The sequence below is a fragment of the Vibrio inusitatus genome (genome assembly GCA_024346935.1).
Lineage (GTDB): Bacteria > Pseudomonadota > Gammaproteobacteria > Enterobacterales > Vibrionaceae > Vibrio > Vibrio inusitatus.
The window spans coordinates 2649302-2861464 of record AP024878.1 but is presented as its reverse complement, the minus strand read 5'-3'; the positions used below and the strand labels follow the sequence as shown (position 1 = coordinate 2861464).

General features: G+C 43.7%; 196 protein-coding genes, 4 tRNA genes, 3 rRNA genes and 1 pseudogene (1 of these 204 running past the window's edge). 124 read left to right on the top strand and 80 right to left on the bottom strand.

What is annotated here, in order from left to right:
* Positions 1–336 precede the first annotated feature (336 nt).
* From OCU48_RS13245 to glmU, 23 genes are all read left to right on the top strand, one after another.
* Entirely contained in the window at positions 337–1098 is a 762-nt protein-coding gene (locus tag OCU48_RS13245; RefSeq protein WP_141347011.1) for an amino acid ABC transporter substrate-binding protein, read from the top strand.
* Positions 1099–1198: 100 nt separating this feature from the next.
* Entirely contained in the window at positions 1199–1870 is a 672-nt protein-coding gene (locus OCU48_RS13240) for an amino acid ABC transporter permease (protein ID WP_141347010.1), read from the top strand.
* Positions 1867–2604: an amino acid ABC transporter ATP-binding protein gene (locus OCU48_RS13235; RefSeq protein ID WP_141347009.1), complete on the top strand. Its 738-nt coding sequence runs from the start codon at positions 1867–1869 to the stop codon at positions 2602–2604. Before OCU48_RS13240 ends, OCU48_RS13235 begins: the two co-directional genes overlap by 4 nt.
* A 265-nt stretch (positions 2605–2869) precedes the next feature.
* Complete coding sequence (gene rpmH / locus OCU48_RS13230) at positions 2870–3007, top strand: 50S ribosomal protein L34 (protein ID WP_004400210.1); 138 nt, start codon at positions 2870–2872, stop codon at positions 3005–3007.
* A gap of 45 nt (positions 3008–3052) precedes the next feature.
* Positions 3053–3376 (top strand): ribonuclease P protein component, encoded by a 324-nt coding sequence (rnpA, locus tag OCU48_RS13225; protein ID WP_026012828.1) that lies wholly within the window; start codon positions 3053–3055, stop codon positions 3374–3376.
* Positions 3343–3600, top strand: a complete 258-nt coding sequence (gene yidD, locus OCU48_RS13220) for a membrane protein insertion efficiency factor YidD (protein WP_082957073.1) — start codon at positions 3343–3345, stop codon at positions 3598–3600. The genes rnpA and yidD overlap by 34 nt, the downstream gene beginning before the upstream one ends.
* A gap of 2 nt (positions 3601–3602) precedes the next feature.
* Positions 3603–5225 carry a membrane protein insertase YidC gene (yidC, locus tag OCU48_RS13215; RefSeq protein ID WP_141347008.1) on the top strand — a complete coding sequence of 541 codons (1623 nt, stop codon included), beginning with the start codon at positions 3603–3605 and terminating at the stop codon, positions 5223–5225.
* A gap of 125 nt (positions 5226–5350) precedes the next feature.
* On the top strand, positions 5351–6712 hold the full coding sequence (mnmE, locus tag OCU48_RS13210; RefSeq protein ID WP_141347007.1) for a tRNA uridine-5-carboxymethylaminomethyl(34) synthesis GTPase MnmE: 1362 nt from the start codon (positions 5351–5353) through the stop codon (positions 6710–6712).
* Positions 6713–6720: 8 nt separating this feature from the next.
* Positions 6721–7155: an FMN-binding protein MioC gene (gene mioC, locus OCU48_RS13205; protein ID WP_167496232.1), complete on the top strand. Its 435-nt coding sequence runs from the start codon at positions 6721–6723 to the stop codon at positions 7153–7155.
* A 476-nt stretch (positions 7156–7631) separates the two neighbouring features.
* Positions 7632–9530 (top strand): tRNA uridine-5-carboxymethylaminomethyl(34) synthesis enzyme MnmG, encoded by a 1899-nt coding sequence (mnmG, locus tag OCU48_RS13200; protein WP_141347005.1) that lies wholly within the window; start codon positions 7632–7634, stop codon positions 9528–9530.
* The gene (gene rsmG / locus OCU48_RS13195; RefSeq protein WP_141347004.1) at positions 9530–10159 is read left to right on the top strand and encodes a 16S rRNA (guanine(527)-N(7))-methyltransferase RsmG; all 630 of its coding nucleotides are present in this window, start codon (positions 9530–9532) and stop codon (positions 10157–10159) included. The genes mnmG and rsmG overlap by 1 nt, the downstream gene beginning before the upstream one ends.
* A 14-nt stretch (positions 10160–10173) precedes the next feature.
* A complete protein-coding gene (locus OCU48_RS13190; RefSeq protein ID WP_141347003.1) occupies positions 10174–10947 on the top strand; it encodes a ParA family protein in 774 nt (257 codons plus the stop codon).
* A gap of 24 nt (positions 10948–10971) precedes the next feature.
* Positions 10972–11868: a ParB/RepB/Spo0J family partition protein gene (locus OCU48_RS13185; protein ID WP_141347002.1), complete on the top strand. Its 897-nt coding sequence runs from the start codon at positions 10972–10974 to the stop codon at positions 11866–11868.
* Between the two features lie 149 nt (positions 11869–12017).
* Complete coding sequence (locus OCU48_RS13180; RefSeq protein ID WP_141347001.1) at positions 12018–12407, top strand: F0F1 ATP synthase subunit I; 390 nt, start codon at positions 12018–12020, stop codon at positions 12405–12407.
* 8 nt (positions 12408–12415) lie between these two features.
* Positions 12416–13222, top strand: a complete 807-nt coding sequence (gene atpB / locus OCU48_RS13175; RefSeq protein ID WP_141347000.1) for a F0F1 ATP synthase subunit A — start codon at positions 12416–12418, stop codon at positions 13220–13222.
* 43 nt (positions 13223–13265) lie between these two features.
* Positions 13266–13523: a F0F1 ATP synthase subunit C gene (gene atpE, locus OCU48_RS13170; protein ID WP_017029793.1), complete on the top strand. Its 258-nt coding sequence runs from the start codon at positions 13266–13268 to the stop codon at positions 13521–13523.
* A gap of 66 nt (positions 13524–13589) precedes the next feature.
* Positions 13590–14060 carry a F0F1 ATP synthase subunit B gene (gene atpF / locus OCU48_RS13165; protein WP_141346999.1) on the top strand — a complete coding sequence of 157 codons (471 nt, stop codon included), beginning with the start codon at positions 13590–13592 and terminating at the stop codon, positions 14058–14060.
* 14 nt (positions 14061–14074) lie between these two features.
* Positions 14075–14608 (top strand): F0F1 ATP synthase subunit delta, encoded by a 534-nt coding sequence (atpH, locus tag OCU48_RS13160; RefSeq protein WP_141346998.1) that lies wholly within the window; start codon positions 14075–14077, stop codon positions 14606–14608.
* Between the two features lie 13 nt (positions 14609–14621).
* The gene (gene atpA / locus OCU48_RS13155; RefSeq protein ID WP_141346997.1) at positions 14622–16163 is read left to right on the top strand and encodes a F0F1 ATP synthase subunit alpha; all 1542 of its coding nucleotides are present in this window, start codon (positions 14622–14624) and stop codon (positions 16161–16163) included.
* Positions 16164–16207: 44 nt separating this feature from the next.
* Complete coding sequence (gene atpG, locus OCU48_RS13150; protein WP_141346996.1) at positions 16208–17074, top strand: F0F1 ATP synthase subunit gamma; 867 nt, start codon at positions 16208–16210, stop codon at positions 17072–17074.
* Between the two features lie 34 nt (positions 17075–17108).
* Positions 17109–18512, top strand: a complete 1404-nt coding sequence (gene atpD, locus OCU48_RS13145) for a F0F1 ATP synthase subunit beta (protein ID WP_141346995.1) — start codon at positions 17109–17111, stop codon at positions 18510–18512.
* 18 nt (positions 18513–18530) lie between these two features.
* Complete coding sequence (locus OCU48_RS13140; protein ID WP_141273330.1) at positions 18531–18953, top strand: F0F1 ATP synthase subunit epsilon; 423 nt, start codon at positions 18531–18533, stop codon at positions 18951–18953.
* Positions 18954–19153: 200 nt separating this feature from the next.
* Positions 19154–20518: a bifunctional UDP-N-acetylglucosamine diphosphorylase/glucosamine-1-phosphate N-acetyltransferase GlmU gene (gene glmU / locus OCU48_RS13135; RefSeq protein WP_141346994.1), complete on the top strand. Its 1365-nt coding sequence runs from the start codon at positions 19154–19156 to the stop codon at positions 20516–20518.
* 78 nt (positions 20519–20596) lie between these two features.
* Here the strand turns inward: glmU and OCU48_RS13130 are convergent, their stop codons facing one another.
* Positions 20597–21316, bottom strand: coding sequence for an amino acid ABC transporter permease (locus OCU48_RS13130; protein ID WP_208727218.1), 720 nt, complete (start codon positions 21314–21316; stop codon positions 20597–20599).
* A 115-nt stretch (positions 21317–21431) separates the two neighbouring features.
* On the opposite strand from OCU48_RS13130, the gene OCU48_RS13125 reads away from it, so the two are divergent.
* Entirely contained in the window at positions 21432–22208 is a 777-nt protein-coding gene (locus OCU48_RS13125) for a transporter substrate-binding domain-containing protein (RefSeq protein ID WP_141346992.1), read from the top strand.
* 51 nt (positions 22209–22259) lie between these two features.
* Here the strand turns inward: OCU48_RS13125 and punC are convergent, their stop codons facing one another.
* On the bottom strand, positions 22260–23438 hold the full coding sequence (gene punC / locus OCU48_RS13120; RefSeq protein WP_141346991.1) for a purine nucleoside transporter PunC: 1179 nt from the start codon (positions 23436–23438) through the stop codon (positions 22260–22262).
* Positions 23439–23544: 106 nt separating this feature from the next.
* Between punC and punR the strand changes: the two genes are divergently transcribed.
* Positions 23545–24450, top strand: a complete 906-nt coding sequence (gene punR / locus OCU48_RS13115) for a DNA-binding transcriptional activator PunR (RefSeq protein ID WP_141346990.1) — start codon at positions 23545–23547, stop codon at positions 24448–24450.
* A 42-nt stretch (positions 24451–24492) separates the two neighbouring features.
* Here the strand turns inward: punR and ilvA are convergent, their stop codons facing one another.
* From ilvA to ilvG, 5 genes are read right to left on the bottom strand one after another with little or no spacing between them, the layout of a single operon-like run.
* Positions 24493–26025: a threonine ammonia-lyase, biosynthetic gene (ilvA, locus tag OCU48_RS13110; RefSeq protein WP_141346989.1), complete on the bottom strand. Its 1533-nt coding sequence runs from the start codon at positions 26023–26025 to the stop codon at positions 24493–24495.
* Positions 26026–26029: 4 nt separating this feature from the next.
* On the bottom strand, positions 26030–27871 hold the full coding sequence (gene ilvD / locus OCU48_RS13105) for a dihydroxy-acid dehydratase (protein WP_141346988.1): 1842 nt from the start codon (positions 27869–27871) through the stop codon (positions 26030–26032).
* 9 nt (positions 27872–27880) lie between these two features.
* Positions 27881–28825: a branched-chain-amino-acid transaminase gene (ilvE, locus tag OCU48_RS13100; protein WP_141346987.1), complete on the bottom strand. Its 945-nt coding sequence runs from the start codon at positions 28823–28825 to the stop codon at positions 27881–27883.
* 11 nt (positions 28826–28836) lie between these two features.
* Positions 28837–29121 carry an acetolactate synthase 2 small subunit gene (gene ilvM, locus OCU48_RS13095; protein ID WP_141273313.1) on the bottom strand — a complete coding sequence of 95 codons (285 nt, stop codon included), beginning with the start codon at positions 29119–29121 and terminating at the stop codon, positions 28837–28839.
* Positions 29122–29132: 11 nt separating this feature from the next.
* Positions 29133–30779, bottom strand: coding sequence for an acetolactate synthase 2 catalytic subunit (gene ilvG / locus OCU48_RS13090; protein WP_141346986.1), 1647 nt, complete (start codon positions 30777–30779; stop codon positions 29133–29135).
* A 398-nt stretch (positions 30780–31177) separates the two neighbouring features.
* Between ilvG and OCU48_RS13085 the strand changes: the two are divergent.
* Positions 31178–32690, top strand: a pseudogene (locus tag OCU48_RS13085) (YifB family Mg chelatase-like AAA ATPase).
* A gap of 146 nt (positions 32691–32836) precedes the next feature.
* On the opposite strand, the gene OCU48_RS13080 reads toward OCU48_RS13085, so the two are convergent.
* From OCU48_RS13080 to OCU48_RS13065, 4 genes are all read right to left on the bottom strand, one after another.
* Positions 32837–33439 carry a thiol:disulfide interchange protein DsbA/DsbL gene (locus OCU48_RS13080; RefSeq protein ID WP_141346985.1) on the bottom strand — a complete coding sequence of 201 codons (603 nt, stop codon included), beginning with the start codon at positions 33437–33439 and terminating at the stop codon, positions 32837–32839.
* Positions 33440–33473: 34 nt separating this feature from the next.
* The gene (locus tag OCU48_RS13075) at positions 33474–34460 is read right to left on the bottom strand and encodes a serine/threonine protein kinase (RefSeq protein ID WP_141346984.1); all 987 of its coding nucleotides are present in this window, start codon (positions 34458–34460) and stop codon (positions 33474–33476) included.
* A gap of 72 nt (positions 34461–34532) precedes the next feature.
* Positions 34533–35951 carry a cytochrome c oxidase accessory protein CcoG gene (ccoG, locus tag OCU48_RS13070; RefSeq protein WP_141346983.1) on the bottom strand — a complete coding sequence of 473 codons (1419 nt, stop codon included), beginning with the start codon at positions 35949–35951 and terminating at the stop codon, positions 34533–34535.
* Positions 35952–36106: 155 nt separating this feature from the next.
* Positions 36107–36373 (bottom strand): YihD family protein, encoded by a 267-nt coding sequence (locus tag OCU48_RS13065; protein WP_141346982.1) that lies wholly within the window; start codon positions 36371–36373, stop codon positions 36107–36109.
* A gap of 496 nt (positions 36374–36869) precedes the next feature.
* Here OCU48_RS13065 and OCU48_RS13060 point away from each other — a divergent pair, with 496 nt between their 5' ends.
* The gene (locus OCU48_RS13060; RefSeq protein ID WP_141346981.1) at positions 36870–37676 is read left to right on the top strand and encodes a sporulation protein; all 807 of its coding nucleotides are present in this window, start codon (positions 36870–36872) and stop codon (positions 37674–37676) included.
* On the opposite strand, the gene OCU48_RS13055 is transcribed toward OCU48_RS13060, so the two are convergent.
* From OCU48_RS13055 to def, 5 genes are read right to left on the bottom strand one after another with little or no spacing between them, the layout of a single operon-like run.
* Positions 37673–39118 carry a TrkH family potassium uptake protein gene (locus OCU48_RS13055; protein ID WP_141346980.1) on the bottom strand — a complete coding sequence of 482 codons (1446 nt, stop codon included), beginning with the start codon at positions 39116–39118 and terminating at the stop codon, positions 37673–37675. The genes OCU48_RS13060 and OCU48_RS13055 overlap by 4 nt on opposite strands.
* A gap of 12 nt (positions 39119–39130) precedes the next feature.
* Complete coding sequence (gene trkA / locus OCU48_RS13050; RefSeq protein WP_141346979.1) at positions 39131–40507, bottom strand: Trk system potassium transporter TrkA; 1377 nt, start codon at positions 40505–40507, stop codon at positions 39131–39133.
* A gap of 27 nt (positions 40508–40534) precedes the next feature.
* Positions 40535–41824: a 16S rRNA (cytosine(967)-C(5))-methyltransferase RsmB gene (gene rsmB / locus OCU48_RS13045; RefSeq protein ID WP_141346978.1), complete on the bottom strand. Its 1290-nt coding sequence runs from the start codon at positions 41822–41824 to the stop codon at positions 40535–40537.
* Between the two features lie 52 nt (positions 41825–41876).
* Positions 41877–42824: a methionyl-tRNA formyltransferase gene (gene fmt / locus OCU48_RS13040; RefSeq protein ID WP_141346977.1), complete on the bottom strand. Its 948-nt coding sequence runs from the start codon at positions 42822–42824 to the stop codon at positions 41877–41879.
* A gap of 13 nt (positions 42825–42837) precedes the next feature.
* Complete coding sequence (def, locus tag OCU48_RS13035; protein WP_141346976.1) at positions 42838–43350, bottom strand: peptide deformylase; 513 nt, start codon at positions 43348–43350, stop codon at positions 42838–42840.
* 109 nt (positions 43351–43459) lie between these two features.
* On the opposite strand from def, the gene dprA reads away from it, so the two are divergent.
* From dprA to OCU48_RS13020, 3 genes are read left to right on the top strand one after another with little or no spacing between them, the layout of a single operon-like run.
* Positions 43460–44590 (top strand): DNA-processing protein DprA, encoded by a 1131-nt coding sequence (gene dprA / locus OCU48_RS13030; protein WP_141346975.1) that lies wholly within the window; start codon positions 43460–43462, stop codon positions 44588–44590.
* Between the two features lie 2 nt (positions 44591–44592).
* Positions 44593–45066, top strand: a complete 474-nt coding sequence (locus OCU48_RS13025; protein ID WP_141346974.1) for a DUF494 family protein — start codon at positions 44593–44595, stop codon at positions 45064–45066.
* A gap of 7 nt (positions 45067–45073) precedes the next feature.
* Positions 45074–45628: a DNA topoisomerase family protein gene (locus tag OCU48_RS13020; RefSeq protein WP_141346973.1), complete on the top strand. Its 555-nt coding sequence runs from the start codon at positions 45074–45076 to the stop codon at positions 45626–45628.
* A gap of 68 nt (positions 45629–45696) precedes the next feature.
* Here the strand turns inward: OCU48_RS13020 and OCU48_RS13015 are convergent, their stop codons facing one another.
* Complete coding sequence (locus OCU48_RS13015) at positions 45697–46812, bottom strand: 5-(carboxyamino)imidazole ribonucleotide synthase (RefSeq protein ID WP_141346972.1); 1116 nt, start codon at positions 46810–46812, stop codon at positions 45697–45699.
* 4 nt (positions 46813–46816) lie between these two features.
* Positions 46817–47302: a 5-(carboxyamino)imidazole ribonucleotide mutase gene (gene purE / locus OCU48_RS13010; protein WP_021714834.1), complete on the bottom strand. Its 486-nt coding sequence runs from the start codon at positions 47300–47302 to the stop codon at positions 46817–46819.
* 184 nt (positions 47303–47486) lie between these two features.
* Between purE and tsaC the strand changes: the two genes are divergently transcribed.
* The 4 genes from tsaC (at position 47487) to OCU48_RS12990 (ending at position 50122) form a co-directional block, all read left to right on the top strand.
* Positions 47487–48044 (top strand): L-threonylcarbamoyladenylate synthase type 1 TsaC, encoded by a 558-nt coding sequence (gene tsaC / locus OCU48_RS13005; RefSeq protein WP_167496231.1) that lies wholly within the window; start codon positions 47487–47489, stop codon positions 48042–48044.
* Between the two features lie 3 nt (positions 48045–48047).
* The gene (gene hemF / locus OCU48_RS13000; protein ID WP_141346971.1) at positions 48048–48953 is read left to right on the top strand and encodes an oxygen-dependent coproporphyrinogen oxidase; all 906 of its coding nucleotides are present in this window, start codon (positions 48048–48050) and stop codon (positions 48951–48953) included.
* A gap of 71 nt (positions 48954–49024) precedes the next feature.
* Positions 49025–49858 (top strand): shikimate dehydrogenase, encoded by an 834-nt coding sequence (gene aroE / locus OCU48_RS12995; protein ID WP_141346970.1) that lies wholly within the window; start codon positions 49025–49027, stop codon positions 49856–49858.
* Complete coding sequence (locus OCU48_RS12990; protein WP_167496230.1) at positions 49859–50122, top strand: DUF1488 family protein; 264 nt, start codon at positions 49859–49861, stop codon at positions 50120–50122. It begins immediately after the preceding gene.
* On the opposite strand, the gene OCU48_RS12985 is transcribed toward OCU48_RS12990, so the two are convergent.
* On the bottom strand, positions 50115–50663 hold the full coding sequence (locus tag OCU48_RS12985) for a gamma carbonic anhydrase family protein (RefSeq protein WP_141346969.1): 549 nt from the start codon (positions 50661–50663) through the stop codon (positions 50115–50117). The genes OCU48_RS12990 and OCU48_RS12985 overlap by 8 nt on opposite strands.
* A 542-nt stretch (positions 50664–51205) precedes the next feature.
* Between OCU48_RS12985 and OCU48_RS12980 the strand changes: the two genes are divergently transcribed.
* The 7 genes from OCU48_RS12980 (at position 51206) to OCU48_RS12950 (ending at position 56827) form a co-directional block, all read left to right on the top strand.
* Positions 51206–52758 (top strand): 16S ribosomal RNA (locus OCU48_RS12980).
* Between the two features lie 101 nt (positions 52759–52859).
* Positions 52860–52936 (top strand) — tRNA-Ile (locus OCU48_RS12975).
* 88 nt (positions 52937–53024) lie between these two features.
* Positions 53025–53100, top strand: a tRNA-Ala gene (locus OCU48_RS12970).
* A gap of 338 nt (positions 53101–53438) precedes the next feature.
* A 23S ribosomal RNA gene (locus tag OCU48_RS12965) occupies positions 53439–56328 on the top strand.
* 92 nt (positions 56329–56420) lie between these two features.
* Positions 56421–56536: ribosomal RNA gene (gene rrf / locus OCU48_RS12960) — 5S ribosomal RNA — on the top strand.
* The 16S, 23S and 5S rRNA genes sit together here with 4 tRNA genes alongside, the layout of an rRNA operon.
* Positions 56537–56596: 60 nt before the next feature.
* Positions 56597–56673: transfer RNA gene (locus OCU48_RS12955), tRNA-Asp, on the top strand.
* 77 nt (positions 56674–56750) lie between these two features.
* Positions 56751–56827, top strand: a tRNA-Trp gene (locus tag OCU48_RS12950).
* Positions 56828–57343: 516 nt separating this feature from the next.
* Here OCU48_RS12950 and OCU48_RS12945 read toward each other — a convergent pair.
* Genes OCU48_RS12945 through hemC form a run of 4 tightly spaced genes read right to left on the bottom strand, consistent with a single transcriptional unit; the run spans position 57344 to position 61374 of the window.
* Positions 57344–58522: a heme biosynthesis HemY N-terminal domain-containing protein gene (locus OCU48_RS12945; protein ID WP_141345529.1), complete on the bottom strand. Its 1179-nt coding sequence runs from the start codon at positions 58520–58522 to the stop codon at positions 57344–57346.
* The gene (locus OCU48_RS12940; RefSeq protein WP_141345530.1) at positions 58519–59688 is read right to left on the bottom strand and encodes a uroporphyrinogen-III C-methyltransferase; all 1170 of its coding nucleotides are present in this window, start codon (positions 59686–59688) and stop codon (positions 58519–58521) included. Before OCU48_RS12940 ends, OCU48_RS12945 begins: the two co-directional genes overlap by 4 nt.
* A 1-nt stretch (position 59689) precedes the next feature.
* Complete coding sequence (locus tag OCU48_RS12935; protein WP_141345531.1) at positions 59690–60433, bottom strand: uroporphyrinogen-III synthase; 744 nt, start codon at positions 60431–60433, stop codon at positions 59690–59692.
* Positions 60434–60438: 5 nt separating this feature from the next.
* Positions 60439–61374 (bottom strand): hydroxymethylbilane synthase, encoded by a 936-nt coding sequence (hemC, locus tag OCU48_RS12930; RefSeq protein ID WP_141345532.1) that lies wholly within the window; start codon positions 61372–61374, stop codon positions 60439–60441.
* A gap of 332 nt (positions 61375–61706) precedes the next feature.
* Between hemC and OCU48_RS12925 the strand changes: the two genes are divergently transcribed.
* Positions 61707–64229 carry a class I adenylate cyclase gene (locus tag OCU48_RS12925; protein WP_141345533.1) on the top strand — a complete coding sequence of 841 codons (2523 nt, stop codon included), beginning with the start codon at positions 61707–61709 and terminating at the stop codon, positions 64227–64229.
* Positions 64230–64246: 17 nt separating this feature from the next.
* Here OCU48_RS12925 and cyaY read toward each other — a convergent pair whose 3' ends face one another.
* Positions 64247–64561, bottom strand: a complete 315-nt coding sequence (gene cyaY, locus OCU48_RS12920; protein WP_141345534.1) for an iron donor protein CyaY — start codon at positions 64559–64561, stop codon at positions 64247–64249.
* 73 nt (positions 64562–64634) lie between these two features.
* Between cyaY and lptM the strand changes: the two genes are divergently transcribed.
* The 6 genes from lptM to OCU48_RS12890 are packed head-to-tail and all read left to right on the top strand — an operon-like array spanning position 64635 to position 69219.
* Positions 64635–64760 (top strand): LPS translocon maturation chaperone LptM, encoded by a 126-nt coding sequence (lptM, locus tag OCU48_RS12915; protein WP_141345535.1) that lies wholly within the window; start codon positions 64635–64637, stop codon positions 64758–64760.
* 22 nt (positions 64761–64782) lie between these two features.
* Positions 64783–66036, top strand: coding sequence for a diaminopimelate decarboxylase (gene lysA / locus OCU48_RS12910; RefSeq protein WP_141345536.1), 1254 nt, complete (start codon positions 64783–64785; stop codon positions 66034–66036).
* A gap of 9 nt (positions 66037–66045) precedes the next feature.
* Positions 66046–66876, top strand: a complete 831-nt coding sequence (dapF, locus tag OCU48_RS12905; RefSeq protein WP_141345537.1) for a diaminopimelate epimerase — start codon at positions 66046–66048, stop codon at positions 66874–66876.
* Between the two features lie 24 nt (positions 66877–66900).
* Entirely contained in the window at positions 66901–67602 is a 702-nt protein-coding gene (locus OCU48_RS12900) for a DUF484 family protein (RefSeq protein WP_141345538.1), read from the top strand.
* Positions 67583–68503: a tyrosine recombinase XerC gene (xerC, locus tag OCU48_RS12895; RefSeq protein WP_141345539.1), complete on the top strand. Its 921-nt coding sequence runs from the start codon at positions 67583–67585 to the stop codon at positions 68501–68503. The genes OCU48_RS12900 and xerC overlap by 20 nt, the downstream gene beginning before the upstream one ends.
* Positions 68503–69219 (top strand): HAD-IA family hydrolase, encoded by a 717-nt coding sequence (locus OCU48_RS12890; RefSeq protein ID WP_141345540.1) that lies wholly within the window; start codon positions 68503–68505, stop codon positions 69217–69219. The genes xerC and OCU48_RS12890 overlap by 1 nt, the downstream gene beginning before the upstream one ends.
* Here the strand turns inward: OCU48_RS12890 and OCU48_RS12885 are convergent.
* The 4 genes from OCU48_RS12885 to OCU48_RS12870 form a co-directional block, all read right to left on the bottom strand.
* The gene (locus OCU48_RS12885; RefSeq protein WP_141345541.1) at positions 69202–69792 is read right to left on the bottom strand and encodes a tRNA-uridine aminocarboxypropyltransferase; all 591 of its coding nucleotides are present in this window, start codon (positions 69790–69792) and stop codon (positions 69202–69204) included. The two genes, OCU48_RS12890 and OCU48_RS12885, sit on opposite strands and share 18 nt — an antisense overlap.
* A complete protein-coding gene (locus tag OCU48_RS12880) occupies positions 69789–70799 on the bottom strand; it encodes a COG3650 family protein (protein WP_141345542.1) in 1011 nt (336 codons plus the stop codon). The genes OCU48_RS12885 and OCU48_RS12880 overlap by 4 nt, the downstream gene beginning before the upstream one ends.
* Before the next feature lie 34 nt (positions 70800–70833).
* A complete protein-coding gene (locus OCU48_RS12875; protein ID WP_141345543.1) occupies positions 70834–71661 on the bottom strand; it encodes a Cof-type HAD-IIB family hydrolase in 828 nt (275 codons plus the stop codon).
* A 90-nt stretch (positions 71662–71751) separates the two neighbouring features.
* A complete protein-coding gene (locus OCU48_RS12870) occupies positions 71752–72729 on the bottom strand; it encodes an alpha/beta fold hydrolase (RefSeq protein ID WP_141345544.1) in 978 nt (325 codons plus the stop codon).
* A 69-nt stretch (positions 72730–72798) separates the two neighbouring features.
* Between OCU48_RS12870 and rhtB the strand changes: the two genes are divergently transcribed.
* The 6 genes from rhtB (at position 72799) to OCU48_RS12840 (ending at position 77857) form a co-directional block, all read left to right on the top strand.
* A complete protein-coding gene (gene rhtB / locus OCU48_RS12865; RefSeq protein WP_141345545.1) occupies positions 72799–73416 on the top strand; it encodes a homoserine/homoserine lactone efflux protein in 618 nt (205 codons plus the stop codon).
* A gap of 116 nt (positions 73417–73532) precedes the next feature.
* The gene (locus OCU48_RS12860) at positions 73533–73868 is read left to right on the top strand and encodes a metalloregulator ArsR/SmtB family transcription factor (protein WP_141345546.1); all 336 of its coding nucleotides are present in this window, start codon (positions 73533–73535) and stop codon (positions 73866–73868) included.
* Positions 73869–73909: 41 nt separating this feature from the next.
* Positions 73910–74917, top strand: coding sequence for an ArsJ-associated glyceraldehyde-3-phosphate dehydrogenase (locus tag OCU48_RS12855; RefSeq protein ID WP_141345547.1), 1008 nt, complete (start codon positions 73910–73912; stop codon positions 74915–74917).
* Between the two features lie 52 nt (positions 74918–74969).
* Positions 74970–75467, top strand: coding sequence for a phosphatase domain-containing putative toxin (locus OCU48_RS12850; protein ID WP_141345548.1), 498 nt, complete (start codon positions 74970–74972; stop codon positions 75465–75467).
* 75 nt (positions 75468–75542) lie between these two features.
* Positions 75543–76748, top strand: coding sequence for an organoarsenical effux MFS transporter ArsJ (arsJ, locus tag OCU48_RS12845; RefSeq protein ID WP_141345549.1), 1206 nt, complete (start codon positions 75543–75545; stop codon positions 76746–76748).
* Positions 76749–76843: 95 nt separating this feature from the next.
* Complete coding sequence (locus OCU48_RS12840; protein WP_141345550.1) at positions 76844–77857, top strand: acyltransferase; 1014 nt, start codon at positions 76844–76846, stop codon at positions 77855–77857.
* Positions 77858–77912: 55 nt separating this feature from the next.
* Here OCU48_RS12840 and OCU48_RS12835 read toward each other — a convergent pair whose 3' ends face one another.
* Positions 77913–78242 (bottom strand): DUF2500 domain-containing protein, encoded by a 330-nt coding sequence (locus tag OCU48_RS12835; RefSeq protein ID WP_141345551.1) that lies wholly within the window; start codon positions 78240–78242, stop codon positions 77913–77915.
* Positions 78243–78560: 318 nt separating this feature from the next.
* Between OCU48_RS12835 and OCU48_RS12830 the strand changes: the two genes are divergently transcribed.
* The 7 genes from OCU48_RS12830 to OCU48_RS12800 all read left to right on the top strand — a co-directional run bounded on the left by OCU48_RS12830 (position 78561) and on the right by OCU48_RS12800 (position 85880).
* A complete protein-coding gene (locus tag OCU48_RS12830) occupies positions 78561–78926 on the top strand; it encodes a DUF4145 domain-containing protein (protein WP_167496185.1) in 366 nt (121 codons plus the stop codon).
* Between the two features lie 82 nt (positions 78927–79008).
* Entirely contained in the window at positions 79009–79242 is a 234-nt protein-coding gene (locus OCU48_RS12825; RefSeq protein WP_141345553.1) for a YecH family metal-binding protein, read from the top strand.
* A 594-nt stretch (positions 79243–79836) separates the two neighbouring features.
* Positions 79837–81564 (top strand): dipeptide ABC transporter ATP-binding protein, encoded by a 1728-nt coding sequence (locus OCU48_RS12820; RefSeq protein WP_141345554.1) that lies wholly within the window; start codon positions 79837–79839, stop codon positions 81562–81564.
* Between the two features lie 79 nt (positions 81565–81643).
* Positions 81644–83197 carry an ABC transporter substrate-binding protein gene (locus OCU48_RS12815; RefSeq protein ID WP_141345555.1) on the top strand — a complete coding sequence of 518 codons (1554 nt, stop codon included), beginning with the start codon at positions 81644–81646 and terminating at the stop codon, positions 83195–83197.
* A gap of 177 nt (positions 83198–83374) precedes the next feature.
* Positions 83375–84352, top strand: a complete 978-nt coding sequence (locus OCU48_RS12810) for an ABC transporter permease (protein WP_141345556.1) — start codon at positions 83375–83377, stop codon at positions 84350–84352.
* A gap of 2 nt (positions 84353–84354) precedes the next feature.
* Positions 84355–85293: an ABC transporter permease gene (locus OCU48_RS12805; RefSeq protein ID WP_141271685.1), complete on the top strand. Its 939-nt coding sequence runs from the start codon at positions 84355–84357 to the stop codon at positions 85291–85293.
* A gap of 173 nt (positions 85294–85466) precedes the next feature.
* The gene (locus OCU48_RS12800; protein WP_141345557.1) at positions 85467–85880 is read left to right on the top strand and encodes a hypothetical protein; all 414 of its coding nucleotides are present in this window, start codon (positions 85467–85469) and stop codon (positions 85878–85880) included.
* Positions 85881–85927: 47 nt separating this feature from the next.
* Here OCU48_RS12800 and gorA read toward each other — a convergent pair whose 3' ends face one another.
* Entirely contained in the window at positions 85928–87283 is a 1356-nt protein-coding gene (gene gorA / locus OCU48_RS12795) for a glutathione-disulfide reductase (protein ID WP_141345558.1), read from the bottom strand.
* 47 nt (positions 87284–87330) lie between these two features.
* Entirely contained in the window at positions 87331–88170 is an 840-nt protein-coding gene (locus tag OCU48_RS12790) for a 23S rRNA (adenine(2030)-N(6))-methyltransferase RlmJ (RefSeq protein WP_141345559.1), read from the bottom strand.
* Positions 88171–88286: 116 nt separating this feature from the next.
* On the opposite strand from OCU48_RS12790, the gene prlC reads away from it, so the two are divergent.
* Positions 88287–90329, top strand: coding sequence for an oligopeptidase A (prlC, locus tag OCU48_RS12785; protein WP_141345560.1), 2043 nt, complete (start codon positions 88287–88289; stop codon positions 90327–90329).
* Between the two features lie 45 nt (positions 90330–90374).
* Here the strand turns inward: prlC and asnC are convergent, their stop codons facing one another.
* A complete protein-coding gene (asnC, locus tag OCU48_RS12780) occupies positions 90375–90836 on the bottom strand; it encodes a transcriptional regulator AsnC (RefSeq protein WP_141345561.1) in 462 nt (153 codons plus the stop codon).
* Positions 90837–90924: 88 nt separating this feature from the next.
* Here asnC and OCU48_RS12775 point away from each other — a divergent pair, with 88 nt between their 5' ends.
* Complete coding sequence (locus OCU48_RS12775) at positions 90925–91707, top strand: class I SAM-dependent methyltransferase (protein ID WP_371859104.1); 783 nt, start codon at positions 90925–90927, stop codon at positions 91705–91707.
* 94 nt (positions 91708–91801) lie between these two features.
* The gene (locus tag OCU48_RS12770; protein ID WP_244312301.1) at positions 91802–92353 is read left to right on the top strand and encodes a hypothetical protein; all 552 of its coding nucleotides are present in this window, start codon (positions 91802–91804) and stop codon (positions 92351–92353) included.
* A 19-nt stretch (positions 92354–92372) separates the two neighbouring features.
* On the opposite strand, the gene OCU48_RS12765 is transcribed toward OCU48_RS12770, so the two are convergent.
* Positions 92373–92798, bottom strand: a complete 426-nt coding sequence (locus OCU48_RS12765; RefSeq protein WP_141345563.1) for a universal stress protein — start codon at positions 92796–92798, stop codon at positions 92373–92375.
* A 214-nt stretch (positions 92799–93012) separates the two neighbouring features.
* On the opposite strand from OCU48_RS12765, the gene ftnA reads away from it, so the two are divergent.
* From ftnA to OCU48_RS12750, 3 genes are all read left to right on the top strand, one after another.
* A complete protein-coding gene (gene ftnA / locus OCU48_RS12760; protein ID WP_141345564.1) occupies positions 93013–93540 on the top strand; it encodes a non-heme ferritin in 528 nt (175 codons plus the stop codon).
* A gap of 77 nt (positions 93541–93617) precedes the next feature.
* Complete coding sequence (gene uspB, locus OCU48_RS12755) at positions 93618–93941, top strand: universal stress protein UspB (RefSeq protein ID WP_141345565.1); 324 nt, start codon at positions 93618–93620, stop codon at positions 93939–93941.
* 109 nt (positions 93942–94050) lie between these two features.
* Positions 94051–95238 (top strand): BaiN/RdsA family NAD(P)/FAD-dependent oxidoreductase, encoded by a 1188-nt coding sequence (locus OCU48_RS12750; protein WP_141345566.1) that lies wholly within the window; start codon positions 94051–94053, stop codon positions 95236–95238.
* Positions 95239–95267: 29 nt separating this feature from the next.
* Here the strand turns inward: OCU48_RS12750 and OCU48_RS12745 are convergent, their stop codons facing one another.
* Positions 95268–95606, bottom strand: a complete 339-nt coding sequence (locus OCU48_RS12745) for a hypothetical protein (RefSeq protein ID WP_141345567.1) — start codon at positions 95604–95606, stop codon at positions 95268–95270.
* Positions 95607–95831: 225 nt separating this feature from the next.
* On the opposite strand from OCU48_RS12745, the gene OCU48_RS12740 reads away from it, so the two are divergent.
* A complete protein-coding gene (locus OCU48_RS12740; RefSeq protein WP_141345568.1) occupies positions 95832–96602 on the top strand; it encodes an ABC transporter substrate-binding protein in 771 nt (256 codons plus the stop codon).
* 69 nt (positions 96603–96671) lie between these two features.
* Here OCU48_RS12740 and OCU48_RS12735 read toward each other — a convergent pair whose 3' ends face one another.
* The 7 genes from OCU48_RS12735 to OCU48_RS12705 form a co-directional block, all read right to left on the bottom strand.
* Complete coding sequence (locus tag OCU48_RS12735; protein WP_141345569.1) at positions 96672–100112, bottom strand: hypothetical protein; 3441 nt, start codon at positions 100110–100112, stop codon at positions 96672–96674.
* Positions 100113–100217: 105 nt separating this feature from the next.
* Complete coding sequence (locus OCU48_RS12730; RefSeq protein ID WP_141345570.1) at positions 100218–101222, bottom strand: LacI family DNA-binding transcriptional regulator; 1005 nt, start codon at positions 101220–101222, stop codon at positions 100218–100220.
* 45 nt (positions 101223–101267) lie between these two features.
* Positions 101268–102251, bottom strand: coding sequence for an ABC transporter ATP-binding protein (locus OCU48_RS12725; RefSeq protein WP_141345571.1), 984 nt, complete (start codon positions 102249–102251; stop codon positions 101268–101270).
* Between the two features lie 21 nt (positions 102252–102272).
* A complete protein-coding gene (locus OCU48_RS12720) occupies positions 102273–103232 on the bottom strand; it encodes an ABC transporter ATP-binding protein (protein WP_141345572.1) in 960 nt (319 codons plus the stop codon).
* Entirely contained in the window at positions 103229–104212 is a 984-nt protein-coding gene (locus OCU48_RS12715) for an ABC transporter permease (protein WP_141345573.1), read from the bottom strand. The genes OCU48_RS12720 and OCU48_RS12715 overlap by 4 nt, the downstream gene beginning before the upstream one ends.
* A 9-nt stretch (positions 104213–104221) precedes the next feature.
* Positions 104222–105196 carry an ABC transporter permease gene (locus tag OCU48_RS12710; protein ID WP_141345574.1) on the bottom strand — a complete coding sequence of 325 codons (975 nt, stop codon included), beginning with the start codon at positions 105194–105196 and terminating at the stop codon, positions 104222–104224.
* A gap of 55 nt (positions 105197–105251) precedes the next feature.
* Positions 105252–106895, bottom strand: coding sequence for an ABC transporter substrate-binding protein (locus OCU48_RS12705; RefSeq protein WP_141345575.1), 1644 nt, complete (start codon positions 106893–106895; stop codon positions 105252–105254).
* A gap of 533 nt (positions 106896–107428) precedes the next feature.
* Here OCU48_RS12705 and OCU48_RS12700 point away from each other — a divergent pair.
* The gene (locus OCU48_RS12700; protein WP_141345576.1) at positions 107429–108691 is read left to right on the top strand and encodes a hydroxymethylglutaryl-CoA reductase; all 1263 of its coding nucleotides are present in this window, start codon (positions 107429–107431) and stop codon (positions 108689–108691) included.
* A gap of 11 nt (positions 108692–108702) precedes the next feature.
* Here the strand turns inward: OCU48_RS12700 and OCU48_RS12695 are convergent, their stop codons facing one another.
* Positions 108703–109584, bottom strand: coding sequence for a DMT family transporter (locus OCU48_RS12695; RefSeq protein WP_141345577.1), 882 nt, complete (start codon positions 109582–109584; stop codon positions 108703–108705).
* Between the two features lie 308 nt (positions 109585–109892).
* Here OCU48_RS12695 and ubiE point away from each other — a divergent pair, with 308 nt between their 5' ends.
* From ubiE to tatC, 6 genes are all read left to right on the top strand, one after another.
* Complete coding sequence (gene ubiE, locus OCU48_RS12690; protein WP_017033025.1) at positions 109893–110666, top strand: bifunctional demethylmenaquinone methyltransferase/2-methoxy-6-polyprenyl-1,4-benzoquinol methylase UbiE; 774 nt, start codon at positions 109893–109895, stop codon at positions 110664–110666.
* A gap of 12 nt (positions 110667–110678) precedes the next feature.
* Positions 110679–111284 (top strand): ubiquinone biosynthesis accessory factor UbiJ, encoded by a 606-nt coding sequence (locus tag OCU48_RS12685; protein WP_141345578.1) that lies wholly within the window; start codon positions 110679–110681, stop codon positions 111282–111284.
* A complete protein-coding gene (gene ubiB, locus OCU48_RS12680) occupies positions 111281–112915 on the top strand; it encodes a ubiquinone biosynthesis regulatory protein kinase UbiB (protein ID WP_141345579.1) in 1635 nt (544 codons plus the stop codon). The genes OCU48_RS12685 and ubiB overlap by 4 nt, the downstream gene beginning before the upstream one ends.
* Positions 112916–113111: 196 nt before the next feature.
* Entirely contained in the window at positions 113112–113372 is a 261-nt protein-coding gene (gene tatA, locus OCU48_RS12675) for a Sec-independent protein translocase subunit TatA (protein WP_141345580.1), read from the top strand.
* A 3-nt stretch (positions 113373–113375) separates the two neighbouring features.
* Positions 113376–113714: a Sec-independent protein translocase protein TatB gene (gene tatB, locus OCU48_RS12670; RefSeq protein WP_141345581.1), complete on the top strand. Its 339-nt coding sequence runs from the start codon at positions 113376–113378 to the stop codon at positions 113712–113714.
* Positions 113715–113759: 45 nt separating this feature from the next.
* Positions 113760–114506, top strand: coding sequence for a twin-arginine translocase subunit TatC (tatC, locus tag OCU48_RS12665; protein WP_141345582.1), 747 nt, complete (start codon positions 113760–113762; stop codon positions 114504–114506).
* A 64-nt stretch (positions 114507–114570) separates the two neighbouring features.
* Here the strand turns inward: tatC and OCU48_RS12660 are convergent, their stop codons facing one another.
* Positions 114571–115332, bottom strand: a complete 762-nt coding sequence (locus tag OCU48_RS12660; RefSeq protein ID WP_141345583.1) for a TatD family hydrolase — start codon at positions 115330–115332, stop codon at positions 114571–114573.
* Positions 115333–115464: 132 nt separating this feature from the next.
* Between OCU48_RS12660 and hemB the strand changes: the two genes are divergently transcribed.
* The 3 genes from hemB to polA all read left to right on the top strand — a co-directional run bounded on the left by hemB (position 115465) and on the right by polA (position 120142).
* Positions 115465–116478 (top strand): porphobilinogen synthase, encoded by a 1014-nt coding sequence (hemB, locus tag OCU48_RS12655; RefSeq protein WP_141345584.1) that lies wholly within the window; start codon positions 115465–115467, stop codon positions 116476–116478.
* 78 nt (positions 116479–116556) lie between these two features.
* Complete coding sequence (locus OCU48_RS12650) at positions 116557–117003, top strand: GNAT family N-acetyltransferase (RefSeq protein ID WP_141345585.1); 447 nt, start codon at positions 116557–116559, stop codon at positions 117001–117003.
* A gap of 334 nt (positions 117004–117337) precedes the next feature.
* Entirely contained in the window at positions 117338–120142 is a 2805-nt protein-coding gene (polA, locus tag OCU48_RS12645; RefSeq protein WP_141345586.1) for a DNA polymerase I, read from the top strand.
* Between the two features lie 543 nt (positions 120143–120685).
* Here polA and yihA read toward each other — a convergent pair.
* A complete protein-coding gene (gene yihA / locus OCU48_RS12640) occupies positions 120686–121345 on the bottom strand; it encodes a ribosome biogenesis GTP-binding protein YihA/YsxC (protein WP_208727139.1) in 660 nt (219 codons plus the stop codon).
* A gap of 200 nt (positions 121346–121545) precedes the next feature.
* On the opposite strand from yihA, the gene OCU48_RS12635 reads away from it, so the two are divergent.
* The 5 genes from OCU48_RS12635 (at position 121546) to hemN (ending at position 126062) form a co-directional block, all read left to right on the top strand.
* The gene (locus tag OCU48_RS12635; protein ID WP_141345588.1) at positions 121546–122163 is read left to right on the top strand and encodes a c-type cytochrome; all 618 of its coding nucleotides are present in this window, start codon (positions 121546–121548) and stop codon (positions 122161–122163) included.
* A 705-nt stretch (positions 122164–122868) separates the two neighbouring features.
* The gene (locus OCU48_RS12630; RefSeq protein ID WP_141345589.1) at positions 122869–123519 is read left to right on the top strand and encodes a methyltransferase domain-containing protein; all 651 of its coding nucleotides are present in this window, start codon (positions 122869–122871) and stop codon (positions 123517–123519) included.
* Complete coding sequence (gene yihI / locus OCU48_RS12625; protein WP_141345590.1) at positions 123506–124063, top strand: Der GTPase-activating protein YihI; 558 nt, start codon at positions 123506–123508, stop codon at positions 124061–124063. The genes OCU48_RS12630 and yihI overlap by 14 nt, the downstream gene beginning before the upstream one ends.
* Before the next feature lie 6 nt (positions 124064–124069).
* The gene (locus OCU48_RS12620) at positions 124070–124558 is read left to right on the top strand and encodes a DUF2489 domain-containing protein (protein WP_141345591.1); all 489 of its coding nucleotides are present in this window, start codon (positions 124070–124072) and stop codon (positions 124556–124558) included.
* Positions 124559–124688: 130 nt separating this feature from the next.
* Entirely contained in the window at positions 124689–126062 is a 1374-nt protein-coding gene (gene hemN / locus OCU48_RS12615; protein WP_141345592.1) for an oxygen-independent coproporphyrinogen III oxidase, read from the top strand.
* Between the two features lie 40 nt (positions 126063–126102).
* Here hemN and glnG read toward each other — a convergent pair whose 3' ends face one another.
* From glnG to glnA, 3 genes are all read right to left on the bottom strand, one after another.
* Positions 126103–127512 carry a nitrogen regulation protein NR(I) gene (glnG, locus tag OCU48_RS12610; protein WP_141345593.1) on the bottom strand — a complete coding sequence of 470 codons (1410 nt, stop codon included), beginning with the start codon at positions 127510–127512 and terminating at the stop codon, positions 126103–126105.
* Between the two features lie 27 nt (positions 127513–127539).
* Entirely contained in the window at positions 127540–128595 is a 1056-nt protein-coding gene (gene glnL / locus OCU48_RS12605) for a nitrogen regulation protein NR(II) (protein WP_141345594.1), read from the bottom strand.
* A 230-nt stretch (positions 128596–128825) separates the two neighbouring features.
* Positions 128826–130235, bottom strand: a complete 1410-nt coding sequence (glnA, locus tag OCU48_RS12600) for a glutamate--ammonia ligase (protein WP_141345595.1) — start codon at positions 130233–130235, stop codon at positions 128826–128828.
* Positions 130236–130790: 555 nt separating this feature from the next.
* On the opposite strand from glnA, the gene typA reads away from it, so the two are divergent.
* The 4 genes from typA to OCU48_RS12580 all read left to right on the top strand — a co-directional run bounded on the left by typA (position 130791) and on the right by OCU48_RS12580 (position 135124).
* A complete protein-coding gene (typA, locus tag OCU48_RS12595; protein WP_141345596.1) occupies positions 130791–132620 on the top strand; it encodes a translational GTPase TypA in 1830 nt (609 codons plus the stop codon).
* Between the two features lie 214 nt (positions 132621–132834).
* The gene (locus tag OCU48_RS12590) at positions 132835–133749 is read left to right on the top strand and encodes a virulence factor BrkB family protein (RefSeq protein WP_141345597.1); all 915 of its coding nucleotides are present in this window, start codon (positions 132835–132837) and stop codon (positions 133747–133749) included.
* The gene (dtd, locus tag OCU48_RS12585) at positions 133721–134155 is read left to right on the top strand and encodes a D-aminoacyl-tRNA deacylase (protein WP_141345598.1); all 435 of its coding nucleotides are present in this window, start codon (positions 133721–133723) and stop codon (positions 134153–134155) included. The genes OCU48_RS12590 and dtd overlap by 29 nt, the downstream gene beginning before the upstream one ends.
* A 45-nt stretch (positions 134156–134200) precedes the next feature.
* Positions 134201–135124, top strand: coding sequence for a bifunctional GNAT family N-acetyltransferase/hotdog fold thioesterase (locus OCU48_RS12580; protein ID WP_141345599.1), 924 nt, complete (start codon positions 134201–134203; stop codon positions 135122–135124).
* On the opposite strand, the gene OCU48_RS12575 is transcribed toward OCU48_RS12580, so the two are convergent.
* The 4 genes from OCU48_RS12575 to hslR form a co-directional block, all read right to left on the bottom strand.
* Positions 135121–137016, bottom strand: coding sequence for an AsmA family protein (locus OCU48_RS12575; RefSeq protein WP_141345600.1), 1896 nt, complete (start codon positions 137014–137016; stop codon positions 135121–135123). The two genes, OCU48_RS12580 and OCU48_RS12575, sit on opposite strands and share 4 nt — an antisense overlap.
* Positions 137017–137120: 104 nt before the next feature.
* Positions 137121–138749, bottom strand: coding sequence for a phosphoenolpyruvate carboxykinase (ATP) (gene pckA / locus OCU48_RS12570; RefSeq protein WP_141345601.1), 1629 nt, complete (start codon positions 138747–138749; stop codon positions 137121–137123).
* A 321-nt stretch (positions 138750–139070) separates the two neighbouring features.
* Positions 139071–139943 carry an Hsp33 family molecular chaperone HslO gene (hslO, locus tag OCU48_RS12565; protein ID WP_141345602.1) on the bottom strand — a complete coding sequence of 291 codons (873 nt, stop codon included), beginning with the start codon at positions 139941–139943 and terminating at the stop codon, positions 139071–139073.
* 14 nt (positions 139944–139957) lie between these two features.
* On the bottom strand, positions 139958–140344 hold the full coding sequence (gene hslR, locus OCU48_RS12560) for a ribosome-associated heat shock protein Hsp15 (protein WP_141345603.1): 387 nt from the start codon (positions 140342–140344) through the stop codon (positions 139958–139960).
* A 183-nt stretch (positions 140345–140527) separates the two neighbouring features.
* Here hslR and gspC point away from each other — a divergent pair, with 183 nt between their 5' ends.
* The 14 genes from gspC (at position 140528) to cysQ (ending at position 153375) form a co-directional block, all read left to right on the top strand.
* Positions 140528–141472 (top strand): type II secretion system protein GspC, encoded by a 945-nt coding sequence (gspC, locus tag OCU48_RS12555; protein WP_141345604.1) that lies wholly within the window; start codon positions 140528–140530, stop codon positions 141470–141472.
* Between the two features lie 95 nt (positions 141473–141567).
* Complete coding sequence (gspD, locus tag OCU48_RS12550; protein WP_141345605.1) at positions 141568–143598, top strand: type II secretion system secretin GspD; 2031 nt, start codon at positions 141568–141570, stop codon at positions 143596–143598.
* Positions 143598–145106: a type II secretion system ATPase GspE gene (gene gspE, locus OCU48_RS12545; RefSeq protein WP_141345606.1), complete on the top strand. Its 1509-nt coding sequence runs from the start codon at positions 143598–143600 to the stop codon at positions 145104–145106. The genes gspD and gspE overlap by 1 nt, the downstream gene beginning before the upstream one ends.
* Positions 145106–146323 (top strand): type II secretion system inner membrane protein GspF, encoded by a 1218-nt coding sequence (gene gspF / locus OCU48_RS12540; RefSeq protein WP_141345607.1) that lies wholly within the window; start codon positions 145106–145108, stop codon positions 146321–146323. Before gspE ends, gspF begins: the two co-directional genes overlap by 1 nt.
* 29 nt (positions 146324–146352) lie before the next feature.
* The gene (gene gspG, locus OCU48_RS12535) at positions 146353–146796 is read left to right on the top strand and encodes a type II secretion system major pseudopilin GspG (RefSeq protein ID WP_141345608.1); all 444 of its coding nucleotides are present in this window, start codon (positions 146353–146355) and stop codon (positions 146794–146796) included.
* 12 nt (positions 146797–146808) lie between these two features.
* A complete protein-coding gene (gene gspH, locus OCU48_RS12530; RefSeq protein ID WP_141345609.1) occupies positions 146809–147408 on the top strand; it encodes a type II secretion system minor pseudopilin GspH in 600 nt (199 codons plus the stop codon).
* Positions 147395–147751 (top strand): type II secretion system minor pseudopilin GspI, encoded by a 357-nt coding sequence (gspI, locus tag OCU48_RS12525; protein ID WP_141345610.1) that lies wholly within the window; start codon positions 147395–147397, stop codon positions 147749–147751. The genes gspH and gspI overlap by 14 nt, the downstream gene beginning before the upstream one ends.
* A complete protein-coding gene (gene gspJ, locus OCU48_RS12520; protein ID WP_141345611.1) occupies positions 147738–148379 on the top strand; it encodes a type II secretion system minor pseudopilin GspJ in 642 nt (213 codons plus the stop codon). The genes gspI and gspJ overlap by 14 nt, the downstream gene beginning before the upstream one ends.
* A complete protein-coding gene (gene gspK, locus OCU48_RS12515) occupies positions 148360–149406 on the top strand; it encodes a type II secretion system minor pseudopilin GspK (protein ID WP_141345612.1) in 1047 nt (348 codons plus the stop codon). Before gspJ ends, gspK begins: the two co-directional genes overlap by 20 nt.
* Positions 149375–150619, top strand: coding sequence for a type II secretion system protein GspL (gene gspL / locus OCU48_RS12510; RefSeq protein WP_167496186.1), 1245 nt, complete (start codon positions 149375–149377; stop codon positions 150617–150619). Before gspK ends, gspL begins: the two co-directional genes overlap by 32 nt.
* On the top strand, positions 150619–151119 hold the full coding sequence (gene gspM, locus OCU48_RS12505) for a type II secretion system protein GspM (protein WP_141345613.1): 501 nt from the start codon (positions 150619–150621) through the stop codon (positions 151117–151119). Before gspL ends, gspM begins: the two co-directional genes overlap by 1 nt.
* The gene (locus OCU48_RS12500) at positions 151119–151892 is read left to right on the top strand and encodes a type II secretion system protein N (RefSeq protein WP_141345614.1); all 774 of its coding nucleotides are present in this window, start codon (positions 151119–151121) and stop codon (positions 151890–151892) included. Before gspM ends, OCU48_RS12500 begins: the two co-directional genes overlap by 1 nt.
* A gap of 101 nt (positions 151893–151993) precedes the next feature.
* Entirely contained in the window at positions 151994–152557 is a 564-nt protein-coding gene (nudE, locus tag OCU48_RS12495; protein WP_141345615.1) for an ADP compounds hydrolase NudE, read from the top strand.
* The gene (gene cysQ / locus OCU48_RS12490) at positions 152557–153375 is read left to right on the top strand and encodes a 3'(2'),5'-bisphosphate nucleotidase CysQ (protein WP_102334660.1); all 819 of its coding nucleotides are present in this window, start codon (positions 152557–152559) and stop codon (positions 153373–153375) included. Before nudE ends, cysQ begins: the two co-directional genes overlap by 1 nt.
* A 1-nt stretch (position 153376) precedes the next feature.
* Here cysQ and bioH read toward each other — a convergent pair whose 3' ends face one another.
* The gene (gene bioH, locus OCU48_RS12485; RefSeq protein WP_141345616.1) at positions 153377–154141 is read right to left on the bottom strand and encodes a pimeloyl-ACP methyl ester esterase BioH; all 765 of its coding nucleotides are present in this window, start codon (positions 154139–154141) and stop codon (positions 153377–153379) included.
* Between the two features lie 210 nt (positions 154142–154351).
* Between bioH and OCU48_RS12480 the strand changes: the two genes are divergently transcribed.
* Both OCU48_RS12480 and nfuA read left to right on the top strand, forming a co-directional pair.
* Entirely contained in the window at positions 154352–155002 is a 651-nt protein-coding gene (locus tag OCU48_RS12480) for a ComF family protein (RefSeq protein ID WP_244312302.1), read from the top strand.
* Between the two features lie 155 nt (positions 155003–155157).
* Positions 155158–155748, top strand: a complete 591-nt coding sequence (gene nfuA, locus OCU48_RS12475) for a Fe-S biogenesis protein NfuA (RefSeq protein WP_141345617.1) — start codon at positions 155158–155160, stop codon at positions 155746–155748.
* A 114-nt stretch (positions 155749–155862) separates the two neighbouring features.
* On the opposite strand, the gene envZ is transcribed toward nfuA, so the two are convergent.
* From envZ to OCU48_RS12455, 4 genes are all read right to left on the bottom strand, one after another.
* A complete protein-coding gene (gene envZ, locus OCU48_RS12470) occupies positions 155863–157254 on the bottom strand; it encodes a two-component system sensor histidine kinase EnvZ (RefSeq protein WP_141345618.1) in 1392 nt (463 codons plus the stop codon).
* Between the two features lie 16 nt (positions 157255–157270).
* Positions 157271–157990, bottom strand: coding sequence for an osmolarity response regulator transcription factor OmpR (gene ompR / locus OCU48_RS12465; protein ID WP_208727146.1), 720 nt, complete (start codon positions 157988–157990; stop codon positions 157271–157273).
* A 221-nt stretch (positions 157991–158211) separates the two neighbouring features.
* Entirely contained in the window at positions 158212–158712 is a 501-nt protein-coding gene (gene greB, locus OCU48_RS12460; protein WP_141345619.1) for a transcription elongation factor GreB, read from the bottom strand.
* Positions 158713–158739: 27 nt separating this feature from the next.
* Positions 158740–160641, bottom strand: a complete 1902-nt coding sequence (locus tag OCU48_RS12455) for an ATP-dependent zinc protease family protein (RefSeq protein WP_141345620.1) — start codon at positions 160639–160641, stop codon at positions 158740–158742.
* A 228-nt stretch (positions 160642–160869) separates the two neighbouring features.
* Here OCU48_RS12455 and OCU48_RS12450 point away from each other — a divergent pair, with 228 nt between their 5' ends.
* Positions 160870–163194 carry a Tex family protein gene (locus OCU48_RS12450; RefSeq protein ID WP_141345621.1) on the top strand — a complete coding sequence of 775 codons (2325 nt, stop codon included), beginning with the start codon at positions 160870–160872 and terminating at the stop codon, positions 163192–163194.
* 44 nt (positions 163195–163238) lie between these two features.
* Here the strand turns inward: OCU48_RS12450 and recG are convergent, their stop codons facing one another.
* The gene (gene recG, locus OCU48_RS12445; protein ID WP_141345622.1) at positions 163239–165317 is read right to left on the bottom strand and encodes an ATP-dependent DNA helicase RecG; all 2079 of its coding nucleotides are present in this window, start codon (positions 165315–165317) and stop codon (positions 163239–163241) included.
* 381 nt (positions 165318–165698) lie between these two features.
* Between recG and rpmB the strand changes: the two genes are divergently transcribed.
* The 4 genes from rpmB (at position 165699) to OCU48_RS12425 (ending at position 168050) form a co-directional block, all read left to right on the top strand.
* A complete protein-coding gene (rpmB, locus tag OCU48_RS12440) occupies positions 165699–165935 on the top strand; it encodes a 50S ribosomal protein L28 (RefSeq protein ID WP_004728407.1) in 237 nt (78 codons plus the stop codon).
* A 13-nt stretch (positions 165936–165948) separates the two neighbouring features.
* Positions 165949–166116, top strand: coding sequence for a 50S ribosomal protein L33 (gene rpmG / locus OCU48_RS12435; RefSeq protein WP_017029383.1), 168 nt, complete (start codon positions 165949–165951; stop codon positions 166114–166116).
* Between the two features lie 106 nt (positions 166117–166222).
* Positions 166223–167044 carry a bifunctional DNA-formamidopyrimidine glycosylase/DNA-(apurinic or apyrimidinic site) lyase gene (gene mutM / locus OCU48_RS12430; protein ID WP_141345623.1) on the top strand — a complete coding sequence of 274 codons (822 nt, stop codon included), beginning with the start codon at positions 166223–166225 and terminating at the stop codon, positions 167042–167044.
* Position 167045: 1 nt separating this feature from the next.
* Positions 167046–168050, top strand: a complete 1005-nt coding sequence (locus OCU48_RS12425; protein ID WP_141345624.1) for an NAD-dependent epimerase — start codon at positions 167046–167048, stop codon at positions 168048–168050.
* 25 nt (positions 168051–168075) lie between these two features.
* Here the strand turns inward: OCU48_RS12425 and coaD are convergent, their stop codons facing one another.
* A complete protein-coding gene (gene coaD, locus OCU48_RS12420; protein ID WP_141345625.1) occupies positions 168076–168552 on the bottom strand; it encodes a pantetheine-phosphate adenylyltransferase in 477 nt (158 codons plus the stop codon).
* Position 168553: 1 nt separating this feature from the next.
* On the bottom strand, positions 168554–169621 hold the full coding sequence (locus OCU48_RS12415; protein ID WP_141345626.1) for a glycosyltransferase family 9 protein: 1068 nt from the start codon (positions 169619–169621) through the stop codon (positions 168554–168556).
* 92 nt (positions 169622–169713) lie between these two features.
* On the opposite strand from OCU48_RS12415, the gene OCU48_RS12410 reads away from it, so the two are divergent.
* On the top strand, positions 169714–170418 hold the full coding sequence (locus tag OCU48_RS12410) for a 3-deoxy-D-manno-octulosonic acid kinase (protein WP_141345627.1): 705 nt from the start codon (positions 169714–169716) through the stop codon (positions 170416–170418).
* Here the strand turns inward: OCU48_RS12410 and waaA are convergent.
* A complete protein-coding gene (gene waaA, locus OCU48_RS12405) occupies positions 170392–171696 on the bottom strand; it encodes a lipid IV(A) 3-deoxy-D-manno-octulosonic acid transferase (protein ID WP_141345628.1) in 1305 nt (434 codons plus the stop codon). The two genes, OCU48_RS12410 and waaA, sit on opposite strands and share 27 nt — an antisense overlap.
* Positions 171697–171950: 254 nt before the next feature.
* On the bottom strand, positions 171951–172841 hold the full coding sequence (locus tag OCU48_RS12400; protein ID WP_280176875.1) for a glycosyltransferase family 2 protein: 891 nt from the start codon (positions 172839–172841) through the stop codon (positions 171951–171953).
* Between the two features lie 109 nt (positions 172842–172950).
* Between OCU48_RS12400 and OCU48_RS12395 the strand changes: the two genes are divergently transcribed.
* Positions 172951–174042 carry a glycosyltransferase family 4 protein gene (locus tag OCU48_RS12395; protein WP_141345694.1) on the top strand — a complete coding sequence of 364 codons (1092 nt, stop codon included), beginning with the start codon at positions 172951–172953 and terminating at the stop codon, positions 174040–174042.
* 45 nt (positions 174043–174087) lie between these two features.
* On the opposite strand, the gene OCU48_RS12390 is transcribed toward OCU48_RS12395, so the two are convergent.
* Genes OCU48_RS12390 through OCU48_RS12380 form a run of 3 tightly spaced genes read right to left on the bottom strand, consistent with a single transcriptional unit; the run spans position 174088 to position 177171 of the window.
* Positions 174088–175278: a hypothetical protein gene (locus OCU48_RS12390; protein WP_141345630.1), complete on the bottom strand. Its 1191-nt coding sequence runs from the start codon at positions 175276–175278 to the stop codon at positions 174088–174090.
* A 53-nt stretch (positions 175279–175331) separates the two neighbouring features.
* Positions 175332–176120 (bottom strand): glycosyltransferase family 2 protein, encoded by a 789-nt coding sequence (locus OCU48_RS12385; RefSeq protein ID WP_141345631.1) that lies wholly within the window; start codon positions 176118–176120, stop codon positions 175332–175334.
* A 1-nt stretch (position 176121) separates the two neighbouring features.
* On the bottom strand, positions 176122–177171 hold the full coding sequence (locus OCU48_RS12380; RefSeq protein WP_244312303.1) for a UDP-N-acetylglucosamine 2-epimerase: 1050 nt from the start codon (positions 177169–177171) through the stop codon (positions 176122–176124).
* Between the two features lie 107 nt (positions 177172–177278).
* Between OCU48_RS12380 and OCU48_RS12375 the strand changes: the two genes are divergently transcribed.
* On the top strand, positions 177279–178196 hold the full coding sequence (locus OCU48_RS12375) for a polysaccharide pyruvyl transferase family protein (protein WP_141345633.1): 918 nt from the start codon (positions 177279–177281) through the stop codon (positions 178194–178196).
* Between the two features lie 63 nt (positions 178197–178259).
* Positions 178260–179063, top strand: coding sequence for a glycosyltransferase family 2 protein (locus OCU48_RS12370; protein ID WP_141345634.1), 804 nt, complete (start codon positions 178260–178262; stop codon positions 179061–179063).
* On the opposite strand, the gene OCU48_RS12365 is transcribed toward OCU48_RS12370, so the two are convergent.
* Genes OCU48_RS12365 through rfaD form a run of 4 tightly spaced genes read right to left on the bottom strand, consistent with a single transcriptional unit; the run spans position 179029 to position 183020 of the window.
* Positions 179029–179949, bottom strand: a complete 921-nt coding sequence (locus OCU48_RS12365) for a stealth family protein (protein WP_141345635.1) — start codon at positions 179947–179949, stop codon at positions 179029–179031. The two genes, OCU48_RS12370 and OCU48_RS12365, sit on opposite strands and share 35 nt — an antisense overlap.
* Positions 179939–181132 carry an O-antigen ligase family protein gene (locus OCU48_RS12360; RefSeq protein WP_141345636.1) on the bottom strand — a complete coding sequence of 398 codons (1194 nt, stop codon included), beginning with the start codon at positions 181130–181132 and terminating at the stop codon, positions 179939–179941. The genes OCU48_RS12365 and OCU48_RS12360 overlap by 11 nt, the downstream gene beginning before the upstream one ends.
* Entirely contained in the window at positions 181110–182063 is a 954-nt protein-coding gene (lpxM, locus tag OCU48_RS12355; protein ID WP_141345637.1) for a lauroyl-Kdo(2)-lipid IV(A) myristoyltransferase, read from the bottom strand. The genes OCU48_RS12360 and lpxM overlap by 23 nt, the downstream gene beginning before the upstream one ends.
* Before the next feature lie 15 nt (positions 182064–182078).
* Positions 182079–183020 carry an ADP-glyceromanno-heptose 6-epimerase gene (rfaD, locus tag OCU48_RS12350; RefSeq protein WP_141345638.1) on the bottom strand — a complete coding sequence of 314 codons (942 nt, stop codon included), beginning with the start codon at positions 183018–183020 and terminating at the stop codon, positions 182079–182081.
* 218 nt (positions 183021–183238) lie between these two features.
* On the opposite strand from rfaD, the gene OCU48_RS12345 reads away from it, so the two are divergent.
* Positions 183239–184333: an LPS O-antigen chain length determinant protein WzzB gene (locus OCU48_RS12345; RefSeq protein ID WP_141345695.1), complete on the top strand. Its 1095-nt coding sequence runs from the start codon at positions 183239–183241 to the stop codon at positions 184331–184333.
* A gap of 162 nt (positions 184334–184495) precedes the next feature.
* On the opposite strand, the gene hslU is transcribed toward OCU48_RS12345, so the two are convergent.
* The 5 genes from hslU to priA all read right to left on the bottom strand — a co-directional run bounded on the left by hslU (position 184496) and on the right by priA (position 190526).
* A complete protein-coding gene (gene hslU, locus OCU48_RS12340; protein WP_141345639.1) occupies positions 184496–185830 on the bottom strand; it encodes an HslU--HslV peptidase ATPase subunit in 1335 nt (444 codons plus the stop codon).
* Between the two features lie 9 nt (positions 185831–185839).
* A complete protein-coding gene (gene hslV / locus OCU48_RS12335) occupies positions 185840–186364 on the bottom strand; it encodes an ATP-dependent protease subunit HslV (RefSeq protein ID WP_141345640.1) in 525 nt (174 codons plus the stop codon).
* Between the two features lie 146 nt (positions 186365–186510).
* Positions 186511–187062, bottom strand: a complete 552-nt coding sequence (locus OCU48_RS12330; protein ID WP_141345641.1) for an SPOR domain-containing protein — start codon at positions 187060–187062, stop codon at positions 186511–186513.
* Positions 187063–187128: 66 nt separating this feature from the next.
* The gene (cytR, locus tag OCU48_RS12325; RefSeq protein ID WP_141345642.1) at positions 187129–188133 is read right to left on the bottom strand and encodes a DNA-binding transcriptional regulator CytR; all 1005 of its coding nucleotides are present in this window, start codon (positions 188131–188133) and stop codon (positions 187129–187131) included.
* A 191-nt stretch (positions 188134–188324) separates the two neighbouring features.
* On the bottom strand, positions 188325–190526 hold the full coding sequence (gene priA, locus OCU48_RS12320) for a primosomal protein N' (protein ID WP_141345643.1): 2202 nt from the start codon (positions 190524–190526) through the stop codon (positions 188325–188327).
* 299 nt (positions 190527–190825) lie between these two features.
* Here priA and rpmE point away from each other — a divergent pair, with 299 nt between their 5' ends.
* Complete coding sequence (gene rpmE / locus OCU48_RS12315) at positions 190826–191044, top strand: 50S ribosomal protein L31 (RefSeq protein WP_004737142.1); 219 nt, start codon at positions 190826–190828, stop codon at positions 191042–191044.
* 167 nt (positions 191045–191211) lie between these two features.
* On the top strand, positions 191212–192474 hold the full coding sequence (locus OCU48_RS12310) for a malic enzyme-like NAD(P)-binding protein (protein ID WP_141345644.1): 1263 nt from the start codon (positions 191212–191214) through the stop codon (positions 192472–192474).
* Positions 192475–192567: 93 nt separating this feature from the next.
* On the opposite strand, the gene metJ is transcribed toward OCU48_RS12310, so the two are convergent.
* The gene (gene metJ, locus OCU48_RS12305; RefSeq protein ID WP_141271780.1) at positions 192568–192885 is read right to left on the bottom strand and encodes a met regulon transcriptional regulator MetJ; all 318 of its coding nucleotides are present in this window, start codon (positions 192883–192885) and stop codon (positions 192568–192570) included.
* A gap of 190 nt (positions 192886–193075) precedes the next feature.
* On the opposite strand from metJ, the gene OCU48_RS12300 reads away from it, so the two are divergent.
* The 3 genes from OCU48_RS12300 (at position 193076) to metF (ending at position 197726) form a co-directional block, all read left to right on the top strand.
* Entirely contained in the window at positions 193076–194239 is a 1164-nt protein-coding gene (locus OCU48_RS12300; RefSeq protein WP_141345645.1) for an O-succinylhomoserine (thiol)-lyase, read from the top strand.
* Positions 194240–194241: 2 nt separating this feature from the next.
* Complete coding sequence (locus OCU48_RS12295) at positions 194242–196650, top strand: bifunctional aspartate kinase/homoserine dehydrogenase II (RefSeq protein ID WP_141345646.1); 2409 nt, start codon at positions 194242–194244, stop codon at positions 196648–196650.
* 176 nt (positions 196651–196826) lie between these two features.
* The gene (gene metF, locus OCU48_RS12290) at positions 196827–197726 is read left to right on the top strand and encodes a methylenetetrahydrofolate reductase (RefSeq protein WP_141345647.1); all 900 of its coding nucleotides are present in this window, start codon (positions 196827–196829) and stop codon (positions 197724–197726) included.
* Positions 197727–197790: 64 nt separating this feature from the next.
* Here metF and OCU48_RS12285 read toward each other — a convergent pair whose 3' ends face one another.
* From OCU48_RS12285 to argE, 3 genes are all read right to left on the bottom strand, one after another.
* On the bottom strand, positions 197791–198321 hold the full coding sequence (locus OCU48_RS12285) for a PadR family transcriptional regulator (RefSeq protein ID WP_141345648.1): 531 nt from the start codon (positions 198319–198321) through the stop codon (positions 197791–197793).
* 384 nt (positions 198322–198705) lie between these two features.
* On the bottom strand, positions 198706–201336 hold the full coding sequence (ppc, locus tag OCU48_RS12280; protein WP_141345649.1) for a phosphoenolpyruvate carboxylase: 2631 nt from the start codon (positions 201334–201336) through the stop codon (positions 198706–198708).
* 180 nt (positions 201337–201516) lie between these two features.
* Positions 201517–202680: an acetylornithine deacetylase gene (gene argE, locus OCU48_RS12275; protein ID WP_141345650.1), complete on the bottom strand. Its 1164-nt coding sequence runs from the start codon at positions 202678–202680 to the stop codon at positions 201517–201519.
* A gap of 131 nt (positions 202681–202811) precedes the next feature.
* Between argE and argC the strand changes: the two genes are divergently transcribed.
* The 5 genes from argC to OCU48_RS12250 all read left to right on the top strand — a co-directional run bounded on the left by argC (position 202812) and on the right by OCU48_RS12250 (position 208446).
* Positions 202812–203831 (top strand): N-acetyl-gamma-glutamyl-phosphate reductase, encoded by a 1020-nt coding sequence (gene argC / locus OCU48_RS12270; RefSeq protein ID WP_141345651.1) that lies wholly within the window; start codon positions 202812–202814, stop codon positions 203829–203831.
* A 21-nt stretch (positions 203832–203852) separates the two neighbouring features.
* Positions 203853–204635, top strand: a complete 783-nt coding sequence (gene argB / locus OCU48_RS12265; protein WP_141345652.1) for an acetylglutamate kinase — start codon at positions 203853–203855, stop codon at positions 204633–204635.
* 77 nt (positions 204636–204712) lie between these two features.
* Positions 204713–205927, top strand: a complete 1215-nt coding sequence (locus OCU48_RS12260) for an argininosuccinate synthase (RefSeq protein WP_141345653.1) — start codon at positions 204713–204715, stop codon at positions 205925–205927.
* Positions 205928–205980: 53 nt separating this feature from the next.
* Positions 205981–207855: an argininosuccinate lyase gene (gene argH, locus OCU48_RS12255; RefSeq protein ID WP_141345654.1), complete on the top strand. Its 1875-nt coding sequence runs from the start codon at positions 205981–205983 to the stop codon at positions 207853–207855.
* Between the two features lie 243 nt (positions 207856–208098).
* Positions 208099–208446, top strand: a complete 348-nt coding sequence (locus OCU48_RS12250; RefSeq protein ID WP_141345655.1) for a RidA family protein — start codon at positions 208099–208101, stop codon at positions 208444–208446.
* A 67-nt stretch (positions 208447–208513) separates the two neighbouring features.
* On the opposite strand, the gene OCU48_RS12245 is transcribed toward OCU48_RS12250, so the two are convergent.
* Entirely contained in the window at positions 208514–209965 is a 1452-nt protein-coding gene (locus OCU48_RS12245; protein WP_141345656.1) for a dihydrolipoyl dehydrogenase, read from the bottom strand.
* 144 nt (positions 209966–210109) lie between these two features.
* The gene (locus tag OCU48_RS12240; protein WP_141345657.1) at positions 210110–210838 is read right to left on the bottom strand and encodes a redoxin family protein; all 729 of its coding nucleotides are present in this window, start codon (positions 210836–210838) and stop codon (positions 210110–210112) included.
* Between the two features lie 137 nt (positions 210839–210975).
* On the opposite strand from OCU48_RS12240, the gene oxyR reads away from it, so the two are divergent.
* Entirely contained in the window at positions 210976–211860 is an 885-nt protein-coding gene (oxyR, locus tag OCU48_RS12235) for a DNA-binding transcriptional regulator OxyR (RefSeq protein ID WP_141345658.1), read from the top strand.
* Between the two features lie 52 nt (positions 211861–211912).
* Here oxyR and OCU48_RS12230 read toward each other — a convergent pair whose 3' ends face one another.
* Positions 211913–212163: the final stretch of a penicillin-binding protein 1A gene (locus OCU48_RS12230; RefSeq protein WP_141345659.1), read on the bottom strand. It continues 2392 nt past the right edge of the window; the window shows 251 of its 2643 coding nt (coding positions 2393–2643); the start codon falls outside the window, past its right edge; its stop codon occupies positions 211913–211915.

The following is a 212163-nucleotide window of genomic DNA, read 5'->3' as shown; positions in this document are numbered from 1 at the left end:
ATCGACCCCACAATACGGATAGAAAAAAGAGAAGGACCGTAATTTTACCCCCAGATTATCAAGATCGCTAGCAAATGATCGACGATCCAGTGCATAAGATCGAAGTTATTCACAATTAATCTGAAAAAATTGCAAAGATCTACATGATTACCCACAGAGCTATACCAAAACCTCACGATCCTCAAAGTAAGTTGTCAGTTATCCCCAACCTTTTTCACATTTTTTAATCAACAAAAAATCCTAATAACCATTCGGTTATGACTAATAACTTTTCGTTATTAGCCTAAGCTGAGCTTAGCTGTAATATTTCGCAGCATAAACACAAGGAGTAGTAGTATGAAAAACTGGTTAAAAGGCTTGGTATGCGCAACCGCACTAATTGCGAGTTTAGGACAAGCAGCTTATGCTGCAACAACAGAAGTAAAGGTGGGCATGTCAGGACGCTATTTCCCATTTACGTTTGTTGAGAAAGACAAGCTTCAAGGTTTTGAGGTTGATATTTGGGATGAGATCGCTCGTCGCAATGATTACGATGTGAAATACGTTACTTCAAACTTCTCTGGTCTATTTGGCATGCTAGAAACAGGTCGTATTGACACTATTTCAAACCAAATTACCGCTACTGATGCACGTAAAGCGAAATACCTATTCTCAGATGCATATGTTGTAGATGGTGCACAAATTACCGTGCGCAAAGGTAATGACAGCATAAAGACTATTGATGATTTAGCAGGAAAAACTGTTGCCGTGAACCTAGGTTCTAACTTTGAGCAATTGCTACGCAACCATGACAAAGACAACAAGATCAACATTAAGACCTATGACACAGGTATTGAACATGATGTGGCACTAGGGCGTGCTGATGCTTTTGTGATGGATCGTCTTTCGGCTCTAGAGCTGATCAAAAAAACGGGTTTACCACTACAATTAGCGGGTGAACCATTTGAAACCATTGAAAATGCTATGCCGTTCGTCAACAACGAAAATGGTCAGAAGCTTCAAAAAGAAGTGAACAGTGCTCTAACCGCAATGCGTGAAGACGGCACCCTAGCTAAGATTTCAGACAAATGGTTTGGCGCTGATATCACTGAAAAATAGTGTAACCATATATTTAGCTCAGCCTAATAAATAAGGCTTGGAGCCCACTATTTCTGCAGAGATAGTGGGCTTTGCTTTTTAAACGAAGAGATGTAACAAAATGGGATTTGATTTCAACTACATGCTGGAACTGCTACCGATACTGTTTAAGTATCTAGGCACAACTATGGAGATGGCTATTTGGGGCGGTATCTTCGCTTTAATTTTATCTCTCATTCTAGCCAACATTCGAGTCTTTAAGGTTCCGGTGCTGGATCAACTCAGCCAGCTTTACATCAGCTTCTTTCGTGGTACACCGCTTTTAGTTCAACTGTTTCTGCTTTATTACGGGCTACCACAAGTATTCCCTATAATGGTGGGTATAGATGCCTTTAGCGCTGCGGTTATTGGCCTTACATTGCACTTTGCAGCTTACATGGCAGAAAGCATTCGCGCAGCTATCATTGGTATTGATCGCAGCCAAATGGAAGCAAGTCTCTCTATTGGCATGACCACACGCCAAGCAATGCAAAGAGTCATACTTCCACAGGCAACACGCGTCGCCCTACCCTCTTTAATGAACTATTTCATTGATATGATCAAATCCACGTCCCTAGCATTTACTTTAGGCGTAGCTGAAATCATGGCCAAAGCTCAAATGGAAGCATCATCAAGTTTCCGGTTCTTTGAGGCATTCTTGGCAGTCGCACTGATCTACTGGGGTGTCGTTATCATTCTAACGCGTATACAAATTTGGGCAGAAAATCGATTGAATAAGGCGTACCAAAGATGATTCAACTAAAAAATATTCATAAACGCTTTGGTGACAGCGAGATCCTCAAAGGTATCGACATCGATATCGAGAAAGGAGAAATTATCGTTATTATCGGTTCTAGTGGCACAGGTAAATCTACTCTACTGCGCTGTGTTAACTTCCTTGAGCAAGCAGAGCAAGGTGAGATCAGCATAGATAATACTTATGTTAACTGTGAAAAATACAGTAAGGCTGAAGAACTGGCGCTGAGACGAAAAACAGGCTTTGTATTTCAAAACTATGCACTGTTTGCGCACATGACGGCTCGCCAGAACATTGCCGAGGGCCTAATCACGGTTCATGGCTGGAAAAAAGACAAGGCATTAGAACGCGCACAGCAAATATTGGATGATATTGGCTTGCAAGATAAAGGCGATAGCTACCCGGCAGCTCTATCCGGTGGTCAGCAGCAGCGAGTGGGTATCGGCCGAGCAATGGCGCTGGAACCAGAATTATTGTTGTTCGATGAACCAACCTCTGCACTTGATCCTGAATGGGTCGGTGAAGTATTGAACTTAATGAAGAAACTGGCAAATCAGCACCAAACCATGCTGGTGGTCACTCACGAAATGCAGTTTGCTCGTGAAGTCGCTGACCGGGTGATCTTCATGGCAGAAGGCAACATTGTAGAGCAAGGAAAACCTGAGGATATCTTTGGTAACCCACAGGATCCTCGCTTGAAAAAGTTTTTAAATCAAGTTGGGATCAAATAAGATCCTTGTGATTTGGATTTTTACACGTATAATCCGTCGACCGGAATTTCAGGTACGAGAGTCTTAATTTGGTTTCAATAGAAGCTGAGATAATAGATAACTTGTTTTTGAGCTAAACCAATCATTGACTATTTTAAAGACAGTGATTACAATTCCGCCTCTTTGTTGAGAGACGTCGGTATCCCTCTTATATATAAGAGAGAAATACAGCCCACGTCGGGTTTAACAAGAACCTAAAAACTACTGATCAGTAAAGGTAATAACCATGTCTAAACGCACTTTTCAACCTTCAGTTCTAAAGCGTAAACGTACTCACGGCTTCCGTGCTCGTATGGCTACTAAGAACGGTCGTAAAGTAATTAATGCACGTCGTGCTAAAGGCCGTGCGCGCCTTTCAAAATAATTCGCGATTATTTTGACTAAGTACGCGTTCAATCGGGAGTTACGTCTGTTAACTCCCGAACATTATCAAAATGTCTTCGAAAAGGCTCACAGAGCTGGCTCCCCTCATTTTACAATCATCGCTCGTAAAAACTCTCTTACTCATCCAAGACTTGGATTAGCAGTACCTAAAAAGCAAATAAAAACAGCCCCTGGCCGTAATAGGTTCAAAAGAATCGCACGAGAAAGCTTCCGTCTTAATCAGCACAAACTTGCTAACAAAGATTTTGTTGTTATTGCAAAGAAAAGTGCCCAAGATTTAAGCAATGATGATATGTTTAAACTCTTCGATAAACTATGGCAAAGACTTTCTCGCCCTTCGCGTGGATAGCGATAGGTCTAGTTTACCTATATAGAGTTGGTATTAGTCCGTTCATCGGACCACGCTGTCGTTTCACCCCAACCTGCTCCGAGTACGCAATCTTGGCATTAAAAAGTCACGGATTTGTAAAAGGGTGTTGGTTATCGGGTAAACGTCTATTAAAATGCCACCCTTTAAATGATGGCGGATACGACCCTGTACCACCAAAAAACACAACAAACAGAGATAAATAACGATGGGTTCTCAACGTAATATCCTGTTTATCGCATTGGCTATGGTTTCATTCTTGTTATTTCAACAATGGCAAGAATACAAAAACCCAACAGCTCCTGCGACTAACCAGGCACAATCTAGTAGCAGCTCTTTGCCAGCGCCTTCAATGGCTGACGACATGGACCCTGCTCCAGAAGCAAACCATACGGCAAGTATTGTATCCGTTAAGTCAGACGTTCTCACTCTATCTATCGATGCTGTCGGTGGTGATGTGGTGTCTGCTTCATTAAATAAATACGCTGAAGAATTTGAATCTAAAGAGCGCTTCGTTCTTTTAGATAAAAAAGGCAACGAGCAATACATTGCTCAAAGTGGCCTGATCGGTCCGCAAGGCATCGATTTAAGTAGCACATCTCGTCCTAACTATAAAGTAAGCGCAGACAGCTTCACTTTAGCAGAAGGTCAAGATGAGCTGCGTGTACCAATGACTTACACTGCGAATGGCATTGATTACACTAAAACCTTCATCCTTAAGCGTGGCAGCTACGCAATTGACGTAGTTTACGATGTGACAAACCACTCTGGTGCGAATGCAACAGTCGGTATGTACGCTCACCTTCGTCAAAACCTGCAAGATGCTGGTGGTAGCCTAACAATGCCTACTTACCGTGGTGGTGCATACTCTACAGAGTCTACACGCTACAAAAAGTACAGCTTTAGCGATATGCAAGATCGTAACCTACAGCAAAACCTGCCTAACGGTGAAGGTTGGGTTGCAATGCTTGAGCACTACTTTGCTTCAGCTTGGGTTCCACGTGATGCACAAGGCGCAAGTATTTACACTCGTGTAGTCGGTAACCTAGGTGACATCGGTGTTCGTCTTCCTAACAAGACAATCGCAAACGGTGAAACTGGTGAAATGAAGGCAACTCTATGGGTTGGTCCTAAGCTTCAAAAAGATATGGCAGCGGTAGCTCCTAACCTTGAACTCGTAGTTGACTACGGTTGGTTATGGTTCATTGCTAAGCCACTTCACTGGTTGCTGTCTATGATCCAAAGTGTTGTTATCAACTGGGGTCTAGCGATTATCGTACTAACCTTCATCGTTCGTGGTGCTATGTATCCACTGACGAGAGCTCAGTACACCTCTATGGCTAAAATGCGTATGCTGCAACCAAAACTGACAGCAATGCGTGAGCGTATTGGCGATGACCGTCAACGCATGAGCCAAGAGATGATGGAACTGTACAAAAAAGAGAAAGTAAACCCACTCGGTGGCTGTCTACCTCTTGTCCTACAGATGCCAATCTTCATTGCTCTATACTGGGCATTGATGGAATCAGTTGAATTGCGTCACTCACCGTTCTTCGGTTGGATCACTGACCTTTCAGCACAAGACCCGTACTACATCCTACCTCTATTGATGGGTGCAAGTATGTTCATGATTCAGAAGATGAGCCCTACGACTGTAACGGATCCAATGCAGCAGAAGATCATGACCTTTATGCCGGTTATGTTTACCTTCTTCTTCCTATGGTTCCCATCGGGTCTAGTTCTTTACTGGTTGGTATCAAACGTTGTTACGCTGATTCAGCAAACGTTGATCTACAAAGGTCTAGAGAAAAAAGGCTTACACTCTAAATAGAGCTTAAGTTAGCCAATATTAATAAGAGAAGGCGACCTTAGGGTCGCCTTTTTATTTTCTATGAATTGAGCAACTTACTGTAGTTTAAGTATACAATTTACCTAATTATTCCAATTGAGACGAACATGACTAACGATACTATTGTGGCTCAAGCCACAGCGCCAGGACGTGGCGGAGTAGGCATAATTCGAGTTTCAGGCCCACAGGCTAACCAAGTTGCACAATTAGTTGTGGGGCGTGAGCTTCAGCCTAGACGCGCAGAATACCTGCCCTTTGTGGACGATGCAGGTGTACAGCTAGACCAAGGCATCGCATTGTACTTTCCTAACCCTAACTCCTTTACTGGTGAAGATGTATTAGAACTTCAAGGCCACGGTGGCCCTGTTGTAATGGATATGCTGATAAAGCGTATCCTGTCGATCTCAGGTATTCGCCCTGCACGCCCAGGAGAGTTCTCTGAACGTGCCTTCCTCAATGACAAAATGGATCTGACTCAAGCAGAAGCCATTGCTGACCTGATTGATGCTAGCTCAGAAGAAGCCGCCAAATCAGCACTGCAATCACTGCAGGGTGAGTTTTCAAAACGCATCACGACTTTAGTCGAATCGCTGATACATCTACGCATTTACGTAGAAGCTGCCATTGATTTTCCTGAAGAGGAAATCGACTTTCTAGCCGATGGTAAAGTAAGCACTGACTTACAAAGGATCATCGATAACCTAGAAGCCGTGCGCGCTGAAGCCAATCAGGGTGCTATCATGCGCGAAGGCATGAAAGTGGTCATTGCCGGTCGCCCAAATGCAGGTAAATCTAGCTTACTCAATGCCCTTTCAGGCAAAGAGTCTGCCATTGTTACTGATATTGCAGGTACCACGCGTGATGTGCTTCGAGAGCACATTCATATTGATGGCATGCCACTGCATATCATTGATACCGCAGGGCTTCGTGAGGCCTCTGATGAAGTCGAGAAGATAGGTATCGAACGTGCCTGGGAAGAGATACGACAAGCAGATCGCGTATTATTCATGGTTGATGGCACCACAACGGATGCCACCAATCCTCAAGAAATATGGCCCGAATTTGTGGACAGACTACCCAATAAGATGGGAATGACCGTCATTCGCAACAAGGTTGATCAAACCCAAGAGACTCTGGGTATCTGTCATGTAAACGACCCCACCCTAATTCGCCTAAGTGCGAAGACAGGCCAAGGTGTCGATTCCCTACGTAACCATTTAAAAGAGTGTATGGGATTCTCTGGCACTAGCGAGGGTGGTTTCATGGCTCGTCGTAGGCACCTTGATGCCCTAGATAAAGCAGCAGAACACCTCTCTATTGGTCAGCAGCAACTAGAAGGCTATATGGCGGGAGAAATTCTGGCAGAGGAACTTAGGATCACTCAGCAACATCTCAACGAGATCACCGGGGAGTTCAGTTCCGACGATCTTCTAGGTCGTATCTTCTCATCATTCTGTATAGGAAAATAAACATGTCCATGATTCACTTGATCACAGGTAGCACCTTAGGTGGAGCAGAATACGTTGCTGACCATCTTAATGATTTACTGCAAGATATGGGTAAAGATACCGAGATACACAATCAACCAAACTTAGATGAAATACCTGCGCAAGGGACTTGGTTAATCGTCACTTCAACTCATGGTGCGGGTGATTATCCTGAAAGCATCCAACCATTTATTGAGCAACTTCAACAGACACCACCAAACACCCAGGCTCTCAACTATGCCGTTATCGCTATCGGTGACTCAAGCTACGACACCTTCTGTGGTGCAGGATTGCATTGTCAGGAGTTACTTGAGGATATTGGTGCGACACCATTATCGGAGTGCTTAACCATTGATGTACTCCGTCATCCTGTGCCAGAAGAGGCGGCTGAAGAGTGGTTCGAAGACCATAAACATCTATTTTAAGCTCTATTTACTCACTTAATAATAACTAGGTCGATGTGCTTTATTGCTCATCGGCTTTTTTTTTAAGGTTCGTTTGCTCACAAAACAACCGATCATTAGCTCTAATTTCTGTGGATAACTACATAGGTATTCAGTGATTAACCTATAGTTATCCCAATAACAACTTATAGTGATCCACCCCCCTGTGCATAAGTGCCCATTTTGATCCCAGCTAATACAGAGTTAGATCCACTAGAGATCACAGTAAGTGATCTTACTAAAGGCCTTGATCTTGTTGATCAAATCTCAGTTATCCACACTGGATCCGTTGCTTAATAATAGATCTAATAAAAGATCTATATAAAGATCTTATATATATTAAGCAGAGCAGAATTTGTGTAAAACATTAAAAGCAATTTTCTAATGATCAGAAAGAAGGTAGAATACGCCTCCTTTTTGTTCACTCATTTCACGATAGCGATATCCGAGGCCAACTCATGCTTTATCACGAAAAATTTGATGTCATCATCGTTGGTGGTGGTCATGCTGGTACTGAAGCTGCATTGTCTGCAGCAAGAACGGGCCAAAAGACACTCCTGTTGACCCATAATATTGATACTTTGGGGCAGATGTCTTGTAACCCAGCCATTGGCGGTATTGGTAAGGGCCATCTCGTGAAAGAGGTTGATGCTATGGGTGGATTGATGGCGAGAGCCATTGATCACGCAGGCATTCAATTTAGAACACTCAACGCATCAAAGGGCCCTGCTGTGAGGGCAACTCGCGCTCAAGCTGATCGTGCCCTGTACAAAGCGTTTGTACGATCAGAATTAGAAAACACCCCAAATCTAACGTTGTTTCAACAATCAGTGGATGACTTGATCGTTGAGAACGATCAAGTTAAAGGTGTTATCACTCAAATGGGCCTCAAATTCGAAGCCAAAGCAGTTGTACTAACCGTTGGTACATTTTTAGGTGGCAAGATCCATATAGGAATGGAAAGTGCTTCAGGAGGCCGTACAGGCGATCCTTCTTCGATCGCTCTCGCGCAACGTTTACGTGATCTTCCCTTTAGAGTTGATCGACTTAAAACAGGAACTCCGCCAAGGATCGATGCTCGTAGCGTTGATTTTAGCCAACTAGAAGTACAACACGGTGATAACCCGACTCCTGTGTTTTCATTCATGGGTAATCGAAGCCAGCAACCCGCTCAAGTACCGTGCTACATCACCCATACCAATGAAGCAACTCATGAAGTGATTCGCAATAACTTAGATCGCAGCCCAATGTATGCGGGTGTTATTGAGGGAATTGGGCCAAGATACTGTCCGTCTATTGAAGATAAAGTGATGAGATTTGCTGACAAAAATAGTCACCAAATATTCATTGAACCAGAAGGTTTAACAACACACGAACTCTATCCGAACGGTATCTCAACAAGTTTGCCTTTTGATGTGCAAGTTCAACTCGTTCGTTCGATGAAGGGCTTTGAAAATGCCCATATTGTTCGCCCTGGTTATGCTATTGAATACGATTTCTTTGATCCTAGAGATCTGAAACACACCTATGAAACCAAGTTTATTCAAGGTTTGTTCCTCGCTGGCCAAATTAACGGTACGACTGGCTACGAAGAAGCTGCGGCACAAGGTTTGATGGCAGGTCTAAACGCGAGCCTATACTCTCAAGAAAAAGAAGGCTGGTCGCCTCGTCGTGATCAGGCTTACATGGGCGTCCTTATCGACGACTTATCAACCATGGGTACCAAAGAACCGTACCGAATGTTTACGTCTAGGGCGGAATATCGCTTGTTGCTTCGTGAAGACAATGCAGATATTCGCTTAACTGAAAAAGCACACGAACTTGGGTTGGTTTCTGAGGAGCGTTGGGCTCGATTCAATCAGAAAATGGAAAATATGCAGCTTGAACGTCAACGTCTTGCGGGAACGTGGATTAATCCTAAATCTGAAGGCGTGGATAAATTAAATGCAGTGCTAAAAACTCCGTTGACACGAGAAGCAAGTGGTGAGGATCTTTTGCGTAGACCTGAACTTACTTATCGACAGCTTACAGAGCTAGAAGGCTTTGGCCCTGCCCTAGAAGATCAACAAGCTTCTGAGCAAGTAGAGATCCAAGTAAAATACGAAGGCTACATTCAGCGCCAGCAAGACGAGATAGCAAAATCGTTGCGTCATGAAAACACTCAATTACCAACAGATATTGATTTCTCGTTGGTTTCTGGCCTATCCAATGAAGTTGTCGCTAAACTGACGGACACTAAACCTGAAACGATTGGCATTGCGTCTCGAATTTCAGGTATTACACCTGCAGCCATTTCTATCTTGTTGGTTTATTTGAAGAAACAAGGTTTGCTGAAGAAGGGCGAGGAAGTCGCATAATGAACTTACATCAACAATTAGAGTCACTAGTTGCAAAAACAGAATTGACAGTTTCAGCAAAACAAATTGATCAGTTAGTCGGGTATGTGGAACTATTGAATAAATGGAATAAAGCCTACAATCTGACGTCAGTTCGAAATCCAGAAGATATGCTGGTAAAGCACATCATGGATAGTATTGTTGTATCCCCTCACTTAGAAGGACAACGATTTATTGATGTTGGCACTGGCCCTGGTTTACCAGGTATTCCTTTGGCAATTATGAATCCTGAGTGTGAGTTTTTCCTATTGGATAGCCTTGGAAAGCGTATCCGCTTTATCAAGCAAGTGTTGCATGAGCTTAAGATTGACAATGTGACAGCTGTTCTTAGTCGAGTTGAAGAGTTTCAACCAGAAGATAAGTTTGATGTAGTTTTAAGCCGAGCATTTGCATCCATGACTGACATGGTAAATTGGTGTCGTCACTTACCAAAAGAAGGTAGTGGAGTCTTCATGGCATTAAAAGGGCAAGCATCGCAAGACGAGATAGACCAACTTCCTGCTTGGTGTAACGTGATCAGCGTCAAACCTTTGACAGTACCTGAGCTCGATGGTGAGCGACATCTTGTAATCTTACAAGACCAAAACTAGGGAAGAGTTTGCACGTGGGAAGAATTATATCAATTGCCAACCAGAAAGGTGGCGTAGGCAAAACCACCACCTGCGTCAATATAGCGGCCTCAATGGCGGCTACTAAGCGTAAAGTTTTGGTCATTGACCTAGATCCCCAAGGCAATGCCACAATGGCCAGTGGGGTAGATAAATATCAGATTGAGACAACAGCTTATGATCTGCTAGTGGAAGAGACACCATTTGCAGAGGTTGTTACTCGTTCAACAACGGGTGGCTATGACCTCATTGCGGCGAACGGTGATGTAACCGCCGCTGAAATTAAGTTGATGGAAGTATTCGCTCGTGAAGTAAGGCTAAAAAATGCCTTGGCGGGCGTGCGCGATCAGTATGACTTTATCTTCATCGATTGCCCTCCTTCTCTCAATCTTCTGACAATTAACGCTATGGCCGCATCAGATTCAGTTCTGGTTCCAATGCAGTGTGAATACTTTGCTTTGGAAGGACTGACTGCACTTATGGATACCATCAGTAAGTTGGCTGCAGTCGTTAACGATAATTTGAAGATCGAAGGGCTACTACGCACCATGTTTGATCCTCGAAACCGTTTATCTAATGAAGTTTCGGATCAGCTAAAGCAGCACTTTGGCACCAAAGTGTACCGTACCGTTATTCCAAGAAACGTACGTCTAGCGGAAGCCCCAAGTCATGGTAAGCCAGCAATGTATTACGATAAGCAATCTGCAGGTGCTAAAGCCTATTTGGCGTTAGCGGGTGAGATGCTTCGCCGTGAAGAAGTTGCTGTATAAAAATATTTCTAAGGAAAAATGTCAATGTCCAAGCGTGGCTTAGGTAAAGGATTAGATGCACTGCTATCTACCAGTGCAATAGCAAGGGAAAAAAACACGCCATCGGCAGCGCAGCAATCCGTTTCTCATTCTAACAGCGGTGACATGCAAGATATCGCTGTTGAGCGCTTGCAGCCGGGCGTCTATCAGCCTAGAACGGAGATGGATGAGGAAGCGCTAGTTGAGTTGAGTGCTTCTATTCGCTCTCAAGGCATAATTCAGCCTATTGTTGTGCGCCAAGTAGATACTGACAAATATGAAATTATCGCTGGTGAGCGCCGTTGGCGTGCAGCTAAGCTTGCTGGACTGACTCAAGTGCCTTGCGTAGTTAAGCGAGTACAAGACAAGGCAGCTATCGCTATGGCCCTTATTGAGAACATTCAGCGCGAAAATCTCAATGCGGTTGAAGAAGCTCATGCTTTGGAAAGTCTACGTACAAAATTTGAGCTTTCGCATCAACAAATTGCTGATGTTATCGGTAAATCTAGAGCCGCTGTAAGTAACCTATTACGCCTTAATCAACTAGAAAATGAAGTAAAGAGCTTAGTTTCAAATAGCCAACTCGATATGGGGCATGCTAGAGCGTTACTCGCTGTTGATGGTGAGCAACAAGTTGAACTAGCACTGCATGCAGTAAAAAAGCAACTTACGGTTCGCCAAACAGAGCAATTAGTAAAAAAATCCCTTCAACCACCGGTTAAAGTTGATGAAAAAAGCATCGATCAGGACGCTATTTTATGGTCAGAAAAATTGTCAGAAAAATTAGGAAATGACGTTTCTTTGATCCGGGGCAAAAATGGCAAGGCTAAATTGACGATTAGTGTTGATGAACCTCACAAATTAGAGCAGTTAATCGCCAAGCTAGAGCGCATCGTGGGATAATTGATTTTGTTCAATATCCGTGCGAATAGGCTCACAATCACTTGTCTTTTTCCTGAATATTTGCGCATAATGCGTGACGTTGGATACAAAATTCGGAATTTTCGCTTGATTTTGATAAAAGCGAAAGTTGTTTTTCGAGGAAAGAATACATGGTAACTGCGCTTACTAAACCTGGGCGAGAGCTTGCAAAGCGATTGCTGCTGATTGAGTTTAGCGTGGTTATGTTAGTGGCAACTGGGGTCAGCATTACTGTAAATCCTAGTTGGGGGCTATCGGCACTGATTGGTGGTGGCATTTTTGTCATTGCGAATGCAGTGTTTTCTTTATTCGCGTTTCTGTATGCGGGCGCAAGGGCGACAAAAATCGTTACCTTTTCGTTCTATACAGGTGAAGCGCTTAAGATACTCCTGACTATAGTTTTGTTTTCCGTTGCCTACGTGTATATGGAGTTGGAACTTGTTCCACTCAAGCTAACCTATTTGCTGGTCTTACTTATTAATATGTTTGCGCCAGTGTTTTTTATTAACAAAAGAAAATAGGAAAAGTTATGGCTACGCCTGGTGAAGCGTTGACATCTTCTAGTTATATTGACCATCACTTACAAAATCTTTCTTTAGCTAAGTTAGGTATTGTTGCTGAAGGCAGTTTCTGGAATGTGCATATCGATAGCCTGTTATTTTCTGTGTTAACTGGTGTGTTATTCCTTTGGGTATTTCGCTCAGTAGCAAAGAAAGCAACAACTGGTGTACCAAGCCGATTACAATGTGCTGTTGAAATGGTAGTGGAATTCGTTGGTGAGAACGTAAAAGACACTTTCCATGGACGCAACCCGTTGATTGCACCATTGGCCTTAACAATATTCGTGTGGATTATTTTAATGAACTTGATGGACCTTGTGCCTATCGATTTCTTACCTTATCCAGCTCAGTTAATGGGTATCCCTTATCTTAAGGTGGTTCCTACAGCTGACGTGAGTGTTACTATGGCTATGGCACTTGGCGTATTTGCTTTGATGATTTACTACAGCATTAAAGTAAAAGGCGTCGGTGGCTTTGCTAAAGAATTAGCTCTGCATCCTTTTAACCATCCAATTATGATTCCGTTCAACTTGCTTTTGGAAGTTGTATCGCTACTAGCGAAACCAATTTCTCTAGGTATGCGTCTGTTCGGTAATATGTTTGCTGGTGAGGTTGTATTCATTCTTTGTGCTGCAATGCTCCCTTGGTACTTACAATGGGTAGGTTCTCTACCTTGGGCTATCTTCCATATTTTGGTTATTTTGATCCAAGCCTTTGTATTTATGATGTTGACCATCGTATATCTATCAATGGCTCATGAAGATAGTGATCACTAATTTTATAAACGTAAACTCTAAAATTAATATTGGAGAATTTTAAATGGAAACTGTTCTAAGTTTTTCTGCTGTTGCTGTAGCGATCATCGTTGGTCTGTGTTCAGTGGGTACTGCTATTGGCTTCGCAATTCTAGGTGGTAAATTCCTAGAAGGTGCTGCTCGTCAACCAGAAATGGCACCAATGCTTCAAGTTAAGATGTTCATCATCGCGGGTCTTCTAGATGCGATCCCAATGATTGGTATTGTAATCGCACTACTATTCACGTTCGCTAACCCATTTGTTGGTCAACTAGCTGGTTAATCCATAATTTGAGACAAATTCGTTTGTCACAAATTAATTGTTAGTCAACATATAGGAGTAGCTGTTGTGGAAATGAACGCAACAATGCTAGGTCAAGCTATCTCGTTTGCAATGTTTGTCTGGTTCTGCATGAAGTATGTATGGCCACCAATCATTGAAGCGATTGAAGAACGTCAGAAAAAAATTGCTGACGGTCTCTCTGCTGCTGAACGCGCAGAGAAAAATTTGAACCTAGCACAAGCCAACGCTTCTGAGCAATTGAAAGAAGCGAAGCGCACAGCAACTGAGATCATCGATTCAGCGAACAAACGTAAAGCTCAAATTATTGATGAAGCACGTGAAGATGCACAGGCGGAACGCCAAAAAATCTTAACGCAAGCTGAAGCAGAAGTTGAAGCAGACCGTAGCCGCGCTCGCGATGAACTGCGCAAACAAGTTGCTACTCTGGCTATTGCTGGTGCCGAGAAGATTTTGGAGCGCTCAATCGATAAAGAAGCGCAAAAAGATATTCTTGAAAACATTACTGCAAAACTTTAACAGAAGGGGCGCTTATGTCTGATTTGGTAACAATCGCACGCCCCTATGCTAAAGCAGCATTCGAATTTGCGGTGGACAAAGACGCGTTAGACCAATGGGGTCAAATGTTGGCTTTTGCCGCTGAAGTGACAAAGCACCATGAAATTTCAGATTTATTAGATGGTTCATTAACAGCCAACAAACTATCTGAACTTTTCATTACGATTTGTGGCGAACAACTTGATGAACATGGCCAAAACCTGATTAAGGTGATGGCAGGGAATGGTCGATTGAAGGCTTTACCTGATGTTCTTGCTGAGTTTTTAGCTCTTCGAAGAGAGCACGACAAGTTTATCGAAGTAGACGTTATTTCTGCTTCAGACCTGTCGAAGCAACAGCAAGACGACATGATAAGCAAGTTAGAGCAACGCTTTGACCGCAAAGTGAAGCTGAATTGCAGTATAGATGAGACCCTACTTGGTGGGGTTATTATTCGAGCCGGAGACCTAGTCATTGATAACTCAGCGCGAGGTCGTTTGAACCGCCTGAGCGATGCATTGCAGTCTTAATGGGGATTGGAGCATGCAACTTAATTCCACGGAAATTAGCGATCTAATTAAACAACGTATTGAATCTTTCAACGTTGTAAATGAAGCTCGCAACGAAGGTACTATCGTTTCGGTAAGCGATGGCATCATTCGTATCCACGGCCTTGCAGAAGTTATGCAAGGCGAAATGATTGAATTACCGGGTGGCCGTTACGCGCTAGCACTTAACCTCGAGCGTGACTCGGTTGGTGCGGTAGTAATGGGCCCATATGCTGACCTACAGGAAGGCATGAAAGTAACAGGTACTGGTCGTATCCTTGAAGTACCAGTAGGCCCAGAACTACTAGGTCGTGTTGTAAACACGCTTGGTGAGCCTATTGATGGTAAAGGTCCGATCGAAGCGAAACTGACTTCTCCTGTAGAAGTAATCGCTCCTGGCGTTATCGACCGTAAGTCGGTAGACCAACCTGTACAAACGGGTTATAAGTCAGTTGACTCAATGATCCCTATCGGTCGTGGTCAGCGTGAACTTATCATCGGTGACCGTCAGACTGGTAAAACAGCGATGGCAATTGATGCCATCATTAACCAGAAAGATTCTGGTATTTTCTCCATTTATGTAGCAATCGGTCAGAAAGCTTCAACCATCGCTAACGTGGTTCGTAAGCTTGAAGAATCTGGTGCACTAGCAAACACTATTGTTGTTGTTGCTTCTGCATCTGAGTCTGCTGCACTGCAATACCTAGCGCCTTACGCTGGTTGTGCAATGGGTGAATACTTCCGCGATCGCGGCGAAGACGCACTAATCATCTATGATGATCTGTCTAAGCAAGCGGTAGCGTACCGTCAAATCTCTCTACTACTGAAACGTCCACCGGGTCGTGAAGCATTCCCAGGTGACGTATTCTACCTTCACTCTCGTCTACTAGAGCGTGCTGCTCGTGTGAACGAAGAGTATGTAGAGCGTTTCACCAAGGGTGAAGTAAAAGGTAAGACTGGTTCTTTGACAGCTCTTCCTATTATCGAAACCCAAGCAGGTGACGTATCAGCATTTGTACCTACAAACGTAATCTCGATTACTGATGGCCAGATCTTCCTTCAAACTGAACTATTCAACGCAGGCGTACGCCCAGCTGTTGACCCAGGTATCTCGGTATCTCGTGTAGGTGGTTCAGCGCAGACTAAGATCATCAAGAAATTGTCTGGTGGTATTCGTACAGCACTAGCTCAATACCGTGAACTAGCTGCATTTGCTCAGTTCTCTTCAGACCTTGATGAAACGACTAAGAAGCAACTTGATCACGGTGCAAAAGTGACAGAACTGATGAAACAGAAGCAATATGCTCCTATGTCAGTTTTCGACCAAGCGCTAGTTGTCTTTGCTGCTGAGCGTGGTTTCTTAAACGATGTAGAACTTAATAAAGTTCTAGATTTTGAAGCTGCTCTACTGTCGTACGCTCATGGTCAGTACGCTGATCTAGCGGAAGAGATCAACCAAACGGGTGCTTACAGTGACGAGATTGAAGCTCAGCTTCAAAAGATCGTAACTGACTTTAAAGCAACCCAAACCTGGTAATTGGTTGGTGACTTGAAAGAGTCACCTACTAACGGAGAGTAACGATGGCCGGCGCAAAAGAAATACGTAATAAAATCGGTAGTGTTAAAAGCACACAGAAGATTACGAAAGCTATGCAAATGGTGGCCGCTTCAAAAATGCGTCGCTCGCAAGATGCGATGGGAGCGTCCCGACCATATGCAGAAACAATGCGTAAGGTGATCGGTCATTTGGCTAGCGGTAGCCTAGAGTACAAACATCCGTACCTAGAGGAACGCGAAGCCAAGCGTGTTGGTTACATCATAGTTTCTACCGACCGTGGTTTGTGTGGCGGCTTGAACATTAACTTGTTCAAGAAAGCTATTTTAGACATGCAAACTTGGAAGGAAAGTGGTGCTGAAGTTGACCTTGCCGTTATCGGTACTAAGGCAACAGCATTCTTTAATAACAGTGGCGCTAAAGTGTCTGCTCAAGTTTCTGGTCTAGGCGATGAGCCAAGCCTTGAAGACTTGATCGGTTCTGTTGGCGTAATGCTGAAGAAATATGATGAAGGTGAGTTGGATCGCCTTTTCATAGTGTTCAACAAGTTTGTAAACACTATGGTTCAAGAACCAACGATCGATCAATTACTGCCTTTACCTAAATCAGACAGCGAAGAGATGCAACGCGAGCATCAGTGGGACTACATTTACGAGCCAGAGCCAAAACCTCTGCTTGATGCACTTCTGATTCGTTATATCGAATCAAGCGTGTACCAAGGCGTGGTTGAGAACCTAGCTTGTGAACAGGCCGCTCGAATGATTGCGATGCAAGCAGCAACGGATAACGCAACTAACCTGATTGAAGATCTAGAGCTTGTTTATAACAAAGCTCGTCAGGCTGCGATTACCCAGGAGCTATCAGAAATTTGTTCTGGTGCCGCTGCGGTTTAGTTTTAGGACAACGAATTAGTTTAGAGGATTAACAATGGCTACAGGTAAGATCGTAGAGATCATCGGTGCAGTAGTCGACGTAGAGTTCCCACAAGGCGAAGTACCACGTGTATACGACGCACTAAACGTAGTTGACGCTCCAGAACGTCTAGTTCTTGAAGTTCAACAACAGTTAGGCGGTGGCGTAGTTCGTACTATCGTAATGGGTAGCTCAGACGGTTTACGTCGTGGACTAGATGTTACAAATTCTGGTGCTCCAATTACAGTTCCAGTAGGTACTAAAACTCTTGGTCGTATCATGAACGTTCTTGGTGACGCGATTGATGAATGTGGTGAGATCGGTGCTGAAGAGCATTACGAAATTCACCGACCAGCACCTAGCTATGAAGATCAGTCGAACGCGACAGAACTTCTAGAGACAGGTGTAAAAGTAATCGACTTGGTTTGCCCATTCGCTAAGGGTGGTAAAATCGGTCTATTCGGTGGTGCAGGTGTAGGTAAGACCGTTAACATGATGGAACTTATCAACAACATCGCACTTCAGCACTCAGGCCTATCTGTATTTGCGGGTGTAGGTGAGCGTACTCGTGAGGGTAACGACTTCTACTACGAAATGCAGGAAGCTGGTGTTGTAAACATCGAAAAACCTGAAGAATCTAAAGTAGCAATGGTTTACGGTCAGATGAACGAGCCACCGGGTAACCGTCTGCGCGTTGCACTGACAGGTCTAACTATGGCGGAGCGTTTCCGTGATGAAGGCCGTGACGTACTATTCTTCGTAGATAACATCTACCGTTATACCCTTGCGGGTACTGAGGTATCGGCACTTCTAGGTCGTATGCCATCTGCGGTAGGTTACCAGCCAACTCTTGCAGAAGAGATGGGTGTACTACAGGAGCGTATCACGTCAACGAAGACGGGTTCTATCACATCTGTACAGGCGGTATACGTACCTGCAGATGACTTGACGGATCCATCTCCGGCAACAACGTTTGCTCACTTGGATGCAACGGTTGTACTTAGCCGTAACATCGCAGCTATGGGTCTATACCCTGCGATTGACCCACTGGATTCAACATCTCGTATGCTTGATCCATTGGTTGTTGGTCAAGAGCACTACGACGTGGCTTCAGGCGTTCAAACTACGCTACAGCGCTATAAAGAGCTAAAAGATATCATCGCAATCCTAGGTATGGATGAGCTTTCTGAAGAAGATAAGCAAGTGGTATCTCGTGCACGTAAGATTGAGAAGTTCCTTACTCAGCCTTACCACGTAGCGGAAGTATTTACTGGTGACCCAGGCGTTTACGTACCTCTTAAAGAGACACTACGTGGATTTAAAGGCCTACTAGCTGGTGACTACGATGACATTCCAGAGCAAGCATTCATGTACTGCGGTAGCATTGATCAAGCTCTAGAGAACGCTAAGAAGCTATAAGTCTGATTAGGAGGCAATATGGCAGCAATAACCTTTCACCTTGACGTGGTAAGCGCAGAGAAAAAACTCTTTTCTGGGCGCGTAGAAACGTTCCAGGTGTCCGGTAGCGAAGGTGAGCTTGGTATTTTCCATGGCCACACCCCGCTGTTGACCGCTATTACTCCTGGTATGGTTCGCATCGTTAAGCAACACGGTCACGAAGAGTTCATTTATGTCTCTGGTGGTATCGTTGAAGTTCAGCCTGGTACAGCTACTGTACTGGCTGATACAGCAATCCGTGGTGAAGATATCGATGCTTCCAAAGCAGAAGAAGCCAAACGCAAAGCTGAAGAGAGTATTCATAATCAGCACGGCGACATGGACTTTGCTCAGGCAGCCAGTGAATTGGCTAAAGCGATTGCTCAAGTACGAGTTGCAGAACTTACTAGAAAGCGTCGCTAATAACATTAGCCATAGCGTAAAGACAAAGGTGGCCCTAGGGTCACCTTTTTGTTTAAGTGCTTAAATAAAAATCATCGGTTAATATATAGCTAAGTGACTTCTGGATGTTGCGTGAAAAGCGCGTGTCATCCAGAGGTCACTTATTTAAATAATAATGGATAAAACCAAAAAAATTCACGATCAGTTTCAAGGAATAAGTGATGAACAATTTCAGTGCCGTCATTCTGGCTGCGGGTAAAGGTACTCGCATGTACTCAAAGAAGCCAAAAGTGCTGCATACACTGGCAGGTAAACCAATGGCTAAGCATGTTATCGACACATGTATTGGTTTAGGCGCAAACAATATTCATTTGGTGTTTGGTCACGGCAGTGACCAGATGAAGGCAACTCTTGCTAGCGAACCGGTAAATTGGGTTGAGCAAAGAGAGCAACTGGGTACAGGTCACGCCGTTGATCAAGCATCACCACATTTTTCTGATGATGAGAAAGTCATGGTGTTGTATGGCGATGTTCCCCTTATTACTAGTGAAACTGTAGAAGCACTCCTTGATGGACAACCAGAAGGTGGTGTAGGGCTGTTAACCGTGGTTCTAGATAATCCTATGGGTTATGGTCGTATCGTTCGTGAGAATGGCTCTGTGGTTGCTATCGTTGAACAAAAAGATGCAACAGAAGATCAGAAAGCCATTTGTGAGATTAACACGGGTGTTCTAGTGGCAGATGGCAAAGATCTGAAACGTTGGTTGTCGAATCTAAGTAACGATAATGCTCAGGGTGAATACTATCTAACGGACATCATTGCGGCTGCGCACAATGATGGTAAACAGATTCAAGCGGTTCATCCTGCGAGTGCCATTGAGGTTGAGGGTGTTAATGATCGTCGTCAACTAGCACGTCTTGAGCGCGCATTTCAACAGATGCAAGCGGACAAATTGTTAGAGCAAGGCGTTATGCTTCGTGATCCTAGTCGTTTTGATTTACGCGGTACGCTGCAATGTGGCATGGATGTAGAGATCGATGCCAATGTAATTATCGAAGGCAGTGTGACCATTGGCGATAATGTTGTGATTGGTGCGGGTTGTGTACTGAAAGACTGTGAAATCGACGATAACTCTCTAATTCGTCCTTATTCTGTAATTGAAGGTGCAACGGTAGGTGAAGACTGTACTGTTGGTCCATTCACACGTCTTCGTCCAGGTGCTGAGATGCGCAATGACTCGCACGTAGGCAACTTCGTAGAAGTGAAAAATGCACGTATTGGTGAAGGTTCTAAGGCTAACCACCTGACTTACTTAGGTGATGCAGAGATTGGCCAGCGCACCAACATTGGCGCGGGTACAATTACCTGTAACTATGATGGTGCAAACAAATTCAAAACCATTATTGGTGATGACGTATTTGTTGGCTCAGACAGCCAATTGATTGCTCCGGTCACTATTGCTGACGGTGCAACCGTAGGTGCAGGCTCGACAGTCACTAAAGATGTGGGTGAGAATGAGCTTATTATTTCTCGTGCTAAAGAGCGCCGCATTGCCAACTGGCAGCGTCCAACTAAGAAGAAATAACACGCTTGTTTCTTTTTGTTGAATAAAGAAAACCCCGCTTATAGTGGGGTTTATTGTTTTTAGGGACATTGATGACTGTTAGTGACTAGGAATAGCGTAGCGCTTTTCTAGCCAGCGGACACCTTGTGAGACTGCCAGAATCAAGATCAAATACTCTAATACTAGGAAAGTATAGATCTCCAAAGGTAAGTACTCATTAACCACCAGCTCGTTGGCTCGCCTGGTAAGGTCACTCAAACCAATAACACTCACCAGTGATGACATCTTAAGTATGTAAACAAACTGATTGCCCAGTGGTGGCAGAATTTGACGAAATGCTTGAGGAAAGATAACCAACCGCATAGTCTTCCAATAGCTAAGACCCAGAGCGTGAGCCGCTTCATGTTGACCACGTTGAATGGCTTGAATTCCGCCTCTAAAGACCTCTGCCATAAACGCACTCTCCGCTATCGATAGTGCAATAACACCAGCCCAATAGTGATTAAGAGAGATATCCATCAGAGTAGGAAGGCCATAGTAAACCCACAGCAGTAGCACTAATACCGGAATAGAGCGTATCGACTCTACGTATACTCGATTAATGCCTCTCACATAGGGGCTTTTAGATAGCGCTGGCATCGCCACAACAAAGCCAATCAACATGGCGAAAAACATACTGATTAGAGAGATACTGATAGTGGCACTAAAGCCATCAGTCAGAAACTTGAGGTTTGTCATTCCTTGTTTGGTAGAGGGGTCAAGTACATACCATCCCCACTCATAATCTGAACAACCTGTGAGCATCACACAACAGAGCATCACAGTCAGAGTATTAAATTTCAAAATATGCCCATCCTTAAGCACACAAACACTTATAACCTGTTATGGTAACAATAACATCAAACAAACGTTACTGCTTTTAAAGGGATTTATGATGAAGAAGTTACTTTTGGCATTGGGCCTTTCTATTTTGTCACTGTCACCAGCAATGGCCGAAACCAGTCGATTGCAAGAAATCTTAAACAAGGGTGTATTGAGGGTCGGTACAACTGGGGATTGGAATCCAATGACAATGAAAAATCCAGCGGACAACAGTTACCGTGGTTTTGATATTGATGTGACGACGGAACTCGCTAAAGATCTGGGTGTGAAGGTTGAGTATGTAGCGGCTGACTGGAAAACACTGGTCAATGGTATAACAGCCAAAAAGTACGACATCACCGGTAGTGCATCGTTAAATATGTCTCGTGCTAAAGTGGCAGGTTATAGCCAGCCATATTTCTACCTAGCATTTGTACCAGTAGTCCCGAAGAAAGACCTAGAAAAGTATTCTGATTGGGCCGATTTCAATAAGGCTGATATTAAGGTTGCAGCAACCTTAGGTACGGTACAAGAGAAGATGGTAAAAGAGTTCTTCCCTGAAGCACAACACATCGTTATTGAAGCGCCAGCTCGTGATTTTCAAGAAATACTCGCACGAAGAGCAAATGTATCAGTGACCTCAAATGTCGAGGCTGCCACGCTGGTGGAGAAGTTTAAACAATTGGCAGTGGTTCCGGTTGCTGAACCAAAGAACCCAACTCCGATCTCGATGCTTTTGCCACAAAACGACCAAGTATGGATTAACTATGTTAACCATTGGGTTGAGTTGAAAACTACCCAAGGATTTTTTGACAAAACCGCTAAGAAGTGGGGCTTGACCAGTCTGTAGTGGGCAATTTAAATAAGAGAAGGGAGCGAATAATCGCTCCCTTTTTTGATCTTACTGAGCTGTCGCTTGAATTAAATCAGCTTTTTGACGAGTTAACAGAACACCACCAACCAGACCTACGAGACAAATGATCATAGTCCAACCCGTCGCAACAAGTGCTTGTTGAGCAAAGAACGCTACCAGCATACTTGCCATGCTACTGACACAGATCTGAATACTATTTTGCAATCCAGCAGCAGTTGCAGGGCTATTTTGTGCACTCGATAGAGCACGGTTAACCACGATAGGATAAAGCGCACCATTCGCCACTGCCACAAAGCAAAATGGTAAAAGAATCGGCCAGATAGAAGTTAGTGTGCTTTGACTAGCAATGAATACTGCGATAACGGCTAACGTAAATAGCATTAGAAGTATTGGCAATACTTTGCCATCACCATAGCGCTCTACAGATTTCTTACCGGCATAGCCACCGACCATAAAGGCGATCGTTTGTGGAATAAAGCTCATGCCTATGTCTTTTGCTGAGTAACCCAGTTGAGACATGATCTCTGGCATACCGGTTAAATAGGCAAAGAATACAGCAGAGGTCATTGAGAATATGACGACATTGCCGATAAAGGTGCGATTCTTGATAAGAGAACGCAGATCAGATTTAAGAGAAACACTTTTAACTGGCTTGGCTTCTTTTGGCTGTTTAGCGGTGACAACCAGCAATATTGCACCAATCATTGCTAACACAACGAAGATACTTTCCCAGCCTAGAGTCGTGTTTAGTAACACACCTAGTTGAGGTGCTAGTGCAGGCGATAAAGCGACAAGAGGCATAATTGAAGCGAAGATTCGTTGGCGGTCATCGGCTTTATAGCGCTGAATAACCATGGCTTGCCAAATCACTGTTGGAGCACACACGCCAATCGCTTGGATAAATCTAAATACCAATAGCTGAGAAACCGTAAAGCTCAAGCTTATACCGATAGAGGCAACGGTAAAGATCGCTAGACCTAGCGCAAGGGTGCTTCGCAGACCAAATCGATCAGAAAGAATTCCCCATGCCAATTGGCCAACCGCAAGCCCAACCAAAAAGATACTTAAAGACAAAGCTATAGGCTCAGGGCCTGTGGCAAAATCGGCTTGCAGAGTTTGGAATGCTGGCAGGTACATATCGGTGGCGATAAAACCAAGCATAGAGAGTAGGGCCAAGTAACCCATTTGTAATTTGCTGACGGACATCGGAAACCATTTCAGAGAATTAATTTGTTGTCGGGCATTCTAAATTGACTTAAGCAACAAATTAAGCGCTAAAATATGTAGTTATCTATCAAAAAAATTGAAAGCTATGTTATCTCAGAAGAATTTTGAATTATTAGATGTAGTCGCTCGTCTTGGCAGTTTTTCCGCTGCTGCTGAGTATTTGCATAAGGTGCCATCTGCAGTAAGTTACTCGGTAAGACAAATAGAGCTTGAGCTCGATGTGTTGTTATTTCGACGCTTGCCTCGCAGAGTTGAGCTAACGCCTGCAGGAGAGATCTTCCTTGAACAAGTGCGGTCTATGCTGCGTCAAATTGAAGAGGCTAAGGCACAGGCCAAGCGCACCGCTCAAGGCTGGCAGCAAACTCTAAAGATCACTCTTGATAACATAGTGAAACTGGATAACCTGCAACACTTGATTGACGATTTCTATAAGCAGTTTGATTTTGCTGAGCTGCAGATCAACATGGAAGTGTTTAATGGTTCTTGGGAAGCCATAGCCCAAGAGAGGGCGGACATTGTGTTAGGCGCCACCTCGGCTATTCCAGTAAGTGGTGATTTCGGTATCAAGGATATGGGAAAAATGAATTGGGTGTTTGTATGCTCTCCATTACATCCACTGACGCAGAAATCCAGCCTGAAGGTTGAAAATGTGGCGGCTTACCCTAGTGTTAGTCTTGATGATACCTCTAGAGTTCTTCCTAAGCGGCACCAGACGCTGTTTACTAATCAAAGGCGACTTCTTACGCCTAACTGGCATACCGCTATACGATGCGTTAAAGAGGGCGTTGGCGTTGGGTTTATGCCTGAACATATCGCTAAGGCGCTGGTGAGTAACAAGGAGCTCGTTACTCTTAGTATTGATTTTCAAGCACCGCCGAGTGAGTGCTGTATGGTGTGGAGAAAAGATAGTAGCAATAAGCTGATTGAATGGATGCTTAATTATCTAGGTGAAGAGAATAAGTTGCATCAAGACTGGATCAAGAGCGAATAAAAAAGCAGCCCGTAGGCTGCTTTAGCAAGAGAGTTACTTTATTTAGCTAAGGAAGAACCGATAGGATGGGTTATCCGACTCATCTTTGTATCCATAACCTAGCTCTTCTAAGTGGCTCGAGAAGCGCTCAATATCATCTTCTGTCAGCTCAAATCCACATAGTACGCGACCGTAATCGGCACCATGATTACGATAGTTGAATAAGCTGATGTTCCAATGAGTACCTAGGGTACTTAAGAACTTAACTAGGGCACCAGGGTATTCTGGGAACTCAAAGCTGTATAAGCGTTCTTTTAATGGTGTTTTTGGTTTACCACCGACCATATAACGCACATGCAACTTCGCCATTTCATCATCGGACAAATCAACCACAGGATATCCACCCTGTTGCAGATCCGCGATGATGCTATCGAGTTCAGCTTGCCCTTCAAGTAAGCGAACACCAACAAAAATATTCGCTTGTTTGTCATCGTTGTAGCGGTAGTTAAACTCAGTCACCGCGCGACCACCGATCAGGTTGCAGAACTCAAAGAATGCGCCTTGACGCTCTGGGATAGTCACCGCAAGTAGGCCCTCACGTTTTTCACCCAATTCACAGCGCTCTGAAACATAACGCAAACCATGGAAGTTGGTGTTTGCACCAGACAACACCGTGGCAAGCTTGTTGTTTTTAAGCTCATTTTTCTCTGCGAATTTCTTCAAACCAGCCAGTGCTAACGCACCTGAAGGCTCAGCAATAGCGCGAGTATCCTCGAAGATGTCTTTGACGGCTGCGCAGATTTCATCACTAGATACTGTAATGTGCCCATCGATATTTTCGTTACATAGACGGAAGGTTTCGCTACCAATCTGTTTAACGGCAACACCATCAGCGAACATGCTAACTTGATCTAGGGTAACGGGCTTTCCAGCATCTAATGCCGCTTTTAAGCAGGCAGAGTCTTCCGGTTCAACTGCAATGACCTTGATATTAGGCATTAGCTGCTTAACCAGTACCGATACACCCGCCGCTAAACCGCCGCCACCGACAGGGACAAAAATGTAATCCAAGTGACCATTTTGCTGAATCATTTCCATACCAATAGTGCCTTGTCCTGCAATCACTAGCGGGTGATCAAATGGAGGTACAAAGGTATAGCCATGCAGTTCAGACAAACGCTCAGCCTCAGCCTTCGCTTCATCAAAGTTACTGCCGTGCAGTACAACAGTACCGCCGAAAGCACGAACAGCATCTACCTTGATATCTGGCGTTGTTTTTGGCATTACGATAGTGGTATTGATGCCAAGCTTGGTGCCAGAGTACGCCATACCTTGAGCATGGTTTCCTGCTGATGCTGCAATGACCCCTGCTTGTTTTTGCTCTTCTGTTAGGCTAGCGACCATATTGTAGGCGCCACGCAATTTGAAAGAGTGAACAGGCTGTCGATCTTCTCGTTTTATCTGAATGTCGTTGTGTAATCGCTCCGATAAACGAGGCATATCTTGCAACTGAGTAACTGTTGCCACCTCATAGATCGGTGCACGCAGAACTTGGCGCAGATAATCTGCGCCAGACAGTGGGGTAGTAAGACTCATCGTCTTACTCCTCAAACTTAGACTTATCTCTTACTGCGCCTTTGTCTGCACTTGTGGCCATACTTGCGTAGGCTTTAAGAGCAAATGAAACAGAGCGCTCACGAGATACTGGTTTCCAACCAAGCTTATCTTGAACCTGACGGCGTTCAGCCAGTTCTGATTCCGAAACAAGCAGTTCGATGGTGCGGTTAGGGATATCGATAGCGACTTGGTCTCCAGATTTTACTAGGCCGATAATGCCACCAGCGGCTGCTTCTGGAGAAGCGTGACCAATAGATAGACCGGCAGTACCGCCAGAGAAGCGACCATCGGTAAGCAGAGCACACTCTTTGCCAAGACCCATAGACTTTAGGTAAGTCGTTGGGTACAGCATTTCTTGCATACCTGGACCACCTTTAGGGCCTTCGTAGCGAATCACAACAACGTCGCCCGATTTTACTTTGCCACCTAAGATGCCATCTACAGCGTCTTCTTGGCTCTCGAACACAACGGCTGGACCTGTGAATTTGAGAATGCTCTCATCTACACCAGCTGTTTTGACGATACAACCATCAAGAGCGATATTGCCCTTAAGAACGGCTAGACCGCCATCTTGGCTATACGCATTTTCTTTGCTACGGATACAACCCGCTTCTCGGTCGTCATCTAGAGACTCCCAGCGACAGTCTTGTGAGAAAGCTTTTGTGGTGCGAATACCGGCAGGACCTGCACGGAAGAAAGATTTCACATCTTCAGATTCCGTTTGCATGATGTCGTATTGAGCAAGCTGTTCATTCATTGAAAGGTCAAGAACAGTGCGCGCTTCGTTGTTTAATAGGCCTGAACGATTCAATTCACCCAAGATACCCATTACGCCACCGGCACGGTGCACATCTTCCATATGATAAAGCGGGGTTGATGGTGCTACTTTACAAAGGTTTGGTACGCGGCGAGACATCGCATCGATATCTTCCAAGGTAAAGTCAACGTCACCTTCCTGTGCTGCTGCGATAAGGTGTAAAACAGTGTTAGTTGAGCCACCCATAGCAATATCTAGAGCGATGGCGTTTTCAAACGCTTTCTTACTTGCGATATTGCGAGGTAATGCTGACTCATCATCTTGCTCGTAGTAGCGCTTGGTGAGTTCTACGATACGCTTACCGGCATTGATGAACAGGTTTTCACGGTCTGCATGGGTAGCAAGCATAGAGCCGTTACCTGGTTGCGAAAGACCTAGTGCTTCTGTTAGGCAGTTCATTGAGTTTGCAGTGAACATGCCAGAACAAGAACCACAAGTAGGGCATGCGCTACGTTCAATTTGCTCACTTTGCTCGTCAGATACCGTTGGATCGGCACTTTGCATCATGGCATCAACAAGGTCTAGCTTGATGAGTTGATCTGAAAGCTTGGTTTTACCTGCTTCCATTGGACCGCCAGAGACAAAGATAACAGGAATGTTTAGGCGCATAGAAGCCATTAGCATTCCTGGAGTGATTTTGTCACAGTTTGAGATACAAACCATAGCATCAGCACAGTGTGCATTCACCATGTACTCTACAGAGTCAGCGATGAGCTCGCGTGATGGTAGAGAGTACAGCATGCCGCCGTGACCCATAGCGATACCATCATCAACGGCGATGGTATTAAATTCTTTAGCAATACCACCTGCTTTTTCGATTTCTCCAGCAACCAGTTGACCCATGTCTTTAAGGTGAACGTGCCCTGGTACGAACTGAGTAAATGAGTTTACAACAGCAATAATCGGCTTACCGAAATCTTCGTCTTTAACTCCAGTTGCGCGCCATAGTGCGCGTGCGCCAGCCATGTTTCGGCCGTGAGTAGTCGTTGCGCTGCGATAGATTGGCATAATTCTTCCTTATTTCTCTGCGTCAGCTGGGTAAACGTAATCTAACCAGCCCCATTTATCTTCAGTTGTGCCATTGAATAGGCCAAAGTATGTCTCTTGTAGATCTTTCGTGATTGGACCGCGCTTACCTTCGCCAACCTGAATTTGGTCAACAGATCGAACAGGAACGATCTCAGCAGCCGTACCGGTCATGAAGATCTCATCTGCTAGGTATAAGGCTTCGCGAGCGATATTTGCTTCTACAATTTCATAGCCTTTATCGCGAGCCAGAACCATGATCGAATCACGAGTGATACCTGGCAGGATTGCCGCTGTTGCTGGTGGAGTAATGATAGCGCCATCTTTTACCACAAAGATGTTTTCACCAGCGCCTTCAGATAGGTAACCATCCACACTTAGTGCAATACCTTCATCGTAGCCGTGACGACGAGCTTCACCACCAACAAGTAGTGAAGAAAGATAGTTACCGCCAGCTTTAGCCGCGGTTGGGATAGTGTTTGGTGCTGCACGATTCCAACTAGAGATCATAGCGTCAACGCCATTCTCTAGAGCTTCTTCACCTAAGTATGAACCCCATGGGAAGGCTGCGATGATCAGCTCCATTTCAGAATCGACCGGTGGACAAACACCTAAGCCAACATTGCCAACAAAGCCTAATGGGCGAATGTAGGCACTTTCTAATTTATTAACGCGAATAGTTTCGCGGGTTGCTTCCATGATTTCTTCAGCCGTGTAAGGAATTGGGAAGCGGTAGATTTTTGCTGAGTTCTTAAGGCGTTTTGCATGTTCTGGGTGACGAAAAACAATAGGGCCTTTAGGCGTGTTGTAACAACGAACACCTTCGAATACTGAAGTACCGTAATGCATTGCATGAGTGAGCACGTGTACGTTGGCTTCTGCCCACGGAACCATTTCACCGTTAAACCAAATAAAATCTGCTGTCTTTGTAGCCATTGCTGCTTTCCTTATGCGCTCACTTTGTGCTGTAAATTGTTGTTAGGGAGTTCGTTGTTGTCGATCTTAGTGACATCTACGCTAATCACATCCCACAGTTTTTCAATCTGATTAGTCAAAAATGTGATGGGACGTTCACTGTCAACAATGATCTCCACACTGGCGATCTTGCTCTGATGATTCTGTGTGCCCGCAACCTGGCGAACGATAAAACCGCGGTGACGGACAACGCGTAATACACGTTCTAGTAATACAGGCTTATCATCCGCTTTAATATCTAGTAAGTATCTTTCCATGGTTGCCTCTATTAGGTGTTCTCTAGCATTTCTTCATTGGATGCACCTGGTGGTACCAATGGCCATACGTTTTCTTCTTCATCAATAAGTACGTGCAGTAGATAAGCGGTTTTACTCTCTAGCATTTCTTTCAATGCAGGTTCTACTTCTTCTTTCTTGGTGATGGTTTTTCCTGGGATATCGAATGCTTTGGCTAGCATAATAAAGTCCGGGTTATCATCAAGGATGGTTTCGCTATGGCGACCATCAAAGAATAAAGATTGCCATTGGCGAACCATACCTAAACGTTGGTTATTGATTAAGACCATCTTTACCGGGATCTGGCGACGCTTCAGGGTGCCAAGCTCTTGTACATTCATCATGAACGAGCCATCACCAGAGATAAGAATAGACTGGTCGTCAGGTCTTGCTACGGAAGCTCCCATAGCGGCAGGCAAACCAAAGCCCATAGTGCCTAGACCTGCTGAAGAGATAAAGTTCTGAGGATCACGAGGTTGAATATGTTGCGCTGCCCACATTTGGTGCTGGCCAACATCGGTAGATACCATTGAGCTATCGGGCATCATGTCCGACAGTTGCTTCATCAATAGTGGAGCAAAGATTAAATCACCTGGGTGGTCATAGCGCCATTTAAAGCCGCTACGCAGGCTCTCACAATGGTGAACCCAAGGTGTAATATCATTCTCTAAATGTAATTGCGGTAAGATTTCACGCATATCACCACGTAAAATAGAGTGTGCATGACGTAGTTTGTTAAATTCCGCTTTATCGATATCTAGATGGATAATTTTGGCATGCGGGGCGAAGGTATCTAATTTACCCGTCACTCGGTCATCAAAGCGTGCGCCAACAACGATCAATAGATCGGCCTCTTGTACAATAAGGTTGGCGGCTTTAGTGCCGTGCATCCCGAGCATACCTAAATAGTGAGGGTTATGGCGCTCGACTGTCCCCAAGCCTTTGAGGGTACTTACCGATGGCATCGGATTGTCAGTTAGGAACTGGCGAACCGTATCTGTCGCTTTAGCCAATTGAACACCGCCACCGACATACAACACAGGGCGACGACTCTCACGTAGCAGTGCTTGAGCTAAGCGATAGTCCTCAGGCTGAGGTACAGGCATCATAGGTTGTTGGAATGTAGGAAACTCGGTATCTGGTGCTTGTGCTAACTGAACGTCTTTTGCGATATCAACGATGACAGGTCCAGGGCGTCCTGCTTTTGCTACTTCAAAGGCTTCAGCCAGTGTTGGAGCAAGGTCGTTAATATCAGTAACTAAGTAGCTGTGTTTGGTACAAGAAAGAGACATACCGATCACATCCATTTCTTGGAACGCATCGGTGCCGATATGAGAACTAGCAACCTGTCCGGTGATTGCTACAACAGGTACAGAATCAAGGAAGGCATCAGCAAGACCCGTTACTAGATTCGTCGCGCCTGGTCCTGAAGTCGCCATACACACTGCAACATCTTGTGTTGAGCGAGACATACCAATAGCCGCCATTGCTGCACCTTGCTCATGTCGGCAGAGGATATGCTCAACACCACCATCGTACAATGCGTCGTAGATTGGCATGATTGCTCCGCCAGGATAGCCAAATATGGTCTTAATTCCTTGTTGGCGAAGTGCTTCTACTACTAATTGTGCACCCGTCATTGGCGTTCTCCCTGTAATAAGGCTAATTGCTGCCTAGTTGTGTTCTCAGTCTTACTGCACATCTTGTGCTCCATTTTCCAATCGTTGTCTCAATGAGACCTTTAAAACTAAAAAAAAGCCCCCGAACTTTTCAGTGCGAGGGCTTGTAAATCTTGCTGTGCTAATTTGCGCCTACTCGCCCTCGCGCGGTGTGAATAATCACCACGACAATCAGGTTCACCAGAGAAAGTAGTCGAAGAGTAGGTTGCATAATTCCCAAATAAAGTTGCACAGTGCTTATGACATTAGTGGTATCACAAATTCTTGCGACCTGACAAGGAAAAACTCATTCTTTTTTCACTTACTCACAACATGTATACCGTCTAAACCCTATTAAGGATCGTTAACTTTGGTGTGATATGGGACTAGCAATAGTACATAGTCGAGCAAGCTTGGGTGTGTCTGCACCCCCGGTAACTGTTGAGGTTCACATTGGTCCAGGTATGCCAGGCTTTCATCTTGTTGGGCTTGCCGAGACTAGTGTAAAAGAGTCTAAAGACAGAGTGCGAAGTGCAATTTTGAACTCTAAGTTTTTATTTCCGAGTCGTAAAATTACCGTTAATTTAGCGCCAGCAGATTTGCCTAAAGATGGCGGTCGATTTGACCTTCCAATCGCTATAGGTATCTTAGTAGCGAGTGAACAAATCCCGTTAAACAGGCTGGAAGATACGGAGCTGTTGGGTGAATTAGCGTTGTCTGGTCAAAGGTGTTATCTCTGCAGCAATGGCAAGTAATAGTGATGGTCGAACCCTAATTACACCCTATCAAAATGCGACGCAAGTGCGCTTGGTGGATGAAGACAGCAATCTATCAGCTCGAAGTTTATTGCAAGTGGCGGCCTACTTAGCCTCCCAGCAGCAGTTGGAGTTGGAGCCAGAACCTAAAACAACCTTTAATTCTCTGTCCGATATGGATATGCAAGACATCATAGGGCAGCATCAAGGAAAGAGGGCTTTAGAGATAGCGGCTGCAGGGCAACATAACCTCCTTTTTATTGGCCCACCGGGAACAGGGAAAACCATGCTTGCATCGCGCCTTCCTGATCTTATTCCGCCGATGAGTAAGCAAGAAGCGTTGGAGGTAGCAAGTATAGCCTCACTAGTGGGGGCAGACTTAGACAGTGCCACATGGCGAAAGCGCCCCTTTCGAGCACCACATCACTCTAGTTCTATGGTGGCGTTAGTAGGGGGAGGATCCTTCCCTAAGCCAGGCGAGATTTCTCTAGCGCATAACGGTATTCTTTTTTTAGACGAGCTTGTTGAGTTTGAAAAGCGAGTGCTTGATGCTCTTCGTGAGCCTTTAGAGGCGGGGCAGGTAGCTATTTCTCGTGCATCAGGAAAAACCAGTTTTCCAGCTCGATTTCAGCTTATCGGCGCTTTAAACCCCAGTCCTTCTGGTTTTTATCAAGGCAGTCAGTGTCAGCATACTCCTCAGGCAATACTGAAGTACTTGGGTCGTATATCGGGCCCTTTTTTAGATCGTTTTGATATGTCTGTAGAGATCCCTTTATTACCATTGGGCACATTGAGTGAGGGTGGAGATAGAGGAGAGTCTACCAAGGACTGCCGCAATAGGGTCAGCGCTGCGAGAGAAAGCATGCTTGCTCGAATAAGTAAGCCTAACGCCTTGTTAACTAATAAAGAGATAGAGCGGCATTGTAGCTTAGAAAAAGAAGATGCCGAGTTTTTGGAGTTTGCGATTGCTCGTTTAGGCTTGTCCATTCGTGCTTATCATCGAATTATTAGAGTGGCACGCACTATTGCAGATCTGGAGCAGTCTGAGAATATACAAAAACATCACTTGAGCGAGGCATTAGGCTATCGTTCTATGGATCGGTTGTTGCGGTTGCTACATCAACAAATAGCGGAATGAGACTTGCTCTTTTGGAAGTGATTGGAGATAAACAATTTAGGAGAGAGTTTCACCAGTGATTGAGAGGTTTGTGGAACGAGGAAGACAAAGTATTAGACAGGTTACAAAGTGAATAAGAAAGGGGAGCGATTCGCTCCCCTTAATGATTACTTAAGCGTTAATAGGTAATTCACTAAGTCTGTTAAGTCTTTGGTTGATTTAATACCACCCATTTCAACGAGGTACTTGTTGTTAACTACAATCGCTGGAACACCACGTAAGCCACTGTCTTTAAAGTTCTTGTCAAAGCGACGAACCATAGAATCGACAGCAAAGCCCTTGTAAGCGGCGTCAAACTTCTTCGCATCAATGCCTTCGTCTAGGAATATTTGACGAAGCTCATCCTCATTGCGAGGTGCTGCGTTCAGATCATGAATACGACTGAACATAACTGGCACCATTTGATCTTCTATCTTCAGCGCTACCATTGTGGCATAGGCTTTGCTCATAGGCAGGCCCATGTTACCACCCATGAAAGAAACATGAGACTTTTGGAACTTAGCATTAGCAGGTAATGATGCTTTTAGAGACTTCATAATTGGCTCAAACTGATGACAGTGTGGGCAATAGAAAGAAAAAAACTCGTTTACTGTTGGAGTCGATGATGCTGGTAGGTCGAGAACCTTGTAGTGCTGACCTTCGCTAAATTGTGCCGCATGCACAGATAGGGTTAAAAACATGGTTGCCATCAAGGCAATCAACTTCTTCATTTAAATACTCCTTCAATAAATAATCTGTTGGGATTTACCAACTAGGTGTAAGAGACAATGGAGGCTCTTGCAGCGCTGCCAATTGTTCTTTTATCGCCAATACCTGACCTTCCCAGTATTTTGCATCATTAAACCATGGAAATGCCACAGGGAAAGCGGGATCTTGCCATCTTTTTGCTAACCAAGACATGTAATGTATTAGACGTAGACCGCGTAAAGGTTCGATCAGTTTCAATTGATTGACATCAAAATCGCAAAATTCTTGATAACCCTCTAAAACAATATCTAACTGGATGAGTTTCTCATGTCGGTCACCGTTCAACAGCATCCATAAATCTTGTATGGCAGGCCCATTTCTTGCATCATCTAAATCCACAAACATAGGGCCATCACGCCAAAGAATATTTCCTGGATGGCAGTCACCATGTAAGCGAATAGGCGTATAATCTGATTGCCATTGTTCCTCAATAGCCTTGATTAATAACTGCATATCCTGGAAAAATGCAGATTCGATATACGTTGGGATAAATTGACTTTGCTTAAGTATATCGCGGGATTGATAGAGGTATTCCTCTAGGCCCATCGTAGGTCTATGTTTAAACGTGGGTAATCCCTCACTGACTTTATGAATCCTACCCATAAACCGACCCACCATCTCGAGTTGGTCATAGTTATCAACTTCAAACTGACGCCCGCCAACACTGTCAAATAACGTGAATAGATAGCCTTCGTGATGATGAAGTGTTTTTCCATTAATGATCACGGGCGGTGCGATAGGTATTTCATGTTCAAGCAATGAAAGCGTAAACTCATGCTCTTCTTGGATCTGCTGTTCGCTCCAGCGTTGTGGACGATAAAACTTCACCACATAGCGCTTTTTTTCTTCGTCGACAAACTGATACACCCGGTTCTCATAACTATTGAGTGCTAGGAAACCGGACTCGGCGCGAACGCCGATACTGGCCAGTGCATACCACATAAAATCAGGGGTCAGAGAATCAAAATTGAATAAAGCGTTCATAGTAGAGGTGTCAACGACCAATAAAAAAGAGGGTTATACCGCAGTATAACCCTCTGATTACATTAATTCTTGTTAAAGCTGCTTGATGAAGCGACTTTCAACTTCAATGGAGAAGCCGTGTTGATCCTCTAACTCAAATTGAATCGTGGTGACCGAAGAGTTCAGTTGCTCTGGGTCAACTCCGAGGCTGATTGGTAGGTTAAACACCTCGCCAGGGGATACTTTGATGGCTTGACGTCCATACCATTCAACATCAGTCAGTCCTGAAACATCAAGATTGTATCCTTGCGTTTGCTGGGTTTTGTTGATGATCTTTAGGGTATAGGTGTTCTCTATGAAGCCTTCACTATTAGTTCGATACAGCTGGGTACGATCCCTGATAACACTTAGTCCAGCAGGCTCTACAGAAGCAACTTGCATGATAAAAAAGCCGAGCATCAAAATCATTACCAAACCGTAGCCAATTAGCTTTGGTCTCATGATATTGGTGTGCGTACCTTCTAGCTTGTGCTCTGTGGTGTAACTGATCAGTCCTTTTGGATATTTCATGCGATCCATAGTGATATCACAAGCGTCGATACAAGCACCGCAGTTGATACATTCGTATTGCAGGCCATCTCGAATATCAATCCCTGTTGGGCAAACTTGAACGCACAAGTTGCAATCGATACAGTCTCCTAAACCGAGATCGCTAGGGTTTGCTTTACGTGAGCGAGGGCCCCTGTCTTCGCCTCGTTTTTTGTCATAGCCAACAATAAAGGTGTCTTTGTCGAACATGGCCGACTGGAATCGTGCATAGGGGCACATGTGAATGCAGACAATGGAGCGCATCCATCCCGCATTGGCATAGGTACATACCGCAAAGAATAATACCCAAAAGTAGGTCCAGAACGTGGCATCGAGAGTGAAGAAATCACGCCATAATTCATTGGTAGGTACGAAGTAGCCAACGAAGGTGAGGCCGGTGAGTAATGCAATCATGAACCAAGCTAGGTGCTTGAGCGTTTTGCGAAGAGCTAGAGCCGCAGTGAGTGGTTGGGAGTCCTGTTTTTTTCGTTTGTTTGCTGCGCCTTCTAACTTCTCTTCAAACCAGATATACATGAAGGTCCAAACGGTTTGCGGACACAGATAGCCACACCACACCCTTCCTAAAAAGGTAGTAATGAAAAACAGCCCGAATGCTGCAATCATGAAGAATAGGGCTAGTAGAGTAAGGTCTTGGGGATAGAGAGTTGTGCCAAAGAAGTTGAATTGCTGCTGTCCAATATCCAGCAGAATAGCTTGTCGCTCTCCGTAAGGAATCCAAGGTACCAATGCAAACAATAGTAGTAAGAACCAAGCCCCGTAGCGACGTAGTTTTTGGAATACGCCTTTGCTTGCCCTCACATAAATACGATTACTTGGATTAAATCTATCCCCTTGGCTTTTGTGTGCTTTAGGGTTGAATTCCTTTGCCGTGACGTCTTTAACGTCAATACGATCCTTGTCCATTTTGCTTTTCCAATCTAAATCTTGAGCGCAGTATATCGAACAATATGGAAATTAATTGTTACATGAGTTGCAGAATAGATAGGGACTGGAAGTAAAAGGGTGGAGCTTGAGAGGCTAGATAGGTCAACAAACTGGTTTGCTGACCCTAAAGACAGTTAGTCTATAATACCACGAGCGCGAAGAAGCGCTGTTTTGAAGTCGTCTTCTTTGTCTTTGGCAAGACCTGGAATTTCTTCTTCCTGCTCACTGTTACGCATCTTTAGATGGTAGATAAGCACGTCATCAGTCAGGTCTTCTAGTTTACCTTCGTAGCTTGCTTCGCTCGCAAGTTTCAGTATGAACTCAATTAGATTGAGATCTGGATCTTTTACCCACTCAGGGTGTAGCAATTCAATTAATTCGTTTACGCGATGGCACTTCATGGTCTTCTCCATAGAACTCGAGATGTGCGCATAACTTAACAAAAAGGTCATAAAAAAGATAAGAAAAAAGCGCATCTGAAGGTTTCAAATGCGCTTTTTAGTACAGCGAGTAAGACTTTAAAAGTAGATTTCGCGGTATACCATGAAACTTAGCTTTTTTTGTCCTCTTCGGACTTCTGCTTTTTAGATGGAACAGACGCAAAATAACTTCTACGCTGTCCTACTCGACTGCTAGGTCGAGAAAACCTGACGGTTGTTGGAAACATATTTCACCAAATAGTCAGGCATATCCTTTGCCGTTATTACAGACACTCAACGAGTGTCAATGAGATATCGTACCAGATAACATTAGTAGCTGAACAATAAATGTTCTATTTTTTGATGCAATGAATTGTCGTGTTTTGTTGAGTTGGGTTCAAAAAGAGCATAAATGATTTTGGTTATAGAAGGTTTTTGAGCCAGTATAAATAGAGTCGTATTGTTTGAGAGGTCAAGCATGTCATTTTTTAAGAAAACACTGGCTAGCTTTGGTATTGGTTCTGCCAAGGTAGATGCTGTGCTCCAGCAAGAAACCTTGATTCCTGGTGATACTGTAAGAGTCATCATCCATGTTTATGGTGGTGCTACAGAGCAGCATATTGATCATATAGATTTGAAATTGTGTTGCCGTTACATCACGGAAAGAGAGGAACGCCAACCGCATAGCGAAGGCGCGCTCAAGCGTCGCGTACCGCAAAATTACGTATTGGATAAATGGGAGCTTCCATACTCATTTACTATCCACCCATCAGAGGAGCGTACTTTTGATATTGAGCTTACTGTTCCATTTAACACTCCGCTGACGATTGGCGATTCTAGGGTGTGGCTTGAAACGGCTCTAGATATCGACCTTGCAATCGATCCTACCGATAAAGATATGCTGACGGTTCGTCCAGATCCGGTCATGGATAAGATCTTTTCTGAGCTTGAAGAACTGGGACTACGCATTCGCCAAGTTGAGTGTGAGGCGGCAAAAGGGTTTGAAATGCCCTTTGTACAAGAGTTTGAATTTGTTCCAACAACGGGTTTATTCCACGGCACTTGGCGTGAGGTTGAAATCATAGCCTACCGCGATAAACAGCATCTTCAATTATGGTTTGAGATAGATCGTCAGAAGAAGGGTTTTGATGGGCTTTTATCAAATTTACTAGGTTCATCCGAGCTGAATTGCTACCTGTCACTGTCCAATGAATTGACTTGCGAGCAAGCCGCGCAACAGGTGGTAGATTACCTAACGGATTTGTTTAAAGTAAAACAAGGTTAGCGCCTCCAAAACGCTGGCAGGAACAGCACTAGTATCGTTAAAATTTCTAAGCGGCCGAGTAGCATACCAAAGCTTAATAGCCACTTTGCTGCATCAGGCAATGATGAGAAATTTCCGGTTGGGCCAATGACTGAGCCCATGCCGGGGCCGACGTTTGCCACTGCTGTTATGGCCCCTGATAAGCTGGTGATCGCGTCTAAATCCATTGCACTTAAGCCCGCAGCAACGATAAGAACAGTTGCAAAGAATGTAAGGCTAAAAGCGACAATAGAGCGAATGATATCGTCATTGACGCGACGTTTATTGTAGCGTTGCACGAATACACCGGAAGGATGAATCAGCTTCATCATTTGTATTTTCAGCAAAGTGAGGGCTATCTGGAAACGAAAGACCTTGATTCCACCTGCCGTAGAGCCAGAACAAGCACCCATCATCAGAAGAAACGTAAATAATACAGTGGTTAATGTGCCCCAAGCAGTAAAGTCCTCCAAACCAAACCCTGTGGTTGTTAGTACGGAAACCACATTGAACATAGAAACTCTAAGCGCATCACTTACTTCATAATGATCTCTCAGCACCAACCATGCGGTAATCGCTAAGCTGGCTACCATAAATAACTTAAAGAAACCAATTACCTGAGCATCTTTGGTTAAGGCCGATAGTGATTGTTTTCTATAAGCCGCCACGAATAACAAAAATGGTAACCCACCCAAAAACATAAATAAGGTCGAGAACCATTGTGTTTGATGAGAGAAGTGGTTCATTGAACCATCAGACGTTGAGTATCCACCTGTAGAAATGGTGGTAAAGGCATGATTGATTGCCTCAAAAGGCGTCATTCCAGTTGCCATGTAACTAGCGAAACAGGCAAGGGTGAGACCGAGGTAAACAACGACAATATTTTTCGCTACGCTTTTGACTCGCGGTGAACTCTTATCTGACCAGTCTGAGGATTCAGTCTGGAATAAGCGCATCCCCCCAACGTTTAACATTGGTAAGATCGCTACGCCCATGACAATAAAACCAATACCACCTAACCACTGCAATAGTGAGCGCCACAGTAGGATGCTGTGGGACATATCATCAAGACCACTGAGTACAGTAGAACCTGTGGTGGTAATACCCGACATAGTTTCAAAATAGGCATCAGTGAAGCTGATGTGGTTGATGAATACAAATGGCAAAGCGGCAAAGACGGTACTCACAACCCAAACTAGAGTGGTGACAAGGAATACATCTCTGACATTAAGTTTAAAGTGTTTAGTACGTCCGAAACTTAAGCAAATGAATGAGACTAAGTGGGTGATAGCAACCGCTTGGGCAAATTCAACAAAACCACTGCCAGGATTAAAAATCGCCAGAATAGTGGGTGGATACATGAACAGAGCTAGCTTTGATAAAACTAGCCCAAGAACGAATAGTATCGGTCGTACATTTACCATCGGAAGCCTGACCTACAGGAAGAACGGGCTTGGTTGGAACAAGGTTTCAACGTCAGGCACGTACTTTTTATCGACTAAGAACATCACTACGTGATCATCTTGCTCAATCATGGTTCGATCATGTGCAATTAACACCTCTTCCCCACGAACAATAGCGCCAATAGTAGTCCCTGGTGGCAACTTAAGATCTCCAACAGCTCTGCCTACAACCTTCGAAGTATTTTCATCGCCATGAGCGATGGCTTCGATCGCTTCTGCTGCGCCTCTGCGTAAGGAAGACACGTTAACAATATCAGCTCTACGAACATGGGTAAGCAGCGCAGAAATAGTCGCTTGCTGAGGGGAAATAGCAACGTCAATATCGCCACCCTGCACAAGGTCAACATAGGCTCCGCGCTGAATCAAAACCATTACCTTTCTAGCGTTGAGGCTTTTTGCTAGCATGGCTGACATGATATTGGTTTCGTCTTCATTGGTTAAAGCGATGAACACATCCATCTCTTCAATGTTCTCTTCGTACAGCAATTCTTTGTCTGCTGCATCACCACACAGCACAATAGTGTTGTCTAGTTCTTCGGAGAGCATCTCTGCCCGCTCAAGACTGCGCTCAATCAGTTTGACTGAATAATTACGTTCAAGACGTTTCGCCAATCCTGCACCAATATTACCACCACCGACGATCATGATTTTTCGGTACTGTTTTTCCAGTCTCTGTAATTCACTCATTACAGAGCGAATATCATTACTGGCTGCAACAAAGAACACCTCATCATCGGCTTCAATGATGGTGGTACCTTGAGGTCTAATGGCTCGTCCTTGACGGAAAATTGCCGCCACGCGCGTGTCGATGTGTGGCATGTGCTCACGCAAAGCGGAAATGGCATTACCTACTAGTGGGCCACCATAAAAGGCTTTAACTGCTACTAGACTAACCTTTTCTTCGGCAAAGCTAACAACCTGTAATGCCCCTGGGTATTGAATAAGGCGTTCAATATAGCCAGTGACTAACTCTTCTGGAGCAATCAGGTGATCCACTGGAATCGCCCCCGACTTAAAGAGAGAGTCTTTCTCTGCCAAATATTCAGGTGAACGAATACGAGCGATTCTGTTAGGCGTATTGAATAAGGTAAAAGCCACTTGGCATGCCGCCATATTGGTTTCATCGGCGTTCGTTACCGCCACCAACATGTCTGCGTCTTGTGCGCCAGCTTCTCTTAGGGTGTCAGGGTGACTTGCTGCACCATTGACGACTCGCAGATCATACTTGTCCTGTAGCTCTCTCAGGCGGCGACTATTGGTATCTACGACAGTGATATCGTTATTTTCGCCCACGAGATTCTCTGCAAGAGTGCCGCCTACCTGACCAGCACCCAAGATTATGATTTTCATCGATTATTTCCCTATATACAGCAGGACTTAGTTTAATTTAGTTCGCTTTTGCAGAACCGCATAATAAAAGCCGTCCATATTGTGCTCTCCTGGCAAAATTTGTCGACCGGGATTGCTTGGATCGCTATCAATGAGTTCTGCGTCATCTGTGCGGGCTAAGAATGCCAGTACTTGCTCTTTGTTTTCAATCGGAGAGATGGAGCATGTTGCGTAAACTAAGGTTCCGCCTTGTTTCAGTTGCTGCCACATAGCATCCAAAATCTCACTTTGTAGTTGGGACAAAGCAGGTAAGTCATCGGCGCGTCTTAGCCATTTGATATCTGGGTGACGACGAATAACACCTATCGCTGAACACGGTGCGTCAAGTAGGATTCGGTCGAACTGCTCGCCTGTCCACCACTCTTCAGGGTAACGAGCATCAGCACAAAGTACTTTGGCATCAAGACCTAAGCGGTCGAGGTTTTGATAAACGCGATCAAGACGTTGTTCATCAGCGTCAATTGCCACAACTTGGCTATCAGTTGTGTTCTCAAGGATATGAGCAGTTTTACCCCCAGGAGCGGCACAGCAATCAAGAATCAATTCGCCATCTTTTGGCTGTAGGTATTCCAGTGACAACTGCGCTGCCGCGTCTTGCACCGATACCCAGCCTTGATCGAATCCAGGAAGCTTGTTTACATCGCATGCTTTTAGCAGACGCAACGCATGGCGAGCTTGAGGGTGAGTTTCTGCCTCAATCTCTTCAGCTTCTAGCAGTTTTAGATATTCATCGCGAGTATGGTGCTTGCTGTTCACACGCAGCCACATAGGGGCTTTCGTGTTATTAGCTTCAACAATAGATTCCCAATCGTTCGGGTATGCCTCACGAAGTAGCTTTAGCAGCCAGCTTGGGTGTCCGTATTTACCCGCATCGTGCTTGACCGATAACTCATCGAGTCGCTGTTGGTTGCGCTGGTAGTTTCGTAGCACAGCATTGACTAAGCCTTTAAGCTTATGTCCCTTTAACGACTGGCATGCTTCAACAGTTTCAGCGACTGCGGCATGATCGGCGGTACGCATAAAGCTGAGTTGGTAGATACCCACCAACATCAAATGGTGGAATACACGTTGCTTGCCCTTTAGAGGTTTTTCCATTAGTTCGTTAACTATGGTCTCTAATCTAGGTAGGTAGCGCAGACAACCGTAGCAAATCTCTTGTAGGAGTGCGTGGTCACGAGGCTTCAGGTTAGATTGTGCAGCAGGCAAAGCACTGGAGAGTGAGTACCCCTTGTCTACAACTTGGAACAGCACAGTGGCTGCGGCGGCGCGTACATTCATAGGTGTTTCCTAACAAGAGTAAGGCTTGAGAACCTCAAGCCTTAGTAGTGGTTTAAGCTAGTTGGGTCCCTACTGAGAACCAGTCTGCTCGAGAGTTGAGTACGTCACCAACGGACATAGCTTTTTTGCCTGGAACCTGAATTTGTTCCAAAACTAAACTGCCTTTCCCGGTCGCTATTTGAATACCCGTTTTGTCTGCTTTGACGATGGTGCCAGCTTCTTTAGAGCATGGCGTAGCATCAACACTTGCTTCCCATACCTTGATATTTTTATCGCCAATTGAGAAGTAGCTCATCGGCCAAGGATTGAACGCGCGGATTTCACGCTCAAGCACGTTGGCATCTTTAGTCCAATCTAGCTGTGCTTCTTCTTTGCTGAGTTTCTTAGCATAGTTTGATAAGGCATCATCTTGCTTAACTGGAACTGCGGTCCCTTCTGCAATAGAAGAAAGGCACTCTACAAGGGCAACAGGACCCAACTTAGCCAGTTTGTGATAAAGCGCAGCGCTGGTATCTTCTGGCTCGATAGGTAGGGTAGCAATATGCAGCATATCACCAGTATCTAGTCCTACATCCATCTGCATGATGGTAACGCCAGTCTCTGCATCTCCAGCCCAAATTGAGCGTTGAATTGGAGCTGCACCGCGCCAGCGAGGGAGGATTGAACCATGAACATTGATACAACCTAGTTTTGGAGTATCTAGAACCGGTTTAGGTAACAGTAGCCCGTAAGCCACAACTACCATGATGTCTGCATCAAGGTCTACTAGCTGTTGTTTAGCTTCATCAGATTTGAAGTTTTCTGGCTGATAAACTGGAATGTCATGTTCGACAGCGAGGTTTTTAACAGGGCTTGCTGTTAGCTTTTTGCCTCGGCCAGCAGGTTTATCAGGTGTTGAATAAACAGCGATAACTTCATGCTCCGAAGATAACAACGCCGACAAATGGTCGGCGGCGAAATCTGGAGTACCTGCAAATACGATCTTTAGTGCTTTGCTCAATGCAAACTCCTAGTTACTGATTTTTCTCGTTATAGCGTTTAATTTTTTCTAGCTTATCTTTGATGCGCTTGCGTTTTAGCGGAGAGAGATAGTCAACAAAAAGTTTACCCGCTAAGTGGTCAAGCTCATGCTGCACACAGATAGCAAGCAGGTCATCAGCTTCGAAGGTGAATTCTTCACCCTCTCGGTTTAAAGCCTTGACCGAGATTTCTGCTGCACGAGAAACAAGCGCGCGCGCACCAGGAACAGATAAGCAACCCTCTTCGATTCCATCTTCACCACGTTTCTCGGTGATCTCTGGGTTAATAAGAATCAAAGGCTCTTCGCGTGTCTCAGAAAGATCAATAACTACGATTTGTTTATGTACGTCTACTTGTGTAGAAGCTAGGCCAATGCCTTCTTCTGCGTACATAGTCTCAATCATGTCATCGATGTGAGTTTGTAATTCTGGCGTAAAGTCCACAACCGGTTTAGCAACGGTGCGTAGACGATCATCTGGGAAGGTTAGTACATGTAATAAAGACATAATCACTCAAAAAAGTTGAACTGCGCCGAAAGAATCTCAGCCATATGTGACAATTTTAGTCATTTTGGTCTTCAAATAACAGCACCAATCCACTTCGATGAGATTCTCTATGACAGAACAACAGATTACAGCATGGCTTACCCTTAGTATGACGCCTCGTTTAAGTGGAGTTAGGCTGCAGAAAATTCTTGAGTATCTTTCCCCACAAGAGCTGTTATCTCTTTCAAAAAAGGAGCTGTACTCTCTCAAGTTTACCGAATCTCAGGTGCGATTTTTAACGGCCAAGTCGAATCAAAATGTTGATAAATGCTTAGAATGGGCAACTAAAGATGGTAATCATTTACTCACTGCTGAAGACAAAGACCATTATCCGCCTTTGTTGAAGGAAATTCCTAGCTTTCCTCCGACGCTGTTTGTGCAAGGAGAGGTGGAAATATTGTGTTCGACCCAAGTGGGTATCGTCGGTAGTCGAAATAGCTCTCAAGATGGCTTGTATATTACTCGCCAGTTTTCATCAGAGTTGACTAATGTAGGGGTAACAATCACAAGCGGTCTTGCTTTGGGGGTGGATGGTCATGCGCATCAAGCTTGTTTAGAGCAGAACGGCAGAACTATTGCAGTATTAGGGAGCGGCTTTGATTTCTTGTACCCAAAGCAACACAAGTCGTTAGCAATGCGAATTAGAGAAAATGGCGCTCTTGTTTCAGAGTTCCCTCCTTTTTATCCACCTAGATCGTATAACTTTCCAAGACGTAATAGAATAATTAGTGGCTTGTCCGTTGGCGTGCTGGTGGTTGAGGCTGCGAAAAAAAGTGGATCTTTGATAACGGCCCGTTTTGCCTTAGAACAAGGACGCGATGTGTACGCTGTTCCGGGGTCGATACTCAACCCCAATGCGGCCGGGTGTAATCAATTACTTCGTGATGGAGCAATATTAGTGAGAGATGTTCACGATATTGTTCATGAAATTAATGGCTTAGTTAACTGGTCTTCTACAATACAACAAAAGGCAGTTTTATCTTTGCCGTTGCCAGTTAAGAAGGAAGAAGAAAGGGGACAAATTGAGGCAGGAAATCAGCCAATACTGGATCTGCTAGGAGAGAGACCAGTGGCCGTTGATTTTTTAGCAGAAAGGACCCATTTACCCGTAAATCAGGTTATGATGCAGTTATTAGAGCTGGAGCTACAGGGTATAGTGGCTTCAGTCGTCGGTGGTTACATTAGATTAAGGGGGAGCTGACTATGATGGATATTCTTATGTATCTGTTTGAGACGTACATTCATAGCGAGAATGAATTGAACGTCAATCAAGATGAGCTTGAGCAAGAGCTCCTTCGTGCTGGCTTTCGCCAAGATGAAGTGTACAAAGCGCTAAATTGGCTGGAAGACTTAGCTGCCTTGCAAAGTGAAGATGCAAGCCAAAATATTGCGACCAGTTCAGCAACATCAATTCGTATCTATTCAGATCAAGAACAGCAGAGAATTGATACTCGTTGCCGAGGCTTTATCTTGTTTTTAGAGCAAATAGGCGTGTTGAGTGCAGAATTGCGTGAGATGGTGATCGACCGAGTTATGGGATTAGAAACCGCCGATTTGCAATTGGATGACCTGAAATGGATCATCTTGATGGTACTGTTTAACGTACCTGGCAATGAAAATGCCTACACCACCATGGAAGAATTGCTTTACTCGACAGATCACGGCATTTTGCATTAATCCATATATGAATAAGATTAACAACCAGCTTTTCTCTTCTGAAGGGAATGCCCTAGAGCAACACTGCCCAAACTGCGCTAGTCCTTTGCAGATGCGCCATGGAAAGCATGGTGCATTTCTCGGTTGCACTCAATATCCCGCTTGTGACTATATCAAGCCCTTGCATCAGGCGTCAGGGCAGATACTTAAACCCTTAGGTGTGCCTTGTCCAGATTGTGGTGATGAACTTGTGTTAAGGCAAGGTCGCTACGGTATGTTTATTGGCTGCTCCAGTTATCCTGAGTGTCACTATGTAGGCAGTATGGATGAACCTGAAGATCACAGTGTTGAGTCTTTTTCTTGTCCGGAGTGCAAAAAAGGGCATTTGATTGAGAGGAAGTCGCGATTTGGCAAGGCGTTTTATGCGTGTGACCAATACCCTAAGTGCCAATTCTCGATTAATAATGAACCGAAACAAGGGACATGCCAAGAGTGCGGCTTTACGTTGCTGGTGGTTAAGACAAGCGGTGAGAAAAGTAGCTTGTTGTGTGCAAGCCGTAAGTGTCAGGCCAAGCAACAATAAAGTAAGCATTAATAAATCAGTAGCAATAAAAAAGGAGGCGTTAGCCTCCTTTTTGCATTTTTTCCAGACTACTTCTGGTGTAGTGCTGGGAACGCATCGGCGTTAAGCCACTGAGCAATAGATTGTAGTTGTTGCTCTAGGTTTGCTTGATCATTGCCACACACATTGATGTGCCCCATTTTACGACCTGGGCGTTTCTCTTTACCATACCAATGAATGTGAGCTTGGCTCATACTTAGCAGTTCTTCAGCAAGAGTATCTTCGCCAAGAATGTTTATCATTGCTGTAGGACGAAGTGCTTTAGTGCTTCCTAAAGGAAGGCCGCACACAGCGCGCATATGGTTTTCAAACTGGCAGGTTTCAGCGCCTTGTTGTGTCCAATGACCAGAGTTGTGAACGCGTGGTGCGATCTCATTGACCATCAATTTGCCTTGAACGTCAAAAAACTCTAAGGCCAATACGCCAACATAATCTAAGCATTCAGCCACTGCAGTAAACATTTGTTTTGCTTGGGTTTGAAGCTCAGGCTCGTCGATCGCAGTAGAAAGACTTAATACACCATCGGTGTGCACATTTTCAGCTAGCGGGTATACCGCAATCTCACCATGCTTGTTTCTAGCACCAATCAGAGACACTTCGCGATCAAATCCTACGAACTCTTCTGCAATAATCGCCTGCGCTTCAGAAGAAGCTATGCACTCTTCCATTTCAGCCCATACTGCTTCTACTGCTGTTTGGTCTTTTAAACGCCACTGGCCTTTTCCATCGTATCCACCCAGTGTGCTTTTAAGCACCATAGGGCAACCCACGTAGTTGATAGCGTTTTCAAAGTCTTGGCGCGTGCGAATAAGAGAGTACTTAGCATTGGCAACGCCTGCCTTATCAAGCAGTGTTTTCTCGATACGGCGGTCGCCACCCGTTTTTATTGCTTCTGCACTTGGTAGCAACTTACCACTGGCCTGGCAAGCATCAAGTACTGGGTGTGGAACATGCTCAAACTCCGCTGTGATGACATCAGCTTGCTCTATAGCGGCTTGTAACCCGCTACCTAACTTAGTTTGAGTGATAGGCTCAACAATAGATTCGCTATTTACATCAAAAGCGATGGTTTTTATGTTCAGTGGGGCGGCAGCCAACGCCATCATGCGAGCTAACTGTCCGGCACCTAAAACTAAAACTTGCACGGTATTAATCCTCCGCTGGGTTCGGATTAGCAAGTACAGTATCGGTTTGTTCTTTACGGAAAGCTTCTACTTTTTCCATAACTTCAGGAACGTGCGTACCGATGATCTGTGCGGCAAGAATACCCGAGTTTGCTGCACCTGCTTCACCGATAGCAAGCGTACCTACCGCAATGCCTTTTGGCATTTGCACGATAGATAGTAAAGAATCCATACCTTTTAGAGCGCGAGATTGAACAGGAACACCTAGAACAGGGAGGCTAGTAAATGCTGCACACATACCTGGAAGGTGAGCTGCACCCCCTGCGCCTGCAATAATTACCTTAATGCCGCGATCTTTGGCGCTATTTGCATAGTCTGCTAGTAGTTGTGGAGTACGGTGCGCTGAAACAACTTTAGTTTCGTAACTAACACCGAATTGGTCGAGCATCTCAGCGGCTAACTTCATCGTTGGCCAATCTGACTTAGAACCCATGATAATACCGACTTGCATGTAACGACTCCTAATTTAACTAGTTGAGCTTTGAATACCAATTTTGCGCGCATTATACGGTTATTTTTTGAATAGGAAAACGTTTGCGTCGGTTTGTTTTGCCGATTTACAGGAAATGCTTACCAGCTAGGAATAGAATTTGTAAACTAAGTAGAAAGATAGTGTAGAAAAGGACACTCAAGGAATGATGGTAATTGATCAAGCAGTTGATGCCCTAAGGCAAGGGAAGGTAATTGCATATCCAACTGAGGCTGTGTTTGGGGTCGGGTGCGATCCTGATGATGAGAAAGCGCTAAATGCACTTATCGAACTGAAACAAAGAGACCCAAGTAAGGGCCTAATCCTTATTGCTGCGAGTTTTGATCAGCTGTTGCCTTATGTTGATGTAAGTGAATTATCGACAGAGCAATTAGATACGGTATTTAAAAGTTGGCCGGGACCGGTGACTTGGGTGATGCCTATCAGCAAAAAAGTCCATGAGTTAGTTCATGGTCAGTTTGATAGTGTTGCAGTGCGAGTAACGGACCATGAAATGGTGCAGCAGCTTTGCTTAGAGTTTGGCAAGCCGATTACCTCCACAAGTGCTAACCTATCCGGTTTGCCTCCTTGTCTAACCGCCGATGAGGTTGAAAGCCAACTAGGTTCAGCGGATGTATTCATCTTGCAAGGCGCTGTGGGCAATAGAAATAACCCTTCAGAAATAAAAGATGCACGATCTCTTCAAGTATTAAGACAAGGATAAATGATGGCACAAGTCGACAAGGAAGCGGTAAAGCGCTTTTTACTACAGCTACAAGACAATATTTGTGCTGAATTGGAAGTGGCAGATGGAGAGGCCTCTTTTATAGAGGATGCATGGAGTCGAGAACTAGGTGGCGGCGGTCGTACGCGTGTTCTAAAAGGTGGAGCGATTATTGAACAAGGCGGAGTGAACTTCTCTCATGTCTTTGGTGATAAAATGCCAGGCTCAGCTACTGCACATCGACCAGAACTTGCTGGACGCAAGTTCGAAGCTATGGGTGTTTCACTTGTTATTCATCCCAATAACCCATTTATTCCTACTTCCCATGCCAATGTACGCTTTTTTATTGCAGAGAAAGAAGGAAGCGAACCTATTTGGTGGTTTGGTGGCGGGTTTGATTTAACACCTTTCTATCCTTTTCACGATGATTGTCAGCACTGGCACGATACTGCGAAGCAGCTATGTGCACCATTTGGTGCTGATGTTTATGCTGAGCATAAAAAATGGTGTGATGACTACTTCTTTTTGCCTCATCGCAATGAAACACGAGGTGTAGGTGGATTGTTCTTTGATGACCTTAACCAGTGGGGTTTTGAAAAGAGCTTTGCTTACATGCGTGCGGTCGGAGAGGGCTTTACTAAAGGTTACTTGCCTATTTTAGAGAAGCGAAAAGATACGCTATATACAGAGCAGCATCGCCAATTCCAACTATATCGACGCGGTCGCTATGTAGAGTTCAACCTCGTCTATGACAGAGGCACCCTGTTCGGTTTACAAAGTAAGGGAAGAACGGAATCTATTTTGATGTCTATGCCACCGTTAGCACGATGGGAATATAACTATCAGGTAGAAGAGGGTTCGCATGAAGCTCTACTTTATAAAGAGTACTTATCGCCAAGAGAGTGGTAGCTCTTTTTCTTCACCGTTATCAGTGATAGGTTCATAGGTAGACGTTTTAATCATTAGCATCAGGTAGGAAGATGAATCAGTCAATTGATCAGTATGTTGTTTTTGGGAATCCAATAAAGCAGAGTAAATCTCCCTTTATTCATACATTGTTCGCGAGGCAGACTAACCAAAGCATCCACTATGCAACTCAATATGCCGAAATTGGAGAGTTTACTCAGGCTGCTAAGGCTTTTTTTACAGAAGGCGGTAAAGGGTGCAATGTGACGGCTCCTTTTAAGCATGATGCTTACGAACTGGCGGACCGATTAACTGAACGAGCTAAACTAGCTGGTGCGGTGAATACACTGAAGAAGCTAGATGATGGCGAAATTATTGGTGACAACACGGATGGTGAAGGTCTTGTGCAAGACCTACTTCAATATCAAGTGATATTAAAGGACGCTCGTATTCTGATTATTGGTGCAGGGGGCGCAGTAAGAGGTGTGCTTAAGCAACTCCTTGATCAAAAGCCTGCGCAACTCGTCATAGCAAATAGAACCTATAGCAGAGCAGAGTCTCTGGTGGAGCAATTTAAAGAATACGGCCCTATTGAAGCATTGCCGATTGAAGAGGTAGGACAAAGTTTTGATGTGGTTATCAACTCAACATCTGCTGGGTTAACTAAAGAGTTGCCTAAGATTTCCGCGGCGATATTCTCACCTCAAACAGTGAGCTATGACATGGTTTATGGCTCGGGGACTACGGTATTCAATCAGTGGGCGAAAGAGAATGGCGCAGTGAAGGTTTATGACGGATTGGGAATGCTCGTTGGACAAGCGGCTGAGAGCTTTGTGTTGTGGAGGGGTATTCGCCCTGGTGCGAAACAAGTGCTTCGTGAGCTTCGTAAAAACCTAGAGGGCTCGTAATTGAATCAATCAATAATCTTTACTGATCAGCAAAATTGGGATGAGAATAGAAAAGTAGTGGTATTTGTAGGCCAGCAATCGGGAAACCTGATTGAGTGCATCGTCTCTGCCCGGTACTTGGAGAATCTATCTCAACTGCAAATTGATGATGAAGTAATGGCATTAAAGGTGTTCTCTGAATATCGTTTTGATCTGGAAGACCTAGCGGAAGAGCTGATTGAAGCGGAAGAGTTCAACCAGCTCGGACAAATAGAAATCAATTAATGTTGTGTACTTCGTTCAGGTAATCATTTTTGTTCTGTACGTAGTTATCGGCAGACTTAGAAAGAAAGGCTGCTTCTTGTTCTGTTAAGGGTCTCACTTGTTTTACTGGTCGCCCTACATAAAGGTAGCCACTTTCTAATTTTTTATTTGGTGGCACTAAACTACCTGCCCCTATAAATACATCGCTCTCTACTATTACACCATCGAGAATGGTCGTGCTCATACCGACCAAGACTCTATCTTTGATAGTGCACCCGTGTAGCATTACCAAATGCCCTATAGTCACTTCATCACCAATGATGAGTGGGTATCCCTCTGGGTTACTCGCGTTTTTGTGAGTAACATGCAGCACAGAACCATCCTGAATGTTGGTGCGCTGGCCAATATGTATATGGTTGACATCGCCTCTAGCGGCAACTTGTGGCCAAATACTAGAATCCGTACCAATCTTAACGTCACCAACAACTACTGCAGAGTCATCGATATAGACGCCAGAGTCTATAGAAGGCTTAATTCCCTTGTAGCTACGTAAAGAACTCATAGTTAAATCCCACTAAAAGTGTATGAATATTGTTATCAAACTATCAAAAAAAGGCGGTTCTGGCCAATAGGTGAGCATACGATACAAAAAGCTGAAATTCTTTAGAAAAAACGCTTGCCAATATGAGGCGCATCTCTATAATGCGCCTCACTGACACGGCAATGGCGGCAACGCTTCGCAGTGTTTCAGTAGGCTAACTAGCCGAACAATTTGAGTTTAACTTCTCTTCGAAAATAAATTCAAAAAAGTGTTTGACACTTTGGTTCAAAACGCTAGAATGGCCGTCCACTTGAGAGGCAAGTCTCGAAAGTACGCTCTTTAACAATTTAAACCTATCAATCTGTGTGGGCACTCGTTGATGATAATCGAAAAGATTTATCAATGAACTGAGTGACCAATACAATGATTTTTAATCATTGGCACAGTCAATTCATTATCGTTCTGTTGGAACGATAATAGCTTTAAAATTACTTCTTACTTTCGAGTAAGGAACAGTTTTGAAGTCAGTATTCATTGAGCCGGTCGAAAGACCAAAAAAACTTTAATTGAAGAGTTTGATCATGGCTCAGATTGAACGCTGGCGGCAGGCCTAACACATGCAAGTCGAGCGGAAACGACAACATTGACCCTTCGGGTGATTTGTTGGGCGTCGAGCGGCGGACGGGTGAGTAATGCCTGGGAAATTGCCCTGATGTGGGGGATAACTATTGGAAACGATAGCTAATACCGCATAACGTCTACGGACCAAAGAGGGGGACCTTCGGGCCTCTCGCTTCAGGATATGCCCAGGTGGGATTAGCTAGTTGGTGAGGTAATGGCTCACCAAGGCGACGATCCCTAGCTGGTCTGAGAGGATGATCAGCCACACTGGAACTGAGACACGGTCCAGACTCCTACGGGAGGCAGCAGTGGGGAATATTGCACAATGGGCGAAAGCCTGATGCAGCCATGCCGCGTGTATGAAGAAGGCCTTCGGGTTGTAAAGTACTTTCAGTCGTGAGGAAGATATATAAGTTAATAGCTTATGTGTTTGACGTTAGCGACAGAAGAAGCACCGGCTAACTCCGTGCCAGCAGCCGCGGTAATACGGAGGGTGCGAGCGTTAATCGGAATTACTGGGCGTAAAGCGCATGCAGGTGGTTTGTTAAGTCAGATGTGAAAGCCCGGGGCTCAACCTCGGAACCGCATTTGAAACTGGCAGGCTAGAGTACTGTAGAGGGGGGTAGAATTTCAGGTGTAGCGGTGAAATGCGTAGAGATCTGAAGGAATACCAGTGGCGAAGGCGGCCCCCTGGACAGATACTGACACTCAGATGCGAAAGCGTGGGGAGCAAACAGGATTAGATACCCTGGTAGTCCACGCCGTAAACGATGTCTACTTGGAGGTTGTGGCCTTGAGCCGTGGCTTTCGGAGCTAACGCGTTAAGTAGACCGCCTGGGGAGTACGGTCGCAAGATTAAAACTCAAATGAATTGACGGGGGCCCGCACAAGCGGTGGAGCATGTGGTTTAATTCGATGCAACGCGAAGAACCTTACCTACTCTTGACATCCAGAGAACTTTCCAGAGATGGATTGGTGCCTTCGGGAACTCTGAGACAGGTGCTGCATGGCTGTCGTCAGCTCGTGTTGTGAAATGTTGGGTTAAGTCCCGCAACGAGCGCAACCCTTATCCTTGTTTGCCAGCACGTAATGGTGGGAACTCCAGGGAGACTGCCGGTGATAAACCGGAGGAAGGTGGGGACGACGTCAAGTCATCATGGCCCTTACGAGTAGGGCTACACACGTGCTACAATGGCGCATACAGAGGGCGGCCAACCAGCGATGGTGAGCGAATCCCAAAAAGTGCGTCGTAGTCCGGATTGGAGTCTGCAACTCGACTCCATGAAGTCGGAATCGCTAGTAATCGTGAATCAGAATGTCACGGTGAATACGTTCCCGGGCCTTGTACACACCGCCCGTCACACCATGGGAGTGGGCTGCAAAAGAAGTGGGTAGTTTAACCTTCGGGAGGACGCTCACCACTTTGTGGTTCATGACTGGGGTGAAGTCGTAACAAGGTAGCCCTAGGGGAACCTGGGGCTGGATCACCTCCTTATACGATGATTACTCACGATGAGTGTCCACACAGATTGATACGGTTTAGAAAGTAAAGAGAGTATTTTGCGAAATGGTACTTGTACTGTTTTGTGAAAAATTGGGTCTGTAGCTCAGCTGGTTAGAGCGCTCGCCTGATAAGCGGGAGGTCGGTGGTTCAAGTCCACTCAGACCCACCAATTTTTCCTTATACTGCGTTAGATTCTTCGTTGTGTACTGATGTACACGGCCTCACAATCTGCCTTGTTTAAGAAAAAATACCAAGATGGGGCTATAGCTCAGCTGGGAGAGCGCCTGCCTTGCACGCAGGAGGTCTGCGGTTCGATCCCGCATAGCTCCACCATCTTTAAGCGTATTTGCTTAAGTACTCTTAAAAATGGTTTCGTAAGCTATTTATTAGCAAAGAATCATGCTCTTTAACAATTTGGAAAGCTGACGAACAACAATGTGATTTCATTGTTGTTCAAATTTAAAAGTTCTCAAATCCTATGTCTTTATGATGTAGGTACCAACACACATTCAAGTGTTCTTGGGAATGTACTCTTGCCAGAGTGCATTCAAATTTGAGTCCGGCAAAATCGAATGTTATCTCGCTCATAATAAAGAGATAACGCACCTTGGAAACGTCATACTACGCTGTAGCAAGCGTATTGCGTTAAGCAAGACCCTTTGGGGTTGTATGGTTAAGTGACTAAGCGTACACGGTGGATGCCTTGGCAGTCAGAGGCGATGAAAGACGTAATAACTTGCGATAAGCCCAGATTAGGTAGTAATAACCATTTGAGTCTGGGATTTCTGAATGGGGAAACCCACGTGCATAAGCACGTATCGTTATGTGAATACATAGCATAACGAGGCAAACCCGGGGAACTGAAACATCTAAGTACCCGGAGGAAGAGAAATCAACCGAGATTCCGAAAGTAGCGGCGAGCGAAATTGGATTAGCCCTTAAGCTTTTAATGCGTCAGGTGAAGAGTCTGGAAAGTCTCGCAGTATAGGGTGATAGCCCCGTAACCGACAACGCATTTTAAGTGAAAACGAGTAAGGCGGGACACGTGATATCCTGTTTGAACATGGGGGGACCATCCTCCAAGGCTAAATACTACTGACTGACCGATAGTGAACCAGTACCGTGAGGGAAAGGCGAAAAGAACCCCTGTGAGGGGAGTGAAATAGAACCTGAAACCGTGTACGTACAAGCAGTAGGAGCGCCTCGAAGCGTGACTGCGTACCTTTTGTATAATGGGTCAGCGACTTAATTTTAGTAGCAAGGTTAACCGTATAGGGGAGCCGTAGGGAAACCGAGTCTTAACTGGGCGTCGAGTTGCTAGAATTAGACCCGAAACCAGGTGATCTAGCCATGGGCAGGTTGAAGGTTGAGTAACATCAACTGGAGGACCGAACCGACTAATGTTGAAAAATTAGCGGATGACTTGTGGCTAGGGGTGAAAGGCCAATCAAACCTGGAGATAGCTGGTTCTCCCCGAAAGCTATTTAGGTAGCGCCTCGGACGAATACCAATGGGGGTAGAGCACTGTTAAGGCTAGGGGGTCATCCCGACTTACCAACCCTTTGCAAACTCCGAATACCATTGAGTACTATCCGGGAGACACACGGCGGGTGCTAACGTCCGTCGTGGAGAGGGAAACAACCCAGACCGCCAGCTAAGGTCCCAAAGTATAGCTAAGTGGGAAACGATGTGGGAAGGCTCAGACAGCCAGGATGTTGGCTTAGAAGCAGCCATCATTTAAAGAAAGCGTAATAGCTCACTGGTCGAGTCGGCCTGCGCGGAAGATGTAACGGGGCTAAGCTATACACCGAAGCTGCGGCTGCATACTTTTGTATGCGGGGTAGGGGAGCGTTCTGTAAGCGGTTGAAGGTGGTCTGTAAGGGCTGCTGGACGTATCAGAAGTGCGAATGCTGACATGAGTAACGATAAAGGGAGTGAAAAACTCCCTCGCCGGAAGACCAAGGGTTCCTGTCCAACGTTAATCGGGGCAGGGTAAGTCGACCCCTAAGGCGAGGCCGAAAGGCGTAGTCGATGGGAAACGGGTTAATATTCCCGTACTTCTTATAATTGCGATGGGGGGACGGAGAAGGCTAGGTGGGCCTGGCGATGGTTGTCCAGGTTCAAGTATGTAGGCGGAAAGTTTAGGTAAATCCGGACTTTCTTAACGCTGAGATACGATGTCGAGCTGCTACGTGCAGTGAAGTCATTGATGCCATGCTTCCAGGAAAAGCCTCTAAGCTTCAGATTATAAGAAATCGTACCCCAAACCGACACAGGTGGTCGGGTAGAGAATACCAAGGCGCTTGAGAGAACTCGGGTGAAGGAACTAGGCAAAATGGTACCGTAACTTCGGGAGAAGGTACGCTCTTGGCGGTGAAGTCCCTTGCGGATGGAGCTACTAGGAGTCGCAGATACCAGGTGGCTGCAACTGTTTATTAAAAACACAGCACTGTGCAAAATCGTAAGATGACGTATACGGTGTGACGCCTGCCCGGTGCCGGAAGGTTAATTGATGGGGTTAGACTTCGGTCGAAGCTCTTGATCGAAGCCCCGGTAAACGGCGGCCGTAACTATAACGGTCCTAAGGTAGCGAAATTCCTTGTCGGGTAAGTTCCGACCTGCACGAATGGCGTAATGATGGCCACGCTGTCTCCACCCGAGACTCAGTGAAATTGAAATCGCTGTGAAGATGCAGTGTACCCGCGGCTAGACGGAAAGACCCCGTGAACCTTTACTACAGCTTGGCACTGAACATTGACCCTACATGTGTAGGATAGGTGGGAGGCTTTGAAGACGGTACGCTAGTATCGTTGGAGCCGTCCTTGAAATACCACCCTTGTATGCTTGATGTTCTAACGTTGGTCCCTTATCGGGATTGCGGACAGTGCCTGGTGGGTAGTTTGACTGGGGCGGTCTCCTCCCAAAGAGTAACGGAGGAGCACGAAGGTGGGCTAAACACGGTTGGACATCGTGTGGTTAGTGCAATGGCATAAGCCCGCTTGACTGCGAGAATGACAATTCGAGCAGGTGCGAAAGCAGGTCATAGTGATCCGGTGGTTCTGAATGGAAGGGCCATCGCTCAACGGATAAAAGGTACTCCGGGGATAACAGGCTGATACCGCCCAAGAGTTCATATCGACGGCGGTGTTTGGCACCTCGATGTCGGCTCATCACATCCTGGGGCTGAAGTCGGTCCCAAGGGTATGGCTGTTCGCCATTTAAAGTGGTACGCGAGCTGGGTTTAGAACGTCGTGAGACAGTTCGGTCCCTATCTGCCGTGGGCGTTGGAAGATTGAAGGGGGCTGCTCCTAGTACGAGAGGACCGGAGTGGACGAACCTCTGGTGTTCGGGTTGTCATGCCAATGGCATTGCCCGGTAGCTAAGTTCGGAATCGATAACCGCTGAAAGCATCTAAGCGGGAAGCGAGCCCTGAGATGAGTCTTCCCTGGCACTTTAAGTGTCCTAAAGGGTTGTTCGAGACTAGAACGTTGATAGGCAGGGTGTGTAAGTGCTGCGAGGCATTGAGCTAACCTGTACTAATTGCCCGTGAGGCTTAACCATACAACACCCAAGGGGTTTTGTGGACTCGAAGTAAGAACTTTGAATGTGTATTAAGAACTTTTAGATATTAGCTTTCCGAATTTTAAAATTTGCTTGGCGACCATAGCATTGTGGACCCACCTGATTCCATGCCGAACTCAGAAGTGAAACATAATAGCGCCGATGGTAGTGTGGGGTTTCCCCATGTGAGAGTAGGACATCGCCAGGCTTTAAATTAGATTGTATTGAAGCATTTACGTAAGACTTCAAGACAATAAAAATTAGGTGCGGAGTGGTAGTTCAGTTGGTTAGAATACCGGCCTGTCACGCCGGGGGTCGCGGGTTCGAGTCCCGTCCACTCCGCCACTTATTTTAGAGAACCTCGCTTTGCGAGGTTTTTCTGAATCTGAAGCTTGAAAAAAATCAGACTTAGATCACAGTTTAGGGGTGTAGCTCCAATTGGCAGAGCAGCGGATTCCAAATCCGCGTGTTGGGAGTTCGAATCTCTCCACCCCTGCCATATTAAAGGCCTTAGTCGAAAGACTCGGGCCTTTTTTGCATCTATAGCTTTTATGGAGCTGAGTTGAGTGCTTGATCTAAACCCCATCGAACCTCCGGAATATTGGCCTACTTCTACACCTGTCGAAGCGCTTAAAGTAAGTCTTATACCAATCGTAGTAAATAACTGTTCACCATAGCTTGTTAAAACACCCGATAACGGCGTTTATCCTGCGCTATTTATGATCACTTACTTACTGTGATTAGTATTACAAAGACCAGTTAACCCTGACAAAGTACTTGGGGGGCCTTTGCTAAATGAGCTTTTGTTTGTATATGACGCTAACATCGACCTTGATTGTGAACATGGTTGTTGCTTTCTGCTGAGCTAAGTCCTTTCATCATCGTAGCTGATAGCTGATAGCTGATAGCTGATAGCTGATAGCTGATAGCTGATAGCTGATAGCTGATAGCTGATGATCCAAAAAAAGCCGCTGATATACAGCGGCTTCTAATCAACTTAATGAGCTAACTAAACTTACTTACTCAATAATAGCAGTGCTTTTTGTGAGACTTCATTAGCGGCATTGGTGTAGTTCTGTTTGTGGAGTGCATTGGCAAGTTGACCATAATCAATGGCGTTAGGTCGGATTTTTAAGGCCGACTCAAAGTAAGCTTGGGCATCACTCCAGTTACCTTCATGCATCAATATCTGGCCGATAACACTTTGTAGGTCGCCATAGTCCTTAAACTTCTTCTCTAGAGCTTTAAGGTGGCTCAAAACAGGATACCAATCAGTGATATGTAGGGTTGGGAATACATTCAGTAGTTCGGCTTTTGGTGACTTCTGGGTTGCTTCTTTAAGCACAGTAATCGCCGTTGAGTCGGCTCCGCGATTGATTAACTCACTGGCAAACGTCACGATGACCTTACTTTCAGACTTCATACTCTTCGGTAAGTGATCCCAGTAGCGAACGATACCATCAACACCCTGTTGATTAGATAACTCAGAGATGCGCCCCGCATGTGCTCGTACTGAAAGTTTGTGATATTCGTCTTTATCTACTCCCTTGGTTTTCTTCAATATTGGAAGTAAATCCAATAAAGGCTGCCAGCAATCGAGTTGGATATAACAGGTTTTTAGTAGGTTTAGCAGACGAGGATTATCTGGGTAATCATGCTTAAGGCTTGATAGCACATCAAAAGCATTGGCAAAGTCACCTTCAGCCATCGCTTGCTTGGCCTTTGTTAGGCCAATGGCAAGATCGGCACCTTGTTGTTTTGAGGCCAGTTCAAAATACTTATCGCGCTTGTCATCTTTACCTAGCTCGTGAGCAGCTTCAGCAGCGACGAGATAACACAGTAATGGCATATCATGCGAGTTAGACCAGCGAATTACCTTTTTTTCTGCACTTTGCCAGTCACCTTCAATCAACTTAATGATGCCCTCATTGGTTAGCCTACGAGCTTTCTTTAGCTTACGATTACTAAACCAGTTCCAAGTAGCGCTAGAAGCTCTTAATGAACGCTTGACTAAGAATTCAGTAAAGAACAGAGCGATCAGAGCACCAATGACGAAGATGACTAATGTAGTCACACTCATCTCAATGGTGTATTCAGCTAAAGAGATCAATACATAGCCTTGTTGGCCAGAAAATTGGGTTCCAATAAAAAGACCAATTCCCAACGCGATGAAAACAAACAGTATACGGATCATTTGCTTTCCTCCGTGACAATAGTAGTAACTTCTCTACGTAAGCGTTCACGGATAATATCTGCGATGAGCTGATTAGTTTCTAGCTTAGCTGGATACTCTAGGTCCACTTTAACCTTTGATAACTTATCCAATGTACTCTCAAACTCATTAACGGATTGTGCATCTTGATCTAAGTAAGTTTGGCTCCACTCAAGTGCTACAAGTAGGCTTTTACGGTAGATCTCTTCTTGTTCCGAGTAAGTTGCTTTGATTGCAGTTTCCAGCTTAGCTTTGATGTTTTCTCTCAAATAGAAGTGCTGTTGAGGAGACAGAAGCGGTACAGCACTACCATCGCGAACTCTAAAGGTAATGAAGTGTTCAGCAAAGTTCTCTAGAGAGGTTGATAGATTGGTTTTCCAATCCTGTATATCGCTAGATACATGCTTCTTCGCTTCTTCTGTCGCTTCCGGCAATATTGCATTGGCTAGCGGCAACTTGTCGACTTGTTCTTGTAGCGCAATTAGCTGTAACGCGACACCATCTTTGTCCAATAGCGGTAAACTGCGTAACTCAGTAATATCATTGGCCATAGCTTGGCGCAGTGGCACCAAGCTAGGGTCATTGAGTGTCGCTATGCGTTGATCGGCAGCTTCCATTAGCTTGGTTGCAGTAACCAGATCGTGCTCTAGGAACAGCTTTCTTCCTGCAAGTTTAACTAAATAGTCTGCTTCAGCGAGCAGCCAGTCATTTGGACGACGCCCTTTTACATCGGATATAGCAAGTTGCAGGCTTTCTATGCTTTTTTGTTGCTGCCCAATCAATACTTCAGTTCTGTTCACCGCTTCGTTGGCAGTTTGAGCCGCTGTTTGCTGTGTATCTTGAAGTTGTGTATTGATCGTCTGCTGGGCAGTTTTTAGTCGCCCTGAGACAGCAGAGAGCTGCTGTTGAAGGATTTGGTTTTGTTGATTGAAGTAATAAAAACCAGTACCAGCTGTGAGTAGAGAGATAATAACCGCAGCGATAGCGAGTCGTTTCGCAGGTTTGTTCGGCTCATTATCGTCATTTTTCTTTGGAGTATTTGGTTTCTTAGAACTTGGTGTTGGCGCTTTCTTTGGGGTAGGCGAAGCTGGAACGGATTCACTCTTGTTAACTTTTTTGTCGTCATCGAGTTTTTTATCGTCAGTCATTTTATTTTCCTATGTAATTCGCCTGAATGCTGTCAATGATGGCTTTATTGGATGCACCCTTGATATTGTGAATTTGAGTAAAGCCTAAATGTGAGGCTAGTTTAGCGACTCTTTCACTGGGAACCATCAACTGTAAAGAGTGTAACCAATTTTTAGATTGGGTAGGTATTTGTTGTGCAAAGAATTTTAATTGTTCGAAGCTGGTAACAATCAGAGTGTCTACCTCGTCCTGTTGCCACTGTATAACCTTACACTCACCATCAAAGCTTAGCCATTGGCGCTGATAACTTTCAACATAGACCACATCCGCCCCAGTTTGTTGCAAGCTTTCGTAAAGCATTTCCCGTCCACTTTCACCTCTAAGTATGCTTACCTTCCTACCCTTTAGATCATGGGAACCCAAAAGCTCCAACAATCCTTCGGTATCTTCTGATTTAGGCGAACTGACGGTGAGATGAGCAGTTGAATGTAAATAAGTCGCTGTTTTACTGCCAACGGCAAAATATTGAGCTGATGTTGGCCAGTTCTGGCTTTGCTTAGTTAGAATTTTGTTGGTGTAGTGAACAGAGGGTTGGCTGACGGCTATAACCACCTCTGAGTGAGCTAGATGATTTAAGGCGTTGATAGGAGGGAAGGACTGTTGAAATGAAATAACGGGGCAGTAGTTTGCTACCACCCCTATATTACATAAGGCATCATATAGTTCTTTGGCGGAGGGTTGAGGTCGAACTATAAGTACCTTCATTGAAACTATGCCTGATTGTATACTTCGCTAAGAATCTCTTTCGCTCCTGAAGCGAGTAGTTCCTGTGCTAGCTCTTCGCCTATAGCGATTGCTTGTGAGCGTTCACCTCGAATCTCAGCTCGGATAATCTCAGTACCGTCTGGCTTACCCACTAAGCCTCTGAGGTAAAGTTGATCGTCTGGAGTAATTACGCAGTAACTACCGATAGGCACCTGACATCCACCTTCGAGAGCTAGGTTCATAGCACGCTCTGCTGAAACACGATCAGAAGTATCGGTATGATTTAAAGGTTTAATGAGTTCAAGAACGCGCTCGTCATCAAGGCGACACTCTATGCCAACAGCACCTTGCCCCACAGCAGGAAGGGAAGACTCTGGTTCAATATAACTCTGAATACGCTCTTCCATCTCTAAACGTTTCAATCCTGCAGCGGCTAAGATAATGGCATCATATTGCCCATCATCCAATTTACCTAAACGAGTGCCTACGTTGCCTCTTAATTCTTTGATGACAAGATCTGGTCTCGCCGCGCTAATTTGACATTGACGACGAAGACTACAAGTACCGACGATAGCACCTTGAGGTAACTCATCAACGGATTGATAGGTATTGGAAACGAAAGCGTCTCTAGGATCTTCTCGCTCACAGATAACGGCTAAGCCTAGCCCCTTAGGGAAATCTACAGGTACGTCTTTCATCGAATGAACGGCTATATCGGCACGCTTCTCTAGCATAGCTACTTCAAGCTCTTTAACAAACAAGCCTTTCCCGCCTACTTTAGCTAGCGGTGTATCTAGGATGATGTCGCCTTTGGTTACCATAGTGATCAGCTCAACATCCAGATCAGGGTGAATCTCTTCTAAGCGAGATTTAACGTAGTGAGCTTGCCATAATGCAAGTGGGCTTTTGCGAGTAGCAATTCGAAGAGTTTGTTTTGACATAATAAAGGCAACAAAATGAGAGATAACGTGATTCTATCACTGCTAGATATAATTTTTCAGCGGGTAGAGATCGGCTTAACGGTACTAACTCACATAATGTTAAGTTTTGTATGCATATGTGATGCTAATCACGCTGTTTAGGTCACAGTGTTCTCATTTGCGTGACCTTTAGAATCTTTGAGTTATTCTGCCAACTTAGCTGTCGTTGAGAGGTGAGAATAGGTGATTTTCTTTACCTGATAACTAAAAAGTGTTAGATTGGTCACGTTTTGTGAGGTTTTAGTTTAAAATTAAAGCATCCACATTTTTGTTTCTTTGTTTGGGAAGTTGACTTGCAAGCATATACTCGCACATTAATCGCTAGGCTCGATTCGCTGAATGAACAGCGTAAGCATCGTGCACTAGACATGATGGATGCTCAAGGCAAGCAAGTATTTTCACTCATCCCACTTTTACTCCATTACAACCATCCTTCTTTACCTGGATATATCTCTAGCGATGTTCCACAAGGTATTTTCGAATTTTCTGCTGATCTTGAACAACGCCAATTTCTCGACAGTTGCGCACGTTCAACAGGGGAAGAGATCCCTGCGCCTACCCATATTGATATTTTAGCTCTATACACCATGGGAAGTACTTCTTCTATTGGTCAGAGTTTAACCAGTGACCTCGATATTTGGGTGTGTATCTCTCCTGAAATGCCGTCACAGAAGCGAAGTGAACTGGCGAACAAGTGCTTGAAAATTACTGAATGGGCACAACAACAGGGTATTGAAGCTAACTTTTTCTTGATGGACGACCAGCGATTCAAGCAGTCCAACAAGAGTGAAGCGATGACAGGGGATAATTGTGGCTCTTCTCAGCACATGCTGCTTTTGGATGAATTTTATCGTTCAGCTATGCGTATGGCAGGTCAACGCCTGTTGTGGAGCATCGTTCCTCCTGAAATGGAAGAGTGTTATGAGCAGTACGTATTAGAGCTATGCAACAGTGGAGAGATCGACTGTAATGAATGGCTCGATTTTGGACAGCTTAACAAGATTCCAGCAGAAGAATATTTCGGATCTAGCCTTTGGCAGTTGTTCAAAAGTATAGATTCACCTTACAAGTCAGTGCTGAAGGCGATTTTGCTTGAAGCATATTCATGGGAATACCCGCAGACCCAATTATTAAGTATTGATACTAAACGCAGATTCTTTGCTCACGAGCCCGACCTTTACGGTATGGATGCTTATTATGTGATGCTAGAAAAAGTAACTCGATACTTGCAAAGGATTGGTGATCAAACTCGTCTTGATCTTGTACGTCGATGTTTTTATCTGAAAACGCACGAGAAATTATCTCAGGAGCCAAAATTAGGCTCGGTCTCTTGGCGTCGCAAGGCGATGCAGCAGATGACCTTGAGCTGGGGCTGGGACGAGCACGATATTTTTGAACTTGATACGCGTCGCGACTGGAAGGTCGAGCGTGTTAAGGGTGTGCATCACAACTTGCTTGATGCCCTAATGGAAAGCTACCGTAACTTGATTCAGTTTGCGCGTCGCAACGATATCACTTCGGTAATTAGTCCGCAGGATATTTCTATCCTTGCGCGCAAGCTTTACGCTGCTTTTGAAGTGTTGCCAGGTAAGGTTACTTTGCTCAACCAGCAAATATCCCCGGACTTACATGAGCCAGATTTAAGCTTTATTCAGGTAGAGAAAGGGCGCAGTAATCCTGAAGGTTGGTATTTATACAAACAGCCTTTAACGCCAGAGCGTATTATTGGTCAGTCTCCAATTGAGCACCACACATCACTAAGCAAGCTTGTAGCATGGTCATTCTTTAATGGTCTAGTTACAGAGTCTACACGTTTGCATTCTGTAGTTCGTAGCGCTGATATCGACATTGATAAGCTTTATCAGATGGTAAGTGACCTAAGAAATACATTCTCTCTACGTAAACGTCGACCGACCATGGAGGCGCTTGCGAGCCCTTGTGAGATAAGTCAGTTGGCAATGTTCATCAATCTAGAGAATGATCCAACTGAAAAGTTAAGTCCGCGCCAAGCGAAGAAGGATTGCCGCAATGTGAACCTGTTTTCTTGTGGTACCGATGCGACGAGCATGATTGGCAGTGTTGATTTAGTGTATAGAAATTCATGGCATGAAGTACGTACCCTGCACTTTCGTGGCGAAACTAGCATTCTTGATGCTCTTAAAACAATTTTAGGCAAAATGCACCAAGATGCTTTGCATCCAGAATCTGTGGATGTATTTAGTTACAGCAAAAACTTCCGTGGTTTGATGCGTAATACCGTTTACCAACTTCTTGCTGAGTGTATTGAGCTAAGGCTCAAACCTGTAGAGCAAGAGAAGCGCCGTCGTTTTAAGGCTATTGGTGTTGGTAGTAAGATGTATGGTTTGTTCTTTGAACGTCGTGGTGTATCTGTGCAGACGTTAGAAAACTCTGTAGAGTTTTATCAAAGCATCTCAACCAACAAACTTACTGGCTCTCCATTGGATAAATTGGACAAAGAGAGAGACTTCTCGCTGCCTGATATTATTGATGGTTTTGCTAGTGAGGGACTGATTCAGTTCTTTTTCGAAGATACGGAAGACGGCTTTAATATCTATGTGTTGGATGAAAACAATGCCGCAGAGGCTTATCACAGATACAGCCATGATAAGAATGAAGTAGTGAGCGAAGTGAATAACTTCTACACCAATGGCTTAAATCGCGTTGGTGCGAAGGCAAACTTTAATCTGCCTCAGTATTACCAAATTATTCATCAGCACGATCAAGATAGCTTCATCGTGCCATATCGCAGTGATAGCGAACTCCACTCCACCCCATCCGCAGTGGTGGGTATCTAGTGGCTGACAGGCTGGGTTTATACCCAGTCTATCTCTTCACCTGCTTGCTTTTCACATTCAGCTTTAACCAACGCCATTAGTTCCAAGCCAGTCTTAGAGCACATCCAAGCCCCTTCTTGCATAGAAAAATGATATCCACCCGATTTAGAGGCTAACCAGATTTCACGCATTGGTTCTTGCTTATTGATGATGATTTGAGTGCGGTCTTCAAATTCTAATGTCATCACATTGCCTGATGTTTCAAAATCGATATCCGCTCCAGAATCTTCTATAGCTTGCTCAATATTTGTTAGCTGTTCATCAGCCAATTGGTGAAACTCACTGTCCTTCATGCATAGTTCCTATTGCTTTTCTTAATGGTGGTGCGATTATAGAGGCAAGGTCAAATATATCACCAACATCATCATGAAAAAAATTATCTCGCTATTGTGTTTGGGTTCGACACTACTTTTGACCGGTTGCGGTCAAACAGGCCCTTTGTATATGCCGAACGATGCAGGTCAAGAAGCACCTGAGCAGCCCGCGCAGTAGTTATTGAAGAAAGGAAAAAATCTTGGATTATTTTAATTATCAGGAAGATGGTCAGCTTTGGGCTGAAGGGGTTCCCCTAACCCAGGTTGCACAACAATTTGGTACTCCAACTTACGTATATTCTCGCGCTACCTTAGAGCGCCACTGGAATGCCTTCGATCAATCCGTTGGTGATTTTCCCCACTTGGTTTGCTATGCAGTTAAAGCAAACTCTAATCTCGGCGTATTGAATGCGTTGGCAAGATTGGGTTCAGGCTTTGATATTGTCTCACTAGGTGAGCTTGAGCGTGTAGTTGCCGCCGGCGGTGATCCGTCGAAAGTGGTGTTCTCGGGCGTAGGTAAAACGGCGGAAGAGATCAAACGAGCACTTGAGCTTAATATCAAATGCTTCAACGTAGAGTCTGAGCCTGAACTGGAGCGAATTAATCAAGTTGCAGGAGAGTGTGGAAAAAAAGCCTCCGTATCTCTGCGTATTAACCCTGATGTTGATGCTAAGACTCACCCGTACATCTCAACAGGTTTACGTGACAATAAATTTGGTATCGCATTTGATCAAGCACCCCGTGTGTATCAAATAGCTCAGGAGATGCCAAATCTGAATGTTGTCGGTATTGATTGCCACATAGGCTCTCAGTTGACCGATCTTGACCCTTTCATCGATGCAGTCGATCGCCTTCTTGGCTTGATTGATAACCTAAAAGCAAAGGGTATTAATATTAAGCACCTTGATGTCGGCGGTGGCTTGGGTGTGGTTTATCGTGATGAAATGCCTCCTCAACCTTCAGATTATGCGAAAGCGCTTCTGGCTCGTTTACATAACCACCCTAATATTGAACTGATTTTTGAACCGGGTCGAGCGATCGCTGCAAACGCGGGTGTACTGCTGACCAAGGTTGAATTCCTCAAGCATACTGAACATAAGAACTTCGCTATCATTGATGCAGCAATGAATGATCTTATGCGCCCTGCTTTATATCAGGCGTGGCAAGATATTGTGCCTTTGCAACCAAGAGAAGGTGAGCCAACGACTTATGATCTAGTTGGCCCTGTATGTGAAACAGGAGACTTCTTGGGTAAAGATCGCAATCTTGTATTAGAGCAAGGCGATTTATTAGCGGTACGCTCTGCTGGGGCTTATGGCTTTACTATGTCCTCAAATTATAACTCTCGCCCTCGTGTTGCTGAGGTTATGGTAGATGGTGACAAGCTACACCTTATTCGTCAGCGTGAGAGCGTTGAAAGCTTATGGCAACTAGAAAGCACATTACCGGAGTAATAGAACAAAATGCATTTCCATTTCTCTAAAATGCACGGACTAGGCAATGACTTTATGGTCGTTGACTGCATTACTCAAAATATATTCTTCTCCCCAGAGTTGATACGACGTCTTGCTGATCGTCACACAGGTGTAGGCTTCGACCAATTGTTGGTGGTTGAAGCGCCTTATGATCCAGAAACGGACTTCCACTACCGCATTTTTAATTCCGATGGTTCAGAGGTAGAACAGTGCGGCAATGGCGCACGTTGCTTTGCGCGCTTTGTGGCGATGAAAGGCTTAACGAATAAATACAGCATTCGTGTCAGTACTAAAAAAGGGAAAATGGTACTTAAGCTCACAGAAGGTGATTTAGTCAGAGTCAACATGGGTATTCCTGAGCTTGAGCCAAGCAAAATCCCATTCAAAGCCAAGCAAAAAGAGAAAACTTACATCTTGAGAGTCGGTCAACACACACTTTTTTGTGGATCTGTCAGTATGGGTAACCCCCATGTGGTTACGGTTGTCGATGATGTAGCAACAGCGAAGGTTGAAGAATTAGGACCCTTGCTTGAGTCTCATGAACGTTTCCCTGAGCGAGTTAACGCCGGATTTATGCAAATTGTAGATAGAAACAATATCGCTCTTAGAGTCTATGAGCGCGGTGCTGGTGAAACTCAAGCTTGCGGAAGCGGCGCTTGTGCTGCCGTTGCCGTAGGTATATTGCAAGGCTCATTGGATGAGTCTGTGGAGGTTCAATTGACGGGTGGCAAGCTAGCAGTCGAATGGGCAGGTCCTGGCGAACCGTTATACATGACTGGCAGTGCGACGCATGTATTTGATGGTCAGATTAGCTGTTAATTATTTGCAGAATAAGGATTAGTTTTGGACTCAACGGTAAAAGTGTTTCTTACCGCAACAGACGTAGAGCAGTTTTTGATTGATAACCCTGACTTCTTCGAAGGAAGGGAATATCTCGTAGATTCATTGAGTATTCCTCACCAACAAGAGGGTGCAGTTTCTCTATTTGAACTGCAACTCAGACGTCAGCGCCAGCAGATGCAGACTATTGAGTCTGAGAAAAATGAGTTATTGGCATTAGTTAGCCGAAACGACCGAATTTTTCGTCATTTTGTGGAGCTAGAACGACGCTCTTTGATGGCGAACTCTGGAGAGAAAGTGATCAGTGCTATCGAGCATAAAGCTCGAGAAATGAATCTTAAGGTCGTGGTGGGTGTAGTTGGGCACGTCCACTCTCAGTTGAACATCAGTAAAGAAAATTGGTCTCGATTTAAGGCAAAAAATATCGCAGATAGAGGTGCTTATCTGGGAAGACTGAAGCGCAGTGACCGAGAACTGATTTTCTCCAAAGGAACCCCTGTATCTGAACTGGGTTCTTATGCGGTTATTTCATTTGAACATCCGTACCTGGAAGGTTTTCTATGCTTCTGCAGTGAGGATGGCGGACGCTTTCAGCCAAACCAAGATACTCTATACTTGAATCATCTTGCTATGGTTATCGCACACCAACTTTTTCATCTTGAGTGGCAGAAGGTTCAAACGCTACATGCCCAATCAAATACCTAAAGCCTTTCAGGCTTGGATCGATGCGTTCATTGCTTATCTTCACAATGAAAGAGGAATGAGCGAACACACCCAAAACAACTATCAACGCCAACTATCCACTATTGCAGAGCAGCTAACGAGCTTTGGTGTTGAGGGATGGCAGCAATTGGATATTGCTTGGGTTAGGCAAATTGCCGCTAAGGGAGCTAGGGAAGGGTTAAAGCCTAATAGCTTAGCTACAAGACTCTCCTGTTTGCGCAGCTTTTTAGACTACTTAGTGCTTAAAGGTGAGCTTTCTGCTAACCCAGCTAAGGGTGTTAGCACACCAAGAAATCATAAGCGACTGCCTAAGAATCTCGATGTTGATGAAACCGGACAGCTGTTGGATATTGATTTGGATGATCCTTTGGCGATTCGAGATAGAGCGATTATGGAGCTGATGTACGGTACCGGAATGCGTCTGTCTGAGCTGATTCAGCTCAATATCAGAGACGTTCAGGGCGACCGTGGTGAGATTCGCGTTATTGGTAAGGGCGATAAAGAGCGTATCGTTCTCTTTAGTGGTGAGGCAAAGCGTTGGATTCTACTATGGCTAAAGGAGCGCCCAGCCCTTCTTAAAGTAGAGAATGAGGCCTTGTTCATCTCTAAGCGAGGTACGCGCATTTCGCACAGAAATGTGCAAAAGCGTTTGTCTGAGTGGGGCATTAAGCAAGGGGTATCGAGCCATGTGACGCCCCATAAACTTAGACACTCCTTTGCTACTCATATTTTGGAGTCTAGCGGAAACCTACGAGCAGTGCAGGAGATGTTAGGTCATGAGAGCCTATCTACTACGCAAGTGTATACACACTTAGATTTTCAGCATTTAGCTCAAGCCTATGATAAGGCGCACCCTAGAGCGAAAAAGAAACCGGAGTCGTAATGCGTTTTTTTCGAAGCCTAGATCCAGTTCATGCAATGACCTTCGACCTTGATGATACATTGTATGACAATCACCCGGTGATTAGGCGTCTAGAACGAGACCTACGCAGTTGGCTAATCGAGTCTTTTCCTCGTTTGGGGCAGTTCACTGAAGAGCATTGGCGTGCCTTAAAACGACAAGCGCTACAGAGTAATGAACGTTGTCGCAATGATGTGACCTTTGCTAGGGAAACTCAGCTTGGCTATGCTTTTACTCGTATCGGTGTTATTGGTGATAGTCAGACACAAGCGATTCAAGACACTATGTATCAAGTGACGGTATTGCGTAACCGTGTAGAGATTCCAGAAGAAACGCATAGCACACTAAAAGCGATTGCAGCGAAACTGCCTCTGGTTGCTATTACTAACGGTAATGTGGATATTGAGCGTATTGGCCTGCAAGGTTATTTTGCTTATACGCTAAAAGCGGGACCTGATGGTGACGCTAAGCCTAGCGCTGATATGTTTCTACGAGCAACTGAGTTACTTGATATTCCAGGAGCCTCGATTTTGCATGTCGGTGATCACCTTGTGAGCGATGTACTCGGTGCTAAGGCGGCGGGATTTCAAGCCGCTTGGTTCAATGACACAACAAACGGCATTGAATCTCAGATTAAGATCAAGGTGATGCCTGACGTAGAGATCAATCGAATCGAGCAGTTACTTCACTTTATTTAAGTTAAGCGCGTGTCCACAGCGATCAGCTTGAAATACCTGAAGATATAGCTGCAAAAAGCGGTTTAATTCCTCCGACTGTTTGTTTAACCCTTCAAGTTTCATGAGCTCAACGCCAACCTCACACGTACATAGGTTTCCTTCGTTCTGATTTCTTCTCAAGCTGTAGTTTGAGTGATTAGAAGGTTGAAGATGACCTTGAGAAAGGGCTTGTAGCCAAGGACTCTGTCGCCACATTTTCTTCGCTTCTTGCCAAGTCGCATCTAATACTATGTACAGCCTAGGCTCTTTATCTGCTGTGTTCTGCTCAATAGGGTAGCTATGCTCATTTGGAAACAGCAACATAGGCTTTGGGTGCTTTTCTATAAGTGCCAATAAATCTGTTGGTGGTTCTTTTCGGTTCCATTCAAACTGTTTAACCCCAGGCAAGCTCCAAAGGAGTATCTTCCCTGTATTGGTTTCTCTTTTCAGTTCATTGGGGTGGCACAGCAGTGCCACCTGGATGGAGTCATCAAACCTAGGTAATTGTTCGCAGACGCAGTTGTGGGTAAATCCACAGTTTGAACAAGGCATCACTGAGCTTTCTTGAGGGTCAATCCACCATTAGTTAATGGATACGTTGCACCGTTAATGGTTTCATGTTCAGTCGAGAGAGTATCGATTTTTAGTTCAAACTCACGTGTAGCAATGATTTTTTGCCCTTGATAGGTAACCGATGTGACTTGTACAAGTCCACTTTCTAGAGTTTGCCAGTAGCCACTTTCGACCACATCATCACTGCCATCTGTATATGAATAACGAGTTTCAGCCTGATGATCTGGACGTAAAGACAAGGTCAGATGAGTTGTATTATCGATAGATTGGAAATATTCTCCGGCAGATAGATCGCTTGAGTCATTTGAATCTGTACTGCACCCAACGTAGGTTTGATCTTTTGTTGTTAGCTGTGCGCTCCAGCCGTAGATAGAATCGCTCATGGTATCGCGGCATACCTTGTTGCTAATCTCGAGCCTGCCTTGCGTTAAGTCGTAGCGCATTCCCTTTGTGTCTTGCTCTAGATTTACTACGGGGAAAACCTGTGTTTCTTTGCCCAATTGCATGAGGGTTATAGCATTGTCAGTGATACCTGCAGACCAAGAGGGTTCATTGCCAAAAGCGCGAGCATCACGAGTCGGTTGATCACAACGGTTAGGGTTCTCAGCCGTTATGATATTGAATTCAGTAACAATAAACTGGCTACCAAATTCTTCAGCGAAGCCTGTGGTTGCTGGCTCAAAATAACCAAACACCTCTGCATACATAGGCTGGTAAGGCTTGGTTGCCATTGATTGTGCGATATTGCGCACGGGCTCAGGTAGATTGAGCCAGTAGGTAGCATTGCTATTACAAGGCTGGATAGTACGAGATTCGTGGCCGACAACAATCTGTCCTCGTAAAAGAACGCGAGCAGGAGCTTGCTTATTCGGAGCGAGCTCAATGGAAGTGAGAGCTTCGTCTTGATTGGCTGAAGGTTGAGGCTCGGTGCTACTGCAGCCGAGCAAAGTTAAGGAGCTAACAATAGAAAATAGAGCGTACTTTTTCATTATCTAGTCTGCTGTAAGGCGATGAATTTAATGCCTATCTTAGCAGGTGTTCAACCAGATAGTGAGCTACAGCGTCATCTTCATTGCTGCCAATAACTTCATTATTTGGCAGTGCCGCTTTTACTTTAGGGTGAGAGGTTTGCATTACTTTACCCATACCTGCCATAGAAAGCATTTCGGCGTCATTCATCCCATCACCAAAAGCGATGCAGTGTGATAGCTCTTTGCCAAGAGACTTGGCTACGGCTTGCAATGCATGACCTTTAGATACATTGCCTTGCATAACCTCTAGGCACCAAGGTGTAGAGAAAGCTATGTTCAATTCATTGCCAAACTTTTGATTCAGTTTGTCTTCAAATAACGCTAGGTGGTCGTGGCTCTTATGCGTAAAGAAGATTTTGGCAACACCGTCTTTTGGTGCATTGCTGTCATCAAAGACATCAAAAGAGAACCCAGATTGTTTGCTGAAAGACAGTAATTGTTCATCAGTTTGATTTACCCACCACTTCTCATCTTGATAGATGTGTACGATGATGTCAGGGTCCTGGCGAATAATATCGATAATGTCTTGTACGAGCTCTGGGTCAACATCTTGGCTGTACATTAGGTTGTCGTCGATGTCATGAACACGAGCGCCATTGGAGGTGATCATGTAAGCCGGAATCCCTACGGTTTCGCGAATGTAAGCAACATCAACATGATGGCGTCCGGTAGCAAAAATAAAGGTATAACCTTGCTCATGTAATTGCTTTAGAGTCTGCTTTGTAAATTCAGATAGCTGGTGGTCGGGGGCCAAAAGTGTGCCATCCAAATCGGAAGCGACAATAGAAATATGTTCAAAAGCAGTTTTGTTCAAGGTCATACCCTTTCTCTTATTTTCAGAAGCAAGTTCATATTACGATAATAATTGAGGAAGAAAGAGGGTAAACCTGCGTTTCCTCTTTTCCTTTTTTTATTGCTCAAAGAAGCCTAATATGGCATCGAGAGCTTGGTTTCTTGGTGAGTCCTTCTCTACCAAAAGCTCGTGTTTTGCATCCGCAATAGGCACTAAAATAGCATCTTGGCGTGTTCGACTAAGCTGAGCAATAAACTGGTTTTGTGCTTTATTGTCGACAACCGTGTCTAATGCAGGTTGCACCAATAGCAGTGGGATATTGACCTCTTGAGCATGTTTGACGCACTGCTCGGAACCAAGAATGGCCTGCCATACCCATTGTGATGTTGGTCCGCCCATTTGGAGCTCTTTTGTTGAGTCAAACAGGTCAGTAGACCATTCAAATCTAATTTTACAGTGACTAAGGGCGTTACCCTCAAATGGTGTTCTTTGGTAACCGGTTTGCCCCGGAGCATAATGAGGCTGCTTTTTCCAACGAATTAAGGTTTTGCAAAGTGGCTTAGCAATAGCTCGCAAGGGAGAGGGCATATTGATCCCGTACATCGGAGCGCAAAGGGCAATGGCATGAAAAGGCTGAGAGTGATGCGTTTGAATATAGCGTGTTGAGATAGCGCCTCCCATTGAATGGGCTAAAATAAAACGGCGACTGTAGCGATTGAAATCAAACTGTTTAACGATAACATCTAAGTCATCAATATAATCTTGGAAGTCTTCTACATGCCCCATATCATGATCATCTAACAGCCGCTCAGACATACCTTGACCTCTGTGATCATAGGAGTAGATGTCAAAGCCTTGTTTGAACAAGTCGTAAAACAGCTCTTGGTAGCGATAAACACTTTCTGTACGACCATTTACCATCAATATTGCCTTACTATGGGCGGGAGAGGTAAGGCTTACCCAGTACAGTTTCTTTTTATCTTTACTCTCGACATATCCTTGCTGTCGATTGTTCCAGAAGCTGCTTATCGGATATTTCATCTGATACTCATAATCGTGCTCTTGAGTACAGATATCAATCGCGTTATTTGACATTGCATTTGTTCCCTGTTCACGTTACAAACAGCATAACATCCTAGAATGACAGTGAATATAGGCACCAATATGGAGTTAAAAATTTGGTTGGCATACGTTGCCACCGCCATCATTTTCAGCCTGGCACCAGGCTCAGGCACAGTGAATTCTATTGCCAACGGTATTAATTTTGGTATGCGTAAGTCCCTGTCAGCTATTGTTGGCCTTCAATTGGGGTTGGCTTTTCATATCATCTTAGTCGGTGCGGGCATTGGTGCGCTAGTGGCTAAGTCGGCGGTTGCGTTTAGTGTGATCAAGTGGGTAGGGGTGGCGTATCTTATCTGGCTTGGTATTCAGAAATGGCATGATAGTAAGGGCTTTAAGGTCGTAGAAAGCCATCAACAGGTATCAAGCGTAGCTTTGTTGAAGCAGGCTATCTTTATTAATCTCACCAACCCCAAGTCGATTGTGTTTTTGGTGGCGCTATTTCCTCAATTCATCAACCCTAGTATGCCTCAGATGCCGCAATTGTTAATTTTAGGTGTTACGACAATTGTAATTGATGGTGTGGTAATGCTCGGTTATACCGGTTTGGCGGCGCAGATGGGACGCTTTATTCGCTCAGATAAGATTATTGGTAAGTTGAATAAGGTCTTTGGTTCCATGTTTGTTGGCTGTGGAATGCTGCTTGCAGCAGCGAAAGGCTAGCTAAAAAAATTACTTTAATTTATTAAGTTTTGATGACATCGGTAAGTTTTGCTTGCGGGTGTCTTTTTTTTGATTAATATATATGGATATTCATATATTGTTATTTGGTTGTGCTTATGTTACCTCATCAATTCTTTAAATTGCTCTCAGATGAAACACGATTGCGAAGCCTGCTATTGATTGCACGTGAAGGGGCGTTATGTGTTTGTGAGTTAACGCAGGCACTTCAAGAAAGCCAACCTAAGATCTCTCGACACTTAGCTCAAATGCGTCAATCTGGCATTTTGGTGGATGAACGACGCGGTCAGTGGGTTTACTACCATATCTCTACTGATCTCCCTGGATGGGCTAAAAAAATAGTAGATGGCTTGAGAGACTCTAATTGTCTGAAAGAACAATACCAGCAAGACATACAAAGATTAGTACATATAGGTGACACGCCCTGTGCGTAAACGAAAATAACCTCACCCTGCATGAGAATAAAGGAAAAAAGATGACTATTAAGATCGGTATCAATGGTTTTGGGCGTATTGGCCGTTTGGCTTTAAGAGCTTCGTTCGACTGGCCTGAGGTTGAATTTGTTCAGATCAATGATGTAGCGGGTGATACAAAGACACTTGCTCATTTGTTGGAATTTGATTCAGTACAAGGTCGCTGGCACCACGAAGTATCTGTCGATGGCAGTAATATGATCATTGATGGTAAATCAGTGAAAACCACACAAGAGCGTAAGATCGACGCAATTGATTGGTCTGGTTGTGATGTAGTAATTGAAGCAACGGGTGTGCATCGTAAGACATCATTCCTAAACAAATACCTAGAGCAAGGCGTGAAGCGAGTTGTTGTGTCTGCGCCAGTTAAAGAAGAAGGTATTGCTAATATTGTTGTCGGTGTGAACGATGAAATCTTCGACCCTGCTATTCACAAAATCGTGACTGCAGCATCATGTACTACTAACTGTATCGCTCCTGTAGTTAAGGTTATTCACGAGAAATTGGGTATTGAGCAGGCAGCATTTACCACTATTCATGACCTAACTAATACGCAAACTATCCTTGATGCACCGCATAAAGACCTACGTCGTGCTCGTGCATGTGGCATGAGCCTTATTCCTACGACGACGGGGTCAGCAACGGCAATCGTTGAGATTTTTCCCGAGTTGAAAGACAAGATAAATGGCCATGCCGTACGTGTACCACTAGCGAATGCGTCGCTAACAGACATCATTTTTGATGTGAAGCGTGATACTACAGTAGAAGAAGTCAACGCACTGCTAAAAGAAGCATCAGAGAATGAGCTTAAAGGCATTCTTGGCTTTGAAGAGCGCCCATTGGTTTCTATCGATTACAAGGGTGACCAACGCTCTACTATCGTTGACGGTCTATCTACTATGCTTGTCGGCACTCGCATGTTGAAGATCTACGCTTGGTATGACAATGAAATGGGCTACGCAACACGTACAGCTGAGCTTGTACGTACTGTTGGTCTAGCAGATAAATAAATTATTCGTTTAAAGGGCATGCTCAGCATGCCTTCGTTTTGAGGAAAAATTAATGACGCATCCTACTTGGGAACTATCTATTGATCACGGCGCAGCTCTAGTACTAACGCCTTGCCCAGGCACTAAAGAGCTAGGTCTTGATGAATCTCTTGCTCAACTGAAAGCGCAAGGTGTTGTGGCAATCGTTACTGCAATTAACAGCGAAGAGATGGCGAGTAAAAACGTTGGTGAGTTAGGTGAGAAAGCTAAAGCTTTGGGTCTAAAGTGGTTCCACCTTCCTATTGAAGACGATTGCGCTCCAGAAGCTGATTTCGCAGAGCAGTGGAAAGCAATAAGCCCAGAGCTACACGAACTTGTGAAGCAAGGCGACAAAATCGCGATGCATTGCATGGGTGGCTCTGGCCGCACAGGTTTATTGGCCGCGAATCTTCTACTTGAATTGGATTGGCCGCTACCGAAGATTGTGACTGAAGTTAAAGCGCTTCGCCCTGGGGCATTCAGCAAGCCTGTTCAGGTTAATTATGTTGAAGCTTTAGCGCAAAATCGTTAATCAAAAAGACTGACATCATCGTGCCTTTGCTAGAAAGTACGATGATGTCCAATGAGATTCTCTCGGAACACTCCTATGTTATCGACTCTAGATAAAAGCGTTCGTCAGTACATGCTGGTGACATTCAATTATTGGAACTTTACCCTGACAGATGGCGCTCTGCGAATGCTAGTGGTGCTGTATTTCTATGATCTGGGATACAGCAGTTTAGCTATCGCGTCATTGTTCTTGTTTTATGAATTTTTTGGAGTGGTAACCAATCTTGTTGGTGGTTGGTTAGGGGCAAGACTTGGCCTGAATCGCACCATGAATGTAGGTTTGGCGATGCAGATTTTTGCCTTGGCTATGCTGGCTGTTCCTCAGGCATGGCTAACAATTCCATGGGTGATGGCCGCTCAGGCTTTCTCTGGTATCGCCAAAGACCTCAACAAGATGAGTGCAAAGAGTGCCATCAAAACTCTTGTCCCTAACGAAAAGCAAGGTGCACTGTATAAATGGGTTGCTATCCTGACGGGTTCAAAAAATGCCCTTAAGGGTGCCGGGTTCTTCTTAGGTGGTGTGTTGCTATCAACACTAGGCTTTCAAGGAGCAGTACTGGCGATGGCCACCGTCTTGCTCTTTGTGCTATTAGGCAGTCTTGTTTGGCTAGAAAGCGATATGGGCAAAGCGAAGAACAAACCCAAGTTTAAACATCTATTTTCAAAGTCTGAGAGTATTAACGTGCTTTCAGCTGCCCGTATGTTCTTATTTGGTGCAAGAGATGTATGGTTTGTGGTGGCCCTGCCCATCTATCTTGGTAGTGTCTTTGGCTGGAATCATTCTATGGTTGGTGGCTTCCTTGCTCTTTGGGTTATAGCCTATGGTTTTGTACAAGGGGTTGCCCCGCGCATTACAGGGAAGGGGCAAGGAAAAGTGCCAGACGGAAAGGCGGCGCTTCTATGGGCGATGCTGTTAACCGTAGTAACAGGAGCAATTGCTTATGGAGTGCAAGTTGGTTGGCAACCTGAGTTGGTTATAGTCGTTGGTCTTCTTATCTTCGGTGCTATCTTTGCGGTTAACTCCTCGCTCCACTCTTACCTTATCGTTAGCTATGCAAAGGGTGATGGGGTATCGATGGATGTTGGCTTTTACTATATGGCTAATGCCATGGGACGCTTGATTGGCACTATTCTCTCCGGATGGGTCTTCCAAATGGCGGGTTTCGCAGCGTGTCTTTGGGTCTCATTTGCCTTTTTGTTACTGGCGAGTATTATCTCGATTAAGCTACCTCGACACGCATAATTGCTTTAAAAAACAACAAAAAAGCTGGCAAGGTTTCCTTGGCCAGCTTTTTTATTGCTATGATGGCAGTAGCATAAATAAAGGAATAAGTTCTAATGAGACAAAGGGTATTGTTTTTCGATCTCGCTCGATGCGTGGCTGCTATTGCCGTGATCGCGATACATGTGTTGGCTCCGTATCGACATCAGTATGGTGTAATTCCATTTGATGAGTGGTTTACAGCAATCAGCATAAACAGTATCAGCCGTTGGGCCGTTCCCGTCTTCATCCTTATCTCAGGCGCTTTAATGCTGAGCGATCGTAGGCCTTTTGATTTCCAATATTATGTGAAGCGCCGTCTCGGTAAGGTATTGGTTCCCTTTATTATTTGGTCAATTTTCTACGCCTACCTTTCTGGTTGGAGTGCGAATGGTTTTGATGCTAATAATGCGCAGAAGGTGCTATTTGAGGGGTTAGACCATGCGACTTACTATCACTTAGGCTTCTTTTACTACTTCATCCCACTTTATTTTGTGATTCCGTTCTTGCAGATATTTGTTCGTCGCTATGATGATAATGCTCTGTATGCCCTGACTGGACTTTGGTTATTTACTACAGCTCTATTCTTATTCCGCATTGATGGAATATGGAGTAGCCAAATGTGGCTTTATTCTGGCTTGTTGCCTTTGGGTTATATCCTTTATCAAAAAGTGCCTTTGACCAAGACCAATGTAAGTATTTTCGTGTTGCTTGGTGTGGGGGCATTTGCTACGACAATCTATCAGGTAGTCCATCTAAGTATGGAGGCTGATAAGTATGCCTTTGGTCGCTGGTTATCCTACAAAACATTAAATACAGTGTTAGCTGCAAGTATGGTGTTTATGGTATGCCGCTATTTCGGCGAAGGGCTTTCGTCAGGAGCAAACAAAATCGTAGGCTTTATCAGTACCCATAGTCTGGGTATCTATATTTTGCATCCTATTTTCCTGTGGCCAATGAAAGAGTTTGGTTGGTATCAAGGACATCCTGGGTGGGTGATACCGCTTTGGATTGTAATCAGTGGCGGGGCGTCTCTGTTTGTTAGTTGGTTGGTCTCTCGCTCAAGTAAAACAGCGTGGTTACTACCTTAAAATAAGGTGCAGATGAGCTTAACTCGACGCTTACTGAGTTAAGCTCTAATTGCTATTATCTCTTCATCGCAAAGTGCATGAACTTGTCACCTTGATAGGTTAACTCACCTCGGTGTCCAGGCAGTAGTGCGTGGTAATAATGGATACCAACTTGAAACTCTCGTTTTGGACCAAAACGTCCTTTTTGAACGTAGATCCAATATTCTTTATCTTCTTCACCAGGCTGTACATCTGGTAAATCCACTGCTTGTTTATCAATGATGGTGACCTTGGCTTTTTGTTCAGGAGCACCGATCCCTTGCACATGCTTGCTAAACACATATTTGAATGCGATAGCGGCAGTAGCAACAAGAATTGCAACCAAAAGGAACAGAGATATTGGCATAGGGTCACCCTTGAGATCTATTGGTGGAAAAGTGTAGCCTTCCGTTGCTCGATATATGCACAGTTAGTAGTATTGCGTGATCTAGATGCAAGAGATGTCGTAAAAATGGCGCTTGGATCACATAACAATGCTGAACCTGAGTGAACCATAAAGGTCTGATTTATAGAGAGGCGAGTGGTTTAATCCTGCTAAACTTGATTTAGGTTCAATAATTAGCCAACGAGCTCGATTTTAATGACAGAATAGTAAAAGATGGCTAAGAGAAGATTCATGGACGGAATCTTCTGCATAAGCAGACGTTTGGACGGGAGTATGGATATGTCCGATATTGATCAAGTAGTAACACGCACAAGGCGTATAGAGGGGCTTTTACGCACGCGATTTCACGCGAGCGGCAGAGGTCTACATCAACTCATCACAGATAGTGAAGAGCGCTTGCCTCATGAAGTTATTGCGAAACTGCGCTATATCGCCACCATCCGCAATAAGATGCTTCATGAAGATGGTTTTAAATTAGATGATCGTAAGCAATTTCTTCAGGCATGTAATGAGTGTGAAAAAGAGCTTACCCCACGTAGCGGACGCTTTATTTGGGGGGTTGCGATTGCACTGATGTCCCTTCTTACATTAGCTGCAGCTTTGTTCTACTACGCCAATTGGGCGGAATTTAGCGTACATCTGTAAATGACAGGATGTACTTTGACTTGTAACAATGTCTTTCTTTTCTTACTCGGTAAAGTCTGATTTTAAAATTTAGGAGTCCAGTATGTCCGTACATGCACATAAAATATTAAATCAGCTTCGAGAGCAACCAATGTCGAAAGCAGAACTACGCCAGTGGGTTGCATCTGAGTTTGGTGAGCAGACTCAATTTCGTACTTGCAGCAAAGAAGGCTTCGATTTTGATTCTATTTTAGATTTTTTTGTATCTAGAGATAAAATCCTTTTAGATAACGATAAATTCAGAGTGAATGAGCCGAATATCTGCTCTCACAATTGATTTAAGCTCTATATTTTTCGACTGTTTAAAGGCTCCTATGATGGAGCCTTTTTTATTCATAATTTTGCAACATATTAAATGCGGTTAACTTTATTATCATGCTGACTGCGTGTGGATAATTGGTGTTAAGTGTGACGTATGTGCAACTTTACCAGTGTATTTAATTGCTTGATGATTAATTTTTAACATTTTACTCTTTGTTGGCTTTTGGATTATTCAAGCATAAAAATGCGTATGGATTACTGTCTGAGCCCTGTTCTGTAGGGCCTTTCGCCTAGAATCCCTTTGTCGGTGGGCCAGGAAAGTAGCTTTAAATATTAGCGTCGACTTCTTGGTGCTTTTTTATTCATTCAAATCGACTGGTAATGCATCAGTTCATCTTTTATTCAGCTGTAAAGCCAACTTTTATCCTTTAAATGTTGCTTTTGTGTGTCTTTTTTGCCAAATTGTGCATCGAACACAATATTTATCGTTGTGTTTTGAACGAAGACGCCGATAAAAGGTGCAGGCTGGATATCAAATCAGTCACGTTCATTTCGAATGGATTCAATTTGCAGACAAGGCAGAAAACTGTCCAGCAGTAGAGGTCTGGTAATGTCGTTATTAGAAGTAAAAAATCTTCGCATTGAGTACCCGTCAAGACACGGTGTTCACGCAGCAGTAAAATCTCTTTCTTTCAATATTGAACGTGGCGAAATCGTCGGCGTTGTTGGTGAATCTGGCGCGGGTAAATCCACAGTCGGTAATGCCGTTATTGATCTTTTAAGTCCTCCTGGCGTAATTGCTGGTGGCGAAGTTTTCCTTGATGGAGAAAAAATCTCGGGCTTATCTCCGGAGCAGATGCGTCAGGTACGTGGTTCAAAGATTGGATTTATCTTTCAAGACCCAATGACGTCATTGAACCCTTTGTTTACCGTTGAGCAGCAGCTTAAAGAAACCATTCACGCCAATTTGAAGGTTTCTGATCAAGAGGCATATAAACGCTCTTTGGATCTGATGAACAAGGTGGGCATCCCACAGCCTGAAAACCGTTTGAAGCAGTATCCGCATCAGTTTTCTGGTGGTATGCGCCAGCGTGTCGTTATTGCAATAGCGCTTGCAGGTGAACCGGATCTTATCATTGCAGATGAGCCAACCACAGCGTTGGATGTGTCAATTCAAGACCAAATCCTAACCTTGATTCGTGATCTGTGTATTCAGCAAAATGTAGGCTGCATGCTGGTAACTCACGATATGGGGGTTGTCTCAAACGTCACAGATCGCGTAGCAGTAATGTACCGCGGTGATCTTGTCGAGTTTGGACCAACAAGTAAGGTATTGGGCGCGCCGGATCATCCGTATACACGTAGTCTAATCTCCGCTGTTCCTCGCTCTGACGTGAAACTAGACCGCTTCCCGTTGGTGAGCTATATCGAAGAGGCTGCCGAGCATCAGCCGCTTGATGTAAAAAATCACTGGTTGGGTCAAAGTCAAGATGAGCGTGAATACACAGGTCCGCTGTTGAATGTTGAGAATGTAGACCTACGTTTCATTACCAAAGATTCTTTATTTGAAAGCCGTAGAGAATACGTACAAGCATCAAACAATGTCAGCTTTGAAGTCTTTGAAGGGGAAACCTTTGGTCTAGTCGGTGAGTCTGGTTCAGGTAAATCGACCATAGCACGTGTTATTGCCGGTCTTTATGCGCCTGATGCAGGTAAGGTTACCTTTGAGGGCATAGATCTTACTGGACTAAAGAGTGAGAAAGAACGTCGTCCAATGCGTCGCCAGATGCAGATGGTGTTCCAAAACCCATACACATCGATGAATCCGCGTATGAAGATTTTCGATATCATCGCAGAACCTATTCGCTTCCATAAACTGACAGCAAATGAGAATGAAACTCGTCAGATCGTTCATGACCTGTTGGACCATGTAGGTCTAGGTCGTATGGCTGCAGTAAAATATCCCCACGAATTCTCAGGTGGCCAGCGTCAACGTATTTCAATTGCGCGCGCATTGGCAACACGCCCTCGTTTATTGATTTGTGATGAACCAACATCTGCACTGGACGTTTCAGTGCAGGCTCAGATTTTAAATCTTCTGAAAGACCTTCAGGATGAGTTAAATCTAACCATGCTATTCATCAGTCACGATTTACCGGTTATTCGTCAGATGTGTGACCGTATTGGCGTGATGCAAAAAGGTACTTTGTTAGAGGTTGCACCGACTGAACAGTTATTTAAGTCTCCGCAACATGAGTACAGCCAACATTTAGTTTCACTGATGCCAGAGTTCAAGGGTTTACGCGAAGGCATCGTGGAAAATCAAGAATTAGCTTAGGAATCTAAGCAATAAGCTCACTGAGCAAAATACACAGCAAACACAATAGGGATTCCATCCCGCATGAAGGAGATATGCAATGAAAACCATTAAGACCAAACTGGCTGTAGCACTTGCAGCTGCTGGCCTTGCATTTGGCGCTGCCGCTGCCGATATCAAAGTTGCTTACGATGCTGATCCAGTATCACTAGATCCACAAGAGCAACTTTCAGGTGGTACGCTTCAACTTTCTCACATGATTTTTGACCCATTGGTACGTTATAAGCAGGATCTGTCGTTTGAACCTCGCTTGGCAACTAAGTGGGAGCGCGTAGATGACACAACAATGCGTTTTTCTCTACGTGAAGGCGTTAAATTCCACTCTGGCAACATGCTGACAGCAGACGATGTAGTTTGGACTTTTGACCGTTTGAAAGATTCTCCAGACTTTAAAGCAATCTTCGCACCATTTGAGAAAGTGGTTAAAGTTGACGATTACACATTTGATCTTGTATCCAAAGGCGCTTTCCCGCTAGTTCTACAAACAGCGACCTACATTTTCCCAATGGATAGCAAGTTTTACTCAGGTAAAACTGAAGACGGCAAAGACAAGTCTGAGATTGTGAAGCACGGTAACTCTTTTGCTTCTACTAATGTATCAGGTACGGGGCCTTTCATCGTAACTGCTCGTGAGCAAGGTGTTAAGGTCGACTTTAAGCGCTTTGACGGTTACTGGGATACAGAATCAAAAGGCAATGTTGAAAATCTAACGCTAGTGCCAATCAAAGAAGATGCAACTCGTGTTGCTGCTCTACTTTCTGGTGGCGTTGACATGATTGCTCCTGTTTCGCCAAACGATCACAATCGTGTTGAATCTGCAAAAGATATCGATCTAGTGACTCTTCCTGGTACGCGTCTAATTTCATTGCAGTTGAACCAAGAGAGCAACCCAGCACTGAAAGACGTTCGTGTTCGTCAAGCTATCGTATACGCAATCAACAATGATGGTATTGCTAAGAAGATCATGAAAGGCTTTGCAACAACTGCTGGCCAGCAAGGTCCTGAAGGTTACGCGGGTTATGACGCAGACCTTAAACCTCGTTACGATCTGAAGAAAGCGAAAGAGCTAATGAAAGAAGCGGGTTACGAAGATGGCTTCTCTCTAACGATGATCGCACCAAACAACCGCTACGTGAACGATGCGAAAATTGCTCAAGCTGCGGCTGCAATGCTAGCTAAAATTGGCATTCGTGTTGACCTGAAGACAATGCCTAAGGCGCAATACTGGCCTGAGTTTGATAAGTGTGCAGCAGACATGCTAATGATTGGCTGGCACGCAGATACTGAAGATTCAGCGAACTTCTCTGAATTCCTAACCATGACTCGTAACGAAGAGACAGGTAAAGGTCAGTACAACTGTGGTCACTACTCGAACCCTGAAGTGGATAAGCTAGTTGAAGCATCTAATGTAGAAACAGATCCAGCGAAGCGTGCACAAATGCTACAACAAGTAGAGAAGACTCTTTACGATGACGCTGCTTTCGTTCCTCTACATTGGCAGAACCTAGCGTGGGGCGCAAAGTCTAACGTTGAGATCAAACCAATCGTAAACGCAATGAACTTCCCTTACTTTGGCGACCTAGTTGTTAAGTAAGAAGTAGCAATACGAATAAAGGCACTCATTTGAAATAATCGGTGTGCCTCTGTTGCTTACATGCAACGCTTTTAAAAGCGCAGTAATGCGGTTTTCGGTGCCTGGCCTTGTTTCAGTCGGGTCAGGTACCATTTTTAAGGCTGAAAAGTTGATAGATTGGAAGAAAGGGGCAAAGGAATGTTTTCGTTTCTAGTCAAGCGCCTATATCAGGCACTGGTAGTGATGTTTGTGATCAGTTTGGTGGCGTTTGCTATCCAAGATAATCTTGGTGATCCCTTACGTGAATTAGTCGGTCAATCGGTATCTGAAGCGGAGCGTCAAGCACTGCGTGATGATCTTGGTTTGAACGACCCGTTTGTAACTAAATATACTCGTTTTATCACTGCAGCAGTGCAGGGGGATTTGGGTACTTCATATTTCTTTAAGCGTCCGGCTGTGGACGTTATCTTGGATAAGCTGGTTGCGACTTTAGAGCTCGTATTCGGTGCCACATTAATTATTATTGTGCTGTCGATTCCGCTTGGCGTTTATTCTGCTATAAATCCTAAAAGTTTCTTTACCAAGGTCATCATGGCGATGAGCTCGGTTGGTATTTCTATACCTGTATTCCTAACGGCAATCATGCTGATGTATGTCTTCTCCATAACCTTAGGTTGGCTACCCTCCTACGGACGAGGAGAAACAGCAAATATACTTGGATGGGAATCTGGCTTCTTTACTAAAGATGGCCTGCAGCACTTGATTCTGCCATGTGTCTCACTGGCTTCTATCATGCTTCCACTATTCATTCGTCTAGTGCGCTCTGAAATGCTTGAAGTGCTTAGCTCGGAATACATTAAATTTGGTAAGGCAAAAGGCCTACCGCTGAAGAAAATTCATTATCAACACGCACTAAAAAATACCCTTTTACCGGTATTAACAGTAGGTGGTGTACAGATTGGTACCATGGTGGCATACACCATTTTGACTGAGACAGTATTCCAGTGGCCAGGTACAGGATTCCTCTTCCTTGAGGCAATCAACCGTGTAGATACACCGTTAATCACCGCTTACGTTATCTTCGTGGGCTTAATTTTCGTGGTAACTAACACTATCGTTGACCTTCTGTATGGCATCATCAACCCAACTGTGAACATTACCGGTAAAGGAGCATAATCATGGAACAGACAACTCAAGCTCCGGGCCGTTGGGAGCGCTTTAAAAACTCGGACATCGTTTATTATTTCTTACGTGACAAAGTGGCTATGTTTAGTGCTTTCGTCTTCGCATGCTTCTTGGTTTCGGCACTGGCAGCACCGATTATTGCGCCGTCAGATCCTTATGACTTGATGTCTATTGATATCATGGATGCAGAACTTCCTCCTTCGTGGATGGAGGGTGGTGAGTCCAACTTTGTATTGGGTACTGATGAGCAAGGCCGTGATATTTTCTCAACTATCTTATATGGCTCTCGACTGTCACTGACTATTGGTTTCCTAGCGGTAGGTTTACAGTTGATTTTGGGTATCGTCATTGGTCTTTCAGCAGGTTACTTCGGTGGTCGTATTGATAGCTTCTTGATGCGCTTTGCTGACATTCAACTTTCGTTCTCAACCATGATGGTAGCCATCATTGTTTCTGCCATATTTAAGGCAAGCTTTGGTAGTGCCTTCTATAGCGAATATGCAGTTGTCATGCTGGTTGTCATCATCGGTGTGGCTGAATGGCCACAGTATGCGCGTACCATTCGTGCATCGGTACTGGCAGAGAAGAAGAAAGAATACGTAGAAGCGGCACGTGTGATGGGCTTTAAAGCGCCTCGCATCATGTTCCGTCACATTCTTCCTAACTGTCTGTCGCCTATTTTGGTTATCTCAACAGTACAGATTGCTAATGCAATCATGTCTGAGGCGGCGCTGTCGTTCCTAGGTTTAGGTCTACCGGTTGACCAACCCTCTTTGGGCGCATTGATCAGTACTGGTTTTAACTACATTTTCTCGGGTGCATGGTGGATTACAGCCTTCCCAGGTATCGTTCTAGTTACATTGGTATTGGTTATCAACCTGCTAGGTGACTGGTTACGTGATGTATTTAACCCGAAATTGTACAAGGGTTAACTAACCTAGTTTCAAGAAAGTCTCAAACGCCTGATGTGAAATATATCAGGCGTTTTTTATTGCCTCAGAACAATGCAATAAGCAACAGATTGCTAATTGTTGGCGAATAACCCAACACTCAACTAATCTTTCGAAGTGATTGTTCTTAGTATAATTAGAGGGTTATAAGCAAAATGAAGCTAATAAAGTTGCCCCTAGTCCTTTCGATATTTATTTGGTTATTCGCTTCCGTCAATGCGCAAGCTGACAATTTCTTATGTTCGGCGACTCAGGAGTCTTATGATAAACCTGCATTACTAGGGGAGGAGTGCCCGATAGGGAAATCTTTGTTGGGAAAATCCCAACCTCAATATGAAAGATCGACGTTTTGGATTCAATGTGGTTTTTTTCCTGTGGAGTTGACCATAGAACAGGTAAATCAGATTTACCCCAATGTGTCTGCTTCAATATGGAATAAATCCGAGCCTAGAGGCCGTCGTTGCTTGGTTGGGCCATATGACGATTTTCAGCAGGTTAACCTTGAGGTTACGCAACTTCGGACCATCCAAGGCTTTGAAAAATCCTTTATTAGAGAAGTAGAGAAATAAAAAAGGATGGCAAAAGCCATCCTTTATAAAAGTTATTGTGACTGCGATTAACGCATTGTCACGAACTCCTCAGAGCCAGTTGGGTGGATAGCGACTACAGAATCGAAATCTGCTTTAGTGGCGCCCATCTTCATAGCGACAGCGAAGCCTTGAATCATCTCATCAACGGTGAAACCAATGCCGTGTAGACCAACAACTTTTTCGTTGTCACCCGCACAGACTAGTTTCATCTTACATGGTTGGCGGTGCTTGGTTACTGCTGTGTACATAGCGGTAAAACCTGAGGTATAAACCTTCACATTGTCTTCGCCGTACTGCTCTATAGCTTCTTGCGTAGTCAGGCCGATGGTACCAATTGGTGGGTGACTGAAGACTACGGTTGGAACTAGGTCGTAATCCATTTTCGCGTCGGTCTTGTTGTTAAATAGACGCTCAGATAGTTGGCGCCCTGCTTTAACCGCTACAGGAGTTAGCTCAATACCGCCTTCCATGATGTCGCCAACACAGTAGATGCCTTTAACATTGGTTTGTTGGTATTCATCAACCTTGATGTAACCACGGTTGTTGATTGCAACGCCGGTATTACTCAGATTGATAGCATCTGTCGCTGGGTGGCGACCAATTGCCCAGATTAGCTCGTCCACATTGTGGGTGTTGCCGTTCTCTAGGTGTAAGGTTAGGCTGCCGTCCGCTTCTTTTACCACTTCTTTTGGTACAGAGTGAGTATGTAGCGTTGGGCCTTCTGCGGCCATTACCTCGGTAAGCGTTTCGATGATCATAGGATCGAAACTACGTAGAGGAGACTCTTTGCGTACAAACAGATCTGTTTGCGTGCCAAGAGCGCTCAGCACGCCTGCGATCTCAACGGCAATATAGCCTGCGCCAACTACGGCAACGCGCTTCGGTTGTGCTTCTAGGTCGAAGAAACCATTAGAGTCGATGCCATGCTCAGCACCTGGGATGTTAGGGATAGTTGGACGACCACCCACCGCAATTAGGATGTGATCAGCAGTGTACTGCTCGCCATCAACTTCAACTGTTTTTTCGTCAACGAACTTTGCAAAGCCCTTGATAACATTAATTTTGTTGTTACCTAGAACACGGTCATATGACTGATGGATACGACCAATGTACGCTTGACGATTTTCTACAAGCTTTGACCACTGAAAGTCTTTCAGGTCTACATCAAAGCCGTAGTCTTCTGCGTAAAGGTTTATGGCTTCAGCAACTTGTGCGCCATGCCACATTACTTTCTTTGGGACACAGCCAACGTTTACACAGGTGCCACCAAGGTCTTTTGCTTCGATAAGAGCGACCTTTGCGCCGTACATAGCAGCGCGGTTTGCCGATGCAATACCGCCACTACCACCACCAATACAGATGTAGTCAAAATGAGTTGCCATTGAGTTCTCCAAAATCCTTGTAGTCTTTTTAGTTATATTGGGTGAATTTATTCGGGTACAACCCATTCAACCTTAAAATGTCCTGTTGCGGGTGCGATCGCTTGTTTCAATACAGGCAAGATGGCCTGCATCTGACTTTCCAGTTTCCAAGGTGGGTTGATAACGATCATACCTGACGCTGTCATACCTCTTTCGTTGGTATCTGGCGACACACCCATTTCGATTTGTAATATTTTGCGAATGCCAAGACCTTGTAAGCCTTTCAACATATCGTCGATATCGTAGCGATTGACTACAGGGTACCAGATTGCGTAAGTACCTGTTGCCCAACGCTTATAACTTTGTGCGATAGCTTGTACAACATCGCGATATTCTTTTGCGAGCTCATACGGAGGGTCAATAAGCACTAATCCACGGCGCTCTTTTGGCGGCAGACTTCCCTTTAAGCGAGCGAAGCCATCTTCTTTAAAAATCTTAACTTGGCGGTCGCGGTGGAATTCTTGCTCTAGTAAGGGAAAATCGCTTGGATGCAACTCCGTCAACACCATACGATCACCGCGGCGAAGTTGAGCTCGAGCAACACGCGGAGAGCCGGGGTAGTATCTTAGTTCATCACCTTCATTGAGAGTGCGAATTGAATCAAGGTAGCTCTCTAGCTCATCAGGTAAATTGGCTTGCTGCCAAAGCTTGGCGATGCCTTGTTTGTATTCGCCTGTTTTTTCTGACCATTCATGGGTCAGATCGTAACGGCCTACACCTGAATGAGTGTCGTGATAGACAAAAGGCTTGTCTTTCTGCTTTAAGGCGTCAAGTATAAGACTTTGTACAATGTGTTTAACCACATCTGCATGATTTCCAGCATGAAAACTGTGACGGTAGCTGAGCAAGGTGACTCCCCAAGTGAGTATGTGATGGGACTAATCCACATTATACTCGACTATTGAAATTTGCATAAGTCGTCACTATGTAAACTCTTATAAGACGAAAATAAAAGGGACCCTCTATGTCTAACCCGCTTCTCAATATTACCGATTTACCGCATTTCTCCGAGATTAAGCCAGAGCATGTAAAACCTGCTGTGGAAAAGGCAATTGCGGATTGCCGACACAAGGTAGACGAAGTGCTTAAAGATAACGACAACCCAACATGGGAAAACGTCTGCCTGCCATTGGACGAGGTAGACTCAGTTCTTTCACGCCTTTGGTCACCAGTGAGTCATTTAAACTCAGTAGCCAACAGTGAGGAGCTTCGTGAGGCTTATGAGAGCTGCTTACCGCTTTTATCTGAATACGGCACATGGCTAGGTCAGCACAAGGGGCTTTATGAGGCTTACAAAGCGATAAAAACAGACTCAAGCTTTGAGGGACTAAGTCAAGCTAAGAAGAAAACCATTAAAGACGCATTGCGCGATTTTGAATTGTCGGGCATAGGTCTTCCTGCTGATGAACAGCATCGCTATGGTGAGATAAGTAAGCGTCTGTCTGAACTAGGCTCTAAATTTTCTAACAATGTACTTGATGCCACTATGGGGTGGAGTAAGCACATTGAAGACGTGAGCGAGCTTGCTGGTATGCCAGAATCGGCACTAGAAGCAGCAAAAGCAGCGGCACAAGCAAAAGAGCTTGAAGGCTACTTACTTACACTAGATATTCCTTCTTATGTTCCAGTCTTAACTTACTGCGACAATCAAGAACTGCGCAGGGAAATGTACGAGTCATACAATACTCGAGCATCAGATCGTGGACCTAACGCAGGTAAGTGGGACAACACTGAAATCATTGCTGAGCAACTAAAACTGCGCCACGAGATCGCTCGTATGCTCGGTTTCTCGACCTATAGTGAACGTTCGCTTGCCACTAAAATGGCAGAGACGACCGATCAGGTACTTGGCTTCTTGAATGACCTTGCTAGCAAGGCTAAACCTCAAGGTGAAAAAGAAGTCGAAGAACTGCGTCAGTTTGCCGAAAAAGAATTTGGTGTCACTGAGCTTAATCTTTGGGATATCGCTTACTACAGTGAAAAACAAAAGCAAAACCTGTTCAGTATTTCAGACGAAGACCTGCGCCCTTACTTCCCAGAAGATAAAGTGGTCTCAGGCCTATTTGAAGTACTAGATCGTGTGTTTGGAATGCAAGTTAAAGAACGACAAGGTGTTGATGTTTGGCACGAATCAGTGCGCTTCTTTGATATTCTGACCAAAGAGGGGGATCTGCGTGGTAGCTTCTACCTAGATCTATATGCTCGTGAGCATAAGCGTGGTGGTGCTTGGATGGATGAGTGTCGCGTGCGCCGCACTACATCATCAGGCGAATTGGAAACTCCGGTTGCCTACCTTACTTGTAACTTTAACAAGCCTATAGGTGATAAACCTGCGCTGTTTACTCATAACGAAGTAACTACCCTATTTCATGAGTTTGGCCACGGTATTCACCACATGCTCACTCAGATTGATATTTCTTCTGTATCTGGCATTAATGGCGTGCCATGGGATGCAGTTGAGTTGCCAAGTCAGTTCTTAGAGAACTGGTGTTGGGAAGAAGAGGCGTTGTCATTTATCTCGGGTCACTATGAAACGGGTGAGCCTCTGCCAAAAGAAATGCTGGATAAGATGCTAGCGGCGAAGAATTTCCAATCGGCGATGTTTATTTTGCGTCAACTAGAGTTTGGGTTGTTTGATTTTACTCTACACACAGAGTTTGATCCTGATGTTGGTGCGCGAGTGCTTGAAACCTTAGCTGAGGTTAAGCAAAAGGTCGCGGTATTACCAAGCTTAGAATGGAACCGTTTCTCGCATGCATTTAGCCATATCTTTGCCGGTGGATACAGTGCGGGCTATTACAGCTATTTGTGGGCTGAAGTGTTGTCTGCGGATGCGTACTCTCGCTTTGAAGACGAAGGCATCTTCAATAAAGAAACAGGACAAAGCTTCCTGAACAACATCCTAGAGATGGGAGGCAGTGAGGAACCTATGGAGCTATTTAAACGCTTCCGTGGTCGTGAACCTCAAATTGATGCTTTGCTACGACATGCGGGTATTGAGGCTTAATTTCCTCTAACTTTCTAAAAGCCATCTCAAATTGAGGTGGCTTTTTTATGGGTTCACGTTGCGGTTGATTGGGTTTTGTAGCGAGATAAGGGTTTCCGTAGATTGCACCTCATCGATGGCCTGCAATTTATTGATCAGGACATGCTGCAGTTCTTCAATTGAGCGGCACATTAGTTTAACGAAGATGCTGTAGGCGCCAGTGGTGTAATAGGCTTCGACGACTTCATCAAGGGCATTGAGCTTCTCTAGTGCGGAATGGTAATCCTTGGCGGCATTCAAGTTGATGCCGATAAAACAACATACGTCATAGCCAAGCTTTTTGGTATTGACGATCACCTCTGTGCCTTCAATGACCTCTGCGGCTTTCATCTTTTCAATTCGAACATGAATAGTGGCAGGGCTAACATTAAATCGCTTACCCATCTCTGCATAGGGAGTGCGTGCGTCCTCCATCAAAGTTTTTAGAATATCTTTATCAAGTTGGTCGAGCATGGGGCTTTGGTTCATTGGGGTTCCTTAAGAGACACAGATAACAAGAATGCGGTAAACTAACGGATATCACAATCAGGTCGATAGACCCCTAAACTTTAGAGAGATGACGTTGCAGATTCAACTTCTAGCGCAGTCCGAAGATAAACAATTACAGATCCTAGCATTGGCGGAGCGCTGGGGCTTGCAACATGATCCTGATAGCCAGTTTGCCTTGCAGCTGGGTGAGCGTCTAGAACTAAAAAAGCTGGATGAGCCAAAGTTGGGGTCAATCTTTGTAGACTTCGCTGGTGGCGCTGTAGCGCATCGTCGTAAATTTGGCGGTGGTAAAGGGCAATCTATTGCAAAAGCTGCAGGTCTTAATAAGGGCACGACACCGTGTGTACTTGATGCGACTGCTGGACTTGGTCGTGATGCCTTTGTGCTGGCTTCTCTAGGTTGTAAGGTGCAGATGATAGAGCGCAACCCTGTGGTCGCAGCTCTGCTTGATGATGGTCTATCTCGAGCAAAGCTTGACCTTGAAATTGGCGGTTGGGTCAGTGAACGCATGTCGCTCTTGCATGCTTCGAGTTTAGATGCATTGTCCCAGTTAGCTGAAGACAATGCCTTTCAACGTCCCGATGTCATTTATCTTGATCCTATGTACCCGCATCCGGAAAATAAGAAAAAAAGCGCGCAAATCAAAAAAGAGATGCGAGTGTTTCAGACATTAGTAGGTCCCGATCAAGATGCTGATGGTCTCCTTGAACCTGCATTGGAGCTTGCCACTAAGCGCGTGATTGTGAAAAGGCCTGATTACGCTAACTGGCTAAATGAAAAGAAACCGAGCATGGCTATCGAAACCAAGAAGAATCGTTTTGATGTTTATGTCCTGTCTTCAATGACTTAGTTAAAAGGTCAAAAATAAATAGTTGAATTACTGTCATTAAATCGCTATATGTAAGTAATAATCATTATTAATTGCATTTGAGTGATGAGGTTTTATGACTAAGAAGATGTGCAAGTTTAATCGCAGAACGATAGAGGGCAGCTTAGGTGCGATCTATTCTATTGTGGCTGAACCAAAATTTGTGTGTCGCTCTTGTGCTCGCGTAGCGGGTAGTGCAGAAAACCTGTGTAAGCCTAGCCCGATTCCTCCTCAAGCCTGTCGTAATAAGCTTTCAGGGCCTATTTTAGAGCCAGCCATCGATGATTGTGTGTTGCTAGCTGAAGCCAAAGCAACCAACACAATTACAGAAATTTCATCGGCTAAAAATAAATCTGAAAAGAAAACATCGAACAAACCATTAATCGAAGTCGCAGAGAACGTTGAGAAAAATACAACTGAAGATGAAGGCGTGCAGTATCAATTGAGTGATAAGCAGCTTAAGAAGCAGCGTAAAATGCTGAAGAAGCAGGAAAAAATGCACAAGAAGCTGAACAAGATCCTACGCAAAGAGAAAAAACTTACCAAGAAGAGAAGTAAGCTAGATGCCCACCTTAATGAGGTTGTAGAGGCTACCTCTATTCGCATAGCCTCAAATCATCTTCACTAATTCTAAAGCCATTCAAGAACTAATCTTGCAGTGGTACGACCAATAGGTCGATAGGCATGTCATGAATCATGTGGCGAGTGTTGGAAAGCAACTTACCCCAAAAGTCATGATGGTGCCCACAGACAACCAAATCAAATCCTCTTTCTTTTATCGCATCTGAGAGTTCTTCTACTAGATCACCACGTCCTACGAGTGTGTTACTCACTGGATAATCAAGTTTGTCACTCAAGTCTTGCAGTTTTTGAGTGGAAAGCTTTGTAGTTGCGGTCTGGCTATCAACCAAGTTAACTTCGATCAGTCCGGTGTAGACTTCACTATAGTTAACGTCGATATGAATAAAAGAAAGCTCAGCATTAAGAGCTTTGGCAAGTTTGACTGCTCGATTGGCTAAGTATTCACTATGATCCCCTAAGTCTAGGGCAACAACGATATGTTTATAGCTCATGATAGGCTCCTTATTTAAGCAATAGAAAAATATATCCTTAATTTTATTCTAGCAGGGCGAAGCATAATTTTTGCTGAAGTGATCTTAAGTTGAAGTATTCGACTAACAAAAGAAAGAGAATTTTGATTTAGGGCAAAGTCTGTTAATTTAGACATTATCGCCACGTGGTACATTGGCTGAATGACATTAGAGCTATTAAGAAGAGGAACGTCTTATGCTGTCGCAACAGATGGTTGAAAATTTAAACGCACAAATAAACCTAGAATTTTTCTCATCCAATCTATACTTACAAATGAGTGCTTGGTGTGAAGACAAAGGTTTCGAGGGTGCAGCAGAGTTTATGCGCAAACATGCCACCGAAGAAATGGAACATATGCAACGCTTATTTACTTATGTGAGTGAGACTGGAGCTATGCCAATTCTAGGTGCTATAGATGCGCCAAAGCATGAGTTTGCAAGCCTTGGGGAAGTATTTCGCGAGACCTATGAGCATGAGTGTATGATCACTGAAAAGATCAATAAGCTTGCTCATGTGGCTTTTACAAGCCAAGACTACTCAACGTTCAATTTCTTGCAGTGGTATGTGGCAGAGCAACACGAAGAAGAGAAATTGTTTAAAGGGATTTTAGACAAGCTAGAGTTGGTTGGTGAAAACGGTCAAGCACTGTTCTTCATTGATAAAGACCTAGCGATGATGGCTAAAGAAGGTTCAACCTCTATCATGGATGTGGCAACTGAGTAACTTATCCGTACTCATTTAAACAACTGATTCACACTGGTTGTCTTGCCATTTCCTAGAGAGTGTAGGGAGGAATAGAGATGATCAGTGGGGATTTGATTATTTTTGCACTAATGATCGTAACAGCGGTCAATAGTATGCGTTACATCAGTACATTAAGGGCACTTATCTTTGTGATGCGTGAAGCGCACCCTTTACTCTATCAACAAGTCGATGGCCGAGGGTTCTTCACTACTCAAGGTAATGTCGTCAAGCAGTTCAGACTTTTCCATTATCTCAAGAGCAAAGAATATTCACAGCATCATGATCCTGTGTTCGTCGGCAAGTGCGACAAGGTTAGAGAGCTCTTTATTCTGAGCTGCGCACTGCTTTTTGTCACCTTAGTGGCAGCTTTCAGCGTGTAATTATTAATCTTGTTTGTATCTCTAGCCTGCATCTGGGTAGAATGTGCGCCTTTGTAAGGGTATGCGGTTTTCGCATGCCCTTTTTGTATGACCTCCCGAGATGTAGAAAATGAGTGAACACTTTGATGTCGTGATTATTGGTGCTGGTGCTGCAGGCTTGATGTGTGCCGCTGAAGCTGGCAAGCGAGCTAGGCGAGTGCTAGTAGTCGATCACGCTAAAAAACCAGGGCGTAAGATTCTCATTTCAGGTGGTGGTCGTTGCAACTTTAGCAACTACGATGTTTCGCCTTCCAATTTCCTCTGTAGTAATCCACATTTCGTGAAATCGGCATTGTCGCAATACACTAATTGGGATTTCATCTCTATGGTGAGTAAGCATGGAATTGAGTTTGAAGAGCGTGACCATGGGCAATTGTTTTGTGTAGATTCAGCTAAGCAAATTGTAAAGATGCTACTTGATGAGTGTGATTCACAGTATGTACAGTTTCAATATCAGGTAGCGATTAGTAATATCGAGAAAACAGAATCAGGGTACACACTCCTTGCCAATGGGAAACCGATCAGCTGCGAATCATTAGTCGTTGCTACTGGTGGCTTATCAATGCCTAAACTTGGGGCAACACCATTTGGTTATCAGATTGCCGAACAATTTGGTTTGGATGTGATCCCAACGACTGCTGGCTTAGTGCCATTTACGTTGCACAAGCAAGACAAACTAGATTTCAGTGAACTCTCTGGAATTGCCATTCCTGCTGAGATTACCGCAGAAGATGGCACTGTATTCAAAGAAGCATTATTGTTTACTCATAGAGGGCTCTCTGGTCCATCAGTACTGCAAATCTCATCGTATTGGCGTGCAGGGCAAAAAGTAACCGTCAATTTAGTGCCGGAGGCTGATATTGCTGAGCTATTGGTGCAGAATCGAGAGAAACATCCAAACCAGTCGCTGAAAAACACCCTATCTAAGGTGCTGCCTAAGCGCTTAATTGAAGTATTGATTGAGCGTAAGCACCTAGTAGATAAACCTCTGAAGCAATTGAATCACAAAGAGTACGATGAAGTGGTTGATGCACTAGAAGGCTGGCAGATTGTTCCCAATGGCACTGAAGGTTATCGAACAGCGGAAGTTACTTTAGGTGGCGTAGACACCAATCATCTTTCGTCTAAAACCATGGAGTGTAAAACACACTCGGGTTTGTATTTCATTGGCGAGGTTATGGATGTGACCGGATGGCTTGGGGGCTTTAACTTCTGTTGGTGCTGGAGTTCTGGTTACGTTGCGGGACAGAATGTTTAATTACCTATAAACCGTTCTAGCAGGCCTACTTAGTAGGCCAATTCTTGATAACGCATTTGTGCTTTCTGTACTCTTAACCTTCTTTGCTCAACATGCAGCTTAAGTTCGTTAAGGGCAACACGATTCGCGTTTTTCTGTGCTGGGTTAAGACGCTCAAAGTCTGCGGATTTTTGCATATATTCAGCGTGTAGTCTTTGATAGCTGCGTTGTGCATTACGAGCTTCATCAGCCCAGTGATTGGTCTCTTTGAGGTATGAATTGATCTCTCGAGTTGCTTTATCTTCAACGACCGCAGGCTTTTTTAGTGCTAAACGAACGGCTAGACTCATACTTGATACAGCCAACATTGAATACATAAAAAACATCATAGCCAAATACCTCCAACAACCATTTCATGCGCGGACGTGCATTCTGCCACTGCTTAAAAAATAAGCAATGATTTTGTGGTGCAATCTTACATTTCATTTTTATGCGCTTTTGGCATATGAAAAAGGTTCTTAGATTAAGTCTTTGATCCTCCTGATAGATCACATAAGAAAGCGCTTTCCTTTGCAATAATTAAACAAAATAACAATTATTGTTTGGAAACCGAAATGGTCAGTTTTTGGAATGGAAATAAGTCACCTTCTCGACAGGAGCATGAGTTTGAGGTGCTGAAACTTGCTTTAGGCACCGCTAAAGTCACTAATGACTTAACGGATTACCCAGATGCTAAAGATGAAGGCAATATCTTCAATTTAGGCGCTGATGCTCTAGTGACCGTAGCGGGTAATACTAAGTTTGAGCAGCACGCCTTTTTATCCGTTGGCCAACCATTATGTATGGGGCTACTTGGGCATCGAATCTTGATTATTCGTCGTCAAGATGTCGTCACATTCTCGGATATTACTGAAGAAAACTTAAAAGCTTTGAAGGCAGGAATTCCCGCGACTTGGGCTGATGCTGATTTATTTCGTAGTAATGGCTATCAAGTCTTTGAACAAGGTTCTTTAGATACTATCTTTGCTGATCTGCAATTGGGCCTTTGCGATTATGTCGCACTTGGAGCTAATGAGGTACAGGCGATTTATCATGAATTTGCTGAGCAATTTGAAGGGTTAGTTATCGAGTCATCGATGATGCTCTACTATCCATTCCCTTTGGTTTTTTATGTGCATCCGCAGAAAGAGCAGCTTGCTACTGAGATAAAAAATGGTTTGGAACTAAGCCGGAATAATGGTGCTTTGAGAGTATTGTTTGATAAGCATTATGGTCAGGTGGTTACTGATATGAACCTACGGTCTCGCCGGCAGTTAGAGCTTAATAATCCTTTGTTACCAAAAGTTTTTTCTGGCTTTAGTTCAGAGTTAATCTCAAGCAAATAAGCTATTGGAACATAGTAAACAAAAAGGCCTCAGCATTTTGCTGAGGCCTTTGTTTTTCTAAGCTGTTTGTTAGCTACGCAGAGCTGATTGAGCGACAGTACAACGTACCTGGGCGACCTTTCCTGAGCGAGTAAATAGCTCTTGGCACACTTCGGCTGTTAGACCATTGTTTGGCATTGCGACTACCGAGCCATCTTCATAGTGCACTTCAACAAAAGTTTCACTCTCAGATGCGACTTGGTACACAAATGGTACTTGGCAGTAGGTAAATGCCAGTTGACCCACTGTTAGAGGGATCTCTTGTGTTTTGCCTGTAATATCAAGGTAGCTAAAGGTAACCGCCTCATTCAATAATTCACTGCTCTTAAGTAGTGAAGGGTTTATTTGAATTGCCCCCTCGTTTACTTGAATACCAAGCTCTACAAAGCGAGTAATGATTTCTTCTTTTACCTGCCCAGTCATACCCGGTTGCTGCGCACCTGCTTGTTTAGGTGTATGCGAGTATGGGTCAGTAGGGAAGGCACCATAATTACTTGCCGTCTTGTTAAAACCAATACCTTCACGAACGCGATAGTAGTAATCGGCAAGGGCTTTAGTCACTTCGCTATCGGCATCTTGCTCTAAGGCTACTAAGTAGTTCTCTTGAACCGCCAACAGTAATTTGGACACCATGTGCCAATAGATACAACCTAAGCCTTCATAACCGAACATAGTACCAGAGCGACCAGTAAAGGCTTTATGGTTGAAGACTTGCTCGTAAAGAGCATTGATCTCTTGCCATTGTGCTTCTGTAGCTTCTGGGTAGTCACCCTTTATGCTGTCAATTGCGGCATTTAAGTAGTCACGATTTTCAAAATTCGCATTGAAGTGGAAATGGTCGGTCGCGCTTTGTTGAACAAGGCGCTTATCACCTTTTTCTACCATGGAGTTCAGAAGACTAGAGCCTGCAATTTGCTGCTTGGTGACTTGGTTTTTCTCCATGAATGGTGTCAAGTCACGATCAGGATAAAGCATAAAGCTCTTTTGGTCCTGACGATACATCTCGCTAGCGTAAAGCTTGTCTAATAACTGCTTAACTTCTTGAGGATCAAGTAAACCAGAGCTCAACACCGCTACCTGACCTTCTAGCATCGGATACAGCTCTTCTACTGTCACGCTGTCTTTTGCGTACGAGATAATGTTGTATGCGTTGTATAAGCCATCTTCACGAAGGTTGTTGCGAATGCTCTTATCTAGAACTGTTAAGCTCACGTTCAATAGCTTACTTATCTCTGCGGTATCTACAGTTTCTTTGCTACCAAAACTGCCTGTAGGATACGCAGTATTGCGATAATCTGCGGCGGCTTGCGCAAGTGAAACCAAGACATCGTATCTTAGTTTAGGAGTCACCTCACCTGTGGTGATAGACACTTCAGCGTCCGCCAAAATAGCCTCAATTGCTACCATCCAATCACGTACTTGAGTCGATAATTGTGTGTACTGAGGTGCTTCAGAAAGCATCTGCTGCATGAAAGAAACATAGCGACGCATGTAGTAAAGCGTAACCATAGATAAGCCATTACCAACGATAGCGTTGTTAGCATCGTTCCATTCTGGACGTTGCGTGTTTAGCCAGATACCACCATCAAGCACTAGGTTACTCAGCTTAGAAAGCAGAGGCACCAAGATTTTTTCTAGTAAATTAACCATGTAAACAGAGTTATCACTGTTTAGAACTAGTTTGCCATCACTGCCTAGCTCTGCAACCTTACCTTCGATAAGAGATTGTTTTTCATCGTTAAAATTAACAGTGTCTTTTGGGTTGGCAAACAATCCATCCACATCGCAAATTTCATAAGGCACGTTGGCGTAGCTGTACGTTTCTGTATTCAGTAGGGCAATTAGCTCATCATGTTCAAACTTATCGGCTAACTCTAAGAATTTCAGTAAGTAGATGATCTGATGGTCACCCCAGTAACCGATGTTGCTCCACTCATCTTCTGGATCAAGAAGCTCCCAATCAATGCCATCTTTAGTAATGCGGTAAGGGTTGAAGCCATCAACCGTTGATGCGTTAACAAACTTAGCAATGAATGATTTGATAAAACCAGGGTAGCTGAGTGCCATTGCTTCCCAGTTTTGGAAGATGTCACGCCAGTTGCCTTGATAGGAGAGTAGGCGATCGCCATGCTCGTCTTTTAGTTTGATTTCGTAGTGGTTCCAAGGACGACTTGGGTCACCATGGCGACGACCAAATGTCAGTGGCAGGTACTCATACGCAAGGCGAACAAGTTGCTGGTCGTCTGTTTGTTTAGCTAAAGAGACTAGCTCTGTATGAGTAAAGCTATCAGCAAGCTCAGCAAAGAAGCTTTGATGTTTTGCTACTACTGTTTGGTTGGCGTTACGCATAGTCTTCACGACGTCTGCTTTATCTAAGGTGTAGTTGTTTTCAACTACGCCACCACGCATGTTATTGAACAGTACGTTAGCATAGTGGTGAACAGCAGTGTTTTCTTCTGCTGTTAACTGCCATGCATCGGCGCCAGACATCAAAGATATCAATTCTTTTTGATTGTCTTCGATGCTAGAAAGCACTTGTTTACGGATGTCATTAGGTACTGCAATTTGAGAGTTCAATGCAGTAATGTCGCTATGGCTCTTGTCGATGTCTGCGGCAATAATCCAAGAATTTTTCTGATTGCTTTCTAGTTTAATGGTTTTATGAATCAGGTAGCTACCACGCTGTCCCTTAGTCAGGGTCTCGTCCTGAATAGGCAGTCCTTTTCTGAATGCTGTTATTTGTGAGCTGGTCAGTAGGATTTGGCTAGTGTCGTCATCAAGGCTGAATACGGTAGTTGCAAGTAGAGATTCGGCAGGATCTGCACGGTCACTGAGTTTGGCATACATGGTATACAGCGCTAAAGGAGAGCCTTGTTGACGCTCGTTCCATTTGTAAGCATCAACTAAAGCACTTCTTGTTTGCAAAGCACCCAGAGGAGCCCCAGGTGGCAATAGATTTTGTAGACCATCAAGCACTTCAATCTCGCGGTTATCCCCAGAGAGATCGGTTAATTGTGATTCACGGATAAAGCCAAATTGCTCACTGGTGTTCCAGCTGTATTGGAATTTCAGCTTCAAAGAGTGGTTAATCTCTTCGAAGATAATTTTGTCGCCAATGCTGTTTTTGTAGAGATTGCGCTCTACCTGATATAGGCCATCATGGAAGGCATTGAACGGTTCCCAAAGTGAAACACCTGAACTGGTTTTTACTTTGAAGATCGATTTTGCACCGGTGTTTTCGGCGCTTTCATGGATATAGTCTACCGACTTGTAAGGGAACAATGCGTTTTCTGGGCGGATGCGACCTGCAGAAAGACTGCCTGTAGAAGAGATGAACAACCAATGATCACTTGCAGAAACAACGCTGATAAAAAATGGGTTCATATGATCGACATTGGATATCTTGTAGTAGCGTTCGCCATCAAGGTTGACGAACTTTCCATCCACGTCTTGTAGAGTAATGTGTTCCATGTTGCAGGCCCTTTTAGGATTTTTTGAAAGCGCTTTCTTTTCTGCGCTATTATTTTTATATCGCTATATCTGAAGCATAAGCTTCAGATATAGACCCTTTATTCATTAAATGATTGAGTGCACAGAGTTGCGCTTCACCAGTTCAGGGTTGAAGCGCTTTTTCACAGGTAGCTTGCTTCCATTGAGCTGATTTAACAGCATATTGGTTGCATTGATGCCAATATCTCGAATGGGATAGTTTACTGTGGTTAGTGTTGGTCGAATGTAGCGGCAGTAGATGCTGTTATCAAAACCTATGACGGAGATGTCTTTGCCAACAACAAGATTTCTTAGATCGCACTCGTCGTAGACGGTCATTGCGATGTTGTCATTCTGGCACAGTACGGCAGTAAGCTGAGGATGCTCATCAAGCATTTGTTTTGCTAGTTGACTATTTAGCTCGCTCTCTGTTTCATAAGTACCATGATAGACATAGTCTACATTGGCTTCTATGCCGGCTTCTTTAATGGCTTTATGATATCCATCTAAACGATCCCTACAGTCCATTTTATCCATATCACCAGTGATAATACCGATGTGGCGATGACCTCGCTCGATAAGATGTTTAGATGCAATATAACCACCTAGCTCATTGTCGATATAAAAGCACTGCTCTGATATCTCTTCAATGTGCCTATTGACTACCACCAATGGACGGTCTTGTTTGGCCAACTTGATTAGGTCTTCATCTTCTAGCTTGTCTGCATGGACGATAAGCCCATCGACGCGTCTAGAATCTAGAAAGTGTAAAGATTCAGCTTCAACTTTTTTATCCATGTGTCCGCATGTAGCGATCAAATGCAGGTTGGCATCACGGGTCTTTTTTTCTACTTCTTTCATCAAGTTGCCAAAGAAGGAGCCCTCTAAGGCTCCCACTAGAACACCAATACTATTAGAACGATTAGAAGCCAAAGCCTTTGCAATGGAGTTAGGCTGAAAGCCTAATTCGTTGATTGCTTTATAAACTTTATCTTTGTTCGCCTCTTTTACTGTACTGTGGTTATTCAAAACACGGGATACCGTGGCTTGAGACACTTTTGCAAGTTCGGCAACTTCTTTTATCGTAATCATGTTCTAATCTTATCAGCCTCAGAGTAGAAATTATGTCTGTCTGAATTATTCGTAATTGTGGCAGCGGATAAAGTGATCATCTGCCAGTTGTCTAATTGCAGGGAATGACTTTTCACATTGCTCGCTCGCTTTAGGACAACGAGGCGCAAAAGGGCATCCTATGCTACTTGGCTTCCAAAGAGGGATTTCACCCTTCTTCGCGTCCAACTCGCGTCGTCCGCCTCGACCAGGCTCTGGTACCGCAGACAATAGTAGCTGCGTATACGGATGCTGAGGTGTTTGTGTCACTTTGTCACTATTACCCCATTCAACCATGTGCCCTACATACATTACCGCAGTTTTCTCAGCAAAGTAGCGAGCAGTGGCAATATCGTGAGTGATGTACATAAACGAGATGCCGTGCTTGTCTTTTAGGTCCGACATTAAGTTCAAGATACCTAAGCGAACAGACACGTCCAGCATTGAGATAGGCTCATCCGCTAAGATAACCTCTGGGTCAACTGCGATAGCACGAGCAATAGCAACACGCTGGCGTTGACCACCACTTAGTTCATGTGGGAATTTCTCCGCCGTTTCGATGACTGGAGATAGACCTACTAGCTCAAGCAGTTGATATACCAAAGTATCAATGTTTTCTTTGCCTACACGATTGTGGATCTGCAATGGGCGAGCAATGTGATGGTAGATTGAATGTACTGGATTTAAAGAACCAAATGGGTCTTGGAAGATCATTTGCACCTGACGAGCATACTCTAGGCTGCCATTTTCTTTAATGTACTCATCAATTGGCTGACCCTTAAACTCAATGTCACCACCAGTGGCTTCATAGATACGAGTCAGAACGCGAGCGCCAGTACTTTTACCTGAGCCAGATTCACCAACAATAGCCAGAGCTTCACCTTTGCGTAGGTCAAATGACACGTCATTTACCGCACGCATGTAAGCATCTTTTTTCTTGCTGCTTCCGATAGGAAAGTCTTTGATTAGGTTCTTAATCGAAAGAATTACTTCAGGGGTATTAGTTTGCATAGTTTTCCCTTTTCTTTTCTATTACAGCAAGTTACATGCAACGTGGTGATTTGGAAGCACTTCAATAAGTTGAGGCTCAATCTTGGAACAATCAGCAAAGCATTCACTACAACGCTCTTGGAAGTTACAGCCTTGAGGTATCTTAAGTAGGTTAACTGGGTTACCAGGGATACCGTGTAGGCGTGTCTTTGGACCATGAATACTAGGGAATGAAGAAACCAAACCTTTGGTGTATGGGTGAACTGGGTCACGGAATACTTTTTCAGCGTCACCAATTTCAATTAGGTTACCTGCGTACATCACACCAATGCGGTCTGCAATTTCACCCATCAAGCTCAAATCGTGGCTGATAAATAGAATTGAGAAGCCAAACTTAGTTTTTAAATCGTAAAGCTCGTTCAGAATTTCACGTTCTACTACCACATCAAGTGCTGTAGTTGGTTCATCCATAATGATGAGCTTTGGTTCTAGCGCTAGCGCAATCGCGATAACAACACGCTGACGCATGCCACCCGATAGTTGGTGTGGAAAGCTTGATAGGCGATCGCCGTGGATACCTACAATTTTTAGTAGCTCAACCGCTTTTTCACGAGCTTGCTTTAGCGTCACTTTTTTGTGCGCCAAAATTACATCAGTAAGCTGCTCGCCAATGCTAATTACTGGGTTAAGTGAGTTCATGGCACTTTGGAATACTACAGAGGTTTCATTCCAGCGGAACTCTCTCAGTGCCTTGTCATTCATTTTTAGAATGTCAGTGCCTTTATATAAAATCTCACCTTCAGAGATCAGTGCAGGCGCTTTATGTAGTCTAGCGATAGCAAATGCTAACGTACTCTTACCACAACCTGATTCACCCGCAATACCTAAGGTTTCGCCTGGTTTGATTTCTAGGCTGACATTGTTAACTGCACGTGCCACACCATTTGGTGACACGTAATCAACACATAGGTTGTTAATTTCTAATAGAGGTTGTTGGTTCATGCTAGGCCTCGACGTTTGTCAGCGTCTTTCTTCATTTTCGCCCATAGCTTCATATGAGCACCAGTTTTCAGTTTAGGGTTACTTATTTGGTCAATAGACATGTTGATAAGTGCTAATGCACCACCAGTGATAGCAAGTGCCATTGCTGGAACAATCATCTCCCACCAAGCGCCGGTATAAAGAGCGGCAGAGGTTTGTGCCCAGTAAAGCATTGAGCCCCAGCTCACTTCTGTTGCGTCACCTAGACCAAGAATACCTAGACCCGCTTCTGCGCCCATTGCGTAGATAACTGCGCCAAGGAAACCACCGAAAACGATAGATGTTAGGTTTGGTAGAATCTCTACAAGGATGATACGAATCTTTGACTCACCCATTACTTCTGCAGAGATAATGTACTCTTTGTTTCTTAGAGCCATGGTTTGAGAACGAATTACACGTGCCCCCCATGGCCAGGATGTGAGTCCGAGCAATAAGGTTATGACTAATGAACTCACTTGCCCGAGGAAAGCGGCGAGTACTATCAGCAGCGGTAGCTGTGGGAATACCAAGAATACGTTAGTGACGAAGTTCATCCACTCGTCAACTTTTCCACCCAAGTAGCCAGAAGTTACACCAACCGCTACAGCTAGTGTCATTGCGATAATGCCGGCAGATAGAGCAACAGTTAGCGATTTCTTGCCACCGTGCAGTACTTGACTAAAAACATCACGACCACTGCGAGTAGTGCCCATGATGTGTTCAGCGCTTGGCTCTTGGTGTGCACGCGCAACGCGTCGTTCTGGATCGTGTGTTACTAATACTGGTGAGAAAAGCGCACCAGCTAGGATGATAGTAATTAGGAAAGTACCAATGATTGCTGGTGGGTTTCCGTTAAAGAAGTCTTGTAGAGTACCTTTAAGCTTGCGCAGTGTCGTTGCTAGACCTCGCGCACGACCTGTAGGGAACTCGGACGTATCAATGTGTGCAGTTAACTTTTTCATTATCAAACCTTAATCGTCAATGCGAGGGTCTAGCCAAACATACAGTAGGTCAGCAATGAAGTTTGCTGCGAGTACTGCGGTAACCAAAATGAGTAGGATTGCTTGAATTAGCGGGTAATCACGAGCTGTGATGCCCTTAAGAAGCATGTTGCCAAGGCCTTGGTAGTTGAATACAACCTCGGTAAGGATTGAACCTGCAAATGAGAAACCAATCGCCATTGCAATCGCCGTTGCTACTGGAAGAATCGCGTTGCGTCCTGCGTAACGGTACATAACGCGGAAGCTTGATAGACCTTTTGCTTCAGCCATGGTCACGTAATCTTCACCTAGTACGTTGATCATTGCGTTACGCATGTTAAATACCCAAGTGGCGATGCCTACAAGAATCATCGAGCCCATTGGAAGTACGGCGTGTTTTGCTACGCTGCTTATGAACTCCCAAGTAAATCCTGGAGTAATCATTGGGTCATAGGTGTAACCCAGAGGGAACATTTCTAGCTGTAGAGCAAAAATGTAAAATAGTAGTAGTGCTGTAACAACGTATGGGAAGTTACTGATGAATGCCAACACAGGTGGAACAATTTGACCAAATAGGCCTTCACGACGGTAAGAAGCATAAGTGCCGATGCTAACGCCAATGATGAGAGCAACAATCAGTGAGCCTAACGCTAGGAACATAGTCCAAGGTAGAGACATGCTAATCACTTTAGTTACTTCGGTCGGGAACATTAAAACGGACGGGCCAAGGTCTAGAGTGAATACACTCTTGATGTAAGCGATGTATTGTTCGAATAGGCTACCATCCACGAAGCCGTACATTTCTTTTACCGCATCCATCTGGGCCATGTCCATTTTACCACCCGCAGCCGCAAATAAAGCATCAACTGGGCTACCAGGCATAACGCGAGGTAAAAAGAAGTTGAATGTTATTGCGACAAAGAACGCCGTCAAATAGAAGCCAAATCTACGGAGTACAAAATTCATAGGTCTTTCCTGAGAAGGGAGGACTACCGGGAAGGTAGCCCTCTGTGGGTTTTAATTATTTTGCGTGAAGGTGATCTAGGATCTTCACTTTTTTGTCCGCTTGGTAGTAGTTAGGGTGGATGTATGGGTTTTCTGCATCCGGCCAGCCTACAACTCTCTCAGTACGGTACTGGAACCATGTTGGGTTTGAGAACAAAGGAATAAACGCAACTTGTTCCGCAGCGAATGCTTCTAGTTCGTCAAGGATCTCACGCTGAACTTTTTCATCTGTAGTTTGAGTAAACGCATCAATCTTGTCAGAGATTTCTTGTGAGAATATGCCGTGACCTGCGTGCCAACTCTTACCTACAGCACTTGCCGAGAAGTAATCTTGGTATGCTTGGATAGGGTGAGCATTGTTAGTGTTAGACCAGTTGATAGAGATGTCGTAGCCACCTTCTTTCAAGTTCTTGTCGTATACAGACCAGTCAACAGTTTTCACGTTTGCTTTAACGCCAACTTCTTCAAAGTACTCAGATACCATTTGCACTGTTTGAACCCAATCAGTCCAGCCATTGACTACTTCAATATCAAACTCAACGTTTTCGCCACCTGGCATGTTACGGATGCCATCACCATTGGTATCTTTTAGGCCTGCTTCATCAAGAAGACGATTTGCTTCGTCAAAGTTGTAGGTAGAGTATTTTGCAAATTTCTTCTCGATGTCTTGGTTAACATACGCTTCAAAATATTGACCTAGACCGCCCATGTAGTGGTTAGCTGTTGGGTAACCGTAAGCTGCGAATTCAACAATATCTTCACGGTCAAGTGCCATAGAAAGTGCGCGACGTACGTTTACGTCATCCAATGGTGCTTTTTTCGTGTTTAGGTAAAGTTGGATAGCATCGTTCGCTGGGTACCAGTAGTGGTTGTTCTCTGGATCGCGGTCAACGAAAGTCTTATCGATGTCAGCAACAAAGTTAGATGCCCAGTCGATTTCGCCTTTCATAAGCGCCGCTTGGATTTGCGAGTTATCGTTGTAAGAACGCGCAATAATACAGTCTAGGTATGGACGACCTTGCTCTGCTTGCCAGTAATGAGGGTTACGACAAAGTTTGATTTGCTGAGGAGTCATTAAAGCAACCTCAGTCATAGGACCGTTACCAACAGGGTTAGGGTTAGTGAAAGTCGTCAGATTTTCTACTTTGCTCCATACGTGCTTAGGAACGATGTAGTAATCTTTAAGGCCCCAAATGAAGGTTGAATCTGCTTTAGCCATCTTGATAACAACAGTAGTGTCATCAGTCGCTGTTACGCTTTCAGTGTAACCACTCCACATACCTTTAACATCAAAAGCTTTGTTGTCTTTAGTTAGTGCGTAGCTGTATGCAACGTCTTCTGCTGTTAGAGGTTTGCCATCAGACCATTTTAGATTCGGGCGAACCTTAATAGTGATGGTCATTAGGTCTTCAGATTGGGTGATAGATTCTGCGATACGAGGCTCAATCTCACCAGTCTTGCCGTTATGGATGAATAGTGGCTCGAACATTGTTCCAGCAACGATATCTTTTTGGGTATAAGGGTTAAAGTTTTCAACAAAGCCAGTGCCGATCGCAGGTACAGTAATCTCACCACCTTGTTTGATTTCTGTATTAGCGAAAGTCGCTCCTGTAGTTAACAGTCCGACTACAAGTGATGCCACTGCAGTTTTCTTTAACATATCTTCTATTCCTCGTTGTTACACTTCTATTAAGAAAGTGTGAAAGCGCTTTCTTTTGTGAAGCGAAGGTTTAAGAACCGATTAATTATTTTGTGTTTGTTTTTGTAGGGTATTGAAAAGAAGTATCGCTTTTGAAAGCGCTTTCTTTGTCGAGTAAGTTACGACTTCTTTACCTGCAAAACAAACATCATTCCGATAAAACCTGTTCGATCTCACGCATATTTCACGAACCAATGACGAAAGTTTGATCTGCTGCAAGATTTATATATTTGTATGATTTGTGGGCGAATTTGATTAAATCTTAAACGGAAACACATTTTGTGAGGGTAGAAATGCTTAGTTACATTTACTCGATCAATGGGTCAAATCATTGCCTTTGGAGCGTTATTGAATCTGGTTTGCGTTGTAATTGAGTGGGAATGTTCGTATTCTGCTCGGCAATGCTATTTGTACGACTAAAATAAGATTGCGCTAAGGAAGGAATCGGCTCAGGGATCTGTTTAGCAATTGTGATAACCCCCAAAGTGAGAAATATGCCTAAATTAAATCTACATCGCAGAGATTACACTTCATCAATCGGCTCTGAGCTTGACGCATCAATTCGCAATGAGGCTTTGCAACCTCACTTTGATAAGCTCAAAAGAAAGCTAACCAAGAGTCCGTATTTGACTGATAAAAATGTTCAGCGACGTTGGGCTGCTCTCGATAATGCCGATTCTAAACATCATCTTTTAGATGAGCACACTCAGCAGAACATGCTGGAGTATTCAAAGAATATTGAGCATTTTATTGGCACGATAAAAATGCCTGTAGGTATGGCTGGGCCATTGCGAATCAATGGATTATTCGCTAGCGATGATTTTTTGGTTCCTTTAGCCACCACTGAAGCTGCATTAGTGGCGTCTTATAACCGTGGCTCTCAATTGCTCACTGCTGCTGGTGGTGCTACAGCTATGCTTCTTAATGAGGGTGTGACTCGAACTCCAGCGTTTGCCTTCTTTGATATCAGTGAGGCAGGACAGTTTGTAGCTTGGGTGGTGACTCAATATGCCACCTTTAAGTCAATTGCCGAACAAACCACTTCTCATGGCAAATTAACAGACATCAGTGTCAGCATTGAAGGTAACCATGTTTACCTAGTGTTTGAATTCCTTACGGGTGACGCCTCGGGTCAGAACATGGTGACAATTGCCACCAATGCGGTGCTTGAGTACATCATGGAAAATACGCCGGTTGAACCCGAGCATGCCTTTCTTGATGGGAACCTTTCTGGGGATAAAAAAGCCAACGCACAAACATTAAGAAGTGTTCGTGGTAAAAAGGTAACAGCAGAAGCACATATTCCAGCAGAGTTGGTCGAAAAGTACCTACATACAACTCCAGAGAAGATGATGCAGTTTGCACAGATTACGACAGTCGGTGGTGCATTAAGTGGCACTATCGGTATCAATGCACATTATGCCAATGCATTAGCTGCGCTTTATATTGCGTGTGGTCAAGATGCTGCATGTGTGGCCGAGTCTGCAGTCGGTATGACGCGCTTAGAAGTGGATAGAAATGGTGATTTGTATGCCAGTGTCACCTTACCAAACCTAATGGTGGGAACGGTCGGTGGTGGTACTGGCTTGCCGAGTCAAAAGGCTTGTTTAGATCTGATGGGACTGCATGGCAATGGAAAGTCGCAGGCTCTTGCGGAGGTTGCAGCTGCTCTTTGTCTTGCTGGTGAGCTTTCTATTGTTGGCGCTTTCTGTGCTGGGCACTTTTCTCGTGCCCATCATAAACTAGCGCGAAAATAACATCCTAAACTCTAGGCAGGCTTACGTTTAAGTTGCTGGATGACGAGTCCAGCAACGATCAATAACAATCCAAGCAAGGTCGAAATATGGATCTCTTCTCCTAAAATTTGCGATAGCAAAATCAATGAAATGAACGGAGAAATAAAGATAAGATTGCTGATTCTGGCGGTATTTTGTGTCGCTTTTAGTGCGCCCAGCCACAAAACAAAGGTAATTCCCATTTCAAACAGACCAACGTAAGTAACTGCTAGCCAACCCTTAGTGCTGATATCCCAAGCCGCGCCTTCCCAAATAGAGAGTACTATGGTCAATGGAATCGCCACTATAAATCCAAGTAGTACCGCAACTACGGGATCGGCTTTATTCTTAGCATTCAAGATCCAGTAGCCAGCCCAAAGCAGGGTGGATAACAAAGCTAAACCAACCCCTAATGGACTCTCAAACTGTAAACCTAGAACGTCTCCTTGTGTGGCAATGACCACCACGCCTAAATAGCCCAAAGCACAAGCAATCCAGTCTTGAGTTCGAATCTTTTGCCCTAGAAATACCGCTGCCATTAAGGTCAGGGTAATGGCCCAACTGTAATTGATCGGTTGTGCTTGTGAGGCGGGTAAAAGGTCGTAGGCTTTAAAGAGAATCAGATAGTAGGCGAGAGGGTTAATTAGGCCTAACATCAAGTAGTAAAGAGGGTTTGCAACAAATGTTCTAACAATAACATGAGTCTTTTTTTGATAGATACAAACAAGTAATAAGGCAATCGCAGAGACGATGCTAGCACAGGTGAGCATCTGGATTGGCGTAAACTCAGCGAGGGTGAGCTTGAATGCGGTGGCAACTGTAGACCACAAAAGGACTGCACAGAGTCCTAATATAAGCGCTTTGCGTTCGTTCATGAATGACTCAAAGTGTTAAATACAGAAAAAGGAAGAAGATGGCTCAGTCTATAGCCTTTGTGGGTGTGCGCCAATATACAATTTTCTGGGCGTAATCCTGTATTTCTACTCGCCTTGGTGTATCTACTCACACTTATGCAAACCTTATGAGGTCGCGAGATACTTCAACAAAGACAAGCGCTGATGTATGCAGTAAACTTGGCCATTCATTTGCAATGTAGATTGCTAGCGTAGCCGAGCGGCTTTCGTCGTGAATATACATTCACTAGCCCTCGTTTGGAATACGACTTCAGAGATAGAACATGGATATGAGCGTTAAAGAGCCCCAAGATCAAGCCTCGCAAGACACTACCCACTTTGGTTTCAAGACGGTTGCCAAAGATGACAAGGTCACTAAAGTAGCAGAGGTATTTCATTCGGTAGCAAGCAAATATGACCTGATGAACGACCTAATGTCTGGTGGTGTTCATCGTTTGTGGAAGCGCTTTACCATCGACTGTAGTGGTGCTCGCCCTGGGCAACGCATATTGGATCTAGGTGGTGGTACTGGCGACCTAACGGCTAAGTTTTCACGTATTGTTGGTGATAACGGGCATGTTATCTTGGCGGACATCAATAACTCAATGCTGAACGTAGGTCGTGACAAACTAAGGGACGTTGGCGTTGTCGGCAATGTTCACTACGTACAAGCAAACGCAGAGGAACTGCCGTTTCCTGATGATTATTTCGACTGTATCACCATTAGTTTTTGCCTGCGTAACGTAACAGACAAAGATAAAGCTCTACGCTCTATGTATCGCGTATTGAAGCCAGGTGGTCGTTTGCTAGTGCTTGAGTTTTCTAAGCCAATTTTAGATCCACTATCTAAGATTTATGATACCTATTCATTCCATATCCTGCCGAAGATGGGTGACATCATTGCTAACGATTCAGAGAGTTATCGTTACCTAGCAGAGTCCATTCGCATGCACCCAGATCAAGAGACTCTTGAGGGTATGATGCAACAGGCAGGCTTTGAGCAGACTAACTATTACAACCTGACAGGCGGCATCGTCGCACTGCATCGTGGTTACAAATTTTAGTGGGATGTCAAAATGCCAATTGATGCTTTAGTGACAGCAGCCGTTGAAACCTCATTCAACGCATTGATAAAAGAGCAACCGGAGAGCCAAAAGCAATTGGCTCGTCTGAAAGGCTCGATTATTCGATTGAATATCAAAGAGTTAAATAAAAGCCTGATCTTTGTGTGTAGCCAGCAAGTAGATGTGCTGGCTGAATTTGAAGGGACTCCAGATTGCGAGCTGACCTTGAGCTTAACGGCTCTACGAGATTTACAGCAACAAGCCAATATTAATGATTTGTTCAAGAAGGATAAGTTATCCGTCGCTGGAGATATGCAGATAGGGCAGCAATTTGCCACTCTAATGCAATTGAGTAAGCCCGATGTGGCTGAAATTCTCTCCAAAGTGTTGGGGGATGTGGCAGCTCACACCTTAGTTACTGGTGCTAAGAACGGTGTGTCGTTTTTTCAGCGCAATGCTCGTAAGCACACTACGCACCTCAAGCATGCTATTACTGAAGAGTGGCAGTTAGCGCCATCACCCTTGGCTGTTGCCAATTTTTGCGATCAGGTGAATGATGCTCAGGCTAAATTACATTCTCTAGAGCAACGCTTAGCGCGTTTAATGGAGACGGAATGACCCCTTCTGAACTAAAGCGCCTTTACCTTATTACTCGAGTTCAGCTGGAATACGGCTTAGATGAGCTTATCCCTGAGCATGAACTGGCGAAATTTCCGCGACTAGCGCGAAAAGCTCTATTTTGGATTAAGAATAAGCATCCAGAGAAAGAATTAGGTCATCGAATGCGGCTTGCGCTGCAAGAGTTAGGGCCGGTATGGATTAAGTTTGGGCAGATGATGTCCACGCGCCGAGACCTGTTTCCACCGCATATCGCCGATCAACTCGCTTTACTGCAAGACCGCGTTGAACCATTTGATGGCCATTTGGCAAAGAAGCACATCGAATTAGCTTTGGGTGGCCCTATTGAAAATTGGTTTGATGACTTTGATATTGATTGCCTTGCATCAGCATCAATTGCCCAAGTACATACAGCTAAACTGAAAGAATCTGGTCGAGAAATCGTACTCAAAATCATTCGTCCAGACATTCGTCCGATCATTGATGCTGACGTTAAACTTATGTTTCGTATGGCTAAACTGTTGGCTAAAGTAGCACCAGAGGCACGCAGACTACGACCGATAGAGGTGGTGGCTGAATACGAAAAAACGCTACTTGATGAACTTGATCTGCGACGTGAAGCGGCCAATGCCATGCAACTGCGTCGTAATTTCGAAGGTAGCGAAGAGCTCTATGTGCCAGAGGTTGTAGGTGATCTAAGTAGTAAGAACCTGATGGTTTCTGAGCGTATCTATGGCATTCAAGTTTCTGATATTGAAGGGCTTGAAGCCAATGGCACCAACATGAAGTTGCTTGCCGAGCGCGGAGTGACGGTATTCTTTACTCAGGTATTTCGAGACAGCTTCTTCCATGCCGACATGCATCCAGGCAATGTATTTGTCCAGTATTCACACCCAGAAAATCCTCAGTGGATTGGTCTAGATTGTGGCATTGTTGGCACACTCAATGCTGATGATAAGCGCTATCTAGCAGAGAATTTTTTGGCGTTCTTCAATCGTGATTACGGTAAGGTCGCACAGTTGCACGTAGACTCAGGCTGGGTTCCTGCAGACACTAATGTACAAGAGTTTGAGTTTGCGATCCGTATGGTGTGTGAACCTATTTTCGCCAAGCCATTGTGCGAAATCTCGTTTGGACACGTGTTACTGAACCTGTTCAACACGGCGCGACGTTTCAACATGGAAGTTCAACCACAATTGGTATTGTTACAGAAAACGCTTCTCTACGTAGAGGGTTTAGGTCGCCAATTGTATCCTCAATTAGATTTATGGGCGACAGCCAAGCCATTTCTTGAAAAGTGGATGGGTGAGCAAGTCGGTCCTCAGGCAGTAATCAACTCTCTTAAAGAGAGAGCACCATTTTGGGCAGAAAAGCTGCCTGAATTGCCTGAACTACTGTACGACAACCTTAGGCATGGTAAGCAATTGTCTATAAAAGTTGAACATTTATATGAGGGATATCGACAAACGAAGAGACAACACGCCACAGGCCAATTTATGTTTGGAATAGGTGCTACATTTATCGTATGCTCGTCCATACTTTATGTTAGTGATAACCCATTGATTTCTTCAGTGGTTGGCGGGGTCGGATTGTTGGCTTGGCTTTTAAGCTGGCGCACTTACCGCAAGTAATACCAATCACAGTAAGTAAGTGATCAAAAATAGCGCAGGAAAAACGCTGGATAACAAGGCTGAACTTTTTGATAAGTAGTTATTCTACAATCAAAAATTCTAACGCCGTTATTGAGTGTTTTAACCAGCTAGGATGATCAGTTATTGACTACGATTGGTATAGTTATTTATAGAATGGAAACAAAGGTAATAACACATGGGTGGAATTAGTATTTGGCAACTTCTGATCATTGCTGTGATCGTAGTTCTGTTATTTGGTACCAAAAAGCTTCGCGGTATTGGCGGCGACTTGGGTTCTGCGGTTAAGGGTTTTAAGAAAGCAATGTCTGATGAAGACACTGCAGCGAAAGATGCAAAAGATGCAAAAGATGCAGATTTCGACCAGAAGAATCTATCTGAGAAGCAATCAGCCGAACAGAGCAGCACTGAGAAGCAAAAAGATAAAGAGCAGGTTTAAACCGTGTTCGATATAGGTTTTTGGGAACTGATACTGATCTCTGTACTGGGTTTAGTAGTGTTAGGTCCCGAGCGTCTTCCTGTGGCTATTCGTAGTGTTGCTCGCTTTGTTAACTCGGCTAAATCTATGGCAAATAATGTCAAAGATGAGCTAGATCATGAGCTTAAAATTCATGAACTTCAGGAAAATCTGAAAAAAGCAGAAAAGATGGGAATGCAGGATATGTCACCTGAATTGCGTCAATCTGTCGAAGAGTTAAAAGAAGCAGCTAAAAGTGTTCAGCAACCCTATAAGTCCTCAGAAAACTCTGCTGAGTCACCTTCTCCTAAGTCACAAGATTAATCAATAGGGGCACATTCGCCCCTTTTGTTATTTATAGAGGTTTCTATGTCTTCGGTTGATTCTAACCAGCCATTGATGAGTCATCTGATAGAGTTACGTACCCGATTATTGCGCGCTATTGGTGCTGTAATGGTGGTGTTTCTGTGCCTGATTTATTTCTCCGGCCATATCTATGAGTTTGTATCTGCTCCCTTGATTGACCGATTGCCTGAAGGGGCGACGATGATTGCAACGGATGTTGCGTCACCATTTTTTACACCATTGAAATTAACGTTAATTTCGTCAGTCTTCGTTGCGGTGCCGTTTATTCTTTATCAAGTGTGGGCATTTGTTGCGCCGGGTTTGTATAAGCATGAGAAACGCTTGGTAATGCCATTGTTGTTCTCTAGTTCGTTGCTGTTTTACTGTGGCGTGGCGTTCGCATATTTTGTGGTATTCCCATTAGTGTTTGGCTTTTTTACTGCTATTTCCCTTGGCGGAGTAGAGTTTGCCACCGATATCTCAAGCTATCTTGATTTCGTATTAGCACTATTCTTGGCCTTTGGTATTGCTTTTGAAGTGCCGGTTGCCATTATCTTGCTGTGTTGGACTGGGGCAACGGATGTTGAAACGCTGAAGACAAAAAGACCGTTCGTTGTTGTCGGTGCTTTTGTGATTGGTATGATGCTGACACCGCCAGACATTATTTCTCAGACATTACTCGCGATACCTATGCTTCTTTTGTTTGAGGTTGGTTTGTTCTTTGCTCGCTTCTATACTCGTCCAGATGAGGAAGAGGAGCAAGAGTCTTAATACCGGCTACTTTTTCTCAAATATAAAAAATCCCCATACAGGGGATTTTTTATATTTGGCAACTTTATAGGTTGAACAGTTTGATTGCATTGCGGGTAGTGATGTTATCCACCTCTTGCAAATCTAATTCTCTAAGATCAGCCACACGTTGAGCGACCAAGTGTGTATACGCGGGTTCATTTCTCTTACCGCGATGAGGAACCGGAGCCAAGTAAGGACAATCTGTTTCTAGGATGACATATTGCATATCCAAATGGGGGATTACCTTGTCCATGCCTCCATTTTTGAAGGTCGAAACACCACCTAGCCCTAGGTGGAAGCCAAGATCATTGATTGCTTTAGCCTCGTTGATACTTCCACCAAAGCAATGAAATACACCACGTAGTGAGCCATCTTGTTCTTTGCTAAGTAGGGCAAGGGTTTCTTCGATGGAATCACGGGTATGAATAACGACGGGCAGGTCTTTCTCTTTTGCCCAATTAAGCTGAGTAATAAAGGCATACTCTTGCTCTGCTCGATAAGTTTTGTCCCAGTACAGATCAATGCCAATCTCACCGACTGCAATAAAATTATGTTTATCAAACCAACTTTCTATTTCTTGCAATGTCTGCTTGATATTTTGATCCACATAACATGGGTGTAAGCCCATCATAGAGCGGCATATGTCTGGGTATTTTGTCTCTGTGGATAGCATAGGCTCTATGGAGTCTAGGTCGATATTGGGTAGCAAAATACGGTCAATACCTTGTTGCAAAGCGCGCTGTACAACTTGGTCTCTATCTAGGTCAAATTCGCTAGCATAGATGTGGGCGTGGGTGTCGATCATTAGAAAACATCATTTGTTGGCTATTTGTGCCCCAGTATATGTGCATTCGTTCTATTTTTCATGTTACGTACATTCCTACATCCGTGGTTAGTGTTATGATTTGCCAACGTTGATTTAGACAAGGAGCGCGCGATGTCCGCACTTATTCAGAGTCCATTCCCTGCACGTAGAATGCGCCGTATGCGTAAACATGATTTTAGCCGTCGCCTAATGGCTGAGAATAAGATCACTGTTGATGATTTGATCTACCCAATGTTTGTTCTAATGGGTAAGAACCGTCGTGAAGCCGTAGAGTCGATGCCAGGCATTGAACGCCTATCTATCGATCTCATGTTAGAAGAAGCCGAAAGACTAGCGAACCTAGGTGTACCCGCTATTGCACTGTTCCCTGTGGTCAATCAAGATGTAAAAAGTACCTGTGCGGCTGAAGCTCATAACCCTGAAGGCTTGGTGCAAAGAGCGGTACGTCTGCTAAAAGAGCATATACCTCAGATTGGTGTCATTACTGATGTCGCTCTAGATCCATACACTACGCATGGTCAAGATGGCATCATTGATAACGATGGCTATGTACTTAACGATGAAACAACAGCGGTACTGATTAAACAGGCATTGTCGCACGCAGAAGCGGGCGCAGATGTTGTTGCTCCTTCAGATATGATGGATGGTCGTATTGGTAAGATTCGTGAAGCGCTGGAGAAAGCAGGCTATATCCATACCCAGATAATGGCCTACTCGGCTAAATATGCTTCTAACTATTATGGACCATTTCGTGATGCAGTAGGTTCTGCGAGTAACCTAAAGGGTGCAGATAAAAAGAACTACCAAATGGATCCTGCGAACAGCGATGAAGCTCTGCATGAAGTAGCGTTAGATATTGCTGAAGGTGCTGATATGGTGATGGTTAAGCCTGGCATGCCATATTTAGATGTGGTTCGCAGAGTGAAGACTGAGTTACAAGTGCCAACCTTTGCTTATCAAGTCTCTGGAGAGTATGCAATGCATAAGGCTGCGATTCAAAATGGCTGGTTAAAAGAGAGAGAGACAGTGTTAGAGTCCTTACTATGCTTCAAGCGAGCTGGTGCAGACGGTATCCTAACTTACTTTGCAAAAGATGTGGCTGAATGGTTGGCTGAAGACAAGTAACTACACATAAGTTTCTGAAAGTTAAGGCCCTCGTAATGAGGGCTTTTGTGTTTATTCATATTTAACAAAGGGTGATACATGTCGATTGTAGTTCGCGAAGCCTCTTTGCAAGAAGCTTTACAGGTCATGAGCAGTATTGAGGAATTTGCCAAACCAGAGAGCGTTGAGTCATTGGGCAAACGTCTTGATGATAAAAAGCAGTTAATTCTTGTTGCAGAAGAAGATGGTGCCTTACTTGGCTTTAAGATTGGTTATGAGCAAGGAGATGACACTTTTTACAGCTGGCTTGGTGGTGTTAACTCGCAAGCAAGAGGTAAAGGGGTCGCGCAGAGTCTGCTTGTTGAGCAAGAGCACTGGGTAGCCAAAGAAGGATATTCTTGGTTAACCGTTAAGTCGAGAAACCAATTTTCTTCTATGCTTCGATTGCTGTTGAGAAATGGTTATTGGATCGAAAAGTGCGAACATTATCCAAACCCCCAAGAAAATAGACTTCACTTCCGCAAGTCGATGCTGACTGAAATTTAGTCGACTCTAAGAAAGGCGTTTGTTGCGCAACAAATGTCTTCTATCTTTATCACTCAAAATTTTTTTCCACATACAATGATCACGCCAAGATCTTATTGTGGATCGATAGATCTATAATAAGTCATTGTATTTAAAGGCTTTAAATTTGATTTTTTTGATTTTATCTACAGGGTTTTTCATCAGGTAAATTATTTGCACACAAACTTATCCACAGGGCAGGGCGGTGTGAGAGATAATTTTTGTGGGTGTAAATAACGGTTACCTAGATAAGCAGAGTGACTCGTGGCATCCTATACCTAAGTTATCCCCTTCTACCTAAGTTGGACACCTATACATGGCAACAATCCCTGAAAATCCGCTGATTTTAATTGACGGTTCCTCATACCTCTATCGAGCATTTCACGCTTACCCTGGCACCATGAGTAACGGTGAGCACCCGACCAATGCCGTTTACGGTGTGATGAATATGCTAAGAAGCATGATGCGCCAATTTTCTAGCGAGCGCATTGCGGTGATTTTTGATGCCAAAGGGAAAACATTCAGAGATGACATGTATCCCGAGTATAAGGCGAACCGTCCACCTATGCCCGATGACCTTAGATGCCAGATCGAACCATTACACAATATGATCAAGGCGATGGGCTTGCCTCTTATTTCTATTTCAGGTGTTGAGGCTGACGATGTTATCGGTACTCTATCTACTGCTGCATCTAAGAAAGGGATGCCAGTTCTGATCAGTACTGGTGATAAAGATATGGCTCAGTTAGTGGATGAGAATGTCACTCTAATTAACACCATGACTAATACTATCTCTGATAGAGAAGGTGTGATTGAGAAATTTGGGATCCCGCCAGAATTGATTATCGACTACCTTGCACTAATGGGCGATAAGGTTGATAACATCCCTGGCGTTCCTGGTGTTGGTGATAAAACCGCGACAGCTCTATTGCAGGGTATTGGCGGGCTGGATGACCTATACAACAGGCTTGATGACATTGCCCCTCTGGGATTTCGTGGTTCTAAAACCATGGCGAAAAAGCTCGTAGAGCATAAAGAGTCTGCTTACCTGTCTTACCAATTAGCAACTATCAAGCTAGATGTAGAATTGGATGTGACCATTGATGACCTTGTGAAGGCAACGCCAGACAAAGATCAGCTGATTTCACTTTATGGTCAGATGGCATTTAAATCTTGGCTAAACGAATTGCTAGAGGGCGGTACGGGCGTTGTCGAAGCGGATGAAAAATCTGGCCGAGCGATCAGAAGTGGAGCGGGTAAAGTTGCCGCAGCAACTGAAACGCCGACACAAGCAATTACCGTTGATCGTAATCAGTATGAAACGATACTTGAGGAAGACAGTTTTAACCTTTGGCTAGAAAAGCTAAAGAAAGCTGAGGTGTTTGCTTTTGATACAGAAACTGACAGCCTAGATTATATGATCGCAAATTTAGTTGGCTTATCTTTTGCGACAGCAGAGGGAGAGGCAGCATATGTTCCTGTTGCTCACGATTATCTAGATGCGCCAAAGCAGTTGGATCGTGATTGGGTTTTACAACAGCTTAAGCCGTTACTAGAAGATTCCACTCAAGCTAAGGTGGGACAAAACCTTAAATACGATGCATCAGTTCTTGCTCGCTACGATATTGAAATGCAAGGTATTGCCTTTGATACCATGCTAGCGTCCTACGTTTACAATAGCGTTGGTGGTAAGCATGATATGGACAGCTTGGCTCTGCGATTCTTACAGCACCCGTGTATCTCATTTGAGCAAATTGCTGGAAAGGGCAAAAAGCAGCTTACTTTTAATCAGATCGACTTGGAAGAAGCGTCGCCATATGCCGCTGAGGATGCGGACGTTACTCTACGTTTGCATAACCATCTGAATGCACTTCTTGAGGCGGACGAAAAACTTAACTCGGTGTACCAAGATATTGAGATGCCGCTGGTACCAGTATTGTCACGTATTGAGCGTCGTGGTGTATTAATTGATGACATGCTTTTGGGCACGCAATCGCAAGAGATTGCTCAGAGGTTGGATGAACTACAAGCAAAAGCATACGAATTGGCGGGCAAAGAGTTTAATTTAAGCTCTCCGAAGCAATTACAAGCTATCTTATTTGAAGAAATGGGCCTACCGGTAGTTAAGAAAACTCCATCGGGTGCACCATCAACTAATGAAGAGGTGCTTCAGGAGCTCGCTCTAGATTATCCGCTACCTAAGTTGATTCTTGAGCATCGAGGATTGGCTAAGCTGAAATCAACTTACACTGATAAGCTACCTAAGATGATAAACCCAACAACGGGTCGCGTGCATACTTCTTATCATCAAGGTGTCACGGCTACAGGACGTTTATCCTCTACTGATCCTAACCTGCAGAACATCCCTATCAGAAATGAAGAAGGACGCAGAATTCGCCAGGCTTTTGTTGCGCCACATGGCTGGAAGATCCTTGCAGTGGATTACTCTCAAATTGAACTGCGCATTATGGCGCATTTATCTGGAGACAAAGCTCTATTAAAGGCGTTTAGAACGGGTAAAGATATCCATGCTGCAACAGCCGCTGAGATTATTGGTGTAGATATCAATGAAGTCTCTAGTGAACAGCGTCGTCGTGCCAAGGCGGTCAACTTTGGGCTTATCTACGGTATGAGTGCCTTCGGTCTGGCTAAGCAGCTTGGAATCCCTCGTGGTGAAGCACAGCATTATATGGATACCTATTTTGAGCGTTATCCTGGTGTGATGCAGTATATGGAAGAAACTCGCAGTCAGGCAACTGAGCAAGGCTATGTCGAAACCTTGTATGGTCGTCGCTTACACCTGCCTGAGATCAGCTCAAGAAATGGTATGCGCCGTAAGGCAGCAGAGCGTGCCGCAATCAACGCACCAATGCAGGGGACAGCAGCAGATATCATTAAAAAGGCAATGTTGCTTGTTGATGAGTGGATCGAGCAGCAACAGGGAGAGCCTAAGGTTCGTATGTTAATGCAGGTACACGATGAATTAGTATTTGAGGTCCGTGAAGATGCGCTTCAAGAAACTGAAAGAAACATACAGGATCTGATGGAAGCAGCAGCGGAATTGGCAGTCCCCTTAGTGGCAGATGCGGGTCATGGTGATAACTGGGATCAAGCGCACTAATACATTATTTGCACCAAGATAGTACATTTAAGAGAGCTAGCTCACGAAGCTGGCTTTTTTTTGCGTGAAATTCGTACAAAGGGTCATTTTTACTAATGAGTCCTTACAAAGAGCTTTTTGTGAAAAAAAACTACAAAAAGTGTTTGCATTTGGTCACAGATCGGGTAGATTTATCTGTGTAGGGTACAGAGGTAAGATGTTCCATCTTTCAGACCTTTTGTTTCACGTTATTAGAATTTGTTTAAATTCATACGCTTCAGTTACTTTTTGACTGAAGCGTTTTTTATTGCGCCAAAGAAAATTATATTTATTACCTTTCAATAGCTTAAGTTCTCATTCAATTAGAAATAACTCGTCTATATGTGTTAAAAGGCATAGCTAAATTTTCAATGTGTTTAATATGCACTCAGAGTTTGATTGCTGATAAAGCTACCCAATTTAGGTTATAGCAATGCGGTGGAAGGGGTCGGTGGCTATTTGACTTGTAACTTACAAACAAAAAACGCGACCTTAGGCCGCGTTTTGTTAATAACCCTTACAGGCCTATTCTTGCTCTAGAGCGTCGTTATCTTCATCTGGTTGCTCAAAGGCTGGGGCAAACCAGCTATCTAAGCGCGCACGCAATTGATCCACACCAATTCCTTTCAAGGAAGAGAATGCTTCAACATTCACATCACCACCGAAGCCTTCAGCATCTTTACGAATCTTAAATAGAGCTGCTTTACGAGCGCCACTCTTCAATTTGTCAGCTTTCGTCAATAGAACCTGAACTGGAATACCAGAATCTACAGCCCAGAAGATCATCTGCTGGTCGAGGTCTTTCATTGGATGGCGAATATCCATTAGAACTACTAGCCCTTTTAGACACTCACGTCTTTGTAAGTATTCGCCAAGGCTTCGTTGCCATTTCTTCTTAAGTTCTAGTGGAACTTGCGCAAAGCCATATCCCGGAAGATCGACAATATGACAGTTCTCATCCACCTTGAATAAGTTGATTAATTGAGTACGACCTGGGGTCTTACTCGTTTTTGCCAGTGCACGCTGGTTGGTTAGGCGGTTGAGCGCACTAGATTTTCCCGCATTAGAACGACCAGCGAATGCAATTTCGATTCCTTCATCTTCAGGTAGATGACGAATATCAGGGGCACTGGTTATAAAATGCGTGTTTTGGTAATGAATTTTTACGCTCACTGTTAACTCCATCGCGACTTTGTGTAGTCGACTGATTACTTTTTTGTGAATTTGTGTAAAATAACCGTGTTCGGCATTAGTTCGCCTATTCTAGCACGACAAAAGGCGGCACCTAGGGCTTGTTCACCTTTTCAGGTACTTTTTATTCAATCTAGAAGATAAAAACTGAGCAAGCCTTAGTCTTGGAAGCTCAATTATTATAATGGAATGTCATGAAGAAATTAGCACTCATCGTAACTCTTTTTGCTAGCTGCTCTGTGTGGGCGGCAGGTAGCATTGAAGCAGGTAAAGAAAAATCAGCAACTTGTGCAGCTTGTCATGGTGCTGACGGCAATAGTCCAGTTGCTATTTATCCTAAACTGGCAGGTCAACATGAAAACTATATTGAGAAACAACTTAAGGACCTTAAGTTGGGTGCGACCAGCGGTGGCAAGCAAGGTCGTTATGACCCAGCGATGAGTGCAATGGCCATGCCTTTGACAGAAGAGGATATGGCTGACCTAGCGGCTTATTATGCGTCTATACCTATGTCAGAAAATACGACACCTGAGAACGTAGTAGAGCAAGGCAAAGAGTTGTATCTAGCGGGTAACGCTGAGCGTGGAATTGCGGCTTGTGTTGCTTGTCATGGCCCTCGAGGAAACGGCACCAGTCTTTCCGGCTTTCCTAAGATTTCCGGTCAACACGCAGATTATATCAAACAACAGTTACAAAAGTTCGCTTCAATGGACCGTAACAATGACCTAAACGGTATGATGCATGACGTTGCGAAAAAGCTGACAGAAGAAGAAATGGATGTGTTAGCCAAGTATGTTGGTGGCCTTCACTAATCTGCAGGTTGTCGTTAAATAGCTATTTTGAGGCCCAGCATCTATTAGATGCTGGGCCTTAGTTTATTCAGCTACCTTCTATATTTGCCACAGATTAGCTATTTGACATGTCACTCTGTGAGAGATTTCTCATTTTAGCTATCCACCATATTGCACATCACTTTTGTAACTAACTGAAAATTATTATTAATATTTGTGTCTTTTTAAAAATGTGATCGGCTCCTCCTGTTTATTAATTGCACATTTTTTTATCAGGAGTAGAGTAGTTGCTATCAAAAGGACATGATGATTGATGGTTTTCAATCTTGCTCAGGAAGAGTTTAGGGAATGGTATCGCCTTTGGCGACGTAGGGTTAACAATGGATGGTTTTTTTTCTCAGGTCGAGAACCCAGATAGGAAGGCTGAGGATTAGCCACGCAAATGGAAACTTGCTAGGGATAACAAAAATCATCAGGATGATGAAAAACAAAATTTTGGCATGGAAAGCGTCAAAAACAAATGGAATTTTGAGAGCGATAGGGAAACCTATCGCTTTTTTATTGCGCTATTTCTAGCGATTTACTTACTGTTATAGGTATAAAGGCAGTTTATTTGGAATATTGCCGTATGCGCATACAAAAAAATCAGCGGAATTGCGGATTTTTTCTACACTCTTTCCCCATATTTTGATAAGTTGCGCCTCCTAAGCTAAATAGGCGTCTTGAATGTTAGATTGTCCACTTTGTCATCATAGTGAATCAAAGTTTTATTGGGAAGATAAGCGCAGACAATACCACCAATGTCAGCGCTGCGAACTAGTGTTCGTTGATCCCAATCAAAGGCTGGATTCAAGCCAAGAAAAGGCACACTATGATCTACATGAGAATGACCCAACTGATTTGGGTTATCGTAAGTTCTTATCGAGAGTTCAGATTCCACTTGCCGAAAGAATTGGTTGTCATAAGCAAGGGTTAGACTTTGGCTGTGGTCCTGGTCCTACTTTATCCTTGATGATGCAAGATGCTGGGCACGATGTAGACTTATATGATCTCTACTACTATCCAGATACTAAAGTATTAAGTAAGAGCTATGACTTTATTACCGCTACAGAGGTAATCGAACACCTCTATCAGCCTGACATAGTTTGGGCACAGTGGATAAACATGTTAAAGCCAGGTGGTTGGTTAGGCTTGATGACTAAGATGGTTCGTGATGTAGAGGCCTTTTCCACATGGCACTACAAGAATGATCATACGCATGTAGTATTTTTTAGCAGAAGCACATTTGAGTTTTTAGCTACGCGAGACGAGCTAGAACTAGAATTTATTGAAAACGACGTAATTTTATTGAGGAAGTCGAGTAATGAGTCGACATAAAAAATCGAGAAAAGCAGGTTCAACAGGTGATGTAGACCTAATTGTAACTCGCAACCGCTCTGAGTCAGATGTTGAGGGACGCTTGCGCAAGAAATTGAAGAAGCGTAAAGGTCAGAAAGCTGGTGCACGCCACTCGGTTGGTAATGAATCAAAAGATATCTTAGGTCGCGGTCAGCGTGACCCGCGCATTGGTTCAAAGAAAAAGATCCCGCTTATTGTAGAGGCAGCTCCTAAGCTAACTAAGCAGCAACGCAAGTACACTGCAGAGCAAGAGCTAGAAGCTCTAGAAAATGATGCACAATTAAATGTGTTACTCGAGCGCATTGAAAATGGCGAATCTCTAGGTCTAGGCCTTCAGTCATACGTTGATCAGAAACTGGATCGCGTTGAAGAGCTAATGAAGCAACTGGGCCTACTTGAGCCAGAAGAAGAGCCTGAAGAGGTTGTTGCTCCTACTGCAGCAAAAACAAGCAAGAAAGCAAAAACGGAAGATGAGCTTCTTGCATCATTTGAAGATCTAAATCTGGACGATTTCAAGGACTAAAAATCAATGGATATGGCTGTGCTGGCTTCGATTGGAGTTATCATCATCCTTGGGTTGGGTGGCTATGCTGCGTATTTGCTTAGTAAACTAAAGAAGCAGAAGCAGCTTATCTCACAACATCAAGCGCTAGCAATTGCAAAGCGCAACGCCAAGATATTTGAGAGTGTCGATACCTTATGCCTTGCGGGTATTCAAGGGCAATGCGATCTTTCTGAATTGAGTATTCGTCTGTGTAATATTCTGGATTATGTTCAGGGTGATCAGCGCATTGATGTAAAGACACGCTACCCAGCGTTGAGCGAGCTATTTGAAGTAGTTAATGATATGGCTCGAGGTGAAGACCGTCAGCAACTGGCGAAGCAAGAGCGTATGAAGCAAAACTTGGCTCGCCATAAAGCTGAAAATCGTTTGAACGATATTATTATTGAAGAACTGAAAGATCTTCAAGGTCAAATGGCCCCGTTAAACGACCAAATCTCCATTCAAATGCGATAGCACTCGCCTTAGGCGTGATCCTGCTAGCAAATATCAACAATTCTGCCTGATATTTGCTAGCTATAAAAAGAGTCACCTTGGTGGCTGTGGCAAAATAGCTCCCCTTATAAGCAGTACTTAGGATATTAATATGTCTAGCCGACAAATTATCTGGGATCAGAGTGTATTGGACAAATACAATTACTCTGGGCCTCGTTACACTTCTTACCCAACGGCAGTGGAGTTCCATGAAGCGTTCACCGTTGCTGAGCTAGACATTGCATACATGCAATATCCTGAGCGTCCGCTATCTCTCTACATTCATATTCCGTTCTGCCATAAGCTTTGCTATTACTGTGGTTGCAACAAGGTTATCACTCGCCACCAGCATAAAGCGGATGATTATCTCGACGTATTGGAGTTTGAGATTCGCCAACGTGCAGCACTGCTCAAAGAACGTAAAGTCAACCAATTGCACTTTGGTGGAGGTACACCAACCTTTTTAACTAAAGCACAAGTTAGCCGTTTGATGGCGGTTATTTATGAAGAGTTTGAGTTTAATGCCGATGCAGAAATCAGTATTGAAGTAGACCCGCGTGAGATTGAGTTGGATATGCTTGATCACTTGCGTGAAAAAGGGTTTAACCGACTGAGTATTGGTGTCCAAGACTTTAATAAAGAAGTACAGCGAGTAGTAAACCGTGAGCAAGATGAAGCGTTCATTTTTGCTATGGTTGAGCGTGCAAGAACGCTCGGGTTCCGTTCTACTAATTTAGATCTGATTTATGGCTTACCTTTACAAACTGCAGACTTATTTGCTGAAACCATGCGTCAGGTGCTGAGCATGCGTCCAGGGCGCTTATCTGTCTTTAATTATGCTCACATGCCTCAGTTGTTTGCTGCGCAGCGCAAGATCAAAGACGAAGACCTACCGATTGCTTCTGAGCGTATGGCTATTTTGCAACAAACCATAGAAACCCTGACCACAGAAGGGTATCAGTTCATAGGAATGGACCACTTTGCGCTTCCAGAAGATGAGCTTGCAGTGGCACAGAGAAATGGCGAGCTGCATAGAAACTTTCAAGGCTACACGACTCAGGGTGATTGTGACCTGATCGGCTTTGGTGTCTCAGCCATTTCTATGGTAGGTGATACGTATGCCCAAAACCAGAAAGAGCTTAAGCTTTACTATGGTCAGATGGAATCTGAACGTCATGCGTTATGGAAGGGAGTCGCTCTAGATAAAGATGACCTAACCCGCCGTGAGGTGATTAAGCAGCTTATCTGTAACTTTACTCTGAACAAGCATGATATCGAACAGCAGTTTGGCTTGAGCTTTGATCAGTATTTCGCTGAAGATTTACAACTACTAAAAACTTTTGTTGATGATGAGTTAGTTGAAGTATCGGACGCAGAGATTAAGGTCAACCTTCGTGGTCGTCTACTGATTCGAAACATCTGTATGTGCTTTGATAAATACTTCCGAGCTAAGGCTCGTCAGCAACAGTTTTCTCGAGTGATTTAACGTATAAAAAATGGTCAGCATTAGCTGACCATTTTTAGTTTTAGCTTACGCTGAGCTCTTTTAACTTTCTGGTTAGCGTGTTGCGTCCCCAACCTAGAACCTTTGCAGCATCTTGTTTGTGACCATTGGTGTGATTTAACGCAACCTTCAATAAAATACGCTCAAACTCAGGAAGAGCATACGAGAGGAGCTCTGTTTCCCCCGAAGCGAGAGCGGTTCTTGCCCACTTTTCTAGTAACTCTTGCCAGTCTGAGCTATCAGTGCTGGTGGATAGGCTGCGCTCTTCAACGAGTTCTTGAGGAAGGTCAGACGGTAATATCTCGCTACCACTTGCCATTACCGTTAACCAGCGACAGGTGTTTTCTAGCTGCCTAACATTGCCCGGCCAACTAAGTCGTGTGAGGATATCTACGGCCTCTTTAGATAACGTCTTCACCTCAACACTCAGCTCTTCTGCGGCTAAATCTAAGAAGTGTTGAGCAAGCTTTTCGATATCTTGTTTACGTTCCCTTAAAGAAGGAATGTGTACGCGAATAACGTTTAAGCGGTGGAAAAGATCTTCACGAAAGCCCCCCTCTTTAACGAGAGACTCTAGGTTTTGGTGAGTCGCGGCAATGATTCTCACATCTACTTTGATGGCAGAGTGCCCACCGACACGATAGAACTGCCCATCTGCAAGAACACGTAATAATCGCGTTTGGATATCCAGCGGCATATCACCAATTTCATCCAAGAATAGTGTGCCACCATTGGCCTGCTCGAATCGTCCTTGGCGAACGCTGTTTGCACCAGTAAATGCACCTTTCTCATGTCCGAAAAGCTCTGACTCGATAAGATCCTTTGGAATCGCAGCCATGTTGAGAGCAATAAAAGGATTTTTGCTACGAGGGCTGTGCTTATGTAAGGCGTGAGCGACTAATTCTTTACCCGTGCCTGATTCACCATTGATTAAAACAGAGATAGAGGAGCGGGAGAGGCGACCAATAGCACGGAACACCTCTTGCATCGCAGGCGCTTCACCTATGATTTCAGGAGTGTCAGCTTTATTTGAGCTTAGTGCGTTGTGGCTTTGCTTTTGTTCTTGGCTATGAGTAATGGCGCGATCGGCAAGGGCAAGTGCTTCATCGATATCAAAAGGCTTCGGCAAGTATTCAAAAGCACCTTCTTGATATGCCTTAACAGCTGCGTCTAAATCTGAGTGAGCCGTCATAATAATAACGGGCAGTTCAGGCTCCGTTTTTTGAATTTGTTTAAGCAGGTCAAGACCATCCATTCCAGGCATGCGAATGTCTGAGATGATAACGTCAGGAACCTCGCGCTCTAGTGCTAAAAGTACGCTTTCAGCATCAGCGAAGGTTTCGCACTTTATATTGGCGTTAGAGAGGGTCTTTTCTAGAACCCAGCGTATAGAACTGTCGTCATCAACGACCCACACATAGCCTTTACTCATTATTTTGCCTCCTAGCGCTTTTATTTTTTAATAATCTAAAATGGGTAGATAAACGGTGAACGTCGTTTTTCCGGGCCAACTGTCTACCTCGATCTTGCCGTGGTGTTGGTCAATGAGATTTTGCGATATTGATAGTCCAAGCCCAGTGCCACCTTCTCGGCCACTGACCATAGGGTAGAACAAGGTATCGACGAGCTCAGAGGGAATACCTGGGCCATTATCGACGACCTCTATTCTGGCGGCCAACTTGACTCGTTTGCCTTGGATATTCACCTGATGCTCAGTCCGAGTGGTTAGGGTGATTAGAGCATCATCTTGCTTTTGTAGTATTTGAGCTGCATTGCTTACTATGTTGAGCAAAGCTTGCTCGATCTGCTCACTGTCCATTGCGATATCTGGCAAACTCGGATCATAGTCACGTTCAATGCGAACGTTTTGACCTAGCTCTAGCCCAACCAACTGACGCACCTTTTCTAAAATAAGATGTACATTCTCAGGCTGTTTAGTCCCTGGTCTTTGTGGCCCAAGTAAGCGGTCTACAAGATTTCGCAGCCTGTCAGCTTGCTCGATAATAATCTGCGTATACTCTCGCAATGACTCTGAAGGCAGCATTTTTTCTAGCAGTTGTGCCGCACCGCGAAGTCCACCAAGTGGATTCTTAATCTCATGAGCTAGACTTCTCACCAATAGTTTTGCTGCTTGCTGTTGAGCATGTTGATTGAGTTCTTGGTTTAGTCTTCTTTGTTGATCAACTTGTCGCAACTCAACCAGAAGCATCACTTTCTTGTCCCATGAAATAGGGCTGATAGTGATCTCTAATAGCAGTGGCCTGCCGTCTATAACAAAGGTGACATCGCTGTCAGTAATGCTTTGCCCTGAAATTAACGGCTGTTCAAACACCGAAAAGTCAATGGAAGAGTGCTCCACCAATTCTGGCAACTGCTGGTTTACACAGCGATTCTTACTTTGCCCAAATAACTGTTCAGCCGCTGGGTTTAAGTAGCAAACCGTCAATGCGTCATCAATCAGTAAGGTCGCTGTAACAAGTTGTTCTAAGACGGTGTCAGCTAGTGGCTTACTCACAAAAAATCCTTTTTGGTGCACAGAGAAAATCTAAGTTCATTATTGCACAATATTGGTGCAATAAGTGTTGCAGTTCGAGGAAATTAGCTCGTCCTTAGATAATGCAAAAAGCTTGCCGCTTTTTGATGTTGCTCTGAATTGGTGCCAATTATTTGAAGGTGCAGTAAATGGGAGAAATAAAAAAGGGTCTACCAATGGCAGACCCTTTCAAAAGGCGTTTAATCTAAAGATTAAACAGAGTAGTAAAGGTCGAACTCAAGTGGGTGAGTTGTCATGTTGATCTTTTCTACGTCTTGAGATTTCAGGCCGATGTAAGAATCGATGAAGTCATCAGAGAATACGCCACCAGCCGTTAGGAACTCACGGTCTGCGTCTAGAGAAGCAAGAGCTTCTTGTAGTGAAGATGCTACTGTTGGGATTTCAGCTGCTTCTTCTGCAGGTAGGTCGTATAGATCCTTATCCATAGCTTCGCCTGGGTGGATCTTGTTCTTAATACCGTCAAGGCCAGCCATTAGCATTGCAGAGTATGCTAGGTATGGGTTAGCTGCTGGATCACCAAAGCGTAGTTCGATACGACGTGCTTTAGGGCTTGGTACTACAGGGATACGAATAGAAGCTGAACGGTTACGTGCAGAGTATGCAAGCATAACTGGAGCTTCGAAGCCAGGAACTAGACGCTTGTACGAGTTAGTTGCTGGGTTAGCAAATGCGTTGATTGCACGTGCGTGCTTGATTACACCACCGATGTAGTAAATAGCCAGTTCAGACAGGCCGCCGTACTTATCACCAGCAAATAGGTTAACGCCATCTTTTGCTAGAGATTGGTGAACGTGCATACCAGAACCGTTGTCGCCAACGAGTGGTTTAGGCATGAAAGTTGCTGTTTTACCGTAAGCGTGAGCTACGTTGTGCACAACATACTTGTAGATTTGAGTTTCATCAGCTTTAGTTGTTAGCGTGTTGAAACGAGTAGCGATCTCGTTCTGACCAGCTGTAGCAACTTCGTGGTGGTGTGCTTCAACTACTAGACCCATTTCTTCCATGATTAGACACATAGCAGAACGGATATCTTGAGATGAATCAACAGGAGCTACTGGGAAGTAACCGCCTTTAACACCTGGACGGTGACCTTTGTTGCCTTCTTCGAAATCAGAACCTGAGTTCCAAGATGCTTCAACATCATCGATTTTGTAGAAAGAACCAGACATGTCAGTGTTGAACTTAACGTCGTCAAATAGGAAGAATTCTGGTTCAGGACCGATTAGTACTGTATCTGCGATTCCAGTAGAACGCATGTACTCTTCAGAGCGCTTCGCAATAGAGCGAGGGTCGCGGTCGTAGCCTTGCATCGTTGTAGGCTCAAGAATGTCACAACGAATGTTAAGTGTTGCATCTTCTGTAAACGGGTCAAGCACTGCGCTTGCTGCGTCTGGCATCATAACCATGTCAGATTCGTTAATACCCTTCCAACCAGCTACAGATGAACCATCGAACATCTTACCTTCTTCAAAGAAGTCTGCGTCTACTTGGTGTGAAGGAAGTGAGATATGTTGCTCTTTACCTTTAGTATCGGTAAAGCGTAAATCAACGAACTTAACTTCATTTTCTTGGATCAGCGATAGTACATTTTCTACTGACATGATTGGATAACCTCCAGTGTTGGTAAACGTGATTGCTCGATTTTGGTGAGCGTAAAGTCCTAGGACTCAATCTACACTCTTTTTTACTCACCGAACAATGAATATTTTTCGACTGCTTTCCTTAATGCGAAAGGCGTGCCAACTTTTAAAAGTTAATGTTTATCAATGCTTTAGTATGTAGAGGGTTGATTTTATACATTAACGATGCACCAAGATGATCCGTAAATGCACTACTTTGGGGCGTTAAAATGTGAGCTTTGGGTGCAGTTGCTCGATATCAATGAAATATTCTTAACTAAAAATAAGATATGGATCACTTTCGCCCTAGATTGGTGCGATGAAAGATAGCCTGTAAAAGATAAATAGAGTTACTAAAAGAGGGAAGCTAGTGATATTTTCTGAGCTGAAGGTTAAATAGAGGGCATTAATTCATTAATAAGTACGGTATAGATCACATCTTGTTGGGATTTTGGCTAAAATCTGATACATTACCGCAAATTTTTTTAATTCCTGTCATCGACAAACCGTCGAGACGCTACTGAGTGAACTCTATTCATGTCTACTCCACAGATTGATAAGTTAAGAAACATCGCCATCATTGCGCACGTTGACCATGGTAAAACAACATTGGTTGATAAGCTGCTACAGCAATCGGGTACGCTTGAGTCTCGTGGTGAAGCTGAAGAGCGCGTAATGGACTCGAACGACATCGAGAAAGAACGTGGTATTACCATTCTTGCAAAAAATACTGCAATTAACTGGAATGATTACCGCATCAACATCGTAGATACTCCAGGACACGCCGATTTCGGTGGTGAAGTTGAGCGTATCATGTCTATGGTTGATTCTGTTTTGCTTATCGTAGATGCAGTTGACGGCCCAATGCCTCAAACTCGCTTCGTAACACAAAAAGCATTTGCACACGGTCTTAAGCCAATCGTTGTAATCAACAAGATTGACCGCCCTGGTGCTCGCCCTGATTGGGTTATGGATCAAGTTTTCGATCTATTTGACAACCTAGGTGCAACTGATGAGCAGTTGGACTTTACCGTTGTTTACGCTTCAGCTCTTAATGGCTGGGCGACAATGGAAGAAGGTGAAGTAGGCGAGAACATGGAACCATTGTTCCAAGCTGTTGTTGATACAGTTGAAGCACCATCAGTTGATCTTGATGGCCCACTGCAAATGCAAGTTTCTCAACTAGATTACAGCTCTTACGTTGGTGTTATCGGTGTATGTCGTGTAACTCGTGGTAGCGTTAAGCCAAACCAGCAAGTAACTATCGTTAATGCTGAAGGTAAAAAACGTAACGGTAAAGTAGGTACGGTTCTAGGTTACCTAGGTCTTGACCGTCATGAAGTTGATCAAGCTAATGCCGGTGACATTATCGCAATTACAGGCCTTGGTGAGCTGAAAATTTCAGACACTATCTGTGACGTAAACAATGTTGAAGCAATGGAAGCGTTATCTGTTGATGAACCAACAGTAACCATGACTTTCCAAGTAAACACGTCTCCGTTTGCGGGTAAAGAAGGTAAGTTCGTTACTTCACGTAATATCCTTGAGCGTCTAGAGAAAGAACTAGTTCACAACGTTGCATTACGCGTTGAAGAAACTGAAAGTCCAGACCGTTTCCGTGTATCAGGCCGTGGTGAACTTCACCTATCTATCCTGATCGAGAACATGCGTCGTGAAGGCTTTGAGCTTGCAGTATCTCGTCCAGAAGTAATCATTAAAGAAGAAGACGGACAGAAAATGGAACCGTTTGAAACGGTTACTATCGATGTACTTGATGAGCACCAAGGTGCAATCATGGAAAGCATTGGTCTTCGTAAAGGTGAACTAACGGATATGGCACCAGATGGCAAAGGCCGTGTTCGCATGGACTTTATGATGCCTTCTCGTGGTCTTATTGGCTTCCAAACTGAATTCCTAACAATGACGTCTGGTTCTGGTCTTATTTACCACTCATACGATCACTACGGTCCTTACAAGGGCGGTATCATTGGTCAGCGTAACAATGGCGTTCTAGTTTCAAACGCGACTGGTAAAGCACTGACTTACGCTTTGTTTTTCCTTCAAGCTCGTGGTCGCCTATTTGCTGAGCACGCAGATGAAGTTTATGAAGGTCAAGTTATCGGTATTCATAACCGTTCAAATGATTTAACAGTAAACTGTCTGAAAGGTAAGCAGCTAACTAACGTTCGTGCATCTGGTACGGATGAAGCACAAGTTCTTTCTCCACCGATCAAGCACACTCTAGAGCAGGCTCTTGAGTTTATCGATGAAGATGAACTAGTAGAAGTAACGCCATTAAACGTTCGTATTCGTAAGAAACTTCTTACTGAAAATGAGCGTAAGCGTGCAGCTCGTCCAGCTAAGTAATCTAATCTCAAACTAGCTATGCATTGAGTGCATAGCATGGTCTGAGTGCAGCCCCGCAGGAGTCCCTTTTTTGGCTCACTTCTGCGGGGCTGTTTTTTTTGCTAAACTGAAACTTCTTTCGTAATAAATTGATTTTTAAAGCGACAAGTCATGATGACTTGTAAATACGTCTCCATTTTAAAACCACTATTGGTATTACAGCAGGACGCAGTAAATGCTTAATCTTCCAAGCTGGGTACATGTATTTTTACATTACTTTGGCTACCTCTATCAAAGAGCCAAGCACGATAGATTGCCTGTGAATGCAGGTTATATGGCTTACATCACTCTATTATCTTTGGTCCCTTTAACAACGGTTACTTTAACTGCGTTATCGCGTGTGCCTATATTTGAAGGTGCAGGGGATACAGTTCAACAGTTTGTGTTTAGTAATTTTGTTCCTGCTGCTGGTGAAGCGATTCAGCACACCCTAAATGAATTTATTGCCAATACGGGCAAGATGACTTCGATAGGGCTAGTGTTCCTATTCTTTGCTGCCCTGCTACTGATTTCGGCCATAGATAAAAACCTCAACTATATTTGGCGAGTTCGTAAGAAGCGCCGAACAGTATATTCATTTTCTATGTATTGGATGGTACTCACTTTAGGTCCAGTATTAGTGGGTATGAGCTTGGTCTTTTCTTCTTATATTGGATCGTTAAGAGTTTGGAGTGAAGATACGGTGCATTTGGTATATGGCCTGTTGCCTATTACCTTTTCTTTTCTAGCCTTTTTTGGGCTTTATCTGCTAGTGCCTAATATTAAGGTTCGCTTTAATCATGCTTTAGCAGGTGCCTTCGTTGCCGGCTGTTTATTTGAAATTAGTAAAAAGCTGTTTGCTTACTACGTGTCGCAGTTTCCTTCATACCAGTTGATCTATGGTGCTTTGGCAGCAGTCCCTCTGTTATTTATGTGGATTTATCTTTGTTGGATGATAGTGTTGATCGGGGCCGAAATCACCGCCAGTTTAGGTGAAGATGAGGTGTGGCGGGTGAACGAGCCATTCAGCATTAAATGGTTTTTGTATTACCAAGATAAATTAATGAGAAAAAGGATTCGAAGTGATAGCTCTGATTCAGAGAGTGAGTGAGGCCACAGTAAAGGTCGACGGTGAAGTAGTCGGAGATATCGGTCAAGGCTTGTTAGTCTTACTTGGCGTAGAAAGAGATGATGATGAAGCCAAAGCTAAACGCTTGATGGAGCGGGTAACCACTTATCGTGTGTTTGGTGATGATGACGACAAAATGAATCTGAATGTGAAGCAAGTAGATGGTAGTGTGTTAGTGGTCTCCCAATTCACGCTACCTGCCGACACTAAGAAAGGAACTCGTGCAGGATTTTCACGTGGCGCGGCACCTGCCGATGCTGAGCGTTTGTATGAGTACTTTTCTGATCGGTGCGCGGAAGTGCTTCCGACTGAGCGCGGTCAATTTGCCGCAGATATGAAGGTCTCGCTGGTCAATGATGGTCCTGTTACCTTCTGGCTTCAAGTCTAAGACCATTGCTCTATAACTGATTGATTCCAATGGACCTGAATTCATATGTTTAAACTGATTACACCAAGTACAGAAAACCAGCTACAGAAATATTATCACTTTCGTTGGCAGATGTTACGTGAACCTTGGCAAAGGCCAAAAGGCTCAGAAAGAGATGAATACGATGAGCTTAGCCATCATCGTATGATCGTAGACAGTCGAGGCCGCCCCGTTGCCATAGGGCGCTTGTACGTTACTGCTGATGATGATGGACAGATCCGTTATATGGCGGTGAAGAAGAACCGTCAGGGCAAAGGTGTTGGTTCTTTGATTATGGTCGCTTTAGAGTCTCTCGCTAGAGAAGAGGGCGTGAAGCGACTGGTGTGTAATGCTCGTGAAGATGCTATTGAGTTCTATCGAAATAATGGCTTTGAAAGTCAAGGTTCATTAAGCGATGAACGAGGACCTGTACGCCATCAACAAATGATTAAAGCTATCGACCCTATGGCGAACGTATTACGACGCCCTGATTGGTGTAATGAACTACAGAGTCGCTGGGAAGAGCAGATCCCTATTAGTGATAAAATGGGAATTAAGATTAATCAGTATACGGGCTACAAGTTCGAATGTGTTGCTCAGCTAAATCCAAACCTTAATCCACACAATACGATGTTTGCGGGATCAGCATTTACCTTAGCGACGCTGACAGGGTGGGGAATGGCGTGGCTGTTGATGAAAGAGAGAAATCTTCATGCAGATATCGTGCTTGCGGACAGCAACATTCGCTATCGTCACCCGGTAAAAGAGAGCCCGAAGGCAAGTACCTCCTTGGATGGTATTAGTGGTGATCTTGATAGGCTAGAAGGTGGACGTCGTGCACGAATTATTATTAAGGTGTTTATTTATAGTGGCACACAAGAAGCGGTAGAATTTACAGGTACTTATGTATTACTGCCGAGCTCAAAAGCTAATAAAACCCTAAGCGTTTAGGGTTTTTCTTGAGTGTCAGCCTTAGGGCAGTTCATCGATATTTGATTACGCCCTTGAGGCAATGTTGAAGATAGAGACAGGCAATCTGTGCTGAGGTGGAACTTAATGTCGCCTCTTTCTAGATCAACTAGGTCAACACTGCCTTGTATGCTTCCAGACAAGTCTTGACTGACGAATTGAATCTCTGCCACCTTTACAATTCCTCTGTTTGCTTCGATGTTCACTTCAGGAATGATCACTGAGTGTTTATCTTTTGGAGAGAAAGGTAAGGTTAACTGCACGTCATGAGGGGCTATTTTTACCTGACCATCAAGACTGTGTTTTAACATTAATTCATCGCCGCCCAGTCCGCCTAAATCAATAGTTAAGTCTGCAAGTCCTCTCCAATCAATGGCCGTATCTAGCGGGTGTGTAATTCTTTCTAAAGGCAAACCGTAAGCCTGAACTGATATTTGCCATGGATAACTGGCTAGTCCCAGGTCAATAGTAGAATCTGCTTTGATTAATCCATCATCTATTGGCACAAATAGCTGTCTTACATGCCATCGTCCGTCAGTAGTATCGGTCTCTAGATAAGGCTTGATAGATGTCATGCCGAATGCGGATAAGCTATTCGCACTAACTGCAAAGGAGCCATTCCAAAGCGCCCATTGCCCATTTTTCTTTAGGGTCAGCTTTCTACCTTCGGCGTTAATATTTGATGCCTGCCAATGATTGTCAGTAGAAATATCAATAATTTGACTGCGCTCTACCTTAAGTTTCTCTATTTCAATTTTCTCTAGACTATCTAGTGATGTCATTACTGCATTATGAATATCAGGGTCTTCAATGCTCCATTCTAAGTTCTTAACCTCTAGTTCATTAAGGAGCACGCTATCTTGAGACAGTTGACCACTGGTCGTGAACTGCCCCTGCTCAAATAAAAAACTAAACTTATCGAATTGAATGCTGTGTGCTGAAAATTGCCCTGATAGTTGTGGCTCCAATAGTAGTTGCTCATGCCAAGCAGCGCTCTCTGCTGCAAATTGAAATGAACTGTCTTGTGTCCACAAATCTTTGCGTAGATCCCAGTTGCTTAGCTGCAAATGTATTTGGTTGAATGCAAGGTCATTTGCCTGCCAACTGGAACGTTCTATCTCTATGTGTTCAATCAACATGATGTCTTCTAAGAGAGGAATCAATGGCGGTGGTTCTGATTGAGAAAATAGGGGCTCAGAAAGCTGCATATTTCGTACTAGCGCATCGTTGACCACCCAGCCATCATTGCTTTCTTCAGCAATGAATTGAATTTCGCCTCCACGCCAATTAAAACTGACAAGGTCTAACTGAGTTTTATCCTTAACGTAATTGATTCTGGCTTTAAAGTTGTCAAAGGCTTCGCCCTTCCAGTACACCTGTTCACTATCGATATTAAGGTATCCTTCAGGATAAGGTGCTTTTGGAGTGTAGGTGAGTTGAATACCTCGAGCTATAACGTCGTTGCTCGCAAAATCCATACCTCGGATTTCGATATGCTGAGGCTGCCAATGCTGAACTAGGCTATCGAGCGCTTTTTTATCAGGGATCCCTTCGGGTAGGTTGATTCCAGAGATCAGCACATCGGTTATTGAGAGGGGTCTAGGCCAACGCCATTGTGCCTCGAAGTTTAATTGTAGGTTATTGATGGCTATAACAGAGTCATTGGGCTGAGGGATGGTCACTCGAGATAGAGTCAATTGATCGGGATATTGATAGTGTGACTCTTCTATCTGAATCGCATTGTTGGTTATACGAGAAAGGATTTGCTGAGTTAACCAGCTTGAATGAGAGGTTTGTAAGATCAGAAATAGCGCAATAAGCCCTGCTATAAAAAGCAATATCGCCCAGACACTGATTTTTAGTACAGCCTTCATCCTATTTCCCAATGGTGTTTGCGTATGGGTAAAGATGACTTATATCTTATTGTTTATCAATAAAAAAGCCCCTGAAACAGGGGCTTGATTCACAACAAGAATGATCAATCGAGCTGTGGTCCAGCTTTAACTAGTGATTTGCCTTCGTCATTGTCGGTATACTTGTCAAAGTTATTGATAAAGCGCTCGGCCAAATCATTTGCCTTGCTTTCCCATTGCAATGGGTCAACGTAAGTATCGCGAGGATCCAATATCTCTGAGTTCACTTCTGGTAGTGACTTAGGTACTTCTAGGTTAAACACGGGGATAGTCACTGTTTCTGCTTTCTCGATAGAACCGTCAAGAATGGCATCAATAATAGCGCGAGTATCTTGGATAGAGATACGCTTGCCAGAACCATTCCAACCAGTATTAACAAGATAAGCTTCAGCACCTGCCGCTTCCATACGCTTCACTAGAACTTCTGCATATTTAGTTGGATGTAGCGTTAGGAATGCTGCGCCAAAACACGCAGAGAAGGTTGGCGTTGGTTCAGTAATGCCACGCTCAGTACCTGCTAACTTAGCTGTGAAGCCAGAAAGGAAGTGATATTTGGTCTGCTCTGGGGTGAGTTTAGAAACAGGTGGTAAAACCCCAAATGCATCTGCAGATAGGAAAATTACCTTATTCGCATGCCCGCCCTTAGAAACAGGTTTAACGATATTCTCAATATGATGGATTGGATAAGAGACTCGAGTATTCTCGGTCTTTGAACCGTCATCAAAGTTGATTGAACCATCATTACGTACAGTTACGTTCTCTAATAGTGCGTCACGACGAATGGCATTGTAGATGTCTGGCTCTGCTTCTTTTGATAACTTGATGGTTTTTGCGTAGCAACCTCCCTCAAAGTTAAACACACCATCGTCATCCCAACCATGCTCATCATCACCAATCAATGCACGTTTAGGATCGGTCGATAGAGTTGTTTTACCTGTACCGGATAAACCAAAGAATACCGCGACATCACCTTCTTCGCCCATATTCGCCGAGCAGTGCATAGAAGCGATGTCTTGAAGAGGAAGGAAGTAGTTCATCATTGCGAACATGCCTTTCTTCATCTCGCCACCATACCAGGTGCCACCGATCAGCTGCATTTTCTCCGTTAAGTTGAATACTGTGAAGTTCTCAGAATTCAAGCCATGCTCTTGCCATTTATCGTTGGTACATTTTGCGCCATTCATGACCACAAAATCAGGCTTAAAGGTTACAAGTTCTTCTTCGGAGGGACGTAAGAACATGTTTTTCACGAAGTGAGCCTGCCAAGCTACCTCTGTGATGATACGCACAGCGAGGCGAGTATCAGGGTTAGTGCCACAATAACCGTCAATTACAAATAGACGCTTATTAGAAAGTTGGGTGGTTACTAGCTGCTTTAGATCATTCCAAACAGCCTGATCGATAGGCTTGTTATCGTTCTTAACCGTATCTGTTGTCCACCACATGTTTTCACGTGTGGTGTCATCCTTAACAATGAATTTATCCTTTGGAGAGCGCCCTGTGAAAATACCAGTATCTACCGCTACAGCGCCTAGTTCTGTCACTATGCCCTTTTCGTAACCTTGTAATGTTTCACTGGTTTCCTCTGCGAAAAGCGTTTCGTAACTCGGGTTACGAACGATTTCGGTAGAGCCGTTGATACCATATTGAGTAAGATCGATGTTTGCAGCCTTAGTATGTTCCATAACGGTCATAGGTGCTCCTTGTAGGGTATTTATAGTAAGAATAATTTTGAAGTTACTGAATTTATAAGTATTTTGGTCTAGCAAGTAATCTTCTTAATACTGACTATATATGGCTTTTTTGATTATTTTTTCAACAAGGATCACGTTTTTGTAGTTCAGGATTTGGACAGGAATAAGTCTTGAGGTTGATCATAAAAGCGCACAATTGGCATATTTCATGCTAAAAATGCGAGTCAATGCGGGTTTTATGAACATATTGCGCTATGAAAAGTGATGGATATAAAAAAACCGGCCCATTTGGCCGGTTTATAAAATGCTTAAACTGTGAGCTTAGTGCAATGTAGGCTTATTCTCAGCGTGAGCAAACAATTCTTCTACTTGAGCCGCATCAAAGTCGTAAGTGGTTCCGCAGTAGTCACAATGTAAACCTACGCTACCTTCTGTCGACAATATATCGTTAATTTCTTCGCGTGCCACAGTAATGATTGCTGCACCGCTGCGTTCTCTAGAACAACCACAGAAGAATTCAACTTCTTGTGGTTCAAACAGTTTTACAGTTTCTTGGTTGTATAGTCGGTATAGCAACTCATTAGCAGGTAGACCAAACAACTCTTCGTTCTTCACTGTGTCCGTTAGTTGCTCTAAGTGCTCGAAGTCATCCGCAGAGCCAGTACCATCAGGAACAACCTGTAACAACATGCCTGCAGCGTGTGGCTTGCTTTCATGTTCGCCAATACGGAACCATAGGCGCGTTTTAAGTTGTTCTGAACGCTCAAAGTAAGCCTCGAGAACCTCTGCAAGGGTATTGCCCTCTAGGCCAACAACACCTTGGTAGCGCTCGCCTTTGTCTGGTGAAATAGTAATCACCAGGTGACCTTTGCCTAGCATGTCATGAAGAGTCGCAGTCTCGGCGATCTCGCCTTCAAAGCGAGCAACACCGCGCATCTTTTGATTGTTGTCACCATTGATGACTGCCAGTGATACTGGGCCGTCGCCCTGTAGTTGAAGGGTGATAGAGCCTTCAAATTTTAACGTTGCTGTTAACAGTGATGTTGCCACTAGTAGTTCGCCAAGTAAGGTTTGAACTGCTGCTGGGTATTGCTTGCTATCTAGGATGGCTTGATAGGCTTTATCTAGCTGTACTAATTCACCACGTACAGATAAATCTTCAAATAAATAACGATTTAACACGTTGTTTTCCATTTGGAAACTCCAGCTTATTGGTTCTTAAATTTAATCAGATCGCGTCGCTGTTTTTTATCAGGGCGACGTTCAGGGCTCGGGTTATGTGCGTGCATCTTGCGCTCTAAAGCGGTTTGTTCTCGCTTTTTCACGCTCTCAGCTGTTTCGCTGTAGAGCATTTGCGCCTCAGGTGCTCCGCGTCGTTGGTCAGAAACTTTTTCTATCCTAACTGTTTTTTCAACATTTCCCTGTCGTAGGGTAATGGTAGCCCCTAGTTCCACAATTTTACTCGGTTTGCTACGCTGTCCTTCATAGTGGACCTTGCCGCCATCGATCATGTTGCGAGCGATCGAGCGGGTCTTATAAAAGCGTGCTGCCCATAACCATTTGTCTAGTCTTACAGACTCGGTATTGGAACTCATAGTGATTTTTGCTCTCTAAGTGTTATCCAGCAGCTTGATTAATGGTGACGGATATATCATTTTTCAAGTAAATGCATTTATTTACATTCGAATTTATTGACTGTCTAATTTTGGTAACGATATTTATGGTAATCTTGCGCACCTGTTTAGCCCAGTAGCCCCAATGCCTCAGTGGCATATACTATGGAAGTCGGTACATCAAAAGGACCTGTTTTGTCTAAGTTTTCCACATACTCGCACAAAGCCAATCAACTACTAAATAGTGTAGTGAATCAGCAGGCGATAATTGCCCGAGGATTGACTTTTGTTTTGTTGGTCACCTCCGCTTGGCTGTGTGGTCATTTATTCTGGCATCTAATGGGATCAGAATCAGGAGTTGAACGCTGGAGACCCTCAACCACTAGCGCTGGTACTAATGCTGTTCAACAGCAAGGTACTGATATCGCACCTCTGCTCAATGCAAACTTGTTTGGTGAAGAGTCAGAAGATGCCCCTGCGGTTGTTGAGCAAGTCGTTGATGCTCCGAAAACACGTCTAAATCTTGTATTGGTAGGTGTGGTTGCCAGTAGCAATCAAAAAAACAGCTTAGCGGTTATTGCTAACAGAGGAAATCAGGATACTTATGGAATTGGTGAGACGATTGATGGCACGCGAGCGCAGTTGCATAACGTGTTAAAAGATAGAGTTATCATCGAAAACCAAGGCCGTAATGAAACCTTAATGTTAGAGGGGATAGAATATAAGCGCGTCGCGGATGTACAAGAAATTGCGAAGCAACAGCCTCAATCGAACGTTCAGGGTAACAATCCACAGGTCGATCTAGGTGATCTAGATTCTATCAAAGCAGCAATATCAGAGAATCCTCAACAGTTCCTCAAGTATATTCGTCTATCTCAAGTTAATCGTGACGGTAAGTTGGTGGGTTATCGTGTTCGCCCAGGGCGCGAGCGTGCTTTGTTTGATTCTGTGGGCCTACAAGATGGCGATATAGCAGTAGAACTAAATGGAGCCGACCTTACAGAGCCGTCAGCAATGGGGCAGGTTTGGAAGTCTTTAGGCGATTTAAGTGAGATTAACCTCACCGTTGAGCGAGATGGTCAACGCTACGATATTTATTTACAACTATAGTTTGGTAACAGAGTTGTTATCGACTAGGAAGCATCGGCTCAATTATGAAGGCCATGCTCGGCATGGAATGCCATTGATTTTTTTGGGAGTATTAAGTGAAAAGTTGGTTTAGCAAGAGCGCATGGCTGTTGATGGGAAGTTTGGCGTGTGCGCCCGCATTCAGCGCCAATGAATTTAGCGCCAGCTTCAAGGGAACGGATATTGGCGAATTTATCAATATCGTCGGACGTAACTTAGAAAAAACCATCATTGTTGACCCTACAGTTAGGGGCAAAATCGATGTGCGTAGCTATGATGTGCTCAACGAAGAGCAGTATTACCAGTTTTTCCTTAGTGTTCTTGAAGTGTATGGGTTTGCCGTTGTTGAAATGGAAAACGGTGTACTTAAAGTCATAAAAGCTAAAGATGCGAAAACCTCAGCCGTTCCAGTAGTTGGTGATTCTAACGTCAAAGGCGATGCAGTTGTGACTCGTGTTGTCGCTGTGCGCAATGTTTCTGTTCGTGAACTCTCGCCACTACTACGTCAATTGAATGACAATGCTGGTGCCGGTAACGTAGTTCACTATGACCCTGCCAACATTATACTGATTACAGGTCGTGCTGCGGTAGTAAATCGCTTGGCCGAAATCATCGAACGTGTTGACCAAGCTGGTGATAAATCTATTGAGGTTGTCGAACTTAAAAATGCGTCTGCAGCAGAGATGGTCCGTATTGTTGAGGCGTTGAACAAGACCACCGATGCAAAAAATACACCAGCCTTCCTACAGCCTAAACTGGTTGCAGATGAGCGAACCAACTCAGTGTTGATCTCAGGCGATCCACAAGTACGAAAGCGCCTAAGAACGGTGGTATCTCAACTAGATAAAGAGATGGCGGTTAAGGGCAATAACCAAGTTATTTACCTCAAAAATGCTAATGCTGAAGATCTTGTAGAAGTACTTAAAGGGGTCTCTGACAACCTAGCTGCGGCTAAGAAAACCGCTCAGGGAGGCGCTGCAGCTATACGAAATCCTAATTCTGAGGTAATGATTTCGTCACATAAGGGGACTAACTCCCTCGTGATTACTGCGCCACCCGATATTATGAAGGCGCTACGAGACATTATTGCGCAGTTAGATATTCGCCGAGCTCAGGTACTTATTGAAGCCTTGATTGTAGAAATGTCCGAGGGTGATGGCATCAACCTTGGTGTGCAATGGGGTAACCTAGAAACGGGTGCAATGATCCAGTATGGCAATACAGGAGCACCGATTGGTCAGGTAATGGTGGGTCTTGAAGAAGCGAAAGATACCGAATCCACGACTGCGGTATACGATGAAAACGGCAATTTCCTACGAAATGAAACCACAACTGAAGCAGGTGATTATACTGCCCTGGCTGCAGCACTGGGTGGTGTGAATGGTGCGGCGATTAGTCTAGCAATGGGAGATTGGACTGCGTTAATTAGTGCGGTTGCTACAGACTCGAATTCAAATATTCTGTCATCTCCGAGTATTACCGTAATGGATAATGGAGAGGCATCATTCATAGTTGGTGAAGAGGTACCGGTACTGACGGGTTCGACATCAGGCTCAAACAATGACAATCCGTTCCAAACCGTTGACCGAAAAGAAGTGGGTATCAAGTTGAAGGTGATACCACAGATCAACGAGGGTGATTCTGTTCAGCTTCAAATTGAACAAGAAGTGTCTAATGTATTGGGAGCCAATGGAGCGGTAGATGTTCGATTTGCTAAGCGCCAATTAAATACATCAGTAATGATTCAAGATGGTGAGATGTTGGTTCTAGGTGGCCTAGTTGATGAACGTGCGTTAGAGAGTGAATCTAAAGTGCCAATCTTAGGCGACATCCCTTGGTTAGGTCAGTTGTTTAAATCCACCAGTACTCAGGTTGAAAAGAAAAACTTGATGGTTTTCATTAAGCCAACAATTATTCGTGATGGAATGACAGCTGATGGTATTACTCAACGTAAATACAACTACATTCGCGCGGAGCAACTGTATAAAGCAGAAGAAGGCCTGAGGCTAATGTCTGATGATTTAGTGCCTGTTATGCCTAAATTTGGTGATGAAGCTCGTCGACCTTCTGAGCTACAAGCCTTTATTGAGCAAGTGGAAGCGAAGTAATGGAAAGTGGTGCATTTTCAAGGTTTGAGACGAGCATGACCCGTCTGCCATTTAGCTTTGCCAAGCGCTTTAACGTGGTGCTTGAACCCAATGAAGATGCCAGTGCTAACCAACTGTTTTTCATTGAACCGCTACAGACCTCAACCCTGCTGGAGGTGACTCGAGTTTCGTCTCTGCCTATTCAGTTGGTTGAGCTCGATAAGAAGAGTTTTGACTCAAAGCTTTCCGATGCGTATCAGCGTGATTCGTCTGAAGCGAGACAGTTAATGGAAGATATTGGCGCAGACAGCGACGATTTCTTCTCATTGGCAGAAGAGCTGCCACAAAATGAGGATTTGCTTGAAGCTGAAGATGATGCACCAATCATCAAATTGATCAATGCCATGCTAGGTGAGGCGATCAAAGAAGGTGCTTCGGACATTCATATAGAGTCCTTCGAGAAGTCACTGTCCATTCGTTTCCGTGTGGATGGTGTGCTACGTGACGTCCTAGCACCAAGTCGCAAACTAGCACCACTACTTGTGTCTAGGGTTAAGGTTATGGCTAAGCTTGATATCGCCGAGAAGCGCGTGCCCCAAGATGGTCGTATCTCATTGCTGATTGGTGGGCGAGCAGTAGATGTGCGTGTATCCACTATGCCTTCGTCTCATGGAGAGCGAGTGGTGATGCGTCTTCTCGATAAAAATGCGACGCAGCTGGATCTAAATAGCTTAGGTATGGCGCGCCACAACCACGTTAACTTTCAAACGCTTATCAAGCGACCTCACGGCATTATTTTGGTAACCGGACCTACGGGCTCTGGTAAATCAACCACCTTGTATGCAGGCTTGCAGGAATTGAATAGTGCTGAGCGCAATATTCTGACTGTAGAGGACCCTATTGAATTCGATATCGATGGCATTGGACAAACACAGGTAAACCCTAAAGTTGACATGACCTTTGCTCGCGGATTAAGAGCAATCTTGCGTCAAGATCCCGATGTCGTAATGGTCGGTGAGATTCGTGACCTTGAGACCGCACAGATCGCGGTACAGGCGTCTTTGACTGGTCACTTAGTTATGTCAACGCTACACACTAATACCGCGGTGGGTACGATCACTCGATTGCGAGATATGGGTATAGAACCATTTCTTATCTCCTCGTCATTGCTAGGTATCTTAGCTCAACGTTTGGTACGTACTTTGTGCCAACAATGTAAGCAACCTTTCCAAGCAGATGCTGAGCAGAAAAAACTGTTCAACCTACAACCTGAGGATGATCTGGTTTTGCATAAACCTAATGGCTGTGAACATTGTAACCATAAGGGTTATAAAGGCCGAACAGGTATTCACGAACTGCTAGTTGTTGATGAAAAAGTACAGGAACTGATTCATGGCGAGCAGAGTGAGCAAGAGATCGAATTAGCCATTCGAGCGTCTACTCCAAGTATCCGTCATGATGGTCTGGACAAAGTGAGAGCTGGCAAGACTACCCTTGAAGAAGTAATGCGAGTGACTAGGGAAGAGTAATGGCGGCATTTGAATACAAGGCACTGGATGTAAAAGGACGTCAAAAAAAAGGTGTTATCGAGGGTGATAATGCTCGTCAGGTAAGACATCGTCTGAAAGAACAGGGCCTGATGCCGGTTGAAATAACCGAAACCAAAGCCAAGCAAGAAGCGGCTAAGTCAAAGGGCTTTCAGCGTGGAATTAGTACTCCTGATCTTGCTTTGTTAACTCGTCAGTTGTCTACCTTAGTGCAGGCGGGAATGCCACTTGAAGAGTGTTTAAGAGCGGTGGCTGAGCAATCAGAAAAAGCGCGGATTCGTAGCATGTTGGTCAGTGTTCGCTCAAAGGTTGTTGAAGGCTACACTCTCGCTGATAGTATGCGCGAATATCCTGCCATTTTTGACGATCTCTTTTGCGCTATGGTCTCTGCAGGTGAAAAATCTGGACACTTAGATGCGGTATTAGAGCGTCTGGCGGACTATGCAGAAAAACGTCAGCAGCTTCGCTCTAAGCTGCAACAAGCCATGATTTACCCAATCATGCTTACCCTAATTGCGGTGGGTGTAATTGGCTTTTTGTTAGCGACAGTAGTACCTAAGATCGTTGACCAATTTATCCAAATGGGGCAAGAGTTACCTGTTTCTACTCAAATTTTGATTAACGCCAGTGACTTTGTTCAAGACTATGGCGTGTTACTGGTTGGCAGTATTTTAGCCTTAATTGTGGGTACTAAGATTTTATTACGGAAGCCTGCGCTTAGGTTAAGCTGGGATCATAAAGTACTTAAGGTACCGGTTATCGGGCGAGTTGCTAGAGGGCTCAATACCTCTCGTTTTGCACGTACACTCGCGATTTGCTCTGCTAGTGCTATCCCCTTGTTAGATGGTATGCGAGTTGCAGCCGAGGTAATGGGGAATAAATTCTTTAAGAAGCAGGTATTTGAAGCGTCTGATAAGGTGCGAGAAGGCGCAAGCCTTCGACATTCTCTGCAGCAAAGTAAGCTGTTCCCTCCGATGATGCTACATATGATTGCGAGTGGTGAACAGTCTGGTGAGTTGGAGCAAATGCTGACGCGCGCTGCGGATAACCAAGACCAAGACTTTGAATCGCAAGTGAACCTTGCTTTAGGTATCTTTGAACCACTACTGATCGTATTTATGGCAGGAATTGTATTGTTTATTGTGGTAGCGACTATGATGCCGCTGCTTGAGTTGAATAATTTGGTTTCGGGCGCCTAATGTTTTTGCCCGAGTGTATGGAGAAAAAAATGAAATATAACAAAAAGCAACAGGGCTTTACCTTGCTAGAGGTTATGGTTGTTGTCGTTATTCTAGGTATCTTGGCAAGCTTTGTTGTGCCTAACCTTTTGGGTAACAAGGAGAAAGCTGACCAACAGAAAGCGATTACCGATATCGTTGCGTTGGAAAATGTACTTGATATGTACAAGCTAGACAACAGTGTTTATCCAACCACAGACCAAGGTTTGGAAGCATTGGTGAGTCGTCCAACAGGTTCTCCTGAGCCTCGTAACTACCGTAATGATGGCTATATTCGTCGTCTTCCGAAAGACCCATGGGGCAACGATTACCAGTACCTGAGTCCTGGTGATAACGGCAACATTGATATCTTTACTCTAGGTGCTGATGGTCAAGAGGGTGGTGAAGGTTCATCTTCTGATATCGGTAACTGGAATCTACAAGATTTCCAATAATACGTATTCATAGTGAGACGTGATAAACGACAGCGTGGCTTTACGCTCCTAGAGATCATGTTGGTCATGGTCTTGGTGTCGGTCAGCGCTATAGCCGTGGTGGTCAATTTGCCCACTAGCAGTTCAGATGCAGCAAAGACTCGTGCACAACAGTTTTATCAACGTCTCAACCTACTGCATCAAGATGCGATACTGAATGGTTGGGATCTTGGTGTTCGTTTTGATCCCGCTGGTAATAAGTATCGACTTTTGCAGCTGACCCGAGAGGGTTGGCAGGCACTAGAGCACCGAAGGATCCCAGCAGATACTGAGCTTGAAGATGGCTTAACACTCGCCTGGGAATTGGGTGATGGTGTGTGGGGAAAGAAGGACAGCTTGTTTGAAGAGGGATCACTGTTCGATGAGGACATGTTCGCGGAGGAAGAGGATAAAGATAAAGAGGCACCGCCCCAAGTCTTTATTTTGTCTAGTGGTGAATTGACACCATTTGAAGTCTATATCCATCCGAGCTCAGAAGCCCAAGGTGATCAAAATTGGCGTGTAATGGCGCTAGAAAATGGCAGCTTTCGATTACTAAAGCCGGGTGAGGAGTTCGATGATGAAGTCTTCTAGAGGTATGACATTACTTGAGGTTTTGATTGCTTTAGCCATCTTTGCAACGGCTTCTATTAGCGTTGTTAGAGCTGTCACTCAACACATCAATAGTATCGGCTATCTTGAGCAAAAAACCTTTGCTGGCATGGTAGTGGATAACCAAATGGCACTAATGATGCTGGCCGAGCCACCTAAAGCAGCACGCAAAGGCACATCTGAATTAGCCGGTTATACGTGGTATTGGTCCATTACGCCAATCTCAACGGGCAATGATTATTTACGGGCGGTTGATGTCAGTGTGGCTCTAGATGAAAAAATGGATAGTCCTCTAGTAACGGTAAGAAGTTATGTACCGTTATAAAAAAGCGAAAGGCTTTACCCTGATTGAAGTACTAGTGGCGATCTCAGTATTTGCAAGCCTCAGTATGGCTGCGTATCAGTTGGTATTTCAGACTCAGCTGAGTAATCAGCAGTCTCAAGAAAAATTAGGCCGTTTGCAGCAGTTGCAGGCATCTTTAGTCTATTTAGATAGTGACTTTCGTCAGATAGCGATTCGTCGCTTTCGCAACGATGGACAAGAAGCTGGTGAAGGTCTTATTTATTGGCAGGATAACCTACTTGATTCCGATGAAAAGGGCGTGCTGTTTACTCGTTTAGGTTGGATTAACCCACAGCAGCAATTTCCTCGCGGAGAAGTCACTAAAGTAGGCTACCGAGTTCGAGATAATAAGCTTGAGCGAGTTTGGTGGCGATACCCAGACACTCCTGCTGGACAGCAAGGCATCGTGACTCCGCTTCTTGATAAGGTCGAGGAGTTTGATATTCGTTTTTACAACGGAGAGAGTTGGTTAGAAGAGTGGGAAGACAGTAACGCATTGCCAAAGGCAATCGCAGTACATTTAACCCTCGAAGATTATGGCAAGCTCGAGCGTATCTACCTAACTGCTGATGGTCAGCTTGAGAGGATTAATGAAGATACGCCACAGTAATTTACAACGAATGAAAGGCCAAGGTAATCAGCGAGGCGTTGCTCTGTTAGTGGTGTTGCTTCTGTTGGCTATCATGACAGCCATTGCTGCCACCATGTCAGAGCGATTGGTGCTGGGGGTGGATAGAGCAAGCAGCCAAGTCAATAACCAACAAGCCTACTGGTATGCTATCGGTGTTGAGGCATTAGCTAGATACGGTATCGAGGAGAGCTTAGAGGACGGAGATACTGTCAATCTAAGTCAACCATGGGCGTTAGAGGAGCAATCCTACCCGTTGGATTATGGCGAGGCGAGGGGGGGTGTTAGGGATATGCAGGCGTGTTTTAACGTTAATTCACTGGCCGCAGTCAATATCGACCCCACTTCCAGTTCTCGCCCATACTTACTTCAGGTGTGGCGAACCTTGCTAGAAGAGGTAGGGCTAGACAGTTATCAAGCGGAAGTTGTTGCCGACTCTACGTGGGAATATCTAGATAAAGACGATGGAGTGGTGACTCAGTCTGGTGTCGAAGATGCCACTTATGAAGGATTGTCTCCCTCTTACATGGCTGCAAATGGCTTGATTGCTGACTTGAGTGAGCTTCGTAGTGTTTATCAGATGGATGGCCCATCAATGAGGCGCATCTCATGGTTAGCATGCGCGCTTCCTACCGATGATTTACGCATCAATGTGAATACACTGAGACCATGGCAATCTAAGCTTTTGGTCGCACTGTTTGAACCTGCCTTGAGTGATGATCAGGCGAAACAGGTTATTGAAGACCGTCCGTATGATGGATGGGAGAGCACGGATGATTTCTTAGCTGAAGGCAATATTGCCAGTATCAGTGCTGAAGTAAAAAATAAGGCGAAGGAATACCTATCTGTCGATAGCCGTTATTTTGAGCTAGACGCAGAAGTATTTGTGCAGGATGCCCGAGTTCGCTTGAGGAGCCTGCTTTATAGTGAAAATCAAGACGAATCGCGAGTAGTACGCCGACGATTTGGAGGAATTAGTGAGCGAAATCCTGACAGTTCGGCTCAGTAGGCAGAATTTAAAAACAATCCCATGGTTAGTTTGGTCGTCGACAGAAAACGAGATCATTGCTAGTGGAGAACTCAGTGGCTTAGAGGAATTAGAAGAGTTAACTTCCTATGCTGCTGAGCGAAGCGTTGCTTTGTTATTGGATGGCCAAGATGTGGCTTTACGAGAGGTTGGAGTACCTGCGGGTGCCTCTCGCCAGTTCTCAACGATGTTGCCATTTTTGTTGGAAGAAGAACTGGCTCAAGACATTGATGAGTTGCATTTCTCGATACTCAAACAGGTGGGTGATAAGGCATGGGTAGCTGCGGTAGATAGAGACTATCTTCATCACTGCATTGAACGCTTCTCTGAAGCGGGTATTGAGCTTCATCGTGTTTTGCCTGATGTATTATCTATGCCTTTGGATGGTAGCAATATCACTATGCTTCCTTGGCAAGGTTACTGCTTGATTCGCCAGAATGATTATCAAGGTATAGTGCTGCCAGAGGCATTAGTATCCTATGCATTGACTCGTCCACCATTCACGATTGAAAGCGATGAAGAGGAAGCATCACTTCCTGAAGAATCTGTCCATATACAATGCTTTGGTTCAATCCCTGAATCATTAGCTAGTATTGAAAGCCCAAAAATCGAGGCTTTACCAGCAGAGCTACCTATGGCTCTACTGGCTAAGAACGCACAGCTTTCGACGATTAACTTATTATCGGGTGAGTTTAAGCGACAATCCTCTTGGCTTAAAAACATTAAACTCTGGCAGGCTCCAGCTATTGCCGCATTAGTGCTATTGGTCATTTTCGGTATTAATACCTATACCCAAGTCAGCCAAATAGAGGCTCAGGCAACGGCATATAGGACAGAGAGTGAACGAATATTTAGAGAGGTTTTTCCTGATAAACGTCGTATCCCAACAGTGAGTTATCTCAAGCGTCAAATGAGTGATGAAAAAACCCGATTGAGTGGTGGCACGGTAGATGCACCTTTGATTAGTTGGTTACTTGAAGTACAAACGGCTCTCAAAGATAAAAGTAAAGTTAAAATACAGAGCATTAAGTTTGACGGTGACCGCGAAGAGTTGCGTATTCAAGCTCAAGCGAGTGACTTCCAGACCTTTGAGCAGCTAAGAGTTGCCTTTTCTGAGAAGTTTTTGGTAGACCAAGGGCAAATTAACCGGAACGGTGACTTGGTCAGCAGCAGTTATGTATTGAAGGTGGAGTAATGCGCGGGTTACAACAAGCTATCCTAGGGTATTGGAGCAGTATCAGCCTTCGTGAGCAGCGTATGTTGATTATTGCTATTGGTTTTGGTGTTGCTGCTTTGCTGTATTGGGGAGGCTTTGCACCACTCAAACAGAAGAATGAATTGGCACAAGCCCGTTTAGTCAGTGAAACTCAACTGCTGGGCTGGGTACAAAAAGAAGCTAATGCAATTACTGAGTTGCGAAAAACCAGTGGCGCTCCCTCTATCTCCAATGAGCCGTTAAACCAATTATTATCGACCTCAACAGGACGATTTAATATCGAGCTGATACGCCTTCAACCTCGAGACGATATGGTTCAAGTTTGGGTTCAGCCAGTGGCGTTTAATCGCTTGATGAATTGGTTACTGTATTTACGCCAAGAAAAAGGGGTAGACGTTGCCTTTTTTGATATCAACGAAACCGAAAAAAACGGGATTGTCGAGGTGAAGAGATTGCAGTTTAAGAGAGCGGGTAGCTAATGATTGGTGTCAGTCTAAAGAAAATTTTAGCTTACGGCTTTCTACTGTTGGTCGTATTCTTGTGTAGCGTTATCGTTCACTTACCTGCCAAATTTGCAATAGAGCAATTGCCTCGTATTAATGGTTTGAGTATCTCAGGAGTCAGCGGTACGTTGTGGCAAGGAAGAGCAAAGAGTGTCTCTTGGCAGCAATATGGTTTCGGTGAAGTAAACTGGGATCTACAAGCTTGGAAATTGATTCAAGGAAAAGCTGAGCTTAATGTTCGCTTTGGTCGCAATAGTGAGTTGGGTTTAACTGGCCGAGGAACGGTAGGTTATGGCTTTAGTGGCCCTTACGCCAATAACTTGATGGCCTCCATACCCGCAGAGCAAGCGCTAAAGTACGTAAATATTCCAGCTCCTGTTACCGCGAATGGCCAATTTGAACTCATCGTCAAAGATTATAAATATGCTTCACCTTGGTGTGAAACCGGTCAAGCGAATCTAGTATGGAATCAGAGCGTAGTCTCATCACCATTGGGTAATCTGGATCTAGGAACTATTATTTCTGATATTAGTTGTACCGACAGCCAGATTGCGGCGAAGGGAAATCAAGACACGTCTCAGGTTTCCGGTGCATTTACTGCTTCTTTGCAGCCTAATATGGCTTACGACCTGGATGCATGGTTCAAGCCGGGTGCGGAATTCCCGCAAAGACTGGGTGAGCAATTAAAATGGCTAGGTGAGCCGAATGGACAAGGGCAATATCCTTTTGTCTATTCTGGAAAGCTTTAACCAGTTTAGCGTAAAGGAATGTTTAGCAGTTTTCATTGAAGGCTTTTTTCCATATAGTGGTTGAGGCTTATACAAATGAATGATTGAAGAGGCTAACTAGGATGGCAGGCGAGAAAAAGCCAAAGATTTTAAACAAAACCGAGGTTGCGCGTTCGCGCTTGTTTAGTATCGAGGCTTTGGATTTAGAGTTTTCTAATGGAGAACGTCGAACCTATGAGCGAATGCGCCCTAGTGGTCGCGATGCTGTTATGGTGGTTCCGCTCACTGCAGAGGGGGATCTTCTGCTGGTGAGAGAGTATGCAGCGGGCACTGAAAGCTATGAGCTTGGGTTCCCCAAAGGCCTTATTGATCCGGGTGAAAGCCCTGTTGAGGCTGCCAATCGTGAGTTAAAAGAAGAGATTGGCTTTGGCGCCAATCTTTTTGTTCCACTAAAGCAAGTTGTCCTTGCCCCTTCATACTTTTCTAGCAAGATGACCTTGTTTGTTGCTAAAAACCTTTATCCTGAAACCTTGGTGGGTGATGAACCTGAACCTCTTACTTTGGTTCGTTGGCCTCTTGCTCAAGCAGACGAATTGTTAGCACATATGGATTTTTGTGAGGCTCGCAGTATCAGTGCCTTAATGTTGGCACAGCGCTACTTCTCTCAGCAAAAGGGTGAAAATTAATGAGACAAGATCTTTCCCACTTACTGCCTAATGTTATAGAAATTGCGCGCTCTGCTGGCCAGCTTATTCTTGATATATATCAAAAGCGAAACTACGAAGAATTTACCAAATCAGATGATACTCCAGTCACTAGTGCTGACTTAGCGGCACATAAATTGATCATGGAGCGCTTGTCTGAGCTAACCCCTGATATTCCTGTCTTATCTGAAGAGGACGCAGATATCAGTCTTGCTGAGCGCGAACAGTGGGAACGATACTGGTTGGTAGACCCTCTTGATGGTACGCAGGAGTTTATCGCTCGTAGCGGTGATTTTGCCACCATCATTGCGCTTGTTGAGCACAATAAACCTGTCATGGGTGTGGTATATGCACCAGTGTCTGGGGTGGTATATTATGCCTATCATGGGAAAGGGGCGTGGAAGATACCCGACATGGATGAGAGCATTCGTATTAATACTCATACCCATGAACTTATTAAGCAAAATGTAACCATTGCGATAAGTCGCCGTCAGGATATTAATCGCATTACTGAATGTATGAGTAATGAATGGAATTACGAGTTGATTCCATTAGGTTCAGCGGCCTTAAAGGCCTGTCTGGTCGCGGAGGGAAGTGCTGATTGTTATTTGCGCCTCGGGCCTACAGGTGAGTGGGATACAGCGGCTACACAATGTATCGTTGAAGAAGCGGGTGGCACCATCTTAGATACAGGACTCGAGCCACTTTCGTACAATCTGCGTGAAACCTTAGAAAACCCTAACTTTATTGTCATCGGTGATCGCGACCTTCCTTGGAATAAGATCCTGACTCAGGATTAATCTAAAGCTGCTTTATGACATCACAAAAGGCCTTTTTCTCGCTCATAAACGGAGCATGAGAAGAGGCCTTAAATATGTGCGAACTTGCCTGTAACTGCTTATCTAACACTGATGCCACTTTTACTGGTACTAACCCGTCAAGGCGCCCATAGAGGCGATGGATAGGCATCGTTAGGGCATTGAGATGTTCGCGGTAATCAATGGTTGCTAGCAACTCAAGACCAAGATGAAGCGCATTTGGGTTGGGCATAGGGCGTGAAAGAACAGCACTTTTCAATTGCTTTACATCTTGTCTTGCTGATGGACTGCCCATTGCTTGCAATGCCATAAAGCGCTCGATAGTACCTTGAAAGTCATCGGTGAGCTGAGAGGTAAAGTCATTGAGTACACTAGGCGCTATGCCTCTCCATGTACGACCTTCAGCAGAGAAGCGCGGCGAGCTCGCTAGCGTCACCAACTTTGTGACACGCTCTGGTTGGTGCAGTGCAACGTGTGTTGCTATGAGGCCACCAAGCGACCATCCAAGCCATATCGCTTCCTTTGGCGCATCCTGCAATACCCTGTCGGCAATATCAGCAATAGACTGGCTATGTATTTGATGACTATGGCCATACCCTGGTAAATCAACCACATGAACACAAAAGTGCTGGGCAAGCTCTTCAATCACTTGATGCCAAACCGCTCCATTCATTCCCCAACCGTGGATCAGAATGAGGTTGTCACCCTCTCCATAAACATCCCAATGCAGTTTGCTATCTGCGTTCATCCATTTCACCTGTATTTCATACTCTTTTAAGTCCTTGAGTATTGAACGATGGACTAGAAATAAGAGTTATTAACTTCACGATTAGAGCAGATTATTGGAAATCGACAACTAACTCAATGCTTGCATCGTTTCTTGAATTGGATACGACATGTTAGCTATAAGATGTTTGGCTCCAACTGTTACTGTTGCGAAAAGCCGTTACAAGGTGAAATGAATCCTATTTGGTGTCCCGAGTGTATAGATCTATTAAAGCCAGTTTGTCGCTGTGCAACTTGCGGCACTATGATGGAAATGCCAGTCGAGCGTTGTGGTGGATGTGTTAGCAATCCACCGCTTTGGGATGGACTTTACTGTATTGGAGAATATAACGAACCTCTATCTTGGTATGTACAGGGACTCAAGTATCGCAGGCAGGTTTGGCACGCTAGGGAATTAGCATCACTTCTTGCTGAACGCTTAGAGTCTCCGGCTCCCTTATTACTGCCTATTCCGCTGCATTGGAGAAGGCAGTGCGCGCGCGGCTTTAATCAAAGTGATTATCTAGCCAACTATCTTTCACAAAGCTTGAAAGAGAGGACTGGTGTTGAATCGCAAGTATTATCGAAAGCAATTAGACGAGTTAAAGTAACGAAAACACAGATGGGCCTTAATCGTAGACAACGCTTAGTTAACCTTAAGCATGCTTTTTCCTTGTCACCTGATTATCTGGCTAGCATACAAAATCACTCTCACATTGCGCTGGTGGATGATGTGGTCACCACAGGAAGCACGGTGGCAGAGGTATGTTTATTATTAAAAAATCAGGGAGTGAAGCGAATTGATGTCTACTGTATCTGCAGGGCATCAAAGCCCATTTTATGATAATTAAATATTCCCGAGCGCATTTTGATTGTCATGTCACAATTGTGATTATCTAATTATTAGTGTTAATGGTTCATTGCTACTACATGTTTGAAAAAAAAATCTAACAGAGTAGAATACCAATAATAACCTACAGAATTACTCAGGTATTTATCGTGTCTAATACAATTACTATTACGGAAACTGCGCAATCGCACTTTGCTAACCTGCTAGCACAGCAAGCAGACGGAACTCACATTCGAGTATTTGTGGTCAACCCTGGTACACAGAGTGCAGAGTGTGGCGTGTCTTACTGCCCACCAGAAGCGGTAGAAGCAACAGATACTGAATTTCCATATGAGGCTTTTTCTGCGTATGTGGACGAGTTGAGCCTACCATTTTTGGAAGATGCTGAAATTGACTACGTGACTGACAAGATGGGTTCTCAGCTGACACTGAAAGCGCCAAACGCTAAAATGCGCAAAGTTTCAGATGATGCACCGCTACTAGAACGCGTAGAGTATGTTATTCAAACTCAAGTAAATCCGCAACTAGCGAGCCACGGTGGTCACCTTAGTCTAGTTAAAATTACTGACGACGGTATAGCACTAGTTCAATTTGGCGGTGGTTGTAATGGTTGTTCAATGGTTGATGTAACACTAAAAGATGGTATTGAAAAACAACTTCTTCAAGAATTCTCTGATGAACTCGTTGCGGTTAAAGATGCAACTGAGCATGAGCAGGGCTCTCACTCGTACTATCAGTAAATCAAACGCTTAAAGCTAAAAGCCGAGTTTCAATATGAAACTCGGCTTTTTTGTATTTAGTAAGAAAAGTTAATTATGCTTCAATTCTATTAAGTAAATAACTAGACTGAACAATTACTTAATACGATTGGTATTGCGGCAAGCATCAAAGGTGAGCTTAACCTTCAAGCCACCCTCTTCACGGTTCGACATCTCTATCGTGCCGTTATGTTCAGTAACGATGCGCTTAACGATAGACAGCCCAAGTCCTGTTCCCTCACTGCCTCGAGAAGTATCACCGCGAGTGAAGGGCTCAAATACTTTTTGCATCTGCTCATCATCAATACCTGGTCCATTGTCTTCAATGGATATCCATACTTTCTTGTTATGATCAGAGACTCCAGTTTTGATACCAATCCATTTATCACCGTAGCGCTTTGAATTCACTAGCAAGTTGCTTAGCGTGCGTCTTATAGGGATATAACTGGCATAGATATCGGGCAAGTCCTCTTTTAAATCAATATTAAAGGTATAGTTTAAGATATCTTGATCAAATCCACTTTCTAGAGGTCCACCTGCCTCGTAAATCTTCAGCGCACGTCTAAGTTCTTCAACCATATCATTTAGGCTGATGTTGCTAAAATCGTTACGATCAACAGGCTTAAGATAATCGATGAACTGAGCAATGATGTCATTACATTCATCGATGTCTTGGATGATCCCATCAGCGAGATAACTGTCGGTTTCTGCCATCATTTCAGTAGCTAATCGAATTCGAGTGAGTGGCGTTCGAATATCATGACTCACGCCAGCAAGCATTAGTCGTCGATCGGTTTCTAGCTCTTCTATGCCTCTAGCCATTTTATTAAAGGCAGTTGTTACAGCGCGAATTTCAGTGGTTCCTTTCTCAGGAAGAGGCTCGGGGATCACCCCATTGCCGACACTGATAGCCGCAGACTCTAAATTCTTAAGTGGCCGGTTTTGCCAGCGTATAAAGCCCCACCCACCCAATATCAAGAAAATGGTTATTAGTAAGCTGTTGATAAATAACGGCTTAAATTCATTGTGAGTGAGCTCTGTTAAGGGAACTCTAAGCAGCCAGTTAGGCATGGAATCAAGCTTGATCCACAGTAGATAGCTTTCACTATCTCTGGCTAGTCGAGCTTCTGCAGGAGAGCCTATTTCTTCAGTAATTTCATCGCTCATGAAATCAAGATAAAAGGCTTTTTGATATTCTTCTTCAACGGTTCCTGCGAGTGGATGTACGCTAACACCTAGCCTAAGTAGCAGAGCTTGCCTAAGCGGAGTAGTGCGCTCACTTTCAGGGATACCTAGCTCTGATTCTTGACGAATTCGAGCATACTCCTCCATCACGAGATTGATTTCGTAGGAGAGAATTCTATTGAACTGTTTGAGACTGGGAAGTAATGCGTAGTTAAAAATCGCGTAGTAAGAGAAGGCCTGACTGGCAATCAAAAGAGCAATAAAGCCAATGATTGTTTGGGTTATCGAACTACGCGATCGCATTAATAGATCCTAATGATTAAACTTTTCGGCCATCTGGAACAAAGACATAGCCTAGGCCCCATACAGTTTGAATGTAACGTGGGTGACTTGGATCTTCTTCTAGAATACGGCGCAGACGAGAGATTTGTACGTCGATTGAGCGTTCCATTGCTGAGTATTCGCGACCACGAGCTAGGTTCATTAGCTTGTCACGCGACATAGGTTCACGTGCATTCGTTACAAGAATCTTAAGAACAGCAAATTCACCAGAAGTTAGAGGGATTAACTCTTCGCCACGATACATTTCGCGAGTACCTAAGTTTAGAGCAAAGTCACCAAACTCGACGATAGCTTCTTCTGAGCTAGGTGCTCCTGGTGCTTCAACAGATTGACGACGCAATACTGCTTTCGCTCGAGCTAATAGTTCTCTTGGATTGAATGGTTTTGGTAGGTAATCATCCGCACCAACTTCTAAGCCAACAATTCTATCAATCTCATCGCCTTTAGCGGTAAGCATCAGAATAGGTAGCATGTTGTTGGCACTACGCAAACGACGGCAGATAGATAGCCCATCTTCTCCCGGTAGCATAAGGTCCAATATCATTAAGTTAAAGTTTTCACGCGTAAGCAGGCGATCCATCTGATCAGCATTGGCAACAGAACGGACATGAAAGCCTTGCTCAGAAAGATAGCGCTCTAATAGAGAGCGGAGGCGTGCATCGTCATCGACGACCAAAATCTTGAAATTTTCTTGCATTATAATAGACCTACTTAATCCAATTTTTTTTATTCTAAAAGTGGGAGTTGGCGAGTGCGATCAAGTAGTCCGTCACTATTTGCAAATTCGCTCCCTATCACACCTGACTGATAATACCCGGGGAAATGTAACAAAATTGGATTAATTATAGACAGTTAAAGTGTTAGATAATGTTAATCGCACCCAGTAATCATCATTTAAGTTGATGTAACTAGTGAGTTTCAATCAGTTTTATATTGATTCGATGATTGGTAACTGATTTTGTTAACAAACCATTCTTTGTTACCTTCAGGTGTTCTCACTACGACTTCATCTTCGACTTCTTTTTTAAGCAGTGCACGTGCCATCGGAGAATCAATGGAGATATAGTGTTTAACTTCATCACCATAAATCTCATCGGGACCTACAATACGAAAGTGCTTGATCTCGCCCTCTTCATTTTCTATTTCAACCCAAGCACCAAAGAACACTTTACCGTCTTGAGCTGCTGCATAGTCGATAACTTTAAGGTCCGGTAGCCGCTTTCTTAGGTAGCGAACTCTTCGGTCGATTTGTCTTAGTAAACGTTTGTTGTATTGATAATCAGCGTTCTCAGAGCGGTCACCTAGGCTTGCGGCCCAAGTGACTATTTTGGTGACCTCTGGACGACGTTCGTTCCAGAGGTAATCATGCTCTTTCTGTAGCTTCTCAAAGCCTTCTCGGGTAATTAAATTTGTTTTCATCTGTAGTTGTTATTCATATCTACTTGATTACTTACCCAATAGATAAGTATTGTCACTGCCGACTACCACACCATTCTTCAAGAAGTTCTTTCCAAGGATCATGCTGTATTCAAAGCGACTTCTATCTTGTAGGTTAACACGAACGGTTTTGCTTACCTCGCCAAGTGTTACTTTCATCATGACCACTGGGCGCTCATTAGGCTTTTCGCCTGCTTTTGCTCGAATGCGCATGATGTCGACGACCTCTTTTGTAAAACTCTGCTTCAAGCCTTCGGCATTTTCATAATCAAAACTCACCATCTCTTTGCCGTCTTTTTTGAAGCGTTTGATATTGAGGGCATTCATTGAACTGATGTCAGCGCCAGTATCCAGTTTTACTGAGAACTTAAGACCTTCAACCTGTGCCTTTTCAATGTAACCAGTATGAAACAATGGGCGTGGGTCTAGGAGATCTTCTGTACGAGTGTTAACAAGTACGCCATCTTTTTTAAAGGCGCGACCGATGGCAAAATGTGGTTCATCCCCTTTACCGATAGCTTCAAGGGCAAACTCAAGCGTCATTTCTTTTCCGCCAATAACTACTTGCTCTTTTAGGATTGGTCGAACTGTCTCACCCACACGGATTTTTCGTTCTACCTTTTTGATTACTTTTTTATCACTACCGTCGCTACTTGGAATGTAAAAACTGGCTTGTTCGCCATTTTTACCTTTGCTTAGCTCAAAGCCATTAACAAATAGCACTGGAGTATTGATAGCAAAAGAAGGTTCCGCGTTTACAGGGGTACCATCGAAGTAAATGATCTCATGGGTCGCGATAATGAGAGGATCACGCTTACTTAGTAGGGTTTCCAATGTCATATTTTCTGCTCGCAGCACATTCTTATCTTTAGTATCGATAATGAAGTACTTACTGAGCGTATTTTTACCTAAACGTAATTGAGAACTGTATTTGGAGCGATCCTTCAGGTAGGCCAATATAGGCTTCTCAAAGTCACCCGCTTTTACTGGGACAAATACAAGAGGTCGTTCTTCGCCACTGACTCGTAGCATACGCTCTAGCGGCAGGGTTAAGGTCGTTTTGTCTCCAGCCTTATTTGCGGTATCAAAAGTCACGGTACGCTTTTCTTCATCCACTTTTATGTTGGTAGCGTGCATTTGGCTGTAGCTATTGGCAAGGGAGAAACTGGTTTTAAGTGAGACACTATCAACGAAAAGCTCTTCGCTGCGTCCTACGACACGAGCGCTATTCTGTGATTGAAGGTAGTCGTAACCTGCAAATACCCACGCATTTTGCTTGAGGAAGGTTTTACCAATTAGGATCGGTGCTGAGAAGTTGCTGCGATCGGTCAGGTTAACGTCGGTATTAACCGTAACATCCGCTATCTTAAGTGGAATATTGATAACTGGACGATACAGCGGGATCTCACTCGTGCGGCTGCGAATGACGCTGGTGCGAGCCAGTGGACGTTCTAAAGAGATGATCTCGCCGGTAGTTGGATGGCGAATATCGAATTTAACTACCCCTTGAATGTTTCGCTCTGGAGTATCAAAGCTCTCAAGCCACCAATTGCTTTTTGGTCCTCCAAACTCATCAACAATTGCCTGCATGAGTTCAGTATCTTGCATTCCTTCGTATTTCTCATTGTTGCTGTACACGTGGATGTTTTCAGCATGCATTGAGGTGGTATCTGCCCCCGTATCTATCTTACCGATGAAAGGCTGTTCACTCAGTCCATCAATATCTTGATAGTAGACGTTTTCCACTCGTCCAAGTATGACCTTGTCTTGCCATTTAAGAGCGGGATCAGCTGTGGTATATGCTTGCTTGTCGTTCTTCATCATTAAAACCGTATCATTACCGTCAGCCAACAGAGGTAGGCTGACTATTGAGGCGATGAGCAGAGAGAGAGACTTGGTTATTTTTTTCATTATCAACATCCATATCTACCCAACTATTAGCAGCTAGGTTTTATTGTCGGGTTACTGTTTTTAATTCTAACTAATAATCAGTAGCTTGCAGGCAAATGTTAGGTTAAATCTTAAAATTAACTCATTGATCGTTGTTTATTCGTGCCATCACCCCTTTTGTTATCTGGTTTTTCTGACATTTGCCCCCATAGTTAGTTTTAAACCCTAAGGAAAAACAAGTGAATTAAGATGAGTCAGACGATTTTTCAGATTATCGCCACTGAGCTAAATGTTGCCACGCAACAGGTGACTGCTACGGCAAACCTGATTGATGAAGGGAATACAGTACCGTTTATCGCTCGCTATAGGAAGGAGGTCACAGGAGGACTTGATGATACCCAACTGCGCACCTTAGACAGTCGTTTGACCTATCTACGAGAATTGGCCGAACGCAGACAGTCAATCCTTAAGTCCATTTCTGAACAGGGTAAGTTAACCTCTGAATTGGAGAAAGAGATTAACCTGGCCGATAACAAGACTCGTCTTGAAGATCTTTATCTACCTTATAAACCCAAGCGCCGCACTAAGGGACAAATAGCTATAGAGGCTGGCTTGGAGCCTTTGGCGGATGCAATTTGGGGTAATGCCTCGCTTGTACCAGAGGTTGAAGCTGAAAAATACTTGAATCTAGAGCAAGGTATATCGGATACCAAAGCAGCATTAGATGGCGCTAGAGCCATTGTGATGGAAAGAATTGCTGAAGATGCAGATCTACTCAAAAAGTTAAGGAATTACCTCACGAAGCATGCACAACTGCAATCTAGAGTCATCGCGGGTAAAGAGTTAGAGGGGGAGAAGTTCAAAGATTACTTTGAACATGATGAGGCGATAAGCCGTGTACCTTCGCATCGAGCTCTAGCTATGTTACGTGGCCGCAATGAAGGCTTCTTGCAGTTGTCCCTCAATGCAGACCCTGCGCAAGATCCCTCCATTCGTAGTTCGTACTGCGAAACCATTATCGCGGACCATTACAGAATTTCATTAAGTGATGCCCCTGCTGATAAATGGCGTAAGCAAGTCATTAGTTTTGCTTGGAGAGTAAAAGTCTCCATGCACCTTGAAACTGAACTAATGTCAGCAATGAAAGAGCGAGCGGAGATTGGCGCCATAGAAGTATTTGCGACTAACTTAAAAGATTTGTTGATGGCAGCACCAGCAGGACCTCGCGCAACATTAGGTCTAGATCCTGGATTAAGGACCGGCTGCAAAATTGCAGTGGTAGATGGCACCGGTAAAGTTTTGGCAACTGATGTTATCTACCCTCATCAACCGCAAAAGCAATATGATAAGTCGATGTACAGCATTGAGCGACTGATCAAACAGCATAATGTGGATTTGGTGGCGATTGGTAACGGTACGGCTTCACGTGAGTCTGACACCTTCATTGGCGACATCATTAAGAAAGGTATCAAGGTACAAAAAATTGTGGTCAGTGAAGCTGGGGCCTCTGTGTATTCGGCCTCTGAACTGGCAGCCAAAGAATTTCCAAATATGGATGTATCTTTGCGTGGTGCGGTGTCTATCGCTCGTCGCTTACAAGACCCGCTAGCAGAGCTTGTTAAAATCGATCCTAAATCGATAGGTGTAGGTCAGTATCAGCACGATGTTAGTCAGTCATCATTAGCTAAGCGTTTGGATGCAGTGGTTGAAGACTGTGTAAATGGTGTAGGTGTGGATGTAAATACGGCTTCAGCAGCATTGCTTAACCGAGTTGCGGGCTTATCGACTACACTGGCACAAAATATTGTGGCTCATCGTGATGATAATGGGCGTTTTGAAAGCCGTGCTAGCCTTAAGAAGGTAGCAAGAATGGGGCCTAAGGCGTTTGAGCAGAGTGCGGGTTTCTTGCGAATTATGAATGGTCGCAACCCTCTGGATTCATCGTCAGTACACCCTGAAGCTTACCCTGTTGTGAAAACGATAGCGGAGAAAACCAGCAAGCCTATTTCAAATCTTATTGGTGATAGTGTTTTCCTAAGTAAGCTTAACGCTATTGATTTTACGAATGAACAATTTGGTTTGCCAACGGTAACAGACATCATCAAGGAGCTCGATAAACCGGGTCGAGACCCAAGGCCAGAGTTTAAAACAGCAACTTTCGCTGAAGGTATTGATAAGGTATCAGACCTTGAAGTCGGTATGGTACTTGAGGGCGTGGTGTCTAACGTGGCTAATTTTGGCGCTTTTGTTGATATTGGCGTACACCAAGATGGTCTTGTGCATATCTCCGCGCTTACAGATAAGTATGTATCTGATCCGCGTGAAGTAGTGAAAGCCGGAGATATCGTTAAAGTTAAAGTGATGGAAGTCGATATCCAGCGTAAACGTATAGCCTTATCGATGCGTCTCAATGATCAGCCAGGTCAAGATAATCGTGCAAGCAGACCTCAAAGCAGTCGAGACAACAAGCAACCAGTGACAAAAGAACGTCGCGACAATCGCTCGTCAGCAGATAATGGTTTAGGCGGCGCTATGGCAGCAGCCTTCGCTAATGCAGGCAAAAAGCGACGTTAACTTTCTTTGCGATATATAAGAGCCCTAATTAGGGCTCTTTTTATTTATGCCTTCGCATACTCATCACTGTTGACTATCCAGCGCTGAATAATGGCCTTTGCATTATCAGGGTATTGCTCATGAATAAAACGAGCCATTTTTTGCACTTGGGGCACAAGATGCTGATCTCTGACTAAATCGGCAATCTTGAAATCGGCAATGCCGGTTTGTTTCGTACCAAGGAGCTCTCCAGGGCCTCTTATCTCAAGATCGCGCTGCGCAATAACGAAACCATCATTACTTTCTCTGAGCACCCCTAATCGCTTTTGCGCCGTCTTAGACAGTGGCGCATGGTAGAGAAGTACGCAATGACTTGCTACTGTGCCACGCCCCACACGCCCGCGTAACTGATGCAACTGAGCAAGTCCAAGGCGCTCTGGATTCTCTATGATCATCAAGCTGGCATTAGGAACATCCACACCCACCTCAATCACCGTCGTAGCGACCAACAGTTGAAGTTCATTTGCCTTAAACTGCTGCATGATGGCTTGTTTCTCAGTGGGTTTCATACGACCATGAACGAGTCCAACCTTCAATTCTGGCAGTTTGGTAGTAAGCTCTTCTGCAATCTCTGCCGCCGCTTGCGCCTCAAGTACCTCAGACTCATCAATCAAGGTACAGACCCAATAGGCCTGCTTTCCTTCATGTGCACAGGCTACTCGAATTCGCTCAATAATATCGGCTCGCTTGGTATCAGGTATAGCCACGGTCTGTATTGGAGTTCGTCCCGGTGGGAGTTCATCAATTACAGAGGTCTCAAGGTCGGCATGGGCTGTCATAGCAAGGGTGCGAGGAATAGGTGTTGCCGTCATGATCAGTTGATGCGGATAGTGGCTCGAAGCCGCTCCCTTTTCTCTTAGTTCTAGTCGCTGATGAACCCCAAAGCGATGCTGCTCATCAATAATAACCAACGACAGGTTATGAAACTTCACCTGCTCTTGAAATAGCGCATGTGTCCCAATGACCATTTGTGCCTCACCGCTAGCAATAGCCTCTAGCTGAGCTTGTTTTGCTTTTCCTGTAACCTTTCCTGCTAGCCAGCCTACTTTTATTCCTAGTTGTTCAAACCAAGTAGAAAAATTAATAGCGTGCTGCTCTGCAAGCAGTTCGGTTGGTGCCATCATGGCAACTTGATAGCCCTGCTCAATAGCTGTTACAGCAGCTAGAGCGGCAACAAGCGTTTTGCCTGAACCTACATCCCCTTGAACAAGGCGCATCATAGGGTGGGGCTTAATAAGATCGCCTTCGATCTCTTTAACGACACGAGACTGTGCGTTAGTCGGAGAAAAGGGCAGTAATTCAAGCAGTTGATTTTTGAAGCGAGATGAAGAGGGTAACGAAATTGCACTGTCTAATTGACCTTTGCTTCGTAATGCCAGCATGGAAAGGTTTTGTGCTAGTAATTCCTCAATGATTAATCGCAGCTGCGATGGATGACGACCCAAATCAAATTGCTCTAAATCGATTTCAGGTTCTGGGCGGTGGACGATATGTAGTGCTTGATTAAGCGATAACTGCGCATCATACAGGCCATTTGGTAGTAGCTCATTGACCGCGGATTTATCCAATAGCTCGAGTGCCTGATCAGTAAGAGCGCGCAGAGTTAATTGACGCAGACCGTCAGTTGTTGGGTAGACCGGGGTGAGGCTCGATTCTGTCGCGACTGTTTTTTCTTCGTTGAAGAACTTAAAATCGGGATGAACAATTTCTAAACCTTGATTGCCCCTTTTTATCTCACCATAGGCATGAACTAACTTGCCCTCACTGAAGTTATTTTTCATTCCAGCAGTAAAGTTAAAAAATCGCAGAGTGATGGTGCCATTGCCGTCGCTAATCTTAACGGTCAGCATCTTCCGCCTAGCAAACACGGTATCGACAGTCATTACTTTACCTTGTACTCCAGCCCACAATCCCGCATGTAAACTGGCCATAGGATAGACGCGAGTTCGGTCTTCGTAGCGATGAGGGAGGTGAAATAAAAGGTCCTGAACGGTAATTAGGCCTATCTTAGCCAATTTTTCGGCAACTTTAGCACCAACGCCATTTAAGGAAGTTAGTGGGATTGCAGATAGGAGTTGCGACATTCTGACTCCGATAAGTGAATGATTTATATCAATATGATGGCAAGCTTTACGTTATCTTAGGTTATCAATTTAACCTAGCCAAACACAAATAATCGCCAAGCTTAATTAAATATAGGGCGGATGGAGAATTAGTAGTTGTAGGGTGTAGGATTTCTGGTAACATACGCGCACTATTTTTGAACAATAATCAGCTCTGCTAAAAAAAGATCAGCGATTTATGCAAAAAGGATCTGTTCGGGTCTTGAGCAATTGCGATCAACTTAGTATAATGCGCGACCTTTGATAGCCTTGTATGGGTTTTCCATAACGGTTTTTGACCTCATAAGAGAGGTTCGGCCACCAAGGTTGATATCGAGCTGAAACGATTTGGAGAAGACATTCATGTCCCGAGTATGCCAAGTAACTGGTAAGCGTCCTGTAACGGGTAACAACCGTTCTCACGCACGCAACGCTACTAAGCGCCGTTTTCTGCCGAACCTACAAACTCATCGTTTCTGGGTAGAGAGCGAAAAACGTTTTGTTAAACTACGTCTAACTGCTAAAGGCATGCGTATCATCGACAAGAAAGGCATTGATGCTGTACTTGTAGATATCCGTGCACGTGGCGAAAACGTTTAAGAGGAATTGAGCAATGGCTAAAGGCATTCGCGAAAAAATCAAACTTGTTTCTTCTGCTGGTACAGGTCACTTCTATACTACAGATAAAAACAAGCGTAACATGCCGGGCAAATTTGAGATCAAGAAATTTGATCCAGTTGTTCGTCAGCACGTTATGTACAAAGAAGCTAAAATCAAGTAATTGATACTTCTTTAAGCAGAACATGAAAACCCAGCACTTGTTGCTGGGTTTTTTTGTGCCTGAAAAACGCTACAATCAACTTCTCTATGATTAATTTGAGCTACTCATGCCAGAGTTACCCGAAGTAGAAGTCTCCAGAATGGGCATTAGCCCACATATCACTGACCAAGTAATAAAGAAACTGGTGGTGCGTCAGCGTCAACTGCGTTGGCCAGTGCCTGAAAAGCTTGAGCAGCTGGAAGGTGTGATAATTGAGGCGGTAGAGCGTCGAGCTAAATATCTACTACTGAGAACCGAGCAAGGGAGCATAGTGGTTCATTTGGGGATGTCTGGCTCGCTGCGAATTCAAGATTCAAATATAGAGCCTACTAAGCACGATCATGTGGATCTAGTCTTAGAAAATGGCAAGATGCTACGCTATAACGATCCCCGTCGCTTTGGTTCATGGTTATGGGTCGGCAATGATGAATCGTTAGCGCTTTTAGATAATCTAGGCCCAGAGCCTCTATCGGATGAGTTTTGTACTGAACATATTATACCACTGGCAGCAAAACGTCGGGTGGCAGTAAAGCAGTTCATAATGGATAATAAGGTTGTCGTTGGGGTGGGCAATATCTACGCCAATGAATCTCTGTTTAATGCTAGAATTCATCCATTAAGGCCTGCAAATTCATTGTCTTATGATGAATGGGAATTGCTGGTGGATGAGATTAAGTTGGTGTTAGCTAATGCTATAACGCAAGGTGGCACAACGCTGAATGACTTTGAACAACCAGACGGCAAGCCAGGGTATTTTGCTCAGCAGCTACAGGTTTATGGCCGTGCAGGTGAAGCATGCCCTATATGCAAAACTGAGATTAGCCAGAAAATGGTCGGGCAGAGAAATACCTTTTGGTGTGAATCCTGCCAACAACAAATAGAAGGGTGATATGAAATATTTAGTAACTGGTGCTGCGGGCTTCATTGGAAGTGCGGTTGTTGAACGCTTGACGGATGCAGGTCATGAGGTTGTCGGTATCGACAATATGAACGACTACTATCAAGTGTCGTTAAAAGAAGATCGCTTGAAACGTATCGTTCACGATAAATTTGTATTTAAACACTTAGATCTGGCCGATCGTGAAGGGATCGCTGGATTATTTGCCGAAGAACAGTTTGACAAAGTTATCCATTTAGCAGCTCAAGCCGGAGTGCGTTACTCTATTGATAATCCTTTGGCTTATGCAGACAGTAACCTCGTTGGGCATCTGACTATTCTTGAAGGTTGCCGCCACCATAAGATAAAACACCTAGTGTATGCCTCTTCTAGCTCTGTATACGGCCTCAATAAAAAAATGCCTTTTGATACTGCAGATTCAGTTGATCATCCCATCTCACTGTATGCTGCGACTAAAAAATCTAACGAACTAATGGCACATACCTATTCGCACCTTTACAGTGTGCCAACAACAGGCCTGCGTTTCTTTACGGTTTATGGTCCTTGGGGACGCCCTGACATGGCATTATTCAAGTTTACTAAGGCAATATTGAATGGCGATGAGATTGATGTGTACAACAATGGCGATATGCAGCGTGATTTCACCTATATCGATGATATTGTCGAAGGCATAATCCGTATCCAAGATGTTATTCCAGAAACGAATAATGATTGGAGCGTAGAAGAAGGTTCTCCAGCAACCAGTTCGGCACCATATCGAGTATTCAACATAGGCCATGGTAGCCCAGTTAAGCTAATGGAATACATTGAAGCCTTAGAGGATGCTCTTGGAGTAGAAGCTAAGAAAAACTTTATGCCAATGCAACCGGGTGATGTGTATGCAACTTACGCAGATACTGAAGACCTGTTTAAAGCTACTGGTTATAAACCTCAAGTTAAAGTCAAAGAGGGTGTTAAGGCCTTTGCTGATTGGTATAAAGCCTACTATAAGCTATAACTGAAAAAAGAGGGTTTAGCGTAAGCTAAACCTTTTCTTTTATGCACTTAAAAACAGAAGTGGGTACAAACCCTTCTACATCCCCACCATGAATGGCGACTTCTCTTACGATAGTTGACGAGAGAAACGCGAACTCTTCTGATGGAGTTAAGAAAATACTCTCTAGTTCAGGCAGTAGCTTTCGATACATGCTGGTCAATCCGAACTCATACTCAAAATCCATAGTCGTACGTAAACCACGAACAAGAAGATTCGCTTTTTTTTCTTTCGCAAACTCAATTAATAGCCCTGAAAACCCTTCTACATAAACATTATTTAGGTGAGCTACGGACTCTTGAAGCATAGCGACACGCTCATCTAAAGAGAACATTGTATTTTTGCTTGGGCTAGCGGCTACACAAACCGTTATTTTTTCAAATAGGTTTGCGGCGCGTTTGATGATATCCATATGCCCATTGGTTAGAGGGTCAAAGGTGCCGGGATAGAGGACATGGTTTTTCATTTTAATCCTTCATATTGGTGAGATTGAAGTCGTGGGTGATTTTATCAAACATATCGATGACATCGTTGGCGTTTATGTGGTGCATCGCTTCTGTATTCTTTACACGACTTCGCCAAGATAGCTCTTGTAGTGAATGATTTGTTTCTTTTTGTATAGCTTCAGCATATACCGAGACAACATACTCTCTAAATTGATACGGGCCCGTTCGTTCAGGGTTATGATGCGCGTAAAGACCAATTACGGGAGTGTTCATTGCGTTAGCCATATGAGTTGGACCGGTATCGGGTGCAATCACTAAATCAGTCTTATCTAATAGCGCAAGTAATTGTAATAATGAGCTTTTCCCGACTAAGTTCGTTACTGGCATGGTCAATGATTTTTCAAGTCTATCGGCAAGCTCTATTTCATTTCTTGCAGGACTTCCTGCTAATAATACATTCCATCCATTGCTCGATGCATACTCTATGATTTTTGTGTAACCAGAAACAGTCCAATTTTTATAGTCTTTACTAGCTGCAGGTACCACGACTAGATTTCTTTTATCTGCGATCAATTGACTACGGGCCCAATCCAGATCAGACTCATTATACTTCAATTCCCAATGTGGCAAGGTATCCTGAATACCTAACTTCGTAGCAAAAGCTCTTAATCCATCTAAAACATGCATTGAGTCGGGTGAGGGGACTTTTACGTTAGTAAATAAGGTTTGAAAATCTTGACTTCTCAGCTTATCGAATCCGAGCTTATATTTAGCCTGTATTCCGAGCGTAGCTACACTAGCTCTAATTGCATACTGCATATGCAAGAGAGCATCAAATTTATGTCCTTTTAACTGCGTCCATAAATGAATGTACGCTTTCCAACCTTGAGACTTATCAAATATAACCACGTTAATGCCAGAAACAGACTTTAAAAGCTGGGCTTCTATCTTTCCGGTTACCCATGTAATTTCTGTCTCTGGCCATTGTTTTTGAATACTTTGGATGACAGCAATGGTATTGCAAACGTCGCCGATAGCAGAAAGACGAAGAACACATAGAGATTTTGGTGCAGATTTGAACAGTGTCATGCAATAAACTCGTAATTTAGATGGATAAATTATGCAGGTGCTGGAGTTAATTGTAAAATTGGGAAGCGATTGATTTTTATCGAGGTTATAGATTGGAAACACTGCGAAGTAATACTGAGGTGATTTGGTTCGAACAAAATCTTCTAAATATGCCTCCTGAAATGTGCTTTGAAGCACCCTACTGGCTTGTGCAAAATAAAGTGGTAGGAAGTGCTAAAGGGCGTGGAACGACTTGGTTTGTACAGCTTGAGGGGCTTCAAGGGGCACTTCGTCATTATCGTCGTGGTGGTTTGTTTGGAAAATTAATAAAAGACCAGTATTGGTTCTCTGGTTGGGAAAATACCAGAAGCTTTCAAGAGTTTGCTCTTTTGCGGCATTTGCGAGAAAAAGGGGTCAATGTACCAAGACCTATCGCGGCTCGAGCCAAAAAGCTTGGCCCTTTTTACATAGCTGACTTGCTGAGTGAAAGAATTCCTAACGCACAAGACTTAGTCGCAAAACTGCAGAATACCTCTCTATCTAGAGATATCTATAGGGCAATAGGACAGCAGATTAAGCAGTTGCACCAGGCTCAAGTGAATCATACCGATTTGAATATTCATAATATCTTGCTCGATGAAGACAATACGGTTTGGATTATTGATTTTGATAAATGTGCACAGCAAAAGGGCGATGACTGGAAAGATAGTAACTTGGCAAGATTAAAGCGCTCTTTTCTTAAAGAAGTCGAACGCTTTGGTATCCATTGGAATGAAGATGAATGGGAATATCTACTTGGTGGATATAATACTCTCTAGCGCGTCTATTGTTTTTGCGACTGCCCCCTGATTGCGCTCAACCACTTGATAGGCGTTTTGACCCATTTCTGCACAAAATGAAGGATCTTTGAATAGGCGAACGAGATTATCGCTTATTTCATCATCGGACTCACAAATCTTTAGTGCTTTCTCTTCAATAAGTTGTTGGGTGATATCTTTGAAGTTAAAGAAACTAGGACCGTTGAGAATAGGCTTTCCAAGAGCCGCAGGCTCGAGCATATTATGCCCTCCAACTTTATTGCCTATTAGGCTGCCCCCCATAAAGCAAATATCGGAAGCACTAATGAGGGTTAGCATCTCTCCCATTGTATCACCGAGATAAACTTGCACGTCCGTAGCTATCTCCGATTTTTCAGTTCTTGATATCACATTGAGACCAAGTTCCTCTCCTAACTTAGCTACAGAAGAAAATCTTTCTGGATGGCGAGGCACTAAAATCAGCAACGCGTCAGGGATTGCCTGTATTAGTTGTTGATGAGCCTTATAGATAATCTCATCTTCACCTTCATGAGTGCTAGCTGATATCCAGACAGGTCTATTAATTCCCAACTGCGTACGTAGTGCTTCACCTTCTTTAAGAACAGCTTCGGAAATTGACATATCAAATTTTAGAGAGCCAGTGACTGTTACTTTACTCGGTTGTACGCCTAGTCGTCTAAATCTTTCTGCATCATCATTGTGCTGACATAATACATTGTCTAAGCTCTGTGAAATAAGATTGAATATAGATTGAAACTTTTGATAGCGCAGACAAGATCGTTCTGATAGCCGAGCGTTGATCACTGTCGCCGGGATCTTAGCTTGTGCAACAGCCGCCAAAGTGTTTGGCCATAGTTCTGTTTCCATGATCAACATACACTTAGGCTTTGTCACCTTCAGAAAGCGCTTCACGCACCAAGAAAAATCTACGGGCATGTATCTGTGTTCAGCTATATCTGAGAGCTTTAATGCTTGCTCAGCGCCGGTGGTGGTGGTGGTGGTGATTAAGATGTGTTGTTGCGGAAACTGTTCTTTGATGGCTCGGATGAGCGCAGTAGCTGCGAGGGTTTCACCTACAGATACGGTGTGAATCCAGACAGGGTTATTGCCTTTTAATGATGGCAAAATACCAAAGTACTCATACCAACGCTTTCCTATGATAGGCTTCCCCTTGTTAGGTAGAAGTAATTTAGAAAGTAATAAAGGGGAGGCTAAGTATAACAAGCCAGTATAAGTTAGCTTTAATAGTGAGAAATTTAGCTTCTTAAAATGTGACATTCTTCTATATAGGCTCAGTTGTTGATGTTACGTAATAGCGTAACATCATATTTCGGTCATCAATCCATGTCAAAAATATAATATTATGATAATTTACTTAGCGTTGATTATCCTTGGTAAAGGTTTTAATATGAATTGATTTAATGTTGACTGAAATATAATGAATATTATCATTTGCATATCAACAATGACACGAACAACTTCTAAAGTTACATTGTATAGTAGATAAATTTAAATATTTATCATGTGTAAACTTATAGTAAAGGTCGGTGTTTACTTTTTCTAAATGCAGAATGACGTAGTAGTCTTTGGCTCCATTTTTTATTACTATCTCCGAAGTTAGGATCAGAAGTACACCCATTATACTTGTACATGATTCTTTCTATATATAAAGCTTTATCTCGTGCCATTTCAAGCATAGGAAGTGTAAAAAATTTATCATCACATCTTCGTACGAAAACACCATCTTCAGTGACAATATCTTCATATCTTACATTTTTGATTCTTAACCAATTTCTAATTCTTCCTTTTAATAGGAAACTCCTAACATTACTTCTATATTCTTTTTTTGATATTGTAAGGTAACTTGGTTCTATGTTTTTCCATAAGATATATTTAAATGTCTTTAAGTGACTAGCTCTCCAACTGCAATATCTAAACAGATTTAGCTTTATGCACCAAGATGGATATTTTGCGCAAGTACTATCTCTACTAGCATTCATTCTACTAAATGAACCAAAAGTCATTAAACAATCATTTCTTGAATAAAACTCAAGCAAATATTCAAGAGTTTTCTCATCGGCTAAGCAATCATCACCATCTAATAATATTATAATATCTTCATCTTTAGGTTTTGCTTGCTTAATTAAATGGTAAATATTACCTAATGAAAATCTTTTTTCGTCATTTTTGAATAATTTAAATCTAATGTCATTTCTAATGTTATCTTCGATAACACTTACACTATTATCCGTTGAAAGATCATCTCCAAAATATACTTCAAAATCAATATATGTTTGTGACTTTAACATTTCAATATTGTCTACAAGTTGTTGAGACATATTGTAGACAGCACTGATTATTATTAATCTCACGTTAAATATTACCAAGTTATCTTTATGTACTACTGGTTGATAGACTAACATCAATTTTTCAAAAAAGTTATGGAGTATAAGTAATCTTTGGGCATTTTTGCTATTATGTGGTGTATGTCCAGTTTTCACGCGTTTTTTTGAAGATATAAGTTAAGGTATGATGAAAAATAAACTTAAGATACTTGTGTGCACCTCATACAAGCACGCATGGAATAGCGTAAGGCCTGAAGCGGAAATATTCATAGCGCTTGCTAAGTTAGGTCATGAGATAACAATCATTACTCAGGGAGATGCTGAGTACGTGACCAGAGTTAAGGAATTTGGGATCAAAGTGATTCCATGTTATCCAAAAAGAAAAGTTTGCCCTACTACGATTCGCACTATAAGAAGGGAATTAAAATCTCATAATTATGATATTTGTTATGCATTCAATTCAAAAACGATACCTAATGCAGCCGTTGCCTGTATAGGAATTGATGTGAAATTAATCGCATATCGAGGTACAACGGGAGGCTTATATAGGCATGATCCTAGTGCTTACTTTACGATTTTAAACCCTAGAGTCGACGGTGTGATTTGTGTTTCTGACTCTGTACGCAAAGATGTAACAAAAAAGGTTTGGAAGAATAAGAGCAATGTAGTGACAATTTATAAAGGCCAATCTCTAGATTGGTATAAAGTTCAGCCTACAGATCGTCAATCTTTAAATCTTAAGGACAGTGATGTGGTTGGGATTTGCGCTGCACACGTAAGACCTAGTAAAGGGATCTCTGTTCTCTTGGAAGCGACCCATAAAGTAAAAGTAAAAAACTTCCATTTACTACTTGCTGGGCATGGTTTCGAGCCGCATTTTGATGAAATAAAAAATAGCCCTATGTCGGAAAGAATACATTACATAGGTCATAGAAGTGATGTTCCATCATTAATGTGCATGGCCGACATCCAAATTCAACCTTCGATATCAGGAGAAGGATTACCTCGAACTATTATAGAAGCAATGGCGAATGGTACACCATCTATAGTCACGACAACGGGTGGTTCTCCTGAACTTGTCGAAGATGGAAAAACGGGGTTAATTGTGCCGACAAATTACGCTGAAGGACTAGCTGAGGCTATTAACTCTTTGTCCAATGACAAAGCTCTATGTATAGAAATGGGAGAAAAAGCTAAAGTTCGCCTTGAAGAAGAATTTGGTTCTGAAATAACGGTAGAAAAACATTTGAATTACTTCTACCGACTACTGGAAAGTTAGTGACTTTATGAGAAATGTGTTAGATGATCTGGCGACTTAAAATTATTATTGTAAGTTAGAATTTTTGGCACGTTTCTTCTCTTTAAAGTATTTTCTTAGTAGTTTTACCATGGAATAAAAGTAACTTATTCCAACATAGTAACCAGCAGAGGAAAGTACTGGGAATTTAAATCCTTCTTTATTTGCTAGTTTTAATATCTCTAAACTCATTGGATCACGTTTTCCTAATAGCAGCATGAGATATTTAGTTCTATTCTTTTTATATGCACATATATCGAATACTTTAGAGTAGTGATCTATGACGCCATAAATTTCTAGCGTAACTAACGTTCTTAAACATTTAGAGCATTGTCCACAATTTACAAACACTCTCTTCCTACTACTCACACAGACATCTAGAAACTCATATGAATCGGAAATACCAGATACAAATTTCGTTTTTTCTGCTCTTGTATATTCATTGCCAACTGAAATTAAATTTATATCATTGGTAGAAATCAATGGTAAAGTTATTGGATCAGTCTTTGAAGTATCATTGCTCTTTTCTACAGAGCAATCTTTAAAATGATAAGCTGATGCGTACATAAAAGTCCCGATACCTTTTTGCAGTAAAAGTCCAACGGAAGCATTTCTAAAAGTATGAGTTTGCTTAAAATAAAGATTTTCCTTATAGAAAGAATCAAGATTAGAGTTCACTTTTATTAAAGGTAAACCAATGGTTTCAGTTATTTTTGCTAAGTTTTTGTATCGCTTATTAAATAATTCCTCTCCCCCTTTACCATGAGAACCTACATTATTAAACAATAAATGTGTTAACTTAAAATTAGTATTATATGGATAATGATGATCAGCTAGTACACTAAATGAATCAATACCAGCAGAAAACCCTGTTGCGACACCTTGAGCCTTGAATCTATCAGAGATAGTTTCTTCATCAGCTTTAATGCTGATATTCTTTAATGAGGGAATCACTACCTTTATGACCTCTTGCAAGGGTGCAGAAGAGTTAAATAAAAGTTCTTTTGATACTTTCCCTTTTAAATGAATATTTTCACCTTCTGACATTGCTGGGATTATCAGTGCTATAAGAAATGGGTCTAAAGTATCAGTTAATAGTTCTTCATAACACTGTTCAACGCTATACCATAACTCTTTCTTTTGTGAGTTTCTATCGATAGTGACACTATAAAATATTAAGCCATTTTTTTTGGTTTTAATTGGTTGACTTATTATCATAAAATTAACCTTTAAAATCTGATTCAGGAGAATATAAATAATTTCTTTTTAATCTATTGCGACTTTGAATTTTTTTTATCGTAATATAAAAACCATAAACCCATATGTTTATTATAGTTTCCTATGGCATATCTGGCAGCAACCATAAAACCTACAGGCCCATCCATAAAACCTAAGCGTAAAATGTAAATATGAAAAAATGACCAGATTGCACCTAGTATTATTATTGGAAAAGGACGTGGTTTTTTTCCTTTTCTGAAATATTTTTGAGCTCCAAGCCAAGCGTATTTGGCTGATTTATCTAATCCATGCCCAAAATCCCGTTGTGTATAATGTAGCAATAGTCCTTTCAATTGACCTGTTTTACCTTTGCTAGGAACTATACCTTCATGAACCTCATCAAGAGTAAATCGCGCTCCATGGCGTCTAAATAGTCTTAGTGTTGCGCGAGCACTTCTTCCATATTTTAGGGTCTTTCCATGGATAGTTACACCCCATGGCAATTTATAAGCCGAATATTCTGGGTTGTTGGTATTCAAGGCTTCAATAATGCTAGAGCTTAAAGCGTTATCTAGTACCTCATCGGCATCAAGTGACAAAACCCACTCACACTTAGCTAGATCTAGTGCGCGTTGCTTTTGCTTTCCATAACCAGGCCAATCAGTTTCAAAAACCAAATCAGTATATTTCTTTGCAATTTCAACTGTACGATCTGTTGATCCACTATCCAATACGATTATTTCAGTTGCAATATGCTCTACGGATTGCAATGCACTTTCAATCCGGTCCTCTTCATTTTTTGTTATAATAGTTACGCTTAAAGAAGTATTTTGAAGCGTCATTTTAGAGCCCCCAGTAATTAAGTTTAAGACGTGATTTGATGTTTCTCATAAAATTAAGAGGTTTTTTTTTCTTTGTTTTTTTTGCTTTGTTAAATATTTCATTAGCAGCATTAATTACTCTGATACTTGATTTCCCATCAGTATAAGGATGTATTTTATTACAATATGCATCTATTTTAGACATTAAATCATTCGGCCTACTTAGTGCATATTTAAGCGAGTCTACAATGTCATGGCTATTATTTATGTTAATTAGATGATTCCATTCCCCTTGATTTTTAAAAGTTACAACGGGCTTCCTTTGTAATAAAAACATGGAAATTATTGATGATGTATCACACAACATAGCATCTGCTTCTTTAAGGATTGGGATTACATCATCAGTTTCAATAAACTTCACATTATCACTTTGTAATGATTTATATTTTTTTATAGTACCTGGATCCATTTTTGGGTGAAACTGAAATATCCATTTAAAGTTGTTATTTTTTGTAATAGAACGCATAGATTCGAAAATTTGCTCTGCACATGATATTGCAGGAGTAAATGTTGAACAGAATAATATGGTAGGTTTGTTATTATTACTAGGTGAATTATCAAATTCAAATAATGGATCTAACGTTGACCACCCTGTTTCTTTGACTTCGAAATATTTATACTTATTCGCTAATTCCTTAAACTTTAAGGTGGTATCTGGACCTTGGGTACAGTAGAGGTCAAAGCACCCCCTGATATCAAAGTGACCTATACGGCCTTTCCTTATTTTCCCTGAATTAAAACCATGAAACAAAGCTACTTTTATACCTGGTATAAAACTTGGCACATAGTTACCAGGAACGAAGACAATGTCGGGTCTCCACTCTTTAACTTCTTTAACTGATTTTAAGCGGGGTTCGGTGCTTTTGAGGTAACTAGGATTGACCTCTTCACCCTCAAGAAACCACTTTACCTCTAAACCAAGCTTCAATAATTCTTCCTGAATTGGGCGCAGAATGGCGTAAGAATAGTTTTGAGAAATATAAAATAGGTGTTTTTGTGCTCGCTTAGTCACAGCCATACCTCAAAAGTTCAGATTAGCTTTATACTAACATACTTTACTAATTGCTTTGTAATGGTTAAGTTTAGTCATAATGCACTATCAAGGATAAGTAAGATTATATGAAACTAGAATACTGTCGGTCTAAATCACTTAATGTTGGGGACGATTTAAATCCTTGGCTGTGGCCTAAGCTGTTTGGTGATGACGTTATTGACATTGACTCAACAGGAAATTCTCAAGAGTACTTAGTTGGTATTGGCACACTTTTGACAGCAAAGCGTTTTAAAAAAGACCTGGCTTCCGCAACTAAGATACATATATTCTCTTCTGGCGCATGGGAGGGAAGTGCTCCTCCTTTGGACGATAGGTGCGTAGTCCATGGTGTTCGAGGCCCGAGAACAGCAAAAAAGCTTGGAATCTCCGAAGAAAAGGTTATTGGTGATGGCGCTTATCTAATTAGTACTGTTGATTATCCAAAATCTGCAAAAATTGAAGGAAGAATAGGATTTGTTCCTCATCACAAAAGCGAAGACTTTATTGGTTGGCAGAGCGTATGTGAAAAAGCTGGGTTACATTTTATTTCGCCTAAGCAGCCTGTTGACGACTTCCTTGTTGAAATCCAACAATGCGAACGTGTCATAGCAGAGGCTATGCATGGCGCCATTATTGCTGATGTATTGAGAGTTCCTTGGCTTGCGGTATCTTATTCACCAATTTTTAGTTTTGAAAAATGGTATGACTTTGCTGAAGCTCTTGATATGGATATAAATATACACACTATTCCTTTCGAAATAGAAAAGAGACTTCCTTTAGGGAAGACGATAGAAAATGCTTTAAGCAATTTGCTTAGTCGTAACGAAAATAAATATCTTCCAGCAAGATTTAAAACTTCTTCACCAAAAAATATAGAACATTTAATTGATACATTAAAAAATCATAAAAATAGCGAGTTTAATCTTAGTTCTGATGAAAGTTATAAAAAAACAGTCTTTAAACAAATAAATGCAATGGAATTTATTAAGAGAATAAGTCGTTGATAGCGAGTTAATGATTTTTGTTTAGCTGTATATTATATTAAATAAAACAACGTGTAGTACTTTATGAAAATAGTGTTAATTATAACAACATATAATTGGGTTGAGGCTCTAGATCTTGTTTTGGATAGTGTATCTAAGCAAACGTTAATGCCTGATGAAATTGTTATCGCAGATGATGGTTCTGAAGAAGAAACAAAAAAAATAATAGATTACTGGCGCTCTCGTTTGCCTATTGAGCTAATTCATTCCTGGCAAGAAGATAAAGGATTTAGACTTTCTGAAAGTCGTAACAAAGCAATTTTAAAGTCATCATCAGATTATGTAGTTATGATTGATGGAGATATGATCCTTGACAAAAGGTTTATTGAAGATCATAAAAGAATTTCTAGAGATGGTTACTTTGTACAAGGAAATAGAATCAAACTTAAACACTCTGAGTGTATATCAGTCATGAATATTGATAGTTTTAATATATTCTCACCTTACATTAAAGATACTAAAAATAGACTATATGCGATAAGGTCTCCTTTTTTAAGTCTATTTTGCAAAGGCAGTGTCGACTCTAAATCAGGAATTAAAGGCTGTAATATTGGTTTTTGGCGTAAGGATGCTTTAAAAATTAACGGTTTTAATAATGAATTTATTGGTTGGGGTTATGAAGATGTTGATTTTACTTTGCGAATGATAAATAGTGGGATAAAAAGGCAGAAATTGAAACTTTCTGCGATTGCTTATCATCTCTTTCATCAAGAGCGCTCAAGGTGTAATTGGAGAAAAAACCGTGAGTTGATGACTTCTTTGAGTGATGGCCAGTACTATTGTCGCAATGGAATTATTTCTCATATTGACTCTTCAAATGAAGACTAGTCTTAGAAAAAAGTTTATTAATATTATCTGAGTTTGTAACGTCATTCATACAGACCATAAATGGCTTTAGGCTATCCAACTCAGATATTAGCTCTTCATTTTTCTTATTAATATAAAGATATGTGCGACTATTGAATAACAGCAGGGACTTATTTTTCAATGTTCTAATGTATCTGGTTTTTACTCTATTTTCTGCAATTTCATGATAGAGATATAGATAATCTATGTTTACAGGTGTTTTTCTGAATTTATCATTTGCAGCTGAAAGTAAGTAGAGAGAATATTTTTCAAATACATATTCCACTCTACTTTTAATATAAGCTTTTGCGGAATGTCTAAATGCAAAGTTAATATGTTTATGGTGAGTAAGATATACTTGCTGCCTAGCGCTTAATATACTTTCTTGATGATAATCAATGTTTTTTCTGCCATTTCTGTGTTTTTGTAAAATACTACTAGTGAATGCATAAGGTGTGGTCTTATTCTTATAGAAATCAGAAAAGTTTAAGTTTCTTCCAAACAATACATCATCATTTAGATACAGAAAGTTTTCAGATAAATTAGGTATACGGTGTATAAATAGTTCGATAACTGATGAATTGAAAGTAGGAAGGTATTTGTTTGGTATAATTTCTTCATGGTTAATTATCGATATTTTGCTATTATACTTTAGCCAATTAGGCTTTTGATTGTCTGTGACAATATATATATGATTTATCCAGGGGGCAAATTTTGCCACTGAACGAAGAGAATACTTAAGTTCATCTTGGTCATCATATCTATTCGTTATTTCTTCTTCTGTGGTTTTATATAAGTATTTTTTCCTTTTATCTAACCATAATGCATCGCAATCATTTACCCATGTATAGACAATATCAACTTTCATTTTTGCCTCTTGTAATTAGTATGAAAGATGTAAGGAGCAACAAACTAGTTCCAAAAATAAATATAGAATCGAAAATTCCTATAATTAGAAAGTACATAATATAACTAGAAAACAAAATATTTTTACAGAGAATATTTCGTTTTAAAAGTGAGTATATAGATGCTAAAAACAGAAAGAATACTGGCAACCCAAATCGAACGGCAACATCAATATACATGTTGTGGAAGTGAGGATATTTACTATTATTAAAAAATTTCTTATACCCTACAGTAAATGGTTCATTATTAAGTAATTGCTTTGAGTGAGTTCTAATGTTATTTCCCCACCCCAAAATTGGCTTTTCTTTGATTAATTCGTAACCGAGCATATACGCTTGAAGTCTAAAACCATCTGGAGAATTCATATTTTTGCCAAGAATTGATAATTGTTGTTCAGTTTTTGAAACTATTTTGTCTGTGAAACCAGAGTAATAGAATGTCATGGAAATTGAAATTAACACAAAAATCGAGAACAATAATTTTTGAATATTATGTCTGTACTTCATAAGTGCTATAAATACAATTGTCAATAACATTGACAATAAACTAGCTCTAGAGTACATGATTATAACACATATAATACATATCAATGCGAGGGAATATTTAAAGATGATGACCTTTCTATTTGAACAGTCAACAAATAAAAAGTAAATTGCAGACATGGAGAATAATATAGAAAATGAATTTGGATTAATAATATTTTCAGGTCTTCTAGAGTTTTCTAGATAGAAATCTAAGCAGTATATTATGCTAGGTAATATGCATAGCCCTACAATTATAACAATTGTATCATTTTTGTATTTTTTTCCGTCATATAATACAGATAAAACGAAGATAAGTGATGTTCCACGCACAAATGTACTGTGTAAAAATCCATATCCTAGTATATCTATGAGATTGGAAATAACGAATAGTATAAAAATAAACTTTAATAAAGGCTGTTCTTTTATTTTTTTTAAATAATACCCCGCCCCATGCTTCATCAAAGAAAGAAGACACCAGATTATTAGTGGTATAATAAGAAGTTTTTCATGTCTGGAGTGCAACCACATACCAGAAAATATAATTAGCAAACTGTAACTCTGACAAAGAAATAAGGTCAGGTTTAAAATTACATTATTTCTATTTGTAAATATTTTTTTCATTTATTCTTGATGCCAATAATTTTAAATTCCACATATATTGCTCAGGTTTGTCCGCACAACAGTGTTCAATAAATTGGTTCATTGCAATTGCGTCACCTTCTGGAGAGTCGGTAGGGAATTCATCCAATGCAGGATAGGCATCTATAATAAATCTACCCGTTTGAGTATCAAATTCTGTCCATAAAGGAATGATTTTACTTTTTGTGGCCTTGGCTAGAAAGCCCATTACAGGAAGTGTTGCTTTAGTAGTGGCACAAAAATCAACAAACACACTCTTCTTCGGACCATGATCTTGGTCAGGTAAAAAGTATCCGGTATAACCTCCATTTATAGCTTTAATAAATGGTTTAATCCCGCCGGCGCGTTCGTATAATCTACCACCATATTGTTTTCGCTGAACAGACATTGCCCATTCACTCAATTCATTTTTCTGGCTTTTCACCATGGTGCACATTGGGTGCCCTTGGGAGGCCAGTAGCATCGCAAAAACATCCACAGACCAAGTGTGAGGGACTAGAAATATGACATTTTCCCCGGCATCTTTAGCGTTAGTAAAGTTATCTAACCCATGAACGACGGTATTTTTGGCTAACCACTTTCGACTACGCAGTGTCAGTAGTGGAAAGCGCATCAAGTAGGTGCCTGCAGTGACAAGCATTTTCTCAATGATAATTTCTCGTTTACTCTCTGGCATATCAGGATAACAGTGAGTGAGATTCACTCGTGCACGATGTGCTTGTCCACGAGTTTTGGACATGATCTTCTTTGTAGCACGGGTAGCTAGCCATTGGTGAAGAGATATAGGCATAAAACTAAATGGGATGGCGAATAGAATACCTAACCAAGTGCTCCAATATTTTGGCGCTAAGAAGCTTTTCTGGAACCTTGGGTTATAAGCCTTCGGATCAAAGTCATTGCGAGTATTTTTCATCGATGAAACTGCTTTCTATTTATTGATAATATTCAAGTATTCAGCAACACCTTCTGCCACTGATTTAAATGGATGCTCGCACCCTGTAGCTCTAAGTTTGGTGAGGTCGGCTTGTGTGTACTCTTGATATGCACCTTTTAGGTGCTCAGGGAATGGAATGGTTTCAATGTAGCCTTTCCCATGGTGTTTAATCGCTGCTTTAGCCACCTCTTCAAAGGACTCTGCATTGCCAGTGCCTAGGTTGAAGATACCTGACATAGGGTTTTCAAGGAACCACAAGTTAACCGCAGCCACATCACCAACATATACAAAGTCGCGTTTAAAGTGTTCGCTACCTGCAAATAATCTTGGATTCTCATCAGCATTGAGCTGATTGTTGAGATGGAAGGCAACCGATGCCATTGAGCCTTTGTGCTGCTCTCTAGGACCGTAAACATTGAAGTATCGAAAGCCTGTGATTTGAGAAAGAGTTTCTCCGTGAGCATCTGCATCAGCCACGAGACGACGTACGTAGTTGTCAAATTGCTGCTTTGAATAGCCATATACGTTTAAAGCACCTTCGTACTCTCTTTCTTCAACAAAGGTATTTGTTTCACCGTAAGTGGCTGCAGAGGATGCATAAAGAAATGGAATTTCACGTTCTAAACAGTAGTGAAGAAGCTCTTTTGAATACTCATAGTTGTTGAGCATCATGTATTTACCGTCCCACTCTGTCGTAGCAGAGCAGGCACCTTCATGGAATATTGCGTCAATAGGGCCAAAGTCATCTCCGGCCATAACTTGTGTCAGGAAATCATCACGATCCATGTAATCGGTAATATCTAGATCGACCAAGTTGACAAATTTCTTGCCATCCTTGAGGTTGTCTACAACCAAGATGTCGTTGATCCCTTTGTCATTTAACGCTTTGACAATATTACTGCCAATCATACCTGCGCCACCGGTTACTATGATCATTTTGTTCTTTCCTTCAAATTTGACTAACTCAGAGTATAACAAGGAACTAAAATCTAGGGAATTAAACCTACATTTATGAGAAACTTAGACGCAATAGTAACGGATTAACTATTTTGTATTGATACCGTTTACCCACTTATGAAAAAAGCAGCAGATAAAGTTATAGAGGAAAGAACTTGAATCAGTCTAAACAAGCAGTAACACCACAGCACAACTCTATGAGTGAAGCCTACTACCAAGATGATGAGATTGACCTAAGAGAACTATTTATTGCTCTCTGGAAGGGAAAATTTTTAATTGTAGTGACTACTTTTGTTTTCGCTGCTGGTGCTGTGGTACACGCTCTAAATGCGCAGGAGTGGTGGAGTTCTAAAGCGAGAATTGTTGAACCACAGGTTAATGACTTTGCCATATATCGTCAGCAAGTAAAATCTTTTCAGCCTATTTTTGATACTTATCAAGATGATGGTACGGTGCGAGTAAGTAAAGAGCTCGATGACTTGGTTGAACCTGACAAGATCTTTGCCCAATTTATTCGTGCGTTTAATGCAACGGCTAATAAAAAGCGTTTCTTTGATAACAACGAAACTTTTTTAGCATTTAAAAAAGCATTGAGAGAGAATGCGGACGCTGGCGCTGATGCACAAGCGGCACAAAGACGCCTTTATAGTGCTTGGTATCAAAAAATTTCTGCAGCTCCAGCAGAGAAAAATCGCAGAGATGAATATATTATTTCTCTTCAAGCTACGACTCAGATGGACAGCTATAACCTTCTCAATGACTACATTGCTATGATAGAGAAGAAGGTTCAAGCGGACGCGTTCAAGAATATTGAAGCAACGTTAGATGCTAAAGAAACACAGTTAAAACAACAAAAATTAATTCTAGAAAATCAGGCTAAACAAGTGCTTGCAGTTGAGTTACAACGTTCAAAATATGCTTATGATATTGCAGAAGCGGCATCAATTAATGCGCCTATACAGAACCTGGGTGATAAAGAGATTTTTGCGATCAACCTTGGAGCTAAAGCGATTAAGGCTAAGATATCTGCGCTTGAGGATGTCAAAAACCTAGCTGTTATTGAGCCTAGACTTCAACAGATCGATGCTAAATTGGACCTTATGAATAATCTAGACATCAATGAAGATATCGATTTTAAATCTTATCGTTTCATTGAAGAAGTCGAACAGCCAATCAATCGCGATGCTCCAAAGCGTGCGCTTATTGCTGTGCTAGGTGCTTTGTTTGGCGGTATGCTGGGTGTAGGCATAGTTCTAGTGCGTTTTGTATTTGGACGTAATAAAGAAAATTAATTCAAGAAATCAAAGTGTTTGGTAGAAACAAAATGGTTACTGCAAATACAAAAAAGGCGCTCGTTAGAGCGCCTTTTATTTATCTTAGTATCCAAATACAGAATTAACTTGAGTGTTACCTAAGCTTGTTTTTCCAATCAGTCATGGGTAATAGTTTTACTATTAAAGAATAAAGCGACTCAAATCTTCGTTTTCCACGAGCTTACCAAGCTTACTCTCAACGTAATTTGCATCAATGGTGAGCTCAGCGCCTGTTTTTTCCGTAGCTTCGTAAGAGATTTCGTCCATTAGACGTTCCATTACGGTGTGCAAGCGGCGAGCTCCAATATTTTCGGTGGTTTCGTTCACCTGCCATGCGGCTTCTGCGATGCGTTTGATACCGTCTTTAGTAAACTCTACGTTTACTTCTTCGGTTTTCATTAGCGCAACGTATTGTTCTGATAGGGACGCGCGCGGCTCTGTTAGGATGCGTTCAAAGTCGTGACTTGAAAGTGCTTCAAGTTCAACACGAATAGGTAAACGGCCTTGCAGTTCTGGAATGAGATCTGACGGCTTGGCAACCTGGAATGCACCAGATGCAATAAACAGAATATGGTCAGTTTTAACCATGCCATGTTTGGTTGATACAGTACTGCCTTCAATTAATGGCAGCAGGTCGCGCTGCACACCTTCACGGGATACATCAGGGCCTGAGCTTTCACCGCGCTTACAGATTTTATCGAACTCATCGATAAATACGATGCCGTTGTTCTCTACATTGAAGATGGCATCTTCTTTTAGCTCTTCTTGGTTTACTAACTTAGCTGCTTCTTCTTCCACAAGAGACTTGAAGGCATCTTTGATCTTCAATTTGCGGCTTTTCTTTGTATTTCCGGCCAAGTTTTGGAACATGCCTTGAAGTTGGTTGGTCATCTCTTCCATTCCTGGAGGAGACATGATCTCAACACCCATCTGTGGCGCTGCAACTTCGATATCGATCTCTTTGTCGTCTAGTTTACCTTCACGCAATTTCTTACGAAAGACTTGGCGAGTATTCGAGTTGGTATCTTGAGGCTTCTCATTTTCACCCCAAGTGTCACGAGCAGGTGGCAGTAGAGCATCTAGGATGCGCTCTTCTGCTTGTTCTTCTGCGCGGAATTTAACTTTTTCTGTCGCTTGTTGATGAGTCATCTTCACCGCAACATCGGTAAGATCACGAATGATGGTCTCAACTTCTTTACCAACGTAGCCCACTTCGGTGAACTTAGTCGCTTCAACCTTGATAAAAGGAGCATTGGCAAGTCTTGCAAGTCGACGAGCAATTTCTGTTTTACCTACACCTGTTGGACCAATCATTAGAATGTTTTTCGGGGTCACTTCTGCGCGTAGGCTTTCTTCAAGTTGCATGCGGCGCCAGCGGTTACGCAGTGCAATAGCAACTGAACGTTTAGCATTTTCTTGGCCGATGATGTGTCGGTTTAGTTCGTGAACGATCTCACGAGGAGTCATTTCGGACATAGTTTTTCCTTAGTACTCAAGCTCATCAACAGTGTGATGATGGTTGGTGAATACACAGATATCGCCAGCAATATTCAAAGATTTTTCTGCGATTTCTTTTGCGTCTAATTCGGTATTTTCTAGCAATGCGGTTGCTGCTGCTTGGGCAAAGTTGCCACCAGAACCGATTGCGATTAGATCATTCTCTGGCTGGACGACATCGCCATTGCCTGTAATGATTAGAGAGGCAGTTTCGTCAGCAACGGCTAGTAGAGCCTCAAGGCGACGAAGAGCGCGATCACTGCGCCAATCTTTGGCCAATTCAACTGCGGCGCGAGTCAGGTGACCTTGGTGCATTTGTAGTTTGCTTTCGAAACGCTCGAATAGCGTGAATGCATCGGCGGTACCGCCAGCAAAACCTGCCAGTACTTTGCCATTGTAGAGGCGGCGAACTTTTTGTGCGTTGCCTTTCATGACGGTATTGCCTAAAGATACTTGTCCATCACCAGCGATGACGACTTTATTATTTCGGCGTACGGATACTATGGTAGTCACGAGGTTTCCTTCTTATTTCACCAGTGAGATAGAAATAGAATGGGGATCACCGTGAGCAAATTCAAGGTAGATGGGCTGTAGAGATCCGGAGAGCTTGTTAACTAGTCAGAAAAAAGCCCCAGTGACTCACTGAGGCTAGAAGGGCATTAGCTACCTGTGTCTTTCCAAATAACGCAAGGCTCAATTTTGGCGCGCTGTAATTTATGCTTATCGCGCTCAGCATCTCGCTTGCGGTCATAAGGACCTAGTACCACGCGATACCAACTGCTGCCTTCTCGCTGTTTAACGAGGCTATTGAGACCTTGGAAAGCAATATCCATCTTTCTTCCATCTGCCTGAGAGCGAGTTTTGTATGCGCCGCACTGCATGACATAAGGGATCTTTGAAAGTACTTCTTCTTTAGGAACGACTTTTACTTCACGTTCGGGAAGGGTCTTTACATATTCCCATTCCTCTTCGGGAGGTGGAGGAAGAAGCTGTGAATTATCTACCTTAGCAGGCTTTTTAGCTTTTGAACTGTCGACCTTGACGGGCGTTGGCGGCTCAGGGTCTTGGCTTAATAGATACAGTCCATAGCTAAATCCTCCCAACATTAGGCCTGCTAGGACGATTGCTTTCCATGGTTTTTTTGATGGGGTAGGTTTACGCGTTTTCTTTGCTTGCGTACGGCCACCCTTTACATAGTCTTTTCTTGCCACTCGAATTAGTCTATTCCGTTGTTAACCATATCTATGTTAAAGCAGAAGTCGCTTAGATAATAGACCTTAATAACTAGGAGGTAAGGTACTTTCTCTTACCACAAGCTCTGTATCTAGAAGTCGTGAGCCTGAGTTAATCTCGTTGCCATTGAGGAGTTCGAATAGCATTTGAGTGGCTTGATAGCCGATATCATAGCGAGGCTGGGAGACAGTTGTCAGTGGTGGATCGCAATATTCAGAAAACTCTATATTGTCGAATCCAATAAATGAAATGTCCTGTGGAACTCTAAGTCCCATATTTTTGGCTTCTTTGATTGCGCCAATCGCCATCATATCGTTGTGACAAAAAACAGCACTTGGTGGGGAGCCTGCACTCATTAGCTTACGCAGTGCCAACGCCCCAGATTCGAAGCTAAAGTCACCGCTGGCTGAATTGGTTAAGTCAATGCTGAGGCCTGCACGTCGCAACGCTTGTTGGAAACCTTGGCTTCGGAAACTAGATAGAGGGGCGTTATCTGGTCCACGAATCTCTCCTATGCGCTTATGCCCAAGTTTAGCGAGATAGTTCACAGCCTGAAAAGAAGCAGTAAGATTATCGATATGTACGGTAGGCAACTCTAGTTCTGGCGCGTATTCACAAGCCATCACCATAGGTGGAAGATTTCTTTGTTCTGATTTACTTGCATCGATAGGTAAATCAGTACCAAGTAAAATCAAGCCATCCGCTTGCTTAGAGTAGATAAGATTGACCAGTGAGTTATCCCTGCATTTTTGCTGTGAGCTGTCGCCGTGAAGTACTAGGTAGCCTTGTTCTGACGCAGCGGTTTCGATGCCACGAATGATTTCAGAAAAATAAGGGTCGCAAAGATTAGGTACTATTACTACGAGGGTTCTTGATTCGTTACGTTTCATGCTGCGCATCATTGCGCTTGGGCAGTAACCCGATTCGATAACTGCCTCTTCTACTCGTTTGCGAGTTGAGGAGGACACTTTTTCTGGGTTCATCAACGCTCTTGATACTGTCGCAGTGGAAACGCCAGCGAGTTCAGCAACATCCTTCATGGTCGCCATGGTACACCTATCCTCTATGATAATTTTTGCGTGCTTGATTCAATCCGTGAAACAAGATGGTATTAAATACTCACGTCTTAATGTATGTGAAAAATAAGTGTAAACATTTTTATCCGTACAGTTTACGGGACATGTAGCAAAAATGAACAACTTGATGTGAGATGACTCTCATTTCGTCATATGCGCGCAGTTTAACTTAAATCTTGTGGCTCTACATCTATGTTCCAACGCACTTTTTTTGAGTTAGGTAACATTTCAATGGCAGGTTTTGCACTCATTAGCAGTTTTTGCATGGTAGAGCGCAACTGACACTGCAAAATAAGTTGCCAACGTGACTTTCCTGCGCGTTTAGCCATTGGGGCTGGAGTTGGCCCTAGTACCCAACAATGTTCATCAAATAATGGGTGGGCTTCAAGGGTATGGCGCACCTGTCTTAAAAAGTCTTCAGCGAGTTGTGAGTGGTTTGACTCGGCACGAAATAGCGACAGGCTGGCATAAGGAGGCAATTGGGCTACGCGTCGCTCCATGAGAGCGCCTTGCGCAAATTCGGGGTAACCCTTATGAAGCAGTGCTTGTAGCAGTGAATGCTCAGGGTGATGAGTTTGCAAAACCACATGCCCAGGTTTACTGGCACGTCCGGCACGCCCTGCTACTTGGATGAATAATTGCGCTAGCTTCTCTGAAGCTCTGAAGTCACTACTGTACAAAGAGGAGTCGACATCTAACAGTGCAACTAGAGTGACATCAGGAAAGTGGTGTCCCTTTGCCAGCATCTGCGTGCCAATTAGAATTTGGTATTCCCCCTCGCGGATAGATTCAAGCGCCGCTTCTAGACTACCTTTCCGGCGAGTGTTATCTCGATCAATACGAATGGTTTTGTATTCAGGAAATAGTGTCTCAAGGTGATTTTCAAGCTGCTCGGTTCCCACACCCACGGTCACTAAGTGGGTTGACCCACAGCTTTGACATTGATGTACAACTGGTTTTTGTGAGCCACAGTGATGGCAGCGCATTTCACTACTGCCTTGATGAAAAGTGTAATAGGCATCGCATCGGTGACACTCTGCAATCCAGCCACATTCATGGCACATCATGGCTGGGGAAAATCCACGACGGTTCAAAAACAGCATTACCTGATTGCCTTGTTGCAAGTGTTTCCGCATTTGTGCAATCAAAGGGGCACTTAGACCGCTTTCTAGGTACAGGCCTTTAACGTCTATAACACTGTTCTTCGCAGGTTTTGCTCCGCCTGCTCGCTCTGTCAGTTTTAAGTGCAGATATTTACCGGATAATGCGTTGTTCAAGGTTTCTAAAGACGGTGTTGCAGAACCTAACACAATAGGAATGGACTCTGAATGAGCCCGCATTATAGCCATGTCTCGTGCGTGATAACGTAAGCTGTCCTGTTGTTTGTAGGAGGAGTCATGTTCCTCATCGACAATGACAATGCCAAGGTCGGCAAATGGAGTCAGTAGAGCTGAGCGCGTACCAATAAGGATCCCACATTCTTTATTTTTTGCCGCAAGCCATGCATTCAATCGCTCACTGTCATTGAGACCTGAGTGAATGGTTGCTATGGGGATGTTAAACCGTCGCTTAAATCGATTGATGGTTTGTGGAGTTAGACCAATCTCTGGGACTAACACTAGGGCTTGCTTGCCTTGATTGACTACCTTCTCGATTAACTGCAAATAAACTTCAGTCTTTCCTGAGCCAGTGACTCCATCTAACAAAGCACATTCGTAGCCTTCAATATGATTAACAGTGACTACCGCTAGCATTTGTTCATGGTTAAGCTCTCGCTTATCACTCTCGTTAACTCGAATGTCTTGCCATTGATCATTGATCTCTAGGACTTCTGAAGAAGCGATCCAGCCTTTATCTTGTAGGGTGTTTAACACCGTACTAGACACTTCCATGTCGACAAGTTCATGGTGAGATAAGGCACCATGCTGCAGAGCATTCATTACTTTCGCTTGTTGCACCGCTCGACCAAAGCCTTGCATCAATTGATTGCGCCCTGAATCTGTGAGTTGCCATGTTTTTAGTGGTTGCTTTTGTGCGGGTTTGCCTTTGCGCAGTGCCCCTGGCATGGCTCCGTTTAAGGTGTCACCCAAAGGGTATTGGTAGAATCGACTGCCCCAGTGGATTAGCTTATATAATTTTTCCGGCCATATCGGTTCTTGATCAAGAACTTCAGTTAGGGGTTTAAGTTTGTTGATATCGTATTCTGACTGATGAGTTAGAGCTGTGATGACACCAAGGAGCTTCTTAGGACCGAATGGAACCCATGCGCGCGCGCCCACTGCGGGAAATAGATGGGCAGGGATGATGTATTCAAATTCTTTATCCAGAGGTACAGGTAAGGCAACTCTGGCAATGGTTGGTCGCATGAGATCTCTTCGGGGCTTTGCAATCAAGAACGGATAGTCATGATAATACTAGAGAAAAGCCAATAAGATTACGATAATTGAATATAGGTGAACCAAGCTCATCTTCGTAACTCTTTTATAGAAAGAGTTGCGAATAAAAAAGTGGTGAAAAAAGGGACAAATAAGTTGATCCCAACAGACTATTTCATTACTATACTGCGCCTTGAAGACGTCGTATTAAACGATGTCACTGTTAGAAACTACGTGTGGTGTTCAGCATAGAACTGGATAGCGACACGGCCTATAAATGAGGTTTTCCCATGAAAGCAGGTATCCATCCTGAGTACAAAGCAGTTACTGCAACATGTTCTTGCGGCAACACTTTTGAGTTCAACTCAACTCTAGCTAAAGAATCTATCCACCTAGACGTATGTGACAAATGTCACCCGTTCTACACTGGTAAGCAACGTATCGTTGATACTGGCGGCCGTGTTGATCGCTTTAATAAGCGTTTCGGTGCTCTTTCTTCTAAGAAGTAATCTTAGTCGTAAAGAAACAGAAAAAGGTCGCTTAGGCGGCCTTTTTTGATCTCAGTTGAAAGCAAAGATTACAATTCATACTGTTGCTAGCTTGTAGCACATTAAGCCTTTTTTAATTACACTTAACGCTTCATTTGTTACTCCCCACCCTTAAGGAATTTCCTTCGATGTCTGATGACCAACCTGTAAATGATTTCCGCCAGCAAGCTCTTGATTATCATGAGCTCCCTAAACCGGGAAAGATTGCTGTTGAGCTGACTACTCCTGCTGACTCAGTGCATGATCTTGCTTTGGCATATAGCCCAGGTGTTGCAGAGCCAGTGCGTGAGATCGCTCAAAATGTGGATAACGTTTACAAGTATACTGCGAAAGGAAACATGGTTGCCGTTATCTCAAACGGCACTGCTATTTTGGGCCTAGGTAACCTAGGTCCTATGGCGTCAAAACCTGTGATGGAAGGTAAGGCTCTTCTATTTAAGCGTTTTGCAGGTTTGGATTCAATCGACATTGAAGTAAAGCACCGTACCATTGATGAATTCGTTGATACAGTCGCAGCGATTGCCGATACCTTTGGTGGTATTAACCTAGAAGATATTAAAGCGCCAGATTGCTTTGAGATTGAGAGTCGCTTGATTGAACGTTGTGATGTGCCAGTTTTCCACGATGATCAGCACGGTACCGCGATTGTTACCGCCGCGGGTATGTTAAATGCCATTGAGCTTCAGGGTAAGCAGTTGTGCGAGTCTACCATTGTTTGCTTGGGTGCAGGTGCAGCTGCAGTTGCATGTATGGAGCTGTTGATTAAATGTGGCGCTCAGCGCGAAAAAATCTACATGTTAGATCGTAAGGGTGTGATTCATACTCGTCGTGATGACTTGAACGAATATAAGCAGCTATTCGCCAACAATACTGATAAGCGCACGCTAGAAGATGTTATTGAAGGCGCAGATCTGTTCTTAGGTGTATCAGGACCAAATCTATTGTCTCCAGAAGCCCTGGCACTAATGGGTGACAAGCCTGTAGTATTCGCTTGTTCAAATCCAGATCCGGAGATTAAGCCAGAGCTTGCACATAAAGTACGTACTGACCTTATTATGGGTACAGGTCGTTCAGACTACCCAAATCAGGTAAACAACGTTATTTGCTTCCCATTCATCTTCCGTGGTGCGTTGGACGTTCGCGCAAGTGAAATTAATATCGAAATGAAACTCGCAGCAGTAGAAGCCATTCGACAGTTGGCGAAAGAGCCTGTTCCGGCTGAAGTATTAAAAGCGGCGGGTGTCGATTCTTTAGAATTTGGTAATGGTTACATTATTCCAAAACCAATGGATCCTCGTTTACTTCCTCGCGTCGCAAAAGCGGTAGCTGAGGCGGCAGTTGAGTCTGGTGTAGCACGTATTGAGTTACCAGAAGGTTACATGCAGGGATAAGCCCGAAAATGTAAAAAGGGGGTTAGAGTACATGTACTCTAACCCCCTTTTGTTATTTGCTTACTGGCGTTTTAAATTGCCAATATGTGCTATTTAATCATCAAACACTTCTAACTCGATACCTAGATCAGACATGATTTGCTGAGCTTCAGCAGGGATCTCATCAGGATGGTCTTTTCTAAGGTCTTCATCAGTAGGTAGAGGCTGTCCTGTGTATGCATGTAAGAATGCCTCACAAAGCAGTTCACTATTGGTTGCATGACGCAGGTTGTTCACCTGGCGACGAGTACGCTCGTCAGTCAGAATCTTTAAAACCTTAAGCGGAATAGACACAGTGATCTTTTTAACTTGAGTACTTTTTTTACCGTGTTCAGCATATGGGCTGATGTATTCGCCATTCCAGTCTGCCATTGGAAACCTTTTATTACCTAATATAAGAGTTAATACCTAATTCTAGCGATATTGACTGCTATATGTAAAGGCATTTAGACGTCTAGACGTGTTGAAGTCTGATGATTATAGGGGTAATCTATGAACAGAGTTAGATTAATTTGATTGGTATCAAACTCCACCAGTCATTGTCAAAGGAAAGGACAAGAAAATGAGCAGTAAACACAAGTCATCGACGATTGCCGTTCGTACCGGTATCGAATCTGATACCCAACACCATGCTGTTGTTCCCCCAATTTATCTGTCCACCAACTATGGTTTCCCTTCATTTGGAGATGTACCTAAGTACGACTATACCCGCTCAGGAAATCCAAATCGAGGATTACTCGAGACGGCATTGTTTGAGTTGGAATCAGGTAAAGGTGCAGTAGTCACTAACTGTGGTACATCAGCGCTTAATCTGTGGGTTTCAGCATTTTTAGGCCCTGATGATTTAATTATTGCACCGCATGATTGCTATGGTGGGACCTACCGTCTATTCAATACTCGCTCATTAAAGGGTGATTTTAAGGTAGAGTTTGTTGATCAATCAGATGAACAGGCATTGGCTGCTGCGATAGCAAAAAAACCTAAGCTTATTCTTATCGAAACACCGTCTAACCCATTGGTTCGTGTAGTGGATATCGCAAAGGTGTGCCAACAAGCGACTGAGGTTGGAGCATTAGTGGGTGTCGACAATACCTTTTTGACACCGATATTCCAAAAGCCTTTAGAGCTGGGTGCAGACTTCGTTATTCATTCAACCACCAAGTACATTAACGGTCACTCTGATGTCATTGGCGGTGTGGTGATCACTAAAACCGAAGAGCACGCAGAAGAGCTTGGCTGGTGGGGTAACTGCATCGGTGCAACAGGCACGCCATTTGATAGTTACATGACTCTGCGTGGTATTCGTACCTTAGGCGCTCGAATGCGTGTTCATGAAGAAGGGTCACAGCAGATCCTGAATTACCTTCAATCGCAAAAACGCGTTAAAACCATCTACCACCCAAGCCTTCCTGAGCATCCGGGGCATGAGATTGCAAAGCGTCAACAGTCCGGCTTTGGCAGCATGCTGAGCTTTGAGTTTGATGGCAGTATGGAAGAGCTAAAAACCTTTGTGGGTGGCTTGAAGTTATTCTCACTGGCTGAATCTTTAGGCGGAGTAGAAAGTTTAATTTGCCACCCTGCGACCATGACACACCGAGCTATGGGTGAAGAAGCCCTAGCAGAGGCAGGCGTTTCTCATTTCTTACTACGTTTGTCTGTGGGTCTTGAAGATGGTGATGATCTGATTGATGACCTTATTCATGCATTTGGCTTAGTGGAGAAATAATCATGGTACACCTAAAGCAGCTTCATAAATTTGGCGGTAGTAGTCTTGCCAATGCTGAGTGTTTTAGTCGCGTAGCCAATATCTTGGCGGAATATTCCAATGTGGGCGATCTGATTATTGTTTCTGCTGCGGGATCAACCACAAACAATTTGCTTCGTTGGTTGGCTGCATTAGAGAAGGATGGACGCGTGGCTCATGAGATTTTACTTGAACTGCGTGCATATCAGAATCAATTGATTCTAGATCTGTTACCGGAAGATAAAGCCGAACCACTGCAACAAGTACTGAATAATGAATTCACTGCGCTTAGTGCTTTAAATGCACCTATGAGCGAGTCGCAGAAATCGGCAGCGCTGGGTCATGGTGAGGTGTGGTCATCTCGCCTGCTTGCTGCTCTCCTTAGCGATAAGGATATGGAAAGCATCGCTATCGACTCTCGTGATTTCTTGCGGGCGGAAGTAGGAACGCAACCAGAGATAGATCGCGGGCTATCTTGGCCATTAGCGAAATCCGTGGTAGCGCAGCACCCGCACAGGCGACTAGTGGTTACGGGCTTTATGGCACAGAACCAAGAGGGCGAGACCGTCCTACTTGGACGAAATGGCTCTGATTACTCAGCGACGATTGTAGGTGCATTGGCTGAAGTGTCTAAAGTGACTATTTGGAGTGATGTTGCTGGTGTATACAGTGCCGATCCGCGCATTGTTGGCGACGCTTGCTTGTTACCGCTACTTCGCCTTGATGAAGCGAGTGAACTGGCGCGTTTAGCAGCTCCCGTATTGCACAGCCGCACATTGCAGCCGGTGGCACAGAGCACTATGGATATGGAACTGCGTTGTAGTCATCAACCAGAGTCTGGCTCAACGCGCATTGAGCGAGTATTGGCCTCGGGACGTGGCGCGAAGATTGTTACCTCACTAGATGAGGTAAACCTTATTGAGCTTACGCTAAGTCATGCTCATGACTTTGAGCGCTTGGAACCTCAAGTTTTATCCCTACTAAATAAAGCTCAACTTGCACCGCTAGCTTATGAATCTCAATCGGATAACTCTTGTCTGCGTCTTGCTTATACCAGTGAGTTGCTTGCTGGCGCTTTAGAGTGTATCGAGTCTGCACACCTTGAAGTTGAAATAGAGGTTAAATCAGGCATGTCTTTGATTGCCGCGGTTGGCGCAGGGGTGACCAATAACGCCAATCACTGCTTTGGCTTTTATCAAACGCTAAAAAGAGTGCCTGTTGAGTTCATGTTTGAAACTGACTCGGAACTGAGCTTGATTGCTGTGGTGAGAACTAACAAGGTACCTGAACTGCTTGAATCTTTGCACAGTCAACTGTTCCAAGCGCAAAAGCGTGTTGGTATTGTACTGTGCGGAAAGGGGAATATTGGTTCTAATTGGATTGAGCTATTTGCTCAACAAAAAGTCGAGTTAGAAAAACGCCGAGGCATGAGCTTTGATTTGATTGCCGCTGTTGCTAGCAATCGTTATTGGTATGACGAGAGTGGCATTGATGCGGGTACGTTGAATACTCGCTTTTCTGAAGAGGCGGTGGTCGATGAAGAAGACTGGGTTTCTCTAGTAAGACGACAGTCGAGCTTTGATGAGATAGTGGTATTGGATGTCACAGCTAGCCAAGAGGTGTCAGATCGTTACTTAGAGTTTGCTGAGCATGGCATGCATGTTATTTCGGCAAATAAACTCGCGGGTTCGGCTCCGAGTGAGTTTTATCATCAAGTACAAGATGTCTTTTCTAAGACTGGGCGTCATTGGCTGTATAACGCAACAGTGGGTGCAGGCTTGCCGGTAAACCATACGGTACGAGACCTACGCGAAAGTGGTGATAAGATCGTTGCTATCTCGGGGATATTCTCTGGCACCCTTTCTTGGCTATTCCAACAATACGATGGTTCGATTCCATTTAGTGAGTTGGTTGATCTAGCATGGCAACAGGGACTAACTGAACCCGATCCTAGAGCTGATTTGGATGGCACTGATGTCATGCGAAAATTGGTTATCTTGGCGCGTGAATCAGGGCTAGAGCTTGAGCCAGAAAGTGTTGCGGTAGAGTCATTAGTACCTAAAGAACTATTAAACTTATCCGTCGATGATTTCTTCCACCAAGCGCATGTCCTCAATGAACTGCTGGCAGAACGCCTAGATAAGGCTCAGAGCGAAGGCAAGGTGCTTCGTTACGTTGCACGTCTATCGAAAGATGGAGAGGCTACTGTGGGCGTAGAGGCGCTTGATGAGCGTCACGCTTTGGCGAACCTACTTCCTTGTGACAACATTTTTGCTATTGAGAGCAAGTGGTATAAGGATAACCCATTGGTTATTCGTGGACCTGGCGCTGGTCGTGAGGTTACCGCAGGTGCATTGCAGTCTGATCTTAATCGACTCTCTGGTTTGCTATAAGTCTACAAACCAAATCATCCGGTGTCGCTGGGCATCGGATGCCTTCCGTCAAAAAATCACTCAAAGTTTGCACGAATTTTTGTTGACATCCCTCTCATAAATTTACATTATCTAGACATATAGACGTCTAAACGTTCAGGGTTATGAGATTGTGCTTACGCACAGGGAGAATAAATATGGGATACACACACGCAAGTCACATCGATGCATTGAATCAAAATATCGCGGAGCTGTCCGACAACATTAATGTCTCTTTTGAGTTTTTCCCTCCCAGTAGTGAGAAAATGGAGGAGACTCTATGGAACTCAGTTCATCGTCTTAAAACCCTGCAACCAAAATTTGTCTCTGTGACCTATGGCGCTAACTCTGGTGAGCGTGATCGCACACACTCCATAATCAAAGAAATCAAAAGCCAAACAGGTTTGGTTGCTGCTCCTCACTTGACCTGTATAGACGCATCTCGTGATGAGTTGATCACTATTGCTGATGATTACTGGAAAAATGGCATAGAGAGTATTGTTGCTCTGCGCGGTGATATCCCACCAGGAGGAGGTCATCCTGATATGTACGCTTCAGATCTTGTAGAGCTACTGAAATCACGTCATGATTTTGATATCTCGGTTGCTGCTTTTCCTGAAGTTCATCCAGAAGCCAAAAGTGCACAAGCAGATCTACTTAACTTGAAACGTAAAGTAGATGCTGGCGCAAACCGTGCAATCACACAGTTCTTCTTTGATGTAGAGAGCTATCTTCGATTTCGTGACCGCTGTGCGGCTACTGGTATTGATGTAGAGATTGTTCCGGGCATTTTACCAGTATCAAACTTTAAGCAGGCATCACGCTTTGCTGCGATGAATCATGTGAAAGTTCCTGGTTGGATGGCGCAACAGTTTGAAGGCTTAGATGATGATCCAACAACTCGTCAGTTGGTTGGTGCAAGTCAAGCGATTGATATGGTGCGTACTTTGAGTCGTGAAGGGGTTAAAGATTTCCATTTCTACACTCTAAATCGTGCGGAAATGACTTACGCGCTTTGCCACACACTTGGTGTTCGTCCTCAGAAAGTGACTGTTTAAACTTTAGAAATTAGATAAAACAAAGGACCTAGTGCATAAAGTGCTAGGTCCTTTTGTATATCAGCTAAGCTATCTCGCCTAGCACTTCTTCTGCCCATTCATTCCACGCTTCGCGAGTAAGAAGATTGCGACGCAATGTTAGGCGCTCAATCTTTTCTTTTTGATTCAGTAGGCGAGTATCGGAGTAATGAGTACCCTCGATCTCTTTGTAAAACTGAACCAGTTTACGAGAGTCGTTTAGTGCGTGTTGCAGCTGGTCTGAAAAACCTTCCGCAGGTTGAACTTCACAAGCGTAAAGTTTAGCTGCAAATTCATCTCGCACCGTTGGATGTGAGATTGGTTGATCAAACCACTTCGCTAGTGCCTCACGGCCGCGCTCTGTGATGGAGTAAATCTTTTTATCTGGCTTTCCTGATTGAGGTTGCAACTCACAAGTCACTAACTCATTTGCAGCCAACTTGTTTAGCTCACGATAAACTTGCTGGTGGCTTGCTTTCCAGAAATAGCCAATGCTATAAGAAAACTCTTTTGTAATGTCGTAACCGGTAGCATTTCGTGTGCTTAGTACGGTCAATATAACGTGTGGTAATGACATGTTTTTCTTCCATATACTGCATATAAAAAACAACGCACAGTTCTGACTCTAATTTGGTCTTAATTGAAGAGCGCGAGCTACTCAAGATTTCCTTGAGTGCATGTATTACCTTTTAAGCCATTCTCACCTGAGAAAATTGATTTTATTATGTTTAATAGACAGGGAATATTGTGTCTCTGATTTGTTAGTGAAACCTAAGATGCCCTATCTATAAGCTAACAGTTTACTATGATTTTATAACGTTAGATTAACGCAAAATAAGTATTACAAAAACATGTTTACGGCTTCTAGTATCATATTGCTAACTGAGTCATAAAGGCGAAAAAAAGCCCCAACTCAAAAGAGTTAGGGCTTAGATATCGGTCACATTGTGTAGCTAAATAATTACCCTGTGTTGCGCATACCAGCGGCAATACCTGCAATTGTGATCATAAGTGCTTCTTCTAGATCAGGATTATTTTCTTCCGTTTTCCTTGTGCGCTTAAGAAGCTCTACTTGAAGCATGTTCAATGGATCAACGTAGATGTTGCGCAGACGAATTGACTCAAGACCCCATGGGTCGCTTTGCATTAGGTTCTCGTTATTCTCAACCTTTAGCACCGCTTGGATATCTTTTTGCAATTGTGTACGTAGGCTCTCACCTAAACGCCATAGAGAAGGGTCTGTCAGTTTCTCATCATAAAGCTTTGAGATATCCATGCTGCACTTGTAGTACACCATTTCTAACATACCTAGGCGTGTAGAGAAGAACGGCCACTCACGACACATTTCTTCGAGTAGTTCAAGATGACCCTCGTCGATAGAGTACTGAATGGCTTCACCTGCACCTAGCCACGCAGGAAGAACTAGGCGGTTTTGGCTCCATGAGAAGATCCATGGAATGGCACGCAAGCTTTCAACACCACCATTAGGGTTACGCTTCGACGGACGAGAACCTAGAGGCAGTTTACCCAGCTCAAGCTCTGGTGTTGCCGCGCGGAAGTAAGGAACAAAGTCAGGTTCGCCACGAACAACACCACGATAGGCTTCACAAGACACTTGTGATAGCACTTCCATTAGGTCACGCCAATCTTTCTTAGGCTCTGGTGGTGGAAGCAGGTTCGCTTCTAGAATCGCACTTGCGTATAAGTTCAGGCTGTTTACTGCTACCTGAGGAAGGCCGAGCTTAAAGCGAATCATCTCGCCTTGCTCCGTTACACGTAGGCCACCCTGTAGGCTCTTTGGTGGCTGAGAAAGCAGTGCAGCGTGCGCTGGAGCACCGCCACGACCAATAGTACCACCACGACCGTGGAACAAAGTTAGGTCGATATTTTGCGCTTCACAAACCTTAACTAGCTTGTCCATAGCATCATATTGAGCCCAGCCAGCAGACATAACGCCTGCATCTTTTGCTGAGTCAGAGTAACCAATCATAACCATCTGCTCACCTTGGATAAATCCGCGGTACCAGTCGATATTGAACAGCTGCTGCATGACTGCTTCTGAGTTATTCAAGTCATCCAGCGTTTCAAACAAAGGACAAACGCCTAGGCGGAACTTGCAGCCTGCCTCGCGAAGCAGTAGATGAACAGCTAGTACATCGGAAGCAGTACGTGCCATTGAGATAACATATGCGCCAAAGGCTTCAATCGGGTGCTCAGCAATGGTCTTACAGGTGTCTATTACCTCTTTTACTTCTGCTGAAGGCTCCCAGTTGTGCGGGATAAGAGGACGGTTCGAGCTTAGCTCTTTAACCAAGAATGCAACTTTGTCTTGCTCACTCCATTGATCGTAATCACCTAGACCAAGGAAGCGAGTTACTTCAGATAGTGCATCTGAGTGGCGAGTACTTTCTTGACGAATATCCAAACGAACTAGATGTACACCGAAACACTTGATGCGGCGCAGAGTATCAAGGAGTGAACCTTCTGCAATTACACCCATGCCACACTCATGCAAAGAGGTATAGATGGTGTGTAGAGGATCCCAGAGTTGATCGGTGCTTTCTAGAATCGGTAGGTTAGGTACATTGGTACCTAATACCTTAGCGTCGATAACCTGTTGAGTGTTGTTTAAAAGAGTACGAAGCTCTTTAAGGATCGCTCGGTACGGTTCATGGCTGTCACCAGCAAGTTCACGTACGGCATCATTGCACTTAGTCATTGAAAGCTCAGTGATCAGCTCTTCAATGTCAGCATGATAAAGATCGGCTGCCTTCCAGCGAGATAACCACAATACTTCTTGAGTGATGTTGTGAGTGACAAATGGGTTACCATCTCGGTCACCACCCATCCACGATGAAAAGTGTACTGGGCGAGCATCTATAGGTAAGCGCTCATCTAGATGTGTAGAAACGCGGTCGTCCAAGTCACGCAAGAAGTCTGGTATCGCTTCCCATAGAGAGTTTTCTACTACTGCAAAGCCCCATTTAGCCTCATCAAGAGGTGTAGGGCGTTGCTGGCGAATAACGTCAGAATGCCAGCTCTGTGCAATAAGTTGCTCTAGGCGACGCTCTGTCTTAACGCGTTCAGAGTGGCCAATATCGCTAAGCTCTAGCTTAGATAAACAGTCGTTTATCTTGAGAAGCTTGTTGATCATGGTACGACGCGTTACCTCTGTTGGATGAGCGGTCAATACCAATTCTATGTTGAGGTTGTTGATTGCGTCTGAAGCTTCAGCTTTTGAAATATCTTTAGAATGTAGCTTGCTGAAAAGGGTTTGAATGACATCGGGTTCGCAAACCTGCTCTTCGCAATGACGAGAAATAGTGTGGTACTGATCGGCGATGTTAGTTAGATTCAAAAACTGGTTAAATGCGCGAGCTACAGGAATGAACTGGTCATCCGGTAGGTTTTCAATCTCATTAATTAAAGCTTGTCGATCTTCTTGGTTGCCACTGCGAGCTGATTTTGACAGTTTACGAAGGGTCTCAACTTTGTTGAGAATGTCTTCTCCGTGGGCATCTTTGATGGTTCTGCCAAGTAGATTACCAAGCATCTTAACGTTACTTGTGAGTGCAGAATATTTCTTGTTCATTACATTGAGCCTCGTAAATAAATTACATACCGTTCCTTGAGTTGGGATCCAATCTATCCAAGAAAAGGGGCAAGAGTCAAACTTTGAACAAAATTGTTTGAAAAACCAGCATTGAAATTGATTTCAATCATAACTGCTGGTTTTTGTAAACTTAGTGTTGAAATTTTATTTCATTAATTATTACTGTTTACCTGAAAAACAGTACTGGTTTATAGATTTCTTGAGTATTGCAATCGTTGGATCGATGAAGTCTAAGCTCAGATACTCATCCGGTTGGTGTGCTTGCTCGATAGAGCCAGGTCCCATGACTAGCGTCGGACATAGTTCCTGTAAAAACGGTGCCTCTGTACAGTAGTTGACGGTTTGTGACTCTGTTTCGCAAATGTCCTGCATCTCATAAACAAAATGATGTTCAGCCTGACACTCATAACCAGGTATTGCCTCATGCAGAGGTGTGATGTCTATACGACCAGGCCATTTTTGCATAATAGGTTGTAGATATTCTTGGAGAAGTTGATCTAGGCTCTCAAGGCTTAAACCAGGTAACGGTCTAAGGTCATAATGCAACTCACAGCAACCACAGATACGGTTAGCACTGTCACCACCATGAATGTGCCCGAGATTAAGTGTAGGGTTTGGTATAGCAAAGCCGGGATGATGGTAATCCTTAACCAGTCTCTGCTTCAATTGCATTAGTAAATACATCACCTCATGCATAATCTCAATTGCATTGATACCTAAAGCAGGGTCAGAGGAGTGCCCTGATTTACCTGTGATACGTATAGAGTTAGCAATATGACCTTTGTGGCCACGCACAGGTACTAAGCTAGTGGGTTCGCCAATGATGCAGTAGTCTGGCTTAAATGGCGCTTCTTTGGTGAAATGCCTTGCCCCAAGCATGGTGGTCTCTTCATCACAAGTTGCAAGGATATATAGGGGCTTAGTTTGCGAGCTCCAATCTGTGTCATTGTCTTTCATCTGCTTTACTGCATCAAGAATGAAAGCAAAGAAGCCTTTCATATCAGCAGTACCTAGACCGTAGTAGCGGTTGTCCGCCAACGTCAGTTGATGTGGGTCAAAATTCCAACGTCCTTCATCAAAAGGGACGGTATCGGTGTGTCCTGCCAAAAGAAGCCCGCCCTCACCGCTACCCAACTGAGCCATAAGGTTCACCTTACCGGGTTCCACTTCTTCAGTGGTGACGGTAAAGCCTAGGTCTTCAAACCAGGTGGCCAGTTTAGCGATAACTTGAGCGTTACCTTCATCCCATTTTAGGTCGGTTGAGCTAATGGAAGAGGTGCTTATCAAGCCTTGGTAAATATCAACAAATTTAGGTATTGGCATATTATCTTTGTATCCACTATTGACAGATAACTAACGAAAGGTTAAAACACATACTAAGTCACAAAAAATGAATAAAAAAGCAATATAGCTAATTTTTATTACATTTATAATCAAAAATGCAGAGTCGGTTGATGAGTAACGAAAAACAACTAAAAGTAGCGATTATCGGAGCTAGCGGTTATACAGGCGCTGAACTCGCAAATATGGTGTTTAAACATCCTAGCCTCACGCTATCAGGTTTGTACGTGTCAGCCAACAGCCTAGATGCAAATAAGCCCATTAGTCAGTTACATGGCAAACTGTTGAGCAAGATTGATATGCCATTGTTGCCTTTAGAAGATGTAGCAGCGGTGGCTCAATCGGTTGATGTCGTTTTCCTTGCTACGGCTCACCAAGTGAGTCACGACCTAGCGCCATTGTTTTTAGCCCAAGGATGCCAGGTGTTTGATTTATCTGGAGCATACAGAGTTCAGGCTGAGGGATTCTACCCAGAATATTATGGTTTTGAACATCAACACTTAGCCGAGCTTGATAACGCAGTGTATGGCTTAGCAGAATGGAATAAACCACAGATTGCTAAAACGGATCTTGTTGCTGTAGCGGGCTGTTATCCGACCGCTTCACAGCTTGCTATCAAGCCGGTGCTAGAAGCTGGGTTGGTAGACACTAATCAGTGGCCAGTCATTAATGCAGTTAGTGGTGTATCAGGTGCCGGCATCAAGGCGAGCCAAACCAACAGCTTTTGTGAAGTCAGTTTGCAAGCGTATGGCGTATTTACTCATCGCCACCAACCAGAGATCGCAAGTCATTTAGGTCAGGATGTTATTTTTACGCCACACCTAGGTAACTTTAAGCGTGGCATCTTAGCGACCATTACCATCAAATTGGCCGAGGGTGTATCGGCTGAGCAGGTTGAGCAAGCGTTTGAAGCAGCCTATGGCGATGCGCAACTAGTTAGGCTTAAACACCAAGTAATGCCAAAGATTCAGGATGTAGAAAACACTCCATTTTGCGATATCGGCTGGAACGTTAAGGGCTCTCACTTAATTGTAGTTTCGGCCATCGATAACCTATTAAAGGGTGCATCTTCACAAGCGATGCAGTGTTTGAATATCCGTAACCAATTCCCAGAAACAACGGCGTTGTTTTAAGCAATGGCAAAGGAACTAGCTATGAGCACATTACCACTAGTGATTAAATTGGGCGGGGCAGCACTAGAATGCAGTGAGACTCTATCGAAGTTATTTAAGGCTATTGAGCAAGCATCGCAGCAATCTCACCGTTCAATTGTGATCGTACACGGTGGCGGTTACTTAGTGGATGAGTTGCTAAACAGCCTGCAATTAACCTCTACCAAGAAAGATGGATTGCGTGTCACTCCTGTTGAGCAGATCCCTCTTATTACGGGTGCATTAGCCGGTACCGCCAACAAAATGTTGCAAGGTGAGGCTATCAAAGCCGGCCTAAAAACCATAGGTTTGTGTCTGGCTGATGGTGGATTGTGCACAGTTGAGCAACTTGATCCTGAGCTTGGCGCGGTAGGTAATGCAACTCCAGGAGACTCAAGCCTATTGCAAGCTATTTTGGCGACGAATACACTGCCAATCATCAGCTCTATTGGTCTAACAAATAACGGTCAAATGATGAACGTTAATGCAGACCAAGCCGCAGTTGCTGTGGCCGGTGCTCTTGATGCCGAGTTGGCTCTGCTTTCAGATGTGAGCGGAGTACTCGACGGCAAAGGTCACCTACTAGAGAGTCTCAATGAAGAGCAAGCTGATGCATTGATTCAAGGGAAAGTCATCACCGATGGAATGATCGTTAAGGTTCAAGCTGCATTGCAAGCTGCAAGCGATTTGGGCCGACCTATTCAAGTAGCCTCGTGGCGATACCCAGAAAAATTAGACCAACTGTTTGCAGGGCAAAACGTTGGCACCCTTTTTCAGCCTGAATAACAGGCATTTACATTTAGTGAACGGAAATTACTAGGAATGTTGCAATAACAACTTTCCTACTTATCGGAGAATTTATTATGAGCAAAGTAAGCGTAAATAAGGTTGTCGTTGCCTATTCAGGTGGTTTGGACACATCAGTGATCATTCCTTGGCTTAAAGAAAACTACGACTGTGAGGTCGTTGCATTTGTTGCTGATGTAGGTCAGGGCGAAGAAGAGCTACAAGGCATTGAAGAGAAAGCTAAAGCATCAGGAGCATCCTCTTGCTACATTGCTGATCTTAAAGAAGAAATGGTTGCAGATTACATCTACCCAACACTTAAGACAGGTGCATGTTATGAAGGTAAATATCTGCTAGGTACGTCGATGGCTCGCCCTATCATTGCGAAGGCGCAAGTAGAAGTAGCGCGTAAAGTTGGTGCTGATGCACTGTGTCATGGTTGTACGGGTAAGGGTAATGACCAAGTGCGTTTTGAAGGCGCGTTTGCTGCACTGGCACCCGATCTGCATGTGATTGCTCCTTGGCGTGAGTGGGATCTTGTTAGCCGTGAAGAGTGCTTAGATTACCTAGCTGAGCGTAATATTCCTTGTTCTGCATCGCTGACTAAGATCTACTCTCGTGATGCCAATGCATGGCATATCTCAACAGAAGGCGGCGTGTTAGAAGATACGTGGAATGCACCAAACGAAGATTGCTGGGCATGGACTGTGGATCCAGAACAAGCGCCAAACGAATCAGAGACAGTTTCTGTTAAAGTTGAAAAAGGTGAAGTGACTGAGATTGATGGCGAGAAAATGACGCCATATAACGCACTTGTTTATCTAAATGAGAAGGGTGTTAAGCATGGTGTTGGTCGTATTGATATTGTAGAAAACCGTCTTGTGGGTATGAAGTCTCGTGGCTGCTACGAAACTCCGGGTGGCACTATCATCATGGAAGCGTTGCGTGCGGTAGAGCAACTGGTTCTTGATAAAGCAGCCTTTGAGTTTCGTGAAGAGTTGGGCGTTAAAGCCTCTCATCTAGTGTACGATGGTCGTTGGTTTACTCCACTGTGTCGTTCAATTCTTGCTGCTTCAGAAGAGCTAGCTCAAGATGTTAACGGTGAAGTGGTTATCAAATTGTACAAAGGACAGGCAACTGTCGTTCAGAAGCGCTCTGACAATAGCCTTTACTCGGAAGAGTTTGCTACATTTGGCGAAGATGAAGTGTACGACCAAAGCCATGCGGAAGGTTTTATCCGTCTGTATTCACTTTCAAGCAGAATCCGCGCTCTTAACGAACTAAAGAAATAGCGTCAAAAATAGAATACAGTAAGCACTAGACCAAGGAATTTCAGGAGAAAACAATGGCATTATGGGGCGGTAGATTTACCCAAGCAGCAGACACTCGGTTTAAACAGTTCAACGATTCACTTCGCTTTGATTACCGATTGGCTGAGCAAGACATTGTAGGTTCGATCGCTTGGTCTAAGGCTCTGCATTCTGTTGATGTCCTGACCGAAGAAGAACAGCAGAAGCTCGAATTAGCTCTAAATGAATTGAAGCTTGAAGTCATGGAGGACCCAGAGCAGATCCTTCATTCTGACGCTGAAGATATCCACTCTTGGGTAGAACAACAGCTTATTGGTAAGGTCGGCGATCTCGGTAAAAAATTGCATACTGGCCGTTCTCGCAACGATCAGGTAGCAACGGATTTAAAACTTTGGTGTCGTCAGCAAGGCAATCAACTGCTGATTGCGCTAGATAAGCTGCAAACCAAAATGGTTTCAGTTGCAGAGCAACACCAAGGTACTGTTTTACCGGGTTACACTCACTTACAACGTGCACAGCCTGTGACATTTGCTCACTGGTGTCTCGCGTATGTTGAGATGCTTGAGCGTGATTATTCAAGATTAAGCGACGCAATTAAGCGTCTTGATACCTGTCCACTTGGTTCTGGCGCTCTTGCAGGAACTGCTTATCCAATGGATAGAGAGCAATTAGCTCATTCTCTTGGTTTTCGTCGTGCCACTCGCAATAGTCTAGATTCTGTATCAGACCGTGATCATGTGATGGAGCTAATGTCTATCGCATCACTCTCTATGCTGCATTTATCCCGTCTAGCTGAAGATATGATTTTCTACAACTCAGGCGAATCGAACTTTATTGAATTAGCCGATACAGTGACCTCAGGTTCATCGCTGATGCCTCAGAAAAAGAACCCTGATGCGCTAGAGCTTATTCGTGGTAAGTGTGGTCGTGTTTACGGTTCTTTGGCTGGCATGATGATGACAGTTAAAGCGTTGCCATTGGCGTATAACAAAGACATGCAAGAAGACAAGGAAGGGCTATTCGACGCCTTGGATACTTGGAATGATTGTATGGAAATGGCAGGACTGTGTTTTGAGGGGATCAAGGTTAATGGTGAGCGTACTCTAGAGGCAGCTAAGCAAGGTTATGCAAACTCGACTGAGCTTGCTGATTACCTAGTTGCGAAAGGCATACCGTTCCGTGAAGCGCATCATATTGTAGGTGTGGCGGTAGTTGCCGCTATTTCTAAGGGCTGTGCGCTCGAAGAGCTTACTCTTCAAGAGTTGAAACAGTTCTCAGATGTCATCGAGAATGATGTTTACGATATTCTAACCATCGATTCTTGTCTTGAAAAACGTTCTGCTCTTGGTGGTGTGAGTCCAACACAGGTGGCTTATGCGGTAGACCAAGCACAGCAACGTTTAGAGCAAAGAGATACCTCTGGCGTGAAAGTACGTGCGGCTCGTTTGACTGATATCGATACCTTAGAGGGTATGGTGGCTTATTGGGCTGGCCTTGGTGAGAACTTGCCTCGTAATCGTAGTGAACTTATCCGTGATATAGGCTCTTTTGCAGTAGCGGAGCATCATGGTGAAGTAACGGGTTGTGCATCCTTGTATGTCTATGACTCAGGGCTTGCTGAGATTCGCTCTTTAGGTGTAGAGGCGGGTTGGCAAGGTCAAGGGCAGGGGTCAGCTATCGTACAACATCTGGTTGATCGTGCGCGTCAAATGGCGATTAAGAAGGTCTTTGTGCTAACTCGTACGCCTGAGTTCTTTATGAAGCACAGCTTTATTCCGACTTCGAAGATGTTACTGCCTGAGAAGGTACTAAAAGACTGTGAGCAATGTCCGCGTCAGCACGCTTGTGATGAGGTGGCTCTTGAGTTCAACCTTAATGAGCAAGTGATTCTCAAAGTGAACGTAGCTTAAGCAAAGCCAAAGCACGAAAAATTGAAATTAAGCGGAACTCTATTGGAAGAGCAGGGTCTATTACTGTACCACTGCTTTTCTTAGACAGATTCTAAGACGGCCCCTGAACAATGATCGTTTAGGGGCCTTTTGTTTTCTATGTCGATCACTTCTCAAATCGCCTCTTTTTGACGTTAAATGTCTATCTTTCCGAGCTGAATTTTCTCTACAATGCATGCTTTGCTTTAAAGAGAACAACACTTCATGATTGAACGCCAACAAACCAAACAACGTATGAGCCGCATCGTAAAGCATAACGGTACGATTTACCTTTGTGGCCAGGTATGTGCTGATGCTACTCAAGACATTACGCAGCAAACACAAACCATGCTGGATAAAGTTGAGGTACTATTGTTAGAAGCTGGTAGTGATAAAGAACACATGCTCTCTGCGACTCTCTATCTGAAAGACATGAAATATTTCCAAGAGATGAATACAGTATGGGATGCATGGGTTCCAGAAGGGCATGCGCCTGCAAGAGCGTGTGTGACAGCTGATATGGCAAGAGAAGCTTTATTGGTGGAAATATCAGTGATTGCAGCTGAAAAATAAACAAGCCTGTAGCACTTGCGAAAAAGAAACAAGGCAACAGGCTAGATCGGTTATTTTAAAAAGATGATTAACAGCCAGGACCACAATCTAGGCAGTGCTTGATCATCTCTGGGCCTAGATGCAATTTAGCGTTTAGGTCTCTTAGTGCAGTTCGAACACCCTCTTCAATTACTGGATGATAAAAGGGCATATCCAGCATCTGAGAGATGGTCATTTTGTTTTGATGTGCCCAAGCGAGTAGGTGTGCTAAATGTTCAGCATTTGGTCCTATCATCTCAGCACCTAAGAAACGTCCAGTACCTTGCTCACCATAAACATTCAAGATGCCCTTGTTGCGCAGCATCACGCGAGAGCGACCTTGGCCTTCAAAGGATACAGTTCCTGTTTCAAAGCAGCCACAGTTGCCTAGACGCTGTGAAATTTGACGGAAAGACTCACCTACCATTGCAATTTGTGGATCGCTAAATACCGCTGATATGGTTGAGCGACGCAAGCCTGCTCTTATATCCGGGAAGCGTCCTGCATTATCGCCAGCAATACGCCCTTGATCCGCAGCTTCGTGAAGCAAAGGGATTTGGTTGCTAGCATCTCCAGAGATAAAGATGTTCTCTATCGAGGTTTGCATTGTGTATGGGTCTGCAGTCGGTACTCCTTTTGCATCCAACTCAATAGGCGTGTTTTCTAGCCCTAACTTATCAACATTCGGGCGGCGGCCAGTAGCAGCCAAAACGAAATCCACTTCAAAGCGTTCTGTTTCACCCGAGCGGTTGATGAAGTCGATCTCAACTTTGTCTTCATTGCGAATCATTCTCTCTACTTTTACATCAGCATCCAGATAGAACTCTTCTTGAAAGGTTTTATCCGCGTAAGCCATTACCTTCGGGTCAGTTAGTGGGCCAACTTGTCCACCCACACCAAATACCTTCACCTCAACGCCTAGGCGGTGCAGAGCCTGACCTAATTCTAGGCCAATCACTCCTGGGCCAAATACAGCCACTGATTGAGGAAGATCATCCCAGTCAAAGACATCATCATTGATAACCAATTTGTCGCCTAGTTCATTCCAAGCGGCTGGATAAGCAGGTCTTGAACCGGTTGCAATGACAATACGCTTAGCATTGATTTGTGTATGACCGTCAACAATGAGAGTTGAGTTATCAATAAATTGAGCGTAGCCGCGAATTTTATCTTCTGTTGGGATCTCATCCACGCCTTCAAGTACAAACCCAACAAAGCGGTCGCGCTCACTTTTGATGCGCTGCATGACTTGCTTGCCATCAATATGGATATCGCCTTGCGGATGTACGCCAAATTGTGGTGCTTTCTCAATCTGATGTACGCTCTCAGCCGCTGCAATCAGCAGCTTAGAAGGCATACAGCCTACTCGTGCACAGGTAGTGCCGTAAGGGCCACCTTCGATCATCACAACTGAGTCTGTGTGAGCTTTAGCAGCACGATAAGCCCCAAGGCCTGCTGTACCGCCACCAATTACCGCTACATCGACGTTTAATTTCTTCATGGAAACCTCTAAAATTCTGTATTAGTTAATATAACCAAGTGTTCACTTAGATTTAGGTAAACTTGGTTCGATATCACTTGGGTATATCAACTAGGCCCGCCGTTTTCGGGCCTTAATATTAAATTGTGCTTATTTATTAGGCGCTTACGCTAGGTATGCTTCTAGCTCTTCGCTGCCACCGATATGCTTACCACCGATGAAGACTTGTGGCACTGTAGAGCGACCAGTGATTGCACGCAGTGATACGGTAGTTGCATCTTTACCCAATACGACTTCTTCATATTGAAGACCCTTGTCGATTAGGTTTTGTTTCGCTTTTGCACAGAAAGGACAACCTGGCTTGGTAAATACTGTGATTGACTCTTGCGCTTTGTATTCAGGGGCAATGTAATTAAGCATAGTGTCAGCATCAGAAACTTTGAACGGGTCGCCTGGTTCGTTTGGTTCGATAAACATCTTCTCTACAACGCCATTTTTGACCAGCATGCTGTAGCGCCATGAGCGTTTGCCAAAGCCTAGCTCTTTCTTATCAACTAGTAGACCCATACCATCAGTAAAGTCACCGTTACCGTCCGGGATGAAGCGAATGTTTTTTGCTTCTTGGTCTTCTTTCCAAGCGTTCATAACGAACGTATCGTTTACTGATACACAGACAATTTCATCAACGCCATGCTCTTTGAACACAGAAAACAACTCGTTGAAGCGAGGTAGGTGACTAGATGAACATGTTGGAGTAAACGCACCCGGTAGGCTGAATACGATAACCGTTTTATCTTTAAAGATGTCGTCAGTTGTTACTTGAGTGAATGCGTCACCAACGCGAATTGGGAACGTAACTTGGGGTACAGATTGACCTTCTTTAGATGTAAACATAGTGATGTCCTTTTAAGTATTGAGTTGGGGCTTTAGCCCTTTCTGTTTTGTTGGAGCCATTATTAGCGATTTCTTTTGATAGGTATAATCGTTTAATGCTATGGTTTCAATAGGTAAATATTATCGAGATCATAGAAATGAACATTAGAGATTTTGAATATTTGGTGTCTTTAGCGGAGCATAAGCATTTTAGAAAAGCTGCAGAGGCATGTTTTGTCAGTCAACCCACTTTAAGTGGACAAATCCGTAAACTAGAAGATGAGTTGGGAACAGCCTTATTGGAGCGCAGTAGTCGCAAAGTGTTGTTTACCGATGCTGGACTGTTGCTAGTGGAGCAGGCCAAGAAGATACTGGTTGAAGTAAAACAGTTCACTGAGATGGCGAGTGCACAAGGGGATTCGATGGAGGGGCCGATACATATAGGCTTTATTCCTACAGTAGGCCCATACCTTATGCCATTGATTGTTCCAAAGATAAAACAAGACTTTCCTGATCTAGAGTTGTTCCTTTATGAAGCGCAAACCCATCAATTAGTAGCTCAGCTAGAAGAAGGGAAGTTAGACTGTCTTATTCTGGCGGCGGTAAAGGAAACAGAACACTTCAAAGAACTTGATATTTATGAAGAGCCACTGATGATTGCCGTTCCAGAGAATCATCCATGGGGAGAGTTGTCGAGTTTTGATATGCAGAAACTCAATGGCAATACCGTGCTTTCACTAGGAGATGGACATTGCTTGAGGGATCAGGCGCTAGGATATTGCTTTGCAGCAGGAGCGGAAGATGATCAGCGATTCAAGGCAACCAGTTTAGAGACATTGAGGAATATGGTAGCCGCAGGCAGTGGCATTACCTTGTTGCCTGAACTTGCCGTACCTCACGAAAAATCTAAGGACGGAGTGAGCTATATTCCGGCTGAAAATCCAAAGCCGTGTCGCAAATTAGTGTTGGCTTATCGCCCTGGTTCACCGTTCAAACCGAGATTTGAATCATTGGCCTGCTACATTTCAGAGTGCCTTAACTAAAAAGAAAAGACCCGGCTATATGAGCCGGGTCTTTAGTCTTTATTATTGCTCGTTAGAACAAACTTCCACTCTCTTCGCTATCCTCATCATCAGAGGCGCCACTAGAGAAAATATCGTCTCCATAGAGGCTATTGCTAGAGTTATCAGGTTCATATTCAGTTGGCGCTGTTCCCTGTAAGAAGTACTCAAAGCGAGAGGTTTCATCAGCTTTTTGAGTCAACAGTCCAGAACTACGATCAATGCGCGCCTGAATAATCTTGCGTGGTACACGTTTGCGTTGTACTGGTGTGTCTTCTAACGCTA

What these genes read in the sequence shown, in the direction of transcription:
- OCU48_RS13245 (WP_141347011.1), top strand. Translation starts at nt 337, where the DNA reads ATGAAAAACTGGTTAAAAGGCTTGGTATGCGCAACCGCACTAATTGCG.
- OCU48_RS13240 (WP_141347010.1), top strand. Translation starts at nt 1,199, where the DNA reads ATGGGATTTGATTTCAACTACATGCTGGAACTGCTACCGATACTGTTT.
- OCU48_RS13235 (WP_141347009.1), top strand. Translation starts at nt 1,867, where the DNA reads ATGATTCAACTAAAAAATATTCATAAACGCTTTGGTGACAGCGAGATC.
- rpmH (WP_004400210.1), top strand. Translation starts at nt 2,870, where the DNA reads ATGTCTAAACGCACTTTTCAACCTTCAGTTCTAAAGCGTAAACGTACT.
- yidD (WP_082957073.1), top strand. Translation starts at nt 3,343, where the DNA reads ATGGCAAAGACTTTCTCGCCCTTCGCGTGGATAGCGATAGGTCTAGTT.
- yidC (WP_141347008.1), top strand. Translation starts at nt 3,603, where the DNA reads ATGGGTTCTCAACGTAATATCCTGTTTATCGCATTGGCTATGGTTTCA.
- mnmE (WP_141347007.1), top strand. Translation starts at nt 5,351, where the DNA reads ATGACTAACGATACTATTGTGGCTCAAGCCACAGCGCCAGGACGTGGC.
- mioC (WP_167496232.1), top strand. Translation starts at nt 6,721, where the DNA reads ATGATTCACTTGATCACAGGTAGCACCTTAGGTGGAGCAGAATACGTT.
- mnmG (WP_141347005.1), top strand. Translation starts at nt 7,632, where the DNA reads ATGCTTTATCACGAAAAATTTGATGTCATCATCGTTGGTGGTGGTCAT.
- rsmG (WP_141347004.1), top strand. Translation starts at nt 9,530, where the DNA reads ATGAACTTACATCAACAATTAGAGTCACTAGTTGCAAAAACAGAATTG.
- OCU48_RS13185 (WP_141347002.1), top strand. Translation starts at nt 10,972, where the DNA reads ATGTCCAAGCGTGGCTTAGGTAAAGGATTAGATGCACTGCTATCTACC.
- OCU48_RS13180 (WP_141347001.1), top strand. Translation starts at nt 12,018, where the DNA reads ATGGTAACTGCGCTTACTAAACCTGGGCGAGAGCTTGCAAAGCGATTG.
- atpB (WP_141347000.1), top strand. Translation starts at nt 12,416, where the DNA reads ATGGCTACGCCTGGTGAAGCGTTGACATCTTCTAGTTATATTGACCAT.
- atpE (WP_017029793.1), top strand. Translation starts at nt 13,266, where the DNA reads ATGGAAACTGTTCTAAGTTTTTCTGCTGTTGCTGTAGCGATCATCGTT.
- atpH (WP_141346998.1), top strand. Translation starts at nt 14,075, where the DNA reads ATGTCTGATTTGGTAACAATCGCACGCCCCTATGCTAAAGCAGCATTC.
- atpA (WP_141346997.1), top strand. Translation starts at nt 14,622, where the DNA reads ATGCAACTTAATTCCACGGAAATTAGCGATCTAATTAAACAACGTATT.
- atpG (WP_141346996.1), top strand. Translation starts at nt 16,208, where the DNA reads ATGGCCGGCGCAAAAGAAATACGTAATAAAATCGGTAGTGTTAAAAGC.
- atpD (WP_141346995.1), top strand. Translation starts at nt 17,109, where the DNA reads ATGGCTACAGGTAAGATCGTAGAGATCATCGGTGCAGTAGTCGACGTA.
- OCU48_RS13140 (WP_141273330.1), top strand. Translation starts at nt 18,531, where the DNA reads ATGGCAGCAATAACCTTTCACCTTGACGTGGTAAGCGCAGAGAAAAAA.
- glmU (WP_141346994.1), top strand. Translation starts at nt 19,154, where the DNA reads ATGAACAATTTCAGTGCCGTCATTCTGGCTGCGGGTAAAGGTACTCGC.
- OCU48_RS13130 (WP_208727218.1), bottom strand. Translation starts at nt 21,316, where the DNA reads ATGCTCTGTTGTGTGATGCTCACAGGTTGTTCAGATTATGAGTGGGGA.
- OCU48_RS13125 (WP_141346992.1), top strand. Translation starts at nt 21,432, where the DNA reads ATGAAGAAGTTACTTTTGGCATTGGGCCTTTCTATTTTGTCACTGTCA.
- punC (WP_141346991.1), bottom strand. Translation starts at nt 23,438, where the DNA reads ATGTCCGTCAGCAAATTACAAATGGGTTACTTGGCCCTACTCTCTATG.
- punR (WP_141346990.1), top strand. Translation starts at nt 23,545, where the DNA reads ATGTTATCTCAGAAGAATTTTGAATTATTAGATGTAGTCGCTCGTCTT.
- ilvA (WP_141346989.1), bottom strand. Translation starts at nt 26,025, where the DNA reads ATGAGTCTTACTACCCCACTGTCTGGCGCAGATTATCTGCGCCAAGTT.
- ilvD (WP_141346988.1), bottom strand. Translation starts at nt 27,871, where the DNA reads ATGCCAATCTATCGCAGCGCAACGACTACTCACGGCCGAAACATGGCT.
- ilvE (WP_141346987.1), bottom strand. Translation starts at nt 28,825, where the DNA reads ATGGCTACAAAGACAGCAGATTTTATTTGGTTTAACGGTGAAATGGTT.
- ilvM (WP_141273313.1), bottom strand. Translation starts at nt 29,121, where the DNA reads ATGGAAAGATACTTACTAGATATTAAAGCGGATGATAAGCCTGTATTA.
- ilvG (WP_141346986.1), bottom strand. Translation starts at nt 30,779, where the DNA reads ATGACGGGTGCACAATTAGTAGTAGAAGCACTTCGCCAACAAGGAATT.
- OCU48_RS13080 (WP_141346985.1), bottom strand. Translation starts at nt 33,439, where the DNA reads ATGAAGAAGTTGATTGCCTTGATGGCAACCATGTTTTTAACCCTATCT.
- OCU48_RS13075 (WP_141346984.1), bottom strand. Translation starts at nt 34,460, where the DNA reads ATGAACGCTTTATTCAATTTTGATTCTCTGACCCCTGATTTTATGTGG.
- ccoG (WP_141346983.1), bottom strand. Translation starts at nt 35,951, where the DNA reads ATGGACAAGGATCGTATTGACGTTAAAGACGTCACGGCAAAGGAATTC.
- OCU48_RS13065 (WP_141346982.1), bottom strand. Translation starts at nt 36,373, where the DNA reads ATGAAGTGCCATCGCGTAAACGAATTAATTGAATTGCTACACCCTGAG.
- OCU48_RS13060 (WP_141346981.1), top strand. Translation starts at nt 36,870, where the DNA reads ATGTCATTTTTTAAGAAAACACTGGCTAGCTTTGGTATTGGTTCTGCC.
- OCU48_RS13055 (WP_141346980.1), bottom strand. Translation starts at nt 39,118, where the DNA reads ATGGTAAATGTACGACCGATACTATTCGTTCTTGGGCTAGTTTTATCA.
- trkA (WP_141346979.1), bottom strand. Translation starts at nt 40,507, where the DNA reads ATGAAAATCATAATCTTGGGTGCTGGTCAGGTAGGCGGCACTCTTGCA.
- rsmB (WP_141346978.1), bottom strand. Translation starts at nt 41,824, where the DNA reads ATGAATGTACGCGCCGCCGCAGCCACTGTGCTGTTCCAAGTTGTAGAC.
- def (WP_141346976.1), bottom strand. Translation starts at nt 43,350, where the DNA reads ATGTCTTTATTACATGTACTAACCTTCCCAGATGATCGTCTACGCACC.
- dprA (WP_141346975.1), top strand. Translation starts at nt 43,460, where the DNA reads ATGACAGAACAACAGATTACAGCATGGCTTACCCTTAGTATGACGCCT.
- OCU48_RS13025 (WP_141346974.1), top strand. Translation starts at nt 44,593, where the DNA reads ATGATGGATATTCTTATGTATCTGTTTGAGACGTACATTCATAGCGAG.
- OCU48_RS13020 (WP_141346973.1), top strand. Translation starts at nt 45,074, where the DNA reads ATGAATAAGATTAACAACCAGCTTTTCTCTTCTGAAGGGAATGCCCTA.
- purE (WP_021714834.1), bottom strand. Translation starts at nt 47,302, where the DNA reads ATGCAAGTCGGTATTATCATGGGTTCTAAGTCAGATTGGCCAACGATG.
- tsaC (WP_167496231.1), top strand. Translation starts at nt 47,487, where the DNA reads ATGATGGTAATTGATCAAGCAGTTGATGCCCTAAGGCAAGGGAAGGTA.
- hemF (WP_141346971.1), top strand. Translation starts at nt 48,048, where the DNA reads ATGGCACAAGTCGACAAGGAAGCGGTAAAGCGCTTTTTACTACAGCTA.
- aroE (WP_141346970.1), top strand. Translation starts at nt 49,025, where the DNA reads ATGAATCAGTCAATTGATCAGTATGTTGTTTTTGGGAATCCAATAAAG.
- OCU48_RS12985 (WP_141346969.1), bottom strand. Translation starts at nt 50,663, where the DNA reads ATGAGTTCTTTACGTAGCTACAAGGGAATTAAGCCTTCTATAGACTCT.
- OCU48_RS12945 (WP_141345529.1), bottom strand. Translation starts at nt 58,522, where the DNA reads ATGATCCGTATACTGTTTGTTTTCATCGCGTTGGGAATTGGTCTTTTT.
- OCU48_RS12940 (WP_141345530.1), bottom strand. Translation starts at nt 59,688, where the DNA reads ATGACTGACGATAAAAAACTCGATGACGACAAAAAAGTTAACAAGAGT.
- OCU48_RS12935 (WP_141345531.1), bottom strand. Translation starts at nt 60,433, where the DNA reads ATGAAGGTACTTATAGTTCGACCTCAACCCTCCGCCAAAGAACTATAT.
- hemC (WP_141345532.1), bottom strand. Translation starts at nt 61,374, where the DNA reads ATGTCAAAACAAACTCTTCGAATTGCTACTCGCAAAAGCCCACTTGCA.
- cyaY (WP_141345534.1), bottom strand. Translation starts at nt 64,561, where the DNA reads ATGAAGGACAGTGAGTTTCACCAATTGGCTGATGAACAGCTAACAAAT.
- lptM (WP_141345535.1), top strand. Translation starts at nt 64,635, where the DNA reads ATGAAAAAAATTATCTCGCTATTGTGTTTGGGTTCGACACTACTTTTG.
- dapF (WP_141345537.1), top strand. Translation starts at nt 66,046, where the DNA reads ATGCATTTCCATTTCTCTAAAATGCACGGACTAGGCAATGACTTTATG.
- xerC (WP_141345539.1), top strand. Translation starts at nt 67,583, where the DNA reads ATGCCCAATCAAATACCTAAAGCCTTTCAGGCTTGGATCGATGCGTTC.
- OCU48_RS12890 (WP_141345540.1), top strand. Translation starts at nt 68,503, where the DNA reads ATGCGTTTTTTTCGAAGCCTAGATCCAGTTCATGCAATGACCTTCGAC.
- OCU48_RS12880 (WP_141345542.1), bottom strand. Translation starts at nt 70,799, where the DNA reads ATGAAAAAGTACGCTCTATTTTCTATTGTTAGCTCCTTAACTTTGCTC.
- OCU48_RS12875 (WP_141345543.1), bottom strand. Translation starts at nt 71,661, where the DNA reads ATGACCTTGAACAAAACTGCTTTTGAACATATTTCTATTGTCGCTTCC.
- OCU48_RS12870 (WP_141345544.1), bottom strand. Translation starts at nt 72,729, where the DNA reads ATGTCAAATAACGCGATTGATATCTGTACTCAAGAGCACGATTATGAG.
- rhtB (WP_141345545.1), top strand. Translation starts at nt 72,799, where the DNA reads ATGGAGTTAAAAATTTGGTTGGCATACGTTGCCACCGCCATCATTTTC.
- OCU48_RS12860 (WP_141345546.1), top strand. Translation starts at nt 73,533, where the DNA reads ATGTTACCTCATCAATTCTTTAAATTGCTCTCAGATGAAACACGATTG.
- OCU48_RS12855 (WP_141345547.1), top strand. Translation starts at nt 73,910, where the DNA reads ATGACTATTAAGATCGGTATCAATGGTTTTGGGCGTATTGGCCGTTTG.
- OCU48_RS12850 (WP_141345548.1), top strand. Translation starts at nt 74,970, where the DNA reads ATGACGCATCCTACTTGGGAACTATCTATTGATCACGGCGCAGCTCTA.
- arsJ (WP_141345549.1), top strand. Translation starts at nt 75,543, where the DNA reads ATGTTATCGACTCTAGATAAAAGCGTTCGTCAGTACATGCTGGTGACA.
- OCU48_RS12840 (WP_141345550.1), top strand. Translation starts at nt 76,844, where the DNA reads ATGAGACAAAGGGTATTGTTTTTCGATCTCGCTCGATGCGTGGCTGCT.
- OCU48_RS12835 (WP_141345551.1), bottom strand. Translation starts at nt 78,242, where the DNA reads ATGCCAATATCTCTGTTCCTTTTGGTTGCAATTCTTGTTGCTACTGCC.
- OCU48_RS12830 (WP_167496185.1), top strand. Translation starts at nt 78,561, where the DNA reads ATGTCCGATATTGATCAAGTAGTAACACGCACAAGGCGTATAGAGGGG.
- OCU48_RS12825 (WP_141345553.1), top strand. Translation starts at nt 79,009, where the DNA reads ATGTCCGTACATGCACATAAAATATTAAATCAGCTTCGAGAGCAACCA.
- OCU48_RS12820 (WP_141345554.1), top strand. Translation starts at nt 79,837, where the DNA reads ATGTCGTTATTAGAAGTAAAAAATCTTCGCATTGAGTACCCGTCAAGA.
- OCU48_RS12815 (WP_141345555.1), top strand. Translation starts at nt 81,644, where the DNA reads ATGAAAACCATTAAGACCAAACTGGCTGTAGCACTTGCAGCTGCTGGC.
- OCU48_RS12810 (WP_141345556.1), top strand. Translation starts at nt 83,375, where the DNA reads ATGTTTTCGTTTCTAGTCAAGCGCCTATATCAGGCACTGGTAGTGATG.
- OCU48_RS12805 (WP_141271685.1), top strand. Translation starts at nt 84,355, where the DNA reads ATGGAACAGACAACTCAAGCTCCGGGCCGTTGGGAGCGCTTTAAAAAC.
- OCU48_RS12800 (WP_141345557.1), top strand. Translation starts at nt 85,467, where the DNA reads ATGAAGCTAATAAAGTTGCCCCTAGTCCTTTCGATATTTATTTGGTTA.
- gorA (WP_141345558.1), bottom strand. Translation starts at nt 87,283, where the DNA reads ATGGCAACTCATTTTGACTACATCTGTATTGGTGGTGGTAGTGGCGGT.
- prlC (WP_141345560.1), top strand. Translation starts at nt 88,287, where the DNA reads ATGTCTAACCCGCTTCTCAATATTACCGATTTACCGCATTTCTCCGAG.
- asnC (WP_141345561.1), bottom strand. Translation starts at nt 90,836, where the DNA reads ATGAACCAAAGCCCCATGCTCGACCAACTTGATAAAGATATTCTAAAA.
- OCU48_RS12775 (WP_371859104.1), top strand. Translation starts at nt 90,925, where the DNA reads ATGACGTTGCAGATTCAACTTCTAGCGCAGTCCGAAGATAAACAATTA.
- OCU48_RS12770 (WP_244312301.1), top strand. Translation starts at nt 91,802, where the DNA reads ATGACTAAGAAGATGTGCAAGTTTAATCGCAGAACGATAGAGGGCAGC.
- OCU48_RS12765 (WP_141345563.1), bottom strand. Translation starts at nt 92,798, where the DNA reads ATGAGCTATAAACATATCGTTGTTGCCCTAGACTTAGGGGATCATAGT.
- ftnA (WP_141345564.1), top strand. Translation starts at nt 93,013, where the DNA reads ATGCTGTCGCAACAGATGGTTGAAAATTTAAACGCACAAATAAACCTA.
- uspB (WP_141345565.1), top strand. Translation starts at nt 93,618, where the DNA reads ATGATCAGTGGGGATTTGATTATTTTTGCACTAATGATCGTAACAGCG.
- OCU48_RS12750 (WP_141345566.1), top strand. Translation starts at nt 94,051, where the DNA reads ATGAGTGAACACTTTGATGTCGTGATTATTGGTGCTGGTGCTGCAGGC.
- OCU48_RS12745 (WP_141345567.1), bottom strand. Translation starts at nt 95,606, where the DNA reads ATGATGTTTTTTATGTATTCAATGTTGGCTGTATCAAGTATGAGTCTA.
- OCU48_RS12740 (WP_141345568.1), top strand. Translation starts at nt 95,832, where the DNA reads ATGGTCAGTTTTTGGAATGGAAATAAGTCACCTTCTCGACAGGAGCAT.
- OCU48_RS12735 (WP_141345569.1), bottom strand. Translation starts at nt 100,112, where the DNA reads ATGGAACACATTACTCTACAAGACGTGGATGGAAAGTTCGTCAACCTT.
- OCU48_RS12730 (WP_141345570.1), bottom strand. Translation starts at nt 101,222, where the DNA reads ATGATTACGATAAAAGAAGTTGCCGAACTTGCAAAAGTGTCTCAAGCC.
- OCU48_RS12725 (WP_141345571.1), bottom strand. Translation starts at nt 102,251, where the DNA reads ATGCAAACTAATACCCCTGAAGTAATTCTTTCGATTAAGAACCTAATC.
- OCU48_RS12720 (WP_141345572.1), bottom strand. Translation starts at nt 103,232, where the DNA reads ATGAACCAACAACCTCTATTAGAAATTAACAACCTATGTGTTGATTAC.
- OCU48_RS12715 (WP_141345573.1), bottom strand. Translation starts at nt 104,212, where the DNA reads ATGAAAAAGTTAACTGCACACATTGATACGTCCGAGTTCCCTACAGGT.
- OCU48_RS12710 (WP_141345574.1), bottom strand. Translation starts at nt 105,196, where the DNA reads ATGAATTTTGTACTCCGTAGATTTGGCTTCTATTTGACGGCGTTCTTT.
- OCU48_RS12705 (WP_141345575.1), bottom strand. Translation starts at nt 106,895, where the DNA reads ATGTTAAAGAAAACTGCAGTGGCATCACTTGTAGTCGGACTGTTAACT.
- OCU48_RS12700 (WP_141345576.1), top strand. Translation starts at nt 107,429, where the DNA reads ATGCCTAAATTAAATCTACATCGCAGAGATTACACTTCATCAATCGGC.
- OCU48_RS12695 (WP_141345577.1), bottom strand. Translation starts at nt 109,584, where the DNA reads ATGAACGAACGCAAAGCGCTTATATTAGGACTCTGTGCAGTCCTTTTG.
- ubiE (WP_017033025.1), top strand. Translation starts at nt 109,893, where the DNA reads ATGAGCGTTAAAGAGCCCCAAGATCAAGCCTCGCAAGACACTACCCAC.
- OCU48_RS12685 (WP_141345578.1), top strand. Translation starts at nt 110,679, where the DNA reads ATGCCAATTGATGCTTTAGTGACAGCAGCCGTTGAAACCTCATTCAAC.
- ubiB (WP_141345579.1), top strand. Translation starts at nt 111,281, where the DNA reads ATGACCCCTTCTGAACTAAAGCGCCTTTACCTTATTACTCGAGTTCAG.
- tatA (WP_141345580.1), top strand. Translation starts at nt 113,112, where the DNA reads ATGGGTGGAATTAGTATTTGGCAACTTCTGATCATTGCTGTGATCGTA.
- tatC (WP_141345582.1), top strand. Translation starts at nt 113,760, where the DNA reads ATGTCTTCGGTTGATTCTAACCAGCCATTGATGAGTCATCTGATAGAG.
- OCU48_RS12660 (WP_141345583.1), bottom strand. Translation starts at nt 115,332, where the DNA reads ATGATCGACACCCACGCCCACATCTATGCTAGCGAATTTGACCTAGAT.
- hemB (WP_141345584.1), top strand. Translation starts at nt 115,465, where the DNA reads ATGTCCGCACTTATTCAGAGTCCATTCCCTGCACGTAGAATGCGCCGT.
- OCU48_RS12650 (WP_141345585.1), top strand. Translation starts at nt 116,557, where the DNA reads ATGTCGATTGTAGTTCGCGAAGCCTCTTTGCAAGAAGCTTTACAGGTC.
- polA (WP_141345586.1), top strand. Translation starts at nt 117,338, where the DNA reads ATGGCAACAATCCCTGAAAATCCGCTGATTTTAATTGACGGTTCCTCA.
- yihA (WP_208727139.1), bottom strand. Translation starts at nt 121,345, where the DNA reads ATGGAGTTAACAGTGAGCGTAAAAATTCATTACCAAAACACGCATTTT.
- OCU48_RS12635 (WP_141345588.1), top strand. Translation starts at nt 121,546, where the DNA reads ATGAAGAAATTAGCACTCATCGTAACTCTTTTTGCTAGCTGCTCTGTG.
- OCU48_RS12630 (WP_141345589.1), top strand. Translation starts at nt 122,869, where the DNA reads ATGTTAGATTGTCCACTTTGTCATCATAGTGAATCAAAGTTTTATTGG.
- yihI (WP_141345590.1), top strand. Translation starts at nt 123,506, where the DNA reads ATGAGTCGACATAAAAAATCGAGAAAAGCAGGTTCAACAGGTGATGTA.
- OCU48_RS12620 (WP_141345591.1), top strand. Translation starts at nt 124,070, where the DNA reads ATGGATATGGCTGTGCTGGCTTCGATTGGAGTTATCATCATCCTTGGG.
- hemN (WP_141345592.1), top strand. Translation starts at nt 124,689, where the DNA reads ATGTCTAGCCGACAAATTATCTGGGATCAGAGTGTATTGGACAAATAC.
- glnG (WP_141345593.1), bottom strand. Translation starts at nt 127,512, where the DNA reads ATGAGTAAAGGCTATGTGTGGGTCGTTGATGACGACAGTTCTATACGC.
- glnA (WP_141345595.1), bottom strand. Translation starts at nt 130,235, where the DNA reads ATGTCAGTAGAAAATGTACTATCGCTGATCCAAGAAAATGAAGTTAAG.
- typA (WP_141345596.1), top strand. Translation starts at nt 130,791, where the DNA reads ATGTCTACTCCACAGATTGATAAGTTAAGAAACATCGCCATCATTGCG.
- OCU48_RS12590 (WP_141345597.1), top strand. Translation starts at nt 132,835, where the DNA reads ATGCTTAATCTTCCAAGCTGGGTACATGTATTTTTACATTACTTTGGC.
- OCU48_RS12580 (WP_141345599.1), top strand. Translation starts at nt 134,201, where the DNA reads ATGTTTAAACTGATTACACCAAGTACAGAAAACCAGCTACAGAAATAT.
- OCU48_RS12575 (WP_141345600.1), bottom strand. Translation starts at nt 137,016, where the DNA reads ATGAAGGCTGTACTAAAAATCAGTGTCTGGGCGATATTGCTTTTTATA.
- pckA (WP_141345601.1), bottom strand. Translation starts at nt 138,749, where the DNA reads ATGACCGTTATGGAACATACTAAGGCTGCAAACATCGATCTTACTCAA.
- hslO (WP_141345602.1), bottom strand. Translation starts at nt 139,943, where the DNA reads ATGGAAAACAACGTGTTAAATCGTTATTTATTTGAAGATTTATCTGTA.
- hslR (WP_141345603.1), bottom strand. Translation starts at nt 140,344, where the DNA reads ATGAGTTCCAATACCGAGTCTGTAAGACTAGACAAATGGTTATGGGCA.
- gspC (WP_141345604.1), top strand. Translation starts at nt 140,528, where the DNA reads ATGGAAGTCGGTACATCAAAAGGACCTGTTTTGTCTAAGTTTTCCACA.
- gspE (WP_141345606.1), top strand. Translation starts at nt 143,598, where the DNA reads ATGGAAAGTGGTGCATTTTCAAGGTTTGAGACGAGCATGACCCGTCTG.
- gspF (WP_141345607.1), top strand. Translation starts at nt 145,106, where the DNA reads ATGGCGGCATTTGAATACAAGGCACTGGATGTAAAAGGACGTCAAAAA.
- gspG (WP_141345608.1), top strand. Translation starts at nt 146,353, where the DNA reads ATGAAATATAACAAAAAGCAACAGGGCTTTACCTTGCTAGAGGTTATG.
- gspI (WP_141345610.1), top strand. Translation starts at nt 147,395, where the DNA reads ATGAAGTCTTCTAGAGGTATGACATTACTTGAGGTTTTGATTGCTTTA.
- gspJ (WP_141345611.1), top strand. Translation starts at nt 147,738, where the DNA reads ATGTACCGTTATAAAAAAGCGAAAGGCTTTACCCTGATTGAAGTACTA.
- gspK (WP_141345612.1), top strand. Translation starts at nt 148,360, where the DNA reads ATGAAGATACGCCACAGTAATTTACAACGAATGAAAGGCCAAGGTAAT.
- gspM (WP_141345613.1), top strand. Translation starts at nt 150,619, where the DNA reads ATGCGCGGGTTACAACAAGCTATCCTAGGGTATTGGAGCAGTATCAGC.
- OCU48_RS12500 (WP_141345614.1), top strand. Translation starts at nt 151,119, where the DNA reads ATGATTGGTGTCAGTCTAAAGAAAATTTTAGCTTACGGCTTTCTACTG.
- nudE (WP_141345615.1), top strand. Translation starts at nt 151,994, where the DNA reads ATGGCAGGCGAGAAAAAGCCAAAGATTTTAAACAAAACCGAGGTTGCG.
- cysQ (WP_102334660.1), top strand. Translation starts at nt 152,557, where the DNA reads ATGAGACAAGATCTTTCCCACTTACTGCCTAATGTTATAGAAATTGCG.
- bioH (WP_141345616.1), bottom strand. Translation starts at nt 154,141, where the DNA reads ATGAACGCAGATAGCAAACTGCATTGGGATGTTTATGGAGAGGGTGAC.
- OCU48_RS12480 (WP_244312302.1), top strand. Translation starts at nt 154,352, where the DNA reads ATGAATCCTATTTGGTGTCCCGAGTGTATAGATCTATTAAAGCCAGTT.
- envZ (WP_141345618.1), bottom strand. Translation starts at nt 157,254, where the DNA reads ATGCGATCGCGTAGTTCGATAACCCAAACAATCATTGGCTTTATTGCT.
- ompR (WP_208727146.1), bottom strand. Translation starts at nt 157,990, where the DNA reads ATGCAAGAAAATTTCAAGATTTTGGTCGTCGATGACGATGCACGCCTC.
- greB (WP_141345619.1), bottom strand. Translation starts at nt 158,712, where the DNA reads ATGAAAACAAATTTAATTACCCGAGAAGGCTTTGAGAAGCTACAGAAA.
- OCU48_RS12455 (WP_141345620.1), bottom strand. Translation starts at nt 160,641, where the DNA reads ATGAAAAAAATAACCAAGTCTCTCTCTCTGCTCATCGCCTCAATAGTC.
- OCU48_RS12450 (WP_141345621.1), top strand. Translation starts at nt 160,870, where the DNA reads ATGAGTCAGACGATTTTTCAGATTATCGCCACTGAGCTAAATGTTGCC.
- recG (WP_141345622.1), bottom strand. Translation starts at nt 165,317, where the DNA reads ATGTCGCAACTCCTATCTGCAATCCCACTAACTTCCTTAAATGGCGTT.
- rpmB (WP_004728407.1), top strand. Translation starts at nt 165,699, where the DNA reads ATGTCCCGAGTATGCCAAGTAACTGGTAAGCGTCCTGTAACGGGTAAC.
- rpmG (WP_017029383.1), top strand. Translation starts at nt 165,949, where the DNA reads ATGGCTAAAGGCATTCGCGAAAAAATCAAACTTGTTTCTTCTGCTGGT.
- mutM (WP_141345623.1), top strand. Translation starts at nt 166,223, where the DNA reads ATGCCAGAGTTACCCGAAGTAGAAGTCTCCAGAATGGGCATTAGCCCA.
- OCU48_RS12425 (WP_141345624.1), top strand. Translation starts at nt 167,046, where the DNA reads ATGAAATATTTAGTAACTGGTGCTGCGGGCTTCATTGGAAGTGCGGTT.
- coaD (WP_141345625.1), bottom strand. Translation starts at nt 168,552, where the DNA reads ATGAAAAACCATGTCCTCTATCCCGGCACCTTTGACCCTCTAACCAAT.
- OCU48_RS12415 (WP_141345626.1), bottom strand. Translation starts at nt 169,621, where the DNA reads ATGACACTGTTCAAATCTGCACCAAAATCTCTATGTGTTCTTCGTCTT.
- waaA (WP_141345628.1), bottom strand. Translation starts at nt 171,696, where the DNA reads ATGTCACATTTTAAGAAGCTAAATTTCTCACTATTAAAGCTAACTTAT.
- OCU48_RS12400 (WP_280176875.1), bottom strand. Translation starts at nt 172,841, where the DNA reads ATGTTAGTCTATCAACCAGTAGTACATAAAGATAACTTGGTAATATTT.
- OCU48_RS12395 (WP_141345694.1), top strand. Translation starts at nt 172,951, where the DNA reads ATGAAAAATAAACTTAAGATACTTGTGTGCACCTCATACAAGCACGCA.
- OCU48_RS12390 (WP_141345630.1), bottom strand. Translation starts at nt 175,278, where the DNA reads ATGATAATAAGTCAACCAATTAAAACCAAAAAAAATGGCTTAATATTT.
- OCU48_RS12385 (WP_141345631.1), bottom strand. Translation starts at nt 176,120, where the DNA reads ATGACGCTTCAAAATACTTCTTTAAGCGTAACTATTATAACAAAAAAT.
- OCU48_RS12375 (WP_141345633.1), top strand. Translation starts at nt 177,279, where the DNA reads ATGAAACTAGAATACTGTCGGTCTAAATCACTTAATGTTGGGGACGAT.
- OCU48_RS12370 (WP_141345634.1), top strand. Translation starts at nt 178,260, where the DNA reads ATGAAAATAGTGTTAATTATAACAACATATAATTGGGTTGAGGCTCTA.
- OCU48_RS12365 (WP_141345635.1), bottom strand. Translation starts at nt 179,949, where the DNA reads ATGAAAGTTGATATTGTCTATACATGGGTAAATGATTGCGATGCATTA.
- OCU48_RS12360 (WP_141345636.1), bottom strand. Translation starts at nt 181,132, where the DNA reads ATGAAAAAAATATTTACAAATAGAAATAATGTAATTTTAAACCTGACC.
- lpxM (WP_141345637.1), bottom strand. Translation starts at nt 182,063, where the DNA reads ATGAAAAATACTCGCAATGACTTTGATCCGAAGGCTTATAACCCAAGG.
- rfaD (WP_141345638.1), bottom strand. Translation starts at nt 183,020, where the DNA reads ATGATCATAGTAACCGGTGGCGCAGGTATGATTGGCAGTAATATTGTC.
- OCU48_RS12345 (WP_141345695.1), top strand. Translation starts at nt 183,239, where the DNA reads ATGAGTGAAGCCTACTACCAAGATGATGAGATTGACCTAAGAGAACTA.
- hslU (WP_141345639.1), bottom strand. Translation starts at nt 185,830, where the DNA reads ATGTCCGAAATGACTCCTCGTGAGATCGTTCACGAACTAAACCGACAC.
- cytR (WP_141345642.1), bottom strand. Translation starts at nt 188,133, where the DNA reads ATGGCGACCATGAAGGATGTTGCTGAACTCGCTGGCGTTTCCACTGCG.
- priA (WP_141345643.1), bottom strand. Translation starts at nt 190,526, where the DNA reads ATGCGACCAACCATTGCCAGAGTTGCCTTACCTGTACCTCTGGATAAA.
- rpmE (WP_004737142.1), top strand. Translation starts at nt 190,826, where the DNA reads ATGAAAGCAGGTATCCATCCTGAGTACAAAGCAGTTACTGCAACATGT.
- OCU48_RS12310 (WP_141345644.1), top strand. Translation starts at nt 191,212, where the DNA reads ATGTCTGATGACCAACCTGTAAATGATTTCCGCCAGCAAGCTCTTGAT.
- metJ (WP_141271780.1), bottom strand. Translation starts at nt 192,885, where the DNA reads ATGGCAGACTGGAATGGCGAATACATCAGCCCATATGCTGAACACGGT.
- OCU48_RS12300 (WP_141345645.1), top strand. Translation starts at nt 193,076, where the DNA reads ATGAGCAGTAAACACAAGTCATCGACGATTGCCGTTCGTACCGGTATC.
- OCU48_RS12295 (WP_141345646.1), top strand. Translation starts at nt 194,242, where the DNA reads ATGGTACACCTAAAGCAGCTTCATAAATTTGGCGGTAGTAGTCTTGCC.
- metF (WP_141345647.1), top strand. Translation starts at nt 196,827, where the DNA reads ATGGGATACACACACGCAAGTCACATCGATGCATTGAATCAAAATATC.
- OCU48_RS12285 (WP_141345648.1), bottom strand. Translation starts at nt 198,321, where the DNA reads ATGTCATTACCACACGTTATATTGACCGTACTAAGCACACGAAATGCT.
- ppc (WP_141345649.1), bottom strand. Translation starts at nt 201,336, where the DNA reads ATGAACAAGAAATATTCTGCACTCACAAGTAACGTTAAGATGCTTGGT.
- argE (WP_141345650.1), bottom strand. Translation starts at nt 202,680, where the DNA reads ATGCCAATACCTAAATTTGTTGATATTTACCAAGGCTTGATAAGCACC.
- argC (WP_141345651.1), top strand. Translation starts at nt 202,812, where the DNA reads ATGAGTAACGAAAAACAACTAAAAGTAGCGATTATCGGAGCTAGCGGT.
- argB (WP_141345652.1), top strand. Translation starts at nt 203,853, where the DNA reads ATGAGCACATTACCACTAGTGATTAAATTGGGCGGGGCAGCACTAGAA.
- OCU48_RS12260 (WP_141345653.1), top strand. Translation starts at nt 204,713, where the DNA reads ATGAGCAAAGTAAGCGTAAATAAGGTTGTCGTTGCCTATTCAGGTGGT.
- argH (WP_141345654.1), top strand. Translation starts at nt 205,981, where the DNA reads ATGGCATTATGGGGCGGTAGATTTACCCAAGCAGCAGACACTCGGTTT.
- OCU48_RS12250 (WP_141345655.1), top strand. Translation starts at nt 208,099, where the DNA reads ATGATTGAACGCCAACAAACCAAACAACGTATGAGCCGCATCGTAAAG.
- OCU48_RS12245 (WP_141345656.1), bottom strand. Translation starts at nt 209,965, where the DNA reads ATGAAGAAATTAAACGTCGATGTAGCGGTAATTGGTGGCGGTACAGCA.
- OCU48_RS12240 (WP_141345657.1), bottom strand. Translation starts at nt 210,838, where the DNA reads ATGTTTACATCTAAAGAAGGTCAATCTGTACCCCAAGTTACGTTCCCA.
- oxyR (WP_141345658.1), top strand. Translation starts at nt 210,976, where the DNA reads ATGAACATTAGAGATTTTGAATATTTGGTGTCTTTAGCGGAGCATAAG.